General features: G+C 55.0%; 210 protein-coding genes, 1 pseudogene and 1 riboswitch (1 of these 212 cut by a window edge). Of the genes and pseudogenes, 103 read left to right on the forward strand and 108 right to left on the reverse strand.

Features of this window, described 5'->3' with window-relative positions; genetic code table 11:
• Positions 1 to 70, forward strand: the final stretch of a protein-coding gene (locus IBT54_RS00275; protein ID WP_033735577.1) for a hypothetical protein. It extends 158 nt beyond the left edge of the window; only the last 70 of its 228 coding nucleotides appear in the window; its start codon lies off the left edge, out of view; it ends in the stop codon at positions 68 to 70.
• A 41-nt stretch (positions 71 to 111) separates the two neighbouring features.
• Here IBT54_RS00275 and IBT54_RS00280 read toward each other — a convergent pair whose 3' ends face one another.
• The 3 genes from IBT54_RS00280 to IBT54_RS00290 form a co-directional block, all read right to left on the reverse strand.
• Positions 112 to 789, reverse strand: coding sequence for a pirin family protein (locus IBT54_RS00280; RefSeq protein ID WP_147788915.1), 678 nt, complete (start codon positions 787 to 789; stop codon positions 112 to 114).
• 126 nt (positions 790 to 915) lie between these two features.
• Complete coding sequence (locus IBT54_RS00285) at positions 916 to 2646, reverse strand: DUF2534 family protein (protein ID WP_201251265.1); 1731 nt, start codon at positions 2644 to 2646, stop codon at positions 916 to 918.
• 45 nt (positions 2647 to 2691) lie between these two features.
• A complete protein-coding gene (locus IBT54_RS00290) occupies positions 2692 to 3114 on the reverse strand; it encodes a DUF2946 domain-containing protein (RefSeq protein ID WP_201251266.1) in 423 nt (140 codons plus the stop codon).
• A 218-nt stretch (positions 3115 to 3332) separates the two neighbouring features.
• On the opposite strand from IBT54_RS00290, the gene IBT54_RS00295 reads away from it, so the two are divergent.
• Both IBT54_RS00295 and IBT54_RS00300 read left to right on the forward strand, forming a co-directional pair.
• Positions 3333 to 4271 (forward strand): D-2-hydroxyacid dehydrogenase, encoded by a 939-nt coding sequence (locus tag IBT54_RS00295; RefSeq protein ID WP_201251267.1) that lies wholly within the window; start codon positions 3333 to 3335, stop codon positions 4269 to 4271.
• Positions 4272 to 4486: 215 nt separating this feature from the next.
• The gene (locus IBT54_RS00300) at positions 4487 to 5440 is read left to right on the forward strand and encodes an Rpn family recombination-promoting nuclease/putative transposase (RefSeq protein WP_201251268.1); all 954 of its coding nucleotides are present in this window, start codon (positions 4487 to 4489) and stop codon (positions 5438 to 5440) included.
• A 137-nt stretch (positions 5441 to 5577) separates the two neighbouring features.
• On the opposite strand, the gene glsB is transcribed toward IBT54_RS00300, so the two are convergent.
• The 5 genes from glsB to fucO all read right to left on the reverse strand — a co-directional run bounded on the left by glsB (position 5578) and on the right by fucO (position 9881).
• On the reverse strand, positions 5578 to 6498 hold the full coding sequence (glsB, locus tag IBT54_RS00305; RefSeq protein WP_033784998.1) for a glutaminase B: 921 nt from the start codon (positions 6496 to 6498) through the stop codon (positions 5578 to 5580).
• Between the two features lie 91 nt (positions 6499 to 6589).
• Positions 6590 to 7789 carry an MFS transporter gene (locus IBT54_RS00310; RefSeq protein ID WP_201251269.1) on the reverse strand — a complete coding sequence of 400 codons (1200 nt, stop codon included), beginning with the start codon at positions 7787 to 7789 and terminating at the stop codon, positions 6590 to 6592.
• A gap of 173 nt (positions 7790 to 7962) precedes the next feature.
• Complete coding sequence (locus tag IBT54_RS00315; protein ID WP_013196156.1) at positions 7963 to 8133, reverse strand: hypothetical protein; 171 nt, start codon at positions 8131 to 8133, stop codon at positions 7963 to 7965.
• A gap of 104 nt (positions 8134 to 8237) precedes the next feature.
• On the reverse strand, positions 8238 to 8411 hold the full coding sequence (locus IBT54_RS00320) for a GhoT/OrtT family toxin (protein ID WP_008924737.1): 174 nt from the start codon (positions 8409 to 8411) through the stop codon (positions 8238 to 8240).
• Positions 8412 to 8732: 321 nt separating this feature from the next.
• Complete coding sequence (gene fucO, locus IBT54_RS00325) at positions 8733 to 9881, reverse strand: lactaldehyde reductase (RefSeq protein WP_095708074.1); 1149 nt, start codon at positions 9879 to 9881, stop codon at positions 8733 to 8735.
• Between the two features lie 252 nt (positions 9882 to 10133).
• On the opposite strand from fucO, the gene IBT54_RS00330 reads away from it, so the two are divergent.
• Positions 10134 to 11771: a dihydroxyacetone kinase subunit DhaK gene (locus tag IBT54_RS00330; RefSeq protein WP_201251270.1), complete on the forward strand. Its 1638-nt coding sequence runs from the start codon at positions 10134 to 10136 to the stop codon at positions 11769 to 11771.
• 5 nt (positions 11772 to 11776) lie between these two features.
• Here the strand turns inward: IBT54_RS00330 and IBT54_RS00335 are convergent, their stop codons facing one another.
• Positions 11777 to 12655 carry a LysR family transcriptional regulator gene (locus IBT54_RS00335; RefSeq protein ID WP_201251271.1) on the reverse strand — a complete coding sequence of 293 codons (879 nt, stop codon included), beginning with the start codon at positions 12653 to 12655 and terminating at the stop codon, positions 11777 to 11779.
• A 244-nt stretch (positions 12656 to 12899) separates the two neighbouring features.
• On the opposite strand from IBT54_RS00335, the gene IBT54_RS00340 reads away from it, so the two are divergent.
• A complete protein-coding gene (locus tag IBT54_RS00340; RefSeq protein ID WP_095708077.1) occupies positions 12900 to 13448 on the forward strand; it encodes a YbhB/YbcL family Raf kinase inhibitor-like protein in 549 nt (182 codons plus the stop codon).
• A gap of 52 nt (positions 13449 to 13500) precedes the next feature.
• On the opposite strand, the gene IBT54_RS00345 is transcribed toward IBT54_RS00340, so the two are convergent.
• Positions 13501 to 14367, reverse strand: a complete 867-nt coding sequence (locus IBT54_RS00345; RefSeq protein ID WP_201251272.1) for an alpha/beta fold hydrolase — start codon at positions 14365 to 14367, stop codon at positions 13501 to 13503.
• Between the two features lie 177 nt (positions 14368 to 14544).
• Here IBT54_RS00345 and IBT54_RS00350 point away from each other — a divergent pair, with 177 nt between their 5' ends.
• On the forward strand, positions 14545 to 15132 hold the full coding sequence (locus IBT54_RS00350; RefSeq protein WP_201251273.1) for an ABATE domain-containing protein: 588 nt from the start codon (positions 14545 to 14547) through the stop codon (positions 15130 to 15132).
• 53 nt (positions 15133 to 15185) lie between these two features.
• Here IBT54_RS00350 and proP read toward each other — a convergent pair whose 3' ends face one another.
• Together proP and IBT54_RS00360 are read right to left on the reverse strand one after the other, a co-directional pair.
• Positions 15186 to 16652 (reverse strand): glycine betaine/L-proline transporter ProP, encoded by a 1467-nt coding sequence (proP, locus tag IBT54_RS00355; protein WP_095708080.1) that lies wholly within the window; start codon positions 16650 to 16652, stop codon positions 15186 to 15188.
• Between the two features lie 295 nt (positions 16653 to 16947).
• Positions 16948 to 18141, reverse strand: a complete 1194-nt coding sequence (locus IBT54_RS00360; protein WP_201251274.1) for an aminotransferase class I/II-fold pyridoxal phosphate-dependent enzyme — start codon at positions 18139 to 18141, stop codon at positions 16948 to 16950.
• 218 nt (positions 18142 to 18359) lie between these two features.
• On the opposite strand from IBT54_RS00360, the gene IBT54_RS00365 reads away from it, so the two are divergent.
• From IBT54_RS00365 to IBT54_RS00415, 11 genes are all read left to right on the forward strand, one after another.
• Positions 18360 to 19172 carry a MetQ/NlpA family ABC transporter substrate-binding protein gene (locus tag IBT54_RS00365; protein ID WP_201251275.1) on the forward strand — a complete coding sequence of 271 codons (813 nt, stop codon included), beginning with the start codon at positions 18360 to 18362 and terminating at the stop codon, positions 19170 to 19172.
• Positions 19169 to 20194 carry a methionine ABC transporter ATP-binding protein gene (locus tag IBT54_RS00370; protein WP_201251276.1) on the forward strand — a complete coding sequence of 342 codons (1026 nt, stop codon included), beginning with the start codon at positions 19169 to 19171 and terminating at the stop codon, positions 20192 to 20194. Before IBT54_RS00365 ends, IBT54_RS00370 begins: the two co-directional genes overlap by 4 nt.
• Positions 20187 to 20855: a methionine ABC transporter permease gene (locus IBT54_RS00375; RefSeq protein ID WP_013196169.1), complete on the forward strand. Its 669-nt coding sequence runs from the start codon at positions 20187 to 20189 to the stop codon at positions 20853 to 20855. The genes IBT54_RS00370 and IBT54_RS00375 overlap by 8 nt, the downstream gene beginning before the upstream one ends.
• 3 nt (positions 20856 to 20858) lie before the next feature.
• On the forward strand, positions 20859 to 23174 hold the full coding sequence (locus tag IBT54_RS00380; RefSeq protein WP_201251277.1) for a molybdopterin-dependent oxidoreductase: 2316 nt from the start codon (positions 20859 to 20861) through the stop codon (positions 23172 to 23174).
• 130 nt (positions 23175 to 23304) lie between these two features.
• The gene (locus tag IBT54_RS00385; RefSeq protein ID WP_201251278.1) at positions 23305 to 24324 is read left to right on the forward strand and encodes an isopenicillin N synthase family oxygenase; all 1020 of its coding nucleotides are present in this window, start codon (positions 23305 to 23307) and stop codon (positions 24322 to 24324) included.
• Between the two features lie 35 nt (positions 24325 to 24359).
• Positions 24360 to 25163 carry a MetQ/NlpA family ABC transporter substrate-binding protein gene (locus IBT54_RS00390; protein WP_033785173.1) on the forward strand — a complete coding sequence of 268 codons (804 nt, stop codon included), beginning with the start codon at positions 24360 to 24362 and terminating at the stop codon, positions 25161 to 25163.
• On the forward strand, positions 25156 to 25944 hold the full coding sequence (locus IBT54_RS00395) for a methionine ABC transporter ATP-binding protein (protein WP_013196173.1): 789 nt from the start codon (positions 25156 to 25158) through the stop codon (positions 25942 to 25944). The genes IBT54_RS00390 and IBT54_RS00395 overlap by 8 nt, the downstream gene beginning before the upstream one ends.
• On the forward strand, positions 25932 to 26600 hold the full coding sequence (locus IBT54_RS00400; protein WP_013196174.1) for a methionine ABC transporter permease: 669 nt from the start codon (positions 25932 to 25934) through the stop codon (positions 26598 to 26600). Before IBT54_RS00395 ends, IBT54_RS00400 begins: the two co-directional genes overlap by 13 nt.
• A gap of 9 nt (positions 26601 to 26609) precedes the next feature.
• The gene (locus tag IBT54_RS00405) at positions 26610 to 27680 is read left to right on the forward strand and encodes an iron-containing alcohol dehydrogenase family protein (protein ID WP_201251279.1); all 1071 of its coding nucleotides are present in this window, start codon (positions 26610 to 26612) and stop codon (positions 27678 to 27680) included.
• 97 nt (positions 27681 to 27777) lie between these two features.
• Positions 27778 to 28395, forward strand: a complete 618-nt coding sequence (locus tag IBT54_RS00410; protein WP_201251280.1) for an NAD(P)H-dependent oxidoreductase — start codon at positions 27778 to 27780, stop codon at positions 28393 to 28395.
• A complete protein-coding gene (locus IBT54_RS00415) occupies positions 28370 to 28978 on the forward strand; it encodes a TetR/AcrR family transcriptional regulator (RefSeq protein WP_013196177.1) in 609 nt (202 codons plus the stop codon). The genes IBT54_RS00410 and IBT54_RS00415 overlap by 26 nt, the downstream gene beginning before the upstream one ends.
• An 82-nt stretch (positions 28979 to 29060) precedes the next feature.
• Here IBT54_RS00415 and malG read toward each other — a convergent pair whose 3' ends face one another.
• Genes malG through malE form a run of 3 tightly spaced genes read right to left on the reverse strand, consistent with a single transcriptional unit; the run spans position 29061 to position 32759 of the window.
• Entirely contained in the window at positions 29061 to 29951 is an 891-nt protein-coding gene (malG, locus tag IBT54_RS00420) for a maltose ABC transporter permease MalG (protein WP_013196178.1), read from the reverse strand.
• Between the two features lie 32 nt (positions 29952 to 29983).
• Complete coding sequence (gene malF, locus IBT54_RS00425; protein ID WP_201251281.1) at positions 29984 to 31510, reverse strand: maltose ABC transporter permease MalF; 1527 nt, start codon at positions 31508 to 31510, stop codon at positions 29984 to 29986.
• Positions 31511 to 31568: 58 nt separating this feature from the next.
• Positions 31569 to 32759 (reverse strand): maltose/maltodextrin ABC transporter substrate-binding protein MalE, encoded by a 1191-nt coding sequence (gene malE, locus IBT54_RS00430; protein WP_033785017.1) that lies wholly within the window; start codon positions 32757 to 32759, stop codon positions 31569 to 31571.
• A 362-nt stretch (positions 32760 to 33121) separates the two neighbouring features.
• Here malE and malK point away from each other — a divergent pair, with 362 nt between their 5' ends.
• The 5 genes from malK to IBT54_RS00455 all read left to right on the forward strand — a co-directional run bounded on the left by malK (position 33122) and on the right by IBT54_RS00455 (position 37406).
• Positions 33122 to 34231, forward strand: coding sequence for a maltose/maltodextrin ABC transporter ATP-binding protein MalK (malK, locus tag IBT54_RS00435; RefSeq protein WP_013196181.1), 1110 nt, complete (start codon positions 33122 to 33124; stop codon positions 34229 to 34231).
• A 43-nt stretch (positions 34232 to 34274) separates the two neighbouring features.
• Positions 34275 to 35576: a maltoporin gene (locus tag IBT54_RS00440; protein WP_013196182.1), complete on the forward strand. Its 1302-nt coding sequence runs from the start codon at positions 34275 to 34277 to the stop codon at positions 35574 to 35576.
• A 98-nt stretch (positions 35577 to 35674) separates the two neighbouring features.
• Entirely contained in the window at positions 35675 to 36610 is a 936-nt protein-coding gene (gene malM / locus IBT54_RS00445) for a maltose operon protein MalM (RefSeq protein ID WP_201251282.1), read from the forward strand.
• A gap of 194 nt (positions 36611 to 36804) precedes the next feature.
• Positions 36805 to 37026, forward strand: coding sequence for a type II toxin-antitoxin system Phd/YefM family antitoxin (locus IBT54_RS00450; RefSeq protein WP_013196184.1), 222 nt, complete (start codon positions 36805 to 36807; stop codon positions 37024 to 37026).
• Complete coding sequence (locus tag IBT54_RS00455) at positions 37023 to 37406, forward strand: type II toxin-antitoxin system death-on-curing family toxin (protein ID WP_201251283.1); 384 nt, start codon at positions 37023 to 37025, stop codon at positions 37404 to 37406. Before IBT54_RS00450 ends, IBT54_RS00455 begins: the two co-directional genes overlap by 4 nt.
• Before the next feature lie 162 nt (positions 37407 to 37568).
• Here the strand turns inward: IBT54_RS00455 and malQ are convergent, their stop codons facing one another.
• Both malQ and malP read right to left on the reverse strand, forming a co-directional pair.
• Positions 37569 to 39635, reverse strand: a complete 2067-nt coding sequence (malQ, locus tag IBT54_RS00460; RefSeq protein WP_201251284.1) for a 4-alpha-glucanotransferase — start codon at positions 39633 to 39635, stop codon at positions 37569 to 37571.
• A gap of 8 nt (positions 39636 to 39643) precedes the next feature.
• Entirely contained in the window at positions 39644 to 42046 is a 2403-nt protein-coding gene (malP, locus tag IBT54_RS00465; protein ID WP_201251285.1) for a maltodextrin phosphorylase, read from the reverse strand.
• 282 nt (positions 42047 to 42328) lie between these two features.
• Between malP and malT the strand changes: the two genes are divergently transcribed.
• From malT to IBT54_RS00485, 4 genes are all read left to right on the forward strand, one after another.
• Positions 42329 to 45031 carry an HTH-type transcriptional regulator MalT gene (malT, locus tag IBT54_RS00470; RefSeq protein WP_201251286.1) on the forward strand — a complete coding sequence of 901 codons (2703 nt, stop codon included), beginning with the start codon at positions 42329 to 42331 and terminating at the stop codon, positions 45029 to 45031.
• Positions 45032 to 45393: 362 nt separating this feature from the next.
• Positions 45394 to 45954: a YfiR family protein gene (locus tag IBT54_RS00475; protein ID WP_201251287.1), complete on the forward strand. Its 561-nt coding sequence runs from the start codon at positions 45394 to 45396 to the stop codon at positions 45952 to 45954.
• A gap of 1 nt (position 45955) precedes the next feature.
• Complete coding sequence (locus tag IBT54_RS00480; protein ID WP_201251288.1) at positions 45956 to 47164, forward strand: diguanylate cyclase domain-containing protein; 1209 nt, start codon at positions 45956 to 45958, stop codon at positions 47162 to 47164.
• A 2-nt stretch (positions 47165 to 47166) separates the two neighbouring features.
• Positions 47167 to 47640 (forward strand): OmpA family protein, encoded by a 474-nt coding sequence (locus tag IBT54_RS00485; protein WP_013196190.1) that lies wholly within the window; start codon positions 47167 to 47169, stop codon positions 47638 to 47640.
• A 135-nt stretch (positions 47641 to 47775) separates the two neighbouring features.
• Here the strand turns inward: IBT54_RS00485 and IBT54_RS00490 are convergent, their stop codons facing one another.
• The 4 genes from IBT54_RS00490 to IBT54_RS00505 form a co-directional block, all read right to left on the reverse strand.
• Positions 47776 to 48786: a Gfo/Idh/MocA family protein gene (locus tag IBT54_RS00490; protein WP_107320387.1), complete on the reverse strand. Its 1011-nt coding sequence runs from the start codon at positions 48784 to 48786 to the stop codon at positions 47776 to 47778.
• Between the two features lie 9 nt (positions 48787 to 48795).
• The gene (locus IBT54_RS00495; protein ID WP_107320386.1) at positions 48796 to 49623 is read right to left on the reverse strand and encodes a TIM barrel protein; all 828 of its coding nucleotides are present in this window, start codon (positions 49621 to 49623) and stop codon (positions 48796 to 48798) included.
• Positions 49624 to 49714: 91 nt separating this feature from the next.
• On the reverse strand, positions 49715 to 51157 hold the full coding sequence (locus IBT54_RS00500; RefSeq protein ID WP_201251289.1) for a sugar porter family MFS transporter: 1443 nt from the start codon (positions 51155 to 51157) through the stop codon (positions 49715 to 49717).
• 321 nt (positions 51158 to 51478) lie between these two features.
• The gene (locus IBT54_RS00505) at positions 51479 to 52381 is read right to left on the reverse strand and encodes a LysR family transcriptional regulator (RefSeq protein WP_107320384.1); all 903 of its coding nucleotides are present in this window, start codon (positions 52379 to 52381) and stop codon (positions 51479 to 51481) included.
• Positions 52382 to 52481: 100 nt separating this feature from the next.
• Here IBT54_RS00505 and IBT54_RS00510 point away from each other — a divergent pair, with 100 nt between their 5' ends.
• Both IBT54_RS00510 and IBT54_RS00515 read left to right on the forward strand, forming a co-directional pair.
• Entirely contained in the window at positions 52482 to 53549 is a 1068-nt protein-coding gene (locus tag IBT54_RS00510; RefSeq protein WP_201251290.1) for an SDR family oxidoreductase, read from the forward strand.
• Positions 53550 to 53638: 89 nt separating this feature from the next.
• Complete coding sequence (locus IBT54_RS00515; protein ID WP_201251291.1) at positions 53639 to 54295, forward strand: SDR family oxidoreductase; 657 nt, start codon at positions 53639 to 53641, stop codon at positions 54293 to 54295.
• 176 nt (positions 54296 to 54471) lie between these two features.
• Here the strand turns inward: IBT54_RS00515 and IBT54_RS00520 are convergent, their stop codons facing one another.
• From IBT54_RS00520 to IBT54_RS00535, 4 genes are all read right to left on the reverse strand, one after another.
• Positions 54472 to 54771 (reverse strand): helix-turn-helix domain-containing protein, encoded by a 300-nt coding sequence (locus IBT54_RS00520; RefSeq protein ID WP_201251292.1) that lies wholly within the window; start codon positions 54769 to 54771, stop codon positions 54472 to 54474.
• Complete coding sequence (locus IBT54_RS00525) at positions 54758 to 55129, reverse strand: type II toxin-antitoxin system RelE/ParE family toxin (protein WP_201251293.1); 372 nt, start codon at positions 55127 to 55129, stop codon at positions 54758 to 54760. The genes IBT54_RS00520 and IBT54_RS00525 overlap by 14 nt, the downstream gene beginning before the upstream one ends.
• Before the next feature lie 247 nt (positions 55130 to 55376).
• The gene (fumA, locus tag IBT54_RS00530; RefSeq protein WP_201251294.1) at positions 55377 to 57023 is read right to left on the reverse strand and encodes a class I fumarate hydratase FumA; all 1647 of its coding nucleotides are present in this window, start codon (positions 57021 to 57023) and stop codon (positions 55377 to 55379) included.
• A 156-nt stretch (positions 57024 to 57179) separates the two neighbouring features.
• On the reverse strand, positions 57180 to 58688 hold the full coding sequence (locus IBT54_RS00535) for an anion permease (protein ID WP_013196201.1): 1509 nt from the start codon (positions 58686 to 58688) through the stop codon (positions 57180 to 57182).
• Between the two features lie 588 nt (positions 58689 to 59276).
• On the opposite strand from IBT54_RS00535, the gene IBT54_RS00540 reads away from it, so the two are divergent.
• Positions 59277 to 62057 (forward strand): flavocytochrome c, encoded by a 2781-nt coding sequence (locus IBT54_RS00540; RefSeq protein WP_201251295.1) that lies wholly within the window; start codon positions 59277 to 59279, stop codon positions 62055 to 62057.
• Between the two features lie 63 nt (positions 62058 to 62120).
• Positions 62121 to 63083, forward strand: a complete 963-nt coding sequence (locus IBT54_RS00545) for an FAD:protein FMN transferase (RefSeq protein ID WP_095707762.1) — start codon at positions 62121 to 62123, stop codon at positions 63081 to 63083.
• Here IBT54_RS00545 and dcuR read toward each other — a convergent pair.
• Together dcuR and IBT54_RS00555 are read right to left on the reverse strand one after the other, a co-directional pair.
• A complete protein-coding gene (dcuR, locus tag IBT54_RS00550; protein WP_033735650.1) occupies positions 63077 to 63796 on the reverse strand; it encodes a two-component system response regulator DcuR in 720 nt (239 codons plus the stop codon). The genes IBT54_RS00545 and dcuR overlap by 7 nt on opposite strands.
• Positions 63793 to 65382 carry a sensor histidine kinase gene (locus tag IBT54_RS00555; RefSeq protein ID WP_033785039.1) on the reverse strand — a complete coding sequence of 530 codons (1590 nt, stop codon included), beginning with the start codon at positions 65380 to 65382 and terminating at the stop codon, positions 63793 to 63795. The genes dcuR and IBT54_RS00555 overlap by 4 nt, the downstream gene beginning before the upstream one ends.
• A 350-nt stretch (positions 65383 to 65732) precedes the next feature.
• Between IBT54_RS00555 and mqo the strand changes: the two genes are divergently transcribed.
• The gene (mqo, locus tag IBT54_RS00560) at positions 65733 to 67382 is read left to right on the forward strand and encodes a malate dehydrogenase (quinone) (RefSeq protein ID WP_033785040.1); all 1650 of its coding nucleotides are present in this window, start codon (positions 65733 to 65735) and stop codon (positions 67380 to 67382) included.
• Between the two features lie 71 nt (positions 67383 to 67453).
• On the opposite strand, the gene IBT54_RS00565 is transcribed toward mqo, so the two are convergent.
• The gene (locus IBT54_RS00565) at positions 67454 to 67765 is read right to left on the reverse strand and encodes a VF530 family DNA-binding protein (protein ID WP_095708093.1); all 312 of its coding nucleotides are present in this window, start codon (positions 67763 to 67765) and stop codon (positions 67454 to 67456) included.
• Positions 67766 to 67972: 207 nt separating this feature from the next.
• On the opposite strand from IBT54_RS00565, the gene IBT54_RS00570 reads away from it, so the two are divergent.
• A complete protein-coding gene (locus tag IBT54_RS00570) occupies positions 67973 to 69286 on the forward strand; it encodes an MFS transporter (protein WP_095707763.1) in 1314 nt (437 codons plus the stop codon).
• A gap of 103 nt (positions 69287 to 69389) precedes the next feature.
• On the opposite strand, the gene IBT54_RS25335 is transcribed toward IBT54_RS00570, so the two are convergent.
• Both IBT54_RS25335 and IBT54_RS00575 read right to left on the reverse strand, forming a co-directional pair.
• Entirely contained in the window at positions 69390 to 69524 is a 135-nt protein-coding gene (locus IBT54_RS25335; RefSeq protein ID WP_013196210.1) for a hypothetical protein, read from the reverse strand.
• 339 nt (positions 69525 to 69863) lie between these two features.
• The gene (locus IBT54_RS00575; RefSeq protein ID WP_095707764.1) at positions 69864 to 70877 is read right to left on the reverse strand and encodes a nitronate monooxygenase family protein; all 1014 of its coding nucleotides are present in this window, start codon (positions 70875 to 70877) and stop codon (positions 69864 to 69866) included.
• 178 nt (positions 70878 to 71055) lie between these two features.
• On the opposite strand from IBT54_RS00575, the gene IBT54_RS00580 reads away from it, so the two are divergent.
• Entirely contained in the window at positions 71056 to 71928 is an 873-nt protein-coding gene (locus IBT54_RS00580; protein ID WP_201251296.1) for a LysR family transcriptional regulator, read from the forward strand.
• Positions 71929 to 72060: 132 nt separating this feature from the next.
• Here IBT54_RS00580 and IBT54_RS00585 read toward each other — a convergent pair whose 3' ends face one another.
• The 3 genes from IBT54_RS00585 to IBT54_RS00595 all read right to left on the reverse strand — a co-directional run bounded on the left by IBT54_RS00585 (position 72061) and on the right by IBT54_RS00595 (position 75975).
• Positions 72061 to 73527, reverse strand: coding sequence for an aspartate aminotransferase family protein (locus IBT54_RS00585; RefSeq protein WP_013196213.1), 1467 nt, complete (start codon positions 73525 to 73527; stop codon positions 72061 to 72063).
• A 14-nt stretch (positions 73528 to 73541) separates the two neighbouring features.
• Complete coding sequence (locus IBT54_RS00590) at positions 73542 to 74927, reverse strand: diaminobutyrate--2-oxoglutarate transaminase (protein ID WP_013196214.1); 1386 nt, start codon at positions 74925 to 74927, stop codon at positions 73542 to 73544.
• Between the two features lie 463 nt (positions 74928 to 75390).
• A complete protein-coding gene (locus IBT54_RS00595) occupies positions 75391 to 75975 on the reverse strand; it encodes a TetR/AcrR family transcriptional regulator (RefSeq protein WP_201251297.1) in 585 nt (194 codons plus the stop codon).
• Positions 75976 to 76079: 104 nt separating this feature from the next.
• On the opposite strand from IBT54_RS00595, the gene IBT54_RS00600 reads away from it, so the two are divergent.
• Positions 76080 to 76973, forward strand: a complete 894-nt coding sequence (locus IBT54_RS00600) for an ABC transporter six-transmembrane domain-containing protein (protein ID WP_201251298.1) — start codon at positions 76080 to 76082, stop codon at positions 76971 to 76973.
• A 102-nt stretch (positions 76974 to 77075) separates the two neighbouring features.
• Here IBT54_RS00600 and IBT54_RS00605 read toward each other — a convergent pair whose 3' ends face one another.
• Entirely contained in the window at positions 77076 to 77825 is a 750-nt protein-coding gene (locus IBT54_RS00605; RefSeq protein WP_201251299.1) for an NAD(P)-dependent oxidoreductase, read from the reverse strand.
• A 304-nt stretch (positions 77826 to 78129) separates the two neighbouring features.
• Here IBT54_RS00605 and IBT54_RS00610 point away from each other — a divergent pair, with 304 nt between their 5' ends.
• Positions 78130 to 79326, forward strand: a complete 1197-nt coding sequence (locus IBT54_RS00610; RefSeq protein WP_110332264.1) for an MFS transporter — start codon at positions 78130 to 78132, stop codon at positions 79324 to 79326.
• A gap of 423 nt (positions 79327 to 79749) precedes the next feature.
• Positions 79750 to 79962: an RNA chaperone/antiterminator CspA gene (gene cspA / locus IBT54_RS00615; protein ID WP_003855207.1), complete on the forward strand. Its 213-nt coding sequence runs from the start codon at positions 79750 to 79752 to the stop codon at positions 79960 to 79962.
• 182 nt (positions 79963 to 80144) lie between these two features.
• On the opposite strand, the gene IBT54_RS00620 is transcribed toward cspA, so the two are convergent.
• Entirely contained in the window at positions 80145 to 81161 is a 1017-nt protein-coding gene (locus IBT54_RS00620) for a lipoate--protein ligase A (RefSeq protein ID WP_201251507.1), read from the reverse strand.
• A gap of 232 nt (positions 81162 to 81393) precedes the next feature.
• On the opposite strand from IBT54_RS00620, the gene IBT54_RS00625 reads away from it, so the two are divergent.
• From IBT54_RS00625 to IBT54_RS00645, 5 genes are all read left to right on the forward strand, one after another.
• The gene (locus IBT54_RS00625) at positions 81394 to 82305 is read left to right on the forward strand and encodes a DMT family transporter (protein ID WP_201251300.1); all 912 of its coding nucleotides are present in this window, start codon (positions 81394 to 81396) and stop codon (positions 82303 to 82305) included.
• 145 nt (positions 82306 to 82450) lie between these two features.
• Positions 82451 to 83680 (forward strand): MFS transporter, encoded by a 1230-nt coding sequence (locus tag IBT54_RS00630; protein WP_201251301.1) that lies wholly within the window; start codon positions 82451 to 82453, stop codon positions 83678 to 83680.
• Between the two features lie 26 nt (positions 83681 to 83706).
• Positions 83707 to 84768: a sugar phosphate isomerase/epimerase gene (locus IBT54_RS00635; protein WP_201251302.1), complete on the forward strand. Its 1062-nt coding sequence runs from the start codon at positions 83707 to 83709 to the stop codon at positions 84766 to 84768.
• Positions 84769 to 84835: 67 nt separating this feature from the next.
• Complete coding sequence (locus IBT54_RS00640; protein ID WP_201251303.1) at positions 84836 to 85816, forward strand: LacI family DNA-binding transcriptional regulator; 981 nt, start codon at positions 84836 to 84838, stop codon at positions 85814 to 85816.
• Positions 85817 to 85979: 163 nt separating this feature from the next.
• Positions 85980 to 86705: a pirin family protein gene (locus tag IBT54_RS00645; protein ID WP_201251304.1), complete on the forward strand. Its 726-nt coding sequence runs from the start codon at positions 85980 to 85982 to the stop codon at positions 86703 to 86705.
• A 40-nt stretch (positions 86706 to 86745) separates the two neighbouring features.
• On the opposite strand, the gene IBT54_RS00650 is transcribed toward IBT54_RS00645, so the two are convergent.
• The 4 genes from IBT54_RS00650 to IBT54_RS00665 are packed head-to-tail and all read right to left on the reverse strand — an operon-like array spanning position 86746 to position 91532.
• Entirely contained in the window at positions 86746 to 87567 is an 822-nt protein-coding gene (locus IBT54_RS00650) for an alpha/beta fold hydrolase (protein WP_013196227.1), read from the reverse strand.
• A 50-nt stretch (positions 87568 to 87617) separates the two neighbouring features.
• Positions 87618 to 89243: an MFS transporter gene (locus tag IBT54_RS00655; protein WP_201251305.1), complete on the reverse strand. Its 1626-nt coding sequence runs from the start codon at positions 89241 to 89243 to the stop codon at positions 87618 to 87620.
• Positions 89230 to 89652 (reverse strand): DoxX family protein, encoded by a 423-nt coding sequence (locus IBT54_RS00660; protein ID WP_201251306.1) that lies wholly within the window; start codon positions 89650 to 89652, stop codon positions 89230 to 89232. Before IBT54_RS00660 ends, IBT54_RS00655 begins: the two co-directional genes overlap by 14 nt.
• A 2-nt stretch (positions 89653 to 89654) precedes the next feature.
• Positions 89655 to 91532, reverse strand: a complete 1878-nt coding sequence (locus IBT54_RS00665; protein WP_095707776.1) for an amidohydrolase — start codon at positions 91530 to 91532, stop codon at positions 89655 to 89657.
• Positions 91533 to 91819: 287 nt separating this feature from the next.
• Here IBT54_RS00665 and IBT54_RS00670 point away from each other — a divergent pair, with 287 nt between their 5' ends.
• The 5 genes from IBT54_RS00670 (at position 91820) to IBT54_RS00690 (ending at position 99020) form a co-directional block, all read left to right on the forward strand.
• Complete coding sequence (locus IBT54_RS00670; RefSeq protein ID WP_013196231.1) at positions 91820 to 92512, forward strand: hydrolase; 693 nt, start codon at positions 91820 to 91822, stop codon at positions 92510 to 92512.
• Between the two features lie 62 nt (positions 92513 to 92574).
• Positions 92575 to 92796: a DUF1427 family protein gene (locus IBT54_RS00675; protein WP_095707777.1), complete on the forward strand. Its 222-nt coding sequence runs from the start codon at positions 92575 to 92577 to the stop codon at positions 92794 to 92796.
• 2 nt (positions 92797 to 92798) lie between these two features.
• The gene (locus tag IBT54_RS00680; RefSeq protein ID WP_013196233.1) at positions 92799 to 93053 is read left to right on the forward strand and encodes a XapX domain-containing protein; all 255 of its coding nucleotides are present in this window, start codon (positions 92799 to 92801) and stop codon (positions 93051 to 93053) included.
• A 43-nt stretch (positions 93054 to 93096) separates the two neighbouring features.
• Complete coding sequence (locus IBT54_RS00685; protein WP_201251307.1) at positions 93097 to 93480, forward strand: response regulator transcription factor; 384 nt, start codon at positions 93097 to 93099, stop codon at positions 93478 to 93480.
• A complete protein-coding gene (locus tag IBT54_RS00690; protein ID WP_201251308.1) occupies positions 93480 to 99020 on the forward strand; it encodes an AAA family ATPase in 5541 nt (1846 codons plus the stop codon). The genes IBT54_RS00685 and IBT54_RS00690 overlap by 1 nt, the downstream gene beginning before the upstream one ends.
• 28 nt (positions 99021 to 99048) lie before the next feature.
• Here IBT54_RS00690 and IBT54_RS00695 read toward each other — a convergent pair whose 3' ends face one another.
• Positions 99049 to 99669: a response regulator transcription factor gene (locus IBT54_RS00695; RefSeq protein WP_201251309.1), complete on the reverse strand. Its 621-nt coding sequence runs from the start codon at positions 99667 to 99669 to the stop codon at positions 99049 to 99051.
• A gap of 807 nt (positions 99670 to 100476) precedes the next feature.
• Between IBT54_RS00695 and fdhF the strand changes: the two genes are divergently transcribed.
• Positions 100477 to 103449, forward strand: coding sequence for a formate dehydrogenase subunit alpha (gene fdhF / locus IBT54_RS00700; RefSeq protein ID WP_201251310.1), 2973 nt, complete (start codon positions 100477 to 100479; stop codon positions 103447 to 103449).
• Positions 103449 to 103934, forward strand: coding sequence for a DUF1641 domain-containing protein (locus IBT54_RS00705; protein WP_201251311.1), 486 nt, complete (start codon positions 103449 to 103451; stop codon positions 103932 to 103934). Before fdhF ends, IBT54_RS00705 begins: the two co-directional genes overlap by 1 nt.
• Positions 103935 to 103950: 16 nt before the next feature.
• Here IBT54_RS00705 and IBT54_RS00710 read toward each other — a convergent pair whose 3' ends face one another.
• Together IBT54_RS00710 and IBT54_RS00715 are read right to left on the reverse strand one after the other, a co-directional pair.
• Positions 103951 to 104361, reverse strand: a complete 411-nt coding sequence (locus IBT54_RS00710; RefSeq protein ID WP_013196240.1) for a GFA family protein — start codon at positions 104359 to 104361, stop codon at positions 103951 to 103953.
• Between the two features lie 157 nt (positions 104362 to 104518).
• Positions 104519 to 105289, reverse strand: coding sequence for a DeoR/GlpR family DNA-binding transcription regulator (locus IBT54_RS00715; protein ID WP_201251312.1), 771 nt, complete (start codon positions 105287 to 105289; stop codon positions 104519 to 104521).
• A 123-nt stretch (positions 105290 to 105412) separates the two neighbouring features.
• Here IBT54_RS00715 and IBT54_RS00720 point away from each other — a divergent pair, with 123 nt between their 5' ends.
• Both IBT54_RS00720 and IBT54_RS00725 read left to right on the forward strand, forming a co-directional pair.
• Positions 105413 to 106564, forward strand: coding sequence for an MFS transporter (locus IBT54_RS00720; protein WP_201251313.1), 1152 nt, complete (start codon positions 105413 to 105415; stop codon positions 106562 to 106564).
• On the forward strand, positions 106561 to 106947 hold the full coding sequence (locus IBT54_RS00725) for a VOC family protein (protein WP_033785073.1): 387 nt from the start codon (positions 106561 to 106563) through the stop codon (positions 106945 to 106947). The genes IBT54_RS00720 and IBT54_RS00725 overlap by 4 nt, the downstream gene beginning before the upstream one ends.
• Positions 106948 to 106958: 11 nt before the next feature.
• On the opposite strand, the gene IBT54_RS00730 is transcribed toward IBT54_RS00725, so the two are convergent.
• From IBT54_RS00730 to IBT54_RS00745, 4 genes are all read right to left on the reverse strand, one after another.
• The gene (locus tag IBT54_RS00730) at positions 106959 to 107600 is read right to left on the reverse strand and encodes an NrsF family protein (protein WP_201251314.1); all 642 of its coding nucleotides are present in this window, start codon (positions 107598 to 107600) and stop codon (positions 106959 to 106961) included.
• Positions 107587 to 108141 (reverse strand): sigma-70 family RNA polymerase sigma factor, encoded by a 555-nt coding sequence (locus IBT54_RS00735; RefSeq protein ID WP_201251315.1) that lies wholly within the window; start codon positions 108139 to 108141, stop codon positions 107587 to 107589. Before IBT54_RS00735 ends, IBT54_RS00730 begins: the two co-directional genes overlap by 14 nt.
• A 71-nt stretch (positions 108142 to 108212) precedes the next feature.
• Positions 108213 to 109454, reverse strand: a complete 1242-nt coding sequence (locus IBT54_RS00740) for a protein-disulfide reductase DsbD (RefSeq protein ID WP_201251316.1) — start codon at positions 109452 to 109454, stop codon at positions 108213 to 108215.
• Positions 109455 to 109478: 24 nt separating this feature from the next.
• The gene (locus IBT54_RS00745; RefSeq protein ID WP_201251317.1) at positions 109479 to 110036 is read right to left on the reverse strand and encodes a peroxiredoxin; all 558 of its coding nucleotides are present in this window, start codon (positions 110034 to 110036) and stop codon (positions 109479 to 109481) included.
• Positions 110037 to 110402: 366 nt separating this feature from the next.
• Between IBT54_RS00745 and IBT54_RS00750 the strand changes: the two genes are divergently transcribed.
• Entirely contained in the window at positions 110403 to 111611 is a 1209-nt protein-coding gene (locus IBT54_RS00750) for an aldose 1-epimerase family protein (RefSeq protein ID WP_201251508.1), read from the forward strand.
• A gap of 181 nt (positions 111612 to 111792) precedes the next feature.
• Positions 111793 to 111924, forward strand: a pseudogene (locus IBT54_RS00755) (type II toxin-antitoxin system ParD family antitoxin); the annotation flags it as partial.
• 274 nt (positions 111925 to 112198) lie between these two features.
• Here the strand turns inward: IBT54_RS00755 and IBT54_RS00760 are convergent.
• Positions 112199 to 112648 carry an NUDIX domain-containing protein gene (locus IBT54_RS00760; RefSeq protein WP_201251318.1) on the reverse strand — a complete coding sequence of 150 codons (450 nt, stop codon included), beginning with the start codon at positions 112646 to 112648 and terminating at the stop codon, positions 112199 to 112201.
• Positions 112649 to 112950: 302 nt separating this feature from the next.
• Between IBT54_RS00760 and IBT54_RS00765 the strand changes: the two genes are divergently transcribed.
• Together IBT54_RS00765 and IBT54_RS00770 are read left to right on the forward strand one after the other, a co-directional pair.
• Positions 112951 to 113721, forward strand: coding sequence for an ABC transporter substrate-binding protein (locus IBT54_RS00765; protein WP_201251319.1), 771 nt, complete (start codon positions 112951 to 112953; stop codon positions 113719 to 113721).
• A gap of 34 nt (positions 113722 to 113755) precedes the next feature.
• Positions 113756 to 114829 carry a DUF2817 domain-containing protein gene (locus IBT54_RS00770; protein WP_201251320.1) on the forward strand — a complete coding sequence of 358 codons (1074 nt, stop codon included), beginning with the start codon at positions 113756 to 113758 and terminating at the stop codon, positions 114827 to 114829.
• Between the two features lie 2 nt (positions 114830 to 114831).
• Here IBT54_RS00770 and IBT54_RS00775 read toward each other — a convergent pair whose 3' ends face one another.
• Entirely contained in the window at positions 114832 to 115605 is a 774-nt protein-coding gene (locus IBT54_RS00775) for a 2OG-Fe(II) oxygenase family protein (RefSeq protein WP_107320352.1), read from the reverse strand.
• Positions 115606 to 115704: 99 nt separating this feature from the next.
• Here IBT54_RS00775 and IBT54_RS00780 point away from each other — a divergent pair, with 99 nt between their 5' ends.
• A complete protein-coding gene (locus tag IBT54_RS00780) occupies positions 115705 to 116610 on the forward strand; it encodes a LysR substrate-binding domain-containing protein (protein WP_201251321.1) in 906 nt (301 codons plus the stop codon).
• A gap of 107 nt (positions 116611 to 116717) precedes the next feature.
• Here IBT54_RS00780 and uca read toward each other — a convergent pair whose 3' ends face one another.
• The 6 genes from uca to IBT54_RS00810 form a co-directional block, all read right to left on the reverse strand.
• On the reverse strand, positions 116718 to 120323 hold the full coding sequence (gene uca / locus IBT54_RS00785) for an urea carboxylase (protein ID WP_201251322.1): 3606 nt from the start codon (positions 120321 to 120323) through the stop codon (positions 116718 to 116720).
• A gap of 110 nt (positions 120324 to 120433) precedes the next feature.
• Positions 120434 to 121069: an urea amidolyase associated protein UAAP2 gene (locus IBT54_RS00790; RefSeq protein ID WP_013196260.1), complete on the reverse strand. Its 636-nt coding sequence runs from the start codon at positions 121067 to 121069 to the stop codon at positions 120434 to 120436.
• A 10-nt stretch (positions 121070 to 121079) separates the two neighbouring features.
• Positions 121080 to 121808, reverse strand: coding sequence for an urea amidolyase associated protein UAAP1 (locus tag IBT54_RS00795; RefSeq protein ID WP_095707790.1), 729 nt, complete (start codon positions 121806 to 121808; stop codon positions 121080 to 121082).
• Entirely contained in the window at positions 121805 to 122590 is a 786-nt protein-coding gene (locus IBT54_RS00800; protein WP_013196262.1) for an ABC transporter ATP-binding protein, read from the reverse strand. The genes IBT54_RS00795 and IBT54_RS00800 overlap by 4 nt, the downstream gene beginning before the upstream one ends.
• A complete protein-coding gene (locus tag IBT54_RS00805) occupies positions 122587 to 123402 on the reverse strand; it encodes an ABC transporter permease (RefSeq protein ID WP_013196263.1) in 816 nt (271 codons plus the stop codon). The genes IBT54_RS00800 and IBT54_RS00805 overlap by 4 nt, the downstream gene beginning before the upstream one ends.
• Before the next feature lie 24 nt (positions 123403 to 123426).
• Positions 123427 to 124482 (reverse strand): putative urea ABC transporter substrate-binding protein, encoded by a 1056-nt coding sequence (locus IBT54_RS00810; protein ID WP_201251323.1) that lies wholly within the window; start codon positions 124480 to 124482, stop codon positions 123427 to 123429.
• 60 nt (positions 124483 to 124542) lie between these two features.
• A riboswitch (guanidine-I (ykkC/yxkD leader) is annotated at positions 124543 to 124641 on the reverse strand.
• Between the two features lie 286 nt (positions 124642 to 124927).
• Here IBT54_RS00810 and IBT54_RS00815 point away from each other — a divergent pair.
• Together IBT54_RS00815 and IBT54_RS00820 are read left to right on the forward strand one after the other, a co-directional pair.
• Positions 124928 to 125977 carry an ABC transporter substrate-binding protein gene (locus IBT54_RS00815; RefSeq protein ID WP_201251324.1) on the forward strand — a complete coding sequence of 350 codons (1050 nt, stop codon included), beginning with the start codon at positions 124928 to 124930 and terminating at the stop codon, positions 125975 to 125977.
• Positions 125977 to 126663 (forward strand): molybdate ABC transporter substrate-binding protein, encoded by a 687-nt coding sequence (locus IBT54_RS00820; protein WP_201251325.1) that lies wholly within the window; start codon positions 125977 to 125979, stop codon positions 126661 to 126663. The genes IBT54_RS00815 and IBT54_RS00820 overlap by 1 nt, the downstream gene beginning before the upstream one ends.
• 62 nt (positions 126664 to 126725) lie before the next feature.
• Here IBT54_RS00820 and IBT54_RS00825 read toward each other — a convergent pair whose 3' ends face one another.
• Positions 126726 to 127307, reverse strand: a complete 582-nt coding sequence (locus IBT54_RS00825; protein ID WP_201251326.1) for a DJ-1/PfpI family protein — start codon at positions 127305 to 127307, stop codon at positions 126726 to 126728.
• Positions 127308 to 127474: 167 nt separating this feature from the next.
• The gene (locus tag IBT54_RS00830; protein ID WP_013196270.1) at positions 127475 to 127858 is read right to left on the reverse strand and encodes a cupin domain-containing protein; all 384 of its coding nucleotides are present in this window, start codon (positions 127856 to 127858) and stop codon (positions 127475 to 127477) included.
• A 274-nt stretch (positions 127859 to 128132) separates the two neighbouring features.
• Between IBT54_RS00830 and IBT54_RS00835 the strand changes: the two genes are divergently transcribed.
• Positions 128133 to 128930 carry a MetQ/NlpA family ABC transporter substrate-binding protein gene (locus tag IBT54_RS00835; RefSeq protein ID WP_013196271.1) on the forward strand — a complete coding sequence of 266 codons (798 nt, stop codon included), beginning with the start codon at positions 128133 to 128135 and terminating at the stop codon, positions 128928 to 128930.
• A 135-nt stretch (positions 128931 to 129065) separates the two neighbouring features.
• On the opposite strand, the gene IBT54_RS00840 is transcribed toward IBT54_RS00835, so the two are convergent.
• Positions 129066 to 129773, reverse strand: coding sequence for a phage antirepressor KilAC domain-containing protein (locus IBT54_RS00840; protein ID WP_201251327.1), 708 nt, complete (start codon positions 129771 to 129773; stop codon positions 129066 to 129068).
• 388 nt (positions 129774 to 130161) lie between these two features.
• On the opposite strand from IBT54_RS00840, the gene IBT54_RS00845 reads away from it, so the two are divergent.
• A complete protein-coding gene (locus IBT54_RS00845) occupies positions 130162 to 130596 on the forward strand; it encodes a 6,7-dimethyl-8-ribityllumazine synthase (protein WP_033735722.1) in 435 nt (144 codons plus the stop codon).
• Positions 130597 to 130651: 55 nt separating this feature from the next.
• Positions 130652 to 131125 (forward strand): nuclear transport factor 2 family protein, encoded by a 474-nt coding sequence (locus IBT54_RS00850; protein WP_013196275.1) that lies wholly within the window; start codon positions 130652 to 130654, stop codon positions 131123 to 131125.
• Between the two features lie 43 nt (positions 131126 to 131168).
• On the opposite strand, the gene IBT54_RS00855 is transcribed toward IBT54_RS00850, so the two are convergent.
• Entirely contained in the window at positions 131169 to 131564 is a 396-nt protein-coding gene (locus IBT54_RS00855; RefSeq protein ID WP_201251328.1) for a hypothetical protein, read from the reverse strand.
• A 360-nt stretch (positions 131565 to 131924) separates the two neighbouring features.
• Here IBT54_RS00855 and IBT54_RS00860 point away from each other — a divergent pair, with 360 nt between their 5' ends.
• The 3 genes from IBT54_RS00860 (at position 131925) to IBT54_RS00870 (ending at position 134945) form a co-directional block, all read left to right on the forward strand.
• Positions 131925 to 132695 (forward strand): MerR family transcriptional regulator, encoded by a 771-nt coding sequence (locus tag IBT54_RS00860; protein WP_013196278.1) that lies wholly within the window; start codon positions 131925 to 131927, stop codon positions 132693 to 132695.
• A 120-nt stretch (positions 132696 to 132815) separates the two neighbouring features.
• Positions 132816 to 133205 (forward strand): DUF1090 domain-containing protein, encoded by a 390-nt coding sequence (locus IBT54_RS00865; protein ID WP_033785099.1) that lies wholly within the window; start codon positions 132816 to 132818, stop codon positions 133203 to 133205.
• Between the two features lie 465 nt (positions 133206 to 133670).
• Positions 133671 to 134945, forward strand: coding sequence for a Glu/Leu/Phe/Val dehydrogenase (locus tag IBT54_RS00870; RefSeq protein ID WP_201251329.1), 1275 nt, complete (start codon positions 133671 to 133673; stop codon positions 134943 to 134945).
• Positions 134946 to 134982: 37 nt separating this feature from the next.
• Here the strand turns inward: IBT54_RS00870 and IBT54_RS00875 are convergent, their stop codons facing one another.
• On the reverse strand, positions 134983 to 136152 hold the full coding sequence (locus IBT54_RS00875) for an ROK family transcriptional regulator (protein ID WP_033785102.1): 1170 nt from the start codon (positions 136150 to 136152) through the stop codon (positions 134983 to 134985).
• Between the two features lie 306 nt (positions 136153 to 136458).
• Between IBT54_RS00875 and IBT54_RS00880 the strand changes: the two genes are divergently transcribed.
• From IBT54_RS00880 to IBT54_RS00900, 5 genes are read left to right on the forward strand one after another with little or no spacing between them, the layout of a single operon-like run.
• A complete protein-coding gene (locus IBT54_RS00880) occupies positions 136459 to 137706 on the forward strand; it encodes an extracellular solute-binding protein (protein ID WP_201251330.1) in 1248 nt (415 codons plus the stop codon).
• A 9-nt stretch (positions 137707 to 137715) separates the two neighbouring features.
• Positions 137716 to 138624, forward strand: coding sequence for a carbohydrate ABC transporter permease (locus IBT54_RS00885; protein WP_201251509.1), 909 nt, complete (start codon positions 137716 to 137718; stop codon positions 138622 to 138624).
• Positions 138614 to 139453 (forward strand): carbohydrate ABC transporter permease, encoded by an 840-nt coding sequence (locus tag IBT54_RS00890; protein ID WP_033785106.1) that lies wholly within the window; start codon positions 138614 to 138616, stop codon positions 139451 to 139453. The genes IBT54_RS00885 and IBT54_RS00890 overlap by 11 nt, the downstream gene beginning before the upstream one ends.
• 2 nt (positions 139454 to 139455) lie before the next feature.
• On the forward strand, positions 139456 to 140403 hold the full coding sequence (locus IBT54_RS00895) for a carbohydrate kinase family protein (protein ID WP_201251331.1): 948 nt from the start codon (positions 139456 to 139458) through the stop codon (positions 140401 to 140403).
• A 2-nt stretch (positions 140404 to 140405) separates the two neighbouring features.
• On the forward strand, positions 140406 to 141488 hold the full coding sequence (locus tag IBT54_RS00900) for an ABC transporter ATP-binding protein (protein ID WP_201251332.1): 1083 nt from the start codon (positions 140406 to 140408) through the stop codon (positions 141486 to 141488).
• A 70-nt stretch (positions 141489 to 141558) separates the two neighbouring features.
• Here the strand turns inward: IBT54_RS00900 and IBT54_RS00905 are convergent, their stop codons facing one another.
• A complete protein-coding gene (locus tag IBT54_RS00905; RefSeq protein WP_147788851.1) occupies positions 141559 to 143499 on the reverse strand; it encodes a methyl-accepting chemotaxis protein in 1941 nt (646 codons plus the stop codon).
• Between the two features lie 521 nt (positions 143500 to 144020).
• Here IBT54_RS00905 and IBT54_RS00910 point away from each other — a divergent pair.
• Positions 144021 to 145148 (forward strand): Fic family protein, encoded by a 1128-nt coding sequence (locus tag IBT54_RS00910; RefSeq protein WP_201251333.1) that lies wholly within the window; start codon positions 144021 to 144023, stop codon positions 145146 to 145148.
• Between the two features lie 70 nt (positions 145149 to 145218).
• On the opposite strand, the gene IBT54_RS00915 is transcribed toward IBT54_RS00910, so the two are convergent.
• The 16 genes from IBT54_RS00915 to IBT54_RS00990 form a co-directional block, all read right to left on the reverse strand.
• Positions 145219 to 146613, reverse strand: coding sequence for a glycoside hydrolase family 1 protein (locus IBT54_RS00915; RefSeq protein WP_201251334.1), 1395 nt, complete (start codon positions 146611 to 146613; stop codon positions 145219 to 145221).
• A 12-nt stretch (positions 146614 to 146625) separates the two neighbouring features.
• Positions 146626 to 148485, reverse strand: a complete 1860-nt coding sequence (gene bglF / locus IBT54_RS00920; protein ID WP_095707805.1) for a PTS beta-glucoside transporter subunit IIABC — start codon at positions 148483 to 148485, stop codon at positions 146626 to 146628.
• A gap of 138 nt (positions 148486 to 148623) precedes the next feature.
• On the reverse strand, positions 148624 to 149454 hold the full coding sequence (gene licT / locus IBT54_RS00925) for a BglG family transcription antiterminator LicT (protein WP_201251335.1): 831 nt from the start codon (positions 149452 to 149454) through the stop codon (positions 148624 to 148626).
• Between the two features lie 163 nt (positions 149455 to 149617).
• The gene (locus tag IBT54_RS00930) at positions 149618 to 150949 is read right to left on the reverse strand and encodes a carbohydrate porin (protein ID WP_236262826.1); all 1332 of its coding nucleotides are present in this window, start codon (positions 150947 to 150949) and stop codon (positions 149618 to 149620) included.
• A 720-nt stretch (positions 150950 to 151669) separates the two neighbouring features.
• Positions 151670 to 152011 (reverse strand): YebG family protein, encoded by a 342-nt coding sequence (locus IBT54_RS00935; RefSeq protein WP_013196294.1) that lies wholly within the window; start codon positions 152009 to 152011, stop codon positions 151670 to 151672.
• Between the two features lie 156 nt (positions 152012 to 152167).
• On the reverse strand, positions 152168 to 152962 hold the full coding sequence (locus IBT54_RS00940) for an SIR2 family protein (protein WP_010247078.1): 795 nt from the start codon (positions 152960 to 152962) through the stop codon (positions 152168 to 152170).
• On the reverse strand, positions 152959 to 153519 hold the full coding sequence (locus tag IBT54_RS00945; RefSeq protein WP_201251337.1) for a non-canonical purine NTP pyrophosphatase: 561 nt from the start codon (positions 153517 to 153519) through the stop codon (positions 152959 to 152961). The genes IBT54_RS00940 and IBT54_RS00945 overlap by 4 nt, the downstream gene beginning before the upstream one ends.
• A 151-nt stretch (positions 153520 to 153670) precedes the next feature.
• Complete coding sequence (locus IBT54_RS00950; RefSeq protein ID WP_107320331.1) at positions 153671 to 154570, reverse strand: ABC transporter substrate-binding protein; 900 nt, start codon at positions 154568 to 154570, stop codon at positions 153671 to 153673.
• Positions 154567 to 155361, reverse strand: coding sequence for an amino acid ABC transporter ATP-binding protein (locus IBT54_RS00955; protein ID WP_201251338.1), 795 nt, complete (start codon positions 155359 to 155361; stop codon positions 154567 to 154569). Before IBT54_RS00955 ends, IBT54_RS00950 begins: the two co-directional genes overlap by 4 nt.
• Entirely contained in the window at positions 155345 to 156271 is a 927-nt protein-coding gene (locus tag IBT54_RS00960) for an amino acid ABC transporter permease (RefSeq protein ID WP_147788846.1), read from the reverse strand. The genes IBT54_RS00955 and IBT54_RS00960 overlap by 17 nt, the downstream gene beginning before the upstream one ends.
• 9 nt (positions 156272 to 156280) lie before the next feature.
• Entirely contained in the window at positions 156281 to 156799 is a 519-nt protein-coding gene (locus IBT54_RS00965; RefSeq protein ID WP_033735754.1) for a GNAT family N-acetyltransferase, read from the reverse strand.
• 10 nt (positions 156800 to 156809) lie between these two features.
• Positions 156810 to 157751 carry an ABC transporter substrate-binding protein gene (locus IBT54_RS00970; RefSeq protein ID WP_013196301.1) on the reverse strand — a complete coding sequence of 314 codons (942 nt, stop codon included), beginning with the start codon at positions 157749 to 157751 and terminating at the stop codon, positions 156810 to 156812.
• 11 nt (positions 157752 to 157762) lie between these two features.
• Positions 157763 to 159076 (reverse strand): LLM class flavin-dependent oxidoreductase, encoded by a 1314-nt coding sequence (locus IBT54_RS00975; RefSeq protein WP_095707812.1) that lies wholly within the window; start codon positions 159074 to 159076, stop codon positions 157763 to 157765.
• A gap of 80 nt (positions 159077 to 159156) precedes the next feature.
• A complete protein-coding gene (locus IBT54_RS00980) occupies positions 159157 to 160308 on the reverse strand; it encodes an amidohydrolase (RefSeq protein WP_095707813.1) in 1152 nt (383 codons plus the stop codon).
• Positions 160309 to 160327: 19 nt separating this feature from the next.
• The gene (locus IBT54_RS00985) at positions 160328 to 161326 is read right to left on the reverse strand and encodes an MsnO8 family LLM class oxidoreductase (RefSeq protein ID WP_095707814.1); all 999 of its coding nucleotides are present in this window, start codon (positions 161324 to 161326) and stop codon (positions 160328 to 160330) included.
• 456 nt (positions 161327 to 161782) lie between these two features.
• Positions 161783 to 162517 carry a GntR family transcriptional regulator gene (locus IBT54_RS00990; protein WP_013196305.1) on the reverse strand — a complete coding sequence of 245 codons (735 nt, stop codon included), beginning with the start codon at positions 162515 to 162517 and terminating at the stop codon, positions 161783 to 161785.
• Positions 162518 to 162950: 433 nt separating this feature from the next.
• On the opposite strand from IBT54_RS00990, the gene IBT54_RS00995 reads away from it, so the two are divergent.
• From IBT54_RS00995 to IBT54_RS01065, 15 genes are all read left to right on the forward strand, one after another.
• Positions 162951 to 163400: a PTS sugar transporter subunit IIA gene (locus tag IBT54_RS00995; protein WP_033785124.1), complete on the forward strand. Its 450-nt coding sequence runs from the start codon at positions 162951 to 162953 to the stop codon at positions 163398 to 163400.
• A gap of 47 nt (positions 163401 to 163447) precedes the next feature.
• Entirely contained in the window at positions 163448 to 163720 is a 273-nt protein-coding gene (locus tag IBT54_RS01000) for a PTS sugar transporter subunit IIB (protein WP_003855084.1), read from the forward strand.
• A gap of 39 nt (positions 163721 to 163759) precedes the next feature.
• Positions 163760 to 165133 carry a PTS ascorbate transporter subunit IIC gene (locus IBT54_RS01005; protein WP_013196307.1) on the forward strand — a complete coding sequence of 458 codons (1374 nt, stop codon included), beginning with the start codon at positions 163760 to 163762 and terminating at the stop codon, positions 165131 to 165133.
• Between the two features lie 539 nt (positions 165134 to 165672).
• Positions 165673 to 167235 (forward strand): aspartate aminotransferase family protein, encoded by a 1563-nt coding sequence (locus IBT54_RS01010; protein WP_147788841.1) that lies wholly within the window; start codon positions 165673 to 165675, stop codon positions 167233 to 167235.
• 1 nt (position 167236) lies between these two features.
• Entirely contained in the window at positions 167237 to 168529 is a 1293-nt protein-coding gene (locus tag IBT54_RS01015; RefSeq protein ID WP_201251339.1) for a lysine N(6)-hydroxylase/L-ornithine N(5)-oxygenase family protein, read from the forward strand.
• Position 168530: 1 nt separating this feature from the next.
• Positions 168531 to 170885 (forward strand): GNAT family N-acetyltransferase, encoded by a 2355-nt coding sequence (locus IBT54_RS01020; protein ID WP_201251340.1) that lies wholly within the window; start codon positions 168531 to 168533, stop codon positions 170883 to 170885.
• Between the two features lie 77 nt (positions 170886 to 170962).
• Complete coding sequence (locus tag IBT54_RS01025) at positions 170963 to 172192, forward strand: MFS transporter (protein WP_201251341.1); 1230 nt, start codon at positions 170963 to 170965, stop codon at positions 172190 to 172192.
• 213 nt (positions 172193 to 172405) lie between these two features.
• Positions 172406 to 174040: a TIGR04028 family ABC transporter substrate-binding protein gene (locus tag IBT54_RS01030; RefSeq protein ID WP_201251342.1), complete on the forward strand. Its 1635-nt coding sequence runs from the start codon at positions 172406 to 172408 to the stop codon at positions 174038 to 174040.
• Between the two features lie 12 nt (positions 174041 to 174052).
• On the forward strand, positions 174053 to 174994 hold the full coding sequence (locus IBT54_RS01035; protein ID WP_201251510.1) for an ABC transporter permease: 942 nt from the start codon (positions 174053 to 174055) through the stop codon (positions 174992 to 174994).
• Complete coding sequence (locus IBT54_RS01040; protein ID WP_201251343.1) at positions 174991 to 175836, forward strand: ABC transporter permease; 846 nt, start codon at positions 174991 to 174993, stop codon at positions 175834 to 175836. The genes IBT54_RS01035 and IBT54_RS01040 overlap by 4 nt, the downstream gene beginning before the upstream one ends.
• Entirely contained in the window at positions 175833 to 177452 is a 1620-nt protein-coding gene (locus IBT54_RS01045; RefSeq protein ID WP_201251344.1) for an ABC transporter ATP-binding protein, read from the forward strand. The genes IBT54_RS01040 and IBT54_RS01045 overlap by 4 nt, the downstream gene beginning before the upstream one ends.
• A complete protein-coding gene (locus IBT54_RS01050) occupies positions 177449 to 178456 on the forward strand; it encodes a putative FMN-dependent luciferase-like monooxygenase (RefSeq protein ID WP_201251345.1) in 1008 nt (335 codons plus the stop codon). The genes IBT54_RS01045 and IBT54_RS01050 overlap by 4 nt, the downstream gene beginning before the upstream one ends.
• Positions 178453 to 179544 carry an alkylhydroperoxidase domain protein gene (locus IBT54_RS01055; RefSeq protein ID WP_201251346.1) on the forward strand — a complete coding sequence of 364 codons (1092 nt, stop codon included), beginning with the start codon at positions 178453 to 178455 and terminating at the stop codon, positions 179542 to 179544. Before IBT54_RS01050 ends, IBT54_RS01055 begins: the two co-directional genes overlap by 4 nt.
• Positions 179545 to 179555: 11 nt before the next feature.
• Entirely contained in the window at positions 179556 to 180695 is a 1140-nt protein-coding gene (locus IBT54_RS01060) for an amidohydrolase (protein ID WP_201251347.1), read from the forward strand.
• A 20-nt stretch (positions 180696 to 180715) separates the two neighbouring features.
• Positions 180716 to 181561, forward strand: a complete 846-nt coding sequence (locus IBT54_RS01065) for a VOC family protein (protein ID WP_013196320.1) — start codon at positions 180716 to 180718, stop codon at positions 181559 to 181561.
• 114 nt (positions 181562 to 181675) lie between these two features.
• Here the strand turns inward: IBT54_RS01065 and IBT54_RS01070 are convergent, their stop codons facing one another.
• From IBT54_RS01070 to fhuE, 3 genes are all read right to left on the reverse strand, one after another.
• The gene (locus tag IBT54_RS01070; RefSeq protein WP_095707827.1) at positions 181676 to 182086 is read right to left on the reverse strand and encodes a type II toxin-antitoxin system HigA family antitoxin; all 411 of its coding nucleotides are present in this window, start codon (positions 182084 to 182086) and stop codon (positions 181676 to 181678) included.
• A gap of 20 nt (positions 182087 to 182106) precedes the next feature.
• Entirely contained in the window at positions 182107 to 182385 is a 279-nt protein-coding gene (locus tag IBT54_RS01075) for a type II toxin-antitoxin system HigB family toxin (RefSeq protein ID WP_201251511.1), read from the reverse strand.
• Positions 182386 to 182741: 356 nt separating this feature from the next.
• Positions 182742 to 184964: a ferric-rhodotorulic acid/ferric-coprogen receptor FhuE gene (fhuE, locus tag IBT54_RS01080; protein WP_201251348.1), complete on the reverse strand. Its 2223-nt coding sequence runs from the start codon at positions 184962 to 184964 to the stop codon at positions 182742 to 182744.
• Positions 184965 to 185407: 443 nt separating this feature from the next.
• On the opposite strand from fhuE, the gene pagP reads away from it, so the two are divergent.
• The gene (gene pagP / locus IBT54_RS01085) at positions 185408 to 185980 is read left to right on the forward strand and encodes a lipid IV(A) palmitoyltransferase PagP (RefSeq protein WP_013196324.1); all 573 of its coding nucleotides are present in this window, start codon (positions 185408 to 185410) and stop codon (positions 185978 to 185980) included.
• 17 nt (positions 185981 to 185997) lie between these two features.
• Here pagP and IBT54_RS01090 read toward each other — a convergent pair whose 3' ends face one another.
• Positions 185998 to 187137: a site-specific integrase gene (locus IBT54_RS01090; protein ID WP_236262752.1), complete on the reverse strand. Its 1140-nt coding sequence runs from the start codon at positions 187135 to 187137 to the stop codon at positions 185998 to 186000.
• Between the two features lie 275 nt (positions 187138 to 187412).
• On the opposite strand from IBT54_RS01090, the gene IBT54_RS01095 reads away from it, so the two are divergent.
• The gene (locus IBT54_RS01095) at positions 187413 to 189587 is read left to right on the forward strand and encodes a TonB-dependent siderophore receptor (RefSeq protein ID WP_201251350.1); all 2175 of its coding nucleotides are present in this window, start codon (positions 187413 to 187415) and stop codon (positions 189585 to 189587) included.
• Between the two features lie 67 nt (positions 189588 to 189654).
• Here the strand turns inward: IBT54_RS01095 and IBT54_RS01100 are convergent, their stop codons facing one another.
• Positions 189655 to 190764 (reverse strand): SDR family oxidoreductase, encoded by a 1110-nt coding sequence (locus tag IBT54_RS01100; protein ID WP_201251351.1) that lies wholly within the window; start codon positions 190762 to 190764, stop codon positions 189655 to 189657.
• Between the two features lie 845 nt (positions 190765 to 191609).
• Between IBT54_RS01100 and IBT54_RS01105 the strand changes: the two genes are divergently transcribed.
• Positions 191610 to 191843 (forward strand): hypothetical protein, encoded by a 234-nt coding sequence (locus IBT54_RS01105; RefSeq protein WP_033735179.1) that lies wholly within the window; start codon positions 191610 to 191612, stop codon positions 191841 to 191843.
• A 533-nt stretch (positions 191844 to 192376) separates the two neighbouring features.
• On the opposite strand, the gene IBT54_RS01110 is transcribed toward IBT54_RS01105, so the two are convergent.
• Complete coding sequence (locus IBT54_RS01110; RefSeq protein ID WP_201251352.1) at positions 192377 to 193003, reverse strand: TetR/AcrR family transcriptional regulator; 627 nt, start codon at positions 193001 to 193003, stop codon at positions 192377 to 192379.
• Positions 193004 to 193150: 147 nt separating this feature from the next.
• The gene (locus tag IBT54_RS01115; RefSeq protein ID WP_107320308.1) at positions 193151 to 193462 is read right to left on the reverse strand and encodes an antibiotic biosynthesis monooxygenase; all 312 of its coding nucleotides are present in this window, start codon (positions 193460 to 193462) and stop codon (positions 193151 to 193153) included.
• Positions 193463 to 193884: 422 nt separating this feature from the next.
• Here IBT54_RS01115 and IBT54_RS25055 point away from each other — a divergent pair, with 422 nt between their 5' ends.
• Positions 193885 to 194187: a hypothetical protein gene (locus IBT54_RS25055; RefSeq protein ID WP_236262760.1), complete on the forward strand. Its 303-nt coding sequence runs from the start codon at positions 193885 to 193887 to the stop codon at positions 194185 to 194187.
• A 393-nt stretch (positions 194188 to 194580) separates the two neighbouring features.
• On the opposite strand, the gene fetB is transcribed toward IBT54_RS25055, so the two are convergent.
• From fetB to IBT54_RS01140, 4 genes are all read right to left on the reverse strand, one after another.
• Complete coding sequence (gene fetB, locus IBT54_RS01125; protein WP_201251353.1) at positions 194581 to 195360, reverse strand: iron export ABC transporter permease subunit FetB; 780 nt, start codon at positions 195358 to 195360, stop codon at positions 194581 to 194583.
• A complete protein-coding gene (locus IBT54_RS01130; RefSeq protein WP_013196336.1) occupies positions 195347 to 196015 on the reverse strand; it encodes an ATP-binding cassette domain-containing protein in 669 nt (222 codons plus the stop codon). The genes fetB and IBT54_RS01130 overlap by 14 nt, the downstream gene beginning before the upstream one ends.
• A gap of 261 nt (positions 196016 to 196276) precedes the next feature.
• Positions 196277 to 196750 carry a hypothetical protein gene (locus IBT54_RS01135; RefSeq protein ID WP_201251513.1) on the reverse strand — a complete coding sequence of 158 codons (474 nt, stop codon included), beginning with the start codon at positions 196748 to 196750 and terminating at the stop codon, positions 196277 to 196279.
• A gap of 203 nt (positions 196751 to 196953) precedes the next feature.
• A complete protein-coding gene (locus tag IBT54_RS01140; RefSeq protein ID WP_201251354.1) occupies positions 196954 to 197613 on the reverse strand; it encodes a DUF1345 domain-containing protein in 660 nt (219 codons plus the stop codon).
• A 584-nt stretch (positions 197614 to 198197) separates the two neighbouring features.
• On the opposite strand from IBT54_RS01140, the gene IBT54_RS01145 reads away from it, so the two are divergent.
• Positions 198198 to 198404, forward strand: coding sequence for a hypothetical protein (locus IBT54_RS01145; RefSeq protein ID WP_033735188.1), 207 nt, complete (start codon positions 198198 to 198200; stop codon positions 198402 to 198404).
• Positions 198405 to 198828: 424 nt separating this feature from the next.
• Here the strand turns inward: IBT54_RS01145 and IBT54_RS01150 are convergent, their stop codons facing one another.
• Together IBT54_RS01150 and IBT54_RS01155 are read right to left on the reverse strand one after the other, a co-directional pair.
• Positions 198829 to 199611 (reverse strand): carboxymuconolactone decarboxylase family protein, encoded by a 783-nt coding sequence (locus tag IBT54_RS01150; RefSeq protein WP_370585059.1) that lies wholly within the window; start codon positions 199609 to 199611, stop codon positions 198829 to 198831.
• Positions 199589 to 200074 (reverse strand): cupin domain-containing protein, encoded by a 486-nt coding sequence (locus IBT54_RS01155; protein WP_236262765.1) that lies wholly within the window; start codon positions 200072 to 200074, stop codon positions 199589 to 199591. The genes IBT54_RS01150 and IBT54_RS01155 overlap by 23 nt, the downstream gene beginning before the upstream one ends.
• A 130-nt stretch (positions 200075 to 200204) precedes the next feature.
• On the opposite strand from IBT54_RS01155, the gene IBT54_RS01160 reads away from it, so the two are divergent.
• Both IBT54_RS01160 and IBT54_RS01165 read left to right on the forward strand, forming a co-directional pair.
• Positions 200205 to 201095 carry a LysR family transcriptional regulator gene (locus tag IBT54_RS01160; protein WP_236262767.1) on the forward strand — a complete coding sequence of 297 codons (891 nt, stop codon included), beginning with the start codon at positions 200205 to 200207 and terminating at the stop codon, positions 201093 to 201095.
• A 116-nt stretch (positions 201096 to 201211) separates the two neighbouring features.
• Positions 201212 to 201682, forward strand: coding sequence for an OsmC family protein (locus IBT54_RS01165; RefSeq protein WP_013196346.1), 471 nt, complete (start codon positions 201212 to 201214; stop codon positions 201680 to 201682).
• Between the two features lie 190 nt (positions 201683 to 201872).
• On the opposite strand, the gene IBT54_RS01170 is transcribed toward IBT54_RS01165, so the two are convergent.
• From IBT54_RS01170 to IBT54_RS01205, 8 genes are all read right to left on the reverse strand, one after another.
• On the reverse strand, positions 201873 to 202565 hold the full coding sequence (locus IBT54_RS01170; RefSeq protein ID WP_013196347.1) for an amino acid ABC transporter permease: 693 nt from the start codon (positions 202563 to 202565) through the stop codon (positions 201873 to 201875).
• Positions 202566 to 202581: 16 nt separating this feature from the next.
• Complete coding sequence (locus IBT54_RS01175; RefSeq protein ID WP_013196348.1) at positions 202582 to 203271, reverse strand: amino acid ABC transporter permease; 690 nt, start codon at positions 203269 to 203271, stop codon at positions 202582 to 202584.
• Between the two features lie 79 nt (positions 203272 to 203350).
• Positions 203351 to 204166 carry a transporter substrate-binding domain-containing protein gene (locus tag IBT54_RS01180; protein ID WP_201251357.1) on the reverse strand — a complete coding sequence of 272 codons (816 nt, stop codon included), beginning with the start codon at positions 204164 to 204166 and terminating at the stop codon, positions 203351 to 203353.
• Between the two features lie 20 nt (positions 204167 to 204186).
• Positions 204187 to 204924 (reverse strand): amino acid ABC transporter ATP-binding protein, encoded by a 738-nt coding sequence (locus IBT54_RS01185; protein ID WP_201251358.1) that lies wholly within the window; start codon positions 204922 to 204924, stop codon positions 204187 to 204189.
• Between the two features lie 12 nt (positions 204925 to 204936).
• Positions 204937 to 205503: a peroxidase-related enzyme gene (locus IBT54_RS01190; protein ID WP_201251359.1), complete on the reverse strand. Its 567-nt coding sequence runs from the start codon at positions 205501 to 205503 to the stop codon at positions 204937 to 204939.
• Positions 205500 to 205982, reverse strand: a complete 483-nt coding sequence (locus tag IBT54_RS01195) for a hypothetical protein (RefSeq protein WP_201251360.1) — start codon at positions 205980 to 205982, stop codon at positions 205500 to 205502. Before IBT54_RS01195 ends, IBT54_RS01190 begins: the two co-directional genes overlap by 4 nt.
• Positions 205979 to 207433, reverse strand: coding sequence for an NAD(P)-binding domain-containing protein (locus tag IBT54_RS01200; RefSeq protein ID WP_201251361.1), 1455 nt, complete (start codon positions 207431 to 207433; stop codon positions 205979 to 205981). The genes IBT54_RS01195 and IBT54_RS01200 overlap by 4 nt, the downstream gene beginning before the upstream one ends.
• A 354-nt stretch (positions 207434 to 207787) precedes the next feature.
• Positions 207788 to 208747 (reverse strand): LysR family transcriptional regulator, encoded by a 960-nt coding sequence (locus IBT54_RS01205; RefSeq protein WP_095707843.1) that lies wholly within the window; start codon positions 208745 to 208747, stop codon positions 207788 to 207790.
• Between the two features lie 303 nt (positions 208748 to 209050).
• Here IBT54_RS01205 and IBT54_RS01210 point away from each other — a divergent pair, with 303 nt between their 5' ends.
• Complete coding sequence (locus tag IBT54_RS01210) at positions 209051 to 209254, forward strand: hypothetical protein (RefSeq protein WP_013196355.1); 204 nt, start codon at positions 209051 to 209053, stop codon at positions 209252 to 209254.
• Positions 209255 to 209345: 91 nt separating this feature from the next.
• On the opposite strand, the gene IBT54_RS01215 is transcribed toward IBT54_RS01210, so the two are convergent.
• The gene (locus IBT54_RS01215) at positions 209346 to 209696 is read right to left on the reverse strand and encodes a DUF3147 family protein (RefSeq protein ID WP_147788816.1); all 351 of its coding nucleotides are present in this window, start codon (positions 209694 to 209696) and stop codon (positions 209346 to 209348) included.
• A gap of 85 nt (positions 209697 to 209781) precedes the next feature.
• Positions 209782 to 210306 (reverse strand): cytochrome b561, encoded by a 525-nt coding sequence (gene cybB, locus IBT54_RS01220; protein WP_147788815.1) that lies wholly within the window; start codon positions 210304 to 210306, stop codon positions 209782 to 209784.
• A gap of 307 nt (positions 210307 to 210613) precedes the next feature.
• On the opposite strand from cybB, the gene IBT54_RS01225 reads away from it, so the two are divergent.
• Together IBT54_RS01225 and IBT54_RS01230 are read left to right on the forward strand one after the other, a co-directional pair.
• Positions 210614 to 211072: a GNAT family N-acetyltransferase gene (locus tag IBT54_RS01225; RefSeq protein ID WP_013196358.1), complete on the forward strand. Its 459-nt coding sequence runs from the start codon at positions 210614 to 210616 to the stop codon at positions 211070 to 211072.
• A 411-nt stretch (positions 211073 to 211483) separates the two neighbouring features.
• Entirely contained in the window at positions 211484 to 211831 is a 348-nt protein-coding gene (locus tag IBT54_RS01230; RefSeq protein WP_013196359.1) for a hypothetical protein, read from the forward strand.
• 218 nt (positions 211832 to 212049) lie between these two features.
• On the opposite strand, the gene IBT54_RS01235 is transcribed toward IBT54_RS01230, so the two are convergent.
• Both IBT54_RS01235 and IBT54_RS01240 read right to left on the reverse strand, forming a co-directional pair.
• Entirely contained in the window at positions 212050 to 212427 is a 378-nt protein-coding gene (locus IBT54_RS01235; RefSeq protein ID WP_095707845.1) for a YkvA family protein, read from the reverse strand.
• Positions 212428 to 212522: 95 nt separating this feature from the next.
• Positions 212523 to 213143 (reverse strand): TetR/AcrR family transcriptional regulator, encoded by a 621-nt coding sequence (locus IBT54_RS01240; protein WP_013196362.1) that lies wholly within the window; start codon positions 213141 to 213143, stop codon positions 212523 to 212525.
• 165 nt (positions 213144 to 213308) lie between these two features.
• Here IBT54_RS01240 and IBT54_RS01245 point away from each other — a divergent pair, with 165 nt between their 5' ends.
• Positions 213309 to 214520 (forward strand): MFS transporter, encoded by a 1212-nt coding sequence (locus IBT54_RS01245; protein WP_201251362.1) that lies wholly within the window; start codon positions 213309 to 213311, stop codon positions 214518 to 214520.
• A 216-nt stretch (positions 214521 to 214736) separates the two neighbouring features.
• Here the strand turns inward: IBT54_RS01245 and IBT54_RS01250 are convergent, their stop codons facing one another.
• The gene (locus tag IBT54_RS01250) at positions 214737 to 215606 is read right to left on the reverse strand and encodes a LysR family transcriptional regulator (protein ID WP_013196364.1); all 870 of its coding nucleotides are present in this window, start codon (positions 215604 to 215606) and stop codon (positions 214737 to 214739) included.
• A gap of 161 nt (positions 215607 to 215767) precedes the next feature.
• Between IBT54_RS01250 and bla the strand changes: the two genes are divergently transcribed.
• A complete protein-coding gene (bla, locus tag IBT54_RS01255; protein WP_201251363.1) occupies positions 215768 to 216646 on the forward strand; it encodes a class A beta-lactamase in 879 nt (292 codons plus the stop codon).
• 136 nt (positions 216647 to 216782) lie between these two features.
• On the opposite strand, the gene IBT54_RS01260 is transcribed toward bla, so the two are convergent.
• Positions 216783 to 217808, reverse strand: a complete 1026-nt coding sequence (locus IBT54_RS01260) for an NAD(P)-dependent alcohol dehydrogenase (RefSeq protein ID WP_201251364.1) — start codon at positions 217806 to 217808, stop codon at positions 216783 to 216785.
• 103 nt (positions 217809 to 217911) lie between these two features.
• On the opposite strand from IBT54_RS01260, the gene IBT54_RS01265 reads away from it, so the two are divergent.
• A complete protein-coding gene (locus IBT54_RS01265; protein ID WP_201251365.1) occupies positions 217912 to 218820 on the forward strand; it encodes a LysR family transcriptional regulator in 909 nt (302 codons plus the stop codon).
• A gap of 243 nt (positions 218821 to 219063) precedes the next feature.
• Here IBT54_RS01265 and IBT54_RS01270 read toward each other — a convergent pair whose 3' ends face one another.
• From IBT54_RS01270 to IBT54_RS01280, 3 genes are all read right to left on the reverse strand, one after another.
• Complete coding sequence (locus IBT54_RS01270; RefSeq protein ID WP_201251366.1) at positions 219064 to 220488, reverse strand: trehalose-6-phosphate synthase; 1425 nt, start codon at positions 220486 to 220488, stop codon at positions 219064 to 219066.
• Positions 220489 to 220606: 118 nt separating this feature from the next.
• A complete protein-coding gene (locus IBT54_RS01275) occupies positions 220607 to 221155 on the reverse strand; it encodes a GNAT family N-acetyltransferase (protein WP_201251367.1) in 549 nt (182 codons plus the stop codon).
• A gap of 517 nt (positions 221156 to 221672) precedes the next feature.
• Positions 221673 to 222095, reverse strand: a complete 423-nt coding sequence (locus IBT54_RS01280; RefSeq protein WP_201251368.1) for a MarR family winged helix-turn-helix transcriptional regulator — start codon at positions 222093 to 222095, stop codon at positions 221673 to 221675.
• A gap of 195 nt (positions 222096 to 222290) precedes the next feature.
• On the opposite strand from IBT54_RS01280, the gene IBT54_RS01285 reads away from it, so the two are divergent.
• The 6 genes from IBT54_RS01285 to IBT54_RS01310 all read left to right on the forward strand — a co-directional run bounded on the left by IBT54_RS01285 (position 222291) and on the right by IBT54_RS01310 (position 227473).
• Complete coding sequence (locus IBT54_RS01285) at positions 222291 to 222896, forward strand: non-oxidative hydroxyarylic acid decarboxylases subunit B (RefSeq protein ID WP_201251369.1); 606 nt, start codon at positions 222291 to 222293, stop codon at positions 222894 to 222896.
• On the forward strand, positions 222886 to 224313 hold the full coding sequence (locus tag IBT54_RS01290; RefSeq protein ID WP_201251370.1) for a non-oxidative hydroxyarylic acid decarboxylases subunit C: 1428 nt from the start codon (positions 222886 to 222888) through the stop codon (positions 224311 to 224313). The genes IBT54_RS01285 and IBT54_RS01290 overlap by 11 nt, the downstream gene beginning before the upstream one ends.
• A gap of 9 nt (positions 224314 to 224322) precedes the next feature.
• Positions 224323 to 224550: a non-oxidative hydroxyarylic acid decarboxylases subunit D gene (locus IBT54_RS01295; RefSeq protein ID WP_201251371.1), complete on the forward strand. Its 228-nt coding sequence runs from the start codon at positions 224323 to 224325 to the stop codon at positions 224548 to 224550.
• Between the two features lie 379 nt (positions 224551 to 224929).
• The gene (locus IBT54_RS01300) at positions 224930 to 225151 is read left to right on the forward strand and encodes a hypothetical protein (RefSeq protein WP_201251372.1); all 222 of its coding nucleotides are present in this window, start codon (positions 224930 to 224932) and stop codon (positions 225149 to 225151) included.
• Positions 225148 to 226080, forward strand: coding sequence for an SMP-30/gluconolactonase/LRE family protein (locus tag IBT54_RS01305; protein ID WP_201251373.1), 933 nt, complete (start codon positions 225148 to 225150; stop codon positions 226078 to 226080). The genes IBT54_RS01300 and IBT54_RS01305 overlap by 4 nt, the downstream gene beginning before the upstream one ends.
• 37 nt (positions 226081 to 226117) lie before the next feature.
• Positions 226118 to 227473 carry an MFS transporter gene (locus IBT54_RS01310; RefSeq protein ID WP_201251374.1) on the forward strand — a complete coding sequence of 452 codons (1356 nt, stop codon included), beginning with the start codon at positions 226118 to 226120 and terminating at the stop codon, positions 227471 to 227473.
• Positions 227474 to 227650: 177 nt separating this feature from the next.
• On the opposite strand, the gene IBT54_RS01315 is transcribed toward IBT54_RS01310, so the two are convergent.
• Positions 227651 to 228334, reverse strand: coding sequence for an O-methyltransferase (locus tag IBT54_RS01315; RefSeq protein ID WP_201251375.1), 684 nt, complete (start codon positions 228332 to 228334; stop codon positions 227651 to 227653).
• A 165-nt stretch (positions 228335 to 228499) separates the two neighbouring features.
• Positions 228500 to 229456, reverse strand: coding sequence for a D-2-hydroxyacid dehydrogenase family protein (locus IBT54_RS01320; RefSeq protein WP_201251376.1), 957 nt, complete (start codon positions 229454 to 229456; stop codon positions 228500 to 228502).
• Positions 229457 to 229484 lie beyond the last annotated feature (28 nt).

The following is a 229484-nucleotide window of genomic DNA, read 5'->3' on the forward strand; positions in this document are numbered from 1 at the left end:
CGACGATGTACGTCAGTTTGATCATGCCTATAAGCGGGTACAGGCGATGCAGCAACGCCATACGCTTTAATCTGTGTGGAACAAAAAGCGCGGGAAACGTCCCGCGCTATGTTATGCAATGTTGTCTGGCCTGACCAGGAAGCAAACCAGATTGGCATCCCTGTCGCCTGTGATCTCCATGCTGCTATCCAGTCCGCTCACCGCATCGCCACGACTGAGTCGCTGATCGCCAATGCGAATAATCCCTTCCAGCACGGTCAGATAAGCCACAAAGCCCGGCATCGAGGGCACGTCCACCGTCTGATTGCGCTCCAGCAGCGTATCGTAGATATAGACTTCCTGGCGCAGTTCCAGCGGGGCGTCAGACTCTTCCGGTCCGGCCAGTTCGGTCCAGCCGTTAGTCATAATGCCCTGATCGCGCTCCAGCACCTGAGTCATCGCTTCACCGCCCGCCTGCGAAGGCCGGATAACGGCCTGCAACAACTCCGCTTCATACAGCGGCACTGACTCTTCGTACTGAACGCCCTCACCGGCATTCACCACCATCACCTTTTTCGCAGAGAGCTGGGTACGCTCGCCGTTGCTGTCCTGATGCTGCATTGAACCACGCCACAGGTAGGTGAACACTTCTTCATCCTGATGCTGCTGCATCGGGAGTCGGGCATCCAGTTTCAGCGACATCAGGTCAACCGTGAGCAACGGGCTAAGCGCCTCGCCAGGTCGCTGACGACGAACGGTAAAAGGACCGTACTCAAACAGTTGTTCAGGATTAGCTCGCACAATGTTCATGATTTATTCTCAGATAAAGGAAGGCATAACAACGATCATAGACCTCAGGCGCAGAATGAGAAGCCGGATGATTTGCCCGGCTTCGTCAGTTATTTTGAATAAAAAATCACGCGGGGCGCCATCGGCTTATTTGCCCTGTTCGTCGCTCTCACCCAGGAAGAAATACCAGAGTGGGATCGACAACAGCCCGGTAAAGACCGTGGAGTAGAGCAGGATCATCATCGCCTGGGTGATATACATGGTCAGTGACCAGTGGCTAAAGGGGATCTGATACTGGTCAATCACGCCGCCAATCATCGCATTCGCCATCACTGAAATCACAATCAGCGCCAGCACCGTGACGCTGCGGAGAAAATAGCGCATCTCTTTGCGCTTTCCGGCGAAGCGTGACTGGACGATAGCCAGCGGCGACTGCTTATCTGGCGCAATTTCTTCCCGGATGACCGACGCGCGCTGCGCGCTGCGCCAGCGTTGAATATCCAGCAGGATCAACACAACCAGGCTGATGCCCATAACAGGCAGCGCATAACCCAGCGCCAGCGTCACTATCAGGCTGGTGCCCTGTGCATAGCGCGGCAGTGCAAGCCAGGCGGACAACAGCGTCTGCGAGGGGCTGAGCTGGGGAACCGCCGGGCGGCGAATCCACCACATGCGGTAGCCCAGCACAATCATCGCACAGAGTCCAAAGCCGAACAGGGCCAGAATCAGCTGGTTAGGCAGACCAAACAGTACACCCATATGCGCATCCACGCCCCAGCGGGTCAGTTTCGCCACCAGCGGGAAGCTGGCGAACTCAACGCGGTCGACCACGCTAAAATCAGCCGGATTGATGGAAACCGCATCAACCTGGCTTGGCCAGCTGCGATCAATCTCCGATACGGTCCAGGCCTGTTCTGCGTTCTTAGGCTGACGCAGCTCCAGTTTCGCGGCGTGTAGTCCGGCCTGGCGTGCTTCTGCCAGCGCCTGATCCCAACTGGTATTCGGTTGATTCAGGAGCACCGGCGCGGCGGTTCTGGCTGGCATGGTCATGCCGGACATCGTCATGCCGATCATCGCACCGCGATGGTCAGCATGCGGATCGGCGGCTTCGGCGGGCGCGTCACCGTTCAGTGCGGTATTAACCTGCGGCGTTTTCCAGCCAAAGTCGCTGCGCATTTTTTCAATGTTGTTGCCTGCCCACTGTGACCAGGTCAGTCCGGTTACCGAAAAGAAGACCAGCCCGATAGCCAGCAGCAGGCCCAGCGTAACGTGCCAGTGACGCGTTGCCGCAAAACCGCTGCGCACTTTTCTGCGGGTGCGCGGTGGCCGGGTGCCGGACCATAAAACGATCCCGCCCAGCGCGGCGACCCACAGCCAGGAGGCTGCCAGTTCGCTGTAGTTACGGCCAAAATCGCCCAGCAGCAGGCCGCGATGTAGCTGACCCAGCCACATGCGCAGCGGCAGTACACCGCTGGTGCCATACACCGTCATATCGCCTTTCACCTGCAGCGTGTAAGGATCGATAAACAGCGATCGCGATTCCGATGGGCCAAGCTGAGGCTCAGCAAACTGCACGCGGGTTGTATCCTGCGGACCCGGCGCGGGACGCACGGCATAGATACGTGCTGATTCACCCGCTCGCGCACGTGCGGCAGCAATCTGGGCTGACAACGGCTGCGCCTGGCCCTGTGCATCGGTAGTCAGGGCATCGTGGTAGATCGCCTGTTCCAGCTGCGGCGTCAGAACATAGAGTGTGCCGGTGAGCGCGGCGACAAAAATAAACGGCGCGATAAACAGGCCGATGTAAAAATGCAGGCGGCGAAAAAGATTAAACAGCGTGCCGCGCGGTGCAGGGATAATTTCCTGAGAAGAGGACATAGCATTCCACACTTTTCAAAAGACAAAGGCGACTGGGTGACGTTGTCACACAATCGAATCAGAAAGCAGTGAGTGTGACGCGAAAGCAGGTGGCGCTCGTGGTCGGTGGCGACGCAACATCCATCGCCAGGGGGGCGGATTAATCGCAGAGGGCGGCGGGGCGCGGGTGATCAGGCTCATCCACCAGATGAACGGGATAAACACCCAGAGCATCAGCGGTACATGCACCAGTAAATCGCAGTAGCCACAGGCAAAACCAGGATCCATCATCATCCCATGGTCCGCCATCGACATCATCTCGCTGTGATGATGCATCATCGGCATCTCTGCGCTCATGGCAGATGCACGTTGCATCGTGGCGTGATGCTCAGCCAGATTCTTTGAAATCATCGGGGCAACAAACAACAGCAGCACAGCCAGTATCGCAATACCGGCAGTGAGTCGATGTCTGAGTGAAGATTTCTGCATGATTTTAACGGACGCAAGGGGTGAAAATTACGGGCGGCAGTGTAACGCGAAGGGGATAAAAGAGTTAAATAAAGTGGCTTCTGTTCCGAAAAATTTCGCACTCTTTGAACATATTCACTTTAATTCCAGCATCATTTAACTTAGATGTTACCCGTTAAATACATACAAATAACATTGATGGGTCGGTTGCATTAAACCAAACCCATAAAGGACTGAAGATGAAAATTGTAATGCTGGATGGTGACACGCTGCCTGTCTCTCTGCCGACCGGGCAACAACAGGCTGACTGGGAGATTCGCGCACAGACACCGGTCAGTGACATTGTCTCTTCGCTTGCGGGTGCGACGGTTGCGATTACCAATAAGGTGCAATTGCGTGCCGATACCCTGGCGCAGCTTCCCGAACTGCGCTTTATCTGTGTTGCGGCGACGGGTTATGACTGTATTGACCTCAACGCGTGCCGTGACCGCGGCATCGTGGTCAGTAATGTTCCTGGTTACTCCACCCAGAGCGTGTCGGAGGCGGTGATCGCCGCCATTTTCGCCCTGCGTCGTCAGATAATGGCTTATGCCGTTAATACCCGCATCGACTGGCCGCAGGCACAGCACTTCTGTCTGCATCGTCAGCCGATAGGGGATATTGGCGGCGCCACGCTGGGTATCGCGGGTAGAGGTGATATCGGGCAGGCGGTCGGCAGGCTGGCCCAGGCGCTGGGAATGCAGGTGCAGTACGCGGAGCGCAAAGGCAGCGACAGCGTGCGTGAGGGCTATGTCAGCTTTGAGCAGATGCTGGCCACCAGCGATATTATTTCGCTGCACTGCCCATTGAGTGACAGCACCCGTCAGATGATTGACCGTGAGGCGCTGGCGAAAATGAAACCGCATGCGCTGCTGATTAACACCGCACGCGGTGGACTGATTAACGAGGCCGATCTTGCGGAGGCATTAAAGCAGGGGCTGATTGGCGGCGCGGCGCTGGATGTCCTGAGCAGCGAACCACCTTCTGCCGATAACCCGCTACTGGCAGATTTGCCCAATCTGCTGCTGACGCCGCACATCGCCTGGGCGAGCCGCAGCGGCGTAGAAAATCTGGTAACTGGCGTGATGGCCAATATCGCGGCCTTTATTCAGGGCGAGCCGGTTAATGTGGTGAGCTGAGCGGGGTGGAATGGCTTTTTAAGGCCCGCTATTCGTTGATATCCAGAGCAACCTCGTAGAATTCAGTAAAAGCGTTTTACGGGGTTCAATCATCAGAGTATTCATTTCTTTATTTCCATCCGTACTTTAAACGTTCGTGCGCTACGGGACTTAGCGCCTTTTACTGGCTGAATCAGCCGTTGTCAGCGCTTCAGGAACAGAAAGGATTCTGGTCAGTGAAAAAGAACAACAGCACGCCCACGCCTCATGATGCGACATTCCGGCAGTTTCTGACTCAGCCAGATATTGCCCACGATTTCCTGGCGCTGCACCTGCCACCAGAACTGCGCGAATGCTGCGATCTCAGCACATTGAAGCTGGAGTCGGGGTCGTTTGTCGAGGATGACCTTCGGCAGTACTTCAGCGACGTGCTTTACAGTCTTAAAACTACCGCTGGCAATGGATATATCCATGTACTCATTGAGTATCAGTCATCACCTGACAAACATATGGCATTTCGGCTGATGCGCTATGCAGTGGCTGCCATGCAGCGCCATCTTGAAGCTGGGCATAAGAGACTGCCGCTGGTGATACCCATACTGTTTTACGCGGGCAGACGCACTCCCTATCCTTATTCGACCCGGTGGCTGGATGAGTTCGACGACCCGTTGCTGGCGGACAGGCTTTACAGCCACAGTTTTCCGCTGGTCGATGTCACGACGATTCCTGACGATGAGATCATGCAACACCGCAGCATGGCGGCACTGACCCTGTTGCAGAAACATATCCGGCAGCGGGATCTGGCAGAACTGATGGACAGGCTGGTATCCATTTTGATGGCAGGCGATCACTCTTCATCGCAGGTGATATCACTGATAAACTACATTGTGCAGGCGGGCGAAGTATCAGACGCCAAAACCTTTGTACAGGAGCTGGCACAGCGTGTGCCCCAACACGAGAACGTACTTATGACTATCGCACAACAGCTTGAGCAGATAGGGCTTGAGAAAGGCATTGAGCTGGGCATTGCACAAGGCCGCATCGAAGGCAAAGAGATCGGGCTTCAGCAAGGAAGGCAAAGCATGCAACTCAGAATTGCCCGCACTATGCTGACGAGCGGTATGGATCGCAATACCGTCATGCAGATGACCGGTCTTACAGAAGAAGAGCTGGCACAGCTTTCGCACTAAGAATTTTTGAGCGCCGATTAACGCTGACGACTCAAATCGCCAGCTTACTGCACTGAAAATATAAAAATCAGCCTGCCGGAATCATGGGAACACCATCGCTTTTCATCACGGCAAGCCTGTTATTTGCGCGCTCAGAATCAAAATATCGAGCGTCCCAGCTTTTCCGTCAGCAACTCCAGTACAGCGGTACCTGCCAGCGAATTACCTGCACTGTCCAGCCCGGGTGACCAGACGGCAATGCTCATCTCGCCAGGGATGACGGCAATAATTCCGCCACCCACGCCCGACTTCGCAGGCATCCCGACCCGCCACGCAAACTCACCTGCGCCGTCATACATCCCGCTGGTGATCATCAGTGCGTTAATCTGCCGTGCCTGACGCGGTGTAATCATCTGGCTGCCATCCAGTGTTTTACCCTGATTGGCCAGATAGACGAAGGTGCGCGCCAGTTCAACGCAGTTCATCGACAGCGAGCAATAGTGGAAATAGGTCTGCATGACGCTGGTGACATCGTTATCGAAATTACCAAACGACTTCATCAGCCAGGCGATCGCGGCATTGCGGGCAGAATGCTCAAATTCAGAGCGGGCAACGTGGCGATCATAATTGATATCGGGCTGCTGGCTCAGCTGGCGCACAATTTCCAGCATTCGCTGGCGCGGCGCGGTCAGGCGGGTTTCCAGAAGATCACAAATCACCAGCGCCCCGGCATTAATAAACGGATTACGCGGCTTGCCCTGTTCCAGCTCCAGCTGCACCAGGGAATTAAAGGGCTGGCCTGATGGCTCTTTGCCCACCCGCTGCCAGATTTCACTGTCATCATAGCGGGTCAGCGCCACGGTCAGCGATAGCGCTTTGGATATGGACTGAATCGAAAAGCGCGTCTCCGCATCGCCCGCCTGAAAGAGGGTGCCGTCACGCAGGCAAACGGCTATGGCGAGATTGTCGGCCGCGACATCGGCCAGCGCGGGGATATAGTCAGCGACTTTTCCCCTATGGACCAGCGGACGCACCTGATCCAGGACCTCCTGCAACAGAGCATTATTCAGTTCAGACACGCACTTTTCTCCCGTCGGTTTTCGCTGACCGGCAATGCGCTATGCATTTGCGCCCGGTCAGTCATCTGTTATGAGTCGCTGAGCCGCATTTTCAGCTGATGGGTTTTGACTGTGCTGCCAGCGGAGCCAATACCATCTGTAACAGGCTCAGCAGTGCCAGCACGCTGAAGGGCAGCGTCCAGTTACCGCTCTGTTCATGGAGCACGCCAAAAAACAGCGGGCCCAGGGCAGCCAGCGCATAGCCCACACATTGCGCCATGCCTGAAAGTTGTGAGGCCTGAAGGTGATGTGTGGCGCGCAGATTAAACAGCGAGAGGCAGAGCACCAGCGAAGCCCCAGCGCCCAGTCCGGCCAGTGTCAGCCAGATCACCGCCCATTGCGGATTAAGCAGCAGTCCTGACATACCAAGGAAAATACCCGAGGAAGCAATGAATGCGGTGAGCCGGGCATCTTTTACCCGCTTCAGCGCAACCATACAGCCCAGGTTAGCAACGATTGCAATTGCCTGATACCAGAACAGCAGCCAGCCAGCCTGCGCCTGAGTGAAGCCATTATCCTGAGCAAATACGGCAAACCAGTCGATCAGGGTATAAAACGCCAGCGATTGGAGTGCCATGAACAGGGCGATTTGCCAGCCACCAGCTGAGCGCCACACATGACGATGTGCACCCGATTCGTCAGCTGGTGCTAAAGTGGACTGCCGCTGACATAAAAGCGGCAGCCAGGCGAGCAGCGCAACCAGTCCCGGCAGCGCCCAGACAACCAGTGAGAGTCGCCAGCCCGCCGTTGAGTACTGGCTCAGCGGTACCGCAATGCCGGACGCCAGGCTGGCGGTAATCGACATGGTGGCGGCGTACAGGCCAATGTATCTGGCGGTATGGGCGGTGAAATCGCGCTTAATCAGCGGCGGCAGCAGTACGTTGGCAGCGGCAATGCCTGCGCTCAGCAGCAGCGTTCCGCTCCATAACGCCGCTTCAGCGGGCAGCCAGCGCAACAGTGAACCGGCAGTAATCAGGCACAGTGCGCCCCACAAACTGCGTTCAAGCCCGACCCGATTTCCCAGCCAGGCGGCAGGGGGGGCGAGCAGGGCAAACAGCATCAGTGGAATAAAGTTAAACAGGCCTGCTTCGCTGGCGCTGAGGCCAAAAGTCTGGCGAATATCCTGCAGCACCGGGCCGACGGCGGTAATCGGTGCCCGAAGATTCGCTGCGGTGAGCAGCAGGACGAACAAAAAAAAGCTGGCGCTGGAAAACGCAGCGAGGGGTTTAGCTTGCTGTTGTACAGGCATCATGGCAGGGATCATCACATGCAGCAGTGCTGCGGGGGCGTTGGTTGACGTTAACGCTTACGCATCAGAATTGATGTCTGGGCGCTACTTTACTGACCGGTCAGCGGCCTGTAAAGCCTTGTTATGTGATGAAATAGCGTAAATGCGATCTCGCCTCAGCGATCGCTGTAAACTGATTAGTGGAACTCGGGCTCAGGGAAGTGACCACAGTCGTTCTGGCTGGGATTAGAGCCGGGCTGGCAGGTCTGCTGCCGGGTTTCGGCCGCGGGAACCGGTTTTTCAGCGTGCCACGGGGCGCTACAGGCACTGAGAAGAGAAACCAGAATCATCACACTGACTACGCGCATATCCGCTCCTTATTAACCGTCATGAGCAAGGTCACGTCGGTGATCGGCGGTTGGCAGGTCAGGGACGTCTTACCTGAGTGTGGTCGCTAAGGAGATATTGTCAATTAAAACAGCGCAAACATCAGCGCCACAGGAAAACTCATCGGCCAGGTGGCACCCACCAGAAAGGCGCTCAACAGTTTGATGCTCAGCTTATCTTTGGCGATGAAGAAGGTGATCAGCGTCGCGACCAGTGCAACAACGGCATAGAAAATTAGCATACCCTGGTACAGTGTCATTGATATCTCCGCAGCGTCATTATGGTTTTCGCTGCGCATGATGCGGAGTTTTGTGATCCAGATCAAGTGAATCAGGGTTTAGCATCTAAAGAAATTACCGGTCAATGCGGCTGATTTGCTCTCTGACTTCCATGAAGATAACGGGCGATTTCAGGCTGAAAACCGTGCCGGAAAATGCGGGTCGGACCTTTGCTGATGCCGCGATCCTGTCTGAATAACTCCTGGCGAATGATTGCTGACTGACCGTGGCCATGACGTAAAAAAGCCCGCGATGGTGGGCGGGCCTGATATTGAAGTACATAACGATACAGCGTGCGCGTTTTAACTCTGACGATAGAGCGCCATCACCGCTTCCAGATCCGGCGTGCGTGGGTTGCCGCCGGTGCAGACGTCATCCAGTGCCGCCTGCGCCAGTGCAGGAATATCTGCCTCTTGCAAGCCGACCTCACGCAACGAACGGGGAATGCCCACATCCCGGCAGAGCTGACGAACCGCAGCGACAGCCGCTTCCCGCGCCTGATCCAGCGTCAGCGTGTCGACCTGTTTCACACCCATGGCGCGGGCGATATCGCGATATTTCTCGCCTGTTGACGGAGCATTCCACGCCATCACTTGTGGCAGCAGAATGGCGTTCGCCACGCCGTGCGGCACGTTATAAAAGGCACCCAGCGGATGCGCCATACCATGCACCAGACCAAGTCCGACATTGGAGAAGCCCATCCCGGCCACATATTGCCCCAGTGCCATCTGTTCAACAGCATCAATATTACCCGCCACCGATTCGCGCAGCGAGTGGCTGATAATTTCAATGGCTTTGAGGTGCAGCATGTCAGTCAGGGGCCAGGCACCGCGCGTAATGTACCCTTCAATTGCGTGAGTTAATGCATCAATTCCGGTGGCAGCTTTCAGCGAGGCGGGCATGCTCGCCATCATCTCCGCATCAATAATCGCCACTTTTGGAATGTCATGCGGATCGACGCAGACAAACTTGCGACGATTCTCTTCGTCGGTAATGACATAGTTAATGGTGACTTCTGCCGCGGTGCCTGCCGTGGTTGGAATTGCGATGATGGGCACGCACGGATGACGGGTTGGGCTGACGCCTTCCAGGCTGCGGACATCTTCGAATTCAGGGTTGTTGATAATAATGCCGATCGCTTTGCTGGTGTCCTGCGGTGAGCCACCGCCGATGGCGATAAGGTAGTCAGCACCTGATTCCCTGAACACGGCAACGCCCTGCTGCACCACCCGGATAGTCGGATTCGGTACGACCTCATCATAAACCGCCCAGGCAAGCTGATGCTGTTCCAGCAGGTCAGTGACCCGCTTCAGCGCGCCTGCTGCAACCAGCGCTTTGTCAGTGACAATAAGCGCTTTACGCATCCCGCGACGCTGTACCTCTTCAGGCAAATGACGTAATGCGCCAGCACCAAACCAGGCGGTTTCATTCAGAATCATACGTTGGGTCATCAAAACATCCTCTGTTAACAAATGGTTTTCTACGATCCGTGATCCGCTGTGCAGGTTCTGCGCATAACCTCTCAGTTTCAGGTAAGGACATTTGATAAAAATCAATGAATTAGTAAAAAGTGATGCGCGCATTTCATTCAGACAAGACTTTCGTCTGATGGGGTTGCGATGAGAGGTGGTGAATTATGCCCATCGTCCGTTGTGTGCAACACTTCTTTATCACAAACCCGTCCGCCCATGAGGAATGAAAACATGACCCGATTCGTAATGAATAAGAAGGATGATCTCGTCGACAGCGCGTTAGATGGCATGATTTACGCCAGTCCCTGGCGTAATCTGGTGCGGCTGCAGGTCGATCCCCACATTCGCATCGTGATGCGCAGAGACTGGAAAAAACAGCAGGTCGCACTGATCTCCGGTGGCGGTTCCGGCCATGAGCCTGCCCATGTCGGCTTCATCGGCAAAGGGATGCTGACGGCGGCCGTCTGTGGCGATGTGTTTGCCTCACCCAGCGTTGATGCGGTTTATAACGCCATCATCAACCTTACCGGTGACGCGGGATGCCTGCTGATTGTGAAAAACTACACCGGCGACCGACTCAACTTTGGGCTGGCGGCTGAAAAGGCCCGCAATGCAGGGTTCAGCGTCAATATGGTGATTGTCGGTGATGATGTGGCCTTACCGGATAATCCTCAGCCACGCGGCGTAGCAGGCACGTTGCTGGTGCATAAAGTGGCAGGTTTTGTCGCCCAGCGGGGTGACGATCTGGCGGCGGTAACTGAGGCTGCAGAGGCCGCCAGTCGTGCTATCGCCACCATGGGGGTCGCGCTTTCCAGCTGTCATCTGCCGGATGAACAGACCGGCCAGCGGGTGCCCGACGGCAGTGTGGAAATGGGGCTGGGGATTCACGGCGAGCCGGGCGTTGACGTCATGCCGACTCAGAACAGCCAGCAGATTGTGCAGCATCTGCTGGAAAAGGTGATGCCAGGCAAGGATCAGCCCTGCGCGCTGCTGGTGAATAACCTTGGCGGGATGTCGGCGTTGGAGATGAGTCTGGTCACACGCGATCTGATTGAGTCGCCGCTTAGCCAGGTAAGCCGTTATCTGATAGGTCCGGCACCGCTGATGACCGCGCTGGACATGAAAGGCTTTTCCGTCACCCGCATGACGCTGACGCCGCTGTTCGAAGCGGCGATCTGCGCCCCGGTCGAAGTAACCGGCTGGGTTCCGGCGGTTGATATCACATCACTGGAGCCGGTTAACGCAGCCCGGGAGTCGACAGCGCATCCGGTGCAACCCTCCGAAAACCCGGCGGTCGCTGCCTTTGTGAACCGCATCTGTGAAACGCTGATCGCCAGTGAAAGCGAGCTGAATAAACTGGATGCGCAGGTGGGTGACGGGGATACCGGGTCGACCTTTGCTGCTGGTGCGCGTCAAATCCAGCGTGAATGCGCCGATAATCAGCTGCCCCTGAATGTTCTGCCCGACCTGCTCGCGGTAACGGGTGAGCGACTGGCCACGGTTATGGGTGGTTCCAGCGGCGTGTTGATGGCTATCTTCTTCACCGCCGCCGCACAGCACCTGTCGGAAGGAGACGACTTACCGATCGCTTTACAACAGGGTCTGGAAAAAATGAAGCAGTATGGCGGGGCTAAACCGGGCGATCGTACACTGATTGATGCGCTCCAGCCCGCGATTGAGGCGCTGGTGGCGGGCAAATCGCTGGCAGCCGCAGCAGATGCGGCGCAGCACGGCAGTGATGCAACCGCCAGCATGGGAAAAGCAAAGGCGGGCCGATCATCTTATCTCAACAGCGCGAACCTGAATGGCGTGCCCGATCCCGGTGCGGTTGCAGTCGCCAGCGTTTTTGCGGCATTAAAAACGCTTTAGATCAGTTACGGCGCTAAACGCGTCTGTAAAAAGGCCAGTAACTGGCGGTTTACTTCGCTGCGCTGACGGTGCTGCGGGTAAACCGCATTCAGGGAGAGCGGTGGCGGCTGGCAGCCGTCCAGCACCGTCACCAGTTCACCCCTTTGCAGGGCTGACTCAACGATAAAAGCGGGTAGCAGGACCAGTCCGAGTCCCGCCAGGGCGGCATCACGCAGCACTTCGCCATTGTTACTCACCATGGGGCCCTGAACCGCCAGCCATTTCGCTTTGCCATTAACCTGCAGTTCCCAGCCATTCTGTCCTTCCCGTCCATAGCGCAGACAGGCGTGTTGCAGTAACTCATCCGGATGTTGAGGCGTGCCAGCCCGTTTCAGGTAGTCAGGACTGCAGCAGATCACCCGCTTCAGTTCGCCCAGCGGGCGGGCAATCAGCGTGGAATCGGCCAGGGTGCCAATACGGATTGCCATATCGACGCCTTCGCCAATTACATCAACATAGCGATCCGCCAGCTCAATCTGAAACTGCAGTGCCGGATGATGACTCAGAAACTCCGCAATCAGCGGTGACAGGCGGCTCATGCCAAACGACATCGGCAGATTGATGCGGAAAGTGCCGCGCAGCGTCTGCTGCTGCTCCGACACCGCCAGTTCGGCTTCCTGAATCTCATCCAGAATGCGCTGAGCATGCTGCGCAAACAGCAGTCCCGCATCTGTCACTGACAGCTTGCGGGTGTTACGTATCAGCAGACGTACGCCTAACGACGCTTCCAGTGCGGCCATGCGGCGGCTGACATACTGTTTCGATAACATCAGCTGCTCAGCGGCTGCAGTGAAGTTACCAGCATGTATCACGGCGATGTAAATCCGGAGATCTTCAATCTGCATAGTGTCTACTTATCGGTGACAATGACGGGGCTTCAGGCGAAAACTCAGCCGCAGGCGTTAACTTATATCGGGTAATACGTCTCAGGGCAACGTGTCAGCACCCTCAGCCAGCGCGACAGCGATCATAGATTTGCCGTTTCGCAATATTTAAACGGGCGGTCATCCGGGCTAAATGAGTTAAAGCCGTTATAGTAAGCAGGCAGTGATGCAATCCATCCGGAATTAACCTGATAAGGAGTGACTGGTGAAAAAATTACTCTGCGCAACGGTGCTTGCCGTTTTGCCAATAACTACGCTGGCAGCGTCGGTGTTTACGCTGCAATCACAGGACTTCAGCGATAATGCGCTACTGGACAAAAAGTTTGCCGGTGCCAATAAAAGTAATCCTTCCTGCACAGGTGAGAATATTTCTCCCGAGCTTAACTGGTCTGCGATTCCGGCGGGCACCCGTAGTCTGGCTCTGCTGATGACCGATCCGGTCGGGGCCAAAGGGCTGGGCGTGACACATATGGTGGCCTATAACATTCCGGCCAGCCGTTCGTCGTTTGCGCAGGGCGCGCTGACAGAGGGCAAGGACTATACCGGCGGAAAAAATACCCCCGGGACACTGCACTATTACGGGCCTTGTCCACCGAAAGGCAGCGGCCTGCATCACTATAACTTTGTGCTGATCGCCACTGATTTGCCGGTGGGCCAGCTGAAGCCGGGGTTAACTCAGGCAGAGCTGGTGGCCCAGCTGAAAGGTCACGCCCTGGGCGCGGCCAGCACGGTTGGCCGCTTCAGCAACGAATAAGCGTTGAGTTTTCAGAGGCAGTGACCTGTAGCCTGCCTCTGTGCGCAGCGGGTCAGTCGCCGCTGAACATCTCACGGATGCGCATTGCGATGTGATCGGTATGGGTCTCCAGCGCGAAGTGACCGCTATCCAGCAGCTCGACCACCGCCTGCGGATTATCGCGCTGCCAGGCCACGGCGCCGGGTGGAATAAAGAAAGGATCGTGTTTGCCCCAGATCACCAGCGTCGGGAGCTGCTGCTGGCGAAAGAATGCCTGAAATTCCGGGTAGCGTTTGAGATTGCTGGCGTAATCAAGGAACAGTGCCTGCTGAATATCTTTGTTTCCGGGACGCTCCATCAGCAGCGTGTCCAGAGTATAACTTTCCGGGGCGATCTGCTGCGGATCGCTGACCCCATGCAGATACTGCCACTTAACCCCTTCGGCTGTCAGGATGGCGTCGCGGATCACCTCACCGTTTTCCTCGCTGGGTTCCGCCCAGTATGCGCGAACCGGTGCCCAGGCGTCTCCCAGTCCCTCCAGATAGGCATTACCGTTTTGCGATATCAGTCCGCTGACGCGATCCGGGTAGGCCAGCGCCAGCCGCAGACCTGCGGGAGCTCCATAGTCGAAAACATACATTGCGTAGCGTTTCAGCCCGAGTGCATCGACAAACGCGGTCAACGTCTGGCCGAGTGCGTCGAAAGTCCATGAATAGTTACGTTCGGCGGGGACGTCAGTAAAACCAAAGCCAGGCAGATCGGGCGCGATGATATGGAACTTATCGAACAGAAGCGGGATGAGATTGCGAAACTGATGAGAGGAGGTGGGAAAACCGTGCAGCAGTAGCAACACCGGCAGTGATGGATCGCCCGCTTCACGATAGAAAACATTAACGCCGTCGGCCTGCTGATAACGATAAGAAACAGAGTGTGTATTCATGATATTTTCCTGTAACTGGTTAAATAGCATTTATAGGGTTACAAGGGCTTATTATGCAGCGATTATGTAACCTGTCAAATTGATATTTAGTGGTTACATCAGGCCGTTTGTAACTACTAATCTGCTTTTTTATCGGTTACAGTAGCGTCAGAAGATTTCAATAATGAGGGCGACATCATGGCGGAAACGCAATCACACTCCGGCCAGGGGCCGTGGTTTCTGGCCGATCATCCGGCGCTGAATTTTATCAACACCGAGGCTATCGCAGAGGGGCGGCCACACGATTTCTTGCAAAGCGATCAGGATGTTGAAGACTGGCTGCAACAGGCCGGACTGCTAACCGACGGATCTGCGCCGCAGTATGAGCCGGGCGCGCTGGTGCAGGCCGCACGTCAGTTACGTCAGATTGTTCGTGACGCTGTGCAGCAGCATAAAGCAGGTGAGAATGTGAGTACTGAGGCGCTGAATGTCTGGCTGGGCCAGGCAACGAGTCACCTGCAACTGAGCGGGGAGTCGGGTTCGCTGACTATCCGGCGCGTTTACGCTAGCCAGAACGTAAGGCAGCGGCTGGGACAGGTTGCAGAACAGGCTGCAATGCTGCTCACGCAGGAAGATTTCAGCAGAGTCCGTGCCTGTGAACATCCCGACTGCACCCTGTGGTTTTACGATCGCACCAAAGCGCATCGCCGCCGCTGGTGCAGCATGGCGCTGTGTGGCAATCGGGCGAAAGTCGCGCGTTTCAGGGCAGTAAAATCGGGTGGGTAGAGCGTGCGTCTGCCAGATAAAAAAACACCCTGCAGAGCAGGGTGTCAGAAGTGTTATTTAGCCGCTGTCGTGGCGGGCTTTTGCCGTTTACGCAGCTTATCAATCAGTCGATGGGCTTCCGCTTTGGTTGCTACCGCAGGTGAGGAGCCGGTCAGCGGCTGACGCGCCGTTTCACGTACCGTCAGAATGGTCAGCAGGCCAATCACACCTGCGCCCATCATGTAGTAAGCGGGCATCATGTTGTTTTTGGTGGTATCCACCAGCCACGCGGTAATCAGCGGTGTCGTACCGCCGAACAGCGACACCGACAGGTTAAAGCCGATAGCCAGTGCGCTGTAACGGATATCGGTTGTAAACAGGGCTGGCAGCGTCGAAGGCATGGTGCCGCTGAAGCAGGTGTGCAGCACGCCCAGAATCAGCAGGCCGCCAAATACCGCCCACATGTTACCGGAACCAATCAGCATAAAGCTCGGAATCGCGAGCAGAATCAGGCCTACTGCACCAAAGCCAATCACCGGACGACGACCAATGCGATCGGTCCAGCGCCCCCACAGCAGCGTCAGCGGCATCATCACGAACATCGCCACCATAACCAGCAGCAGACCACTCAGCTCTGGCAGTCCCAGCACGCCGGTGAGGTAACTCGGCATATACGAGGTCAGCATGTAGTTAGAGACGTTGAACAGCAGCACCAGACCGATACATTTCAGCATAGGCGCACGATACTTGCTCAGCATCTGCATCAGCGTCAGGCGCGGTTTGCTCTGCTCCAGCGCTTCCTGCTTTTCCATGTGCTGCTGGAATGCCGGGGTTTCTTCGAGCTTCAGACGGACATAGAGGCCGAACAGACCCAGCGGCGCGGCAATAAAGAACGGCACGCGCCAGCCCCAGGACATCATCGCCTCGTTCGACATCACGGTGGTCATCACCGTGACCAGGCTGGCCCCGAGCAGGTAGCCGCCAATGGTACCGAACTCCAGGAAGCTGCCCATAAAGCCACGGCGTTTGTCGGTGGAGTACTCCGCGATAAAGGTCGCTGCACCACCATATTCACCGCCGGTCGAGAAGCCCTGAATCAGGCGCGCAACCAGCAGCAGAATCGGGGCCATAATCCCGATCGACGAATAGGCCGGGATCAGCCCGATGCAGAATGTCCCGATCGACATCATGATCATCGTCATCGCCAGCACTTTCTGGCGGCCGATGCGGTCACCCAGCGGGCCAAACACCAGGCCGCCAATCGGACGCACGAGGAAGGCCGCCGCAAACGTACCAAAGGTGGCAATCAGCTGCACCGCGTTGTTGGCATCCGGGAAAAAGACTTTGCCGATGATGACGGCAAGATAGCTGTATACGCCAAAGTCGAACCATTCCATCGCATTACCGAGCGCCGCTGCGCCAACTGCGCGCTTCAGCATGTCGTTATCAATAACGGTAATGTCGTCAACAGTCAGCTCTTTGGGCTTCCTGTTCCAGAAATGTTTCTTTGGGTGTTCAGACGATGTGTTTCTGGTGTCCATATTCTCCTCAGGTACTTCAATGAAGGAGTCTTATAGCTTTCGCAGCCGCAAATAATGTTCAGAAGAAACCGTGGAAATGAAAGCTATAAGAAGCCGAATAATTTTTAAGTGAAGCGGCAGAAACCGCAGCCGGTAAACCTTAGACTACGAATGTAAGGTTTTGCAAGTTTTCAGCCGAAATAACTGGCTTTGCTGACAAAACCAGCACACTGCACTTACTCATGCCTGCTTACGCTCATAAACATTTGGTCATATCCCGCGTTTCTGGCTCAGATGCTGTCTGGCGCTGATTTCATCAGCCACGCCTGCGCTCATTAATCAGCTTCAGGCCGTCAATGCGGTCCAGCGCCTGCAGCAGCTGTTCCGTGCTGGCGGTCAGGCTGATACGGATATAATCTCGCCCGGCGGGGCCAAAGCCGTGACCTGGTGCCACCAGCAGATGACACTCTCGCAGTAACAGGCTGGCGAACTCCTTGCCGGTAAAACCGGGTGGCGCAGGCAGCCAGAGGAAAAAGGTGCCCTGACGAGCGCGCACCGGCCAGTGCATCGCTGCCAGCCTGGCGAGTACCACGCGACGCCGCTGGTGATAAGGATCAGCCAGACGGTTAAGTTGCTCAGCAGAGAGCGACAAGGCGGTGATGGCGGCATCCTGCACCGCGCCAGACACCGTGCTGTAGCTGTGAGTATGCAGTTTTTTAAAAGCCGCAATCATCGAGGCGTTTCCCACCGCAAAGCCCACACGCCAGCCTGCCATCAACGCGCTTTTCGACAGGGTGTAAATTTCCACCCCCCAACCTTTGGCATTGGGCTGGGTCAGCAGACTCAGCGGCTGCTCGCCCGACTCACTGCCCAGCGTGGCGTAGGCGAAGTCATGGATCAGCGGAATATGGTGCTGGCGGGCGAAAGCCAGCGCGTCGGCGAACAGCGCGGGCGTCGCCAGTGCGCCGGTGGGATTATGGGGATAATTGAGCATAACCATACCGGCGCGCGCGGCAATCTCATCCGGCACCTGAGTAAAATCGGGCAGGAAAGCGTTGCGCGCCTCCAGCGGGATGCCATAAAAATTGGCACCGGCCTGGCGTGCTGCTGAGCGATAGATTGGATAACAGGGATCGGTGGAGATTAACACCTGGCCCGGGTTGAGCAGGGCGCGGGGAAAGCCGTTGACGCCAACGTGCGCGCCCTGAAACAGCGCAACTTCGGTATCGGGATCCAGCATGACCCCATAGTGACGCTGGTAAAAGTCTGCGATAGCCTGACGCAGGGCGGGCTTTCCCCAGAAAGAGGGATATTCATGATTTTCCGGCCTCGCCGCAGCAGCCTGTAAGGAGGCGATGACCGCAGGCGGCGTAGGCTGTCGCGGGCTGCCCGATGAGAGATCGATAAGCGGTAACTGCGATGCATCCAGTTCTGCTGCCTGCTTCTCGAGTAAGCTGAACAGATTCTCTTCCAGCCCTGCGACCAAATCTGAAGCTGCAAACTCCGCCATAACCGTCCCGCAATAAAGAGTGTGAAGCGGAAAAGAATGACACAGCCGCGTTTCATTTCGTTAGCAGAAATAACGCTGAAGATTGCCGCCATCTGGATATTCAGCCTGTGACTATCGTTAGCATAAATAAGCCAAAGTCGGGGCCGGTTTTGCCTGTTCCTGATTGTAAGGGCTGTGATTAAATCGATTGCTCTCACAATAATGAATCAGGAAGCATTATGCGCATTACTTCACGGGGAATTATTTTTTCACTAACGGCTGTTTCAATTTTTATCTCTGCTGCGCAAGCCGCAGACCAGAAAAAAATACGCATCGGTTTTAATCCGGGTCCGTATAAAGAGCAGTTTGAAAAAGGCGTGGCGCCTCTGTTAATTAAGCAGGGTTATACGCTGGAATATAAAGATTTCAGCGATGGCATTCAGGTTAATGATGCTGTTCATCGCGGCACGATTGACGCCAATATCATGCAGCATCCGGTCTATCTGAAGTCGGTTAACGATCGGCTTGGCATCGATAATGTCGGTATTGTGCAGGTGCCGACCCCGCCAATGGGGCTCTATTCTGAACGCGCAAAAACGCTGACGCAGCCCGCGCCAGGCAGCACGGTCTCTGTGCCGAATCAACCCTCAAATGAGTATCGGGCTGCGCTGTTACTTCAGAGCATAGGCTGGCTTAAAATCAGTCCGGAGAGTGATGCCGCAACCTTCTCGCAGAAAAACATTACGGAGAACCCCTACAAAATCGTGCTGAAAGAGATGGATAATGCCCAGCAGGTGCGCGCACTGCCTGATGTGGATTATGGTGTCATTCAGGGTAACTTCGCGGTCTCCAGTGGCCTGAAACTCAATTCCGCGCTGAAACTGGAGGCACCAACCAGCCAGTTTATTAACGTAGTAACGGTAGCGGGTAAAAATAAGCAGGCTCAGTTTGCCCGTGACATTATTGCCGGCTATCACTCGCCGGAATTCAAAGCGTATATCATCAGTAATGCGCAATATGCGGGCTATCTGTTGCCAGACTATTTCAAATGAGTCAGACGGCTATCGCGTTTCACCAGGTCAGCAAAACCTTTGCACGTAACGGGACAGAAGTACAGGCGCTGCAGGATATTAATTTGCGCATCAACCGGGGCGATATTTTTGGCGTTATCGGCACCAGCGGTGCCGGAAAAAGCACGCTGCTGCGCCTGATTAATCATCTGGAAACGCCGACAACCGGCACGGTGGAGGTGCAGGGTGAAGCGTTACAGGGGGTCAGCAAAAAGCGGTTAATTGAAGTCAAAAAGCAGATTGGGATGATCTTTCAGCACTTTAATCTGCTCAATGCCCGTACCGTATTTCACAACGTGGCCATCCCGCTGATATTGCAGGGGCGGAGTAAAGATTTTATCGCCACCCGCGTGGCGGAACTGCTGGCGTTTGTGAACCTCAGCGACAAAGCCAACAGCTACCCGGACGAACTCTCCGGCGGTCAGAAACAGCGCGTCGGGATTGCCCGTGCGCTGGCAACCAATCCTGCCATTCTGCTGTGCGATGAGGCGACGTCGGCGCTGGATCCTCAGACCACGGTGCAGATTCTGCTGTTGTTACAGGAAATCAATCAGCGTTATGGCATCACCATTGTGCTGATCACCCACGAGATGTCAGTGGTGCAGCAGATCTGCAACCGGATGGCGGTGATGGCGCAGGGGCGTATTGTTGAACAGGGCGATGTCCTGACGCTGTTCGCCGAACCGCAGCAGGCGGTGAGCGCCAGCTTTGTGCAGTCGGTCATTCACGATCGCCTGCCACAGCAGACGCTTGAATTGCTCAGCGAGCATCCGGCAGCCGACGCGTTGCGGCTGGAGTTTGTCGGCAGCACGGCACAGCAGCCGGTAATCAATCAGCTGATTCGTAACTATGAGGTGGAGGTGAATATTCTGTTCGCCAGCATGACGGAGGTGCAGCGCACCATTCTGGGTTTCATGATTGTGCAGATCAAAGGTGAACCCGCGCAGCGCGAGGCGGCGATTCAGTTTCTCACCGCGACCGGAGTAAAAATCAGTGATGTCTGAACTCTTTGAAACGGCTGTAACCGGCGATCAGTTCCTGACGGCGATGCAGGACACGCTGATTATGGTGGGGCTGTCGCTGGGCTTTGGTTCGCTGCTGGGGCTGCCGCTGGGCATTATTCTGGTGGTCTGCCGGCCGGGCGGAATACAGCCGCAGCGTCTGGTGCATCAGCTGCTGAACCCCGTCGTGAATATCATCCGTTCGCTGCCGTTCATTATTCTGCTGATCACTATCCTGCCGCTGACGCGCCTGCTGGTGAACACGACGATTGGCACGGCGGGTGCCATTGTGCCGCTGGTGATCTTTATTGCGCCTTATATCTCGCGGCTGGTGGAAAGCGCGCTGCTGGAAGTCGACGAAGGCATTCTGGAGTCAGCCAACGCGATGGGGGCTACCACGCTGCAGACTATCTGGTATTTCATGTTACCGGAGGCCGCTTCTTCACTGGTGCTGGCGCTGACCACCGCTACCATTGGACTGCTGGGTGCCACGGCGATGGCGGGCACGGTGGGTGGCGGCGGCATCGGTGACCTCGCCATTACCTACGGTTATCAGCGCTTTGACGCCTTTGCCACGATTTCGACTGCGCTGGTTCTCATTATTATTGTCCAGCTTCTGCAAACCCTGGGGACGCGTATTTCACGCCGTATCCGACGCGAGTAAACCATGAAGAAGAATGATTTAGCGGTAATGCACTGGGGCACCTATCACGTCACCACCGACGGCGATACGCTGACGTCGGTCAGGCCGGTGGCGTGGGACCGTAATCCGTCCGCTATCGGTCAGTCGCTGCCGGGCGCGGTGCAGAGTGAAACCCGGGTCAGAAATCCGGCTGTCAGGCTCGGCTATCTGCAGAACAGAAGCGCTTCACGCAGCAGGCGCGGCAAAGAGCCGTTTGTCGAGGTGAGCTGGGAAGTGGCACTGCAGCTGGTGGCGGACGAGCTGGCGCGGGTGAAAACCGGGCACGGCAATGAGGCGATCTATGCCGGTTCATATGGCTGGTCCAGCGCCGGACGATTTCATCATGCCCAGAGCCAGCTGCATCGCTTCTTTAACCACTACGGCGGCTACACCGCCAGCACCAATACCTACAGCATTGCGGCCGGTGAACGCACGCTGCCGCACATCATCGGTAATCTGGATGAGTTACAACGTCACCATACTCACTGGCCGGTACTGGCGGAGTATTGTGAACTGTTTGTGGCGATTGGCGGATTGCCGCTGCGCAATGCGCAGGTCAATGGCGGTGGGGCTAACGATCATGCGCTGGCTCACTGGCTGACCACACTGCGGCAGAATGGCACCCGCTTTATCAACATCAGTCCGGTCAGAAACGATCTCGCCGGGGTGGCCGATGCGGAGTGGCTGGCGATAACGCCCGGCTCTGATACGGCATTGTTGCTGGCCATCGGGCAGGTATTGATTGCGGAGTCCCTGTATGACGCGGCCTTGGTGTCGCGCTATACCGTGGGTTTTGAAATCTACGCGGCCTATCTGCAGGGTGAGCATGATGGTCTCGTCAAAACGCCCGAATGGGCCGCGTCACTAACCGGGCTGGCAGCCGATCAGATTCGCGGATTAGCACGGCAGATGGCGGCTCACAAAACGATGGTCAATATTGCCTGGTCAGTGCAGCGTGCGCGGCAGGGCGAGCAGGCGTTCTGGGCCACCGTCGCCACCACTGCGCTGCTGGGGCAGATTGGCACGCCCGGCGGCGGGCTGGGGTTTGGTTACGCCTCAACCAATCTGGCGGGGGCCGCCCGGCGACAGTTCTCCGGGCCCCGGCTGCCTGCCGGCCATAATGCCGTACAGCAGACTATACCGGTGGCGCGTATCGCTGACATGCTGCTTAATCCCGGCGGTCTCTATGCGTTTGACGGGCAGCAGCTGACCTATCCTGACATCCGACTGGTCTACTGGGCGGGCGGCAACGTCTTCCATCATCATCAGGATATCAACAAGCTGATACGCGCCTGGCAGCAGCCAGATACCGTGATTGTGCATGAGCAGTTCTGGACGGCGCAGGCCAGATTTGCCGATATCGTGCTGCCCGCCACCACTTCGCTGGAGCGTGAGGATATTGGCAGCGCCAGCAACGACGGCTTTATTATCGCCATGCCGCAGCATCTGCCGCCGTTTGGGGCGGCAAAATCGGATTACGCCATCTTTGCTGAGCTGGCGCAGCGGCTCGGTTTTGCTGATGTATTTACTCAGGGGCGCGATGAGCGCCAGTGGCTTGAAGCCATCTACGCAGACTCCCGGCCACGCGCAGCGGCGCAGGGCATCGAACTGCCGCCCTTTGAGGCCTTCTGGTCACAGGGCGTGGTGGAATATCCCGCGCCTGACACACCGCAGATCCTCCTCAAAGCGTTCCGCGATAATCCGGAGTTGGACCCGCTCAGCACGCCATCGGGAAAAATCGAACTCTTTTCGCAGCGGGTGGCTGACTTTGGCTATGAAGAAGCGCCCGGCTTTGCCTTCTGGTATCCGCCGGAATATCAGGCTCAGCAGCAGGAGAAGCAGCAGTGGCCGTTGCATCTGCTCTCCAGCCAGCCGCGAACCCGGCTACACAGCCAATACGATCATGGCCGGGTCAGCCGGGCCACCAAAATTGCCGGGCGCGAGCCGCTCTGGATGCACCCTGAGGATGCGGCTGCGCGTGGCATTAAGGAGAACAGCATCGTGAAAGTGTTCAACGGATGCGGCGCGCTGCTGGCGGGCGTGCATCTGACGCAGGATATCCTGCCGGGGGTAGTGCAGATGTCGACCGGGGCCTGGTATGACCCGCTCGAACAGCAGGAGGGCAAGCCGCTGGATAAACATGGCAATCCTAATGTGCTGACCCAGGATCGCGGCAGTTCACGACTGGGCCAGGGGTGCAGCGCGCAGACCTGTTTTGTAGAGATTGCGCTTTACCACGAGACCCTGCCTGAAATCACAGCGTGGTCGCCACCGGAATTTGTGATCCCGACCACAGAGTAATCTGCGGGCGGGGACTTAAGGGGCGGTGGGATATTCCCATCCGCCGCATATCCATAGCAGGATTAGTTGGTAGTTAACGCATAACTGAAATGGCAAGGTAAAACGATTCTATGCCAACAGAGTGTTAATCATGAGTGCGTTAACCCCATCAGAATTGCCGGTCATTGATTTCGCATTATTGTCAGGTAATCAACAGCAGCAGCGACAGGTTCAGGAAAAATTAAGCCAGGCCGCGCGTGATGTCGGTTTCTTCTACTTAATTAATCACGGTATCGACCGTGAATTACTGGATGAGGTTCAGCGGGTCGCACGGACGTTTTTTGCTCTGCCGCAGGCGGACAAAACGGCGGTCGCCATGGCCAACTCACCGCATTTTCGTGGTTACAACCTGGCGGGCGTGGAAATCACCCGTAGCCAGCCCGACTATCGTGAGCAGTTCGATATTGGCGCAGAGCGCGAAGCGCTGCCCGTCACCGCCGATTCCCCGACCTGGCAACGCATGCAGGGGCCGAACCAGTGGCCTGAAGCCTTGCCTGAATTGCAGACGGTGGTGACCCGCTGGCAGCAGCAGATGACTGCCGTGGCGCTGGAGCTGCTGCGCGCCTTTGCCGAAGCGCTGAACCTGCCATGTAACGCCTTCGATAACCTTTACGGCGACTATCCCAACGAACACATCAAACTGATCCGCTATCCGGGCCGCACCGAGGGTGAATCACGCCAGGGTGTAGGTGCACACAAGGATTCGGGTTTCCTGACCATGCTATTACAGGACGACCAGCCGGGCTTGCAGGTTGAAGTGACGCCGGACAACTGGATCGATGCCTCACCTTTGCCGGGCGCGTTTGTGGTCAACATTGGCGAACTGCTGGAGCTGGCGACCAACGGCTATCTGCGCGCGACGGTACACCGCGTGGTGTCGCCGCAGCAGAACAATGAGCGGTTATCCATCGCCTTCTTCCTTGGCGCACAGCTCGACGCCGTCGTGCCAATCTATCAGCTTCCCCCGCAGCTGGCTGAGCTGGCGCAGGGACCGAGCAGCGATCCGCTTAACCCGCTCCTGCGAGAAGTTGGCTGGAATTACCTTAAAGGCCGGCTGCGTTCGCATCCGGAAGTTGCCCAGCGTTTCTATCCCGAACACAACACCCACTAAAAACTACGACTGATAACGATAAGAGATAAATGATGATGATTAAAAAGCGCTTTCTGGTTCTGGCTGGTCTTTCACTGCTGATTGCTCAAAGTTTACAGGCGGCACCGCTGCGCGTGGCGGCCGATCCGCTGCCGCATGCGGAAATCCTTGAGTATGTCAAAACTCTGGATCCGAAACTGGATATCAAAATTGTTGAGCTGAGCGGGGGCGTGAATGCCAATGAACTGCTGGCATCCGGGGATGTCGATGCCAACTACTTCCAGCATCTGCCTTATTTAAAAGATCAGGAGAAAGCGCTGGGAAAAACCTTTGCCGTGGTCGCCAGTGTGCATATTGAGCCGCTGGGGATCTACTCGCGTAAGGTGAAATCGCTGGCAGCGTTGCCAGAGGGCGCAAGCATTGCCGTGCCGAACAACACTACCAACCTGAGCCGCGCACTCTGGCTGTTGCAGGATAAAGGGGTGATTAAACTTAACGCGCAGGGCGAGGCGGGTTCGACGCTGGTGACGCCGAAAGATATCAGTGAAAACCCGAAGAAAATTAAAATTGTTGAGATCGAATCACCGCAGCTGCCACGGTCACTGGATGACGTCGATGCCGCCATTATCAACGGCAACTATGCCCTGGAAGCGGGTCTGAATCCGGCGAAAGATGCGCTGGGGCTGGAGTCCGCGGCGCATAACCCTTACGCCAACCTGCTGGTGACCACGCCTGAACTGGCGAAAGATCCGCGAGTGATTCAGCTGGCGAAAGATCTGCGCTCGCCGCAGGTTGCAGAGTTCATCCGTAAAACCTATCAGGGCTCTGTGATTCCGGTCGCGGACCAGCAGCATGATTAAGCTCAGTCATCTCAGCAAACACTACGCTGGCGCACCTGCGCCAGCGTTAGACGATATCTCTCTGACCATCGAAGAGGGCACCATCTTTGGCATCCTGGGCCGGAGCGGGGCGGGCAAAAGTACGCTGCTGCGCTGCCTGAACCGGCTGGAGAGTCCATCCAGCGGGCGGATTGAGATAGATGGTCAGGATCTCGCCACATTGAGCCTGGCGCAGCTGCGTCAGCAGCGCCAGCAGATGGGGATGATCTTCCAGCACTTCAATCTGCTGCATTCCCGTAACGTGCAGGACAATGTCGATCTGGCGCTGGAGATTGCCGGTGTGCCCAGGGCGGAGCGCCGCCAGCGGGTCGCCTCGCTGCTGAAACTGGTGGGGCTGGAGTCCTTTGCGGCCGCCTGGCCGTCGCAGCTCTCAGGTGGACAGAAACAGCGCGTCGGCATCGCCCGCGCGCTGGCCGCCCGACCGCGTTATCTGCTGTGCGATGAGGCCACCAGCGCGCTGGACCCCGAAACCACCACCTCGATTCTCGATCTGCTGGCCGATATTCAGCAGCAGCTCAATATCACAGTTGTGTTGATTACCCATGAAATGGCGGTAGTAAAACGTATCTGTGACGGTGCGGCGCTGCTGGAGAATGGCCAGCTGGTCGAGAGCGGCACGCTGAGCCAGATTATGGGACGTGAAGAGGGACGCCTGCGCAAAATGCTGCTGAAGGATGGCGAAGCGGACCGGGCGTTTATTGAAAAGTATCAGCGAGAGGCATTAACCCGATGCGTAGCATGAGTAGCGATCGGTTTCAGGAACTGCTGTTGAACGCCACAGGCGAAACATTATATATGGTGCTGCTGGCGGCACTTTTTACGGTTGCAATAGGTTTACCGGTGGGCGTGCTGCTGTTCCTGACCCGTCCCCAGGGCATTCTGCCTAACCGCGCGATTTCACTGCTGCTCAATGCGCTGGTCAATACCGGGCGCGCGCTGCCGTTTGTGGTGCTGCTGATCGCACTGATTCCTTTTACCCGCCTGCTGGTCGGCACCACGCTCGGCAGTACCGCCGCGATTGTCCCGATTACGCTGGGCGCCTTTCCCTTCTTTGCCCGCATCGTGGAGAACGCGCTGGATGAGGTCGATCGCGGCCGCATTGAGGCGGTAGTCTCAATGGGCGGCACGCTGTGGCATATCGTCAGCCGCGTATTGCTGCCGGAAGCACTCCCTGCGCTGGTGGCGGGCATTACCCTGACGATTGTGATGCTGATTGGCTTCTCGGCGATGGCGGGTGTGGTCGGCGGTGGCGGACTGGGCGATCTGGCGATTCGCTACGGCTATCAGCGCTTCGATAACCAGATCATGGCGGCCACCATTGTGGTGCTGCTGGCGCTGGTGATGCTGATTCAGAAACTCGGTGACCGCCTGGTGCGTTCGCTGGCTTATCGGCGTTAAGGGGCATCGATGTTTCGTGTAATGTCGCCGAAAGGCTACCTGCAACGGCCTGGACTCCGGTCTGAAGTGGGTGAGATTATCCGGCCGCTGGCCTCGCATATTCACATCCTCACGTCGCCGAACGCCTGGCAGGCGGTGAATCCGGCACTGAGCATCAGCCTGGAACAGGCAGGTATTCGCTGGCAGCTCGACATGCTGACCGGTGAATGCACCGATGCCGCGATAGCTGCACTGCAACAGCGGGTGCAGACGCACGGAGCCACCCTGATTCTGGCCGTCGGGGGCGGGCGGGTGCTGGACTGTGCCAAAGCGGTCAACGATGCCCTGCCGGATGTGCGGCTGGTCAACTTCGCCACGCTGGCTGCCACCTGCGCGGCCTGGTCTCCGCTGGCAATTATCTATAACGAGCAGGGCGGGCATCTTCGCAGTCAGCCACTTAATGCCATGCCGGAATGGATTCTGGTGGACAGCGAAGTGATTGCCCATAGCGACGTCCGCTACCTGCGATCCGGTATTGTTGACGCGCTGGCAAAATGGTTTGAGTTTGAACCTTATCAGCGACAGACGTCGCACCGGATGGCGCTGGATCTTAAAGTCGCCGCCGCCTGGCAGGCGGTGACGGTGCTGAAACAGTGGGGTGAAACGGCGGTGGCCGATAACCTTGCGCAACAGGTGACCCCAGCGCTGGAGAAGGTGATTGAAGCCAATATTGTGCTGGCGGGGCTGGCGAACAGTATTCAGGACGCAATGGCGACGCCCGGCTTTGCCCATGTCATCCATGATCGTCTGACGCACCAGCCGGAACTGCATCACTGGCTGCACGGCGAAAAGGTCGGTTTCAGCCTGCTTATCCAGTCATGGATTGAACAGCAGGGCAAACAGATTGAGCCGGAACTGCTGTCGCTGCTGCGCCTTTTCCACTCGCCCCTGACGCTGCCCGCGGCTATCGACGCCGACACCGTGCGTCAAATCGCGCAGCAAATCCACTTTCCCGCCGCCAGCCTGGCGCATCTTCCCTTTACGTTCGACCCTCATCAACTGGAGCAGGCTCTGCTGGCGACGGCTGCGTTTAAACCGTAAATACGGTTAGTCAGAAGAACAGACGTTGCCGCTTGCCAACCTACCAATAGTAACTTACTTTTAGTAGCTTATTGGCTAATCAGGTAAGGTGACAACGATGCATGCACTCATAGTGACTTCCCATCCTGACCAGGATGCGCATTCCCACCACGTGGCGGACCAGCTGGCGCAGGGCATAATCTCGACAGGGCACCATACGGTTGAAAAGGCCGATCTGGCGGCAGAAAAGTTTGATCCCCGCTTCACGCTCGATGATCATCGACGTTTCAACGGTCAGGCTATGGCATCGCCCGAAGTGCTGGCGGAACAGCAGCGACTGGACCGCGCCGATGCGCTGGTACTGGTCTATCCGATATACTGGTGGTCATTCCCGGCACAGCTAAAAGGCTGGATCGACCGGGTGTTTATCCAGGACTGGGCCTTCAGCGAACAGGATGGTCGGGTAATTAAACGCCTTGGCCATCTGCCTGTGCATCTGCTGGCGATTGGCGCGGCGGACACCCGAACCTTTCTGCGGCGCGGCTATTTCACCAGCATGCGTAATCAGATTGAAAACGGCATCTTTGACTACTGCGGTGCGCCGGTGGTGACCAGTGAGCTGTTACTGATCGGCGATGAAGGTTATCCTGAGTCGCACTATCAGCTGGCGCAGGCTCTGGGCCAGCGTCTGTTCGCCCATCAGGAAAAACATGACCGTAGAAAAAACACCCCGTAAGCGTCTGTCACGTGAGGCCCGACGCAGGCAGTTGTCAGACGTCGCGTGGCAGATAATGCAGACGGAAGGCAGCGAGGCGCTGACGCTGGCGCGGGTCGGCGACGCCGCGGGTGTCAGTAAACCGGTGGTGTATGACCATTTCACTACCCGTCATGGGCTGCTGGCGGCGTTGTATGACGATTTTGATCGCCGCCAGAGCGAGCGGATGAATGCGGCGATGGATGCCGCGCCAGTCAGGCTGCAACAAAAAGCGGACGTGCTCGCGGCCTGTTATGTCGACTGTGTGATGACGGAGGGGCGCGAAATCCCCGAACTGCTCTCCGCGCTCAGTACCTCACCGGAACTGGCCGCCGTCAAACGCCACTATCAGCTCGACTTTATTGCCCGCTGTCAGCGCTGGCTTGCGCCTTTTGCTGGCAGCAGTGGTATTGCGGAAGCCGGCATGTGGGGTCTGCTGGGGGGCGCGGATGCCATCGCAGGCGCAGTGGCACGCGGCGATATCAGTAAACCGGAAGGTCAGCAGGCGATAGCGGCTATGGTGATGGCGCTGGTGGCAGACAGTCTGGCGTCAGAAGTGGATTAGAAAAAAGGCGGCCCGCAGGCCGCCGAATCATTCAACCACAACAGGCGTTGTGTAAGCAGTGGCAACATACAATGATGATCGTTTAGCCTTTCACCCCGCCCGCGGTTAGTCCGCTGACCAGCCAGCGCTGTGCCAGCAGGAAAACCAGGGTGATCGGAATCGCGGAGAGCACCGCCGCCGCGGCAAAATCTCCCCACAGGTAGTTCTGCGGATTGAGGTACTGCTGCATCCCCACCGCCAGGGTATAGCTGTTGACGTCGCGCAGCAGCAGCGAGGCGACCGGCACTTCAGTTACCGCGGCGATAAACGCCAGAATAAATACCACCGCCAGAATCGGCACCGACAGCGGCAGCAGCACCAGCCGGAACGCCTGCCACGGCGTTGCGCCATCCAGCGCGGCGGCCTCTTCCAGTGACCCATCGATGGTTTCGAAATAGCCCTTAATCGTCCAGACATGCAGCGCAATGCCGCCCAGATAGGCGAAGATTACCCCTCCGTGGGTATTGAGCCCGATAAAGGGCAGATACTGGCCGAGACGATCAAACAGCGCATAGAGCGCTACCAGCGAAAGCACCGCCGGGAACATCTGGAAAATCAGCATCCCTTTCAGCAGGCTGGCGCGACCGGTAAAGCGCATACGGGCAAACGCATAGGCGCAGGTGGTGGAGAGCGCCACGATGCCCAGCGCGCTGATTGCCGCAATCTTGATCGAGTTCCATAACCACAGCAGCACCGGGAAGGGTGGTGGCGTCACGCGTCCGTCGGCATGTTCAACGCTAAAGCCCAGCGCCAGCCGCCAGTGCTCCCAGGAAATCTGCTCCGGGATCAGGCTGCCGGTGGCAAAGTTACCGGCCCGCAGGGAAATCGCGATCACCATCAGCAGCGGAAACAGAATCGCGGCAATAAATAACAGCAGCAGTAGATGCGTGGTCAGCAGACGCAGCCGTTGCGATTTGGGTTGTACCATAGCCATAACAACTCCTTAGCGCCTGGTCCATCAGGCTATTAATCGAATTTCATCCGCGAGGCTTTCAGGTTAATCACCGCCAGCGCACCCACCAGCAGGAAGATCAGCGTGGCAATGGCGGCCGCCAGACCAAAGTCCTGCCCGCCACCGCCTTCAAAGGCGATACGCCAGGTATAGTTCACCAGCAGATCGGTATAACCGGCTGGCGTGGTAGTGCCCAGGCGATCCGGCCCGCCGTTGGTCAGCAGTTGCACCAGCACAAAGTTATTAAAGTTAAAGGCAAAGCTGGCAATCATCAGTGGCATCAGCGGCTTCAGCAGCAGCGGCAGCGTAATCAGGAAGAAATTCTGTAGCGGTCCTGCACCGTCCATCGCCGAGGCTTCATAGAGGTCGTCGGGAATGGCTTTCAGCAGCCCCATGCAGAGGATCATCATGTAGGGATAGCCGAGCCAGGTGTTGACGATAATCAGCATGGTGCGTGCAAGCGTCGGATCGCTGAACCAGGCGGGCTTCACGCCAAACAGCGCGCTCAGCATCACGTTGATCTCACCAAAGCTCTGGTTAAACAGCCCCTTGAAAATCAGGATCGAGATAAAGGCCGGAACGGCATAGGGCAGAATCAGCATCACCTGATAGACCGCTTTGCCGCGCAGCGCTTCCCACTGCACCAGACAGGCCAGCACCATGCCCACAGCCACGGTCAGCACCACGGTGATCAGCGAGAAAAGCAGCGTCCAGCCAAATATAGCCAGGAACGGCTTCTGAATCCCTTCGTCGGTAAAGACCCGCACGAAGTTTTTCCAGCCGGTATTCACGGTAAAACCAGGACTCAGCGTTTCGTTGTCCCAGTTATTGTCTGCGTTCACCGCCTGATAAAAACCGGTCTGCGGATTAGCGCGGTAACGCGTGCCGCTCTGCTGGTTAATCAGCTCATCCTGCGCGCCAGCCCGATAGAGCGGCTGGGTACCAGAGAACTGGCGCAGCGAACTCATGCGCAGCTGACGGCCATCCGGCAGCTCGGCGCGGAGCTGGCTCAGCGCCTGACGGTGGGTGGTGATCACCCTGAAGGTGGCACGTTCGGCTGCAGGGAGTGCCGCGGGAGCCATTTTTAGTGTCTGATCGGCGCCAAATGCAAATGGCGGAGAGACAAAATTGTCTTTGCCATCGTTCAGCACCAGCTGCCAGCGATCGCCCGCCGGGAAGAGTGAAAAATTCACCGCCTCACCCGACTGGAAGGTGCGGCCCAGCAGCACCTGCTGCGCCCGCTCAAAGGTAAGCTGGTTGGTACTGCTGTAGTTGGTAAAGGCGATAGCGATGGTGCAGGCGAGGGGGAACAGCACAAACAGTACCATGCCGGCGACGCCGGGATAGACATAGCGCCACGCATAAGCGCGACGGTTGGCAAAAATCCACAGTCCGGTTGCGCTGAGGATCAGCGTCAGCAGCGCAAACAGATATTCGCCCTGCGCATACATCAGCACCAGCAGATAGCCGACCAGCAGACAGCAGAGCCCGATGAGAACGCTTTTCAGCAGCAGACTGCGCGTTTTCGGTTTTCCTGACATGATGCGGTTTTCCTTAACGATCACTCAAGCCGGGTTGCCCCGGCTGCAAAAGGGAGAATTACTTCTTCAGACGGGCCTGGGCATCTTTCAGTGCGGCGTCAACGCTCTGACGTCCGCCCAGCGCGTTCAGGGTCGCGGTGCGCATCGCGTACCAGAAGGCCGCCATCTGCGGGATGTTTGGCATGATGTCGCCCTGTTTCGCGTTGCTCATGGTGGCGGCGATACGCGGATCTTTCTCCAGCGTCTGCTGGTAAGATTTCAGCGCCACGGCACCCAGCGGCTTGTCTTTGTTAACCGTTTCCAGCCCGGAATCGGTCAGCAAATAGTTCTCCAGGAACTCTTTCGCCAGTTCTTTGTTCGGACTGGCGGCGTTGATCCCGGCGCTCAGTACGCCGACAAAGGCTTTAGACGGTTTCCCGTTCAGCGTCGGCAGTTCTGTGACGCCATAGTCGATGCCGCTCTTATCCAGATTGCCCCATGCCCACGGACCATTGATGGTCATGGCGGTTTCGCCCTTGTTGAATGCGGCTTCGGCAATCGAGTAATCGGTGTCCGCATTCAGGGTTTTGGCTTTAACCTGATCGACCAGGAATTGCATGCCTGCTTTCGCCCCGGCGTTATCGACGCCGACATCCTTCACGTCATAGTGTCCGTCGGTCAGCTTAAAGGCATAAGCCCCGCCCGCAGCCAGCAGCGGCCAGGTGAAGTAGGGCTCCTGCAGGTTAAACATGATGGCGCTTTTGCCTTTGGCGCGCAGTTGCTTGTCGAGCGCGGCCATCTCTTCCCAGGTTTTTGGCGGAGTCGGCAGCAGCTTTTTGTTGTAGATGAGTGACAGCGACTCAACGGAAATCGGATAGCCGATCAGCTTGCCGTCAAAGCGCACCGCATCCCAGGTAAACGGGAAGATCTTCTCGCGGAAGCTGGCATCTGGCGTCACTTCTGCCAGCAGGCCCGACTGCGCGTAGCCGCCAAAACGGTCATGCGCCCAGAAGATAATGTCCGGGCCATCGCCGGTCGCTGCGACCTGCGGATACTTCTCTTCCATTTTGTCAGGATGTTCGACCGTGACTTTGATACCGGTCTCCTGCTCAAACTTCTTACCCACTTCGGCAAGGCCGTTATACCCCTTGTCACCGTTGATCCAGATGACCAGTTTACCTTCCTCGATTTTTGCCATCGCGCCTGCTGAAAAGAGCACGGCAGAGAGGGCAGAAAGGGCCAGAATTCGTGCTCCGGTTTTCATCGTCATAAATCCATCCTGTTAGCGGAAGTGGTGAATGCTCTGTCGGCATCATTGTGCGTATCCACACCGGCATCTCATCCTCCCGCGCTCTACGCCCCTGGCGTAATCGCTGTGATCGCACTGGCAAAAAGCGCCTTAAGCGCGAGCTGAAGCGGTAAAAAATCCTGCAGGTCTGCGTCAGCGATCACAAAAAAGCGCGGCACCGCGCGGCCTGCCGCGTCAGCCCGCGTTTCTCCTCCTCCCGCCTCCTCCCCCAGCAGATTGCGTGGCGGCGGAGGATGTGACTCCCTGTTTCCTCTCGCATAGTGAGCCCCGGAACCCGTCTGCCGCCCGGCAGACACGAATGTGCAGCTAAGAGGGAAGGGATCATGGCGAGCGTTGTGCTACGCAATGTCACAAAAGCCTGGGGCGATACGGTGGTGTCGAAAGATATCGATCTCACTATTCGTGAAGGGGAATTTGTTGTTTTCGTTGGCCCGTCGGGCTGTGGCAAATCGACGCTGCTGCGCATGATTGCCGGACTGGAAACCATCACCAGCGGCGAACTGTTAATCGGCGACCGGCGCATGAATGAGGTGCCGCCTGCTGAACGTGGCATCGGCATGGTGTTTCAGTCTTATGCGCTCTATCCCCATCTGTCGGTGGCGGAGAATATGTCTTTCGGCCTGAAGCTGGCCGGGGTGAAAAAAGCGGAGATCCATCAGCGCGTCAATCAGGTCGCTGAGATTCTGCAACTGGCGCACCTGCTCGATCGCCGTCCCAAAGCCCTCTCTGGCGGCCAGCGTCAGCGCGTGGCGATTGGTCGCACGCTGGTGGCGGAGCCGCGCGTCTTTCTGCTCGATGAACCGCTGTCGAATCTCGACGCCGCGCTGCGCGTTCAGATGCGCATTGAGATCTCCCGTCTGCATAAGCGCCTGAAGCGCACCATGATTTACGTCACCCACGATCAGATCGAAGCGATGACGCTGGCTGACAAGATTGTGGTGCTGGATGCCGGGCGCATTGCGCAGATCGGCAGGCCGCTTGAGTTGTATCACTATCCCGCCAACCGCTTTGTCGCCGGGTTTATCGGCTCACCCAAAATGAATTTCCTGCCGGTCAAAGTGACCGCCACCGCCATCGATCAGGTGCAGGTGCGGCTGCCGAATCAGCAGCTGGTCTGGCTGCCGGTGGACAGTGCCGGGGTCCAGGTTGGCAGCAATATGTCACTGGGTATTCGCCCGGAACATCTGCTCTCCAGCGATATCGCCGACGTTACCCTGGAAGGGGAAGTGCAGGTAGTGGAACAGCTGGGGCATGAAACACAGATTCACATCGAGATTCCCGCTATCCGTCAGAACCTGGTCTACCGCCAGGAGGACGTCGTGCTGGTAAAAGAGGGCGCCATCCTCGGTATTGGCCTGCCGCCCGAGCGTTGTCACCTGTTCCGCGAGGACGGGAGCGCGTGCCGCAGGCTGTATCAGGAGCCGGGTGTATAGCCCTGCCAAAAACAATAAAAGCAATGACCTCAGGAGATAGAAAATGTTAACTCTGCGCAAACTTCCCATTGCCGTTGCCGTCGCGGTGGGAACCCTCTCCGCCCCGACGATGGCGGTTGATTTTACCGGTTACGCCCGTTCCGGCATTGGCTGGACCGGCAGCGGTGGCGAGCAGCAATGTTTCCAGGCGACCGGCGCTCAAAGTAAGTACCGTCTGGGTAACGAATGTGAAACCTACGCCGAACTGAAATTAGGCCAGGAAGTGTGGAAAGAGGGCGACAAAAGCTTCTATTTCGACACCAACGTGGCTTACTCCGTAGCACAGCAGAATGACTGGGAAGCGACCTCACCCGCCTTCCGCGAAGCCAACGTTAAAGGTAAAAACCTGATCGACGCGCTGCCAGGTTCGACCATCTGGGCCGGTAAGCGCTTCTACCAGCGTCACGACGTTCATATGATCGACTTCTACTACTGGGATATCTCCGGTCCGGGCGCGGGTCTGGAAGATGTTGATCTCGGCTTTGGTAAGCTCTCTTTCGCGGCAACCCGTTCGTCTGAAGCCGGCGGCTCTTACACCTTCTCCAGCGATCGTATCCGTGACTTCGCCACCAGCACCGCCAACGACGTGTTTGATGTGCGTCTGGCCGGTCTGGAAACTAACACGGATGGCGTGCTGGAACTGGGTGTCGATTACGGTCGTGCCAATGCCCGTGATGACTACCGTCTGGAAGATGGTGCGTCGAAAGATGGCTGGATGTTCACGGCTGAACATACCCAGAGCATGCTGAAAGGCTACAACAAGTTTGTGCTGCAATACGCAACCGACGCGCTGACCTCGCAGGGCAAAGGCGTGCCGCAGGGCACCAGCCTTAATAATAACGGTGACATGTATCGTATTCTCGATCACGGCGCAATCTCGCTGGCGGAACGCTGGGACCTGATGTACGTCGCCATGTATCAGAACATCGATCTTGACAACAACCGTGGCACCGAGTGGTACACCGTCGGTGTGCGCCCGATGTACAAATGGACGCCGATTATGAGTACGTTGCTGGAGCTGGGCTACGACAACGTGAAATCGCAGCAGGCCGGCGAGCGTAATGGACAGTACAAAGTGACGCTGGCGCAGCAGTGGCAGGCGGGTGACAGCATCTGGTCACGACCGGCGCTGCGTCTGTTCGCAACCTACGCCAAATGGGATGAGAAGTGGGGCTACAGTAAAGACAACGCTGGCGATCTCACTACCTTCGCCTCTGCTGACTCCACCGGCAACGGCATCCTGACTAACAGCCGTGGCAACAACGACGAAGTCACCTTCGGCGCGCAGATGGAAATCTGGTGGTAAACCTTTTCTGACAGGCGCGGCCTCGCGCCTGAGGGATCTCTTTGGTCGTGGTGTGCCATTGCCTGGTTCACACCGCGACCTGCAATAAGGTACGCATAATGAAAATGAAAAAACTGGCTGCACTCTGCCTGAGTGCGGCGCTGCTGGCAGGGCACGCTCTGCCTGCCCTGGCCGATGTTAATCTGGTGCCGCAGGATCTCTCCGCTGCACCCGTGGTGGCTCCCGAAACGTTACAACGCCTGAGCTGGCAACCGCTGGCGGCTTCTCAGACCCAGACCACTACACTTTCGAACAGCGGCCAGACGCTGAACGCGCCGCACATTGCCGGGCCGGTCGCGGCCTACAGTCTGCCCGCCACGATTGGCGAACTGACGCTGACGCTGAGCAGCCTTGTGGAGAACGGTCAGGTTTTTGCGCCTAACGTGCTGGTGCTGGATGAAAATCTGCGTCCGGCGGCCTGGTTTCCCAGCCGCTACTTTACCTATCAGAAGCCGGGTGTGATGACGGCGGATCGGCTGGAAGGCGTGATGAAACTCACGCCGGCGCTGGGCCAGCAGAAGATTTACCTGCTGGTGCTCACCACCGACAGCGATCTGACACAGACCACCACACTGCTCGATCCGGCCAAAGCCTATGCCCAGGGCACCGGTCATGCCGTACCGGATATCCCCGATCCCGTTGCCAGCCACAGCCGCGAAGGCACCATTAAGCTGAAAATGCAGACCAGTTCCGGCTCCTCGATTCTGGTCGGGCCACTGTTTGGCTCATCCGGGCCAGGCCCGGTCACAGTGGGTAACAGTGCACCGGCGGCAACGGCCTACAGCGCAGCGCCTGCTCCGGCCGCCGCGCCCGGGCCAAAAGCCCGTGCTGAACCCATCATGAGCGACACCGAGCATTACTTTAATCAGAAGATCACTCAGGCGGTGAACAGCGGCAACATCGACAAGGCGCTGAAACTGCTGGATGAAGCCGAGCGGCTGGGTTCTACCTCTGCACGGCAAACCTTTATCAGTAGTGTTAAAGGCAAGGGGTGATGCTGCCCCGACGCTATTGATGTTGTCCCATCTGGTGCGCTCTGGCGCACCTTTTTTTGTTGCGACACGCACCCTTGCCCTGGTGTTGTCTGGCTGAGCAATCTGTATAAAAACGGGTGAGCAAACATAATGCTCTGAAGTTGCGAGTTGTACGTTACTGATGTACATTTCATTATCTGATTTCAGGAGGCTATATGCGTAGTTACACCACCACTGAGGCCCGACAAAACATTGCTGAAGTCATGGACACAGCTACGGCCGGTGAGCCTGTAGAAATAACCCGGCGCGATGGTTCTTCTGCTGTACTTATCAGTCGCGACGATTTTAATGCCTGGCAGGAAGCAAAACTGGATGCCGAATTTGCCGACATTATGGGGCGACATTCACGTACGGTGAAGGCACTGGCTGACCGATGAAATGGGTTAGTGCTCAGGAGGTGATAGCTTTTCATGATCGTCTGCTGGCTGTTCTGCCAGGTATCAAGGGTATGCCAGAACCCCAGAGAGCAGAAGCTATCATTTATAGGGTACAGAACCAGCTCTATTATGAAGGTGTGGAAGATATCTTTGTATTAGCCGCCATCTACCTCATCGCTATATCCCGGGGACACATTTTTAATGATGGTAATAGGCGAACTGCATTTTTCGTCACGATGGTTTTTTTGAATCGTAACGGCATAGCTATACGTGATGAAGATAATGAACTCGAAGAATTAACGGTATCTGCCGCTACTGGTGATGCCACGACTGAGGTCATTGCTGCTGTATTGCGGCGATTATCGTTTTTGTCTCCGTAAGAGTCATTTTTGTTGTCAGCCCTGCATGTTTGAAATTTTCTCCGCCTAAACGTAATAATCCGTGAGCAGGTTTTCGTCTGTAAATGATGACGACATGATTTGCTATCAAATGAGCAAACCCCGAAAATTTCGGGGTTTGCTCTTTTAATCTTAACTCCAGCCTTAACCCCGCAGCAGCCGCTTACGGCGAGCCGTCAAATCCCTTAACAACATATCAGTTTCCGCATCGCTGAACAGTGCCTCCACAGTCACGCTCAGCTTGCGTCGCCAGTTCGGGTATTCGTCGCTGGTGCCGGGAATGTTGACCGGCGCGGCCATATCCAGCCAGTCCTCTGGTTGCAGACCCAGCAGGGCGCTGTGGCTGTCCGCCAGATAGCGCTGCATCGCCCGGTTCAGTGCTTTACTCATCCCGGTGCGGCGTGCATCGCGTCCGGCACGTTTCGGCAGCGCACCGACCCGATGCAGACTGTTCAGCAGCGCCTGTTTCGCCCGGCGTCGATCCTGATACAGCCCGGCCAGCACCACTTTGTCGGGATAAAGACCGAGTTGCGCGCCGGTCGTCAGATCGTCACTTTGCCACCAGCCGCGCAGCGTCGGGAGATCGTGCGTGGTGGCGACAGCCATCGCCTGACGTGGCCAGATGGCGGGCGGACGAAAACCGGCGTCGGAGGTCTGTTCGAACCAGAGCACTTTATAGGAGTAAACGCCGCCATCCCGCAGCTTATCGACAATCGCTTCCGGCACGGTGCCGAGATCTTCGCCAATCACCATGCAGCGATGACGCTGGCTTTCCAGCGCCAGAATCGCCAGCAGATCGTCGATGGGATAGTGCACATAAGCGCCATGGTCGGCACTTTCTCCCGCCGGGATCCACCACAGCCGCATCAGCGCCATCACATGATCGATACGCAGCGCGCCGCAGTGACGCATGCTGGCGCGCAGCAGGGCGATCCACGGCTCCCACGCGCGCTGACGCATTACCTGCGGATCCATGGGCGGCAATCCCCAGTCCTGACCGCGCGGGCCAAGAATGTCTGGCGGTGCACCGATGCTGGCTTCCATGCAGTAGAGATCGCGCTCGCTCCACGTCTCTGCGCCACCCTGGGCGACGCCTACCGCCAGATCGCGGTACAGTCCAATCGGCATCTGCTGCTGCTGACAGACGTTCCAGCAATCGGCGAGCTGCTGCGCAGCCAGCCACTGCAGCCAGAGCCAGAAGCGCACCTGATCCTGATGCTGATTTAAAAACGTCTGCACCGCCGGGCTGCCGGGATGCTGTAACGCCTCCGGCCAGACCGGCCAGCCCCAGCGCCCGCTGTCCTGCGCTATCTGATCCGCATGCAGCGCATCAAACAGCGCCTGATGCAGCAGGCTCTCGCCGCCTTCCCTGATAAACGCATTAAACGCCTGCACCTCAGGATCGATGGCGTCACGCTGGGTAAACTGCGGCCACGCCAGGCTCAGCGCCTGAATTTTCAGCCGCGTCACTGCCGCATAATCGACCCATTCGGCTGCGCGAGCTTGCGCCAGCCTCTGCTGCGTCTCCGGCAACTGCCACCAGGCCTGTGCGGCGGCGCTCTGCCGGAAGTCAGTCACCGCGTTCACATCGATGTAAAGCACATTGAGCCAGCGCCGGGACGACGGGCTGTAAGGACTGGCGCTCTCCGGGCTGGAGGGAAACAGCGCATGAACAGGATTAAGGCCGATAAACGCGCCGCCGCGTGCGGACACCTCCGGCAGCATCTGGCGCAGATCGCTAAAGTCGCCAATGCCCCAGTTCCCGGCCGAGCGCAGGGTATAGAGCTGCACGCAGGCGCCCCAAAAAGACTCACCAGCCAGCAGTGCCGGCGGTTCATAACAGCGGGCGGGGGCAATAATCACCCGGCATGACCACTGCTGCGCGCCCTGTTGCAGCGTCAGCTGATGATAGCCTTCGGGCAGCGGCGGCAGATGCAGCGGCTGGGCGGGCTGGCAGCGACCGGAGCTGATCTCACCCGCCTCGCTGATGAGATGCCAGTGGGCATCGTCGCTCAGCTGCGGCGAGAGGCTGAGAGACTCGCCGCTGCGAAAAATTACCGCCGATGGCAGCGGCGCGCTTAGCGGATGGGAAGGCTGCATCACCGCCAGCAACCGCTGGCGGGTCAGGGTCGGAATCGCCTGTGGCTTGCCGTGTGCATTGATATACTCAGCAGCGATGCCTGCCAGGGAAAATTCATCCAAAACTTTCATGGCGTTCCTTAGCGTTTCGCTTGCCAGATGCGCTGCTGGTAATCGCGGATCGCGCGATCGGAGCTGAACATGCCACAGCGTGCGGTATTGAGGATGGTGGCACGCGTCCAGGCCTCCTGATCGCTCCACAGCAGTTCCACCTGCGCCTGCGCATCCAGGTAGGGCTGGAAGTCAGCCAGCACCAGATAAGGATCGCCGCCTTCAGGGCCAAGACTGTGCAGCATCGCATCAAACGCGTGCAGGTCGCCCTGGCTGAAGGTGCCATCTTCCAGCGCCTGTAACACCTGATTGAGCAGTGGATCTTTTTTGCGCCACTGCGCCGGGGCATAGCCATCGGCTTTTAACGCCTTCACCTGTTCCACGGTATGCCCGAAGATAAAGATGTTCTCGCTGCCGACCTGCTCAGCGATCTCAACGTTGGCGCCATCCAGTGTGCCGATGGTCAGCGCACCGTTAAGCGCCAGCTTCATGTTACCGGTGCCGGAGGCTTCTTTTCCGGCGGTAGAGATCTGCTCAGAGAGATCGGCGGCGGGAATCAGTCGCTCGGCAACGGAGACGTTGTAGTCGGGAATAAACACCACTTTCAGCCGGTCGCCAATACGCGGATCCTGATTAATCACCTCAGCCACTTTGTTGATGGCGTAGATGATATTTTTTGCCAGCGCATAGCCCGGAGCGGCTTTGGCACCAAACAGCACCACGCGCGGCGCGCGATTCGCCTGCGGATCGCTGACCAGCGTCTGCCACAGCGCAATGATGTGCAGCAGGCTGAGATGCTGACGTTTGTACTCATGCAGGCGCTTAATCTGCACATCAAACAGCGCAGTCGGGTCGATTTCGATACCGGTGCGGTTTTTGATCCAGCCGACCAGCGCCTGTTTGTTCTGCTGCTTGATGGCGCGATAGTCCGCGCGGAAGGCGGCGTCATCTGTAAAGGCTTCCAGTCCCTGCAGGGCATCGAGATCGTTCAGCCACGGCTTGTTCAGTGTTCGGGTGATCAGCGCACTCAGCGCCGGGTTGCACTGATTAATCCAGCGGCGCGGCGTAATGCCGTTGGTGACGTTATGGAATTTCTCCGGCCACAGCTGGTGATACTCCGGGAAGAGATCCTGCACCACTAGTTTCGAATGCAGCGCTGCCACGCCGTTAACGGCAAAGCCGCTGGTGACGCAGAGATTGGCCATCCGCAGCTGGTTGTTATGCACCAGCGCCAGTTTGGCCCATTTTGCGTCATCGTCCGGCCAGCGCGCCGTGACAGCCGTTTTCAGCTGCGCGTTCAGGGTGTTGATAATCATCATATGGCGCGGCAGTAGGCTGCGCACCAGCCGGACATCCCAGCACTCCAGTGCTTCCGGCATCAGGGTGTGGTTGGTGTAGGCGAAGGTGTGCTGCGTGATCTGCCACGCGCGATCCCAGCTCAGCTGATGCTCGTCCAGCAGCAGACGCATCAGCTCCGGAATCGCCAGCGTCGGATGGGTGTCGTTCAGCTGGATCACTTCGTAATCGGCCAGGGTTTCAATGCTGCGTCCGGCCAGATGATGACGACGCAGAATGTCAGCCAGCGCGCAGGCGCACTGGAAATATTGCTGCATCAGACGCAGCTTTTTGCCGTTCTGGTGATTGTCGTTGGGGTAGAGCACTTTGGTCAGTTTTTCTGCATCAATGCCCTGTTGTTCCGCGCGCAGAAAGTCACCGTCATTGAAGCGACCCAGATTAAACGGCTGCGCATGTTTCGCCTGCCACAAACGCAGTGGCTGACTGATGCCATTCTCATAACCGACCACCGGCAGATCCCAGGCTTCACCAGTCAGTTCAAACGCCGGCTGCCACTGCGGCTGCCCCTCAACGGTCACCACTTTACCGCCCAGCCCGACCCGCACGTTGAGCGCGACGTTGTGGTTAAACCACGGATAGCGATCGCGCTGCCAGTCATCCGGGCCTTCAATCTGTGCGCACTGCTCAAAGCGCTGGCGGAACAGTCCGTACTGATAGTTCAGACCGTAGCCCGTCGCAGGCTGACCCACGTTCGCCATGGAATCCAGGAAGCAGGCCGCCAGCCGACCCAGGCCGCCATTGCCCAGCGCCGGATCCGTTTCGTTTTCCAGCACGTCGGTAAGTGAAACGTTCCAGGCCGAGAGCGCATCGTTAACCGCGTCATACCAGCCCAGGTTCAGCAGGTTGTTGCCGGTCAGGCGACCAATCAGAAACTCCATCGACAGGTAGTTAACATGGCGCAGATCTGTCGGGGCCGTGGGAGCAGGCTGTGCGGCCAGCATATCGGCCAGCGCACCGCTGAGTGCCTGCCACCACTGTGCGTGGGTCATCTCCTGCGCATCGCGCAGGCCAAAACGCTGCCACTGACGGGTCAGGGCCGCGTTGAACTGAGTCGGGTTGAAATCGGGCTGTGTCATGGTTGATGTCCTGTAAAAACAAAAAATGGCTCAATGTGGCGACAGTCTGCCCGGGTGGAAATCATTGCTCATCCTCCTGCAAAGAATTAGGGCAGGAGGATAGGGAGGGTTGAGAGGATGAGGCTAATCCGAAATCGTCGCAGGAGTGTGATTGCGCCCGCTTTTGTAAAGTTTAATTAATGGGTTTGCTTGCATTCATCTGACGAAATGCTGAACCTGTGTAAGGAATAATTACGAAGCGTAAAATAATGATGCGCTCGACAAATGGAGAAACGCGCGCCCATGTTAATACCCGCCAAACTCAGTCGCCCGGTGCGTCTTGAAGGCACCGTGATCCGCGAGAGATTGCTGCAAAAGCTCACCGCTGCCGGTAACTATCGGCTGGTGCTGGTGACCAGTCCGGCGGGCTACGGTAAAACCACACTGGTGTCACAGTGGGCGGCGGGGAAAAGCGATCTGGGCTGGGTTTCTTTAGACGAGGGTGATAATCAGCCAGAGCGCTTCGCCGATTACCTGATCGCGGCACTGCAACAGGCAACACACGGCGGCTGTCCCCGCAGTGAGCTGCTGGCGCAGAAGCGGCAATATGTGAATCTCAACGCGCTGTTTTCCCAGCTGTTTATCGAGCTGGTGGAGTGGCAGCAGCCGCTGTGGCTGATCGTTGATGACTACCATCTGATCACCAATCCGGTTATCCATGACGCGATGCGCTTTTTCCTGCGCCATCAGCCTGAAAATCTGACCCTGATTCTGATGTCTCGTAACCTGCCGCAGCTCGGTATCGCTAATCTGCGGGTGCGGGAGCAGCTGATCGAACTGGGCAGCCAGCAGCTGGCGTTCACCCATCAGGAGGCGCGCCAGTTTTTTGACTGTCGTCTGGCGGCCCCGCTGGAAAGCGAAGAGAGCAGCCGCCTGTGTGATGATGTCGCAGGCTGGGCGACGGCGCTGCAGCTGATTGTACTATCGGCACGCCAGGGAGCCAATTCGGCGCAGCATTCCGCCCGGCGTCTCTCCGGCATCAATGCCAGCCATCTCGCCGACTATCTGGTTGAAGAGGTGCTGGATAACGTCGATCTGCCGACCCGCCATTTCTTGCTGAAAACCGCGCTGCTGCGCTCAATGAATGATGAACTGATCGCCTGCGTGACCCGCGAAGAGAACGGTCAGATGCGGCTGGAGGAGATCGAACGCCAGGGACTGTTTCTGCAGCGCATGGACGACTCCGGCTGCTGGTTCAGCTACCATCCGCTGTTTGGCAACTTCCTGCGTCAGCGCTGTCAGTGGGAACTGGCGGCGGAGCTACCTGCATTGCATCGGGCGGCAGCCGAGAGCTGGATGGCGCAGGGCTTTCCCGGCGAGGCGATTCACCATGCGCTCGCCTCGGGCGATGCCACCATGCTGCGGGACGTGCTGCTGAAGCATGCCTGGACGCTGTTTAATCAAAGCGAACTGCCGCTGCTGGAGAACTCTTTAAAAGCGCTGCCGTGGGAGATGATGCTCGACAACCCGATGCTGGTGCTATTGCAGGCGTGGCTGATGCAGACTCAGCATCGCTTTTCAGAAGTTGACAGCCTGCTGGCGCGTTTTGAGCAGGCCAGCCACTGCGAGATTGATGCGGCACTGCGCGGAGAGTTTAATGCGTTGCGCGCTCAGGTGGCGATCAACGATGGCAAGGCCGATGAAGCGGAGCGGCTGGCCAAAGTCGCGCTTGATACCCTGCCAGCCAGCCGTCACTACAGCCGCATTGTGGCAACTTCAGTGCATGGTGAAGTGATGCACTGTAAAGGCGAACTGGACGATTCACTCAAGCTGATGCGACAGACCGAACAGATGGCGCGTCGCGATGAAGTGTGGCACTACGCGCTCTGGAGCCTGATTCAGCAGAGCGAAATTCTGTTTGCGCAGGGCTTTTTGCAGGCCGCTTATGAAATTCAGAGCCGCGCCTTTGTGCTGGTGGAAGAGCAGCATCTGGCGCAGTTCCCACTGCATGAGTTTCTGCTACGCATACGTTCCCAGCTGCTGTGGGCCTGGGGACGACTGGAAGAGGCAGAGCAGGCGGCGCGCGAAGGCATCAAGGTGCTGAACGGTTATCAGCCGCAGCAGCAAATCCAGTGTCTGGGATTGCTGGTGCAGTGCTCGCTGGCGCGCGGCAATCTCGATAACGCCCGCAGCTACCTGAACCGTCTGGAAAACCTGCTGAACAACGGCAACTGGCACAGCGACTGGATCGCCAATGCCGATAAAGTCCGGGTGATCTACTGGCAGATGACGGGCGAAAGCCAGAACGCCCGCAACTGGATGCGGCAGACACCCAAACCCGCCTTCGCCAACAACCATTTTCTGCAGGGGCAGTGGCGAAACATTGCCCGCGCGCAGATTCTGTTGGGCGATGTCAGTCAGGCGGAGGTGGTGCTGGAGGAACTGAACGAAAACGCCCGCGCCCTGCGCCTGATGAGTGATTTAAACCGTAATCTGCTGCTGCTGAATCAGATCTACTGGCAGACCGACCGCAAGGCGGAGGCGCAGCGCGTGCTGATCGAGGCGCTGAAACTGGCGCGCAGCACCGGCTTTATCAGCCACTTTGTGATTGAAGGCGAGATGATGGCGCAGCAACTGCGGCAGCTGATACAGCTTAATACCCTGAATGAGCTGGACAGCCACCGCGCCCGCCGCATCCTGCTGGAGATCAACAAATACCACCGTCACAAGTTCGCCCATTTCGATGAAGGCTTTGTCAGCCGGTTGCTTAACCATCCTGACGTGCCGGAACTGATCCGCACCAGCCCGCTGACGCAGCGCGAATGGCAGGTGCTGGGGTTAATCTATTCGGGCTACAGCAACGATCAGATTGCCGGTGAGCTGGCGGTGGCGTCTACCACCATCAAAACCCATATCCGCAATCTCTATCAGAAACTGGGTGTGTCACATCGCAGCGAAGCGATGAATCAGGTGCAGTCGTTGCTGAAAATGATGGGGTATGTCTGAGGGTATTAGGGGGAAAGATTAATTGCGGAATATCGCAGGCGCGATGGATTATCAGCATCACGTTTATTCTGGCGCCTTTATGCAGTCTGTGCCTTACAACGAACAGCCAGGCGGATTGCTGCACCAGAAGAGAGACGTAATTACCCACCACAAATAGTCGGTAAAATGCGTTAATCCTCTGTCGGCCGTCTCTGTCAAAAGCCGTTACGACCAAAGACTATTCCGTGAATAAGCCTGTCTGAAAGTATAAGCAGAAGGATCTATAGCTAAGAAAATTCTGTGTGCAAGCGTAAGCCGCGCTATGTTAATATTTGTGCGCTTATTCAGCTCTCCTGCCTTGCGTAGCATTACTGGAACGCAGTATGAACGATAAATATTACCTTCATCATGACGTCGATGTGCTGCTTCTGCTGCGCCGCATCTGCCAGATCGCCTTAACGTTACTTATTCTGCTGAGTCTTCATCCCTCTGTTGCGCTGGCCGGGATAAAGGATAACAAGGCTAATCGTATCGTCAGCGGCATCATCAGTTTTACCCACTGGCAAAATTTAAATAAACCGCCTGAATTATGTGTTTTTACTTCAGCGCGTCATCTCTCTTTGCCGGAAAACAGCGCCGCTGCAGCAGCGACATTCACCGTTGTCTATCTTACGGGTGCAGGTGATCTCGCGTCGCATCGCTGCGACGCTCTTTATTTCGGCGATCAGACACCGCGGCAGCAGGTGGACATTATTGAGCAGCTGAAGGGAAAAGCGGTGCTTACCCTGACAGAGAACAATGCGGAATGCGCTGTGGGTGCCGCTTTTTGCCTGATTTTTCAACCGGACCATACGCACTTCTCCGTTAATCTCGATTCACTTGCCAGAAGCGGTGTCAGAGTGAATCCGGATGTGCTTTTACTCTCCCGCGAGGGAAGTGAATGAAATGAAATTCGATAAACTCAAGCACGATAAATCATCCATCCGCAATAAACTGCGGAAAATAAGCACCATCAATTCGGCGGTGATATTACTGTTGTGCTGGTTGTTGCTGTCATCGACGTCGCTCATTTTTATTAAAAACTATGAGAAATGTAACCTTGATTTAATAGGCTCAACGCTGAGCACCACGCTCACTGCGGCAACCGTATTTGCCGACAGCTACGATGCGCGTAATAAAATCGAACGGTTTGGTAATGAGGGCATGTATGACTCTGCAAAGCTGGTTACCCGCGATAACATCGTTCTGGCTAAGTGGCATGCACAGCGGGAACAGACAGGATGGTTTTCACGGTTGCTGCGTGAGTGGATTTACCTCAAACCGCTTAACGTCAATATCATTCATGCTGATGTCGTTGTCGGCACCCTGACGCTGGAAGGCACCGTGACCGGCGCGGTGAGTTTCCTTCAATACTCATTCATGATCCTCTCTGTCGGGATGCTCTGCGTGCTGATTATTTCACTGATGCTGAGTGAATTTCTGCATCGGGGTATTATTGCGTCGCTCCGCACCATTACCAGTTCGATTCACTATGTGATTCACTCGGGTGATTTTTCCCTGCGTATTCCGGGTGGCCCGATCAGAGAATTGCAGCTCTTTTCCGATGACCTCAACTCCCTGCTGATGGAGATGCAGTCACTCAAGGCGTCGTTGCTTCGTGACAATCGCTCGCTGGCAGCGAAAGCGCTATCCGATCCGCTGACCGGTCTTGCCAACCGCAGCGCCTTTTCTGCTCGTCTGACTCAGCGCCTTGACCAGCCACATGAGCACGAACGCTTTGCGCTGCTCTTTCTGGATGGCGATCGCTTCAAGAGCATCAATGATAACTGGGGTCATGCCGCCGGAGACGAAGTATTAAAAGCGATAGGCTCGCGTCTTTTATCGCTGGCGTCTGAACAGGATTTAGTCGCGCGTTTAGGTGGGGATGAATTTGCCATGCTGGTCAGCAGCCGGACCAGTGAAGCGCAGTTACAGCAGCTTATGCAGCGCATTGACGACACCATCGGGGAACACATTCTTATTGCAGAGGGCATGCCGGTTACGACCTCGGTAACCATTGGCTACGCGTGGTCACAGCCTGGTGATACGGTTGAATCTATTCTTGAACGTGCCGATATGAACATGTACAAAAATAAGCGAAAAAATAGGGCGTAAATATGAAGAGAAACCTTTCCCTGCTATTGCTTACGCTGGCGCTGGTCGGTTGTCAGTCAAAAGCGCGTTTCAGCGACGCGCAAATCGCAGCGATGAAAAGTGCCGGATTCACGCAGAATATGGAAGGCTGGGGATTAGGCTTATCCGATAAGATCCTTTTTGGTGTGAACGAATCAGAGCTGACACCCTCCAGTAAGCTCACCATTCAGGGGATGGCGAAAAATCTGGCGTCGACCGGTATCAAACATGTCCGCATAGATGGACATACCGATAATTACGGTAAACCCGATTATAACCAGCAGCTGTCGCTAAAAAGAGCGAACGCGGTCGCGGCTCAGTGGGCGGAAGGCGCGGCGATACCGCGTGAGAATATTGTGACGCGTGGCCTGGGTATGAGTTCACCGGTTGCCAGCAACAACAGCGCGCAGGGGCGTGCGCAGAACCGGCGCGTGGCCATTGTCATCACCGCGCCGTAACTATTCAGCGGCCGCATAATTTTGCGGCCCGCATTTAAGATAGTGGATTGCCTGATTAGCCATAGCTGGAAGCGTTACTGAAAAGGGGGCGGGACAGCGAAGTGCACGGTGGAATTCCACCGTGCATTTTTCCTGTCAGCGATAAAACGCTGGTCTGGCTGGCATAGTAACCGGCACGATCCCGCCGGACGTCTGCGCCGCAACGCAGGCATCGGCGGCTACGGCAGCGGCATAGCCATCCCACGCGGAGGGACCGGTCATCTCACCGCTGATGACGTTGTTGATAAAGGCCTGTAACTCCACGTCATAGGCATCGATAAAGCGCTTTTTCCAGTCCGTCAGAATGGTGGTCGAGAGCTTTGCCGCGCTGCGCAGTTGCACCGAAACCGGCTCCGGCAGGCGTGCAATGCCGCTTTCACCCACCACTTCACACTGAATGTCGTAACCATATTCACAGTTCACGAAAATTTCGACATCAATGCGCGCGCCTTTAGTGGTCTCCAGCAGTACGATCTGCGGGTCACGCAGGTGGGACGACGCCTTACGGGTTTTACGCGGGAAGATCACCTGCACGCTGGCATAGTCATCATTCAGCAGCCAGCGCAGCACATCGAGTTCGTGGATCAGCGTGTCGGTGATCGCCATATCGGTGGTGTAGCTGTCACCCACTTCCGGGTTGCGGTGCGCGCAGTGCAGCATTAAAGGCTCACCAATCTCGCCGCTGTCGATCACCGCTTTCAGTGCACGATAGCCACTGTCGTAAGGACGCATAAAGCCGACCTGCACCAGCTGACGTCCCGCTTTGATCTCCGCCTCCACGATATTCATACAGCCCTGCGCGGTAACGGCCAGTGGCTTCTCGCAGAACACCGCTTTGCCCGCCTCAATACAGGCCAGCACAAAGGCTTCATGCGTCGGACCCCAGGAGGTGACCAGCACCGCGTTAACCTGCGGGTCGTTGATCAGATCAATCGCATTGTCATAAATGCGCGCTTCCGGTGTCAGTTCGTCAACAATCTGCTGGCAGTTGTCGCGGTTGATGTCATTGAGTGCCACCACGCGCGCATTCTGTAAAACGGTACTGCAACGGCGGATATGTTCGCGGCCGATTGCGCCGGTGCCGATAACACCAATGTTAATGGTCATAATGATTCCTTACGCTGAGTGGTTTAACAGCTGGATGCTGTTGCGAATTTCGCGGGTGATGTCCGCTTCCTGCCAGCTGTTCATCACCGAGGAGAACGGCTCAAAGGCATAAAGGCCGGTGTAGCCCATCTTCTCCAGGCGTTCGACCTGTTCTTTGCTGCGCAATCTGTCATCTGCGCTGAGCATAATGCGCTCTTCGTCTGTCAACTGACTGACCGGGCGCGGGTCGGTGACGCCGGAGAGGTGAACCAGACCAATTTGCTGAATGTCGATTTCCTGCTCAAAGGTCTGCTCCGCATCCTCAAACAGATGATGATGGAAGGTGTCGATCAGCAAGCGGAACGGCACGCCCGCTTCGCGGATGAGCGTCTGCGCCTGGGTTGCTGAACGCAGTGAGCTTTGTGGAAAGCCGAGCGGCTCAACCAGCCCCTGAATGCCTGCGTCGGCGAACAGCGGGGCCAGTGTTTTCAGCGCTCTGATGGTGTCGGCGGCGCTGATGGGCGTGCCGTCATTGAGCGGGCAGAGCACCAGTGATTCTGCGCCGACAGCCTGCGCATCGCTTAACAGCTGGCGGGCGCGTTGCAGCACCTCTTCATTCAGCTGGTTAAACGGGTAGAGCGCGTTGATGGTGACAATCCGGATGCCTGACTCACGCGCCAGCGCTTTCACCTCATCGCCGCTGAGATCGTCGGTGACGCGTCCGCCGGGCATATCATTGCGTAATTCGACATTGTGAATACCGAGCTGGCTGACCAGTTTAAAAAACTGCGGGATGCTCAGGCTGGGCGCTATTTTACGATTGACGCAAAAACGCGCATTGGGAATATTCAGGCTCATAACAGTTTCCTTAAATTATGGGTGCGGTGTTAAGGGCGATCGGGTCGTCATGCCTCATGACATTTTTTATTTCTTTCACAGCGAGCAGGGGTTATTTTTTGCCGTTATAGAGCGCATAGAAATAGTGCTCGACCTGCTCAAGACTTCTTCCCCGGGTCTCGGGAATAAACTTCACAACAAAAACAGAACCGCCGATGCCGATTGCGGCGAATATAAAGAAGGCACCGGCCAGACCAAATGCGGCTAATAACAGCGGGAAGGCCATGGAGATGGCAAAATTCGCAATCCACAGCGAGAAGACTGCGCCGCCCATACAGATGCCGCGCATCCTGGCCGGGAAGATTTCCGACAGCAGCAGCCAGGTGACCGGTGACAGCGCACCCTGCTGGAAGCAGAGAAACAGCAGCATGCCCGCCAGCACCAGATAAGCCCGAACCAGGTTGACTGTGCCGTTGAGATATTCCGGCATCAGCCAGCAGACCAGCCCGATAAAGAACAGGCAGCAGGTGCAACCCATCTGTCCGATTAACACCAGCGGGCGACGGCCCGTTTTGCCGATTAACCAGATGCCGGCCAGCGTCATGACCACGGAGATCACCCCGTTGGCGATGGTGGCGAACAGCGCGGCATCGTTGCTCAGCCCGGCAGCGGTGAGCATGGTGGGCGCGTAATACATGATGGTATTGACACCGGTCAGCTGCTGAATCGCGGCGATGCCGACGCCCAGCAGGAAGATTTTCATCAGCCAGGGTGTCGCGAGATCGCGCAGACGGCCTTTGCCGCGCTGGCGATTCTCTTCGATAGTTTCTTCAATCTCTTCCAGTTCCCACTCAACATCTTCAGCGGCGCGGGTTTTTTCCAGCACCTCACGTGCAGCCTGGCTGCGGCCTTTCATCACATGCCAGCGCGGGGTTTCAGGCATAAATATCATGCCGATCCAGAGCAGAGCGGCGGGAACTATCGACAGCGCCAGCATCCAGCGCCAGGTATTTTCGCCGCCCCAGATATCGTTAAAGGTGGCGTTTGAGATATACGCCAGCAGCTGACCGCTGACGATCATCAGCTCCTGCAGAGTGACCAGCTGGCCGCGTTTATTGGCGGGGGCGATCTCTGCGATGTAAACCGGCACGGTGGCCGCGGCACCGCCCACGGCAAAGCCCAGGAACAGGCGAGAGGCGATCATCCAGGTGACATCCGGCGCCAGGGCAGAGCCGATAGCGCCAAAGGCGAAGATCAGCGCCAGCGCAATGATGATGCGGCGTCTGCCCAGGCCATCTGCCAGATGACCGGCCGCCAGCGCGCCAAAGGCGGCACCAAACAGCAGGGAACTGGTGACCAGCCCGGTGGTAAACGGGGTGAGATGCAAATCGCCGCGCATAAACAGTAGCGCGCCCGAAACCACGCCCGTGTCATAACCAAACAGCAATCCACCCAGGGTAGCGACCAGCGCAATAATCTTCACAAAAGGCTCGGTGCGGGTGGCGCTATTTGGACCGGAGGCCGGGTTCGACGAAATATAAAGTTCTTTTTCCATGAAAACTCCTGGTAATAACAACAAAGACAAAACGTCAGAACATGAAGAAGCCATCACCCTACTGATATTTTTATTTCGGGTTAAATTATATTTGAAACTTAGTTTTCATTATGTGAGTTCAAGCCTTCCGCGCTTTTTATTTTGATGGGATTCCATCAAATCAGAAATAAAGCCATTAGTTTTAAGCGTGTTATTTAGGGGAATAGATGATTGCGGAAATTTCAGGAAGGGAAGAATGGGCACGAGTGCCGGGCCGTAAAGAGCAGAGGAACAGGGTCAGGATGAAATATCCCAACCATATTAATCAGAAATAAGCCGGTGTCAGCGAATGGCGAGGGCGTTGAGTGCCGATAATAGTGCATCCACTTTTGGCAGGAACTGTTTTCGGCGTGGCCACACCACGCTCAGCGTCAGCCCGTCGGGCTGTAACTGCGGCATAATAATTTCCAGTTCACCGGCGGCCACGGCGCGCTGAATCAGCCAGGAGGGCATCTGCGCGACACCCAGCCCGGCAATGACTGCCTGAAGCTGTGCATCGACGTCGCCCAGTGCCAGCCGATAGGGCACGTCGCGCCAGTGGGGCTGACCATCTTCGGTGGTAAACAGCCAGGGTTTGGTTGTGCCATCCACGCGCTCATAAAGAATGGCAGGATGGTTCAGCAGCGCTGCTTCATTTTCAGGACGGCCTTCGCGGTCAAGATAGGCGGGAGAAGCACAGAACTGCATCTTTTCGCGACCCATGTTACGCCAGCCCAGCGACGCGGGAAGGTCGGGCGCACCGCCGATCCGCACTGCCACATCCACGCCTTCCTCAAACAAGTCAACAAAGCGATCGGACAAACTCAGGCTCAGTGCCAGCTCCGGATTTTGCTGGCAGAAGGGCATCAGCACCGGCATGACGTTGAGGCGTCCAAAGGTGGTGGGTACTGCCAGACGCAGACGGCCGGATGGAATGGTGCGCTGGGCGGCCAGTACCGCCTCGGCTTCGGCCAGATCCTCCAGCACCCGCAGACAGGTCTGATAATAGGCGCTGCCCGCGTCGGTCAGATTCAGGCTACGCGTGGTGCGCTCCAGCAGCCGCGAGCCTAAGCGCGTCTCCAGGCGGCTGACGCTTTTGCTGACCGCCGAGCCGGTCACGTGCAGACGTTCAGCCGCGGCGGTAAAGCTGCCGCACTCCACGCTGGCGACAAAGGGCAGAATATCTTTGAGGCGATGATCGTGCATCGATTAGTGAACTCAGGTTGAGAATGCTGTGAATAAATGCCAGAGATAAGAACTGAATTCTCTATTAGGCTTAGCATTACGCAAAACGAGGAGAAATCAAATGAAAAAGCACGCTTTGATTGTGGGCATCAGCGGCGTTATTGGTCGCGCACTGGCAGATAAATTACAGCAGGAGGGCTGGCAGGTCAGTGGCCTGTCACGCGGACGTGGTGCAGTACCTGAAGGCGCAACCAGCCTGACCGCCGATCTGACCGATGCAGATGCTGTGCGTGACGCACTGAAAGAGGTCAAACCGGACGCGCTGTTTTTCAGCGTCTGGGCGCGTCAGGAAAATGAGAAAGAGAACATCCGCGTTAACGGCGGCATGGTTCGCAACGTGATTGAAGCCCTCGGCGATCGCCTGAAAGGTTCGCACGTCGCGCTGGTGACCGGGCTGAAACACTACCTGGGTCCGTTTGAAGCGTATGGCAAAGGTGCCGTGCCGGTTACGCCGTTCCGTGAAGAGCAGGGGCGTCAGCCGGTCGATAACTTCTACTATGCGCAGGAAGATGAAGTGTTCGCGGGCGCAGAGAAGTATGACTTTCGCTGGAGCGTGCACCGTCCGCACACCATCATCGGCTATGCCGTAGGCAACGCGATGAACATGGGGCAGACGCTGGCGGTTTATGCAACATTGTGCAAAGAGAAGGGCTGGCCGTTTATCTTCCCGGGTTCGCCGGAGCAGTGGAATGGTGTCGCGGATATGACCGATGCCGGTTTGCTGGCCGAGCAGCTGCACTGGGCGGCAACGTCACCGAACGCCGCGAATCAGGATTTCAACGCAGTCAATGGCGATGTGTTCCGCTGGAACTGGATGTGGCCAAAACTGGCTGACTACTTCGGTATCGAAGCCGCAGAGTACCCGGCGCAGATGATGCCGCTGGAAAATCGCATGCAGGAAGCTGACAGCGCATGGCGGGCGATTGCAGAACAGCATCAGCTGCGTGAGGCTGATGTCACTAAGCTGGCTTCATGGTGGCATACCGATGCCGACCTGGGCCGCCCCATGGAAGCTTTCACCGACATGAGTAAGAGCCGCAAAGCGGGCTTTACCGGCTACCGCAGTACGCTGGACTCCTTTACGCAGCTGTTTGATAAACTGAAAGCGGAAAAAGTGATTCCGGAATAAACCCAGCAGGCGCCGCATCAGGCGCCTGTTTCGTTTCTGGCAGATAGCTATACTCTGACACCTGATCAGTGAATGGAGGAGTGGATCTTATGGCGACATGTTTCATTATCGGTGCGGCGGGCAAGGTGGGCCAAAAGCTGACCCGTCAGCTGAGCAGCAAAGGTCACACTGTCACGGCATTGCACCGTAAGCCGGAACAGGCTGATACCCTGCAGGCCGCAGGCGCTAAGCCTGTCGCGGGCGATATTCAGCAGCTTAGCGTGACGGCGCTGGTAGCGTTGATGACCGGTCACGACGTGGCGGTCTTTACAGCGGGTGCGGGCGGTGCCGGTATCGCGCTGACCAATGCCATCGACGGTGAAGGGCTGAAGCTGGCGGTCGCCGCTGCGGAGCAGGCTGGCGTGTCGCGCTTTATGCTGGTATCCGCTTTTCCGGATGCAGGCCGCGGTAAAACGCCATCTGAGGGATTTGAGAACTACATGCGGGTGAAGCGTCTGGCGGATGCAGAGCTGGTAGCGAGTAAGCTGGAGTGGGTGATCCTGCGGCCTGGCACGCTGACCGATGAAGCTGGTACGGGTCGGGTGCATGCAGATCTGGCGATCCCCTATGGTGAGATCCCGCGCGAAGATGTGGCGGCGACGCTGGTCGGGCTGATTGAGAATCCGGCGATTAAGTATCAGATCGTCGAACTCACCAAAGGCGATGAGCAGATCGATGTGGCGCTGCAACGGTTGCAGCGGGGTTAACAAGGTCTGATAGCGGCGCTTTCATTAAGTGACTGCAAATGAAAGTAAGCGCCGGCTATTTTTAACTCTCTAAATTCAGGACATTTCTGTCGTTATTCTCAGCTTGTCACTTTATGAGGACAGCCATTAAAAACCCCACCGTAGCGGAGCGAGGATGCGGCCTGAAGCAGAGTCTGTTAAAGACTTAGAGCAATACGCTTGCCGTCGGGTAACGTGACATCGAGAGTCAGCTCTCCTCCCAGACCGGCAATATAGCGTCTCAGCGTTGAGAGCTTAGGATCGTTATCAACGTTTTCTATTTTAGCAACAGAAGGTTGTTTGACGCCTAAAACTTCAGCTAGATGCGTCTGTGAAACAGATAATTCCTCACGCAGTTTGGCAAGTGTGATCTCCTGACGGATTTCAGCAGCACGGGATTCTATTCGCGTACGGCTCTGCGGGGAGCGTTTAGCCATCATTTCTTTAAGCGTTGCCATCGTCTTTAATCTCCGGTGATGCCAGATGCGAGGTGAACTCGGCATCTGCAATTTTAATCATACGTTTGTAGAACAGTTTTTCATCTTCACCTTTTTTATCTCCTGCACACAGGACAATCGCCTTGCGTTCAGGATCAAAGGCGAAGAACGCGCGAAATGGATGTCCGCCAACCTGTACTCGCAACTCTTTCATGTTTTTATATTCAGACGCTTTAACCTGATCCACATGCGGACGCCCTAATTGAGGACCAATCTCTTCAAGTATCAGCAAGTAGGCTGCAATCTCTTCCTGAACATCGTCGTTCTGCTTTTCATACCAGACATCAAACAGCGTTCTTATGATGACTTCCCATGTCATTAATCCATCTCCATATAACCTGAAAGCTATGATTAGCTTATAACCTGTGAGGTATAATGGCAAATTATCATGAGTGCAAAATTGGTGGGTAAAGAACCATTTTGTCTGGATTGACAATCAAGTTTGAGCTTCAGATCTGGCACCACGAGGATCAGTATGTGCAGGATCTCTCTGACAGCTAAGTGGCCTGATTTTCCTCATAAAAAAAGCCCCGAAAACGGGGCTTTTTTCTTATCTGACGCAGTTTTTACTTCACGCATTTCGCGCAGTGCGCGCGCTCAATATGCTGGAAGAAGTCATTACCTTTGTCATCGACCAGGATAAACGCAGGGAAGTTCTCCACCTCGATTTTCCAGATCGCTTCCATTCCCAGCTCAGGATACTCCACGCATTCCAGACTCTTGATGCTCTGCTGCGCCAGCACCGCGGCCGGGCCACCGATGCTGCCCAGATAGAAGCCGCCATGTTTATGACAGGCATCCGTCACCTGCTGGCTGCGGTTACCTTTTGCCAGCATGATCTTGCTGCCGCCGTGGGCCTGCAGCAAATCAACGTAGGAGTCCATGCGGCCTGCGGTAGTCGGGCCGAGTGAACCGGATGCATAACCTTCAGGCGTTTTGGCCGGACCGGCGTAATAGACCGGATGATCTTTAATGTACTGCGGTAATCCTTCGCCGTTATCGATGCGCTCTTTGAGTTTGGCATGAGCAATGTCGCGCGCCACGATAATGTTACCGGTTAGTGACAGACGGGTAGAAACAGGATACGCAGAAAGCTGCGCCAGAATTTGCTCCATTGGACGGTTGAGATCAACCTGTAACACCTCACCTTCGCCCTGCTGACGCAGCGCTTCCGGTATCAGGCGGCCCGGGTTGGCTTCCAGTTTCTCAATCCAGATACCTTCGCGGTTGATCTTCGCTTTGATATTACGGTCAGCCGAGCAGGAGACGCCCATGCCGATCGGGCAGGATGCGCCGTGACGCGGCAGACGCACCACGCGGATGTCGTGCGCGAAATATTTGCCGCCAAACTGCGCGCCAAGGCCGAGCTGCTGCGCCGCTTCCAGCAGTTCCTGCTCCAGCTGAACGTCGCGGAAAGCCTGACCGTGCTCATTGCCTTCGGTTGGTAAGCCGTCGTAATAGTGCGTAGAGGCGAGCTTAACGGTTTTCAGTGTGCTTTCAGCCGATGTGCCGCCGATAACAAACGCAATATGGTAAGGCGGGCAGGCTGCGGTGCCGAGGGTGCGCATTTTATCCACCAGGTAATTTTTCAGCTTGCCGGGGCTCAGTAGCGCTTTGGTTTCCTGATAGAGATAGGTTTTGTTAGCGGAGCCGCCACCTTTAGCGATACAGAGGAATTTATACTCATCGCCATCGACGCTGTAGAGGTCGATCTGCGCCGGCAGGTTAGTGCCGGTGTTCACCTCTTTGTACATATCCAGCGCAGCATTCTGTGAATAGCGCAGGTTGTCTTCGATGTAGGTGTTATAGATACCCTGTGACAGCGCGGCTTCATCGCCGCCACCGGTCCAGACGCGCTGGCCCTTTTTGCCCATGATGATCGCGGTGCCGGTATCCTGACAGGTCGGCAGCACGCCTTTGGCGGCAATTTCAGAGTTTCTTAAAAACTGCAGGGCGACATATTTGTCATTGTCGCTGGCTTCCGGATCTTCAAGGATGGAGGCTACCTGCTGCTGATGGGCCGGACGCAGCATGAAAGAGGCGTCGTGGAAAGCCTGCTGACTCAGCAGCGTCAGCGCCTGCGGGTCGACTTTAAGGATCTCCTGACCCTCAAACTCGGCGACCGAGACATGCTCGCGAGTCAGCAAATAGTATTCAGTATCTTCGTGGGACAGCGGAAAAGGGTTCTGATAGACAAAAGGTTTGTTCGACATTTTTTCTCACTTAATGACCGGCTGAACCTCCGCGGGCAGGCTGCGGGGCGCAACATCATAGGCGAATTCATTGTTTATTATGCTTCCCCGCCGCGGGTGCGACGGGGAAGTGAAGGAATGGTATCTTATAACGCGTTGATCTGCATGTTGTATCCGTCAGAACATCCAAACCATCCACGGATAAGCAATCACCATCATGGAGACCAGGAAGATGGCACCAAAGATGGTACCCAGACGCCAGTAATCTTTAGTCGGCAGATAACCGCTGCCGTAATAAATCGGGCTTGGGCCAGTGCCGTAAGGGGTGATGATGCCCATCACACCCAGAGAGGTACACAGCATCAGGCAGAAGACCGGCATATTGATGCCCGGGATTGAGGCTGCAATGGTCAGCATGGCCGGTAACAGGGCTGTGGTATGCGCGGTGGTACTGGCAAACAGGTAATGCAGCAGGAAGAAGGCGATTAACAGCACTACGGCTGAAATCTGTGGGTCGTAACCCTGCAGCAGCATGCCACCTTCTTTACCTAACCAGGCGATAAAACCGACACGGGCCAGACCATCAGCCAGCGCCACCAGCGTTGCGAACCAGGCAAAGGTGTTCCAGGCCGGTTTATTGCTGGTAATGTCGTTCCAGTTCAGGACGCCTGTCCAGAGCATCAGTACCACCACCAGCAGGGCAGCCATCGCAGGCTCAATCCATGAGGTGGCGAAAATCCACATCAGCAGGGCACAGACCACGAACACCAGCAGCAGGATTTCGTTACGGGTCAGGCGGCCCAGTTTTTCCAGTTCAGCGATAGCCCATTTCGGCACTTCATCGTTGATTTTGACTTCAGGCGGATAGAACCAGTAAGCCAGCAGCGGCATAGTCAGAATCAGCAGCACACCCAGCGGCAGGAAGGCCAGGAACCACATACCCCATGAGATATCGAAACCGATGATGCTTTTTACCAGCGCCAGTGCCAGCAGGTTAGGTGCCAGCGCTGACAGGAACATTGAGCTGGTAATACAAGCTGCGGTGATGGCAACCCACATCAGATATGAACCGATCTTACGGGCGCTCGGGTCGTTGGGTTTAGAGCCATACAGCGGAGGCAGGTTAGCGATAATCGGATAGATAGTACCGCCACTGCGCGCGGTGTTGGACGGTGTGAAGGGTGCCAGAAGCAGATCAGCGAAAGTAATGGCATAACCCAGTGTCAGGCTGCGGCGACCCAGATACTTCACCAGAATCAGGGCCAGACGACGACCAAACTGCGTCTTGTCATATCCGGCGGCGAACATAAAGGCACCGAAGATGAGCCAGACGGTGGAGTTGCCGAAACCGCTGACCGCCCACTTAAAGGACTCACTGGCGACTTTGAATTTCGGGTCAGCCAGTTCCGCCGGGCTGAAAAGGACAAACTGACTGAACAGGGCGATAGCGACGACGCCGGTCAGGCCGATAACAGCACCCGGCAGCGGTTCAAAGATCAATCCGACAATCACGCCGACAAAGATGGCGAAGAAGTGCCAGGCGTAGGGTTCAAGACCGGCCGGCGTCGGCACCAGCAACAGCAACACGGCAACGATGACTGGCAGAGCCAGCATGATAGCTTTCTTTTTACCCGCCGCCGCAGGTGCGGCTTTAGGGGGTTCAGTTACAGCTGAGAGTGGTTTCATAGTATTTTATCTGCAAGTTGAGAAGAATGCGATTTGCGCCCCGGACCTTCACTGATGACTTTCTTATTTATTCTTAATGGTGTGAATAAACCGCGATGCACTGATTTTTTTAATCTGCTGCTGCACTATTGAGCAGCATATTTAAATCCATGTAAATATGATGCGATTTTTGCAAATATAGATTTTGATCCAGATCAAAGAAATTTATTCATTATTCCCCATTTTTAACATTTATTTTTTATTTATATTTCTGGCATCGACATTCTGACAGTTTTGTGAAGCTAATCGACAAATCTTCGGAAGGTCTGACCCGAAGTATTCATCTTAACATTCTGATCATGAAGGGTAAATTATTTATGTAAATGGATGGTTGATTTTTAGTTACCCATGGTTAACAATTAATATAACTTCACTTCCTGAATTCAGCAAATAAAAACTCTGAATCGATTAAAAGTTAAAAAAGTAAATTTATCGCTTATGAAAGCAAAGAAAAGGGTATATTAGATGTATGACATCGGACCACTTAATTAAGCGATAATTTGCGTCCGCTAAAAATTTCCAGACTTTTAAATCTTGGAGTTTATCGCAATGAAATCTCTCACCCCCATTCTTAATCCCCTTACCCTGCCTGGCGGCGCTGTGTTAAAAAACCGACTGGTGATGGCTCCTATGACCACCTGCACCGGTTTTTATGACGGAACGGTCACCAGCGAACTGGTCGAGTATTACCGCGCACGTGCAGGCAGCATCGGAACCGTGATCGTCGAGTGCTGCTTCATTGATAACCGCGGCCCGGCGTTTCCGGGTGCCATCGCTATCGACAGCGACAACAAAATTCCCGGCCTGAAACGCATCGCGGACGCGATTAAATCTGAAGGCTCTACAGCCATTCTGCAGATCTATCACGGTGGCCGCATGGTCGAGCCGGAACTGATCGGCGGGAAAACACCGGTTGCGCCGAGCGCCATTGCCGCACCGCGTGAAGGGGCAACTAAACCCCTGGCGCTTAGCGCCGAAGAAGTTGAAACCATGATCACCAAATTTGGTGATGCGGTGAACCGTGCTATCAAAGCCGGTTTCGACGGCGTCGAAATTCACGGTGCTAACACCTATCTGATTCAGCAGTTCTATTCTCCGAACTCTAACCAGCGTGATGACAAGTGGGGCGGCAGCCGCGATAACCGCGCACGCTTCCCGCTGGAAGTGCTGGAGATCACCCACAAGATGGCGGAGCGCTTCGCCCATAATTCGTTCATCATCGGCTATCGCTTCTCGCCAGAGGAGATCGAAGTCCCTGGCATCCGCTTTGATGACACTCTCTATCTGCTGGAAAAACTGGCTGCGCGCGGACTCGACTATGTTCACTTCTCTGTCGGTCAACTGCTGCGCCCGTCCATTGTCGATACGCAGGACCCGACGCCGCTGATCGAGAAATTCGTTGCGATGCGTTCGCCCGTGCTGGCAAAAGTGCCGGTGATTGGTGTGGGCGGCGTGGTAAATAAAGCCGACGCCGAGCTGGCGCTGGAAAAAGGCTACGATCTGGTAGCGATTGGTAAAGCCTGTATCGCCTATCCGAACTGGGCTGACCGCATCATCAATAACGAACATCTCGAACTCTACATCGACAGCAACAAACGCGAAGAGCTGCAGATCCCGGAACCGCTGTGGCGCTTCTCACTGGTTGACGCGATGATCCGCGACATGAGCGAATCGGGCCGTAAATACAAAGCGGGTGTTTACCAGGAGAAAGTGGAAGCCGAAGCGCTGAAGCTGAAAATCAACGTTACACTGGATACCGACCGTATTACCGACATCTCGCTGGTGCCGGACGACACGCTGGATGTGGATTTCACCACCACCTTTGAAAGCCTGCGTAACCGCATTCTGGTGGCTAACAGTCCCCACGTTGATGCGATTACCGGCGCGACCACCCAGAGTGAAGCGCTGAAAAAAGCGGTTTCCCGTGCGCTGACCACCTCCAGCAAAGAGCATGTGATTGAAGAGGGTGGTAACCCTAACGCACCTCAGAACTACGATGTGGTGGTTGTGGGTAGCGGCGGTGCCGGTCTGGCGGCCGCGATTCAGGCGCATGATGAAGGCGCACGCGTGGTCATCATCGAGAAGATGCCGACCATCGGCGGCAACACCATCAAAGCGTCTGTGGGCATGAACGCCGCTGAAACCCGTTTCCAGAAACTCAAAGGCATCGAAGACAGCAAAGAGCTGTTTTTTGAGGAGACGCTGAAGGGCGGTCAGTTCAAAAACAATCCGGTGCTGCTGCGTGAGTTTGTTGACCTGGCACCTGAGGCGATAGAGTGGCTGGCGGATAAAGGCATTGAGCTTAACGACATCACCATTACCGGCGGGATGAGCATCGACCGAACTCACCGTCCGGCTGACCGTTCAGCGGTGGGTGGCTTCCTGATCAGCGGCCTGGTGAAAAACATCAACAGCCGCAACATCGAAGTCCTGCTGGAAACCTCGGTTGCTGAGATCCTCTATGAGAATGGCGCAGTTGCGGGCGTGAAAGTCGTCGATGAATATAACGACAGCCGTATCCTGAACGCTAAAAGCGTGATTGTGGCAACCGGTGGCTTCAGTGCAAACCGTGAGCTGGTGGTGAAATACCGTCCTGAACTCGATGGCTTTGTCACCACCAATCACAAAGGTGCGACCGGCAGCGGTATTGCGATGCTGGAGAAAATTGGTGCCGGTACCGTGGATATGAAGGAAATCCAGATTCACCCGACGGTTGAGCAGACCACCTCTTATCTGGTCTCTGAATCGATTCGTGGCGGCGGCGCTATCCTGGTCAGCCAGGCCGGTAAGCGTTTCTATAACGAAATGGAAACCCGCGACAAAGTCTCGGCGCAGATTATTGCTCTGCCAGAGAAGAGTGCCTGGATTGTGTTTGACGAGCAGGTACGTATGAATAACAAAGCGGCTGATGAATATATCGCCAAAGGCTTTGTGGTCAGCGCGCCAACCGTGGCGGAACTGGCGGTGAAACTCAACATGAGTGAGCATCACACGCTGGAAGCGACGCTGGCCCGTTACAACAACTTCGTCATCATGCAGAAAGACGAAGATTTCGGTCGCCAGACTGCACTGCGTCATCCGCTGAGTGAAGCGCCATTCTACGCGATTCGTGTCGCACCGGGCGTGCATCACACCATGGGCGGTGTCACCATCGACACCACCACCGCGGTGCTGGACAGCCAGAAACAGGTGATTAACGGTGCCTGGGCGTGTGGTGAGGTGATTGGCGGCATTCACGGCGCGAACCGTATCGGCGGTAACGCCGTTGCAGATATCATCATCTTCGGTATCCTGGCCGGCGGTAACGCTGCCGCCTACGCCCGACGTTAACGGTAGTCTCCGGCATCCGCATCCTGCGGGTGCCGGTTTTTCCCCTATAAAGCAGAGTCGCCTATGTTAACTGATGCGCGTGTCTATGCTTACTCCGCTGTACTAATGGGTTCGCCCATCCTGCTCAAACTCTTCGAAGACAACCAGACGCTAGCCGGACAGGTTTTCCGCCTGATCAAACAGCAGGAGAATCTCTTCACGGTAAATCGCGCGGCATCGGAAGTCATGGCGATTAACCACGCGGCAGGAGAGCATGCGGTGGTCGTCAGTCAGCCAGTGTTTGATTTGATCGCCTGTGCGCATGCGGTGAGTCTGTTGCCCGACAGCCTGTTTAATCTCGCTATCGGTCCGCTGGTGAAGTGCTGGAAAATTGGTTTTCAGGGCCACAGCGTTCCGTCAGAAGCCGATCTTCAGGCGCGCATGACGCTGATTAATCCGCAGGACGTGATCCTTGATGCTGCCACCCGCAGCGTGATGCTGGCACGGCCAGGAATGGAGATTGACCTGGGTGCCATCGCCAAAGGCTATATCGCCGACGTAGTCCAGGCCTTTTTGCGTCAGCAGCAGGTCAGCAGTGCGCTGATCAATCTGGGCGGCAACGTTCAGACGGTGGGCGCGCCGCCTGAAGAGGCGGGCTGGGCAATCGGTCTGAAAAAGCCGTTTGGTAAGGCCGATGCGCTAATCGGTGTCATCGGTGTAAATAACCGCTCGGTCGTGACGTCCGGTATTTATGAGCGCTATTTCGAGCTGGATGAGATCTGTTATCACCACATCCTGGATCCACAGACCGGTTATCCGCTGGATAACGAGCTGCTGAGCGTGACCGTGATTTCCGAGCGCTCGCTGGATGGCGACATCTATACGACGCTGCTGTACGGGCTGGGCGTTGAAAAGGGTATCGCCTGCCTGGCCGACAAACCGGGCATTGAAGCTATCTTTGTGACCCGTGACAGGCAGATCATCTGCTCGTCACAACGTCACTTTTCGTTTCAGTTACTCGACACGGACTACCGGCTGGTTCACTGACAGTATTGTTTGAGTAAGGTGTGATACTCCGGCTGCAGGCGATAGCGGTAAACCGGACGGCCCGTGACCCCATAATGAATACTGGTGAACAGAATATTAATCTGCGCCAGCCAGATCAGGTATTTACGGCACGAAACGCGCGAGATATTTACTTCCGTTGCCAGTTCGTCGGTAGAGAACTCGGTGCCGGGATGAGCATCGATCCACAGGCACAGGGTACGCAGCGTCTGCGGCGTTAATCCTTTCGGCAGACGTTTCTGTTCGCTGGCACCGGGTGGGTTACCATGCAACAGCTGATCAACGTCCGACTGCTGATAGAACTGATGATTGTCCATCAGCGATTTTTTCTGCCGCCAGCCGGTCAGCGCCTCTTCAAAGCGGGCAAACTGGAAGGGCTTGATCAGATAATCCACTACGCCATAGTTGAGCGAGGTCTTGATCGTGGCGGCATCGGCCGCTGACGAGATGATAATCACGTCAACCGGGCGTCCTGCGCTGCGCAGCTCCGGCAGCAGGTCGAGACCGTTTTCCTGCTGCATATAGATATCCAGCAGGATCAGATCAACCTGTGGTTCAGCCTCGGCCAGCCGCTCTTTGGCCTGCTGTAAGGTTGAGGCCGTGCCGCAGCAGGTGAAGCCTGGGATTTGCCCGATATAACAGCGATTCAGCTCGGCTACCATGGCGTCATCATCGACAACTAACACATTGATCATTGGGTAATCATTCCTCTCTCCCACGGAAGTTGCACTAAAAATTGGGTAAATACACCGGGTTCCGACTCAACACTGACATTACCGCCCAGGCTTTCGGTTTGCTGCTTAACCAGAAACAGTCCGACACCGCGATCGTCACCTTTTGACGAGACGCCGCGCTCAAAAATAGCGTTGAGCTGCGAGCTGTCGATACCTGGCCCGTCATCACTCACTTCGCAGGCTAACCAGCCATTCTGATAATGCAGCATGAGGTGAATTTCCCCTTCGGTTTCCGGATCCAGCGCCTCAAGGGCATTTTCAATTAAATTGCCCAGCACGGTAATCAGAACTGCGCTCTGCTCCTCGCTGCCGCAGTCAGGCAGAAAGCTCGCCTCATCGATAATCAGCTGATGACCTTCATCGGTTACCCGATTGATTTTGCTGAGCAGGAAACCGGCAATGATCGGCGATTTGATCTTTTGCAGCAGCGAACCGATCTCCGTCTGATAGGCGTTAGCGGTTTTCAGAATGTACTCTTCCATCTGTGCATAATTTTTCATATGCAGCAGGCCCAGAATCACATGCAGCTTATTCATGAACTCATGGGACCGCTCACGTAACGCATCTACATAGTTTACCATGCCGTCCAGACGCTGCATCAGCTGGCTGATTTCGGTTTTATCCCTGAACGTCGTTACCGCGCCGATAATGCGGTCACGACTGCGCACCGGAACGGTGTTGCTGATCAGGATGCGATTACCCAGCGTCAGCTCCTGATCGTGCCAGGCTTTACCCGCATGCAGCGCATCCTGCTGATGACGATGCATGACGCTCTCCTCAGCAATCAGGTCACCGCTTAACGGCATCCTGCGGGTGGTTTCATGCAGCAACTGCTGAGCCGCGTGGTTAATCAGGCTGACGCGTGACTGATCATCGACCGCAATCACCCCTTCTTTAATAGAATTCAGGATCGCCTGGCGCTGTTCAAACAGGCTGGAGATTTCGTGTGGCTCCAGCCCCAGCAGTATTTTCTTGAGTCGCCTGACCAGAATCAGAATACCCAGCAGCCCGACCACACCACCAAACAGGACGGTCCAGACGATATTCCAGCGGCTCTTTGCAATCTGGGCTGCCACATCATTCAGCGCAATGCCGATTGCTACCACGCCAATCTGCTGATGCTGTGCGTTATAGACCGGCGTAAACACCCGCAGTGCCTCCACCAGCACGCCATGATTAACCGCCACATTTTCCCGGCCACTCAGCGTGGGATAGATGTCATTGCCGACAAAATGTTTGCCGATCACCGCGGCATTGGGATGTGAAAAGCGAATGCCGCGCATGTCCGTCACCACCACAAACAGCAGGCCATTGCGTTTGCGCGCGGCTTCCGCCAGCGGCTGAATCTGGCTGCTGCCGTCTGGCAACAGTAACCCGCGCTGCACTTCCGGGCTGTCTGCCAGCGTTCGCGCCACCGCCATCGCTTTATCTTTAAGATGCGACTGGGCAAAGTTATCAATCTGAACGAAATAGAGCAGATGGACAGCGAGCAGCACGGTAACGATCACCGCAGTCATCATGAGGGTGGTCAGGGTACTGAGTTTCATGGGTCGTTTCGTCACGGCATGTCGGTTCTGTGGTTGGCTTGTCATCGATGTTCAGCACGGGTGGGGGATCGGCTGGAAACATACGCTAACTCACCGCATCAGTACAGTTTTAGCAGTCTGCGCGCGGGCGACAGCGCAATAACAATATTTGGGTTAGGGGATTGTATAATTCAAAGGACACCCTTAATGTGTGGTTAAAATATGTGAGCAATTCGGTAGCCTTTTGTAATTAAATTAAGGCTAAATTGCTATTTTTAATTTTATAACTATTTTCACATTAACTCATAAATAACATTATTTTAAACTTTAAGGACTTTTTTTAACCAGTACCGTCTGAGCTGTAGATTAAAATGATGAATTCAAAGAAAGTTATTCCCACCCTTTCCCTCGCGGCCTTGTTAGTTTCTTCAGCCCTCCACGCTGAAACCTCACCAGAGAAAACCGATGTCCTGTTAATTGGCGGCGGTATTATGAGCGCCTCTATGGGCACCATGCTGGAAGAGCTGCAGCCTGGCTGGAAACAGATCATGGTCGAGAAGCTGGATGGCGTGGCGCTGGAATCCTCTAACGGCTGGAATAACGCCGGTACCGGTCACTCTGCCAACATGGAGCTGAACTATACGCCTGAGCGTAAAGACGGCTCGATCGACGTGTCTAAAGCGCTGGAAATCAATGAAGCCTTTATGATTTCACGTCAGTTCTGGAGCTCTCAGATTAAAGAGGGCGTAATGCACGACCCGCGCTCTTTCATCAACTCAACGCCACACATGAGCTTTGTCTGGGGCGACAATGTCGACTTCCTGACCAAACGCTATGCGGCGCTGCAGAAAACTGCGCTGTTCCAGGGGATGAAGTTCTCTACCGATCACAAACAGATCGCGCAGTGGGCACCGCTGGTAATGGAAGGTCGTGATCCACAGCAGAAAGTGGCCGCTACCTGGACGCCAGTCGGCACCGACGTTAACTACGGTGAAATTACCCGTCAGCTGATCGGCAGCCTGAAGAAGAATGATAACTTCCGTCTGGAAACCTCATCGGAAGTGACCGACTTCAAACGTAACGGCGACAACTCCTGGCACGTCACGATTAAAGATGCTAAAAACGGCAACGAACGTGCGGTTGACGCGAAATATGTCTTCATCGGTGCAGGCGGCGGCGCGCTGAAATTACTGCAGAAGACCGGCATCCCGGAAGCCGATAACTATGCAGGCTTCCCGGTCGGTGGTTCTTTCCTTGTCACCGAAAACAGTGCTATCGCCGATCGTCATCTGGCGAAAGTTTACGGTCAGGCTTCAACCGGTGCACCGCCGATGTCCGTTCCGCATCTGGATACCCGTTATCTGGATGGCAAACGCGTCGTGCTGTTTGGACCCTTTGCGACCTTCTCAACCAAGTTCCTGAAAAACGGCTCGCTGTTTGATCTGCTGAGCACCACCACTACCCATAACATCGTGCCAATGACCGATGTGGGTATGGATAACTTCGACCTGGTGAAATACCTGATCGGACAGGTGATGCTGAGTGATGAAGATCGCTTCGAGTCGCTGAAAGAGTACTACCCGGACGCGAAGAAAGAGGACTGGAAACTGATTCAGGCCGGTCAGCGTGTACAGATTATCAAGAAAGATGCTGATAAAGGTGGCGTGCTGAAACTGGGCACAGAAATTGTGACCGATCAGCAGAAAACTGTGGCGGCTCTGCTGGGTGCTTCTCCTGGTGCATCAACCGCAGCGCCAATCTCTCTGAGCGTGATGCAGAAACTGTTCCCGGAAGAGTTTAAGTCACCGGAATGGCAGGCGAAGATCCACAAAATGATCCCAGGCTACGGTCAGAAACTGAATGATAACGTGCCGTTGCTGCAGCAGGTCTGGAATGAGACCGCAGCGACTCTGCAGCTGACCACGCCGCCCGTGATCAACATGGAAGGCAAAACCGCAGACGCGCCGGCAGCACAGCCTCAGCAGGCTGCGCCTTCAGCGAAACACGACATGGCGCTGTAACAGCAGCCTGACGTGAAAAAAGCCCGCCCAGGTTTACCTGCGCGGGCTTTTTTATTGCTTCATTTTCAGTGTTACTCTGGCGTGTTCCCGCGCCACTTGCCCCATGGATCTTCAGCAGGTGGCCGATCGGCTTCTCCAGCCGCTTCGTCGCGTGCTGCCGGTTGCACGTTTAACGAGGCCAGATAGAGCGCTTCGACTTCAGCGCGCGCCCACGGCGTACGGCGTAAAAACTTCAGGCTCGATTTAACGCTGGGATCGCTTTTAAAGCAGTTAATGTTGATCTGTTTTGCCAGCTCCGCCCAGCCATACTGCGCGACTAAACTGTTTATCTGCATCTCCAGCGTGATGCCATGCAGAGGATCTTTTGAGGTGTGTGCGTTCATCATCTATCCGCCTGATTCATTCAATGCCGCGTATCCTGACAATCGCACAGCGGTTGTGCAAGAACTGAAGGTGAAAAAGAGCGTGTGGGGGGTGTGCAACCGCAGATTTATGTGCCTGAAGTAACGTGACGGGCAGAAGTTTGCGCAGATGAGCAGCGATTGTGCTAATCATAAGCGACTGATGAGGCTTCAAAAGGATCGCCTGCCATGTCTGCTCCTGCTGATAATCTGCTCTCTTCCGCCAGCCGAAAACGTGCTCTGCTTGCCGGTTCGGTCGGTAATTTCATTGAATGGTATGAGTTCGCGGTCTATGGCTTTCTGGCCACGGTGATTGCGCAGAACTTTTTCCGGCTGGAGGGCGAGTCCGCGCTGACCGGGTTGCTGCTGACCTATGCGTCGTTCGCCATCGCCTTTTTCTTCCGTCCGCTGGGTGCCATTGTTTTTGGCCGGATGGGCGATCGCATCGGGCGAAAACCCACCTTGATTTTTGTATTGATAATGATGACGCTGGCGACAGCCGCTATCGGTCTGGTTCCGACCTATGCCCAACTGGGTATCCTGGCTCCGCTGATCGTTACCGGTCTGCGTATCCTGCAGGGCCTGTTCGCGGGTGGCGAGTATGGCGGGGCGGTGTCGCTGATGACCGAGTTTGCACCACGCGGAAAGCGCGGTCTGTATGGCGCGTGGCAATCCTTTACCGTGGCGCTGGGATTACTGGCAGGTGCGGGCATAGTGGCACTGCTCTCCGTGCTGCTGACGCCAGAGCAGATGCTGAGCTGGGGCTGGCGCATCCCGTTCTTTATCGCACTGCCGCTGGGCGCGCTGGCACTCTGGCTGCGGGTGCAGATGGAAGAGACGCCCGCGTTTGTTCAGCAGCAGGCACAAACCCAGGAAAAAGTGAACGCCAGCCTTGGTGACACGCTGAAAACGATTCTGCTGGGCATCTGCCGGCTGATGGTGTGGTCGGCGGCAGGTTACACCTGGCTGGTGATCATGCCGACTTATCTGCAGGCATCGCTGCACACCGGATTTAACCAGGCACTGCTGATTGCGGTGATATCGAACCTCGGCTTTGCCGCCACCATTATCCCGGCCGGGATGCTGAGCGACAGGATTGGCCGCCGCGCCGTGATGGTCGCAGCGGCGGTACTGTTGCTGGTGCTCTCTCTGCCGCTGTTAAACGTTTTGCAGGCAGAGAGTACCGGACTGCTGCCCAAAGCGCTGGTGGTCTTTATCGCAGGTGGCGTGGTCGGATTGCTGGCGGGGCCAGGGCCCGCGATGCTGGCCGAGATGTTTCCGACGCGCGTGCGTTACACCGGGCTGGGCCTGGCCTATTCGCTCTCTAACGCGGTCTTTTCCGGCTGCGCCGGATTGATCATTACCAGCCTGATCAAAGAGACCGGTAATCCTGATATTCCCGCCTGGTATGTGATGGCGACTGCGCTGGTCAGTATTGTTGCGTTGATGACGCTGAATAAAGATGATCATCTGCGACTGCTGGATGAGCCGCCGTCACGCTAAGTTCTGTGAGCGGTAAAGGATAATCGGGCAGGCTGCCTGTGTATCAGGCTGCCTGTTAGCGTTAACGCCCGCGAGGGTGCAGGCGTTGGTTATTCAGAACAGATTAGCGATCCTGCGATGACGATAAACTGAAAACCTGATCGCGCGAGCGGACTTTATCAGCATGGTTATCGGCAATGATAATCACGGCCGCCATAATCAGACCCATAATAATGATGATTAATTTACGCAGCAGCATAAGCCATTACTCCTGTTGAATTAACTCACCCAGTGAATAGCCGTTATTGTGGCTTAATCAAAGAGGTAATTTGAATATTGGTCTATTATGGCTAAAAGGTAAGCGTTATTTTTTGATCGTGATGCGGTTTATCCATATCAGATGAAATAAAGAGTCTGTACGGGTTCTATATTAAACGCGCGCTAAACAGAATCATTAAATCCGTCGGTTTCTCTTCCGCGCGTTTGATCAATAAAAATTGAACATACATAGTTTACGTCGTGAGGGCATTGTTAAAAGCGACATGCAGGAGACCGGAATCTGGCTGGCCGGCGGCGGCGAGCTGATTCCGGTGCAGGATTAAGCAGACCTGAGGCTGTGAACCGTTTCGTCTGATTTCCGTGCGTCGGGCGTGGTAGTAAAATCCTGCGCCAGATCGGCAATGATAGCTGCGACGGAACGCACTGATTTTATCATTGAGATGCCGGTGCCTGTTGAAACTACGCCCTTGTCAACATTGCCCAGACGCATCGCCTGCCACAATGCGTGATAGCCATTCATTGCGCTGAACAGCGTTTCACGATCGGCTCCCTGCTCATCAAGCTCTGCCAGCCTGGGGCTGAGCGGGGTGGGTAATGTCCGGTAATACGCGGGCAGGGTGCGGAAAAGAAGCAAATCTTCCGCGCTTGAGGCCACGATGAGTTGCTTTACCTTTTCATCTGCCGGGTTTTCCTGCGCGGTTAAAAACAGGCTACCTATCCAGACGCCTTCTGCGCCTAACGCCAGCGCTGCACGCACGCCACGTACATCACCAATGCCACCGGCCGCCAGCACCGGAATCTTCACACTGTCAGCGATCATGGGGACAATGCTGAATGTACCAATAATGCGTGCGGGTACGGTTCCCCCCTCATCAAATCCGGTAGCGACAATAATATCGGCGCCCAGTTTTTCGGCCTGTTGTGAATTGGCGACATCGGGAGTCAGCGCACGATAAATGATTTTAATGCGGTGCTGTTTTAATAAATGGAATATTTCGGGATCAAGCAGCTCATTAATTAACACCACCTCAACCTTCTCATCAATAAACATTTCAGCCGTTGGCCGCCAGAAACTCATATCTGGTCCATTGATCAGCGTTGCACCAAAAGGTTTGTCGGTCAGGCGCTTCGTTTTACGAATCTGCTCACGCATGCGTTCCAGCGCATCGAAGCGTGACTCGGGCAGGGTGTCCTGCCCGGCATTTGGGCCAATAATTCCCAACCCCCCTGCGTCAGACACCGCGGCAACAAAGGTTGCATCGGTCAGAAAATACATAGGTGCCTGAATAATGGGAAAGCGAATATTCAGAATTTCCGTCACACGATTTTTCATCGGTTTTTTCCTTTTCTGCTGAGCGTATCGCCAGACTTATTTCATTGAACCAGACCGCGTTACCTGATCCCCTGGCCGTTTTATTCTTCACTTCACCGCCAGAACAGGCAGTTTAATAGTTGAAAATATGAAGTAAATGGGCAAAATTGGGCAGGTGTTTGCCATATATGGAAAGATAATGGATCTTAACGCCACGAAGTTATTTATCACTGTTGTTCAGGCAGGCAGCTTCTCTGCCGCAAGTGACCGGACGGGGATCCCCATCTCTACGCTGGTGCGTAAACTCAACGAGCTGGAGCTGGCTCTGGGTGTGCAGCTGCTGGAGCGATCCAAAAAGGGCGTCAGGCCTACATATAAAGGCCAGCAGTTTTTTGAGCAGACGCGCCCGGGTCTGGAGTTACTGGAAGATGCCAGAAAAACGGTGACATCCGCGCACAAACTGGCGGGTAAACTGCGCATATCGGTGCCAGCGGATTTCACGTTATGGTGGGAGTTACTGCATGCGTTTCAGCAACGTTATCCTGATATCAGAGTCTTTTGCCACTCAGGGGAAAGAGTGGTCGACCTCTATGAGGATGGGATTGATGTAGCACTCCGGCTGGGTGCTCTGCATACCGAGGATGTTATTGCCAGACCGGTTATGAATATTGAGGCATGGTTTGTCGCAACCCCCGCGCTGGCTGAACGTTTTGGTCATCCGCAGACGCTGGCGGCCCTGACAACCTGCCCGATAGCCAGCTGGGAAGGGCTTAACAGTGGCTACTTCGAATGGTCTTCCGGTAACGAGACGGTAAAATTTGAGCCATTCTTTTCCTCCAATAGTGCACAGGCTTTGCGCCACTATGCACTCAGCGGTGCCGGCGTATCCCTGTTGTTCGATTTCATGGTTAAAGCGGATGTGGAAAGTGGGAAGCTGGTGCGGCTATTGCCTCAAAGCCCGCCTTATTCGACGCCTTTGCATCTGCTCTATGTGCGACACAAACATCCTTCGGCCATTACGCTCGCGTACCTCGATTTTTGCACCGAATGGATCAGCCAGTACAAGACCTGAGATGAAGAGGCCATGTAACGGAACGGAGGGGACAGGGATGAACAGGTCATCATGATATTAAAAGCAAAAAGCGTGGCAGAAAAATAAAAAGGCGCCCGAAGGCGCCTCTGTGGTGTGAACCGATGTGATGAATTACACCAGCTGCTGTGCCGTCGTTTCCACCAGCGTCAGCAACACTTTGATATCTTCCAGCGTTACCGTTGGGTTCAGCAGGGTCATCTTCAGACAGGTGACGCCATCGTGCTCGGTCACGCCGACGTTAGCGCGGCCTGACTCCAGCAGGGCATCCCCGATGCGCTGGTTCAGCAGGGCGATATCCGCACTGCTGAGGTGCGCCAGATGCGCCGGACGATAACGGAACAGGACGCTGGCGAGCTGCGGTTTCATCACCAGCTCCAGAGCAGGCTGCTCTTCAACGTACTGTGCCACCTGCTGCGCCAGCGTCACACCGTGATCGATGATTTCGGCATACTGCTTCTGACCCAGCGCTTCCAGACCCATCCACAGTTTCAGTGCATCAAAACGACGGGTGGTCTGCAGCGATTTGGATACCAGATTCGGCACGCCCTGTGCTTCATCAAACTCCGAGTTCAGATAGGCCGCCTGGTAGCGCATCAGCTCATAGTGACGTGCCTCCTTCAGCAGGAAGGCACCACAGCTGATGGTCTGGAAGAACTGCTTGTGGAAGTCCAGGGTAATGGAGTCGACCAGCTCAATGCCATCCAGATAGTCACGATACTTCTCTGAAAGCAGCAGCGCGCCGCCCCAGGCCGCATCGACGTGCACCCAGATGTTCTCTTCCGCCGCCAGTGCCGCGATTTCACGCAGCGGATCAATTGCACCGGCATCGGTAGTTCCCGCCGTGGCAACGATCGCCAGAATGTTTTCGCCGTTAGCTTTGGATGCAGCCAGCTTCTGACGAAGGTCATCCATATCCATGCGGGCAAACTGATCACATTTCACCTGCGTGACGGACTGATAGCCCAGACCCAGCAGCGCCATGTTCTTCTGTACGGAGAAGTGCGCGTTCTCTGAGCAGAAGACTTTAATCTTCTTCAGATCGCCGGTTAAGCCATCCTGCTGAACAGAATGCCCCTGACGCGCAAACCAGGCGTCACGCGCCAGCATCAGACCCATCAGGTTGCTCTGGGTGCCGCCGCTGGTGAAGACGCCCGCGTCGCCAGGCTGATAACCCACCTGGGTGCGCAGCCACTCAATCAGCTTCATCTCAATCAGGGTGGCAGACGGTGCCTGATCCCATGAATCCATGCTCTGGTTGGTGGCGTTGATCAGCACTTCCGCCGCCTGGCTGATGACCAGGCTCGGACAGTGCAGGTGCGCCACACACTGCGGGTGATGCACCGACAGGCTGTCTTTGAGGAAATACTCAATGGCGCGTTCAATCGCGGCCTGGTTACCCAGGCCCTGAGGATTGAAGTCCAGCGTGATGCGCTCGCGCAGCTCTGCGACGGTTTTTCCCTGATACATCTCAGGTTGTTCCAGCCACTTAACGACGGCCGCGCTACTCTGGGCAATCGCCTGCTGGTAGGCCTCGGTACTCTGTGCTGAGGCCGCCAGAATCGGGTTTAACCGGGACATTGCATTCACTCCACTTAAACTGCTTTCACGCCAGCGGACAGCAGGGCGTTTTCAAATTTATCCAGGAACACGTCCAGTTCTGCATCGGTGATTAGCAGGGAAGGCAGCAGACGTAATACGCTGCCGTGACGTCCGCCACGCTCCAGAATCAGGCCGTTCTCAAAACATTTTTTCTGTACCAGCGCTGACAGCTCGCCGTCTGCCGGGAAGCTGCCCATGTGGTCAGCAGGCTCGTCAGGTTTCACCAGCTCGATGCCGATCATCAGACCCAGACCCCGCACGTTGCCGATAACCGGGTAGCGCTGCTGCAGCTCGCCCAGTTTGCCTTTCAGCCATTCGCCCTGTGCCGCGACTTTGTCAGCGATGTTGTTGTCTTTCAGCAGCTTCAGCGTGGTCAGGCCGGTAGCCATCGCCAGCTGGTTGCCACGGAAGGTGCCGGTGTGGTGACCCGGAGACCAGGCGTCGAACTCTTTCTTAATGCCCAGTACCGCCAGTGGCAGACCGCCGCCGACCGCTTTGGACATTACGATGATGTCTGGCTCGATTCCTGCGTGCTCAAAGGCGAAGAATTTACCGGTACGGGCAATACCCGCCTGGACTTCGTCGATGATCAGCAGAATGCCGTGCTCTTTGGTCACTTTGCGGATGCGCTGCAGCCACTCAGCCGGTGCCGGGTTAACCCCGCCTTCACCCTGAACCGCTTCCAGAATCACCGCCGCAGGTTTGCGAACGCCGCTTTCAACGTCATTAATCAGGTTTTCGAAGTAGTAGGTCAACGCTTTCACGCCCGCTTCACCGCCAATACCCAGCGGGCAGCGATAAAGGTGCGGATAAGGCATGAACTGCACTTCCGGCATCATGCCGTCTACGGCTTCTTTCGGTGACAGGTTGCCGGTGACCGACAGCGCGCCGTGGGTCATACCGTGATAGGCACCTGAGAAGCTGATGATACCGGAACGGCCGGTGTGCTTTTTCGCCAGTTTCAGCGCCGCTTCAACGGCATCTGCGCCGGACGGGCCGGTAAACTGCAGGCAGTACTCTTTGCCCTGACCTGGTAATAACGAGAGCAGGTACTCAGAGAACTCATCCTTTAACGGCGTAGTTAAATCGAGAGTATGTAACGGCAAGCCGCTGGTAATGACATGTTGAATGCTCTGCAGAACGTCTGGATGGTTATGACCCAACGCCAGCGTTCCGGCACCGGCAAGACAGTCGAGATACTGATTATTCTCGACGTCGGTGATCCAGACACCCTGAGCTTTCGCAATCGCGAACGGCAATTTGCGAGGATAACTTCGAACGTTTGATTCAAATTCAGCCTGACGGGCTAAATAGGTTTCGTTGGTTGCGTTTAAGTTCTGTGCATTCAAACTATCAATACGGACTTTATCCGTCATCATATCTCTCCTACAACCGGGACGGGCGTAGCGTCACAGTTGAATAAATGAATTAAAATGGGTGGCTATGTGTAAAGCGCGGCCAATATAGGTGTTTTTCAGGTCCGACTCAATGATTAATTTTGTCGGCAGATAACACATTCTTTGCTATAGGAATCAATCAGTTGGTGGGTTTATGACCGCATGCATTATTGCCGCTACGCTAACGGCTTTCTAATAAATGGCGTAAAAACACCAGCTTACCCGTTTCACCAGGCGCTAAGTCAATGATTATAATCTGTGTAAACAGCTGTTTCCGGCGAAAAACGCTATCAAAAAGGGGGCTTTTCAGACGTAAAAAGCATAAGTCAGCTTAACTGACGAACTCGCATTTATAGCCGCTTAAAACTGCACGCTAATTAAAACAATAAACCTTTCTTTAACATTTAATTAATATATGGCGAAAGGTAAACCGTATTAAGCGGGATTAACGGCATGGCCCCAGGGCAAATTCAACAAACTGGTCGAGGTCTGTCATGGCTTCGCGAGCTTTGGACTCTGAAGGATTTATGGTCAGCAAATCCGCATAGCCGTTCAGCATGGCGCTGATTTGCCTGACGGTGCGGGGAACATCATCACATCGCAGCGTGCCGTCGGTGACACCGTCACGAATTATCCCCTCCATCAGTGCCTGCCACACTTCAGTCATCTCTTCAGCCAGTGCAGCATAAGCAGCATTGTGCGCTGCCGTCTGCCAGAAAGAGGCGTAGAGCTGCCAGGTGGCATCCGGCGCACTTGGCAGATGGCTTTCAAACAGGGTATGCAGCCGCTGACGCGGTGTGAGCACGGCCAGTGTGTCGGCAAAACTTTCAAAATCGACCCGCATAAAGCGTTCCAGCGCCGCCAGGCAGAGTGTCTGCCAGTTGCTGAAGTAGTGGTAAATATGACTGCGTGAAATACCTACCGACTCGGTGAGTTCACGGGTGGTCACTTTTTCGATCCCTTTCTCAATAAACAGCACTATCGCTGCATCCAGGATTTTGGTTCTTAATACCTCAGCCGACTCTTTCATTATTCTCTCTATCACTGCCACGTTGACTTTGAGCAACTGCTCAAATAGACTGCTTTTCGTACTTGAGCAACCGCTCAAGAGTAACTCAATCAGAAACAGAAACTATGTCTTCCTCAAAAACGATCCTGCCCGTTGCGGCTCCCCGCAGCGCTATTCTGACATTAAAAATGCTTGGCCGCCGCCATAGCCGCAAGCTATTCCTCACGCTGCTACTGGTGGTGGCGGAAAACGTCATGTATCTGCTTTATCCGCTGCTGGCGGGCTTCGCTATCAACGCCATACTCTCCGGCAGGACCTGGCATGCGGTGCTCTATGCGGCGATGGTCTTTACCATGTGGGCCATCGGCGCAGCGCGGCGCAGTGTCGATACCCGTACTTTTGCCCGCATCTATGCTGAGCTGGCCGTGCCGGTGATTGTGGCACAGCGCAATGAAAAACAGAGCGCGTCGACGATTGCTGCGCGGGTGGCGCTGTCTCGCGAGTTTGTCGACTTTTTCGAGAAGCATCTGCCGGTGCTGATTACTTCGCTGGCGTCAATGACCGGTGCGGCAGTGATGCTGCTGGCTATCGAGTTCTGGACCGGCGCAGCCTGTCTGGCGATCCTTCTGTTCTTCGCCTGTTTCCTGCCGGGATTTACCCGCAAGAACGATGCGCTGTTTGGCCGTCTTAACAACCGGCTGGAGAAAGAGGTGAGCTTTGTCAGCAACGCGAACGCCGCGTCACTGGGGCGACATTATGGCGTGCTGGCCAGTCTGCGGATCCGCCTCTCGGATCGGGAAGCGTGCGGCTATCTGGCTATCGGTAGCGTGGCGGCACTACTGTTTGCGGTCACCATCGCGGTGATGTCGGGCCGTGGCGGTACTAATGCGGGTCATATCTATTCGGTGATGACCTATATGTGGATGTTTGCCATGAGCCTGGATGATGGCCCTCAGCTGCTGGAGAAATATTCACAGCTCAAAGACATTGGCCGTCGGGTGAATACCGGCACGCACTGATTTGCCGATCTCTGGCACAAAGCTGAAGCAACTGCCGGAGTTCCCGGCGGTTGTTAAGATAAAGCGCCAAAACCCGGCACCGCAATTACCGCGGGAGCTGGGTTAATAATCCAGTTCACCCGGTGTAAAGGCTCTGAATGCGTTATCGGACGGTATATAGCCCAGCACCTCGCGCGTCTGTGTCAGATCAAAGCGTTTAAAGCGGTTATCGGAAATGCCGTAGCCAATAAAGAAGGTGATGTTCTCTGCCTCGACCGCACCGGTCAGCAAGCGGACGGCATCATCCGGACTCAGCCATGCGCTGTAATCCCGCGCAGTGTGCTGGCTATTATCCAGTTTTGCTTCAAACGCTCCGATTCTCAGTGCCACGCAGCTCAGACCCTGCTGGCTGGCATAGAAAGCGCAAAGGGCTTCCCCATAACATTTGGTGACGCCATACAGATTTGCAGGACAGACAGCCATGCCGGGATGTATCTGAACATCTGTCGGATAGCCCTCTATGGTCTGCGCACTGCTGGCAAACACCAGACGACGACAGCGATGCTCTGCGGCAGCCTTCAGTAACCAGGTGGTGGAGAGAATATTCGCGGGCAGTAGATAGTCGAAACTGGCCTGTGCATCAGGGATACCGGCAAGGTGGATAACGGTATCGACAGGTTCTTCGGCCAGCAACTTCGCCGCCTGATCAGGTTGCGACAAATCCGCTGCGATAAACCGATGCGGGGCGGGGATTGCGTAATCGGGCTCCCGCACATCCGTCAGGATAAATCGGTAGCGATTCTGGGTGGCTGCGAAGAAGGTCCGGCCAATGCGTCCGCTGGCGCCGGTAAGAAGGATCACTCTGGTCGTCATCTGCTGATTCCTGTTCAGTAACCTGTTAAATAAAGACTCGTTAACCGGTCAGTTAAGCAGACATTCCCGACTTAAGCCTGCCTGCTCTCTCTGGATTGTGAGCGGGCACATAACGATTCGCTCGAGACCTGCACAGTGGAAGCCTGCCGCTGGCGCAGCCTTAACTGTGCGTCAGATCACAAAATGGGTTGCTTAGCGCGGCATGACTTTCTATAGTCAAACCGCTTCATCCGGACGGGAACACGTTCTGCTTTCTCCCGCCGGCTCACGTCAGCTTTTCAGTTCAGGCCATTGGGAATCAATTTTGTTAAGAAAAAATCATAAAACCGACGATGCCGGCTTTATCCGCTGGGCATTACTCGCTCTGGCGCTGGGCGGCTTTGGTATCGGAACCGGTGAATTCATCATGATGGGCCTGCTGCCCGATGTTTCACGCTCTCTGGCGATCACCGAACCGCAGGCGGGCAACGCCATCGCCAGTTACGCGCTGGGTGTGGTGGTGGGCGCACCGTTTATTGCCGTCCTGGCAGCGCGCATGGCGCGTAAATCGCTGCTGCTGATCCTGATGGCGCTGTTCAGCATCGGTAATGTCGCCAGCGCAATGGCCGACAGCTATCACGGGCTGCTAATTGCGCGCTTTCTGACCGGGCTGCCGCACGGCGCTTATTTTGGCGTGGCCTCCCTGGTGGCGGCTTCACTGGTACCGATTGAACGGCGCGGCCGCGCGCTGGCGTCTCTGATGCTGGGCCTGACGGTCGCAACGCTGATTGGCGTGCCGCTGGGCTCCTGGATTGGACAGCTCTTCAGCTGGCACGTGGTATTCACCTTTGTGGGCGCGATTGGTCTTCTGACCTGCCTGCTGATTGGTCGCTATGTGCCTTACACGCCAGGCGATGCGGATGCACATCCGATGCGCGAACTGGGTGCGCTGAAAAACCCGCAGGTGCTGCTGACCCTGCTGGTGGGCGCGGTCGGCTTTGGCGGCATGTTCGCGATCTTCAGTTACATCGCGCCGACGCTGATTAATATCGCTGGCATCTCTCCTTCACTCATCCCATGGGCGATGGTGGCGTTTGGACTGGGAATGATCATCGGTAATCTGGTCGGTGGCCGTCTGGCTGATGGTGCGGTGCTCAACATTATTGGCTGGACGCTGTTATGGAACGTGCTGGTGATGCTGGCCTTCCCGGTACTGGTTCAGCATGTGGCCACCGGACTGCTGGCGACCTTCCTGATTGGCTCCTGCTCGGTGCTGCTGCCGTCGTTACAGATTCGCCTGATGGATGTCGCCAATGATTCACAAACGCTGGCGGCTGCAATGAACCATTCGGCGTTGAATATCGCCAATGCGATGGGCGCTTATCTCGGTGGCCTGACGGTGTCGCTGGGCTATGGCTGGATCTCCACAGCCTGGGTCGGCGTGGCGCTGGGTGTGGCCGGTCTGATGGTGTTTGTAATGACGGCGCGCCATGCTGCGCGTCAGCAGGTACAGCCAGCCTGACCGAAATAGTGCAGGGCGCAGCGACAGACATGGCCGCTGCGCCGCATTTGCCCGGACCTGAGGTATTATTTTTCTGCAACGCTAATCACGTCGTTTTAATTAATCAGACCATTCAGCAATCATTATCCATCCGACAGCCCTGAAAATTGAAAAGGCTTTAAAAATCAATCAGGGCGCTCCGGACGTCTGGATGTTAAAATTAAATTAAAATAATGTTTGCTTAAGTCGCTCAGGCATGACTTAATAGCGACCTCGGTTTGGAACACAGACCTTATCAAAGCAGTTTTAGTAAAGCAGTCCTCAGTGCAAGCGATATCTCAAGATACCCCTTCTTCATGAGTCTCCTCCTAAAATCCTGGTAAGTAACCTTCTGGAAGACAGGCCATCTTCGCCACTTGTGGCTCATAAATTAAGGAAATATCGATGTCTAATAAAATGACTGGTTTAGTAAAATGGTTTGACGCGGGTAAAGGCTTCGGTTTTATCTCTCCTCAGGACGGCAGCAAAGATGTATTCGTACATTTCTCTGCAATCCAGAGCAACGATTATAAAACTCTGGACGAAGGCCAGCAGGTCGAATTCACTATTGAAAACGGCGCTAAAGGTCCTTCAGCGGCAAACGTAGTTCCTATGTAAGCCTCTGTTATCAATGACGCTTACAATCGCGATGACGGCAATAGCCTGAGCAGATAAGCCTGAATTGATAATAATAAAACCCGCCTTGTGCGGGTTTTTTGCGTTTATGCCTGGCTGAATATATGCGCGATGTCTTCGTCCGCGACAGCGTTTCGCGCGGGCCAGTCTCAGACTGAGCCTGTTCATCTTAAGCTTGCGATCAGCCACTGCTGCAATTCTGTCAGCTCCGCCTGCTGTGCCGGGAAATCGGCAACCAGCTGACTCAGCACGTGCTCCAGTGCATCAGGCCGGTAAGTGACGTTCTGCATTCGCTGGGCCAGCGCTTCGAGTGGCGCGGGATTGAGACTGTCGCTGAAAATCTGACAACGGCTGATCGCGCCGCGTTCGACATCGAAGTGAATCTCCACACCGCCCCAGACAAAACGCTGGTCCAGCAGGTGCGAGAAGTCAGGTGCCTGACCGAAATTCCAGTCCCAGCTACTCTGCTTTGCGAACTGCTCAGTGAATCCAGGCAGGTCGGGCAGGGCATCGGGAGAGATCATCTCCGGCTCACACTGCTCGCCGAAATGTTCAAAAAATGCGTCCGTCACCGCGGAGCAGATCGCCTGATAGCTGATACCCGGTGTTAACTCCGTCAGATTGGCGACCCTGGCGCGTACTGACGTAATCCCTTTGGCCTGCAGTTTCTTCACATCAGGATTAAGGTAATCTGCCAGCCGGGAAAGATCGGCATCCATCAAAATAGTGCCGTGATGAAAACCGCGATCGGGTGTTTCACGATACGCAGACCCGGAGATTTTGCGCAGTCCGTCAGCGGTGTTCACCACTAAATCGTTACGGCCGGATGCTTCCGCCGGAATGCCCAGCGCATTCAGCGCGCGCAGGATAATGGCAGTTGAAACGCTTTTATCGTACTCCGGCTTGCCGGCCATAAAGGTAAAACAACAGTTGCCGAGGTCGTGAAACACCGCGCCACCGCCGCTGCTGCGACGCGCCAGACGGATGCCATCTTCCGCCATGCGCCGGGTGTTGCACTCTTTCCACGGATTCTGCGCCCGCCCAATGACCACCGTTTCCGCATTCCGCCACAGGAACAGCACCCGCTGGGTGGCGGGCATCTGCCGGAAAATGCACTCTTCGACCGCCAGGTTAAACCAGGGATCACTGGATTCCGATAACAGTAAACGCAGCGTGGACATCATGAACTCCCGTTCCATATGAGAAGCGGCCCATAAAAACAGGGCAGAGCGCAGAAGTCTACCAGCACGAACACGGACCCACATGCCTCTTCATGCCGTGATGCGGCGGCAAAAAAAGATAATCTGCTGTCTGCGGCGCAATCACGGCAGATTGCTGCACAGCATTGTGCCAGTATGTTGTCTGAGTCTGCTGATTTTACAGCTTATTTTCCCCACTGAGATTAAAAACCTTATGAACGCGTCCGCTGGCATAGCGATGAAGATCACAGCTGCGTTGAGCTCCACGCTGATGCTGGCCTGTGTAAAAGGACTGGATGGCGCAATCCCGGTCGGCGAAGTGATCTTTTTCCGCTCTGTGCTGGCACTGATCCCGCTGCTTATCTGGCTGCGTTTCCAGGGCAGCGTGCTGGAGGGTATTCGCACCCGTAATATTCGTGGGCATTTTGTGCGCGGCCTTGCCGGAACCGGCGGCCTCTATTTCAGCTATCTGTCACTACTCTACATCTCACTGACCGACGCCACCGCGATTAACTATGCTGCGCCGCTGTTTACCGTGCTGCTGGCGGCACTGCTGCTGCGTGAAAAAGTGCGGCACCATCGCTGGGTGGCGGTCTTTACCGGTTTCAGCGGCATTCTGGTGATGTTTTCCGGGCATCTTTCGCTGACGCAGTCGGCGTCATTCTCGCTCTCCGCGTCGGCGGGCATTCTGCTGGCGTTGATGGCGGCTTTCTGTACCGCCTGTGCACTGGTCCAGATTCGGTTTCTTAACGGCAAAGAGAAGCCCGGTGCCATCGCCTTCTGGTTCGCCGTCACCACAGCGTTAACGTCGCTGATCACGCTGCCGGGCGGCTGGAAAGTGCCGCACGGTAATCAGGTAGCGCTACTGATAGGCTGCGGGCTGCTGGGCGGAATCACGCAGATTCTGATGACCCTGAGCCTGCGGTACGCCGAAGCCTCGCTGCTAGCGCCGTTCGATTACACCACGCTGATCTGGTCTGTCGCGGTGGGATATCTGTTGCTGGGTAACCTGCCGACTACCACTACAGTCATCGGTGCGGTTCTGGTGGTGTGCGGCGGCCTCTATTCAGTGCTTTATGAGCGCTACCGTTTTCGTAAATCGCGGTTAGCGGATATCACGACCTGAGCAGATGTCACATCACAATGCTGAATAACGAAAAGATGATAACGTACTGTTACCAGTTTGTGATCGCGGCGAAAGAATAAATGCTTGTAATCGATTACTTTTAAATCCGGCTGAAAGTAATCGATTACTTATTCGTGAGGTTTTCATGATTGCAACGGTGCAGGTGAGTGCAGGTCGGCGGGTGCAGCATAAGCTGCTGGTGCCGCGCCTCTCTCTGATGATGTTTATGCAGTTCTTTATCTGGGGCAGCTGGTCGGTAACGCTGGGGCTGGTGATGACTCGTCACAATATGCCGTTGCTGATTGGGGATGCGTTTTCAGCCGGGCCTATTGCGTCAATTCTCTCGCCGTTTGTGCTCGGTATGCTGGTGGACCGCTTCTTTCCCTCGCAGAAAGTGATGGCCGTGATGAATCTGGCGGGTGCAGCGATTCTCTGGTTCGTGCCGCAGGCACTGATCGCAGAGAACGGCGCGTTGCTGATCACCCTGTTATTTGGCTATACGCTCTGCTTTATGCCGACGCTGGCGCTCTCGAATAACATCGCCTTTCACAGTCTCGCCAGCAGTGAGAAGAGTTTCCCTATTGTCAGGGTCTTCGGCACCATCGGCTGGATCGTCGCGGGGATTTTTATCGGCGTGACCGGCATTGCGGACAGCGTCGCGGTGTTCCAGCTGGCGGCACTCTGTTCGGTCCTGCTGGCTATTTATAGCCTGACGCTGCCTCACACACCGGCACCGGCTAAAGGTTTACCGTTAAAAGTTCGCGATCTCTTCTGCGCCGACGCCTTCGCCTTGCTGCGGCTGCGGCATTTCATGGTCTTTGCGCTGTGCGCCACCCTGATCTCCATTCCGCTCGGCACCTACTACGCGTTTACGGCCTCCTGGCTGGCGGATGCCGGTATCCGCGAAGTCAGCACGCTGATGTCGCTGGGCCAGATGTCTGAAATTGCCTTCATGCTGATCATCCCGCTGCTGTTTCGTCGCCTGGGTGTGAAGTACATGCTGCTGATTGGGATGACGGCGTGGTTTGTCCGCTATGCCCTGTTTGCGCTGGGCATGAGTGATGAAACGCGCACGCTGATCTACCTCGGCATTCTGCTGCATGGCGTCTGCTATGACTTCTTCTTCGTAGTGGGATTTATTTACACCGATCGGATTGCCGGTGAAAAGGTAAAAGGGCAGGCGCAGAGCATGGTGGTGATGTTCACCTACGGCATAGGCATGCTGCTGGGGTCGCAAATCTCCGGCGCACTCTACAACCATCTGGTTGCAGGTCACGCCAGCGCGCAGAGCTGGGCAATCTTCTGGTGGATCCCTGCGGTTGCCGCTGCGCTGATTGCGATTATCTTCTTCTTCTCATTTAAATACCGTGATTAGGCGGTAGCGAAAAACAGGAGCTACTGATGAAAACAGTTAAGGGACCGGGCATCTTCCTGTCGCAGTTTATCACCTCGCAGCCGCCGTTTAATTCGCTGGCGGGTCTGGCGGAGTGGGCCGCCGCGCTGGGATATCGGGCGCTGCAGATCCCCTGCCATCAGCCCGCTATATTCGATCTTGAAAAGGCAGCAGTCAGCCAGACTTATTGCGATGATGTCCGGGGAATGCTGGCCGGTTTCGGACTGGAGATCAGCGAGCTGTCTACCCATCTTGAAGGGCAGCTGGTGGCGGTGAACCCGGTATACGACCTCGCATTTGATAATTTTGCGCCAGCAACACTGCGTGGCGATCCCGCCCGGCGCACCGACTGGGCTATCGCCGCCCTGAAGCGTGCGGCGGCGGCCTCGGAAAAACTCGGTCTGCGCGCACACGCGACGTTTTCCGGCTCGCTTGCGTGGCCCTGGTTCTACCCCTGGCCGCCGCACCATGAAGCGCTGTTCGACGAGGCATTCACCGAGCTGGCCCGGCGCTGGCTGCCGGTGCTGGATGTGTTTGAGCATCACGGCGTTGACCTCTGCTATGAGATTCATCCCGGCGAAGACCTGCATGACGGCGTCACGTTTGAGCGTTTTCTGACTGAGGTGAATCACCATCCGCGCTGCAATATTCTGTTTGACCCCAGCCATCTGCTGCTGCAACACATCGACTATCTGCAGTTCATCAACCTCTACCATTCGCGTATCAAAGCCTTTCACGTTAAGGATGCTGAATATCAGCTTAACGGGCGCAGCGGCGTCTATGGCGGTTATCAGCCCTGGCTGGCCCGTGCCGGACGCTTTCGCTCGCCGGGCGACGGGCAGATCGACTTCAAGGGTATCTTCAGCAAGCTGGCGCAGTATGACTATGACGGCTGGGCGGTACTGGAGTGGGAGTGCTGCCTGAAGGAGGGCGAAACCGGGGCGCGTGAAGGTGCAGCGTTTATCCGTCGCCATATTATTCCCGTGGCTGACCGCGCGTTTGATGATTTTGCGTTAGCAGAGAACGCCCCATCGGTACGCCACCAGCTGGGTCTGGATCGCAACGCCTGAAATGGCGGTGTGGATTCAGCGGATGAGCGGTGAGTCAGCTTTCACGCATTAAACCAGAGGGATCGCTATGTCTGTTCAGAAAATCGCCCGGATGGCGGGTGTTTCAGTTGCCACGGTTTCCAGGGTGCTGAATAACAGCGACAGCGTAAAACCGGCTAATCGTCAGAAGGTGCTCGCGGCTATCGAAGAAAGCCAATATCAGCCCAACCTGCTGGCTCGCCAGCTGCGCACGGCGCGCAGCTCGATGATTCTGGTGCTGGTTTCAGATATCTCCAACCCGTTCTGCGCCGAGGTGGTTAAAGGCATAGAGGCGCACGCCGAGAAAAATGGCTATCGCATCCTGCTGTGCAACTCGGGCGCGGAGATAGAACGCTCACGCTCCAGCCTGCAACTGCTCTCCGGCAAAATGGTGGATGGCATCATTACGATGGATGCCTTCAGCAAGCTGCCGGAGCTGAGTCAGCTGATAGGCGCGGCCCCCTGGGTTCAGTGCGCCGAACATGATGACACCGGCCAGGTCTCCTGCGTCGGTATTGACGATGATGTCGCTGCGCAGTCAGTGGTGCAGTTCCTTGCGGCGCGGGGACGTCAGCGCATCGCGTTAATCAATCACGACCTCCGCTACCGATATGCCCGACTGCGTCAGCAGGGCTACACCCGCCAGCTCAAAGAACAGCACCTGACCTGGCAGGCGATTGCCTGTGCCAGCGAATTAAGCTTCAGCGCCGGAAAAGCGGCAATGGAACAATTGCTGGCGGACGAAACCGTTCCTGACGCGGTGTTTGCCGTGTCTGATACGCTTGCCGCTGGTGCCATGACGGCGATTCAGCAGGCGGGGTTACGGATACCCGATGATATCGCCGTGGTGGGGTTTGACGGCAGCGAACTGGCTGAAATGGTCTCACCGCCACTGACAACGCTGGCGCAGCCCTCAAAGGAGATAGGCCGTCGGGCCTGTGAACTGGTGTTGCAGAAAATCATGTGTCCCGATGCGCCTTCACACTGCGTGATCATGCCGGGTGAGCTGGTGGTGCGGGGTAGCAGCTGAAAGCGTGACCCGTCAGATTTCCCCCCGTTAAACCACGCCTCTATTGTCCACTAAAAGGCGACAGTGATTGCTTTTTAACGCCATTGTGTGACCCTCTGGTTTACTTATATGCTGTTTCCATCGAAGGGCATTCGCACTTCCCGAATCAACGAAGGGGCAGAATATGATTGAGCAAAGATTGTCAGAGCAACGTGGCGTGGGCGATCACGGCTGGCTGAATTCACGTCACACCTTCTCTTTTGCAAACTACTGGGACCCAAAACAGGCGGGCTTCTCCGATCTGCTGGTGATCAATGATGATTGTGTCGCTAAAGGACGTGGTTTCGGTGCGCATCCGCACAGCAATATGGAGATCATCTCTTATGTGCTGGAAGGCGCGCTGGAGCACAAAGACTCAATGGGCACCGGCTCGGTGATTGTTCCCGGCGATGTGCAGCTGATGAGTGCGGGCAGTGGTGTGACCCACAGTGAGTTCAACCACTCAGGTACTGAGGGCGTGCATTTCCTGCAAATCTGGGTGGTGCCTGCTGAGAAGAACACGCCGCCAGGTTATCAGCAGATCTCCGTCAGCGAAGCGGATAAACGCGGTAATCTGCGACTGATCATTTCGCCAGAGGGTGAAAACGGGGCGTTGCGGGTGCGTCAGGATATTCGCATCTACGCGGGACTGTTCCAGGGCGATGAGCAGCAGACGATCACGCTGCCGGACGATCGCTACGCCTATATTCATGTGGCGCGGGGCAGTGTCCGGGTCAATGGCCTGCAGTTTAATGCCGGAGACGGCGCGCGGGTGCGTGATGAGAAAACGCTGTCGTTCAGTCACGGTGACGGTGCAGAAGTGCTGTTATTCGATCTGCGTCCGAATGAAGTGAATCATCCAACCCGTTAAAACAGAAACTGCGCGGCTTTCGCCGCGCAGTTTTTTTTCATCACTGTGCGTTAAGAAACGCCAGCAGATCCTGATTCAGTTGCTCCTGATGCGTTACCGCGAAACCATGCGGCGCATTGTCATAGACCTTGAGTTCAGCACCCTCAATCATCTCCGCCGCCACTTTGCCGGTGGATTCAAACGGCACGATCTGGTCGTTGCTGCCATGAATCACCAGCGTCGGCACATTCACTTTCGCGACGTCAGCACGGAAATCGGTTTCCGCAAACGCGGTAACGCAGTCCACGGTACTTTTTAGCGAGGCCAGCAGCGCGATGTTCAGCGTCTGCGTCATCACGCCATCTGAAACGGTCTGTCCGGCATTGGTGCCATAAAACGGTGTGGCGAACTCTTTGATAAACTGCGCACGATCTTTGAGCAGACCCTCACGAATCCCCTCGAATACCGACATATCGACACCCTGCGGGTAGTCTGCCGTTTTGCCAAAGATGGGCGTAACGGCACCCAGCAACACCAGCGCCGCGACGCGATCGCTGCCGTAACTGCCGATGTAGCGCGTGACGTCGCCGCCACCCATGGAGAAGCCCACCAGCGTCACGTTCTGCAGGTCAAGATGGGTGATCAGGTCATTAATATCCGAGGCGAAGGTATCGTAGTCGTTACCGGTCCAGGGCTGATCGGAGCGACCAAAACCACGACGGTCAAACGCAATAACCCGATAGCCGTTATCGGCCAGGAATTTCATCTGGCTGTCCCACATATCGGCATCCAGCGGCCAGCCGTGGCTGAACAACACAGGTTTACCGGTGCCCCAGTCCTTGAAGTAGATTTGTGTGCCGTCGGTCGTTTTAAAGGTGCTCATGGTATTGCCCTCTGTATGACGTGATGGATGAAAAGTTGGTGTTACGCCAGTCACACTGGCGCCACCAGATAGCGAACTTCGGGTGAGCTCTCGCCCTGATGAAAAGCGAAAACCCGCCGCTCTATTTTTTTATCGTTGATGGTGTAGCGCTCTTTCTGACGCAGATGCTCGACCCAGGAGCCGACCACAAACGTCTCAACGAAAATGCCGGGCTGCAGAATATCTTCATAAAGTGACCAGTTGATGGCGCCACCGCGGCGTCTGACCCGTCGCATTTCTTGCATGCAGACGGTAAAAGCGTGTGCATCATCAATAATAATCCGGTATTCGTAATTCACCATAACCGGCCCGCGTTCGTGACGAATATCCAGCACAGGTGCATTGACGCCGTCACCGATCATGTCGAGATTAAGATCGGGATCCTGATCAAGTCGCCAGCGCCAGACGGTGCTGCTGGCCAGCACCATACCCAGCGCCGCGATACAGAGCGACAGCGGAATGCTGAAGTGCGACGCGAGCTGTCCCCAGAGGGCGCTGCCTGCGGTCATCGAACCAAAGAACACCGTCAGATAAACCGCCAGTGCACGCGCTTTCACCCACTTCGCCGCGCTGCGCTGTGCGCCAAGATTCAGCGTCGAAAGCACCGCGATCCAGGCAAAGCCGGTGAAGAACTCAAACGCATTCAGCAGCCAGAAGTGCCGCACAAAGGCTAGCGCCAGCATAGTCAGGGCAAAGATCAGACTGGCGAGCACCATCAGGCGATCGGAGCTCAGGCGACGACGCAGACGCGGCAGCAGTACTGCACCGGTAATCGCGCCGACACCGATGCAGGCCAGCATGATGCCGTAGCCACCAGGGCCAAGGCCGAGCTCTCGACGCGCCACCAGCGGCAGTAAAGCCCAGCCTGCGCTGCCAGACAGGAAGAACGCGAAGGTCCGCACCAGCACGTTACGCAGAACCGGTGCCGCATGCACGTAGCGCAGACCGGCACGCACCGCCGGGAAGAAATGCTCCGGCGGGAGGCGCTGCACACTCGGCTCCGCTTTCCAGCGCCAGAGCACCCAGGCGACGCCCAGCACCGACAACGCATTGAGCAGGAAGACCATCCAGGGGCCGGTGAATGAGAGGATCAGGCCGCCCAGCGCCGGACCGATGGCGCGACTGATATTAATGCCGAGCGAGTTAAGCGCAATGGCGGCCCCCAGCTCCGGTTTGGTCACCAGATCCGGCACGATCGCCTGGAAGGGCGGTGAACTCATGGCGGCACCCGCGCTCAGCAAAAAAGCTGCGCCCAGCAGCACCTCTGGTGTCACATGGCCGGTCCAGGCCAGCACTGTCAGCCCGGCCGCGGCGATAAAGGTCCAGAGCTGGGAAAAGAGCAGATATTTGCGGCGGTCAACGATATCCGCCATCACGCCCGAGGGCAGCGCGAACAGAAACATCGGCAGACTGCTGGCTGCCTGCACCAGCGCCACGGCCAGCGGGTCGGCACTCAGCGTCAGCATGCTCCAGTTCACGCCCACATCGTTCATCCAGGAGCCGATATTGGAGACCACGGTAGCGATCCACAGCATGCGGAACACCGGCTGGCGCAGCGGCTGTAGCGGTGAAACCTCACCTGAAGTCGCCTCAGGCTGTTCCTGATCGAGCTGGTGGATATCATTAACCTGTGCCATAACGTCTCCCCTGAGGTTTTGTCGCGCCGATGCGCCAGCCGCCAGGCCCGGTCAGCGCCAGCGTGGTAAAGATAATCAGCAGCAGCCAGCCGAACTGGCCTTCAGCCAGTGACCAGCCAGGGTGAACCACCAGCATCGCCACCAGCAGCACCGCGATGATCGGCAGGCAGGCAATCCGGGTTCCCCAGCCGATGATAATAAAAATCGGGCAGATGACTTCCGCCACGATCGCCGGCAGCAGGCTCATCATCGGTCCCCGCCCGAAGGGATCTTCGATTCGCGTCAGTTCTTCGCTGAAATGGAGAATTTTCGGCAACCCATGCACCTGCAACAGCAGCAGGCTGCCGGTCAGGCGCAGGAAGAACAGCCCCGCGTTGATACGGGGCGAAAGAGCAATAGCGCTATTCATGATTAAAATGCGAAGCAGCTGCAGCCGAGCGCGCCCCAGAAGGCGTTATCTTCGGCGACCGGCACGCTGGAACCCCGCGCAATCTCATGCGAGTGTTGATGAACCCCACACGGACCGCTGCAGTGGTGGACGGCGGGCATCATGCCTGCCCGACTCTGCGCAACCGGCGGGGCGCTGCGATAGTGACCCGGCACGTTTACCACAGGCGACCACTCAGGCAGGACCGGAATCGCAGGTGGCGCATCCGCGCTGAACGAACCTGCGGCATAGACAATATTGCCATCCACCACGGTCAGCACCGACTCAATGCCTTTGATTTCTTCTTCCGGCACGCTGAAGAAGTCCTTGCTCAGCACGGCCAGATCCGCCAGTTGCCCGATTTTGATCTGGCCTTTTTTACCCTGTTCACTGGAGAACCAGGCGCTGCCCTGGGTCCAGAGCATCAGCGCCGTTTCGCGGTCAGGGCGGGCACTGACGTCATACATCTGCATGCCGCCCACGGTGCGACCGGAAACCAGCCAGTAGAGTGCGGTCCAGGGGTTGTAGCTGGCGACGCGGGTCGCATCGGTGCCAAGGCCCACCGGAACGCCGGTCTCCAGCATTTTCTGCACCGGCGGCGTGTGGCGGGTGGCTTCGATGCCGTAGCGCTCAGCAAAGTATTCCCCCTGAAACGCCATGCGGTGCTGCACGGCAATGCCACCGCCCAGCTCTTTAATACGATCGATATTGCGCTGGGTGATCGTTTCCGCGTGGTCAAAGAACCAGTGCAGGCCATTGAACGGGATATCGCGGTTGACCTTCTCGAAGACATCCAGCATCCGGCTGATCGACTCGTCATAGGTCGCATGCAGGCGGAATGGCCAGCGATGCTCCACCAGATGACGTACTACGCGTTCCAGCTCATCTTCCATACCGGGTGCCAGGTCGGGACGCGGCTCCAGGAAATCTTCGAAGTCAGCCGCCGAGAAGACCAGCATTTCACCTGCGCCGTTGTGACGGAAATAGTCGCTGCCCTGGCCTGGCGTCAGCATGTCCGTCCACTTCTCAAAATCTTCCAGTTCATGCCCCGGACGCTGCGTGAAGAGGTTGTAGGCGATACGCAGCGTCATCTGTTTTTTCTGATGCAGCTCAGCGATCACTTCGTAATCTTCAGGATAGTTCTGGAAGCCGCCGCCGGCGTCAATCGCGCTGGTCAGGCCCAGACGGTTCAGCTCACGCATAAACTGGCGGGTGGAGTTGATCTGCTGTTCCAGCGGCAGCTTCGGGCCTTTCGCCAGCGTGGCGTAGAGGATCATTGCATTGGGACGGGCAATCAGCAGGCCGGTGGGATTGCCGTTACTGTCGCGCTGGATTTCACCACCCGGCGGGTTCGGCGTCTCTTTGGTATAGCCAACCACTTTCAGTGCGGCGCGGTTGAGCAGGGCGCGGTCATAAAGGTGCAGCAGGAAAACCGGCGTGTCAGGGGCCGCTTCGTTGATCTCATCCAGCGTCGGCATCCGGCGCTCGGCAAACTGGAACTCGGTCCAGCCACCGACGACACGTACCCACTGCGGTGATGGAGTACGCAGCGCCTGTGTTTTCAGCATCCGCAGCGCATCGGCCACCGACGGTACACCTTCCCAGCGCAGTTCAAGGTTGTAGTTCAGCCCGCCGCGGATCAGATGCAGGTGTGAATCGTTCAGGCCCGGTACGGCGGTGTGGCCTTTAAGATCGATCACTTTAGTGCCGTCACAGTGATACTCCATCGCCTCTGCCAGCGTGCCGACCGCAACAAATTTGCCATCACGAATTGCCACGGCTTCTGCGACCGGATTGCTGCGGTCAACAGTGTGAAATTTGCCATGGGTCAGTATCAGTTCAGCTTTACCCAGCGTAACCATAGATCCTCCTCAACGGGGTTGTCCGACTCAGCGCGGGACAGGAAGTGCCGCAATAAGCAGGGCACGAATAAGCCGGATTATGGTGAGCGGGCTGAGGGATCGTCTAGTTATACAGAGGGATACCTATACCTTCGTATAGTTATACGCAGAGATAATAGTTTGCCGTGGCACGTCGCCCTACACTGCGACCAGACAGCCAGCAGCAGGACAACAAACCTGCCCTGACCGTCTTTTTGCTCCGCGCCGGTTGGCGGAAATTCCGTTACTTAACCTCTATGGGTGAACGCATGTCCAACGCAAAGCTTGAAGTCCTCACGCCACATAACAGCCAGATTATCTTCATCGACCAGCAGCCGCAGATGGCCTTTGGCGTGCAGTCGATTGACCGTCAGGTGTTGAAAAACAACACCGTTGCGCTGGCGAAGGCGGCAAAAGTCTTCAATATCCCGACCATTATTACCACGGTCGAAACCGAAAGCTTCTCCGGTCATACCTATCCGGAGCTGCTGGATGTCTTCCCTGGTCAGGATATCCTGGAGCGCAGCTCGATGAACTCCTGGGATGACCAGAAAGTGCGTGATGCCCTGGCGGCGAACGGCAGGAAAAAAGTGGTGGTGTCGGGACTCTGGACAGAGGTTTGTAACAACAGCTTTGCCCTGTGCGCGATGCTGGAAGGCGACTACGAAATCTATATGGTGGCCGACGCGTCAGGCGGTACCACCAAAGAAGCGCATGACTACGCGATGCAGCGCATGATCCAGGCGGGAGTGGTGCCGGTGACCTGGCAGCAGGTGATGCTGGAGTGGCAGCGTGACTGGGCCAACCGTGACACTTACGATGCGGTGATGAACATCGCCAAAGAGCATTCAGGTGCCTATGGCATTGGTGTGGATTATGCCTACACCATGGTGCATAAAGCGCCATCACGTCAGAAAAGTGAACACCGTACTCTGGCACCGGTTCACGCGCCGGTCCGCTAAGGGTCGCTCTGCTGATCGGCACGCGCTGCCGGTCAGCCGACGGGCATCACAGGAGTCCGGTCATGAATCCTTTACTTCTTTCCCTGGCGGCAGGGGTGCTGATTGGCGTGCTGTACGGCCTGCTTAAGGTCCGTTCACCCGCTCCGCCTGCGATTGCGCTGGTGGGCCTGCTGGGAATGTTACTGGGCGGGGCGCTGGTGCAGGCGATGATACCTGCGGCGCATGCGACCGTCCTGCAGTCGCTCAGCGATCAGCCTGAAACACACCCGTTGCGGATAAGCTGAACATGTTGAAATCCTACATTATTTCTCTCACGGTGGGCCTGCTTGCCGGGGTAATCTATGCGCTGATTAACGTTAACTCCCCGGCTCCGCCGATTATTGCTCTGGTGGGGCTGTTCGGCATGCTGGTGGGTGAACAGGTCATTCCGCTGGCTAAACGTCTGCTTCGCCGTCAGCCGGTGACGCTGAAGTGGTTTCGCCATGAGTGTGTGCCAAAAATCAGTGGAACACCGCCACCCGATGGCGATAACACCCCTTAAGTCCTCGCATACCGCACGGTGAGGCGTTCCGGAGAATAACGGCATGGCGCTGTTACAGCGTATTATCATTGTTGATGATGAACGCGCGGTCCGCAGTGGACTGAGCAACTTGTTGCACTCAGACGGCTACCCGACGCGCTTATATGAGTCCGGTGAAGCACTCCTGAGCGATGACGATGCCCTTTCAGAGGCGGGCATGCTGATCATTGATGTCGGACTCAAGGGCATGTCCGGCTTTGAGCTGTTTGTTCTCCTGAAACAGCAGACAGAACTGCCCCCGGTTATTTTTATTTCGGCAGACCTGGATGACACTACCCTGTGGTATGCCATCGCCCTGGGTGCAGTCACGTTTTTGCGAAAGCCCATTGATGTTGATTCGCTGCTGACACTGATCCGTTGCGAGTTATCCAGGGGAGAAGCCCGCTGATGAGCATGCTTTCGGTTAATGTCCAGGAAAGTGACGACGCAGGGATCGCGATTGACCATTTCGACACGCTGACGCCGCTGGCGCAGGATGGCTGTCTGCTCTGGATGCTGGCGCGCTGTCAGTCTGGTGAATCCATAATTATCGCCACCAGTCAAAGTGACGACGTCACCTTTCAGGCGACGCAGCGGCTCAAAAATGAGCGTGCGCTGGCAGGCTATCTTTCACCGCGCTGGGCAATCACCGCGAGCGGCACCACCCGTTATCACAATCGTTATGCCCTGATTTATCCTTCGTTTCCGTTTCGAACGCTGGCTCACAATCTCGCCACGCCACCTGAACACATCGCTGACTTTCTGCAGGTTGCGTTGCAGCTTTGCTACACGCTCGGTCAGGCGCATCATCAGGGCATCGTGCATGGCGATATCAAGCCGGGCCACTTTTTTGTGACTGACGAGGGGCGCTTTCGCCTGGGCGGGTTTGGACTGGCCTCGCTGGCCGCGCAGTCGGCGGACAAAACCAGTCTGCGCGCTTCAGGCGGTACGCTGGCCTATATGTCTCCTGAGCATACCGGCCGCACGCCGCATCCGGTCAGCAGCCTCAGCGATCTCTATAGCCTGGGTGTCGTGCTGTATGAGTACCTGACCGGCAGACTGCCATTTGGCTCACCCGACGCGGGTGAAGCAGAGTGGATTCATCATCACATTGCTACCGCACCCCGGCCCGCCGATCAGGTCAGAGACGATGTGCCGCCGATGCTCTCGGTGATTCTGTTGCGTCTGCTGGCAAAGTCGCCCGCAGAGGGATATCAGACCGTGCAGGGACTGATGGCCGATCTGCGCCGCTGTCAGGCGACCCTCACTGCCGAAAATACCATTGCGCCGTTTACGCCCGGTCTGCAGGAGCGGTTCAGCAGCAGTTTCCGCCCCGAGATGCTGTTCACGCAGCATCCACAGGCGCGCGCATTACTGACCACGCTTGAGGCGGTCAACCGCAGCGGCACGCAGAGTCTGGTGATGCTGAGCGGGGCACCCGGTTCCGGGAAATCTGCCATCATCGCCTCTGCACTGAAAAACCTGCAGCACCGACAGATTCTGCTGGCCGCCAGCAAGGCCGATCAGCATTCGCCAGCCGCCCCCTATGCCGCAATCGCCTCCGCGTTTCGTACGGTCACGCTCTATCTGCTGGGTTTGTCAGCCCCGGAAGTCAGCAAATGGCGGGGGCGACTGCTGCGGTTACTGGGCGGATATACCGATTTAGCCATTGAGCTGGTGCCTGAATTAAAACAGCTGCTGAATATCCGGACACTGCCGCCCGTGGTACGCCACGCCACGGACGCCCGCGAGCAGTTTAACCAGATGGCGTGTGCGCTGATTGAGGCTTTTGCCACGCCGGGTCGCCCGCTGGTGATGCTGATTGATGATGTTCACTGGGCAGATAATGCCACGCTGCAACTGCTGGAAACGCTGATCACTCGAAGTGAACATCTGCCTTTTATGCTGGTGCTCGCTTTCCGGGAGGGCGAATCGATGCCCTGTCCGATGATTGCCGGTTTTCTGCTGCGGATCAGAGAATCCGCGGCGCGGCTTGTGGCGCTGACGCCGCAACCGCTCAGCGTGAAAAGCATTGGCCGCTGGCTGGCGGGGAGGCTGCATACCCGTCCCGGTGGCCATCGCGAACTGGCACAGATTATTTTTGACAAAAGCGGTGGTAATCCGCTCTCTGTGCAGGAGTTCTTTCGTCAGGCGGTGGACGATGGAGTCATCTACTTTCGTCAGAATCCGCTTAAATGGTATTACGACAGCCAGGCACTGATTGCGCGTCAGTACACCGACAACGTGGCAACGCTGGTGCTGAATCAGCTGGTACGGATGCCGGAGATAACACGGCAGTTGCTGGGCGATCTGGCCTGCCTGGGCGCCAGCGGCGAACTCTCCCTGATAAGTCATATCAGCGGGACGCCTGTTACACGGCTTCAGCAGCAGCTTGAACCTGCTGTCAGTGGCCGTTTTATCACCCTGACGGGCGGCAACTACGCCTTTACCCACGATCGGGTTCACAACGCGGCATTTTTACTGCCCGACCGCCGACAGCAACAGCATCTTCACCAGCAGGCGGCGGCCTGGCTGTCAGATGCGGTGATGACGGCGGATAACAGTGAAACACTGTTCCGGGCGGTTTATCACATTGGCATGATTGCTGAACTACCGCTGAGTGTCGCAGAGCGTGAGCGGTATTATCCGCTCTGTCTGCGCGCTGCACAGGGGGCTAAGCGTGCCGGGGACTACCTCTCGGCTCTGCGCTATCTGCGCACCGCCCAGCGGCTTAGCCAGCGGATGGTGACCGGTAATGACTTTATGCTGGGTCTGGATGAGGCGGAGTGCGAGTTTCTGCACGGTAATCTCAGCAACGCACAATCGCTCTGCACCCGACTGCTGCGTGAGCCTGGCACACTCAGTGAAAAATCCAGGGCTGCCTGTCTCTCCGCTGAAATTCATATGCGCCAGTCTGACAATCATCTGGCGCTGGAAACCGCACTCGCCTGGCTGGCGGTCTTTGGTGAGCATTTCAACCGCAATCCGGAAGACGCAGAGATCGACGCCGCCTGGCTATCGCTCAGGACGCGCATTGGCGATTCCCCGCAAGCGGCTTTTTCATGGCTGCCACTGAACAATAATGCCGAAACGGAGTCGGTGCTGAACCTGATGGCCAGCACCATTTTTGTTTCCGCCTACGACTGCCCACAGCTGCATCTGATGCTGGTCTGCCGGATGCTGGAGATGACGCTGGACCAGGGCATGACAGGGGCTTCTGCGTTTGGTCTCGCCTGGTTCAGCGTACTGACTGGCGACCGCTATCAGGCCTGGCAGTTTAGCTATGCCTGTGGCCGTGTGGCGCGAGAGCTGGTGGAAGAGCATAACTTTATCCGCTACAAAGCACGCACGCTGCTGCCACTGGATCAGGTGGGGATCTGGACACAGCCGCTGGATGTCGCCGTGGAGTGTGCCCGCGAAAGTTTTCGCGTGGCGGTGATGCATGGCGACCGCTCTTTTGCCTGCCTCTCGCTGCGTCATCAGATCATGAATACGCTGACACGCGGCGATCACCTTGAGTCGGTGCTGACCTCCATTGAGCGTGGTCTCGCGTTTACCCGCAAATCCTATTATCCCGATGTCGAGAACGTGCTGGTGATGCAGAAGCAACTGGTGATGCAACTGCGTAACAGTAATGGATTCAGGGCAGAGGATCGTGTCACCTCTTTGCCGCTGGTGGCGGGCAGTGAGCCGGGGCCGATATCCGGCCCTAAAGCGATGGTGCGGTTCTGGGCCGGTCTCTATCGGGGAATGGCGCATTTCTTCGCGGCTGAATACCGGGAGGCGCTGCGCTGTTTTGAGGCGGTTCGTCCGCTGATTAGCGCAGTGCCCGCTTATATCTATCTGATGGATTTTCATTTCTACAGCGCATTGTCACTGAGTCACCAGCCTGAAGCGGCTGACAGCAACGCGCTGCGCGGCCATCTCGATAAATTTGCTGACTGGGCTGACCTCAACCCCGGTCTGTTTGCAGACAAATATGCTCTGCTCAGAGCCGAGTGCGCGCGTCTTGATGGCAACACGGGCGAAGCGCTGCAGCAGTATGAACGGGCCATCCGTCTCTCCAGACAGGCGGGGTATCTGCACATTCATGCGCTGGCGAATCAGCTGGCAGGCCGCTGTTATAAGGCTTTGCAGCTGGATATCGCAGCAGATGCGTATATTAAGGCCGCAACAGGAAGCTGGGAGAACTGGGGGGCGCAGGCGATGGTGCGTCAGCTGGAGCAGCGCTATCCGCATCTGTCTGCGCCGCTGCAAAACAGCGCGCTGGCGACGATCCCGTTTACTCAGGATGCTGCGTTTTATGACATGGAGAGCGTGCTGACCGCCGTGCGCGCCCTGACGGAGGAGATCAACCTTGATCGGTTGATACATACCCTGATGCGCATGCTGCTGGAACGGGCCGGTGCTCAGCGCTGTCGGCTCATCCGGATTCTGGATGGCAATCTGCCGGAGACGCAGGCCTGGGCAGAGAGCATGGCAGAGGGGGTACGGGTGCAGATTGTCAAAGAGCGGCCTCTCGCCACCGACCTGCCTTTATCCGTGCTGTCAGCGGTGATCCGTACCGGTCAGGAGATACGCACCGGCAAGCCGGAGGCGTTCAGTCCCTTCAGCCAGGATCCCTATCTGGTGGCTTCGGGCGCAGCGGTGTTGTGTGTCCCGATGTTCAGGCAGGCCAACATGGTCGGGGTGCTCTATCTGGAGAATCGCCTGATGCCCGACGCGTTTACAGCTGAGCACTCCCACATCGTGAAAACCCTGAGTGCGCAGGCGGCCGTATCCCTGGAAAACGCACGGCTCTACGCGGAGCTGCTTGAGGAGAACACGCATCGGCGGCGGGTTGAGAAGCAGCTGCGAGCCAGCAAAACCTCGCTGATGCTCGGCGAGAAGATCAGCCATACCGGTACCTGGCGCTGGGAAGTGACAGAGGACATGATGATGGTCTCTGAAGAATATGGCCGTATTCTTGGCCTGCCAGCTGAACAAAAAGGGCTGTCGATGGCAGATTTTCTGACTCGCGTTCATCCCGATGATCACGCGTGCATCAGTGAACTGGTCACGCTTAGCGTCAGCCAGGGGCATAGTATGCAGGCTGAGTTCCGTGTGCTCCGGCCGGATGGGGAATGCCGCTATATCAAGGGTATCGGCGAACCAGTGGACAATTTCCCCGAGGTGAAAGAGTATTTCGGCACCATTTCGGATATCACTTTACAGCGCCAGGCAGAAGATACCGCGCGTATGGCCCAGGCGGATCTGGCTCGGGTCACACGGGCCACCACCGTCGGGCAGCTGACTGCTTCCATCGCCCACGAAATTAACCAGCCGCTGATGTCAATTGTGGCAAACGCCGGTGCCAGCCTGCGCTGGTTAAAGCGTGAACCGTTGATGCTGGAAAATGCCAGCAGCAGTCTGAACGAGATTATTAAAGAGGGTAAACGTGCCGGAGAGATTATTCGTGGTCTGCAGGCGCTGACCCGCAATCATGAACCGAGCTTTGCGCCGGAAAACCTGCATCTGATCGCCCGTGATATTCTGGCGCTCTCCCGGATCGAGCTGGAACGGCGGGGCATTTCACTGGAACTGAAACTCAAAGCGGCCAGGGCAGATATTTTCTGCGACCGCGTTCAGATTCAGCAGGTGCTGCTCAATCTGGTCATCAACGCTATCGATGCCATGTCCGATGATTTACCGCGCGCGGCCCTGCTGCGCCTCACCTCCGAGAATCCTACGGCTGACACGCTGCGATTTGAGGTGCTGGATAGCGGTTGCGGATTGCGTGATGGCGTGCGTGAACGGATCTTTGAGTCGTTCTACACCACCAAGAAAAGCGGCATGGGTATGGGATTAACCATCAGTAAAGGGATCATCAAAAAGCATTGCGGAGAGTTAGGCGCCGAGAACCGGCCAGAAGGCGGCAGCCGCTTCTGGTTTACGCTGCCACTGGAATAAGCGTGCGGGCCAGCTTCAGGTGCTGGCCTTAACGACGGCGGGTATGGTCAATATTGAGCCGCTCAGCTGCACGGACCAGATCGGTCAGCGAGCGCGCATTCATCTTCTCCATCACCCGCCGCTTGTGGACTTTAGCCGTAATCTCACTGACGCCCATTTCGGCGGCAATCTGCTTATTCAGCAGGCCACTGATCGCCAGCAGCATCACCTCGCTTTCACGCGGCGTCAGGGTCTGGTGCCGCTGGAATATCTCTCGCCGCTCCTCAGAGGATGCCATATTCTGTTCTGCGATGCGCAACGCTTCCGCTACCGCCTGCAACATACGATCGGGATCTACCGGTTTAGTCAGAAATTCATAAGCGCCGGTTTTCATCGCCCGCACCGTGACCGGAATGGTCCCGAAGCCGGTTAAAAAGATAGTGGGGATCGTGTAACCGCGATCGAGCAACGCCTGAGCAACATCGAATCCATCTGCGCCGGGCAGATGGATATCCAGAATCAGGCAACAGGGAAGGGGAGTGATAGTATGAGTCAGGAAATCATCTGCCGATGAAAAAGAGATAACCGTGTAATCGTCGGCGGTGAGCAGATTACGCAATGCTGAAGTCACAGCAGTGTCGTCGTCAACAATATATACAATGGGGTTCATAGGGACCTCATTCCAGCCAGAGTTTTACTGATAATTAAATTAAACATGACGCGTCAAGAGGCCCTGAACAGTGAGCATCCGGCAGGGTTATCAGGATATTACCATAACAGTTATCATTATCATCTTATAATTAACAGCATGTTAATAATAAGATAAATTACTGATAGATATGATTAAATCGTGAGCGTTATTCTTTGGGCTGAGCGTCGTTTTTCCGATCTGATGGTTATTGGGCTGTAATCAGAGCGTCCTGTTTGTGCAATCAACGGAGCTCTCAATTGCGGCCAGCAGAATAGCGATCGCTATTCGCTGAAATAGTCCATAAACTGCACACCGAATTAAATACTCCACGCTTTTATGATGCCGTAATAAGTTCGTGCCAGTGCGTCATTCATCTCTGGAATAAGCGGCACGGTAACGGGCAATCAGTGGTTAACTTACTCCGGCACTAAGCAGTGCTGCGATGTCCGCGTCATACAAAAAAAGGGTTGCTGCCCACACGTGATAGTTACAACATACATAAATAGATTTATTAAACCCGACGATTAGCAGCCGGATGTTCATTGCTTAGCAGCATAAGAGTTCTTTTTTGTCGTTCCCACCAGGCAGTCGTAAAAACCCCTGATTTCATCCGGTAAGAAGTCATTACATTTTAAAAAAGCCTTAACTGTCAGCGATTAACCTCAATAAGCGTAGCGGTATTCATGGCGCGGCTGATAATACTCACTACGCTTGGAAGACAACCCTTTCATTTCGGGGATATTTTTTCCAGCCCAGCGCTATCCGCCATGTCGTCATGAGGCTCATATGAGTGAAAATTACTGCACCATTGTTTTCAATGGTGAACGGCTAGAAGGGTTAGCTGATCAACCGCTTATCGATTTTCTGGATGCTCAGGGGAAAAAACTGCCTCATGTCTGTTATCACCCGGCGTTAACGCCGCTGCAAAGCTGTGATGTCTGTTGGGTCGATGCCAATGGCGAGCGGGTTCGCGGCTGCACGCTTCGTACTGAAGAGGGTCTGACGGTCCGGAGCGAGGGCAGTGCGCTGAAAGCCGCGCAGCAGGAGGGCATGGATCGACTGCTTAACCGTCATGAGCTTTACTGCACCGTCTGCGAACACAATACCGGTGACTGTACGCTACATAACGCCGTAGCCGATATGCACATACCGATTCAGTACTATCCTCATCAGCCCAAGCCTTACGCGAAAGATCACTCCAATCCGTTTTACACCTACGACCCTGACCAGTGCATCTTATGCGGTCGCTGTGTCGAGGCATGCCAGAATGTCGAGGTCAACGAGACGCTCTCTATTGACTACACTCAAGCGCACCCACGCGTGTTGTGGGATGGCGGCACAGAAATTGCCGGTTCCAGCTGCGTCAGCTGTGGGCACTGCGTTACGGTCTGCCCGTGCAATGCACTGCTGGAAAAAACCATGCAGCCCGATGCGGGACCGTTTACCGCCATGGATGAAGGGCTGAAGCGTCCGCTTATCGACTTTGTGAAAACGCTGGAAAACAGTATCGGCATGGAGCCAATTACCGGCGTGTCAAAAATTGACGTGGCGCTGCGTCAGTCTGAAATCAAACGCACCAAAACGGTCTGCACCTACTGCGGTGTGGGCTGCAGCTTTGAAATCTGGACCCGCGATCGCCATATCCTGAAAGTACAGCCGGTTGCCGAAGCGCCAGCCAATGGCATCTCCACCTGTGTTAAAGGCAAATTTGGCTGGGATTTCGTCAACAGTCCGGAACGCCTGACAACGCCGCTGATTCGCGAAAATGGCCGCTTCCGGCCTGCCAGCTGGGATGAGGCATTACAGCGGGTTGCTGATGGATTACGTGGCGTTGCGCAGAACTATGGCGGTGACGCGATAGGCTTTATCGGCTCCAGCAAGGCGAGTAATGAAGAAGCCTATCTGACCCAGAAAATCGCCCGCTTAATCTTCGGCACAAACAATGTCGATAACTCTTCCCGCTATTGTCAGAACCCGGCCACAGAAGGGCTGTTCCGCACCGTGGGCTACGGCGGTGATGCCGGAACGATTGAGGATCTGCAGCAGACCGATTTGATTGTGCTGGTTGGCAGCAATCTCTCCGAGAACCATCCGGTTATCGCTTCGCACATCAAACAGAGCCATAAACATCAACGCCAGAAACTGCTGGTTGTCGATCCGCGCCGTCACGAAATGGCGGAACGGGCTGACTGCTATCTGCGCATCCGGCCTGGCACCGATCTCGTCTGGGCCTCGGCGATGGCGAAATATATGTTCGATCACGGTTATGCCGATGACGCGTTTCTGGCACAGCGGGTTAATCAGGTTGAAGAGTACCGCGCCTCACTCGATGCCTTTACGCTCCACTATGCCAGCGAGATCTGCGGCCTGAGCGAAGCCGAACTCACAGAGGCGGCGGAGATGATCGGCCAGGCAGGCAGCGCCTGTATCTTGTGGGCGATGGGGATTACCCAGCACAGCCACGGGGCCGACACCAGCACGGCGCTGTCGAACCTGCTGCTGGTCACCGGCAACTATGGCCGGCCTGGCACTGGCGGCTACCCGATGCGCGGACACAACAACGTGCAGGGTGCCAGCGACTTCGGCTGCCTGAGCAACCTCTATCCCGGCTATGAAAAAGTCACTGACGACGCGGTGCGGGAAAAATGGGCGCGTGCATGGGGCGTGGCTCCTGATGCACTCTCTGACAAGCCCGGCGCGGATAACTTCAAAATGGTGCAGGAGGCGGGAGAAGGCAAAATCCGCGCAATGTACATCACCGGCGAAGAGACCGCGTTTGCCGATGCTGATTCAGATAATGTGCATGCCGCCTTCAGCAGGCTGGAGTTTATGGTGGTTCAGGACATCTTCATGTCACGTACGGCTGAATTTGCCGATGTGGTATTGCCCGGTGCGCCCAGCGTGGAGAAAGAGGGCACGTTTGTGAACACCGAGCGGCGAATTCAGCACTTCTCGCCTGCCATGAAACCCCTGGGCGACTGTCGTCCAGACTGGCAGATCTTCACCGATCTTGCCGCGCGCCTCGGTCACCCGTGGCATTACCCGAATCCGGGCGCGATCATGGCGGAAGCAGCGGGTATTGCGGATATTTTCGCTGGCGTCAGCTATGAGCAACTGGTCGGCTGGCAGTCGCAGCTCTGGCCGGTCAATGCTGCAGGTGAAAGCACGCCGCGTCTCTACACGGAACGGTTCAATTTCGCGGATGGCAAAGCCCGGCTTTATCCGCTGAGCTGGCAGCCGCCTGCCGAGCTGGAGGATGCAGAGTACAATCTGCTGCTGAATAACGGCAGGATGCTGGAGCATTTCCAGTCGATGAACCAGACCGGGCAGGGTGGCCGCATGATGTCGCTGTCGCCTAATGCCTTTGTTGAGATCTCACCGGAACTGGCTGCCTCGCGCGCGCTGACCGAAGGAGAGTGGGTGCGCATTACCTCAAGGCGCGGCTCGATGGATGTCCCGGTTGTTATCACCGGGCGTGTAGCGGGTAACGTGCTGTTTATGCCGATTCATCATGGTAAGGATGGCGTCAACGCACTCACCGGCGAACATCACGATCCCGACGTCAACACACCGGCTTATAAAGAGCTTGCCGTGAACATGAAGCGAATCGAACGGCGGACGCAGCCCAATCCGCTGCCGTTACACAACTTCCGCCACGGCAGTCGAACCCCACTGGATCACCTGCCGATTGAACAAAAATGGCAGCAGGCAGGCTACCGTGAACCGCCTGAACACGTCGAAAAACCGGAGAAATTTTAATGGCAGAACGGATGAAATATCAGGTCACGCCGACACGCACCGAGCCGACCGCCCGCGAGGAGATGGATGATCTGCTTGAAAATCTCCACCAGCATGGCTTTTTGCGGCTGGCGAACGATCTGGTTAAGTCAAACAGTGAGGTGGGGAAAATTCTGGTCTCAGGTCTTAACCAGCCCGGCACCCAGAACGCGCTTCAGAACCTTTCGCTGCTGATGATGACGCTGGGCAGCGTGCCACCAGAGCGATTTAATCATCTGCTGCTGGCGGTTCGTGATGCCGCGATGGCGGTCAAACCGGCGCGCGAAGAGGCGCGTCAGGACAAAGCCGCGCCGGGCATCCGCGGCATTATCCGGTTACTTAATGACGAGGATCTCTGGCGTGGGCTGCGGCCGATCTTCGCCGCGCTGGAGGTCTTCTCACAGCAGATTGACCGTGAAGAGCAGAAGCCGATTACCCGCTTCAGTGGTAAGCCCACCCGCGAGTAACTCAGACTGCGATCGTTCAGGATTGTGTGGGAGTGTAGATCAGATGACCGGCTACACCGCCTGCGCCGCCATCTTTAGGGTGGTTGATGCCATCGGAAACCGGCACATCGGTGAAGTCAAAAGGTGAAACACCTTCTAAGCAGGCGACGTTCACGCCAAACTGATCGGGCTGCGAGCGGCTCTGGTGAAAGGTATAAATGCCGCAGACGGAGCAGAAGTAGTGGCCCACCTCTTTGCTGTTAAAGCGATACTCTGTCAGCTGTGCTTCACCCTGCGTCAGCTCGACCTTTGTCGCAAATACTACCACCGCGCCGCGCATCCGGCAAAACGAGCAGTTGCAGCGGCGCACGGTGTTGAATCCATCCTTCAGCGTTACCCGGTATGCCACTGCGCCGCAGTGGCATTGCGCTGTCATTTCAGTTTGCATCGCGATCTCCTTTGTCAGTTAACCTGCCAGCTTTCAGCCTACGCCAAAGCAGATGGTTTGGCAGCATCAGAGTCCGGGTTATCACCCATTCAGGCAGTTCGAACCGTGCCTGTTTTTTAAATCAGACAACAGTCCGCAGCTCTCCATCGCCCCTGGCTCAGACGGTGATAAGCGCGATCTCTTCAGCCGCAAAGGCATCAAGCAGGGTTTTATCGAGCTTCTCTTCCACCACCAGCGTTGAAATGTCACGGCATTTCGCCACGCTGAACCGCGCCACAGCGGGGATTTTATCCGCGGTCAGCCCGACAATAACCTGATTGCTCTGGGCCATGGCGACTTTCTTGAATTCACAATCCGCATAGTTAAAACCGGTCAGCCCGGCTTCAGGACTCATGGCGCAGCCGCCAATAAACGCCTGATCGAAAAGTATCTCCTGAATCTGGTTAATCGCGGTTTGCCCGACTGCGCCGCCGGTACTCTTTTGTATCTGCCCGCCCAGCATGATCACCTCTGCGACAGGATGATTGATCAACAGCGCGGCGATATCGGGCGCATTGGTGACAACGGTCAGACTCAGCTCAGGCGGAAGCGCCTTTGCCAGCGCCAGATTGGTGGTGCCGGCATCAATAAAGATACAGCTGCTGGCTTTCACCAGACTGGCACAGCGCTGCGCGATCAGGGCTTTTGCTGCGTGATCGTGCTCTTTTCGGCTGACAAACGTGCCTGCATCCGGCAACTGTAAGACTGCGCCGCCATACACTTTTTTGCATAAGCCCTCTTTACTGATTTCATGCAGATCGCGGCGGATCGTGTGCTCAGACACCGCCATCTGCCGGGCCAGGTCCACGCAGACCACACGACCATTCTGCTGCAGGATCTCACGAATCAGGGCTTGTCGCTGCTGCGGGAAAGCTGCATAATCGAGCATGTAAACTCCAGAGTGTTCATAAACGAGCTATAGTGAGCATGATCGTTCAGTTATCGGCAGGGTGTCAATAGCGGCTAATCGATACGCTTACTTTGTCTCTCCAGCATTTACTTAAGGATCGTAATGGCTAATAACGTCTCATCCGCTCAGGCAACGCGCATCATCTTTTTACTGGCCGGATTTATTACTGCGACCTGGGCCGTGATTGTGCCTTTCGCGCGTGCTAATACCGGCGTTAATGAAGCACAACTGGGCACGTTACTGCTCTGTCTGGGCGTCGGTGCCTTGATCGCAATGCCGGTGACGGGCTGGCTGACCAGCCGCTTTGGCTGCCGCCGGGTGATCCTGGTTGCCGTTGCGCTGATCGTTATCAGCGCCCCCTGGCTGGCGGTGCTTAGCGATCCGCTGCTGCTGGCGCTGGCATTACTGATTTTTGGCATCGGCATCGGGGTGACCGACTGCGCCATGAACATTCAGGCGATCCTGGTGGAAAAGCAGGCTGCGAAACCGGTGATGTCCGGATTTCACGGCATGTACAGCGTGGGCGGCATTGCGGGTGCTGGCTTTATGACGCTGCTGCTGGCGATGGGTTTTAGCGTGCTGACCGGCTGCTTACTCGCGGTAGCGGCGGTGATTATCATGACGCTGGTCAGCGTATCGGGTTTACTGACTTACGCCAATCCCGCTGAAGGCCCGGTGTTTGCAGTTCCGCGTGGCAGCGTACTGATTATCGGCATCATCTGCTTTGCCGTCTTCCTGACCGAAGGAACCGTGCTGGACTGGAGTGCGGTCTATCTGACCGACGTCCGGGCCATTCCGGTCTCACTGGGCGGGCTGGGTTATACCTGCTTTGCTGTGGCGATGACGGTGGCGCGCCTGACCGGCGATCGCATCATCTCGTCGCTGGGTCGTCTGCCTGTGGTGCTGGGTGGTGCACTGGTTGCCGCAGCAGGCATGGCGATGGTGACCTTTATCGCCTTCTGGCCGCTGTCACTATTGGGTTACACCCTGGTCGGTGCAGGCTGCGCCAATATCGTGCCGGTGATGTTTTCTGCTGCCGGACGTCAGACGGTGATGCCGCAGGCGGTCGCCATACCGGCTATTACCACGCTCGGCTATCTGGGCGTGCTGAGCGGACCCGCCGTCATTGGCTACGTGGCGCATTACACGCATCTGGGTTTCTCATTTTCACTGATCATGGCGCTGATGCTGGTCGTTGGCGCGGTTTCTCTAACCCTTAACCTGGGCCACAACACGGCAAAGGAAAACAGATGAAAATCGCCCACGTCGCACTCTGGACACGTCACCTTGAGGTACAGCAGCAATTCTGGCGCGAGTGGTTTAACGCGGAGAGCAATGCGCGCTATCAAAGCCGGAACCGTCCCGGCTTCGCCTCCTTCTTTATGCAACTGGAGCAGGGCGCAACCATTGAACTGATGACCCTGCCCGATTTGGCAGAGGGACAGCCGGGCAGGGAAGTCACTGGCTGGGCACACATAGCAATAAGCGTCGGTGATGAGCTGCAGGTCGATATGCTGGCTGTCAGGGCAGCAGAAGCGGGAATTTTGGTTGCGGCACCGCGCCGCACGGGTGACGGCTATTATGAAGCGATTATTCGCGATCCGGATGGAAACCTGATTGAGCTGGTTGCAGAGTAATTAAAAAGCCATCAGGCGCCCAGCCGGACCCAGCGGCGTCCTGCCAGCACCGTCAGCACCACAATGGTAATGCCTGCCGCAAGATGCATGGAAAAATCGAGCATATGCAGATGGGTGTCATGGCACAGCGACAGCAACATCGATGAGGTAAACGCACTGCCACAGCCGCTCAGCGCCAGGCTGCGCGCGGGATAGAGCGAACGGGTGCGTTTCAGGGCGATGACGGACATCAGCATCATCGGTACGCTGGCCGACAGCATAAACAGATAGCAGTGTATCCCTTCACCAAAGCGGCTCGCGCCCGCATGTGGGGTCTCAGATGACATGTTAATCAGATTCAGCGCCAGCCACATCAACGCCAGCAGCAGTGGCCAGCGCAGGCTGATGGGTTTTCGTCCTGCGATACTCAGCGTAAAGGCTGCCGCCAGCGTGCTGCCCGCAATAATAAGAGAGAGCAGTACGGCGACAAATGCCAGCCATGCGCCAGGCTGGCTCCAGTCAGTAAACCTGCTGTGAAACGCCCAACTGGTCAGTGCGCCACAAGGCAGGGCGAGCGCGATCCAGCCCGCAACGCGCCAGGCGGTGGGCCAGACACGCTGCACCGGCTGGGCAGACTGGCTGAGCTGATCGATTAACTGGTCATGATTTCTCATTATGACCCCGTCCATATTTTCGAAGATTGACCATTGCGCGATGCAACAGGGATTTAACGGCAGAGAGAGACTGATTGGTTTCAGCGGCTGCCTGCGCCAGGCTCTGCTCGCGCAGATGCACGGATTCGACGATCTCCCGCTGACGTAGCGGAAGGGTGTCCAGATAGCCTGAGAGGATATCGGGATCGGCTGAGGCTTCTGCACTTTCAGCGGGCCGCTGCTGCAGCGCCTCATCATCCTGAACCTCCTGACGACGTCCATGCTGGCGCAGCGCGTCAATCGTTCGGGCAGAAGTAATAGCGGCTACCCACGGCAGAATCGGGCGCTGCGGATCGTAGGTATGCCGCACCCGATGGATTGCCAGCAGCGTATCCTGAATCACATCCTCAACCAGCAACTCATCACCGATTTTTCTGCACACCAGTGCCCGGATGGCCGGAACCATCGCTTTAAGTAACTGGTTATAGGCTGCTCTGTCGCCCGCCTGCGCCCGGGCCATTAAGGCTGGCCAGTGCTGTGCGCGTTGATCAGTGTCTGACATCAGTCATCAGCAGATCAGCACACTGTCGTCGTGTACTGATACCGGAGCAGAAAATCGTTTCATCAATCGTCTCAGGTTTTCTTTCCTTTTCCCGTTGCCTGATCCAGCGCTGAAATCACGATGCCCGGTGTCAGCACCTGCGGGAGGACCACCGGTTTGCCGCCATCAGCCGGGTAGACCACGTAGAGAGGTAATCCACCGCGTCCGAAATCACTCAGCGCCTGTTCAACATCGGGATTGTATTTAGTTGAGTCCGCAACCATGTAAATGGTGCTGGTACGTGCCATCGCCGCTTTTACCGCCTGCGTCGACAGCGACGTGCGATCGTTAACCTGGCAGGTAATACACCAGGACGCGGTAAAGTTCACCAGGATTGGCTTACCCTGACCTTTAATTGCATCGACATTCTGTGGCGACCAGGCCACCGCGGCAGCAGCCGGTGAGGCGGCTTCCGTCTCAGCCGGTGCCGTGGCAAAACTGTTCAGATTCAGTAACGGCACCACGACGAGCGCCAGAAAGAACGCGGTGGCAACATGCAGTACCACATGACGCTGTCCCATCATACGGCGTTTCTGCGCCATGCCATACAGCCAGGCAGCAAAACTAAACAGTAAACAACAGGCCAGAATCGCGGCCAGCGCCGCCGATCCTGCCTGACGTTCCAGTACCCAGATCAGCCAGCCCACCGCTCCCAGCATCGGAAACGCCAGACCCTGTTTTAAAGTGATCATCCAGGCACCGGGCTTTGGCAATATTCTCGCCAGAACCGGGAAGAATGAGATCAGGGTAAAGGGCGCAGCAAAGCCCAGCGCCAGCGATATAAAGATCACCACACTGACCAGCGGAGGCTGGGTCAGCGCATAGCCTACCGCGCTGGCCATAAAGGGCGCGCTGCAGGGGGTGGCGACGATGATGGCCAGTGCCCCGGTCAGGGCTGAACCAACCAGCCCACCGCGATCGCCGCCCACTTCGCCGACCCGCTGGATCGACAGTCCGACTTCAAACAGACCGAGCAGGTTCAGTGCTGAGCCAAGCATCACCAGAATCAGTGCGGCGATAACCAGCGGCGATTGCAGCTGAAATCCCCAGCCCACCGACGCACCGCCCGCCCTGGCCAGCAGCAATACGGCGGTCAGAGCAACCATCGTCACCACGACACCGAGCAAAAAGGCCAGGCCTTCTGCACGGGCGTGTGAGGGCGATTCGTGATGGCGGATCAGGCTCAGTGCTTTCAGTGAGATCACCGGAAACACGCAGGGCATGAGGTTCAGAATAATGCCGCCTAGGAAGGCGGCTGCAATCGCAGTCAGCATGATGTACCTGCTCAGATGATGAAGTTATGCCGGATTGGCCTGGCGATATTTTTTAACGGCATCCAGCGCTTTCTGGATATGCGTATCAGGATTTTTATCGGTGAAGCTCAGCAGGATTTTGCCGTCCGGCGCAATCACATACGAGGTGCGGTCTGAGACTTTCTGACCCTTCATCTCCATTGTGCTCTTATATTCTTCGGCGACTTTGGCACCCGGATCGGCGGCAACGGTAAATTTGTCACGACACTCCAGCTGCGAGAATTTAGCAATCTGATCGGTATTACCGGCGGTGACACCAATGACGGACGCACCCTGTTTTTTGAATTCATCGGTCGCTTCAGCAAAGTCATGCGCTTCGAGCGTACAACCCGCACTGAACGCCGCCGGGAAGAAGTAAAGAACAACCGGGCCTTTCTTCAGCGCCTGCTGTAATGAGAAGGTGGTCGATTTACCCGCCAGCGCGGCGTCGAGTTTAAAATCCGGTGCTTTTTCACCGACCTGTAACGCCGCAAAAGCGGATGTTGCCGGAACACTCAGTGCCAGCAGCGTAGCGACGGCCAGGGTTTTCAGGGTGTTTTTCATTGGCGTGACTCTCTCCATTAACGAGCAGACGGGGTTGTCTGACGTCTCTTTTCTAAGGTTCGTTTAAAACGGAAAAAAGTTGCGCGGTTTTGAAATTTTTTTAACGTTTTTTTAAGAGGACGTTGATCTGGGATTGTCGATTTTGATTGCAAGGCGAGCTGAATCGAGTACAGCTCATGTGTCTGTGACGCACAAAATGCGTCGTGGTTATTCTTTGTTGAACAAAATTTATGTGATTTAACCCGCAATAATGTTGTTAAAAAGCACCGGTTTTCTGGCAGGTGAGCATCGTCACGTTTCTGGTCAGCTTCAGACAGTAGATTCCATTTATGGAATGAAAAAACGATTCAGCAAATGAGGCGGATGATGAAGATTAAACTGGCGTTAACAGTACTGGCGGTTCTGGTTTCAGGTTCAGCAGCGGCGAAAACCTGGGTGCTTACAAGTGCTGAACAGGGCACCGAGCAGGGTAACTGGCAGATTTCCAGCAGTGAGCTGAAGTTCCAGGGCAAACCGTTCAGCATTGAGCAAAAAGTGCTTCATGGTGGCAAGCAGGAAGGCAGTAAAATTATCACCATCCACAGTCAGGATGGCCTGACCATCACACTCAGCCCGACCCGGGGCATGAATTTGCTGCGTGTCGAGGGCTTTGGTTCTCGTATGGGATGGGATTCACCGGTGAAAGAGGTGGTTAATCCCGCTTATATCAACCTTGAAAGCCGCAACGGTCTGGGCTGGCTGGACGGATTTAACGAGATGATGGTGCGCTGTGGCTATGAGTGGACCGGACATCCGGTTACCGATCAGGGCCGGATTTACACGCTGCACGGTAAAGCAGGTAACACGCCGGTTTCGCAGCTGGAAGTTGAAGTGGCTGATGCGGCACCGCATGAAATCCGTATTCGCGGCCTGATTAAAGAGAGCACCTTTAAGAAGACGGATTTGCAGACCATGACCGAGCTGCGCTATGTGCCGGGCAGCAACAGTTTCAGCCTGCATGACGTGTTAACTAATCACGCTGACTATCCGCACGATTATCAGATTATCTATCACAGCAACTTCGGCCAGCCTATTCTGGAAGAGGGCGCACGTTTCCTGGCCCCGATGTCCGGCATCAGCCCGTTCAATGACTATGCAAAAGCCGGGTTAAAGGAGTGGCAGACCTACAAAGCTCCGACCAAAGACTTTGATGAGATGGTATTCAACATCAAGCCACTTTCCGACAGCAATCACCAGACCGTCGCTGCAGTGATTAACAAAGCCGGAAACAGCGGCGCATCGATTCAGTTTGATACCCGTCAGCTGCCGATGCTGACCTTATGGAAAAATACTGACACCCTGAAACAGGGCTACGTGACCGGCATCGAGCCAGGCACCAGTTACGCCTATCCGGTCACCATTGAACGCGAGCAAAAGCGCGTCAAGCAACTGCAACCGGGCGCCAGTACGGCATTTGACCTGACGTACACCTTGCTGCACAGCAGCGAACAGGTGAATGACGTTGAGAAACGCATTAAGACTATCCAGGGTGAAACGAAGATAGATGTAAGCGAGACGCCGATAGCTAAGGAGTAAGTGGCTTAAAACCCCGACAGCAGTCGGGGTTTTTGCTATTAAGTTCAGAACGTTATGTATTTTAGCCACTACGCTAAGCAGACAAATCAGTAGCGGACCGTTAAGCCTGAAGTTGATGAAGAAGTGTTACTCTGAAATACTAACAGTTATTAACTGATAGTAATCCAGCGGGAGCAACAACATGCCAACCAGCGTAGCACTAACACCTTATTTTGAAGCGTTCATCCGTGAACAGATCGAAAGTGGACGATATAACAACACGAGTGAAGTGATCCGTGCCGGTCTGAGAGCACTGGAAGAACGCGAACAACAGAAAGGTCTTTCCAGAAAGATATGGAATGCCTGAGCGATATAATCATGAAGATTAGTTGCGATACATACTCAGCGTTTAAGCAAAAGTGAAAGGGGGAGTTTACTACGCCACTGGACATGAGCTCGATAGCTTATTTAACATAAGATAGATTGTGCGCATTTAAAGTCTTTGATTGGCCGTTTCACGTGATTTGCTGAAAAATCGGCTATGACGCCTCTGGTGCGGCGCTTTTGACCTGAGCCGTTGATTGACAGGCCCGGAGCCAGAAGATATTTTATAACTCATCCGGTATTGAGCAGATATCAGGAATGTTTGAGGGATAAACGATATCGTCAGTATTTATCAGTTCATTCAGACCCCACCAATGATAATTGGCAATGACTGTTTTTTCATTATCGGTCCATCCGCCAGTACTGATATTTTCATCACCTGTTTTAATTAAATAAAATCGCTCATGTGCCAGAACTACCTCACCGCTGGGGAGCGTCATTTCAAAAGTTCTCTCTGTTAGCGGTTGCCCCACCGAATCAACGTTAATACCTGTTTCTTCCCTGAGTTCCCTGAGGGCTGCCTGCTCAAACGTTTCTCCTGTTTCCACGCCTCCACCGGGCGTTGCCCAGTATACTCTGCCTGCCAGCGCATCACTTTCATGCCTGAACCTGAATAATAAAACCTGATTGAGAGCGTTCATGATCAGTAAACGTGCAGATTTACGGGTACGCACTGGACAACTCCTTTTTCACATACGATGTAAGTCAGTGTAACTGATTTAGCATGTCACAATAAAACAGAGTCGAAGCTAAATTAATTACTGCTTTCAGGTTCCAGTTCCGGACCTTTCAAGCCCTCCATCCCATACCAGGTTAGTATTAAGCAAAATTTAACGCCGTATCAATAATTCGCACAGCCCCTTGATAACATAAGATTTTACTCTGGAAGAACGCAGTTTATTCGCTGGCAGCAAAACAGGCCGCATGTTATTAAATTTAAATGTCGTGCTTAATTTCACCTGTCGGGAAATAAAATATGAAAAAGAGCGTATCTCTTACATTACTGTTTTCTCTTACCGCGTTCACCCAGGGTGCCCTGGCCCAGCAGACACTGCGCTTTGGCGTTGATCCGACGTTCCCGCCGTTTGAATCTAAAGCGGCTGATGGGTCGTTACAGGGCTTTGATATTGATATTGGCAACGCCATCTGCGCGCAGGCAAAGGTGAAGTGCCAGTGGGTGCAGATGGGTTTTGACAGCAGCATCCCTGCCCTTCAGGCGAAGAAATTTGACGCCATCCTGTCAGCAATGTCGATGACCGACAAACGTCGTCAGCAGGTGGCATTCAGCGACATGTTGTACAACACCCCGAGTGCCCTACTGGCGCCAGCGGCCAGCAAGCTGACGACCGACGTTGCCTCATTGCGCGGTAAGACGATTGGTGTGGCTCAGGGCACCATCCAGGAAACTTACGCCAAAACCAAATGGGAGTCGCAGGGCGTCAAAATCGTCTCTTATCCTAATCAGATGGAAGTCTACCCGGATCTGGTCGCCGGACGTCTTGATGGCAGCCTGGCGAATGCGGTCTCTGCTGAACAGGGATTCCTCACCACATCGGAAGGCAAGCCGTACGCCATTAAAGGGACGCTGGTAGATAAAGTCATCTTTGGTGATGGTGTCGGTATCGCGTTACGCAAAGGCGATGAGGCAAATCTGAAGATGATCAACACGGCGCTGGCAGAGATCCACAAAAACGGCACCTACGATCAGCTGACCAAAAAATACTTTAAATTTAACGTTTATCCGTGATGCGTATCGCGCGCCGCATCGCAGGAGGCTGAACATGGCATTACCCGATTACCGCGCTCAGCGCGCACGCTTTCTTACCGCTGCGCAGAATAAAGGCGCAGAAATCACCTCTTACCCGCACCCACTCCCTGGCCCGCAGGGCGAAGCGCTGTATACGGATGTGGCACGGTTGGGACCCGCCACGGCATCACGTCTGATGCTGGTGGTCTCCGGCACGCACGGCGTTGAAGGCTATTATGGTTCGGATTGTCAGATCGCCTGGCTCGATGCGCTGGATGAAATAGCATTACCCGCTGATACCGGACTATTGCTGATACACCTGCTCAATCCGTGGGGAGCAGCCCATTTACGGCGCGTAAACGAAGACAATCTCGATCTCAATCGTAACTTTATCGACTTCAGCCAGACCGTTCCGGCCAACCCGGATTATGCGCACTGGCACGGAATCTATCATGGCGACCGTGCCAGTGCGGATCGGCAATTAGCTGAGGCGCTGGAGGGCCAGGGCTGGCAGGCCGTTAAACGCGTGGTGGAAGCCGGACAATATACGTTTGCGGATGGGTTCTTCTTCGGCGGACACCAGCCCAGCTGGTCTCACCTTACGATGAAGGCGATCATCGACCAGTATCTCTCGGTTGCAAAAACCATCCTCAGCTTTGATCTGCACACCGGAGCCGGCGCGTGGGGGCATCCGATGCTGCTGTCCATTGCAGAGCAGCGTTATGCTGCTCATGAGTGGGGCAAAACTATTTATGGTGAGTGGCTGACCGTATTATTGACGGGTACAGGACGTGACAGCGTAACCGGTGTGACCGCCACCGCAACGGGATATCTGTCGCAATATCTGCTGAGCTCCCTTCCTGACACACTGATATTGCCGTTAGTGGTGGAGTGCGGAACCTACGAGGCAGAGGATATGCACCGGCGGGTGCGTGAAGATCACTGGCTCCATCTCACTGGCGATCCCGCCAGTGCGGCTGGCCAGACGTCAAAACAGCAACTGGTCGAGGGATTCTGGCCTGAAGATGCGGACTGGCGTGCGTTAGTGGCTTTCCGCACGCAGCAAATCTTTCAGCGCGGCTGGCGTGCCCTTACGGACACGCCCTGATTTTATAGTCTGCCGTAAAAGGTCATTCGGGCTGTTTCTGACAGCGCGATATCCGGCTGAGTATTGTAAGCCAGCACAGCCAGCATCCGCGTGACCTCGCCTTCGGTCGGCGTCACGCGATGCAGGGAGTTACGGCCGCGAAACAGCACCAGATCGCCAGCATCAATCTCCAGCGCGTCAACCGGCTGGCGCGCGTCCAGTACCGCGTCGACACCGTCGAAGTTCATCTCACCGGCATCGGCATCACGCAGATCCTTCACATACTCAAACACGCCGCCCGCCAGAGGTTTCTGGACCAGTAAGGTGATAGCAAAGGAGGAGTTGTCGAAGTGCCAGCCCAGCTCCTGGCCGTCAGACGCATAGTGCAGGTTAATCGACGAAAGCGGATCGGCATAAGGATGGAGCGCTTCCTCTCCCAGTACATCGCACAGGAAATGTTTAAACAGGTCATCGTTATAAAGCTGGCGCAGCGGCGAGTCGGCAGCGATAACATCATCTGTAATGCATCCTTTGGTGCTGAGCACATCCCGGTTACGCGGGTGATCCGCGCTGAACGCTTCATCCGGCTTCATCAGGTAGACATTGTGTTTGCTGCGGGTGTGATAGGCCAGATGACGCCGGGCATTGCCCTCTTCAATAATCGCCTCCAGAGCATGAGGTTGTAAAAACTGACGCAGTACCAGCGCGCCGGCGTGGTTTAACTGCTCACGACAGCGCTGACGCCAGCCCTGATCGGCCAGCGGATGAAGATCGAGACGAACGAGGGATCCAGACATAGCAACATTTCTCATGATGGGCAGGTGTGATGTTACTCTACCTGTCGCCTGCCACGCAGCGTAACGATAAAAACTTACTGCCCTGATAAGGAAGAGTTAATGCCTGCCCAACTGCCAAGGTTGCCCAAAATCAGCGTCATACAGTCCTTTAAAGTGGCCGCCGAACTGGGCAGCCTTGCAAAAGCTGCCGCCCAGCTGGCTTTGACCCCGGCGGCGGTCAGCCAGCAGATCCGCCAGCTGGAGGAACAACTCGGCAGCGCGCTGTTTCTGCGTACGCAGAGCGGCGTGATGCTGACCGAAACCGGCAAAGAGTATCTGCGCTATGTCACCGAAGCTTTTGATATTTTGCACCTCGGCCAGCAGAACATCCGCCATGCGGCCAGCGCGCCAAAACTCACGATTTACGCACTACCCGCGCTGGCGTCGAAATGGCTGCTGCCCGAACTGACCTACTGGCGCGATCGTTGCCCGGATATCGATCTCTCGTTACATGGCACCCATTCACCGGTCGATTTTACGGCGATGCCCGCCGATTTCGTAATCTGCTTTGGTGAAGATCGTTACCCGCAGCTGGATAAGATCAGATTGTTTCAGGATGAGGTGCTGCCGGTGGCCAGTCCGTCTCTGCTACGACGTTTCACGCCGGAAACGATATTAAGTCAGGCGCCGCTGATCCACCTTGACTGGGGTAATGAAGGACGATTCCTGCCGGACTGGCAAAGCTGGTTTCAGGCAAAAGGCATGGATGAACCGCTGCCGCAGCCCGCATTCAGCTTTAACCTGACCTCACTGGCGATTGATGCGGCCGTTGCGGGTGCCGGACTATTGCTGGGACAACGACGCCTTATCGCGCCGGAACTGGCGCGTGGCGATCTGGTGGTGGTGGATGATCTTTGCCTGCCTCTGAGCAAACCCTATTTCCTGGCGTGGCCGCAACGCACGCTGAGTCAGCCTGGCAGTGAAGCGATGATCGGCTGGCTAAAAGAACTGGGCGCGCGGTGCTGATACCCGGCTGCTGTGATGCATGTTGCCTGCGCCCGCCAGCAATCTGCCGCTGACGGGCGCAGCGGCAGATTGCATGACCTTATCCGGCTGGCCGGTTGTGATCGTCGTTATGCGTTATCTTCAACGATTACCGCCACGCGTTGCCCTGCACGTACTGCGCTGCCTGGCTGGACGCTGACCTGCTGAATAATGCCGCTGCACGGAGCCAGAAGTGGGATCTCCATCTTCATCGACTCCAGCACGACAAGAATATCCCCCTCCCGCACCCGGCTGCCCGCGGTCGCCTGCACCTGCCAGAGATTACCGGATACCGGACTTTCAACCCCCTGCTCGCCCGGCTGCAGCGGTACGTCGCCGCCTTCTTCCGCTACGTTTTCCTGACTGCCGAAATGGGCCTGGCCGCTGGCTATCCAGCGGTCACGTTCCGCATTGAACGCGCTTTGCTGATGCTCACGAAACTCGCCGATACTCTCCGCTTCACGCGCAAGGAAGTTCTGATACTCTGCCAGCCGCAGCGTGCTCTGCTCAATGCGCAGCGGATAGCGATCCAGTGGAAAATCGCGACGAATCTGCAGCAGTTCTTCGGCGGAAACCGGATAAAAACGGATCTGATCAAAAAAGCGCAGCAGCCAGGGCTTACCGCCAAAATCGGCCACTTCGTGATATCGGTTCCACATCTGCAGCGTGCGGCCGACAAACTGATAGCCGCCAGGCCCCTCCATGCCATAAACGCACAGATAAGCGCCGCCGATGCCCACTGAGTTTTCCGCCGTCCAGGTGCGGGCCGGATTATATTTTGTCGTCACCAGCCGATGACGCGGATCCAGCGGCGTGGCAACCGGCGCGCCAAGATAGACATCGCCCAGTCCCATGACCAGATAGCTGGCCTCAAACACGGTGTTCCAGACGGCCTGCTCATCCGGCAGATCGTTTATCCGGCGGATAAACTCAAGGTTGCTCGGGCACCAGGGCGCGTCCGGACGCACGGTGGTCATATATTTTTCGATCGCCTTCTGACAGGCGGGATCGTCCCAGGAGAGCGGCAGATGGACCACACGTGTCGGCACCTGAAGGTCGTCACTCATGCAGACCCTCTCCCACTCACCGCGCACCCACGCCAGCAGCACGTCTGGCGTCAGCGTCTCCGGCTGGAAGTGGATTTGCAGCGAGCGAATGCCCGGCGTGATATCAATAATGCCGTTGCGGGATTGCGCTTCCAGCGCCTGCATCAGGGCATGAATGCGAAAGCGCAGCACCAGATCCAGCTCCGGCTCGCCTGCCTCCAGCAGCAGATGCGTATCGCCAGCAAGCCGCGCCACCAGACGTTTATCCGCCTCGCCGCAGGTCATAATTATCGGCGACATCAGCGGCGCAGGCTCCCAGTGAATCTCCTGTGGCTGTAGCGTGGTCAGCTCGTTGCGACGTCCCTCTGCCAGTCGCCGTGCCGTCGGGATATCCACCGGAACAAACTGCACTTTGTCACCCGCTTTGAGCTGTCCCAGTTGCCAGAGATCCGCTTCGATCACCGTCGCCGGGCAGACGAACCCGCCGAGACTCGGGCCATCCGGTCCCAGGATAACCGGCATATCACCGGTGAAGTCGACCGCGCCGATGGCATATGGATTGTCATGAATATTCGAGGGGTGCAGTCCCGCTTCGCCGCCGCTGTCGCGGGTCCAGATCGGCTTTGGCCCGATCAGGCGCACGCCTGTGCGGCTGGAGTTAAAATGCACTTCCCATTCTGTGGCAAAGAACGTCGCCATATAGTCAGGCGCGAAGAACTCCGGCGCGCCGTGGGGACCGTAAATCACGCGCAGCGTGCGAACCGGCGCGAGATCGGTGCGCAGCGCATCAGGCAATTCTGTTCCGGCTGTGTTCGTAGTCCGCGGCGCGAGATGCAGCACATCGCCGCTGCGCAGCGCACGACCAGCGTGTCCGCCAAACTGACCGAGGGTAAAGGTACTTTTGCTGCCTAAATAGTCCGGCACCTGAATACCCCCGCTCAGGCAGAGATAGCTTCTGACGCCCTCGCCACGCATCGCGCCCAGCTTCAGCGTTGATCCCGCTGGGAGGGTAAACACAGTGTCCATCGCCTGTTCAACGCCATCCAGCGTGACACTGAGCGGCGCGCCGCAGACCATCGCCTGAATCGCCGTGTTAAATTTCAGGGTGGGCCCGTTCAGGGTGATTTCCAGCGCAGCGTCACCTTCTTCATTTCCCAGCAGACGGTTACCGAGACGCAGGGCGCGATCGTCCATCGGCCCCGACGGCGGCACACCAACCGCCCAGTATCCCAGTCGTCCAGGATAGTCCTGCACGCTGGTCTGGGTGCCGGCACTCAGTACCTCAACGGTGGCCGCCTGATAGCTGAGCTGCTCCAGGCAGCGGGTCCAGGGGTCACCCGCCGTAAAGGGCGCAAAGGCTAAAATCTGCTGGAGATAGCGGCGGTTGGTTTCAACGCCATAAAAACGGGTTTCTGCCAGCGCCTGTGCCAGGGTGGCGATAGATTCTTCGCGCGTAGCGCTGAAGGCAATCACTTTTGCCAGCATCGGGTCAAAGAATGGCGGGACTTCGCATCCGGCCTCCACCCAGCGGTCGATGCGCAGAGTTTTACCGTTGGATGCCGGGAAATGGACTTCAGTTAACAGTCCGGGTGAAGGCTGGAACTGCCGTCCCGGATCTTCTGCATAGATGCGCGCCTGCACGGCATGGCCCTGTGGATTCAGCGTGGCGGCTAATGCGCTCAGCGGCGGAAGATCACCTGCCGCCAGCTCAATCATCCATTTCACCAGATCCACGCCCCAGACCTGCTCTGTTACGCCATGTTCAACCTGCAGGCGGGTATTCACTTCAAGGAAATAGAACTGTAGTGCTGCGCTATCGTAAACAAATTCAACCGTGCCCGCGCTGCGATAGTTCACCGCTTTCCCCAGGGCGATAGCCGCCGAGCAGAGTGCGTCGGCCATGCCAGCTGGCAGATTCGGCGCAGGCGTCTCTTCGATCACTTTCTGATTACGTCGCTGAACCGAGCAGTCGCGCACGCCCAGCGCGATAACCTCGCCCTTTCCGTCACCGAAAATCTGCACCTCAAGATGACGGGCACGTTCGATATATTTTTCGAGAAACACCCCTGCGTCGCTGAAGTTGTTCTGGCCGAGACGCTGTACGGTTTCAAACGCGTCTGACAGTTCATTCGCATCACCGCAGACGCGCATGCCAATGCCGCCACCGCCCGCCGTGCTTTTCAGCATCACCGGATAGCCGACACGCTCTGCGGCGCGGCGGGCTTCGCTGACATCCGCCAGCAGCTCACTGCCCTCCAGCAACGGCACGCCTTCAGCCTTCGCCAGCGCGCGGGCCGTATGTTTCAGGCCAAAGGTCCGTAACTGCTGCGGCGTGGGACCGACAAAAATCAAGCCGGCGGCCTCGCACGCTTCCGCAAAGGCGGCGTTTTCGGAAAGAAAACCATAGCCCGGATGGATCGCTTTTGCCCCGCTCTGCTGCGCGGCGGCGATGATTTTTTCCGTCACCAGATAGGTTTGTGCGGCCGGGCCTTCGCCAAGGCTCAGTGCGTCATCCGCCTCGCGAATATGTAAGCTGCTCAGGTCGGCTTCGGAGTAAACGGCGACGCCTTTCACCTGCATGGCACGCAGCGTGCGAAGGATGCGACAGGCGATCGCACCGCGATTGGCAATCAGTAAGGTATCAAACATAGGCGAACTCTCAGGGATGCGGGTCGTCCCGCAAAATTCGATATTCCCTGGGGCCGTCCCCGGGGCTGACCGGCACTAAAAAGGTTGCCGGAGAAGTTCAGAGGGCTGGCTCAGTTCCACACCAGCACTTCGGCGGGCGTCGGGTTCCAGCCGTTGCAGGGGTTATTCAGCTGCGGACAGTTGGAGATCAGCACCATTACGTTGCATTCGGCCACCAGGTCGACATATTTTCCGGGCGCAGATAAGCCGTCTTCGAAGGTCAGACCGCCTTCAGGCGTGACCGGAACGTTCATGAAAAAGTTAATGTTGGCGCCGATATCCCGCTTGTGCAGACGGCCATCATGCAGGCAGGCGCACAGGAAGTTATCCCGACAGCTGTGCATGTATCGTTTATCGTGGGCATAGCGCACGGTGTTGCTCTCCTGGGAACAGGCTCCTCCCAGGGTATCGTGGCGACCGCAGGTGTCGGCGGCGATTGTCAGCAACGGATTGCCGAGATTCGAATAGAGCACGCTGCCGGTGGTCAGATAGACCTTGCCCTGACGACGCAGCGTGCGCTGAGGATCGTAGCGTTCACGCGGGTTGTCGGTGTTGTAAAACAGGGTATCTATCGCCTGATTGCCTTCGAGGTCGAGCAGGCGCAGCGTTTGCCCTTTTTTGACTTCGAACAGCCACGGCTCGCCTGCCGGGATCACGTGCCGATAGACGGCATCTTCAGGACGACGATCAGAGTGGACAACGGTCATCGCAGCCTCCTTACAGGGCAAAAAGTTGAGTGTTGTGAAATGCACGCTGGTTTTCGCCACGATTAACGATCGCCTCGCTGACGGCCTGCATATCGTCGGCCTGATACCAGCTCAGCTGGACCGGACGGGGATGATAGTCAGTGGCCGGATCCTGCGGATGTGGCAGCGCGGTCAGCACCATCAGCACGTCCATGGGCGCGTAAAGCTCAACGAAATCCCCCGCGCGGCTGTTGTCCGTGCTGAACCCGAAACGGCCCTGCCCATCAACCGTGACCTTGCTGAAAAAGTTGACGACCATCAGCAGATCTTCCAGACCCAGATCCCATTTGCCCATCTCAACCAGCAGATTATCCACGCCGTTGCGATAGAAGCCGTTGCGCAGCTCCTGATAGCGACCGGCACCGTACTTCTCCTGTGTTTCCGCCGCATTGAGTACGCCGCCAAATGGATCGTGCCAGCCGCAGCTATCGGCAACAATCGCGGCCATCACGCGGCCCATATCGGAGTAGAAACAGTGGCCGGTGGTCAGGCGTGCGGTGTGCTGACCTTTCAGGGTGTCCGGCAGATTCAGCCGTTCACTTTTCTCGTGCGGATTGAGCATCATCATGCTGACGTTCGCGCCGCCTTCGATATCGGTCAGGCGCAGGATCTGCCCTTTACGCAGAATCAGTGAGGTATGCGCGCCACCGGGTAGCAGCTCTTCGCGCAGGCTCGGGGCTGAATGAAAAAGTTCTGTCATTGAGCGGTCTCCTTTAAAGGGTAAATGTTATTTCTGCTGCCGGTCGCCAGCTGAGACAGCCGCGTTTCATTAAGCGGGATGTCGTAGGTGATACGTGCGCCCCACGCATTGGGGGCCTGCGGGTCGATGCGCACCTTGTCGAACACCAGCAGCCGGGTGCCGAGATTGAAACCTTCAGCAAGGTCGTGCGTGACCATAAACACCGTCATCCGGGTTTCGCTCCACAGCTGGAGCAGCAGCGCATGCATATCTTTGCGGATGCCGGGATCCAGCGCGCCAAACGGCTCGTCCAGCAGCAGCACGCGTGGCTGCATCACAAACGCCTGCGCAATCGCCAGCCGCTGCTGCATTCCGCCGGAAAGCTGCGCCGGATATTTATCCAGCGAATGGCCCAGCCCGACTTTCTCCAGCATCCGTTTAGCCTGTTCGCGTGCCTGGCGTTTTCGGGCACCAAATAACCGGCCTTTAAGAGGTGACGCCGGAAGTTCGAGGCCAATGGCGACGTTATCCAGCACGTTGAGATGAGGGAAAACCGAATAGCGCTGAAACACCACGCCACGGCTGCGATCCGGCTCTCCGGGCAGTTGCTCACCGTTCAGCGTGATTGATCCCCGCGTCGGCTTCTCCTGACCGAGCAGCAGGCGTAAGAATGTCGATTTACCGCAGCCGGACGCGCCTACCAGCGAACAGAATTCGCCCTCTTTCACCTGCAGATTGATGCGCTCCAGCACCACGTGGTCGCCATACTCCTGCCAGATATTTTTGATATCGATAAAACTCATTCCCGGCCTCCTTCCGCCCAGGGGAAACAGGCTTTGTGCAGCTGACGCAGCGCGAGGTCCATCAGCCACGCCAGCAGCGTGATCCAGATGACATAAGGAATGATCACATCCATCGCCATATAGCGGCGGACGAGGAAGATGCGATAACCCAGCCCGGCGGTCGCGGAGATGGCTTCGGCGGAGATCAGAAAGAGCCATGCCGATCCAAGCAGCAGACGCAGCGACGTAATCAGCCGGGATAACAGCTGCGGCAGCACGACCCGCAGCACCACCGTCCAGCTGTTCGCTCCCAGGGTTTGCGCTTTGATAAACAGCTCTGCGGGGATTTCCCGCGCCCGATGCTCCAGATCGCGCGCCAGCATCGGCGTAATGCCAATGACGATCAGCATCACTTTTGACAGCTCATCCAGCCCGAAGACGATAAACAGCATTGGCAGCAGCGCCAGCGGCGGGATCATCGACACCACGGTCATGAACGGTGACAGCGCCGCGCGGGTCATCGGAAAAACACCCGCAGCGATGCCGATGCACAAGCCAATTACCGAAGAGAGCGCCAGGCCAGTCAGCAGACGGGTTAAGCTAATCCACGTATCCGCCCACAGCAGATACTCCCCGCTGCGCTTGTCCGGCGTGAACGCCATCCGGTCGATGGCCGCGATCATCTGCGACAGGCCGGGCAGCAGTTTGTCGTGGGGATTCGCCTCCAGACGCACTGCCGAACTGATAAACCACGCGGCGATCAGCAACACAAACGGTAACAGCATCAGCGTCAGGCGCATTCCCTGCCGGGGATAGCGGTTGATGTGGCGCATGGCAAAAACTCCTGAGTCCGGTGATTACAGCTTGCCCGCAGCGGCCAGCTTCAGATAGCTGTCGTCAAAGCGCAGTTTGATGTTTGCGGTGTCGCCGACGGTGACGTTGCCCGGGAAGCGCATGCCGATGAAGTCAGCGCTTTGCGCGCCCTCACCCAGCAATCCTTTATCAAAGGAGAACGCAGCGACGCGTTGCATGGTTTTCGCCAGTTCAGGGGATGAGACAAAGGTCTGGGTTTCGGCGGGGGTCCAGAACAGGTGGGTGGTTTTCAGCTGCGCCTTATAACCGGCAAGATCGGTACCGGAATCGGCAGCCATCCCGCTCAGCGCCTGGGTGTCTCCGGACTGCATCTTCGCCATCATCTCAAACCAGGCACCGGTCAGCGCCTTGCCGAGTGCGGGGTTATCTTTCAGGGTGTCGGTATTGACCACCATCATGTCAATCAGCTCGCCCGGCACGGCCGATGAGCTGAATACTTCTGTCGTCTGCGGTGTCTTTTTGATGACCGAAAGCTGCGGGTTCCAGGCCACTGCCGCTTTAACGTTGCTGGTGCCGAACGCTGAGACGATATCGGCATCGGAGGTGTTCACGACTTTAACGTCTTTTTCCTGCAGTCCGGCCTTCTCCAGCCCGCGGACGAGAAGATAGTGCGAAACCGATAGCGCAGGCAGATAGACCGACATCCCTTTCAGATCGCTGAGTTTCTTATTTTCCCCTTTCAGGACTACGCCGTCGTTTCCATCGGAATAACTGCCGGTGATCAACGCCGTGCTATCAATGCCGCCGGCTGCAGGAATGGTCAGGGCATCCATATTCGTCATAGTGCAGCCGTCGAACTGCCCGGCGGTGTACTGGTTGATCGACTCGATGTAGTCATTGAGCTGAGTGATATGGATTTTAATGCCATATTTGCTGGCCCATTTATCAATGATCTTCTCATTGCTGATGGCGCCCCAGGGCATCCAGCCCGCGTAAATGGTCCAGCAGATGTTGAACTCTTTTTTAACGGCGGCGAAAGACGGCGCGCTGACCAGCAGCGTCAGCGAAAGAATCAGCGTCAGGAGGGGGGATTTCTTCATGGTTGACCTCTGGTTGGCACAAAAAAACGGGAGCAGCGCAGGACACCAGATGGTGCCGCTGTCTCCCGGGCTTTTGTCCCGCCGTGTAACCTCGCAGAGGTCGCCAGCTCTCGGACCAGACATTCACCTGCGTGAACCGGAACCCTAGCCAGCTATTTGCTATCAATGTGTCATACGCTGCTTACTGCTAAGACGTCAGCAAATGGCGTGCCAGAAATTAAAGCCATAAATATCAGCAAGGTAGACGGTTTTCGGCACGGAAGGCACCGGGATGGTGAACCAGCAACGGGCATTGCACATAATCAGTGCTGTGTTAGGGATAAGGGCGATATGCGCTGTCAGTCTCTTTTTCTACCTGCTGCTATCCCAAAATAATGCCCCAGACCGTGACGCACATCACCTATCGCTATATAATCAAATGCATAACGATTTTCGAGGATAGTTAATGAAGCGCTTCTGGCAGACATGCACACTCGGTTTACTGATACTCCTTCCACTCTCTTCTCAGGCATCGCGCCAGATCACCGACCAGATTGGCCGTCAGGTTTCGATTCCTGACCACGTTAACCGCATTGTTGTGCTTCAGCACCAGACGCTGAACCTGCTGGTGCAGATGAACGCCACCGATAAAATCGTCGGGGTGATGGCGAACTGGAAGCAGCAGCTCGGCGACGGCTATGCCCGACTCGCCCCTGAGCTGAACCATATGGCTGTGCTTGGGGATCTGACGCATGTTGATCCGGAGAAACTGGTGGCGCTGCATCCGCAGGTGGTGTTTGTCACCAACTATGCCCCGCATGAGATGATCGACAGCATTACCGCGCTGGGGATCCCTGTCGTGGCTATCTCGCTGCGTCATGACCTGCCGGGTGAACAGGACAAAATGAACCCGACTCTCAGTGATGAGGAAATGGCCTATGACAAAGGTCTGCGCGAAGGCATTACGCTGATTGGCGAGATCGTCAACAAACCCGCCGAAGCGAAAGCGCTGATTGACGCCACAGATCAGGGTCGCAAAATCGTCAGCGACCGCCTGAAAGATATACCGGCGGAGAAACGTATTCGCGCCTATATAGCCAATCCGCAACTGACTACTTATGGCTCCGGGAAATATACCGGTCTGATGATGCAGCATGCGGGAGCGGTTAATGTCGCCGCGGCGACCGTGAAAGGATTTAAAACCGTGTCGATGGAGCAGGTGATCGCCTGGGATCCGCAGGTGATTTTAGTCCAGGACCGTTACCCCTCTGTCGTGAATGAAATCAACAGCTCTCCACAATGGCAGGCGATTGACGCGGTCAAAAACCATCGCGTTTATCTGATGCCGGACTACGCCAAAGCCTGGGGCTATCCGATGCCGGAAGCGATGGGGCTTGGCGAGCTGTGGATGGCAAAAAAACTCTATCCGCAGAAGTTTCAGGATGTCGACACGAACAAACTGGCTAACCGCTGGTATCAGCGTTTTTATCGCACCACTTATCAGGGGCCAGAGTAATGCAGGTACTGGCGGCGGGCAGCCTGAAAGACGTCTGGCCGACACTAATGGCGTCCTTTCCGGAGCCGGTTGAAACCCGTTTTGGTCCGGCTGGCCTGCTCCGCGAACGGATTGAGGCTGGTGAGCGGTGCGACCTCTTTGCTTCAGCCAGTGAAGATCATCCGCAGACGCTGCGGGCTGCCGGACGCGCGCTGGCAGTCATGCCGTTTGCCACCAACCGGCTCTGCATTACGGTGCGAAGCGATTGTCTTCTTCCTGGAGACGACTGGTATACGTTGCTCACCCGTGACTCGCTGCGAATCGCCACGTCCACACCTGGTGCCGACCCGTCGGGTGACTATACGCAGATTCTTTTCTCCCGGATAGGTAATGCCGGTGAAGCGGTGCGCCAGCGCGCCCTCGCGCTGGTTGGCGGGCGTGAATCAGCAGCCATTCCCGCAGGCAGGCTGGCAGCGGAGTGGATTATTCAGGCGGATATGGCGGATCTGTTTATCGGCTATGACAGCTATCGGACAGCCCTGAGCCGGATTGCCGGGCTGACGGTAGTGAATATTCCGGCGGCTGTTAATCCTGTTGCACGCTATGCCTGTGCGGTCATCACGCCACAGGCGCAAAGGCTGGCGATGTTCTTAGGTTCAGAGCAGGCAAAAAGGGTATTGCGGGATGCGGGATTTGGTTGTGAATAAAAAGCGCTTTTTCAATTACTGTGCGCCCCGTCAGCCTGCCGCTTCGGGGGCGCCAAATCAAATCAGAGCTTAGCGAAATCCACTTTAAGCTTGTGACTGATGTGTTCCGCCTGTTCAGTGGCTTTGTCGCCCTCACCTGTCAGAGTAAAAGCAATGGCGAAGGCGAAATCAAACGCCGCGCCCAGATCCTGTCCGCTCAGCAGATTGCCATCTTTCACAATCGATGCATTAACGTAAACGCCATCGGTCACACCCTCTGAAGAGGTACCGGAACTGACATAACGCCGTCCCTTCAAAAGCGCGTGAGGTGCCAGCACTCTGGCCGCTGCGGAACAGATTGGGCAGACCAGACGACCCGCTTCATCATGTCGGCGAATAAAATCGGTCACCGCAGCATTCGCTGACAGATTTTTGCTGCCGTCCGGGCCGCCTGGCACAATCACCGCATCAAACAGCCGCTCGCGATTCTCCTCCAGCAGCTCATCGGCCACGACCTTCACCTGATGGTAGCTGGTGACTTCCCTGTAGGGCTGACAGGCCACAGTGGTCACGCGAATGCCCAGACGTGAAAGAATATCGAGCGTGATGATGGCTTCAGCTTCTTCAAAACCGGGCGCGAGCAGCAGGGCAACATTCTTATCCATGAAAAAATCCTTTTACATTGTGGGTGTGGTTGGAGCAAAGAACGTTAATCCTGGTCTGTGCAGACACACCGTTTACTGATCCGAATCAAATCCGGGCGGGGTTTATTTCAGAGGTTAGCAACGGTAGCGAAAACACTGCCGTCATGTGTTATGGCAAACGCCGCTACTTAAAACTCTTCAGGTTCTCCCGGCAGCGGCTCGGTCAGTTCCTGCCCTTTTACTCCTGCATAGGTGATCACCAATTCAGCAGGTTCATCCAGAGTATAACCACGATGCGCGCTATTAACCGTTTCATTCAGAGCTTCACCTGCTGTAAACGTGCGCTGTTCGCCGCTCTCTTTATCCTCAACAATCAGTGCGCCAGAAAGAACAAACGCCGTATTCGGCATCGGGTGGGTGTGCCAGGGCAATGACGTATGAGCAGGCAGTGACAGTCGCATCACTGTCAGTTCAGGTTCGCCAGTGGGATAAGCATTTATCACCTCACCGTTCCAGGCCTGGCTGCTGCGCATCACTTCGACCGCGTTAATTTCGTTATCCTGCTTTGACATGGTTAATCCCTGTTGTTACTCAATAGAATGCCAGTAGTGACTTAGCAATAAGCGTAGAAGAAAATGGCGCTGAGGGTTTCATACGTGATGAATCAGTAAACGATCAGTCAGCCAGTGCAGAAAAAATAGCGGGAATGATCGGGCCAGCAGAGTGGATGGTTAATTAATGTTCGAAATGTGCTTTGCGGTTATAAGATATATTCCACCGTCAGTACGCAACCTTTGCGTTCTGTATTATCTTTGAAGCCATCTACTATCTGAGGGATTTCTGATAATGAAAGGTTTGTTTACGGCATTACTCGCCAGTTCTGTTTTATTATTATCCGCCTGCTCTAAAGACGACGATAACAAAGTTAAAGTCGCGATTAATACCGGGCCGGATGAAGCAATCTGGCAGGTGGTACAGCAGGTTGCTAAAGATAAATACAAGCTCGATGTCGAAGTTCTTAACTTCAATGATTATGTGCTGCCAAACGAAGCACTGAATAACAAAGAGGTTGATGCCAACGCCTTCCAGAGCCTGCCTTATCTTGAGGATCAGTCGAAAGAGCGCGGTTATAAATTTGCGGTGGTAGGCAAGACTTTCGTGTTCCCGATTGCGGCCTATTCGCACAAAATCAAAAACATCAGTGAACTGCAGAATGGTGCGACCGTTACTATCTCTAACGAGGCGACCACGCTGGGACGCAGCCTGCTGTTACTTCAGGCGCAGGGTCTGATTAAACTGAAAGACGGTGTGGGTTATTTACCGACCTCGCTGGATATCATCGAAAATCCAAAAAATCTGAAGCTGGTTGAAGTGGACACGCCACAGCTGACCCGCACGTTAGACGATCCTAACGTCTCTTTATCCATCATCAATACCAACTTCTCGGCTCAGGCTGGATTATCAGCACACCGCGATGGTTTATTTATGGAAAGTGCCTCGTCGCCTTACGTCAATGCACTGGTATCACGTGAAGATAATAAAGACAGCGACAAAATTCAGAAGCTGAAGTCTGCGCTGCAGTCACCGGAAGTTGCGGCCAAAGCGGAAGAAGTCTATAAGGGTGACGCCATTAAAGGCTGGTAAACCGCCCGGTAATCGATCCTGAACGATCAATAAAGGCCGCACTCTGATGCGGCCTTTTTTATTCTGCATTTTTCATCTGCACGCCTGTCGGCACGGGTTGTGTGCAGGCGACCGTCAGGAAAGCCAGAGGTGAAGTTACGCGGCTGCACCTTTAGGCTGAGCAGAGAGATGTCCCGCCCACAGACTCGCTACCCATTTCACCCCTTTTGAGGTGAAGCGCGCCTGATAAAACGCGTGCTGGTTTTCACCGGTACCGGTATGCAGCGTAAAGTAGCCCGCCTGCAGATGGTAGTGTTGCGGCGTCAGCGTTCCTTTGGCGCGGTACATGATGTTGCGCTCCAGCAGGAACTGGCGGAACTCCGGCTCTTTCACTTTCAGCATCTTGCAGAGCTGACGAAAACCCAGCGAGTCGTCAACTTCTATGAAGCTATCAAAGAACGCCGCCTTGGGAGCCGAGAGGGCCAACTGCTGCTCCGCTGCCTGACGCTGTTCAAACTGCTCGGCCCATGCGCGAGCCGCTTCAGCCGGGTTGGTGAAGTCAGGCAGATGCGTGGTTTTTTCACGATCCTGCCAGCGGTCCAGCACTTCAGCCGTAAAGCCGGGGGAAAGACGCGCTACAGCCAACAGAGAGTCACGCTTGCTGAGACGATACTCCTGGCGCACTTCTCCATCCCGCTCATAGTCATTTACTTTGAGTGGCTGAGAAAGACGCTGAGCCGTTTCCAGACTTTTGATTAACCGCTTCACTTCTCCGTGTGTAATGCCGGTCATCTGAGCCAGTTCACGGCTGCTCATTGTGACCGATTGTTCCAGAGATTTGAGGCTTTCAGTCGAAATCATCATGGGTTCACCCCTCGCTAACGCTACCAATACCCGGCGGGCAGTCCATTTATTATACAAATACCTGTTCAAATATCCAGTATTTTATTTAAGCAATAACGTAAATGGAACCGGTTACGCAAACAAGGCAGCAGAAGGCGTTTTACGGTCTGGAAGACGTGTTCAGGGCGAGTTAGTCACTGGCATGCGCACATTTCCTGCAGCCAGTAAGGCTAATGACGCCATCTGTTATTTACATATAATCACATTGATGGACACAGACTCTTTACATTGCAGTATAGTGAAGGCTCTCAGCAGGTTACTGACCTGCGATGCTCACTATTTTGATTCAGTGTGCTGAGGCTCAGTCTGGCCCGTTACCACTGAATGTTATCTATTACTGGAGTAAGTCATGCAGCCGTTGAAAGTCGCCTTTATCAAAGCTAACTGGCACAGCGAAATCGTTTCTCAGGTTCTGACCGGGTTTGAACAGGAACTGGAAAGTCGCGGTGCCTCATACGAGATTAAAACATGGGATGTTCCTGGCGCTTTTGAAATGCCGCTGCTGGCACAACGTCTGGCACAGACAGGCAATTACGATGCGATTGTCTGTGCGGCACTGGTGGTGGATGGCGGCATCTATCGCCATGATTTCGTCGCTCAGGCGGTCGTGAGTGGTCTGATGCAGGCGCAGCTGACGACTAACGTGCCCGTCTTCTCCGTGTCACTGACCCCACACAATTTCCAGCCATCGGCAGAATTCATCGACTTCTATACCCAGCACTTTGTTAAAAAGGGTCAGGAAGCGGCACGCGCTGTCTGTCAGATCCACGCGCTCGACCTCTGATTAACCTGTCATAGATGCGTATAACGCATCTGCCCGCGCCGTTAAGGAGAGAAAGTTGGAAAATTTACGCCCGCCCCTACCGCCATTTACACGGCCTGAACAGGCAATAGAAAAAGTACGGCTCGCTGAAGATGGCTGGAACAGTCGGGATGCTGAACGTGTCGCGCTGGCCTATTCGGCAGATAGCCGGTGGCGTAATCGCGATACCTTTCTGACCGGCCGGGCAGATATTGTCGCGTTCCTGCAGCAAAAATGGCAGCGAGAGCAGCAGTATCGGCTGATTAAAGAGCTATGGAGTTTTGACCAGAACCGGATTGCGGTGCGGTTTGCCTATGAGTGGCACGACGAGCAGCTACAGTGGTATCGCTCTTATGGAAACGAGAACTGGGCGTTTGATGAGCAGGGTTTGATGATGCAGCGTTATGCCAGCATCAACGACCTGAAAATCAGCGAAGAACAGCGGTTGTTTCACTGGCCACAGGGGCGTCGCCCGGATGACCATCCTTCCCTGAGCGAGCTCGGTCTATAACAGGCTTTTCCAGCGGAGAGCGCTGCTCTCCGCCGTTATCAACTCAGCCCTGCTCGCCCTTGTTCTCGACAAAGGTCGCTTTGTTGTGGGTGATCGTATAGGCCACCTTTTTGACATCTTCAGGTGACGTGGTCACTTCAACTGGCGCAATGGTGACACGGCCCATACCAAACAGCGTCGGCACATATCCCCCCACCTGATGCTTACCCGCCGGCACATGCAGCAGTTTGCTTTCACCATTCGGCAATCTGCCAGCGTCTTTACCATCTACCGTCAGGAATACACTGGAACCATCATCCGCGCGGGTCTTGATATGTGAGACATCGATCTGTGTCGGACCAGCAGCAAATTCATCTGGTGCATCGCTGGCGGCGTGTTTCGCACAGCCGGTCAGTACAGCAGCAACCGTCACAACGGCGAGAGTAAAACGATAACGCATTGGACACTCTTTCTCCTGATCATCAGAACCGACTATTTTAGCGGTTTGCAGGCCGGATGTAAGGGGGTGGGAAGTCAGCATGCTCTTAAAATGGACAAAACAGCGCTGCTTTTACGAGCTAATTGCGTAAAGAATCTTTACTGAATAAATACACAGTCTTTTTATGATGAGTTATAGCGCATTTAACCTGCTGATCGCGCTGAATTTAACCTGTTCAGTAACCCGAATAAGCGCAGCGTGACGCGTGCTGTTTTGCGCTTTTAACAGGCGTTAACGCTGTTAATTCACGATTATAAGGTTCATAGTGGTTGTTCATCCCCGGTTAATTCCGGCGGCCTTTCCCTCAGCAGAGGGCACGATATGCAATTTCATACTACTGATACTGTTTGTGCGATAACCGGCACGCATCCCGCGAATCTGAAGCGCTGGATGAAGCAGGGATTACTGACATCACAGCAGAATGCTGACGAGTGGAGTAATGCTCATCTTAGCGAAATCCACACTCTGGTTGGTTTAACGGCAACCGGTGCAACACTTAACGAGATCAGGCAGGGTCTGCAGGACGCCTCAGCGGTCAAGACTTACGGCTGGGCGGCGCGCAAGGGCGACATGCTTTGGCAGCTTGAATTTGGCACACCGCTGTCGCTTTCACGTCAAATGCACAACATGTCCAGTAACTACAGCGGTGATGATTTAATCACTAATTTGCTGCGGCCGCTTAGCGTCTGGCTTTATGCCGATCACCGTCAGGGCGCGTCACGACGGCTCCACCGTTTTGAGCAAACCGTCAAGCAGCAGGCGGACAAAGTGATGCGCGTCTCATCGCGCAATGAATCGTCCGTTCCTCTGTTTCTGGAAGCAGTGAGCGTACTCGATAAAACAGAAATCTGGCTGGAGGCGATTCGTCTGACGGCGATGGGCTTTAATGTCGCGGTTGACTCACGTGCCACCGGACAGCCTGCTATTAAAACCGCCATCCATCAGCATCATGTGATGTGGTGTGGTGCAGGGATCAGTCAGGTAATGCAGGACTATTTTGAACAGCAGAGTGAAGATGGTTTTCCGGTTATGCTCAGTGGACCTGATCGTAATCTGCATTTTTCACAGACCTCCTCTTCCAGCGCTGCCTGACAGCAGGCAGCTTTTCCATTCCCCCGCTTTTCCGCGCCAGTAAATAATCTTTTCCGTTAAGAATCTCTTAAGGTGGCTACGTATACTAGTGCCTCAACCTGACTCATTGACGAGACTACGATGAAAAAGACTTTACTGACCCTCAGCCTTTGCCTGTTGCCACTGACTTTCACCGCTGCGCATGCGGCATCTAATCTGACCGGTTGTGCCGCTAAAAAGCAGGAGATTGAGACCCAGATTTCCTTCGCCCGCCAGCACAATAATACCCATCAGGTTGCCGGCCTTGAAAAAGCGCTGCGCGAAGTAGATCAGAACTGCACTGAAGGGAGCCTGTTAAAGCAGCGCCAGGAAAAAGTGGCAGAGAAAAAGTTTAAGGTGCAGGAGCGTGAACAGGAGCTGGCAAAAGCGAAAGCGGAAGGACGCAGTGCCAGCAAGATTCAGAAGCGCGAAGATAAGCTGGCAGAAGCGCGTGAAGAGCTGAAAGAAGCCGAACAGGCTTTGCACCAATAAATCTTCCGGGCCAGCCTTTCAGCGCTGGCCCGCTATTTGTCTTCCCCCGCCCTCAGCAATCTTATTTAATCTAACCAGATGATTAAATTGCTTATTTCCTGCCCAATCCATTACTTATGGTAATCCTTTGATTACTTATTCTAATGCACTTAATTGGTGCACCAAAGTCAATGAAGTTAAGATCAATTATTTAACTTTTTGAACGCCCTCAAAGAATTGAAAGATGGCAAGATCCTCCCTTATATGCAGTCCGTACGCACCTGGATCGCATGATTATTCGCCTTTAAAGGGCATCTCTCAAAATCTATTCACTGAGTACGCCCCAAATTGGGGCACAACTGCACTTTTACAGGGCAGGCATCCCATCTTATTTGTTTCAGAAGTGTTAGATTATGTCCGCGCCATACAATGCGCTCACCATCCACGGCTCCACACAATAAATAACTTCATTAAGAAAGGTTTTTTATGGATAAGTTATCTTATGCGTCTGAAAGCAGCACATCTGCCTGGTCCACCTACTTACAGCAAATCGACCGGGTTGCGCCCTATCTGGGCGACCTTTCACGTTGGATAGATACTTTGCGGCATCCAAAACGTGCGCTGATTGTCGACATTCCTCTCCAGATGGATGATGGCTCAATTCGCCATTTCGAAGGCTATCGCGTTCAGCACAACCTTTCACGCGGCCCGGGTAAAGGTGGTATTCGCTATCACCCGGCTGTCGACCTGAACGAAGTCATGGCGCTCTCTGCGTGGATGACCATTAAATGTGCTGCGGTTAACCTGCCTTACGGTGGGGCTAAGGGCGGCATCCGGGTCGATCCCTTCAAACTCTCCGAGGGTGAACTTGAGCGGCTGACCCGTCGTTATACCAGCGAGATCGGCATCATCATTGGACCGCAAAAAGATATTCCGGCACCGGACGTCGGCACTAACAGCAAAGTGATGGCGTGGATGATGGATACCTACTCCATGAACCACGGCACCACGATTACCGGTGTAGTGACCGGCAAACCGATTCACCTGGGCGGTTCACTGGGCCGCGAAAAAGCGACCGGCCGTGGCGTGTTTATTACTGGCCGGGAAGTGGCTCGTCGTTCAGGTATTGAAATCGAAGGCGCCCGCGTGGCGGTTCAGGGCTTCGGTAACGTTGGCAGCGAAGCAGCACGCCTGTTTGACGAGGCGGGCGCGCGCGTGGTGGTGATTCAGGACCACACGGCGACGATTTATAATTCAGATGGCATTGATATGGCCGCGCTGAGCGAATGGCAGATCGCCCACAAGCAGATTGCCGGTTTCCCTGGTGCGCAAAGCATTGATAAAGAGGCGTTCTGGACCACTGAGATGGATATCCTGATCCCGGCCGCGCTGGAAGGTCAGATTACCCGCGACCGCGCAGAGATGCTGAGCTGCAAAATCGTGCTGGAAGGCGCAAACGGCCCGACCTATCCGGATGCCGATGACATGCTGGCAACGCGCGGCATTATCGTAGTGCCGGATGTGGTCTGTAATGCCGGCGGCGTGACCGTCAGCTACTTCGAATGGGTTCAGGACATGGCCAGCTTCTTCTGGAGTGAAGATGAGATCAATCGTCGCTCCGATAAGATTATGACTGAAGCGATGGTTCATATCTGGGAGAAGTCAAAGGAGAAGGATTGCTCGCTGCGCACTGCGGCGTATATCGTGGCGTGTGAACGGATCCTGATGGCACGTAAAGATCGCGGTATCTACCCGGGTTAATGCTTATGGCGCTGTTGTCTGCGACAGCGCCGTTTTTCTACTTCATCAGCACCTGAAACTGCGGATTGAATTCATCAAAGATCGGTAACGCTGCGGCCCCCAGCGCAGCGGTATCGCTGCCGGTCATGCCCGTCTTCAGTCGCATATCTAACAGGTAACGTCCACGCACCGACTGATAAAGTGGCGGCAGGCGCGCGACCATCTGCTCCAGCAACGGCGCAGGCATCATCCCGCCAATAATCACCGCCTCTGCATCAAACACTGATTCCAGAATATTGATTGCCTGACGCAACGGCGTTATCACGCTCTCAATCCAGGCGGTGAAACGCGCGGGTTCAATCTGCAGCAGATCTTCAGGCAGCGCCCGCATCGGATCGAGACCACAGAATTCATAGGCGGCCTGTAATGAGACATAACGTTCCAGGCAACCCTGATTACCGCAGTAGCAGTCACGTCCGCCCGGCTCTACCACGATGTGGCCAATCTCTCCGGCATTATGAGCATGACCGGTATAGATGTGGCCATCGGTGAAGATGCCGGCACCCAGTCCGGTGCCGATGTAGAGATAGATAAAGGAGTTAAGATGGCGCGCCGTACCGTGAAAGCGTTCGCCGATGGCGGCGACCGTGGCGTCGTTTTCCAGCGTTACCGGCAGGCCGCTGAGGGCGGCGAGTTCCGCCTCGATATCCACCTGCTCCCAGCCGTTCAGCGTGGTCGGCCCGACGGATGAAATGCCCTCCACGCCAAAAGGTCCCGGCATCACCACGCCGATCCCCAGTACCTTTTTCCACTGCGTGCCCAGAAAAGCGCGCATCTCCTCCAGCACGCCAGCAATGCACGCCAGGGTGGCAGCAGGCTGAGGCTTTTGCACCAGCACGAGGCGGCGGAAATGCACTTCACCGCTCAGATCGACCAGCACCAGCAAGAGCGTCTGGTGATCGAGATGAATGCCAATCGACCAGGCACTGGTGGGATTGAGTGTGACCGGAATTGAAGGCTGACCGCGCCCGCTGCGGCGCGGCTGACGGCTGGTCAGCAGTCCGGCCTGCTCCAGTTCCGCCACGATATTCGACACAGTCTGTGGCGTCAGTGCCGTCATGCGCGCCAGTTCGGCACGAGTCAGCTCACCGTGCAGGCGAATGGCTTCAATCACAACACGCCGGTTGTGCGCCCGCGCATGTTCAAGGTTTGTACCCGAGGTTTTCATGTTGTTTTCCATTACAGCGCGACCCGACAGTATTGGTCTCTGATAGCGTTCGGGCAAACAATATCTTTGATCCTGCACGCAAATCCCGCGCATCAGAATAGGCAATTTTGCCATAAAAGCGCAGTCTGAGTTTCAGCGTTGTTACGGCACTGTTGCGTTGTTTTTAATCTTGTGGCACGCCGTTTGCTTGATACTGACAGGTCAGTTCACCCGCTGACCAGAATTATGCCCCCGATTAAATCAATCAAATTGATTTAATTAACCGACAGCTTGCTGCTGCCCTGTTGCTAACTAGTGGAGAAGACCATGTCACAGCGTTACACCCCTCAACTGAAAGCCGGTTTTGCCGCCTTACTGATGTTAAGCGCAGGCAGCGCGGTGGCGGCCAGCCAGATTAATGCCCTGTTTATGACCCAGGCGGCCTATAGCGAGAATGACATTCGCGCGATGACGCAGAATTTTCAGAAGCAGCATCCGGATGTCACCGTCAATCTGGAGTTTGTTCCCTATGAAGCGCTGCACGATAAGATTGTGGCGGCGCGTGGCGCAGGCGGCAATGGCTATGATGTGGTGCTGTTCGACGCCATCTGGCCAGCGGAATTTACCCGCTTCGATCTGCTGCAGGATGTCAGCGCGCGCATTACGCCAGAGGAGAAAGAGAAAGTCTTCCCGGGCGCGATGAACACGGTGATTTTTAAAGGTAAAACACTGGGGATGCCGTGGATCCTTGATACCAAATACCTCTACTACAACAAAGCAATGCTGGCGAAAGCCGGCATCACCACGCCGCCACAGACCTGGCAGCAGGTGCTGGATGACGCGAAAATTATCAAAGAGAAAAAGATTGTGACTTACCCGCTGGTCTGGAGCTGGTCTCAGGCGGAAGCGCTGGTATGTGACTACACCACGCTGGTATCAGGCTTTGGTGGGCAGTTCTATCAGAACGGTAAGCTCGACTTCTCCAGCCCGGCTTCACTCAAGGCGCTGAACCTGATGAAAAGCTCGCTCGATGACGGCCTGAGTAATCCGGCTTCCCGTGAATATCTGGAAGAGGACGTGCGCAAATCGTTTTCGAATGGCGATGCGGCGTTCGCGCTGAACTGGACCTACATGTACAACATGGCAAACGACCCTAAGCAGAGCAAAGTAGCCGGTGATATTGGCATCATGCCTGCGCCGGGTGATGCGCCAGGAAAAGTGGGTGCGGTGAATGGTTCGATGGGTCTGGGGATCACCAAAGGCAGCACGAATGCTAACGAGGCGTGGCAGTATATTCAGTACATGACTTCGCAGCCGGTGCAAAACCAGTATGCGAAGCTCAGCCTGCCGATCTGGAAATCCTCTTATCAGGACGAGGCGGTGAAAAAGGATCAGGAGAGCCTGATTGCCGCAGCGGACAAATCGCTAAACGTGATGCTGTCACGTCCTGAAACCGCCGACTATTCACGCCTGTCGAACCAGCTGCAGCAACAGTTACAGCAGGTCTTGCTGGGTAAAACCCCGGCGCAGGACGCGATGGCGACGGTGGACAAAAGCGCCGCCCGGCTGCGTTAAGGAGTCATGATGCTGAGTCTGCGTCAACGCGAACAGCGTCAGGCATGGGTGCTGCTGGCACCCATGCTGCTGGTGATGCTGCTGTTAACCGCCTGGCCCCTGCTGCGCACCATCTGGCTCAGCTTTACCGATGCTGCGCTGATTGGCAGCGGTGAAACGCCTGCCTGGATTGGGCTGGAAAACTACCTCTATGCGCTGAGCGATCCCGATTTTCGGGCGTCTGTCTGGCGCACGCTCTACTTCACGCTGGTGTCTGTCACCTTTGAAGGCGTCATTGGCGTGCTGGTAGCGCTGCTGCTGAATCAGAAATTCGTCGGGCGCAACGTGCTGCGGGTGCTGGTGATTCTGCCGTGGGCGCTGCCGACCATCGTCAATGCCATGATGTGGCGGCTCAACTTTAATCCCGATTACGGTAGCATCAACGCCCTGCTCAGCCAGCTCGGCATTATTGATGGCTATCGCAGCTGGCTGGGCTCGCCGGACGCGGCGCTCAATGCGGTGATGTTTGCAGATATCTGGAAAAACTATCCGCTGGTTACGCTGCTGGTGCTGGCAGCGCTGCAGTCGATCCCTGAAGATCTGTTCGAGGCGGCACGGCTGGATGGCGCATCTGCCTGGCGGCGTTTCCGCGCCATTACCTTCCCGGCGATTGTTGCTCCGCTGGGCGTCGCGCTGGTGTTACGTACCATCGATGCCTTTAAGATCTTTGACATTATCTACGTGATGACGCGCAGCGGGCCGGTGGACAGTACCAAAACTCTGAGCTTTTTTGTCTATCAGGAGTCCTTCAGCTACCTGCGTGCCGGCAGCGGTGCCGCTTACGCGATCCTGATGACCCTGATGTGCGCTCTGCTAATCACGCTTTACCTGCTGATGTTATGGCATCAGCGCCGCCGGAGTTCCGCTTATGAAAACTAAACTGCGCCGGGTGCTGCGTTACGGCGCGGCGTTGCTGGTCGCCATCAGCATTCTGGCCCCGATGGGCTGGCTGTTTCTGATGAGCGTCAGCTCCGCCAGCGATCTCTCCCGCCTGCCACTGGAATGGCTGCCACGTCAGTGGGATTTCAGTCGCTATCAGGGGCTGGTTTCGCTGGCTCCCAACCAGCCGGGCAACATTTTCCTGCATGCACTGGGCAACAGTGTGCTGGTGGCGACGGTTGCCACGGCGATCTCGCTGCTGCTGGCGATACCGGCGGCGTTCAGCTTCTCACGCTACAGCGGTCGCGATGCCTGGCTTTCCGGCGCACTGGCGATCTACATGGTGCCGCCGGTGGCGTTTGTGCTGCCGCTCTACTTTCTGCTGCAACAGCTGGGGCTGCTCAACACCCGTCCCGGTCTGGTGATGGTCTACTGCTCGCTGATCCTGCCGTTTCTGACCTGGATGCTGAAGAATCAGTTTGACTCGCTGCCGCGCGATATCGAACAGGCGGCACGGCTGGATGGCCTGCGCTTCTGGCAGGTCCTGCTGCGTATCACGCTGCCGCTGGCGAAGCCGGTACTGGGTGCCGCGGCACTGTTTGGCTGGCTGCTCGCCTGGGATGAGTTTTTCTATGCGCTGCTGTTCACCAGCAATATTTCGGCACAGACCCTGCCGGTCGCGATTGCCGGCTTCACCGCCGGACGCGCCACCGATGACGGGCTGATTGCAGCGATTGGCATTCTGGCGTCGGTGCCGCCTCTGTTTATTGCCATCTGGTTGCAGAAGACGCTGGTCAGCGGTCTTACCAGCGGCGGGAGTAAAGGATAATTATGGACAAGACCATCGCGCCCACGCTCTATGTGGTGGGCAATATCAATGTTGATTTAATCATGAGTACGCTCAGCGACTGGCCGAAACGCGGCACGGAAGTGATGCTGCAGCACAGCGAGCTACGTCCCGGCGGGTCTGCGGGTAACTGCGCGCTGGCGCTGGAGGCGATGCAGGTGCCGCATCGGGCCATCGCTAATCAGGGCGACGATGGCTTCAGCCACTGGCTCGCCGGTCACTTTCCCCACAGCGCCGCACACTGGCCGCGTTACGCCTGTGAGACCTCGCTGACGGTGGGCGTTACCCATCCCGATAACGAACGATCGTTTCTGAGCAATCACGGCCATATTACCGTGCTGACCGCGGACGATGTGCTGGCTCAGCTGCCGTTGCAGGCGACGCCGGGCGACATCGTGCTGCTGTGCGGCACCTTTCTCTGTCTTGAACTCTATGACCACTATCCGCTGCTGCTAGCCGAGCTACAAAAGCGTGGCTTCAGTGTGGCCGTGGATACCGGCTGGCCGCCTGCGGGCTGGAGCGATGAGCTTCGTCGGGAGATGGGCGGATGGCTGGCGGACTGCGACTGGCTACTGCTGAATGAGGTTGAAGCGCTGGGTTTAGCAGGCGCAGATTTGCTGGAGCAAAGCGGTAAACAGCTGGCCGCCCGTCTCAGTGGTCGCGGCGGCTGTGTGATCAAGTGTGGCGCAGAGGGCGCACGTCTCTGGTCCGCCGCCTCTGTCCAGTTTGCCGCCGCCCAGCCGGTAACGGTGGTGGATACCATCGGTGCCGGAGACAGTTTTAATGCCGGTTTTCTGGCTGCACTGCTCTACCGCCAGTCATCGCTCACCGCGCTGCGCTGGGGCATTGAAGTGGCCTCACTGGCGATAAGCAGCTGTCCGCGTCGCTATCCCAGCTGGCAACAACTCCAATTAACCAATGAGGTGCGCTGACCATGGCCAGTGTTGAACTTGTACAGGTGGCAAAGCGCTACGGAAAGCAGAGCGTGTTGCATCCGCTCGATTTAACCATTCCCGACGGCAGTTTTACCGTGCTGGTCGGTCCCTCTGGCTGCGGCAAGTCTACCCTGCTGCGGCTGCTCGCCGGTCTGGATAGCGTCTCTGACGGGGCGATTATGCTGGATAAAAAGCAGATCAACGACCTCGATCCCGCCGACCGGGATATCGCGATGGTGTTTCAGAGCTATGCGCTTTATCCACACCTGACCGTTGCCGAAAATCTGGCATTTCACATGCAGGTAAAGAAGGTGAAGCGTGAGGAGCAGAAAAGCAAAATTGCCCGTATCGCGGCTATTCTGGGTATCGATCAGTTGCTGCAGCGTTATCCACGCGCATTGTCTGGCGGACAGCGGCAGCGTGTAGCGATGGGTCGGGCGATGGTGCGTAATCCGCAGGTATTTCTGTTCGATGAGCCGCTCTCTAACCTGGATGCGCAGTTACGCATGGAGCTGCGCGCCGAGATTAAGTCCCTGCATCAGCGTTTCAAAACTACGATGGTCTATGTGACGCACGATCAGGTCGAGGCGATGACGCTGGCGGATCAGATCGTCGTGATGAAAGATGGGGTGATTGTGCAGCAGGGTGCGCCGCTGGCGATTTACGACCGGCCGGTTAACACCTTTGTGGCGCGGTTTATCGGCTCACCGCCGATGAATCTGCTGGATGCGCGTTTCCAGACTCGCGATGGTCTGCCCGGCGTCTGCTGTGGCAAGCAGTGGCTGCCGTTGCCCGGTCGCTGGCACCACGCCGCGCGGCAGCAGGCCGATCAGCCGGTGACGCTGGGTATACGACCCCACGATCTGATTTTTGACGCCTGCGGGCAACCAGCGGCGGTGAACATTGTGGAGATTACCGGCGAGTCGACACTATTACATCTGAACTGGCAGGGTTTCCCGCTGCATATGCAGCTGACTGGTCGGAGCGATGCCGTGCCGGGCGGCATGCTGCCGGTGACCGTGAATCCGGATAAGATGCACCTGTTCGATGCCAGCAGCGGTGTGCGGCTGACGGAACAATGATAAAAAAACCCGCCGCTGGCGGGTTTTTACTCTGTGAAGCAGATATGGGCTCAGGGAGCATACGTCCGCTTTACGCCAGATGAAACTGCTCCACCGTCTGCGACAGCTGCTGCGCCTGGTCTTCCAGCGAACTGGCGGCCGCCGACATCTGCTGCACCAGCGCGGCATTCTGCTGGGTGACGCCATCCATTTCATTGACCGCAATCGTTACCTGGCTGATGCCGCGCGCCTGTTCGCTTGACGCTGTAACGATCTCACCGATAATCCCCTGCACCGAATTCACCGCCTGCATCATCTCCTGCATGGTCTTACCTGCATCGTTTACCAGCCGGACGCCGCTCTCAACACGTACGCTCGACTCTTCAATCAGTGCGCCGATCTCTTTGACCGCATTAGCACTGCGCTGCGCCAGATTTCGCACTTCCGACGCGACCACCGCAAAACCGCGGCCCTGCTCACCGGCGCGTGCTGCTTCTACCGCCGCGTTGAGCGCCAGAATATTGGTCTGGAAGGCAATGCTATTGATCATGGTGGTAATGTCGCCAATCTTTTTCGAGCTGTCATCGATTTGCGCCATGGTCTGCACCACTTCGCCCACCAGCGAGGCACCGCGACTGGCAATGTGCGTCGCGTTTTCAGTCAGGCTGGTCGCCTGCTGCGCATTGTCGGCATTCAGGCGGATCGTGGCGCTGATCTGCTCCATGCTGGCTGCGGTCTGCTCCAGCGCGGCGGCCTGTTCTTCAGTGCGTGACGCCAGATTGAGGTTGCCGCTGGCAATTTCGCCCGCGCCCTGTCGTACTGATTCACTGGAATCTTTTATCTGCCCGACAATCTGCCGGAGCTGGCTTTGCATAGTATGAAGCGCAAAGAAGAGGCTGCTGCGGTCGCCGTTTTTCACTGCGATCGCGTTATCCAGCTTGCCATCCGCGACGGCCAGCGCAATATTTGCCGCTTCAATCGGCTCGCCGCCAATCGGCCGCAGCACCTTACGACTGAACAGCATGCCCAGTACGGTGCCGACCAGCAGAATACTCACCACCATCAACAGCAGTGCCCACATCAGTTGCCGGTTGGCAGCAGCCATCACCTGACTGACTGGTGCGACCACGCCGAGATACCAGGGTTTGTCGCTGTTACCAATCACTACCGGCTGCCACGTGATTAATGCCTCTTCGCCCAGCACGGCATCAAAATGCTGTACGACTTTCGACGTAAAGCCGTCTTTCTCGCCTTTCCAGGGCTTACCGGCTTCTTCTTTCACGGGCGAGGAAACCACATTTCCGCCATTCGAGAGCAACAGCGCATAGCCGCTACCCTGCCACGGTTTGATCTGATTCACTTTCTGCTGCAGAGAGGCCAGTGAAATGTCAGAGGTGACGATCGCTTTTAAGGTCCCCTGATCGATAATCGCGGCAGCCACGGAAGTCAGCAATGTCGGCACGCCGTTATAGGCATAGCTATAAGGTTCGGTAAGCGTATCTTTTTGTGATTTTTGCGGGATCAGATAGTAATCGCCCTGACCCGGCGTCAGATAGGAGAGCAGCGGATGCATCGCATATTTACCTGATGCGTCACGATCCACAAAAAAGGCATAGCGTCCCTGTGGCGCCTGGCCCGGCTGTGACGCGAACTCCGCATCGCGGCCATCAAACGCATTCTGTTCGAATATCACCGACATCGACAGATAATCAGGGTTGGCGCGCAGCGCATACTCCATGACTTTATCGGCCACTTTACGGTCGGTAATAGCGGCCTGCGGCAGCGCAATCAGACTTTGCCCGAGATGACTGGCAACATCACGAGCATGACCCAGCTCCTGCTGCACCTGAAGCGCACGGCTCTGTGCTATCTGCTGTAGATAGTTTTCTGCAAGTACCTTCTGTTCTTTACCCGATTGCCAGCTGAGGACGCCGATAGTCACGGTAAATCCCAGCATGATTGTCAAACCACCCATGATCAGCATCTGCGCACGGGTACTCATTCTTTTCTTATGTGTTAACTGACTGGCCATAGTGATTCCCCTGGAATTTACCTGTTTCTTTCCCTCCTTGTGATTACGTTGCTCCTGAGATCATCTATCGGCGGCGTTTTTTTGAACTTTAGTTACCGTAATTCTGGCGGGCTGCCTGTCTGGCTGTGAGTCATTCAGGGAAATTGATCGCAAAGGGGATATGGCGCTGCGTATGAACAGGCTTTTTTTGATCTGCAACAATACTGCTGCCCGCCTTTACTGTCAGTTTATGTCAACAGTTGCTGTAGCCCCTTGTCACTGTGGAGAGAGATCAATGATCGGTAAATCAGGATTAGCCATTGGGATGGTTGTCTGGCTGGCGTATGTTGCCTGGATCGTTCACTACTATTCAGACACCTTTATGCAGTTCTCCCGCTAAGCAAACAGGACCTTCGGGTCCTTTTTTTTGTTCTTAATTCCTTACGGTTGGCCTGTGAGCCGGATATTCGCTATTATCGACTCATTCTGTGAGCCGAATAACAAACTCTATTCGGCTCATCTCCTCTTACTGTGAGTCCACTATGAGCGTTTACTGGATCTGGCAGCAGCCGGACTGGCCCGATTTTCAATGGCAGGATGCCGTTCTGCTACCGCGCCTGCGCCATCTGCAGCAGCAGCGCGGGTTGCTGCTGGGACGAGCCAGCCTGCAGTCAGACAGTGATTCGCAGACGCTGGATACTCTGCTGAGTAATATCCTTTCCTCTTCCGCGATTGAAGAGGAACGGGTAAACGTGCAGTCAGTACGCTCATCGCTGGCGCGCCGGTTAGGCGTCACGGAAGAACAGCCTTATCCGGTCTCCGACCGCTCAGAAGGGCTGGCCGCCATGATGCTGGATGCCATCAACAATCGCAGCCAGCCACTGACGCCTGAACGATTATTTCAGTGGCATCACTGGCTCTTCCCGGCAGATGAATGGACGGTACAGCGCCTGAGCGTCGGGACGCTGCGCGGCAGTGAGCCGATGCAGGTCATCTCTGGTCGTATCGATCGCCCCACTGTGCATTTTGAGGCTCCGCCGCGACACGGGCTGGAGCCGCAGCTGACACAGTTTATTGAGTGGTTCAACAGCAGTCAGCATGACGTGATGCTGGACCCGCTGCTGCGCGCCGCCATCTGTCATCTCTGGTTTGTCACCCTGCACCCGTTTGATGACGGTAATGGGCGTATCACGCGTGCGTTAACCGATCTGGCACTGGCGCAGGCCGACAGCCAGAGCATCCGCCTGTATGCCATGTCGCCCGCCATTCTGGCGCAGCGTGCCGGTTATTACCGCATTCTTGAGCAGACGCAGAAAGGCGGCCTTGATATCACAGACTGGCTGGTGTGGTTTCTTGATATCCTGGATGAGAGCCTGAAGCAGGCGATGAACGTTATCGATCGCACCCAGATGAAAGCGCGTTTCTGGCTACGTCATCAGGGAATGGGATTGAGCGTGGAACAGGTAAAAGTACTGAACCGGCTGCTTGACGGCGGTGAGCAGGGTTTTGAACTGGGGATCAGCGCCAGTCAGTATCAGAAGGTGGCTAAAGTAAGTAAAGCGACCGCGACCCGTCATCTGGCGGATCTGGTAGAGAAAGGCTGTCTCTACCGGCTGGAGGGTGGCGGACGAAGCACGCGCTATCAGGTTGTTACCCGCGATACGCACTAAGCCGGGTGAATCTGGCTAAGGAAAGGCGTGGTACATTGCGGCGGCCGCGATGTACCAGTGAGCGCGGCAATTACTCTTTGAGTGAGGCCCCGTTTGTCGCAATAACCTCTTTATACCAGTGGAAGCTTTTCTTACGGCTGCGCGCCAGCGAACCTTCCCCGTTGTCATCGCGGTCTAAATAAATAAAACCGTAGCGTTTAGACAGTTCCGCTTTAGATGCGCTCACAAGATCGATCGGCCCCCAGCTGGTATACCCCATGACCTCAACACCATCTTCAATCGCTTCACGCACCTGCACCAGATGATCGTTGAGGTAGCTGATGCGGTAGTCATCCTGCACGACGCCGGTAGCATCAGGAATGTCTTTGGCACCCAGTCCGTTCTCAACGATGAACAGCGGCTTTTGATAACGATCCCACAACAGATTAAGCAAGGTACGCAACCCGACCGGATCAATCTGCCAGCCCCATTCAGAGCTCTGAAGATGGGGATTAGGCACCATGCTCAGAATGTTACCGCGCATCTTCTCATTCAGCGCCTCATCGGCGGTAACACAGCCGGACATGTAGTAGCTGAACGAGATAAAATCGACGGTCGATTTGAGTATCTGGCGATCGGCATCCGTAATATCCAGCAGAATGTTGTTGTCGCGGAAGAAGCGCAACATATAGCCCGGATAAGCTCCCCGGCACTGCACATCGCCAAAAAATTGCCATTTCCGGTTCTCCTGCAGCGCTTCCAGCACATCGTCGGGTTTACAGCTTAGCGGGTAGACCAAACCACCCAGCAGCATATTGCCGATGCTGGCATCCGGGTTGATCGCGTGACAGGCTTTAACCGCCAGCGCACTGGCGACCAGTTGATGGTGAATCGCCTGATAAATTTCGCCCAGGCTGCTGGTTTCCGGCAGACCCACGCCGGTCATCGGCGCATGCAGGGACATGTTAATTTCGTTAAATGTCAGCCAGAGCCTGACTTTCTTCTGATAACGGTTAAACACCGTGCGTGCGTAATGTTCAAAGAATCCGATTACCTGACGGTAGCCCCAGCCACCATACTGCTTAACCAGATTCCAGGGCATTTCATAATGTGACAGGGTCACGAGCGGAGTGATGTTATGCGCTGCCAGCTCATCGAATAAGCGGTCATAAAAGGCCAGGCCAGCCTCGTTGGGTTGCTGCTCGTCACCGTTCGGGAAAATACGCGTCCAGGCAATTGAAACCCGCAGACAGCTGAAGCCCATCTCTGCAAACAGCCTGATATCGTCCGGGTAGCGGTGGTAAAAATCGATCGCCACATCTTTAAGGCTCTGGCTCCCCGCAACTCGCTCCACGACCGGGCCAAAAATCCCCTGTGGCTGGACGTCAGAGGTGGAAAGGCCTTTGCCCTCTTCACGCCATGCGCCTTCAACCTGGTTAGCGGCAACAGCACCGCCCCATAAAAATGAATCCGGGAAAGTTTTCATCCTGTTCTCCTTTTATCGATGAATAATGCTGAGTAAAGGTGTTCCTGCAGTCGCAGTGTTTCCTGCGACTTTCATCACCTCACGATACTCATCGCTGTTAGTAATAATGATCGGGGTTGCCAGGTCATACCCGGCATCAAGAATGGCCTGACGATCGAACTCCAGCAGCAGATCGCCAGGCTTAAACCTGTCGCCCACATTTACATGTGCAGTGAAAGGTTTGCCGTCGAGCCGGACGGTATCGATACCCACATGGATCAGCAGCTCAATCCCGCTATGACTCAGCAAGCCGATGGCGTGCCGGGTCTGAAACAGGGAGGCAACCTCACCCGCGAAGGGCGCAATGACTTTGTTGTCGGAAGGAATGATGGCCGCGCCCTGTCCCAGCAGGCCACTGGCGAAGGTTGCGTCCGGCACCTGATCAAGGGCCAGTAGGGTGCCGGTCATTGGTGAGAGAATGTCATCTTCGCCAGGCATCACCGGGGTTACTGTGTCTGGCGTGCTGTTACGAGGCATACCCGCTACCAGCGTCATGGCACAGCTCAGTAGCAGAGCCAGCAGCGTGCCGATAATTCCGCCCCATAACGTGGCATCGACACCGCCAGGCGGGATCATCTGAGCGATGGTAAAGATATTGGCGAAGCCAAAGGAATAAACGTGGGTGTTACTGAAGCCGACAACGGCACCGCCGATTGCGCCGGCTACGCAACCAAAGATAAAGGGGCGACGCAGAGGAAGATTAACACCATAGACAGCAGGTTCAGTGATACCAAATATTCCCGCGGTCACGGATGACCCCGCCAGCACCTTTTGACGCGCATCACGGCTGCGCAGCAAAACCCCCAGCGCCGCACCAATCTGGCCCATGACAGCAGGTAACAGCATAGGCAGCATCGAGTCATGCCCCAGAACGGCCAGATTGTTGATCATCAGTGGCACCAGTCCCCAGTGCAGACCAAAAATCACACAGACCTGCCACAGCGCGCCCATGGCCGCTCCAGCCAGCCACGGAGCCAGCGCATAAATCCACTGGTAGCCGTTCGCCAGCAACTGGCTCAGCCACGTGGCCAGTGGACCAATCACCAGGAAAGTCAGCGGCACCGTGATGCTCAGACAGATCAACGGGGCAAAAAAGTTCTTCATGGAGGCGGGCAGCAGCCGGGTGCTCTGTTTTTCCAGCCAGCAACTCACCCAAGCGGCAAGAATAATAGGTATAACCGACGCGCTGTAATTAAACCAGGTTACAGGAATACCGAGAAACGCATCCATCATGGCGCCGGACTGCTGGCTGGCATTGAAAGCAGCAATCATCGTCGGATGGGTGAGCGCCCCGCCAATCACCATGGTGATAAAGGGATTACCGCCGAACTTTTTACCCGCGGTGTAGCCCAGCACCAGCGGAAAAAAGTAAAACAGGGCATCACTTGCCGCAAACCAGATTTTGTAGGTTCCGCTTTCAACAGACAGCCAGCCGCAAACCACGGCCAGCGCCAGCAAGCCTTTAAGAATACCGGAGGCGGCAAGAATCCCGATAAAGGGCGTGAAAATGCCGGACACAACATCGATCAGGCGACTGAAAAGGTTACCTGACTTCTTATCTTCGGCTGATGCAGGGGCCTCATCCAAAAGTCCCGCTTCGGCACGGACAGCCAGCCAGACATCATGAACATGGTTGCCAATCACTACCTGAAACTGCCCGCCGCTTTCGACGACCATAATGACGCCCGGATTTTTCTTTAGTCCTTCCGCATCGGCTTTATGGTTATCTTTCAGTTTAAAACGAAGCCGGGTGGCACAATGCACCAGACTTACGATGTTCTCCCTGCCGCCAATATGGCCGAGGATATCCTGCGCCAGCGTGTGATATTCCATCTCGATTTCCTTAAACCGATGTCCATGGACATCCGTTGACTGAGCCAAAAATAAAAAAACCTGAGAACGGCCTCCTTTCAGAGGCCGCGCTCAGGTTTTGCCTGCATTAAGCAGTAACAATCCAGTTTACAGGGCTTATTACCCTTCTTTTCTCACCCGCTCGATATGAATGGCAAGAAACATGATCTCTTCTGCGGTCAGCTCACGCTGATAGCTTTGTTGCAAATGCTGCGCGATTTTCACCGCGCATTTCCAGGCTTTTGGATAGTTATCTTTTACTGCCGTATGCAACGACACATCGTCATCGTCGACCACGGTTCGCGTCAGCATCCGCTGAGCAAAAAACTTCAGATGAGTGACAAACCGCTGGTAACTCAGTGACGATTCGTTATATTCCAGCTGCAACTGATACTTCACCAGTTGCAGAATCTCCTGCATTACCCGCGTGACATCCATGACTTCCGGCATTTCGTTATGGAGCTGTGCCGTTACCAGATGAAGCGCGATAAATCCGGCTTCATCCTCAGCCAGTTCGACATTCAGCCGACGGAAAATGAGTGCCCTGGCCTCCTGCCCCAGCTCGAATTCTTTGGGATAGAGACGTTTAATATCCCACAGCAACACATTTTTAATCGCCAGACCTTTTTTTTGTCTTTCAATGGCAAAGAAGCAGTGGTCGGTCAGCGTGATATACAGGCTCTCCTGCAGTTTCCCGAGACGCTGTATCGCAAGATTAATAATGCAATTGCAGGTCGTCATCACTTCAGGCGGGATTTGATGTAACAGCTCCTCCAGCCGACGGACCAGCAGATCACTTTGTGGTGCAAACACTTTCTCAATTTGCGCGTCATTGAGACTGTCACCGACGCGCTTCTGAAAGGCCAGTCCACGGCCCATAACGACCTGCTCGCGCCCCTGCTCATCCTGAACCATCACCACGTTATTATTCAGAATTTTGGCGATTTTCATCGGAACCCCAGAAACAAAAAAACCTGACATCCGGCAGAGGCCAGAAATCAGGTTTTGCCTGCCTAAGCAGTAACAATCCAGTTCCGGCACTCTATCAGTTTTCGTCGTGACCTCAATCGGTCAGAACAAAAAGCGTGACAGCGATCGTAATCCTCTTATTCGCCTAAAAATTTACGACCGTTTTAAGTTCAGTCACCCAGGCATCCTGCGTATGGGATATGCCCGCCGGATGATGCCAGTACTGAATCCCGGGTTGCAGTTCCTGCCAGGAAACGGGGCGAAAACGGTAATAGAACTCGCCGTTTAGCGAATGGCCGGGCACCGGATGATATGCCGTATCGTGGTAGTCCGAAACACCACCTATCGTATTCATATAGCGCTGATTTCGCGCGTACTGACTGCTCATGTCCGTCCAGGTTAGGCCAAAACCAATCCAGTCTTCCGGACGGGCGTCAAACAGTCCCCGATAGCGGAGTGAAGCGGCATAGACCGAATGCATGTAGTTAGTTCGCTGATCGGCCAGGCTCATACTGAATGAAGTACTTAACCCGCGACTGGCGTCATCCTGATGTCGCGTCAGTTGCTGATTAAGTCCGGCGTAAAGAAACCATGTCCGGTTATGAGAAGCATAACCGCCGGGATCACTGGCTCCTGCGCCCCCGGACCGGCCGCGATAGAGGTCAGTTTGTGGGGCATTGGTAAAAACCACCCCCAGGTTGTAGGCACCCGGCAGGTCGCTAATGATCGGGCGGGCTTCGATTTCTACCGGCAGCAGGACACCTTTGCTGCGCCTGGTTGAGCCACTCCAGGCGTTATGACGGCTGGCAGCATCCGGGTTCTGCTCCATTACTCCCCCTTTCAACGTCACAACAGGTGTAAACCGGTATTCGAGCGTGGTTCCCCACGTGTGCACGTTCCAGTTGTTCCAGGTCAGTGAGTTAGCAGATTTTCCACCGCACTGAGAAAGCATCTGGAAATCACAGGGTATGATCTGATCGAAGGTCTGAACCTTGTTCATCATTCCGATACGCCATGTCATCCTGCGGTCATCGAAACTTCGGGCAAAAGTCAGCCAGCCCAGGCGGGTGATCGATTGCCCGCCCCAGCTCTCCTGCGTAAGATCGTTAACATTCATCCGCGGATCCTGCACGCGTCGGGTGGTCAGATCGTCGTTGTGATTACGATTAACGATATTCGCTTCGATACGTGCATCGGGAATATTTGTCCAGCGCGACAAATCCTGATTAAAGGTCAAAGCAAACTGATCGATATAAGCAACGTGTGAGGCATGATTGTAGCCACCGCCGCCATTCCAGCCAATTTCATTCAGATAACCCAGGTTATAAGCAAATCCATTATCGTTAAGCGATTTACGAAGGCCATACATATCACCCAAAACAGGATGCGGTGGAGATTCAAACCCTAATACCGTTCCGCTCCATTCCTGCGCCGTCGACAAAGGAGAAAAGGTCAATAATGAGAGTGCGCACAGCATGCTTTTATATTTCATATTAGCAACCTGTTTTAATTTTAATGATGTACGGTTCGCAGGAGAGTCCTTAACCTCCTGTCATCTACCTCATGTTTCCCCAGCCTGAATACGCCGGGTCGTTATCGCGCAGGCTATTGATGACTTTCGCCATGCCAGAGTAAATTTAAGGCAAAAAAAAACCTAAGCACCCCACAGTGGTAAAGACTGTGGAATGCTTAGGTTTTGCCTGTCATCCAGTAACAACCCTTCGCTGAAAACGGCTCTACCCTAACACTGCTTTTTTAAATTGAATAGCACTGCCGGATTATTTCATAAAAAAATGTGAGCCAATTAACAATTGATATCTCTCATTTCATAGGGCTGGTGTAAATCAATAATCGAAATGAGGTAAGAAACCCATCAGGGAATGTTATATTAGTTTTCTTGCTAATTCATTTAATTAAGATTGATGGTATTTATCAGTAGAATTAAAATAGTCACCCGGCTTAAAAAGCTTAAAAATGAATGATCCAAAATCCAGATTATTGAATCCTGATTGATGCTATAGCGCTGAGTTTAAAAAAAATAGCTGGCTGGTTTGCATAATTTACAGGGAAATTGCAGGCAGGCATTCAGCGCAAGGGAACGACAGGAGGATTTGTTTTGAATGACCTGACAAAAGATCAGATGACCCGTCAATCAGAAACAGCAACGCCGGAAGGTTCGCTTCCGGCGTTGTGGCAATCAGGCAGCTTTAACGGCGCGTACTTTCTTCGCCGCTGGCTCTTCCGCCTGATCATCCGCACCCTCTTCTGCCACGGCCTCAGGCTTCGTCGCGCCTGCGGCCACGTCCGGCAGTTTGCTGGTGCGCAGAATATGCTGAACCGCATCTTTCTGCTCGGCAATCAGCAGGCCCAGCGTTTCTGCCTGAGATTCGTCCAGTGCAGGTTGATGCTGTAACAGCCAGTCAGTGAAGGCTTCGGCCATATCGAGCATTTTGTCGTAGGCATCGGCCTCTTTCTTATTGGCAAACGTCATCTTCTCTTCACCCTTTCTGACTACAACAAATTTTGTTTCAACAGCCATCTTTTCGCCCTCAGGTACTGTGTATGCATACAGTATATCATGCCGGTCATGCTTTGCCAGCAGAGAATAGAGTTTATCGGTTATGCACGAGCTAACCTTAACCGGACGCAGGTTTTTTTCTTTTTCCTGTCGCTTTTCTGCCGGACGTTACGCTGACTACACCAGCAACTCTTCAAGGAACATCGCCAGAGCCTTGCGCGGATCGTCCTCTTCGGAGACGATCACCTCGATCCCCCACTGCCCCAGCACCTCTTTGGCTACCGGGTTATTACGGTTAGTGAACAGATACGATTTTGGCCGGGCCGTCGCCAGCCCGGTGCGGCCCCACATCTTGGTCAGACGGTAAAACAGCAGGCGAATGTTGAAATCACTGATGCTGTAGCCGACAAACAGCACGGAGTTGCCCATTACGTCATGAGTCAGTTTGATGTCGAGCGGTGAGTCAAAATAGAGGCGTTCAAAATAGCTGCTCTCATCGAGCACGATAGAGGTGTCATCATCGAAGTCACCGTGCAGCTTGATGATGTGACGCTTATCCTCGGTCAGGGAGACCAGGTCAGCGGCGTTTGCCACTTTGTAATAGGGAACGCCGTGCGCCTCGTGCGCCGCTTCCAGCCAGCGATCATAATTGGTGGTGTAGATGCGCGAGAAGTTACCCTGGGTAATCATGGTATGAATTTCAGAAGACCGGACATCGATATCCGGCCGGTGCCACTCGCGATCCATCCAGCTGCGCAGCGGGCCAAGCGAGCCTTTCTTTTGCTTGTAATACTCCGCCAGCGACAGGTGCGTACCGTAGGTATTGAAGATTTTGGGATCGTAACCCAGCTCGTTAGCCAGGTGAGCAATCAGTTCATGCCACTCGGGGAGGCCAAAATTACGCGAAATACCGGCACCGGCAAACAGAATCAGCTTGCCGGAATCATAGGCGCGTTTGAGTTCAGGTTTCATGCCGCTCCCCGCGAGGTTTTTAAAAAGGTGGCGAAGCGATCCAGCGCGATGCGCCGCATCGAGATCTCATTCTTGAGTTCGCCCATTTCTGCAAAAGTCTGCTCATAGCCTTCGGGGATAAACACGCAGTCCCACTGGAAGCCGCGCGTCCCGGCGGGTTTCGCGGCGATGGTGCCGCGCAGTTCACCCGAGAACTGATACATTTTGCGGCCGTCGCAGTAGCCGAGCACCGTTTTGGCCGTCACGGCCTGGCTGTCCAGTCCCTGCACCAGCGCGGTAAAGCGCTCAGCGTCCAGGCGGTTCCAGAAGATGCGGGTCAGACCGGCGGGCAGACCATTGAGGCCATCCAGATAGAGACCGGTATGCTCAACAAACAACGGTCGCCCAATCAGCGAAAAGGCTTTAGTCAGTTTATCGCGCACCAGGTCCAGCTCGTTTTCAGTCTGAATTTCTTCGATGCGACGGGCGATGGGTAATACTTCGACCCCGACAGGCTCGAGTATCTTACGCACCTCCGCCAGCTTTTGCTCATTGGCAGAAAGGAATCTGATTTTCATGGGGCTTCCAGGTCAATTACTCCGCCACGCAGTGAGGATTTTTTACGAGAACAGGCGGGCAGGATAAATCACTAACGCTGGAGAGTGTAGTTCAATTCTGTGGTCATCAGATTGCAGAACCGGCTTCAGCAGGTGAGCCGGTTCTGCCGACTCAGTAAACAATGCCCGGCGGATTCACCGTGGAGTGCGTCACAGCTTCATCCTGTTCACCCCAGCGGACCAGCACCTGCTGATACTGCCCGCCCGTAATGGTGCCATCCAGCGCGGTCTGCAATGCGGGTGCCAGGCCATTCCCCTTTTTAGTGGTCACGGCAACCCAGGCGCGAAACGGTCCGCTGCCAACCAGCTTTGTCTGACCGCGTGACGCCACTTTCCAGGCAGCCATCGAGTGCGGGCCAAAGATCGCATCGGCCCGTCCCGACAGCAGCGTCAGCGTCGCTGAGGCATCATCGGTAAGGTAAATCGGCGTCACCGCGGGCAGACCTTTAGCCCGGTTCTGCTGATCCCAGCTCAGTAATATGCGCTCCTGATTGGTGCCCGACGACACGATAATCCGCTTACCGGCAATATCAGGCGGACTGCTGATCTGGCTGATTTTACTGTCGCTTTTTACCGCAAAGGCATGGTTATCAGCGCGATAGGTCGCAAAATCGAACTTCTTCTTACGCTCTTCAGTAACGGCAATGTTAAACATCGCGACATCATAGCGTCCGGCGCTGATGCCCAGAGGCCAGTCCTCCCACGAGGCCGGAACCAGCTTCAGCTTTAACCCCAGACTGTCAGCCAGCAGCCTGGCGATGTCCGGATCGCTGCCGATCCGCGTGACGTTGTCAGACGCCAGCAGCGATAGCGGCGGTGAGTTAGTTGCGGCGGTCGCAACCGTCAGCGTGCCAGGCTCGATAAAGTGAAAGTCAGCCGGGATTTTCGCGATCGCCTGCGGATTCGCCGGGGCATGGATTGGCGTCTCATTTTTCAGCACATCGAGCTTCTCCGCCGCCGGACAGCTCAGCGCCGGGAGCAGCGTCAGCGCTGTTAATGTCAGCGCCCTCATAACACGCGCGCCAGAAAACGGCGGGTGCGATCATGGCGCGGATTGTTCAGTACCTGCGTGGTGCTGCCCTGCTCAACAATCCGGCCATCCACCATAAAGACCACGTTGTCCGCCACTTCACGCGCAAAGCCGATCTCATGGGTCACAATCACCAGCGTGGTGCCGGAACGCGCCAGCTTTTTAATCACATCGAGCACTTCACCGACCAGCTCCGGGTCCAGTGCCGAGGTCGGTTCATCGAACAGCATTACGCGGGGATTGAGCATCAGGGCGCGCGCAATAGCAATACGCTGCTGCTGCCCGCCCGACAGATGACGTGGCCAGGCATCAGCTTTATGGCGCAGGCCGACAATATCCAGCAGTTCGCCCGCCCGCGCTATCGCTTCAGATTTCGTCAGATGACGATGGGCGATTGGCGCTTCAATCAGGTTATCCAGCACGCTGAGGTGCGGAAACAGATTAAAGTTCTGGAACACGTAGCCGACGTTGATACGCTGCCGCAGAATCGCCTTCTCTTTGAGTTCATACAGCTTGTCGCCGCGCTGCTGATAGCCGATGAAGTCGCCATCAATCTGAATGAATCCCTCGTCGACCCGCTCCAGATGATTGATGGTGCGCAGCAGCGTGGATTTGCCGGAGCCGGACGGCCCCAGAATCACCGTGACCGATCCAGGCTCCAGCGACAGCGAAACATCATCCAGCGCTGTGTGTTTACCAAAACGCTTGGTCACGCCGGTAATACTGATGGCACCTGTTGTGTGTGAAGTGCGGTAATCAATGGCTTCGGACATGGCTGATCTCCTCGGTCGGATGAAGTGGCGTGACGCGGTTGCGCCATTGTTGCCAGCGCGAAGGCTGCGGCTCACGGTTCACGCTGCGGGCCAGCCAGCGCTCAACGTAATACTGAATCACGGACAGGACGGTGGTGATAATCAGATACCAGGCAGCACCGACCATCAGCAGCGGGATCACTTCCTGATTACGGTTGTAAATCATCTGGATGGTGTAAAAAAGCTCCGGCATCGCCAGTACGTAAACCATTGAGGTGCCTTTCGCCAGGCTGATGATCTCGTTGAATGCGGTCGGAATAATGGCGCGCAGCGCCTGTGGCAGAATGATGCGGAAGGTCCGGCGTGAGGCGGAAAGCCCCAGCGCAGAAGCGGCTTCCACCTGACCGTGATCGACACCGAGGATCCCGCCACGGATAATCTCCGCACTGTAAGCCGCCTGCACCAGCGTCAGACCAATTACCGCCGCCGGGAACTGGCCCAGAACATTAATAGTCTGAAACGCGCCCCACGACAGGCCGGTAAACGGAATGCCAATCGACAGCGTGTCGTAGAGGTAGGAGAAGTTATAGAGAATGATCAGCACCACGATGAGCGGCAGCGAGCGGAACAGCCAGATGTAGCCCCACGCCAGGGTGCTCAGCAGCCACGACGAGGAGAGACGCGCCAGCGCCAGCAGACCGCCAAAGAAGAGGCTGAAAATAGTGCCCAGCAGAGTCAGGAGCAGCGTCTGACCCAGGCCATGCAGGATCACCGGATCAAAAAACCAGCGGGCAAACACGCCCCACTCCCAGCGCGGGTTAAAGGCCACTGACTGAATCACGCCCGCCAGGATAAACAGCGCCAGGATAGCGCCTGCGGTGCGCGCCGGATAACGTGCCGGGACCACCTGCAGATGTTGATGTTTACTCATCGTCACTCCTTAACTTGCCGCTGCGACGTTATAAACGCCGATCACTTTAATAAAGCGCAGTCGCCCGTCATGTGGCGGCTGGCCGTAACGCTCCAGATCGCCGCTCAGATCGAACTGTGGCTGATAGCCGTGACCGGTATAAAGCCGCACCGCCTCCGGCTGTCGAAAGCCGGTGGTGAGAAACAGCCGCTGATAGCCCGCCTGCAGGGCGCGCCGTTCCAGCTCCTGCAACACCACCAGCGCCAGCCCCTGACGGCGTAGATCGCTGCGGGTCCAGATGCGTTTCAGCTCAGCGGTCTGCGGGTCATAAGGTTTGTAAGCGCCCATCGCGATGATTTCGCCGTCGCGCTCCAGCACAATAAACAGTCCCTGCGGCGGCAGATACCATTCGGTCAGCTCCTGCTCCTGCTCGTTACGTCGGGAGAAAAAGTCGCCATAACGTGCCGAGTATTCACCAAACAGACCACCCAGAATGGGTTGCAGCTCGGGGGCCTCCGGCGAAACTTCGCGGAAAGTTGATTCACTCATGGTCAGCTCCTTAGTCGCCCAGGCCAGCGGGGTTGATTTCAGAACGATCGATATGCTCAACGCCTTCACCCCAGCGGTTCAGTACCTTCTGATAATCGCCATTGCTGATCACGCCATTCAGCGCGGTGCTGATCGGTTCCGCGAGGCCGCTGCCTTTCTTCACCGTAACGGCAATGTGCGCCGCTTTTGGCCAGCCGCCATCAACGCTGCCGACCAGTCGGGTTTTACCGGTCAGCGCCGCTTTCCAGGCACCAATCACGTTAGGACCGAAGTAGGCATCGGCTCGCCCCGCCTGCAGTGCCAGGGTCTGGGCGGCATCATCTTTGGTATAGACCGGCGTAAAGGCTTTCAGGCCCTTTGCCTGATTCTCTTTATCCCACGCCAGCAGAATCGCCTCCTGATTGGTGCCGGATCCCACGATGATCCGCAGTCCGGCAATGTCTTCCGCTTTGGTCAGTGACTGAATCGGGCTGCTGGTTTTGACATAAAAGCCGAGTGAGTCTTTGCGATAAGTGGCGAAGTCGAACTTCTCTTTGCGCTCTTTAGTCACGGTAATGTTGGAGATCGCCGCATCATACTTGCCCGAGGCCACACCCAGCGGCCAGTCTTCCCACGACGTGGGAACGATGTTGAGTTTTAATCCAAGGCTGTCCGCAACCAGTCGGGCAATATCCACCTCGCTGCCGAGCAGGGTTTTGTTGTCATCGGAAAACACCGTCAGCGGCGGGGAGTTCTGCGCCGCCACGGCCACGGTAAAGGAGCCCGGCACCACAAAGTGATGTCCCGCGGGCAGTTGCGCGATGGCGTCAGGATTTTTCACCGTATTAACCGGCGCTTTATTGGCTTCCAGGCTGACGCGCTGGCCGTTATAGGAAACGCTGGTGCCTTCAGCCAGCGCATGGCTGCTGGCGGCCAGAATAAGCAGGGCAAGAAGACGCGATGTTTTTTTCATGACGTAGGCTCTTATTTTGAGGTGAACTGATTAACGGGTTGTTTCAGGGCGAAGCTGTCGCGCAGGGTGCTGCCAGGGTAGTCGCGGCGCGTCAGGCCGCGAGCCTGCAGAATCGGCACCACGCGGTCGACAAAACGCTCAAAGGTATCGGGTGTGCCGCCATTAATGATGAAGCCGTCTGTGGCGTGGGTCTCAAACCACAGCTGCAGGCCATCCGCGACCTCTTCCGGCGTGCCATGAAACAGCGGACGAGGTGTTGCCGCTTCAAGTGCCGCCTGGCGCAGCGTATGGCCATGCTGCTGTGCTTTGCGTTTGATCTCATCGGTGGTGCTGCGGAAGCTGTTCTGCCCGATGTCGCCGATGTCCGGGAACGGCTGATCCAGCGGATATTGTGAAAAGTCATGGTGGTCGAAGAAACGACCGAGGTAGTTAAGTGCATCGGTAATCGACACCAGCGCCGCCGTGGTCTGATACTGGCGTTCTACGTCTTCCGCATCATCGCCCACGATCACGCTGACACCCTGGAAGATGTGCAGATCCTCTGGCTGACGACCGTTCGCTACCAGCTGCTGTTTCACATCCTGATAAAACGCCTGGGCTTCTTCACGGGTTGGCTGATGGGTAAAGATGGCGTCAGCATGGCGCGCCGCCAGCTTTTTACCGTCATCGGACGCACCTGCCTGGAAGATAATCGGACGGCCCTGCGGCGTACGGGCGATGTTGAGCGGTCCCTGCACCTGGAAGAAATCGCCGTGATGATCAAGCGTATGCAGCTTCGCGGGGTCAAAGAACTGGCCGCTTTCCTTGTCCCGTACAAAGGCATCCTGCTCCCACGAATCCCATAAGCCTTTCACTACCTGCAGATACTCGTCGGCAATGCGGTAACGCAACGCGTGTTCCGGGTGTTTCTCGCGGGAAAAGTTTTTGGCGGAACCCTCCAGCGGCGAAGTGACAACGTTCCAGCCCGCACGCCCGCCGCTGAGGTGATCGAGGCTGGCAAACTGACGCGCTACAGTGAACGGCTCGCTGTAAGAGGTGGAAACGGTACCGACCAGCCCCAGATGTTCCGTGACGCCCGCCAGTGCCGAGAGCAGCGTCAGCGGTTCAAAACGATTAAGAAAGTGCGGGATCGATTTCTCATTAATAAACAACCCGTCGGCGACAAACAGAAAATCGAGCTTGCCCTGCTCCGCCTTGCGGGCGATTTTTTTGGCGTACTCCAGATTAATACTGGCATCGGCCTGCGCCGCAGGATGGCGCCAGGCAGACATGTTTCCCGACGCGCCATGCAGAATAGTGCCCAGCCGAAGTTGTCTTGTGGTCATGATGCTCTCTCTTTTTTAGTCGTAGCGATGCCCGACGAGGGTTGTCAGAACCCCCGTGTTTTTACGGACTGCAAATGAATTCAGTTCAGAATGGCTTCCCGACATCGCGCATTGAGGTGTTGCAGCGCCTGGCGGGCCAGTCGGGCGAAGTAGTCGGCGGCGGGGGCAATCAGTGCCTCATCCGGGGTAAAGCTGGCATGGTGCAGACCGAAATCACTGGCGCTGCCGATGCTGACAAACGCACCCGGCACCTGTTGCAGATAGAACGCAAAATCCTCACCCAGCAGATGCAGTTCGGCGGATTGCACCCGATAACCAGCCTGCTGCGCGACGTCACTGCTGAAGGTTGCCCAGTGCGCATCGTTGATTAGCACCGGCGGACCGGGATGCCAGCTCAGGGTCGCCTGCGCGCCGTTGGCTTCAGCAAAGTGCTCAACCAGCGTGCGCACCCGCTGTTCCAGTTCGGCACGCAGTTGCAAATCGTGAGTGCGGGCCGTGCCGCCAAACTCAACGCCGCCCGGCAATACGTTCCAGCTTTTGCCGCCGTCGATGCGGGTAATGCTCAGCACCAGACTGTCCAGCGCACTGAAGCTGCGGCTGGTGAGTCCCTGTAAGGCCTGGATAATCTGACTGGCGGTGACAATACTGTCGACGCCCTGCTCCGGGTAGGCGGCATGTGCGCCTTTGCCGGTAACGCGAATAATAAATTTGTCTGTATTGGCATAGAACGCGCCGCTGCGGGTGGCAAAGGTGCCGACAGGCAGTGAAGGCTCGTTGTGCATGCCGAAAATAGCCTGCACCTCATCCAGCACGCCCGCGTCAATAAACTGGCGTGCTCCGCGCGCTATCTCTTCCGCGGGCTGAAACAGGATGCGAACCCGACCAGGCAACTGATCGGCCCCGGCGTTAAGCTGTAACGCCGCGCCCAGCATCACCGCGCTATGGAGGTCGTGACCGCAGGCGTGCATCACGCCGGGATGACGGGAGTGAAAACGCACGCCGCTCGCCTCATGGATCGGCAACGCATCGATGTCGGCGCGTAGCGCGATAACGGTCTCCCCGCTGCCAATTTCCGCCACAAGACCCGTTTTAAGGGGATAATCGAGCAGCCGGATGCCCGCCGCCTGCAACCAGCCCCGCAGCCGGGCGGTGGTGGCGAACTCCTGACCCGACAGCTCCGGCCAGGTATGCAGTTCACGCCGCCATTCAATCAGTTGTGATGCATTGCTCATAATGACTCTCCAATCAGACTCAGGCTGCAACCAGATGATGCGTAGCCAGCAACTCCAGTGACTGCAGGCGGGCAACCGGCTCGGTAATCGGCGTGTCGATAACGAACTCATCAATGTCGAAATTATGGTGCAGCGCATCCAGCTGGGCATGAACCTGTGCTGCGGTGCCTTTCAGCAGTGACGGCGTGCGCGGCTCAATCTGATAATCGCGATATCCACCCTGACGCACATAGCGCTCAGCCTGTTCAAGACTGCCGACATTGACGCCAGGCCCGTCTTTCACCGACACATGATAATGGTGCAACGTGGAAACCAGCAGGTCAGCCTCGGCGGGCGAGTCGGCCACCACGACCTGAACAGCCACCAGTGCGCGCTGGCCATTACTGAAGCGAGAGAAGGTACTCAGTGCATGCTCCAGCAACTGGCGGTCGCCATTGATATGAGCTGCAAAGACGAACTGCCAGCCCAGACTGGCCGCCAGCCGTGCGCTCTCTTCACTGGCACCCAGCAGAAAACGGTTAGCAGGACGTGATGGCAGCGGCGTCGCGGCTAAACTTTCGTCATCAGGCTGTACCTGTGTAGGTTTAAGCCAGCTATCCAGCAGCTGAAGCTGTTCGGCAAAGCTGCCTTTTTTAGCCGCATCGACACCCTGTTGCAGTGCATGGGTAGAAAGTGGCAGTCCGCCCGGCGCTTTGCCCACACCAAGATCGATGCGGCCCGGTGCCAGTGAGGCGAGCAGGTTAAAGTTTTCCGCCACTTTATACGGGCTGTAATGCTGCAACATCACCCCGCCCGAGCCGACACGAATATGGCGGGTCTGGGCAATGATCCAGGCAATCAACACTTCCGGTGAAGGACTGGCGAGCTGTGCAGTATTGTGATGTTCCGCCAGCCAGAAGCGGTGATACCCCCACTCCTCAGCTAACTGCGCCAGCTGCAGCGTGCGCTGCAGTGCTCCTGCAGGCGACTCGCCCTGCAGTACGGGCGCTTTGTCTAACAGACTTAATCGATATGCCATTCACCTGGTCCTTGTTCATTCTGGTTGCGGACCAGTGTGCTGCGCAGTCGATTATTGGTAAAACATCATATTGTTTTATGCTTTATTGAATTCGTCATAATGGGGAGAAGTGAGCAGTGGCAGAGAAATAAATGACGCTGAAACAGGATGTCAGCCCGCCAGACAACGTTAAACGCTGTTCACCGCCTGATTTTAATATGATTTAAACCGACTAAATGGCAAAGGTTTGCAGAAAATCGTCTTATGTATGGAGAGGTGAAAAGTGTCTTTGTTGGTGTTAGCGAAACATCCGGCTGCAAAGATTCTGTACCCGAATTTTTCAGCATAAGGTAGAGGATAATAAACGGCATCAGGACCAGAGAGTGTAATAAGATTGAGATAGTCCTTAGAAATAGTCCAAAGAAGCTTTTATAGATATTCTTTATCTCCGGGAAGATTAACCGTAAATAATAGTTACTAAGGCCGCTGTGAATTTTGCTTCAACGGGAAATATCGGGTGTTAATAATTGCCACATTTACTTCACAGGGAACACCATCATCAAGAAAAACAGTCTCATTGAGCTGAATGACCGCATCCCCTGCCGCTAAGTTAAGCAGAGTCAGAGTCTGTGAATCCGTGAGGTTCACGGCCGTCAGATGCTGATCCCTGAGCTGCACTTTCTTACCGGTAACCTCTTCAATATAGGCATATTTTGAGACTTCCAGCTTGCTGAATTCAAGGCTATTAAACATATTCACCGGCAGATGAATATGTTCGAGAGCCACAGGGATATCATCAAAACACATCAGGCGTAAAATTTTATAAATCTGATCGCTGTTTTTAATACGGAGCGCCTGCGCCATATCAGCAGACGGGACCTTAATTATGCTGACCGAAATGATTTTCCTGACGCCTTTATGACCTTTTCGTTGCGCCTGAAAATCAAATGGTGAAAGCACATGGTATCGGTGCGCCTGGCTGCTTATTTCAGTAGAACCTACAAAGATACCTGAACCTTTAACGCGGTAAATTCTCTGCTGCTCAACCAGAATACGTGTCGCTTCACGAACCGTGGCACGGGTAATACCGATACTTTTTGCGATGGATATTTCTGTATCCAGCTTTTCTCCGGGGCGAAGGCCATCATCCTTAATTTTATTGAGGATGTAATCTACAACCTCTTTTTGCTTTTCTGTGATGCCATCAACCATCGAATCTCTTCCTGTATGCGTGAAGGTGAAACGCCATCAATCCGTGTCAGTACAGTTCTGCCTGACATTGCCGGACAAGTACTACTTCGGCTACCTGAATATGTGACCAACTTATCAAATTGGCACTGATGTTAAGGCTGTTCAGCGATATTTTAACTTTACAGGTTGTGTCCGTACACGTCGAAGGACATCATCAGGATGACTAGACATCTTCAACATGTACAGATGTGATGACGAAGATGAAATATAACCTTAAGCCCGTAGTCAGCAACTAAGTTTTTCGTAACGCTATGAATAGTGGCTCTTTTAATAATCTTATGGCCTTCATTATCCTGAGCTTCTGTGGTCTGAAGACTCAGTTGAAAAGTGGCGGAGGGAGCGTTTTAAATAAACTGACTGTACATACTCAGGCATTCTGAGGAGGAGCAAAACGATGTCACACCTGGCGAAGTGGTTAAACAATGAGAAAGTCCAGTACGTTGAACGCGTTGCGAACTGGCAGGAAGCGATAGCGATAGCCGGGCGGCCTCTGCTCACTGAAGGCGCAATATCGCAGGATTATATTGATGCCATTATTCGACAGAAAGAGGAGATTGGTCCCTTTTTTGTTATCGCGCCGCAGATTGCCATGCCTCACGCGCGCCCTGAGGAAGGCGCACACAAGCTGGGCTTGTCGATTGTGCTGCTGGGCACAGCAGTGAATTTTGACTCTGAAGAGAACGATCCGGTAAAGGCGATTTTTATGTTTGCGGCACCGGACAGTAACAGCCATATCGAAATGATTTCCCAGCTGGCGGACGTTCTGTCCGATGAAAACATCATGGCACGGCTCTTTAATGCAAGCAGCCAGGACGCACTTATGACGATTTTATCAGGCGTCTGACCGCCCGTTAAAACGCGACTTTTAATCAACAGTGAATGAGGTTTGATATGAAGATTATGGCAGTGTGTGGTTCAGGTCTGGGCAGCAGCTTTATGATGGAAATGAACATCAAGAAAGTGCTTAAAACAATCGGCGTTGAAGCGGAAGTTGAACATTCGGATCTTGGTTCTGTTACTCCTGACGTGGCGGATGTGTTTGTGATGGCAAAAGATATTGCCTACAGCGCAAACCTGCCAGAACAGAAGGTCATCATCATTAACAATATTATCGACCTGAAAGAAGTGGAGCAGAAAATACGCGAGTATTTTGAGAAAAACTGACGCTAATAATCAGATAAACGCCTTACCCTCGAGGTTAATATGTTTACTCAAAATCTTTTGCAGTTCGTCGTCGATGTACTGAAAGTGCCCTCAATCCTGGTCGGGCTGGTGGCATTTTTCGGACTGATTGCGCAGAAGAAGCCGTTTCCTGATGTGATTAAGGGCACGGTAAAAACTATTCTGGGCTTTCTGGTGCTGGCAGGTGGCGCGACCGTTCTGGTCGGTTCTCTGACGCCACTGGGCGACATTTTCAAGCATGCGTTTGATGTTCAGGGCATCATTCCAAATAACGAAGCGATGGTCTCTATCGCGCTGGCTAAATATGGGGCGCCAACCACCATGATCATGGCCTTCGGCATGGTTGCCAACATCGTGGTCGCCCGATTTACCCGACTCAAATATATCTATCTGTCAGGACATGTGACGTTTTATATGGCCTGTATGATCGCGATTATTTTATCGGTCGCTGGTTTCGAAGGTCTTCAGCTTATTTACACCGGATCATTGCTGTTGGGTATTCTGATGGCTACCTTCCCGGCTATCGCCCAGCCCTATATGCGTAAGATCATCGGAGGCGACCATGTCGCGCTGGCGCATACCGGGACCATTGGTTATGTCTTATCGGGCTGGATCGGTTCTGTGGTGGGTAAGGGATCGAAATCCACCGAAGAGATGAACATGCCAAAAAACCTGAGTTTTTTGCGCGACAGTACCATCTCTATCTCGCTGACAATGATGATTATCTATTTAATCCTGTCGGTCTCCGCCGGTAAAGCGTATGTAGAGGCTAATTTCAGCAATGGACAGAACTACCTGGTGTACTCCTTCATTCAGGCCATTACCTTTGCCGCTGGCGTCTTTATCATTCTGCAGGGCGTGCGTTTAATTCTGGCTGAAATTGTCCCGGCCTTTACCGGCTTTTCAGAAAAACTGGTGCCGGAAGCCAGACCCGCGCTCGATTGCCCGATTGTCTTCCCCTATGCGCCGAATGCGGTGCTGGTTGGCTTTATCTCCAGCTTTGTCGGTGGCCTGGTCGGACTGTTTGTCCTGGGTCAGCTGCATTGGGTATTGATTCTGCCCGGTGTGGTTCCTCACTTCTTCTGTGGTGCGACAGCCGGTGTGTTTGGTAATGCGACCGGTGGTAAACGCGGAGCAATCTGCGGCGCCTTTGCGCATGGCCTGTTGATCACCTTCCTGCCTGTCGCCCTGCTGCCGGTACTCGGTCAGATTGGACTGACCAACACCACTTTCTCGGATACAGATTTTGGCGTCACAGGCATCCTGCTCGGTAATATGGCGCACTTTATGGATAAGGGAACCATTACCCTGATTATCACCGGCATTTTTGGCCTGCTTGTGGTTTATAACTTTATGGCTAAAAAGAAGGTTCCTGCTGAAACAAATGAAGTGTAATCAGGCGCTGTAATGCTAACCGGAAAAGGCTCTCTGCCTTTTCCGTTCTTCATATCCGACCGATTCGCCCGAACCACCGCTATTACCACGGTGACTGACCGCAGCACGCTCATCCTGATATCGATTTCTGTCAGTTTTCGCATCTTTGTTTTACCCACACACTAATGCACCCCCTCATTTCTGATTCAACCCGGTCCTGTTTTCCCTTAAAAAAAAGGACTATTCCGAACGCAAAAAGTGATCTGAATCACACTTTCAACATTAGACATACTAATAAATAAAATTTAACAACAAAACAATTGAATGATAATGATTAACATTTACACTCTCATCCGCATATAACAAAGCGTTAAACGCTGCCAAATCCACAAATAATATGCGGTATTTTCTCTTTTTAAGGTGAAAACACTAATCCACGTAATGGTCAGGGTTTTTATCTGGTTAGTTAGTTTTATGTTTACTGGAGTTGTTGAGCGGATTTCTAACGCTGCTGACGTTGTGTCGGCAGGGTCACTGGTATTCACGCACAGGAACTGAAAATGCTTTTACGCTCATCCACTCAGACGGCACTGGACCTCGCGCCAGCCTCCAATGCCAGCGGAGCCGAAACGGCTATTTTTAACGATCAGCAACTGGCGGCCTGGTCGCAGCAGACTCAGGAGGTGCTGGCGCTGATGACGCGCACCGTGACTGGCGTAGAGAAGCCTTTCAGCGGGATTCTGCCCCACGAACTGGCGGCGGAGTTCAGCGATGTCGATCTCGATCGTCCGCTGGGCAATAACGATGACGCGCTGGCAGAGTTGAGTCAGCTCTATCTGCGTGACGCCGTCTGGTTCCACCATCCTAAATACCTTGCGCACCTGAACTGCCCGGTCGTGCTGCCCTCTCTGATGGCCGAACAGATTATGGCGGCGGTAAACAGCTCGGTTGATACCTGGGATCAGAGTGCCGGCGGCACGCTGATTGAGCAGAAGGTGATCGACTGGACGCTGGGCCGTATTGGTCTGCCTGCCGGATCGGATGGGATCTTTACCAGCGGCGGCACTCAATCCAACCTGATGGCAATGCTGCTGGCGCGTGACAGCTGGTGCGCGGAACATCATCCGGGGCATCTGATTAAGCATCGCGGCCTGCCGGAGACGGCGTCGAAGTGGCGGGTGTTTACCTCGAAACTCAGCCACTTCAGTATTCAGAAGTCGATGGCGATTCTGGGTCTGGGCTATGACGCGGTTATCGCCGTTGATCACGATGACCACTACCGCATGGATGCAAAATGCCTGGAAGAGGAGATCGTACGCTGCCGCAGTGAAGGGCTGATCCCGATTGCTGTGGTCGCCACCAGCGGCACCACCGACTTTGGCAGCATCGATCCGCTGCCCGACATCGCCCGTCTCTGTGAAGATTATGGTCTCTGGATGCACGTTGATGCCGCTTACGGCTGCGGTCTGCTGGTTTCTGAGAATCATCGCGCACGGCTGAACGGCATTGAGCGTGCTGACTCCGTCACTGTCGATTATCACAAATCGTTCTTCCAGACCGTCAGCTGCGGCGCCTTCTTTGTGCGCGACAGCCATGACCTGAAGCATGTTACGCACCATGCAGATTACCTGAATCCACTCAGCGCGCAGCAGGAAGGCACGCCCAATCTGGTTAACAAAAGTATTCAGACCACACGCCGTTTTGACGCCCTGAAAATGTGGCTGACACTGCGCGTGATGGGCCCGGCGGCGCTGGGTGACGCCTTCGATACGCTGATAGATCTGACCCAGGCCGCGCACCAGCTGTTAACTGCGCATCCTGCCATTGAAGTGCTGCATGCGCCTGAGCTGACGACCCAGATTTTCCGTTACGTTCCCGGCAAACATGCCAGCGACGCGCAGATCGACGAGATCAACGCTGCCATCCGTAAAGCGCTGTTCCGTTCCGGTAATGCAGTGATTGCGGGCACCAAAGTCGACGGTCGTCAGTACCTGAAATTTACCCTGTTAAATCCCACCACGACCACGGCCGACATTGAAGATGTACTGAGCCTGATTGCGCACTATGGCCGCGAACAGGTGCGTGCCTCTGCGCTGAGTGCGGCGAATCATGGAGAGATCTGAAATGAATAATCCCGTTTATGACTTTATTGGTATCGGCATCGGCCCGTTCAACCTTAGCCTGGCCTGTCTGAGCGAGCCGGTTGAGGGGCTGAATGGTCTGTTCCTGGATGAGAATCCGGGCTTTGACTGGCACACCGGCATGATGCTGGAAAATGCGCATCTGCAGACGCCGTTTATGGCCGACCTGGTGACGCTTGCCGATCCCACCAGCCCGTACAGTCTGCTCAACTACATGAAGGAAAAGGGAAAGTTATACTCTTTTTATATCCGTGAAGACTTCTTTCTGATGCGCAAAGAGTATAACCAGTACTGCCAGTGGGCCAGCTCAAAACTCTCTAATCTGCGCTGGAACAGCCATGTCGAGTATGTCAGCTATGATGAAGCCGCCGGAATCTATCACCTTCAGGTGACCGACACCCGAAGTGGTGAAAAGCAACGCTATCAGGCGCGTCATCTGGTCCTCGGCACCGGGCCGAAGGCCTGGATGCCAGCGTGCAGCCAGCCGCATCGTCAGCGCCTGACGCACTCCAGCCACTATCTGGCTAACAAAGCAGAACTGCAGCAGAAACGTTCGATTACCGTACTCGGCAGCGGCCAGAGCGCCGCGGAAATCTACTACGACCTGCTGACTGATATTGACCGCTTTGGTTATCAGCTGAACTGGATCACTCGCGCGCCGCGTTTCTATCCGCTGGAGTACACCAAGCTCACGCTGGAGATGACCTCACCAGAGTGGGTCGACTATTTCCATGCCCTGCCCGCCACCACCCGTGACGAGCTGAATGCGCGCCATAAGAATCTCTATAAAGGCATCAACAGCAGCTTAATCAATGACATTTATGACCTGATGTATGTGAAACAGCTCGACGGTGATCTCAACGTCAACCTCTTCACCCACTCGGCGCTGACCGCGATGCGCTGGCTGCCGCAGGGCGAATTCGAGCTGACGCTGCATCAGGAGGAGCAGGATTGCACCTTCACCCGTCGCACCGAAGGACTGGTGATGGCGACCGGCTATCACTATCAGCCGCCGATGTTTTTAGAAGGCATTACCGCACGCCTGCGCTGGGATGACAAAGGCCGCTACGACGTGCAGCGCAACTACAGCATCGACAATCATAATCAGATCTTCGTGCAGAACGCCGAGCTGCATACCCACGGCTTTGTCACGCCGGATCTCGGCATGGCCTGCTACCGCAACTCTGTGCTGCTGCGTGAACTGACCGGACGCGAGGTCTACCCGATTGAGCGCCAGATCGCCTTCCAGACCTTCCCGGCTAAATCGGAGCACTGAGATGAAATCACAACCGCTGTTCAGTGCCGATCGCCCCGCAGGCACGTTCACCCTGAGACCCATGCTGGAGAGCGATGCCCCCCTAATCCACAGCTGGGTCACCCGTGATTACGCCCGCTTCTGGGGCATGCAGCAGCAGAGCCTGGTGCAGGTCGCGGCGTTCTACCAGACGCTGACGGCAACGGATCCGCATGCAGCGCTGATTGGCTGCTGCAACGATCAGCCCGTCTGCCTGATTGAGTGCTATCGCGCCGGCGACGATGAGGTCGGTAAATTTTATCCGGCCGCGCCTGATGATTACGGCATGCACATTCTGATTGCCCCGGCCAGCAAGCCGATTAAGGCCTTCAGCTGGCAGGTCTTCACGCTGGTGATGGACTACATGTTCAGCCGCCCCGAGGTGCGTCGCGTGGTGGTCGAACCGGACGTGCGCAATGAAAAAATTCACGTGCTGAATAAGCGCGCCGGGTTCCACTACCAGCACACCATCGACATGGGCCATAAAACCGCCTGGCTGGCCTTCTGCCAGCGGGAAGATTATCAACACGCGTTACAGCAGGAGTCGCAGACCATGAACATCCTCCCATCACTGACAGACGGCACGCATCTGACGGGCGACCACTGGGCGCAGGCAAACCGCATGCTGATCCGCAAAGCAGTTGCTGAGTTTGCGCATGAAAAAATCATTGCGCCGCAGGAAACGGACGATGGAAGTTATCAGCTGGCGGTGCCGGGCGGTGAAGCAACTTACCATTTCCGGGCGTCGCGGCTGGCGCTGGATCACTGGGAGATCGACGCAGATTCCCTGCGCAAGCAGGAGAACGGTCACGCGCTGCCGCTGGATGCGCTGAAATTTATCGTTGAGTTTAACGGTGAGATCGGGATTCCGCAGGCGCTGCTGGCAACTTACATGGAAGAGATCAGCAGCACGCTGTGCAGCAGTGTCTATAAGCTGCAGAAGAATAACCCCGACAGCCAGGCGCTGGTTGCAGCCGATTTCCAGACGGTAGAAGCGGCGATGACCGAAGGCCATCCCTGCTTTGTTGCCAACAACGGACGTATTGGCTTCGATGCACAGGACTATCTGGCCTATGCGCCGGAAGCGGCCGCGCCCGTACATCTTATCTGGGTCGCGGTCCACCGCCGCAACGCCCATTTCTCCAGCCTCAGCGAGCTGAGCTATGAGCAGCTGATGCGTGATGAGCTGGGCGACACTACCGTGGAACAGTTCAATGCGCAGCTGATAAAGAAAGGGCTGGCGACAGAGGACTATATCCTGATGCCGGTACATCCATGGCAGTGGCAGAACAAACTGCTGACCGTGTTTGCAGCGGACATCGCTAATCACGATATTGTTTATCTCGGCACCGGCGATGACGCATACCAGGCGCAACAGTCCATCCGTACCTTCTTTAACCGCAGCCAGCCTGAAAAGCGTTACGTGAAAACCGCGCTGTCAGTACTTAACATGGGCTTTATGCGCGGTCTGTCACCCTACTACATGGCGACAACACCTGCGATAAACGGCTGGCTGGAACAGCTGGTGGCGGGCGATGACTGGCTGAAACGCTGTGATTTCCGCATCCTGCGTGAAGTTGCGTCGGTTGGCTATCACAACCGCTACTACGAGCAGGCGATCAAAGGCGACTCCGCCTATAAAAAGATGTTTGCTGCGCTGTGGCGCGATAATCCAGCCGCCAGCCTGCAACCGGGCCAGCGTCTGATGACGATGGCCTCTTTCCTGCACGTCGATCACCACCAGCAGCCACTGCTGCCCGCGCTGATCGCGGACTCCGGTTTACCTGCTAAGCAGTGGATTGAACGCTATCTGACCTGCTATCTCAGCCCGCTGCTGCACTGCTTCTATCAGCACGATCTGGTGTTTATGCCGCACGGTGAAAACCTGATCATGCTGCTGGAGAACAACGTTCCGGTCAGCGCCTATATGAAGGATATCGGCGAAGAGATCGCCGTGATGAACCCGGACGCGGTGCTGCCGGAAGGCGTGCAGCGTCTGGCCGTCGAAGTGCCGGAGGAGCTTAAGTTGCTCTCCATCTTCACTGATGTGTTTGACTGCATCTTCCGCTTTATCAGCGCGATTCTCGATCAGTCAGAGACGCTGCCGGAAGACGATTTCTGGCAGGCAGTGGCGCAGTGCGTGAAGGATTACCAGCAGGCGCATCCGGAGCATGCGACTAAATTCGCGCGTTATGACATGTTCGCGCCCGAGTTTACCCGCTCCTGCCTGAACCGCCTGCAGCTGGCGAATAACCAGCAGATGATCAACCTGTCCGATCCCGCCGAGAACCTTAAGTTCGCCGGTACGCTGGTCAACCCGATTGCCCGTTGGCGCTAAGCGTTACACTGTCACTAAGTAATTATGCGGTCACCCTGGTGGCCGCTTTTTTAATGGTTTTATTGCAGGAATCTTCAATGGCTTCTTTTCAACCGCTGGCAAAGCTGACCCGGCGACATCTGATCTTTCCGCTTTCTCTGGTGCTGTTCGAGTTCGCTACCTATATCGCCCATGACATGATCCAGCCCGGCATGCTGCTGGTGACCCAGGAATTTAAAGTCGGGCCAGAGTGGGTCTCCACCTCGCTCACTGCCTATCTGTTCGGTGGCATACTGCTGCAGTGGCTGCTGGGTCCGCTCTCGGATCGTATCGGGCGACGTCCGGTGCTGCTCAGCGGCGTGGCCTTTTTTATGCTCTCCTGCATCGCGACCCACTGGGTGCAAAGCATTGAGCAGTTTGTCCTGCTGCGGTTTCTGCAGGGGATCAGCCTCTGCTTTATCGGTGCGGTGGGTTACGCAGCGGTGCAGGAGGCGTTCACGGAGTCGCTGAGCATCAAAATGATGGCGCTGATGGCCAACGTTGCCTTGCTCGCCCCGCTGGCCGGGCCGCTGGCTGGCGCGGCTTTTCTGACCGTGGGAGAATGGCGCACCCTGTTCTGGCTGATTGGTGCGGTTGCGGCGCTGGCGCTGGCCGGGCTGTGGTATGCCATGCCTGAAACAGCAGGCGATCGTCAGAAACCGCTGTCGCTGCGATCGATTATCAGTGGTTACGCGGCGTTGCTGAAGGATCGTCAGGTGATGCGTGGTTCACTGGCTATCGGACTGGTCACCGTACCCTGCATCGCCTGGGTGGCGCTATCACCCGTGATTTTGATCCACGGCGCGCAACTCAGCCGCATCGACTATGCCCTGCTTCAGCTGCCGGTCTTTGCCGCGATGATTGCGGGCAACCTGACGCTGGGCCGCTTATCCAGCCGTCTGCCGATTGAACAGCCGATACGGCTTGGTGCCTGGCCAGTAGTCTGCGGACTGGCTATTGCGGCGGTCGCTACCCTGCTGGATCCGCAAAGTTATCTGTGGCTCACCGCCGGAATGAGTCTTTACGGCTTCGGCACCGGGCTGATTAACGCCGGACTGTATCGCATGACACTCTATTCCAGCAATGCCGGAAAAGGCAGCGTGGCGGCAATGCTGGGCATGATAAGCATCCTGATTATTGCACTGGGCATTGAAGCCGCCAAAACCGCGTATTTCAGCTTTGGAACCGGGGGCTTCAGCCTGGTGAACCTGATCTGCGGGCTGCTGTGGCTGGGTCTGGTGAGTGCGTTCCTGCGTGCAGGCCAGCGGAAATTATGTGCCGAATTGTAATAACACCCCTGCTGGTCGTTAAGAAAATATAAACCCGCGGAATGGCAGATTTTTATTTGCCATTCCGTATATTCAAACCATTCATAAATTCCCACTCACTCCCGCATTTATTATTTTCAGATAAGCTTTGACCAAATCGTTACTTTATCTGTGTGATGCGTCATTCGATGATGATTCCGCCTGCTGAGGCAATTGATAACAAAGGAATTCACCATGACGACGTTATTTCCCCTTAAACCACGCGCACAGACGCTGGTTTTTACATTACTTGCCGGGACTCTCACTTTTAATGCAGTGGCCGCGCCGGTCAAAGGCGGCACGCTGATTTATCTTGAACAGCAGGCACATACCAACCTCTATCCGCCCGCCGGTGGCTTTTACCCGAATGGCGGCATTCTCAATCAGATTACCGATAAATTAACCTGGCAGAATCCTGAAACATTACAGGTGGAACCCTGGATTGCGGAAAGCTGGACCACCAATGCCGATAAAACCGAATACACGTTTAAGTTACGTCCTGGCGTGACTTTTTCCGACGGCACGCCATTAGATGCTAACGCGGTGGCGAAAAACTTTGATACTTACGGGCTGGGAAATAAAGCGCTGCGCCTGCCGGTTTCGGAAGTGATTAATAACTACGACCACAGTGAAGTGATTGACCCGCTGACGGTGAAGTTTTATTTCAAAAAACCCTCGCCCGGATTTTTGCAGGGCACCGCCACGATTGGCTCCGGCCTGGTGTCGCTGAGTACCCTGGCACGCAGTTTCGATCAACTGGGTGATGCCCGGCATATCATCGGTTCCGGGCCATTTGTGGTCAGTGATGAGAAGCTCGGTCGTGAAGTGGATCTGGTGGCGCGCAAAGAGTACCAGTGGGGCCCGAAAAACATCAGGCAGCAGGGGCCGGCTAACCTCGACGGAATTAAAGTGATTGTGACGCCGGAAGACAGCGTGCGCATCGGTGCGCTGCTGGCGGGCCAGGCGGAACTGATTCGTCAGGTGCAGGCTTATGATGAGAAGCAGGCGAAAGATCAGAACTTCCCGGTTTATGCCGCGCCGACCCGGGGCGTCAACGACAGCCTGAGCTTCCGCCCCGATAACCCGCTGGTGAGTGATATCCGGGTGCGTCAGGCGTTGCTGCACGCCACTAATGCGAAGCAGGTGGTTGAAACGCTCTTCTCTCCCAACTATCCGCAGGCAACCTCGGTCGTCGCGACCACCGCTGCGGGCTACGTCAATCTGGCGGACAAACTGACGTTTGATCTGGCGAAAGCGAAGACATTGCTCGACCAGGCGGGCTGGAAACCGGGCGCAGATGGCATCCGGGAGAAAGCGGGCCAGCGACTGGCTCTGACCGTCTATGAATCCCTGCCACAGCCGCAGAACAAAGAGGTGCTGCAACTGGTCGCGCAGCAGTGGCGACAGGCGGGGGTTGCCCTCACCGTCAAAGCCGGTGATGCGGGCAGCAAAACGCTGGATAACCTCGATCCCCTGAAGACGCCGCTTAACGTTACCGAAGTTGGCCGCGCCGATCCCGACGTGATCAAAAGCAGCTTCTACCCGGCTAACCGCGACAACCTGCTGCAGAAAGGTGGCTCCAGCGACAAAGTAAAAAACTTCCGTGATGACAAACTTAATCAGCTGCTGGTGGACGTCTCCTCCGAAGTTGATCCGGCAAAACGCCTGCAGCTGACCGGTGATGTTCAGCGCTATCTCCTGGACCAGGCCTATGTGATTCCGATTTTTGAAGAGCCGCAGGTTTATGCAGGCGCGCCCTGGCTGAAAGGGGTCAGTTTTGAAGCGGTAGGCCGTCCGGCGCTGTATGGTGCCTGGCTGGAAAAACAGTAACCGGAGGTGATGATGCGCCACTATCTGCTGCAACGCGCCGGTCTGGGACTGCTGGTACTGTGGGCTGCGTTTACCCTGTCATTCGTGCTGTTGCAGGTGCTGCCGGGTGATGCGGTGTTGATCAAGTTTCAGAATCCGGATCTCGGCCTGAGTCCCCAGCAGATTGCTGAGATGCGCCAGGCCTATGGCGCAGACAGCCCGCTGTGGCAACAATATCTGCATACGCTGGCGGCGATGCTGCATGGCGAGTTCGGCTATTCGGTGCAGGCGGGCGTGCCGGTCAGTGAACTGCTGACCAGCAACCTGCCGGGCACGCTGCGACTGGCGCTGTGCGGATTCCTGCTGGCAACGCTGCTGGCTTTCGTGCTGGCGACCCTCTCAAGGCTGCCCGCCCTGCGCTTCCTGCGTAATCTGCTGCAGTCCCTGCCCGCGCTGTTTATCTCCGTGCCGACCTTCTGGCTCGGCATCGCCCTGATTCAGCTCTTCTCATTCCAGCTGCGCTGGATCCCGGTCATCAATCCCTCGCCCTGGCAGGGACTGATTCTGCCGATTATCACCGTCGCGGTTCCAATCTCAGCGCCGCTGGCACAGATTCTGCTGCGCAGCATTGATGAGGTTTCCACCCGGCCATTCGTGGCGGTGGCGCGGGCCAAAGGCGCCAGCGAGCACTATGTCCTGTGGCGGCACATCCTGCGTAACGCCATGCTGCCGGTGCTTACCGTGGCGGGTCTGCTGCTCGGCGAACTGATTGCCGGCGCGCTGATTACCGAAACGGTGTTTGGGCTGGGGGGGCTGGGTCAGCTGACGCAGCAGGCGGTGAACAATCAGGATGTCGCAGTTTTACAGGCGGTGGTGATGATCTCCGCGCTGGGTTTTGTAGTGATTAATCTGCTGGTGGATCTGCTGATGCCGCTGTTTGATCCGCGCTTACAGCTCTTAAGAGGTGCAACATGAGTCTGGTTGATTACGCGGCCGCCCGACAATCCGTCCCGTCCAGGCGTTACCGCTTCGCACCGGGCCTGTGGCTGGCCGTATTCGTGATGCTGCTGGCCGTGCTGGCGGCCCTTTTCCCGGCCCTTTTTACCCAGGCCAACCCGCTGGAAGGCATCGCGGGCGCACAGCGGCTGGCACCGCAGACCGGACACTGGCTCGGCACCGACCAGCTTGGCCGCGATCTCTTTGCCCGCATCGTTTACGGCGCGTCACATTCGCTTTCCGCTGCGGTCATGGCGGTAGCGATCGGACTGCTGGCCGGAACCGCGCTGGGCGTCCTGGCGGGCGCCACGGGCGGCAAAACTGAATCGATCGTGATGCGCGCCGTGGATGTGCTGCTGGCGATCCCGCCGCTGCTGCTCTCACTGAGCGTGCTGATACTACTCGGCTTCGGCACCCTGAACGCCGCGCTCGCAGTGGGCATCGCCTCCATTGCCAGCTTCGCCCGGCTGGCGCGGGCCGAAGTGGTGCGCATTCGCCACAGTGAATATATCGAGGCGGCATATGGCAGCGGCGGCCGCTTTTTTAGCGTGCTGTGGCGTCACATTCTGCCCAATGCGCTGACGCCGGTGATTGCCTATGCCGCCCTGCAGTTTGGTCAGGCGATTCTGGCGCTGTCGACCCTGAGCTTTCTCGGCTACGGCACGCCGCCGCCGGTGCCGGAATGGGGTCTGCTAATCGCTGAAGGGCGTAATTATCTGGCTACCGCCTGGTGGCTGACCACGTTTCCTGGTGTGGTGGTGGTGGCTGTCGTGCTCGCCGCGAACCGCATCAGTCAGCAACTTTCAGGAGGACGCCGATGAGCGCTCAGCCGTTACTCGCAGTCAACAACCTGACCCTAAGCTATCGCCGTGGCAACCAGTGGCTGCCGGTGGTGCATAATGTCAGCTTCGAACTGCACGCAGGTGAGATGGTGGCACTGGTCGGGGAATCCGGTTCCGGTAAAACCACCACGGCACAGGCCATTATGGGCCTGATGGCGGAAAACGGCCGCCGCGAAGCGGGTGAAATCCGGCTCAACGGCGTCGATATCAGCCAGTGGTCACAGAAGCGTTTCGACTCGCTGCGCGGTGCGCGCATCAGCCTGGTGCCGCAGGATCCTGGCAACTCCCTGAATCCGGTGAAAACCGTCGGCGAACAGGTGGAGGAGATCCTGCGCCTGCATCTGCGATTACCGGGAGCACAGCGCAAGCAGCGGGTGATCGATCTGCTGACCCGCGTCGGTCTCAGCCACCCGGAACAGCGGGTTACGCAGTTTCCGCATCAGCTGTCAGGCGGCATGAAGCAGCGTGTTTTGATCGCTATCGCCCTCGCCCTGCAGCCGGAGATCATTATTGCGGATGAGCCGACCAGCGCGCTGGATGTCACGGTGCAGAAGCGCATTCTCGATCTGCTGGATGACCTGCGGCAGGAATCCAGTACCGCCGTGCTGTTCGTTACCCACGACCTGGCGCTGGCGGCGCAGCGTGCAGACCGCATCATTGTTTTTCGCCACGGTGAGGTTCAGGAATCGGGACGCACCCCCCAGGTCATCAGCGCGCCATCACATCCCTACACCCGCCAGTTACTGAACGATGCTGCGCCGGACCGACCCGCCCGCGTTAAACCTGCGGCCGCCCGATTTTCTGCCCCGGCAATCCGGGCAACCGGCGTGATGAAAAGCTTTTCGCTGGGTAAACAGCAGCGATTACAGGCACTGAACAACGTCAGTTTTCAGGTGGCACGCGGCACCACGCATGCGCTGGTCGGCGAATCCGGATCCGGCAAAACGACACTGGCACGCATCGTTCTGGGCTTTGAAACCATCGATAGTGGCGCAGTGACGCTGGACGGCATTGTGGTCAATGGATTGCGCGGCGAGGCATTGCGTCAGCTGCGCCGTAAGATCCAGTTTGTTTATCAGAACCCCTTTGCCTCGCTCGATCCCCGCCAGACGCTCTATTCAATTATCGAAGAACCTCTGCGTAACTTTGACAAGCTGAACCGCAGCCAGCGCCGCGAACGGGTGGAAGCGATCACCTCGCGGGTGGCACTGCCACTCTCCCTGTTATCACGTCAGCCGCATGAACTTTCAGGCGGCCAGCGGCAGCGTGTAGCCCTGGCGCGGGCGCTAATCTGCGAGCCTGAAATCCTGGTGCTGGACGAGGCGACTTCGGCGCTGGATGTCACGGTGCAGGCACAAATCCTCGACCTCTTGCAGCAGCTTCAGGCCGAGCTGGGGCTGACCTATCTGTTCATTACGCACGATCTGGCGACGGTGCGACAGATTGCCGACAGCGTCACCGTTTTAAAAGCGGGCGAAGCGGTGGAGCAAGGTGACGTTGTCACGATATTCAGCGCACCTCAGCATCCCTACACGCGTGAACTGATTGGTGCGATCCCTCCGCTCGTTCCGTTAACGCACAAGGAGTCAGCATGAGCCGACGTCTCGGATTTTTTACCCGACTGCTGGATAACGTCCCGGCTAAACAGCGCTATCAGCTGGCTACAGAACAGATTCAGCATGCCGAGCGCTGTGGCTTTGATACAGCATGGATTGCTCAGCATCACTTTCATGAGGATGAGGGCGGACTGCCTTCGCCGCTGGTTTTCCTGGCGCACGCCGCCGCCCATACCCGCATCATCCGGCTCGGCACTGCCATCATCACGCTGCCGATGGAAAATGCACTACGGGTCGCAGAAGATGCCGCAGTACTGGATTTGCTGTCGGACGGACGGCTGGAGATCGGGCTGGGATCGGGCGGCACGCCGGACTCGTTTTTACCCTTTGGCCTGACGTTTGCCGAACGCGGCGCGGCATTTGCAGACAATCTGCATACGCTGCTCAGTGCCTGGCGCGGTGATTCGCTGGGACATCCGGACAATCATCTCTGGCCCGCCGCGCCGCAGCTCGCCGGACGCGTGTGGATCGCCACCTTTTCAGTTGAGGGCGCAATCCGTGCCGGCCAGGGCGGACACGGTCTGATGCTGTCGCGCACCCAGCCACGGCCAGCAGGCCAGGCAGAACGTCCGCTCGATGCGCTGCAGAATCCGCTGATTGATGCCTATCTTGCGGCACTTCCGGTGGGAATTGAGCCGCGTATTCTTGCCTCCCGCACTGCCTTTGTCGCGGACTCAGACTACTACGCGCGTCAGATCGCTGAACCGGGCATTCGCAAGCAGGCTGCTCAGTACCGTGGCGAAATTCGCGGTGAAAGTTTTGATGACCTGCTGGCACAGTTTGATGCCCATGTTGGCGGCATCGATCAGGTCGCGCGCTCACTGGCGCAGGACAGCGTGCTGCCTCGCGTCACCGATATCTCATTCCAGGTGCATTCAGCAGAGCCTTCGCATGCCGACACGCTGCGCTCGATTGAGCTGATTGCCGGACATATTGCGCCCGCACTTCGTGCTGCTGGCGAACCAGACAGGAGAATTTCATGAGTCAACCTGACGATTTGATTACCGCACTGGCGGATATCGATCCCGCTTCCGCACTGGCCCACGCGCGCCAGACACGTCATGCCGCGACGCGCCATGCCCAGGGCAGCTACAACGTGTTATTTGACCAGGGCGATGACGATTTTCCGTTAGCCGAGCGACGCCTTCTGTCCGCAAAAGTCGCAGGCTGGCATGACCGGTCGGAGCTGCAGACGCACTATCAGCCGCAGCAGCCCGTGCCCGACAGTGATCGGATTAGCGCCGCGCTGGATTTCGCGCATCGCCTCACCTTCGAGCCGGTTGCCGCTACACCTGCCCATCTGGAGACGCTGAAGCAGGCGGGCTGGAGTCCGCGTGGCATTGTCACGCTGGCGCAGCTGGTGGCGTTCGTCAGTTTTCAGAGCCGGTTAATCACAGGCCTGCGCAGCCTGCAGGGCCATGAAGCCGCGGCTGAAGCGGCACCGGTCGTCGCCGGTCACTGGCATGAGGCACTGAAGACCGCCAGCGGCAAAACGGCGCTGACCGCGTTTACGCAGCAGGAACTCGGCTGGGAGCCGTGGCTGCCCGCCAGACCGCTGGCTGAATTCAGTGAGGAGGAGCAGGCGACACTGGCAAAATTTGGTCACACCGATTCCGACTATTTCCGTCTGCTGGGGCGTAACCTGCCGCTGCTGGAGCAGCGTACCCTGACCGACAAAGGCATTTTCTACACCGCTGGCGGGCTGCCGCGCGCCGAACGTGAGCTGGCCGCCACCGTGGTCAGTAAGGTCAACGGCTGTATTTATTGCGCCTCGGTTCATGCGCGTAAAGCCAGCCAGCTTTCAAAGCAGGATGACGCAATACAGAAGCTGCTGAATGTCGCGCCCGGCGCAGTGTTATCCCACGGACACACTGCCCGCTGGCAGCCGATCATCGCCTTTTCGGCTGCGCTGTCACTAACCCCTGCGCAACCTGCGCAGTCGCAGATTGCTGCACTGCGCGAGCAGGGTCTGGATACGCTCGACCTGCTCGACCTGATTCAGTCCACCGCCTTCTTTGCCTGGGCCAATCGCCTGATGCTGACGCTAGGCGAGCCTTTTCTGCCGGAATAACAGGGATAAACATGACATTGCCTTTAACTGAACAACTGGTGCAGTGGCGTCGCGAACTGCATCAGCATCCGGAACTTTCAAACCATGAATTTGCCACAACTGAGCGTATTGCCGGCTGGCTTGAACAGGCGGGTATCCGGCTGTTGCCGCTGGGGCTGAAAACTGGCGTGGTGGCAGAAATCGGTCACGGCGAATCACTGATTGCCCTGCGCGCGGATATTGATGCGTTGCCGATTGATGAAATCACCGATCGCCCGTGGCGATCGCAGGCGCCGGGCGTCATGCACGCCTGCGGTCACGACGTTCACAGCGCGGTAATGCTGGGCGTCGCCCTGCAGCTTAAACAGCAGGAAGCCACGCTGCCAGGCCGGGTGCGGATTCTGTTTCAGCCCGCTGAAGAGACGTTTAATGGCGCTCGTCAGCTGATTGATGCCGGTGCGCTGGAAGGCGTACAGGCGATATTCGGCCTGCACAATGCGCCCGACCTGCCGCTCGGTACGCTGCGTAGTCGGGCGGGCGCGTTTTATGCCAACGTCGATCGCTTTGTGATCCGCGTTGAAGGTAAAGGCGCGCATGCGGCACGACCGCAGGAGGGCATCGATTCGATCGTGATTGCCAGCCATATTGTGACCGCTTTACAGACGCTGCCAAGCCGGGTGTTCAGCTCGCTGGAGACGGTGGTGCTGAGCGTGACGCGCTTTACCGCCGGGAATACCTGGAACGTGTTGCCGCAAAGCGTTGAGCTGGAGGGCACCGTGCGCACCCACAATGGTGAGATCCGGACGCAGATCCCCCACCGCATCCGCTCGCTGATTCAGGGCATCGCCGCCGGATTTGGCGCGACCGCTGAACTGGAGTGGACCGAGGGGCCGCCCGCTTTGATTAACACGCCAGGCTGGGTGGATGTGGCACTGGACGTCGCCCAGCAGAGCGGTTATCTCGCGGAGTATGCTGAGTCGCCGCAGATGGGCGGAGAAGATTTTGCTTTCTATCTGCAACAGGTGCCCGGCGCGTTTGTCAGCATTGGCAGCGCCAGCGAATTTGGCCTCCATCACGCCGCCTTCGATCCGGATGAAGCACTGATCGGCCCGGCAGTAGAATACTTCACGCAGCTGGTCCCGCGCGCGTTGCAGATTGTGGCGGCGCAATGACCAAAAAAAGGAGTGCAGCGATGTCTGTTCCGGTTCCGCAACCGATTCTGGATCACGCAGTGATTAACGTGGCCGACCAGCTCGACAGCGCCAGCGCGCGCTTCCGGCGGCTTGGCTTTCAGCTCACAGAGCGCGGTCATCATTCGCTGGGTTCGAGTAATCATCTGGCCATCTTTGGCGAAAATTATCTTGAGTTGCTCGGTTATGAACCCGGCAAAGGTAGCCAGCGCGCCGATCTCTGGCAATCGCCGCTGGGATTGAGTGGCCTGGTGTGGAAAAGCAGTGACGCCGACAGTGAGTTTCAGCATCTGGAACGTCAGGATCTGGATGGCGATCCACCCGCCTCTTTTCATCGTCCGGTCGATCTGCCCGACGGTACGGTCACTGAAGCGCGCTTTCGTACCGTGCGGCTGCGCCCTTCGCTGATACCCAATGGCCGCAGCTTTTTTTGCCAGCACCTGACGCCTGAAGCGGTATGGCAGCCTGCATGGCAACGCCATCCCAATGGCGTGCGGAACATCAGTGAATTTGTCATTGTGGCGCAGGACCCGGCGCACTCGGCTCAGGTCTATAGTCGTCTCTTTGGTGCCGCAAAAGTGCTTGCCTGCCCTGAAGGCGCCTTTGTCCTGCGTGCCGGTGCCGCCACGGTTCGATTTGCGTCAGCAGAGTATGCGCAACGTCGTTTCGGTCCGCTGCCAGAAGACTATGATGGCAGCGCCCGGATGGTTGCGCTGGGTTTTGAGACCGGCGATCTCGCGCAGGTCAGAAACGCACTACAGGCAGGTGATATTGCGTATCAGGAGCAGACAGAGGCGATTGTCGTGGAGTCAGGTGAAGGGTTTAATCTGGCTTTGCGTTTTACGTGAAGTGCGGGCCTGCGTTGTGATGAAAAACGCCTCGGCTAAGGCGTTTTTTTATCCATCGGAGTGATAAAGCAAAATGACTTTTGGCGTTTGATCGGCCTTTAGAGTCGCCTTAAATCAAAAAAACGACGATGGTGACAGGCCAAACCGCGCACACAATGCTCGTATGTGTGACACGGTCAACTGACGTTCGCCGCTGAGGATTCGGCTGACCAGCGACTTTTTGCCAATTTCATTTTCAAAGTCACTCAGGCTGAGGTTGTGCTGCTCGATCAGTACCCTCAAAACGCCAGGCCCGGTGCTGATTTCACCCTGACGGCTATTAAAGTCGGCCATCGCAGGATCATTATCTTCATAATGAGCAATGCGGGCACAAAGCAAATCTACCAGCGGATTATCCGGCTCATGTTCAATAAGGTATTCGACCAGTTTCAGTGCTTCTTCATAATCATGTCGCTGGTTGCTGCCGGCCAGCAGTGGCACTGCTTCTGCCAGCTGATTTGACAGCCTGATAGCTTCAGTATTCATTCGGTTACCTCCCGATATTTCTAAACAAGCTTGTCGTACTCAGCGTGAGTGCAGATATGTTTGATGAAGATTTTGCTGCGCTCAAAATCCGCGAAAAATATCACGCGCAAAGGGTTGTTGCTGACGTCAATGACCCACCATTTAGCGCGATACTTCATACGATCAAGGCTTGCATAAAGCCCCCTGAGATCGTCAGGACCACAGAAATCGCCCTGTCTGAGGTGGCGGTAAAGCAGATCCAGTGCTGCCGCTGCATTGGGATGTTTTCTGGCCGCCTCGTCAAATGGCACGCGTGAAATAACATGCGCTCCATTGGCTCCTGACTGTTTCCATTATGGAAACCATCTTTCAAAATGGCTGAGCGTTGACAAGATGGAAACGCAGAAACCTGCTTGTTCCCGAGTACTTAATACGCCTTAAGCTGATGTAAAAATGCCGGCAGAGGCTTCATTAATATGAATATAGATAAAGGGTTGCTGATATGAATCATCGAAATGCACAGGCAACATTGCACTTTGCTGTCGGACGATAATCCTGACTGTGCTCAGAAATCTTTTTCTGGAAAAATTGTGCCAACAGAAGCGAGAGATAGCGGGCTGGATAATAAAAAAACGCCTCAACCGAGGCGTTTTTCACAGGCTTACCCGCAGATAAATCAGAAGGTGTAGCTGGCGGTTACCGCGAAATTGCGTGGCTGGCCGTAAACAACGGAGCTGGCCACGTTGGTGTCATACTCTTTGTCGAACAGGTTATTGAGGTTGCCCTGCAGCGACAGATTTTTGTTCACCTGATAGCGGGCAAACAGATCAACCAGTGCATAGCTGCCCTGACGGGCGCGCCATGTGCCGTTGCCTTCCGGCCCACCGACGTCGTTCCAGATATGTGTCTGCCAGTTCACGCCGCCGCCCAGCGTAAGCTGCTGCAGCATCGGCAGGCGATAGCTGCTGAACAGATTAAAACTGGTCTGCGGTAACTGTGGATTAAAGGTACTGCCATCCCGGTTTTCCGCAATGTAGCGTGTGCCGCCAAAGGTCATCTGCCAGTTGTCGGTCAATGCGCCATTGACTTCAAACTCGACGCCACGACTCACTACGCCTTTACGGCCAATGTAGGCCACATCGCCTGAACCCTGAATGGTCTGGGTGGTGGCTTCTCCGACGTTATCCAGTTCGGTGCGGAATACAGAAACAGAAGCAGTCAGGCGACTGTCCATCCAGTCAGATTTCAGCCCGGCTTCGTAGTTTTTCCCGATAACCGGCGACAGATAAGCGCCACTGGCATCGCGATAATCCTGAGGCTGGAAGACCGAGGTATAGCTGGCATAAGCAGACCAGTTTTCAGCAAAGTCATAAATCAGCCCGCCATACGGGGTGATGTTATTTTCTTCCGCTTCCCCGCCTGGCGTTTCACGATTCCAGTTGGTGTAACGCGCGCCAAGGATCAGGTGCAGCGGATCGGCAAGCGACAGGCGGGTCGCCATGTAAGTCGACTTCTGGCGAACCAGCTGGGTATCGCTGGCGGGCAGACGTGGCGTCCAGTCTGACTCCGGGTACTGGCCATTGAAATCGTTGTAGTTGCCCAGCGACTCAGAGGAAATATTCTCAAAGGTGCTGAAGTACTTGTTATCCTGGCGGGTATAATTGACGCCCACCATCAGCTCATGCTGACGGCCCAGCAGTTCATACGGGCCGCTGGCAAAGGCATCGACGGCATCGACTTTGCGCTTCCCGGTGTTATAACCGGTTCCGCCCACCACAGGATAGTTGGCATAGGAAGAGACGCCCGCGCCCGTGTTGCGCTCGAAATAGCCATCAAGATAGATCTGCTTACTGTCCAGACGCATATCGGTGTGCGTGCCGTTTAACGTAAGGTTCCAGCCGTTGTCGAAGTCCTGCTTCAGGTTCACAAAGACTTTACGGTTCTCTTTATCGTTGTAGGCCCAGTCCGGCGCCGTGTTGTAGCCGCGTCGGGTATGAATCTGCGTGCCGTCGGTGTACCAGCGCGGTGCGCCGCCCCACATCGTGGAGTCTGTATTGACCTGGCTGAACTCATAACCCACCGACAGCGTGGCAGAGTCGGTGAGATCAGCGTCAACCACGCCATAGATAAACTGTTTTTTAGCACCATAACGCTCAATGAAGCTGTTATTGTCCTGCCAGCCGGCGACCATGCGGCCACGAACATTGCCGGACTCACTGAGTGGCGCGGAAAGATCGGCCACGTAGCGTTGCTTGTTCCAGCTGCCGTAGCTGGCGGAAACGGTGCCACCGAACTCTTTGCTGTCCGCATGCTTGCGCACCATGTTGATGGCAGCAGACGGATTGCCCGGCCCGGTCAATAGCCCGGTCGCCCCGCGTACCACTTCAACACGCTCATACAGCGCCATATCGGTCTGTGCATCGCCCAGATTCCAGCGCTCCGCAAAGGCGGTAGGAATGCCGTCGACCATGTAGTTATCGATCAGAAAGCCGCGCGCATAGTAGTTGGTGCGGTCCATATCGCCACTGATTCCATGAATGCCGGTGGTGTTGGACAGCACATCATTCAGTGACTGGAGCTGCTGATCGGCCATACGCTGAGTACTGACGATGCTGACGGACTGCGGCACATCACGTACGGTGCCCAGCATCTTGGTGCCGGCACGAGTCACCGGAACGCTGTAATCCGTATGGGGTGACGTTGTCACGGCATCATCAGTTGATGCGCTGACCGTTAGCGTCTGCTCGCTGCTGGCAGCCGGTGTGGACGTTTCTGCGGCGCGGGCGACATTATGTGCCAGTGACGAGGCGACGATGACGGCCAGTAAGGAGAATTGGAGTGGGCGTTGCAGAGCAGACGTACCCGTAACCCTGGGGTTCTGAAGATCGAAAGCGTTCATTAATTCCTCAATTATCTTTATGTTTTTATGCTGCCACTGTCACGACCTTGCATCCTGCGGACATCACTGCCCTGCTTAGGGTTTGAGGAACCAGAAACCCTTTCCATGAGCGCCTGTGCGCGGGTGTGATGAACTTTCAAAGCAAATGAGAAATATACGCATTGCGATTATCATTGCAAGATTTTGTTAACAAATAATGCGAGTTTTTTCAGGATAGCGTCTGCACGTTCAGGTTTTTTAAAGCCTGCTAATAAGAAGCGGTTGTTAAAATAGCCGATGAATAAGCGAACGATGAGAGCAGCAGGAATGCCGTCTCGCTTTTATTAATTATAAAATCCTGCTTCAGCCGCTCATTGACCTGAAGTTGCCACTCTTTGTGCGACAATACCCGCCTTGATGCTTTTATTTCCTTATTTAACACCAGACTTTGCAGGTATTCGCACATGCGCAAAACTTTAACTCTTAAAGCGCTGATGATGACAACCACCGTTTTCACTGCTTTTACAGCTCACTCCGCCACGCTGGTCCAGAATGTCAGCGCAGGCTGGGAAAGCTTCAGTGATAAGGTTGCCACAACATGGCAGCAGCCAGAGGGAATCGACTTTTATCTGCCCGCGATTACGTGGCATAACCGTGCCACATACGATCGGGAACACATCAATAAATATAATGAAAGGCCCTGGGGCGCAGGCGGGGGGATCTCCCGCTACGATGAAAAAGGTAACTGGAACGGCATCTATTTAATGGCATTCAAAGACTCCTTCAATAAATGGGAGCCTTTTGGGGGTTATGGCTGGGTAGCGACATGGCGTCCGCTGGCTGACCAGAATTTTCACTGGGGTGCAGGTTACACGGCAGGCGTTACCGCGCGGCATAACTGGGACTATATACCGGTGCCAGCATTGCTGCCGCTGGCCTCAATCGGCTATGGCGATCTCGATTTCCAGATGACCTACATACCGGGTACGCATAATAACGGTAACGTCTATTTTGCCTGGCTGCGCTACCACTTCTGATCGTGAAAACAGCAACGTCAGCGTGACATCGCCATGATGGAGAGATTGCTTAAAATGAGGGTCTCGCCATCATAGCGATGTCGCAGCAGATGATAGCTTTCGCATTCAATAATCTGCTTAACCGCATCCGAAAAGGTATTCATGGCGCTGCGCATCTGGCTCAGATAGTCATGGGTATCATAGACCCGATCGATCCCTTCCAGCGCATGGTTCATGATTTTGCGGGCGACATCATTAGGCGTGTCGAGGGCAGAAAGTTTTGATCGGGCGGTGCGGCGCAGATCGCGTGGGGTAAATGACTCCAGTCCCAGCCCACGCGGAGCGCGGATCATCCGCCGCAGAGCCTGATTCAGCGCGCCTTTTGACAGCGGCTGTTGGGGATCGCGTGGCGCGGACACCAGCCATGGCGAGTCCGGATCGGCGGCATTAAGTAACGCTTCGATGCACTGCCGCATCAGCGGTGAAATCGGCAGCACATGCTCGCGCTGTGATTTATTGCGGGTGCCCTGCATCCACAATCCTAACTGCAGATCGAATTCCCCTTTCTGCGCCTGCACAATCTCATCCGGCCGTCGGGCGCTGACCAGACATAAACGCAGCGCCCAGCGCGCCTGCTCCGATAATGCCCAGTTATCCAGACCGTGCCAGAAAACCCAGATTTCCGCATCGGTCAGTTGCCGGCTGCGCGGTGGCGTAGCACGACCTGCGACATCCCGTTTTTTCATCGAGGCAATAGGCGAGTGATCGAGATAGCCCTGCATCTCGGCCCATGCGAGGAATTGTTTGGTCAGCGCGAACACCCGACGCGCCTCCTCCTTTTTACCGTCGGCAATCAGGATGTTGTAAAGCCGGTTGAGGCGCAGACGGTTCAGCGTTTTGAGCGGCTGCGATCCGATGTTGGGCAGAACGTGTTTCAGCAGAGACGAAACGGCGATTTCAGGACGCCGCCGGCTGATCAACAGTGACAGTTTTACCCAGACCTTCATCACCTGCTCTACCGTGCCTTCATCGCCAAAATTATCCAGTTCGCTCAGCGAAGCTGCTTTAACCTGCTCCAGCCAGATAAGGACATGACGACCAACATGTGCTGAGCGCGCTGCAGTTATTGTCGAATCTGTTATCACATTATTACCTGTTGCCCGTTTCAGAGCCGCCATTCTACCCACCCATAAGCTATGACTCCAGACCTAATAAGTCTGGAGTCACAATGACGTATTCTGAGCCATTCTGAGAGACTTTTCGGGTGATGATAAAGAAGTGTTTTTGCGACCTGTTTTGCTCATCTGAGTGGTCAGGCTGATGCATGAGCAGCCCACTGTCAGGGGATGTAAAGATGCCTTACCGAGATATACAATGATAACTATTATCATTTTCATACGCATTTGCTTGCATACCTTAACGATTCAGGGAGATTTTCTAAGTGAATGTAACCATGCGTGTCCATAAGCGCCCTGCCGCACTGCTGCTGGCTGGTTTGTTGAGTACTTCTGCTAACGGCGCTACTCAGGAAGAGACTGAAAAGCTGGCTGATGATGAAACGATGCTGGTCACGGCTGAACAGGAGTTAAAACAGCAGCCCGGCGTTTCAGTCATTACCTCACAGGACATTGAAAAGAATCCGCCGGTCAACGACCTCTCCGACATCATCCGTAAAATGCCAGGCGTCAATCTCACCGGTAACAGCGCCAATGGTGTACGCGGTAACAATCGTCAAATCGATATTCGCGGCATGGGGCCGGAAAACACGTTGATTCTGATCGACGGTGTGCCAACGACCTCGCGCAATTCAGTGCGTTACAGCTGGCGTGGCGAGCGTGATTCCCGTGGCGACTCTAACTGGGTACCGCCGGAAATGGTTGAACGAATTGAAGTTATTCGTGGACCGGCGGCAGCCCGTTACGGTTCAGGCGCTTCTGGCGGTGTGGTTAACATCATTACCAAACGTCCGACAAATGACTGGAGCGGATCGCTGTCGCTCTACACCAACCAGCCAGAAGATGATAATGAAGGGGCAACCCGACGCGCCAACTTTAACCTGAGTGGTCCGCTGGCGGGTGATGCGCTGACTATGCGGCTTTATGGCAACATCAATAAAACTGACAGCGATGCTTTCGATATCAATCAGTCGCATAACGGCTCCGGCGCGGCCGGCCGTGAAGGCGTTCGCAACAAAGACATCAACAGCGTGTTGTCCTGGAAGATTACGCCATTGCAGGTGCTGGATTTCAGCTATGGCTACAGTCGTCAGGGCAATATTTACGCCGGGGATACTCAATACAGCAACGGTGCCGGTAATAAGCTTATCGAATCTCTCGACGGGTCGGAAACTAATCGTCTTTATCGTCAAACCTGGGGCCTGGCCCACAACGGTATCTGGGACTGGGGGCAGTCAAAACTGACCTTTAACTATGAGAAGACGAACAATACCCGTCTGAACGAAGGCACCGCGGGCGCGGGTGAAGGCCGAATCAACAGCAATACGTTTTCGACCAGTCGCTTTGAAAGTTACCGGGCGGGAGGTGAAGTCAGCTTCCCGCTGGAATTGCTGCGTGAACAGACCGTCACGCTGGGCGCTGAGTGGAACCGTGATGAGCTGAACGATCCCAACTCCATGAACGGCACCAGTGCGCCGGGCGTTTCGATTGATGGCATCAGTGGTGATGCGGGCAGCCGCAATAGCAAAAACAGCGCGACGCTGAGTTCGCTCTATTTCGAAGATAACATCGCCGCGACCGACAGCACTGAGGTGATACCGGGTTTGCGCTTTGATTATCACGATACTTTCGGGGCGAACTGGAGTCCGTCGCTGAATATTTCTCAGGCGCTGGGAGAAAGTTTTACTCTGAAAGCGGGTATCGCCCGTGCATTCAAAGCCCCTAACCTTTATCAATCCAGCGAAGGCTATTTACTGGCTACACGAGGCAATGGCTGCCCGGTCAACGTGACGAGCGGCAGCTGTTATCTGCTGGGTAATCAAAATCTTGATCCTGAAGTCAGCGTCAATAAAGAGCTGGGTATCGAGTTCAGTCAGAATGGCTATATTGCGGGTCTTACCTGGTTCCGCAATGACTACAAGAACAAGATCGTCGCCGGGACCGATGTGCTGGGTTACGCCTCTAATGGCAACAATATTCTGCAGTGGAGCAACGGCGGCAAAGCAGTTGTTGAAGGTCTGGAGGGTAACGTAACGATACCGCTGGTCAGTGATGAACTTGAGTGGCGGACTAATGCCACTTATATGATCCAGTCAAAGGATAAAAAGACCGGCAATCCGCTGTCGATTATCCCGGAATACACCATCAACTCCATGCTGGACTGGCAGGTGACGCAGGATTTCTCTGCTAACCTGAACTGGACAATGTATGGCCGCCAGAAACCACGCCAGTATGCGGAATCCCGCACAGAAAATGGCTCAATGTCGAATCGTGAAGTCGGGGCTTACTCGGTATTCGGGGTTAATTTCAATTACGACATTTCCAAAAATCTGCGTGCCAATGTCGGTATTAATAACCTGCTGGATAAGCAGCTCTACCGGGAAGCAGATGGGGCATCGACCTATAACGAGCCAGGACGTGCTTATTATGCCGGTCTGACCATGACGTTTTAATCAACACAAGCGCTTCCGGCTGGAAGCGCTTTTTTCCTCAAACCACACTCTTCCAATTCGTTTTCAACTACTTAAAGTCAACCTGCATCAATTCGGCAATCGTTGAATCACGTGTTGTCAGCACACAGCGGTCCAGGTAATCGGTAAATCTGGAAGGCTTATTCATGCCAAGCTGTAGCAGTTTGGAGTTATCAAACACCACATTCAGGTTTGAGAAGTGGCCATACAGGTTCATTGCGCGCAGCATGATACGTTCATTGCAGGGTCCAAACAGATCCTTAAACGTTCTTCTGCTATCTGACAGCTGTTTATAGGACACCTTCTGGTAGTCCATACCCAGCGCCTTGTTTCCTGATGCTCTGGCCATCGCCTCATCAATTTCCGCAAACGTAACACTGCTGTGTGTCCCGGCAGAGATATGAATGACTTCATTAATGACGTTTTCTGCGTCAAGCAGCAGAACCAGTGCATCCGCGCAGTAATCAACCGGAACCACATCAATACGATCGTCGAGGTCGCAGGTGAATTTACCCAACGCCAGTGCCATTCTGAATACCCAGAAAATGCTGGCTGAAGGCAGGCATCCCTGATCGGAATGACCTACCACAATCGATGGACGGGCAATCACCAGTGGCAGGCGTGGCAACTTCTCTGTCATCAGCTTTTCAATTGAAGCCTTACTCCAGGTGTATTCAACGACATGTTGATCCCGGCTGGAGTTGAGGCCGCCCTCAGTGACCAGTGAGCCGGGTTCCGGCGCACAGGACATAGCGGTTCCAACGTGGATGAATTTCTTCAATCCTTCAACACGGCTCATTCGTTCGGCAAACCGGAACGTGCCCTCAACGTTCACTTTCCAGATAGTGGGATTATTACCAAATGAGGCGACAGCGGCGCAATTAATGACATGGGTAACATCATTAAGTCGGGCGTCATGAATAAAATCGTCTGTAAATGCCAGGTCACCCAGAATAATATTTTCAGGTGCTATCGTATTGATTACTGACTCATTTAAGCCAAAGTTCTTCAGGTTGGCTTTAAGCCTGTTTAACCCTTCGTCAACGGTCTCGCCTCTGACCAGCAGCAGCAGTCGATCCTGAACTCTGCTCTGCAAAAGATTTGCTACGACAGCCCCGCCTAAAAACCCTGTTGAACCGGTAATAAGGATATTTTTCATGATAGTGCCATTCACGCTGGTTGAAGAAAGGAAAGCATTAACAAACGTTTCCCCGAACAGAAAACTATTCAAATAAATAAATGAAGGAATGTTGTGGTTAAACTATTTATGACGAGCAGACCGGAAAATCAGATTTAATTCTGGACCAGTCGCTCACGCTCTGCCAGCCTGTCAGTGAGCTAGCCAGGCCAGTATAACGCTGAAAGTTAACGCCAGGCTCAACAGAACTAAAGATATTTCATCAAAATTATTCATTTAGGTTTTGTTTATATATCGACGTAAGAACATGGAATAAACAGGTGCTTTTGGCTGCCTCTTCGGACAGTCACATATAAACAACTTTTCTCATTTGGGATCAAGTTTTATTTGTTTTATTTTTACAGAACTTAGCCTGTTATTTATAACCTAGCAAGATTAAGAATTTATTAAGAGAAAGGCAGTCGTCAGAATATACTCGAAAATTAAACGAAAATTGTTTAAATAATAAATCTGCAAAGTTGTTTACCTGTCGTTTAATATTCAGCATATAACCCTTGCCCGGCAGTGAATAGCGGTCACCCCGATGTCTGGCATCTGAGGCATATCATCATAGCGGCACCCTTTCACGTTTCAGGCAGATAAAGCGAGTTTTTCCGCAGAGCACTCCGCGCCCGTCTTTTCGGGTGACCGACGGGATGCCGTGCTCCTGATTAAAAATACAGCACCCATTTCATTTATTTTGTGAAAAGCGTAACGACAGGTAACTAACTTCGTGATTCCTGTATCCTGACGAGCTAAACACCCTAACGCCTGGCTATGCTGAGCGGGGTTCAACCTGCAACTCTGACTATCAGGATATAAAAAAGATGAAAAAATTATCAGTTATTGTTATGGCTACCGGTCTGTTTTTGTCTGTGAATTTACAGGCTAACGCCGAAGGATGTCTGAAAGGCGCCGCAGTCGGCGGTGTGGCAGGTCATGTTGCTCATCATCATGGTGTTGCCGGTGCCGCAGCGGGTTGCGCAGTCGGTCATCATATGGCGAAGAAAAAACAGAAAGAGGCGGAAAAAAATCAACAGGCCCAGCCGGCACAGAATTGAGCTGAGCTTTAGTGCTGATGTAAAATAGCGGATTGCCGGACAGGGTGTTGTCCGGCAATCGCCAGAGTTCGAACAATAATCCAATTGAAAATTTCAGACGCATTATAATTGATTTACTTAAACCTTTTATCATGATGAGCATCTAAGATGTTTAGTGAATATTTCGATATTTAACAAGGGGTTGATTTTTGACCTGTGTTAATGCTTCTCTCTGGGCTGATACAGTCAAATTACGAAAGATGAGTGCTTTCTTTAATCTTGGCACCCCATAATCTGGAAAGCTCGCTGCGATACAAACTGCCCAGGCATAATTAACGCCAACTGTCATCCTGGATACCAGTCATTGTGCCACTTTTACGTTAGTGACCAGAAATTTGAATAAGGGACGCATATCTCAAGTTCAGAAAGCGGGAAGCTTCTTTTAAAGAACCGTCCTTTATCGATCCAACCACATAGAATCATATTGTCTGAGCATTCCAGCACAATCATTGTTTTTCTTCTTTTTCTCCGCCGGACAATAGTGCCGGTCGCGATCATGATGATGCCTTAGCGGCGCCAGCATTGGCGCTTAAAAGTAGTGTTCTGATAATAAAATCATTACTTCTTCGGATATCTTCAATTTCTGGCTGAATCTTTCCATATATCCGCATACCCTCAATCATCATGAAAAGGCTTTTTGCTACTACTCTCGCTTCTTCATCCCGGCGAAAAACGTGTTGTTGCTGGCCTCTGAGTAATATGCACTCTAATTCGTTGATTATATTTTTAAATTTTTCAGAGACTTTGGCTTTAACCTCTTTGTCACCAGGCAAAAGCTCACTGGCTGCGGCAATTGTAAAACAGCCTTTCTCTCCGGCGGGCGCGGAGGATAACTGAACAGCAAATTCAAGCGTCGCTCGCAAGGCGGCTTCTGGCGACATTTCTGCGGTTCGTTTTTTTGTTCTTAAAGTGCCCTCATCCATATAGCGCTGTAAAGCTGCAAGATAGATAGCGCGCTTATCCGGGTAAAGTTTATAGATGCTGGCACTGGCCAGTCCTGAAGCTTTCATCAGATCAGCCATGGATGTGGCCTGATAGCCATTCTGCCAGAAGCAGTTAAGTGCCGTGTTAAGGAACACGTCTGGATCAAACTCTCTGGGTCTGCCTGCAGATGATTTCATAAGACTCTCCTGTGCTGATGACCGATTGTAGATCGATCAATCTACAATTAAAAGATTTTGTTTTCTCCCTATTCCAGGCCAATAAATCTTCTGAGGAAATGTTCTGTATCAGACACAAGCCGCCGCCAGGCGGCAGCGGGGAATTAGCTACAAAGGAGTTACTTTCTGCACATGGTGCTGGAAAACGTAGGGATCGGATAACAGTTCAAACTGCTCATCATCCGGATATGTCACGGCAATCTGATACTGTTCGCCTGCAAAGGCTTTGATTGCCTCTAAGTCTTCCCAGTATGTAGCAAGAAAAAAATGCTCCCATTCACCCTGCGTTTCCCTGCGCACACAGGCTCCCAGATTGCCTGGTGTTCCTTCTGAATGCTCTACACCGGTCTTTTGCAGGTGAGTCGCAAAGCCTTCTGCATGCCTGAGCGGTACGCATCCGTGCCATGTTCTGACAATCATTTCGCTCTCCTCATGTTGTGGAACGAGTTAAAACATAAATAAAGTTCATGCTATTTGTCTATCGGAAGGGCTGCGTGATAATCTTTAGCCGCAAAATACTTTCGCCTAATCTATGACTCACCACACTACCTGCAGGTTCAGGCAACGTGCCGGTCGCGGAATTAATCGCGTGACTCATACTGCTTAAAACTGACTCATGGAGAGAGTTTCTGATCAATTCCTGTTCGACACCTCGTTTAACGCTGATAATCACCAGTGCGTTGGGCAGCATATTTACTTTTTTTGTATGGCTCAATGAAATCGAACGCACAACCTTTCTGGCACAACCCATACTCAAAGCACTATGGTGCACCGTCCTGCCTCTGGGATTGTCCGTTTATCTGATCATAAAAAAATGGGGTAAGGGAGAGGCTGTAACTGGCATGATGAATAACATCAAACTTTTCGCAGGGGCAGTTCTGATAGTTACCTTTTTAGGTTATATGCTGCTCACCACCATAGTCTGGCTACTTCCCGGTACAACCAGCACCTATACGGCATATAGTGAGTTTTCGGGCGGCAGTCGTAACAGCTGTTCTGGCGTAGATGTTAACGATCCAGATCTGCAAAGACGCATAAAAGTTTGTGAGCCTGCGGGGAATTATTTTAGTGGTGGAATGCTTCGCGTTACCAAACGTAGCAATGCGGCAGGTATGACCATTATTAACGCCATCCTGAGAGACTGAGGTATACTCCGGCCCTGTTCACCGCCTTAAAATATCGGGGACTGAGAATTCGGGCCCGATAATTTCAATGTAGTAGTAACTTCAGCAGCTGCTAAACCCTGTTTCAGGAAATCTGACATACTGCCAGGCTAAATGACTGCAGAGTATGATTTATGGAACACTCCAGACCATTAACGCTTAGTATGATGTAACTAATTCCATTAACTGACTCTGCGTTATCAGTTCGGCATTCCGGGACAATCCATGTCCTTTATGAAAGCAATATTTATACGCAAAACGGAGTCACCCACTATTTCCCTCAGGCCTGATTACATCCGCAGGGCTGCATATTTAATGCTGATTTAAAGAAATATTTTTCATTGGCCGTGATTTTTACCACAACCATCAGCACTATCAGTCCGGCTTTGTACCCGACATCTTCAGCTGCGCCCTGGCATTATAAAACCGTCGATAGGATAACCAGACTGCGATGATAGTTGACAGGCTGGCGGTGCCTATCAGCATAAAGGTCACCATAATCTGATACTTAATTGCCTTTAGCGGATCGATTCCGGCGAAAATCAGTCCGGACATCATACCGGGAAGACTGACCAGCCCGACTGTTTTAGCTGCATCCACTGTCGGGATCATCGCGGTGCGAATGCTGTCAGCAATAATCCGGCCTGAGGCAAGCTTCACCGATGCACCCAGGCTCAGCATCTCCATAATTTTCTGGTAGTTGTCGCTGATGCGCTGATTCAGGTTGCTGAAACAGAGCCCTACCGCAACCATAGCATTCCCTGCGATCATGCCTGAAATGGGAATGACCTGCATGGGCACAAACGCTATCGCGCCGCTCAGTACCAGAATCGTCAGTGTGATGACGGTGCCGCTGAAGATTGAGGTAAAGGCTATCGCAAAGGCGTTATCAATATTCCGACCGCGTTTGCGGGCGTTGATCGCAGCATTCACGCAGATAAACAGCACCATCAGGACCGTCAGCCAGCTGTTATTGACATCGAAAATCGACTTCAGCACAAAGCCGAAGATGACCAGCTGAACGATGGCCCGGCAAACACTCCAGACAATATCTTTGCCCATGCCCAGTTTTTCTTTCTGGCTGATAAGCAGCGCTATGACGACCAGCGTCAGCGACAGCAACAGCGAGGTGTCACTGATATTATGCTGATTCACGCGCATTCTCCTTTTCTGGCGGCTCAAGGCGCAGCACATACCCGGCCTGCTGAATATCGCTGACATCATGACTGATCCGCACCACCGCCACCTTTTCTTCAGCTGCAATCCGGTTAATCAGTGAAAGTACGGCCAGCCTGTTCTCTTCATCAAGGGCGCTGGTCACTTCATCCAGTAACAGTACGTCAGGCATAAACTGCAGATTGCGGAGCAGTCCGACACGCTGCTTTTCTCCGCCTGAAAGTTGTTCAACCGGTTTATCCAGCATGTCAGGAGAAAGATTAACGCTTTCCAGCGCAGCAACAAGTTTGTCCCGTTGCGGCTTCTGACGGCGAATCTGCCAGGGCAGCGCAAGATTTTCATAAACCGTCAGACCAAACAGTTGTGGCGTCTGAAAACAGTACGACACCTGCTGACGATAGGTCTCCGCTTTAAGCATGGTGATGTCACTGTTCCTGAAGAAGATTTGGCCTGTAGTTGCGGTAATCAGTGAAGCAAGAATTTTCAGAAGCGTGCTTTTTCCGCTGCCGGATGGACCGGTCAGTAACACATAATCGCCCTGATTTAGCTGCAGAGAGATGGGTCGCAGTAACTGGCGATCCCCGACTGAAAAAGTAACATCCTTCGCATCCAGCAGGGGCAACGCTCTGTCCATATTTACGCCTCGGGACCTGATAAAATTCAGAAAGAATGGAGTTTAGTATCAGTAAAAAGCTGGCGATATGACTCACAGACTAATTACCGGTAGTGTACTTCCCTGCCCTTAAACACAACCGGAATGGCGCATCAGGGACATCTGGCTGAGAGGAAAAGGATAAGGCATTACACTGCGGCTGTTCATCTTTTGAGAACAACAGTGACCGGCCCGGCTGCAGCCGGTCAAAGCTGGAAGCGTGTCAGACCTGCTAAGCAAAACTTATTTGTTTTCCCAGTGGGTAGAAACCGGATTGGTTACGCTGTTTTTTTCCTGCGTATAGGTGCCATTTTGCTGCGCGATGGCCTCGCCGGTATCCGCAATCGCGTTCTGAATAAAAACGTTCTGCTTTTCATTTCTGATAAAGGTTAACTGGTGAAAGGCCGTTTTATTGCCCCAGTCGGATGAAGGCAGTGAGATAAAGCGAACGGTGAAGGTTTCATCTTCAAACCTGCCCTGCATGACATAAACGCCGTAATGGTTTTCCCCCTGAGAAATGATCTTATAGGTGCCGTTATCGTAGTAATAAATCTCCGCATCCGGAAACGGCTTTTTGTCATACATTTTGCGGTAGTGCAGCACCTGTTTGATGGTGGGCTGACCAAAGCTGACGGTAAGCTTGTTACCCTCTGCTGGTGTCGTCAGACCTTCAGCGTGAACACTGCTCATCAGCATTAACAGGCTGGTAGTGACCATGGCGGTGGTTTTCACTCTATTTCTCCTTATCGGATTAGGGGGACAATAGCGTAAATCACCCACGAACTTACACGGCAGCGAGTGTCTGGTGAAGAGGCAGCTAACACCTTATTACACATTGTTATAATCACGACAGGTGACCAGATTATTTCAGAAGCTCAAGCCCGATAAACGTTGTCCGGCTTTCGATTGATCTAAACAGCCTAATTAAGCAAACCAGCGCCGACATTGACCGATAAGCCCAGAATAGCCAGGTTAAAAATAAATGAGATAACAGACTGCAATAACGTCAGCTTTCGCATTTCTGTTGTTCCGGTGGCGACATCTGCCGTCTGCGAGGCAACCGCGATGGTGAATGAAAAGTAGAGAAAGTCCCAGTAGCCAGGATTTTTCGTTTTATCCGGAAAGATCAGCGGACTCACGCTGTTATCCCGGTAAAGATAGTGCTGGTGGGCATAGTGCATTGCAAATGCGCTGGGTAGCATGGCCCAGGATGCAATCAGCGTCATTGCCGTCAGCAACAGATGCAGCAGTCGCGGGGTGCCGGTAAGGCCTTTTAGCGTGGGCAGTTCACTCAGGATGGCCACAATGCTGACCATACAGGCTACGATCACAATGCCCAGTACCAGTGCAGCACTCTGATCCTGCTGTTGCGCAATGCGTTTGATGCCTGTCGCATCGGTACGCAGCATGCGAAACCAGAGAATACAAAGATAGAGCCAGGCCCAGACATTCCAGCTTATCAGTAACCGCTGCATCTGCCCGGGTTGATTAGAGAGCAGAAAATAGCATATCAGTCCGGCAGTGATGGAGAGCAGCAGCCGCAGGCGTGCATAAAGCGTGGAGGTTAAAGATGTCGGCATCGTAAAACCATTGTGATGTAATCAGAGTGATATCAACTGTAGCTAAAATCAGGGGAAAATCATGCACTAAGCATTAATTCTTACACTTTTAAAGTAGAGCTGTAGTTTCGATGCCGAATCATGAAATGTGTAAAACAGGTCAGCGCAAGGTGTTATGGAGACAAACGCCACCTGACGCTGAAATTAATAAAGCATAACGCTGGCTCTGACACGATTTTAAAGCGACTGTTTCAGAGTATTTGCATAGTTACACAGCATTTAATAATCCGGCATCAGTGAGTAAACATGCAAATAAATGGTTGAGTGCTTTGACAGTCATCTCTGACACATTAATTCAGTCAGGCCAGTCGGCTTAACAGAAACTATTAATATCTGCTCCAAAGTCAGCAAGGAAGAAATGGTGGGCTCAGGCACACTGTTTCCTGATAATTCTGAAAGTCAGTGTAAGACTATGGAAATATAGCGCTGTGATTAAGTATTAGCCTGATTTGCTGTATAATTACGCATTCGTTTACACAAACGCTTTTTCTGTACAGAGCGGTTTGTGTTTTGATCTTTGAAATTCAATGAGGCTCTGGAAATTTATGGATGATGTTGATCTGGCTCAGGAACGCGAAGAAGCGCATCTTGCCGCCTCGCTGGCAGCCCGTAAGAGCAAACTTACCAGTCCCAACGGCCTATGCGTCTGGTGCAAAGATGAAGCTGTCGTGGCCGAGACGGCTTTTTGCTCAGCCGAGTGCGATGAGGATTATCATAAGTATCGCCGTGAGCAGAGTCAGCGCATTAGCTGACATTCCTGATTGAGAGATCCTCGAACCAGCGCTGAACACCTCTCTGCACTCAACCTGATGCCCTGCCGATCCTCATTGTCACATCCGGCTGCAGGTTTTTGCTGTCACTGTCGGCAGGACCTTTTCAGAGAGCATAACAGGAACCGGTATTGTTGCCGATTCCCGGAGGTGAAGGCATGCAGCAACTGCATGCCTCACTGATTACTTATTCAGGTATTGATTGAAGAAGTCAGTCATCTTCGCAAACGGAATTTTATCCATACGATGTATTAATCGACGTATGTAGGATCTTTGACAATCTGCCGATCTTTTTGCCTGCGTAACGCCGCCAGTACACGCTCAAGACATCGTAATGCCTTTCCGTCCGGGCATCCGGACAGGCGTAAAACGTCTGTATTGCAAAATGTCTGTATCAAAGAATAGCTTAACCGGCGAGAACTGAGTCGAGAGCTGCCTGCAGCCGGTCAGCGCTGGCCTGTTCGTCATTCTCCATAAAGAAAGCCACCAGCTCCGCAAGCTGAGACTGCGTCACGCCCACATTCATGCTCATACTAAGGTGTGCTTTCAGCTGCGGCTCGGTGCCAGGCATGGCGGCCAGCATCCCTGTGGTAGCCAGCTCGCGGCTTTTCCAGTCCAGATTGTCGCGACTGAAAATATCGCCGAAAAGATGCGTCTTCAGATACGCGTCTGCAGCCGGAGCAAAGCCGAACAGGGGCCCGCTGACCGGTTTCCCGACCAGCGCGGTCTGGTTTTTAGTGCCCACTGCCAGCATCTCCTCTGGCTTTGGCAACGGACCGGGCAGCCGGCCTTCGTCGTCCTGAATGCCCTGTGCTCTGCGTAAATCGATGACCTTCATCAGCTCGCCCAGCGCGTTCAGGCTACGGGGAAAACCGGCATAAGCATAAAGCTGAACCAGAATTTCACGGCAGTCACTGATGCTCAGCCCGGCATCCAGTCCCTGCTGCAAAGCGTTGTTCAGCCCGGGCAGATTACCCGCTGCGGCTCGGGCCGCAATAACAGCCATGTTTTTATGCTGTGCGGTAAGAGGCTGTTCCTGTGTTTCAGGCAGCATATCGGTCCTTTTCGGTGAGTCAGAAAGGGAAGCTGTGGCAGCGCTGAACGGCAAAGCCAGCGCGGCACACAGCATGACAATGGAGCAGAGGCCCCGTTTCATCAGGTAACGTTCATGACCTGTCGGCTGAGGCATACTGCTCATCCGTGACCTGCTCCATCCAGTCAACGACCCTGCCGTCCTGGGCTTCGGCGATGGCAATATGGGTCATGGCCGTTTCCGGTGCTGCCCCATGCCAGTGCTTAACGCCGGTCGGTATCCACACCACGTCGCCGGGCCGGATTTCACGCACCGGACCACCCCACTCCTGCACCAAGCCAGCGCCAGCCGTCACGATCAGCGTCTGACCCAGCGGATGCGTATGCCAGGCCGTGCGGGCAGAAGGCTCGAACGTCACGGTAGCCCCGCCGATACGCGCAGGCTCAGTGCCCTGAAAGGGTGAATCGATACGAACCGTTCCGGTGAAATAGTCTGACGAACCTTTGACGGAGGGTTTTGCTCCGCTTTGCATAATCGTAATCATCGGGGTGATCTCCTTTGCGTAGGTGACTGAAACAGACAGTGCCAGGAACACTGCAGCAACGGCAAGTCTCTTCATGCAGGCTCCGTTTTTCAGAACGGGAAAAGCCGGGTGCGGCCATCACACCCGGCACTTTTTAAGTGTAGGCCTGGCTGGATTGGTTGATAAGCCAGGTAAATCTGAATGCTTATGTGCATGGTATGCAACAATGACAGCTGAAAATCTGAACGACCTTCGCGCTTTCACGATCGTGGCGCGGGAGAAAAACTTTACCCGAGCGGCCGCTCAGCTTGGCATGTCACGCTCCGGGCTGAGTCATGCCATAACGGCGCTGGAAGCACGGCTGGGAGTCAGACTGCTGACGCGCACCACGCGCAGCGTGTCGCTTACACAGGCTGGGGTACGCCTGTTTAGCACCCTGCAGCCGATGCTGAGCACACTCGACAGCGAGCTGGTGGCTCTGCGCGCCCTGAGTGAGAAGCCGGCAGGAACCGTGCGCATCACCGCGCACGATCACGCTATCGATTCCATCCTCTGGCCCCGGCTACAGCCTTTACTGAAACGCTTTCCGGACATCCAGATAGAACTGAGTGTCGATTATTCGCTGACGGATATTGTGGCGCAGCAGTTTGATGCCGGCGTCCGGCTGGGTCATATCGTCGATAAAGACATGATCGCCGTGAGGATTGGCCCGGACTTTTACATGGCTGTGGTAGCTTCACCGGAATACCTGCAGGGAAGACCCTTGCCTGCGGTGCCCGCTGATTTAACGGCACATCAGTGCATCAACCTGAGGCTTCCGACACACGGAGGGCTCTACGCCTGGGATTTTGAACAGGAAGGGAAACCGATAACGGTGCGGGTGACGGGTCAGACCGTTTTTAACAACACCTATCTTATGATGCAGGCGGCCCTGGACGGTCTGGGATTTGCTTATATCCCGCTGGATCTGGCACAGCCGCATATTACATCGGGTAAGCTTATTCCGGTGCTTGAACGCTGGTGGCCGCAGTTTCCGGGATATCATCTTTATTATGCCAGCCGACATCAGCAGGCACCGGCGCTGGCGGAAGTCATTGCAGCGCTGCGTTATCGCTGATGTCAGCAATACAGTCATGCATTGAGTAAACCTGGCTTACAGGTATGAACTGACTCGCTTTCCTGAAACACCTCATCCAGAGAGTCCATTTTTATCATCAAAAAGAGAGGCGGAACATGGAACATCATTATACATCGCGTATATCCTGGACCGGTAACCTGGGTACGGGCACATCAGGCTATAAGGCCTATGCGAGGACATGGGATATCGCTATAACCGGCAAAGACATTATCCACTGCTCCAATGATCCGTTACTGGGTGGCGATGCCACTAAAATGAATCCAGAAGACCTCCTGATCTCCTCTCTTTCTGCCTGTCACATGCTCTGGTATCTGCATCTTGCGTCAGATGCCGGGATCACGGTTCTGAAATATGAAGATTCACCGATAGCGACAGGTGAAATTTTACCAGGCGGCGCGGGTCGCTTTGTTTCGGCAATTCTGAGACCTGAAATCACGTTAGCAGCGGGTAGTGATCCCGACTCAGCAATGGCTATTCATCATGAAATTCACAAAGTCTGTTTTATTGCCAGATCGGTAAATTTCCCTGTTTTTTATGAGCCTGAGTTTCTCATCGGTCATCTTTAATCAGTCCATCGTCAGTAACAACGCGCAGGCTACTATTCCAGGGTCATCCAGTAGCCTGAGTGAGCGGCATAAAAAATCCGGCAACAGGACGTTGCCGGATTCTTATAGAGGGACGGGATCGTTCAGCTGATCCTGAATTGATCGGCAAAAGTCACATGGAACGGCCCATTCATGACAATGCCCTGATCATTCAGGTGCGCACGCGCAGCGCAGCCTCAATCCTGTCGGCAATCTTAGTAACCACATAAGCAATCACCATGTAGAACACCACTGCAATCAGGAAGGCTTCGAGGTAGTAGAAGTTCAGTGCCGCCGTTAATTGTGCCTGGGCAAAGATATCCACCACTTCAATGGCAAACGCCAGTGACAGGGCTTTCATGATCACCATAAAGGCATTCGCCAGATCGGGGATCGCCGCCACGATAATCTGCGGGAACATGACTCGACGAAACAGCTGACCCCCGCTGTAGCCGAGTGACAGGGCGGCATCCGATTGACCGCTGTCGAACGAATTCAGCGCCCCTTTCCACACTTCAGCCTGGAATGCTGCGACACAGGCGCTCAGCGCGACAATGATGATCACCCAGTTCGGCAGTGAATGGGCATTAACCTCAACGCCAATCAGCGTGGCAACAAAGTGCAGCGCCGGTGGCAGGCCGTAATAGGCGAGGAAAATCACCACCACCATCGGCACGCCTTTAAAGGCGATTTTGTAAGTGATTACCAGCTGGCGCAGCACCGGAATGCGGCGATGCTCAATAAACGCGAACAGGCCGCCCAACAGTGTCGAACAGATAAACACCGTTACCGCCATCAACAGCGTCACCGGCACGGCATCCAGAATGCTCCAGAAGTCCGGCAGCAAAACCTCAGCATCAAACATGGTTTTTCTTCCTCACTCAGACGCTGGTGGTGAACTTCACGCGTGGCGCAGACTTAGAGCTGTACTTCGCATGACGTTGTTCAAAGAAGCGGATAACCAGCCACGCCACACCGCACAGCAGTGAATAGAGCACGGCCAGCACCAGATAGGTGCCGAACTGATACTGGTTGTAATCGCGCTCCATGATCAGGTGCGCGGTCGCCATCACATCGGCCGCCCCGATATACATCACCAGCGCCACGTTATGAATCAGATAGATAATGGCATTGCCGTAACCCGGCAGCGCAAAGTGCACCGCCTGTGGGCCGATAACGCGCAGCATTTTCTGGCGGAAGCTGTAGCCCAGGCTGTCGGTGGCGTCGTGCTGACCCCGCTCAACCGCCAGGTACGCCGGGCGCATCACTTCAGACAGATAACCGCCGTGATACAGGCTCAGACCAATCATCGCCGCCACGTTGGCCGTGAAGAAGTCGCTGAAGCCAAAGTTATCGGTAATCAGTGGCATACCGTAAAAGGCGACAAACAGCTGCAGCACCACGGGCACGCTGCGCGCATAGGAAACGTAGAGATCGGCCAGCTGGCTGATCACGGGAATACGGCGCACGCGGAAAAACGTCGCGATGAGCGCCAGAAAGAACCCGACAATCATCGCCACAAACATGATGCCGAGCGTCAGAGGCAGCGCCGACAGCAGTTCTGGAATCATGGAGGATAGATTCACGGTGAAACACTCCTGCTAAAAAGGACAGCATGCGCCCGGTTCAGCGCCGGGCGCAGTGAATCTGTTACTTCATGTACTTCGTAACGTCTTCGCCAAACCACTTCTGCGCCAGCTTATCCAGCGCGCCGTCCGCCTTAAGCTCTTTGAGGGTTTTGGCGATGTCATCATTCAGTGCCTGGTTCTCCGCAGAGCGGTGGATCAGCACATAGGTGTTGTTAATCGCCACTGGCTCACTGGCTTTGATCGCCAGCTTCTGGTTGTCGATGACCGTCTGCTCGCCCAGATTTGAAGGCAGGATCAGCGCGTCATATTTACCGTTCTGCACTTCTTTCAGACGATCCGGGTAAGGTACACCGGCGCTGGAGGCTTTGATGGTGATTTTGTCAGTCGGGTTTTCCTGCTGCCACTGGGTGACAAACTTATACACGCCACCGCCTGCAGTTACCGGCACGATGTTTTTACCGACCAGGTCTTTCATGCCATTGATATTGCTGTCGCTGCGGCTGTAAATCTTCATCAGGCTGGCACCCATCGGTGCATCCGGGATCAGGAACTGTTTGCTGCGCGCAGGCGCTTTATAGTATCCGCCCGTCGCCATGTCGTACTTTCCGGTCACCAGACCGGTTTCCTGAGCGATGTCCGCCGCGCCTTCCATCACAAATTTATACTGTGGCAGCTTCGCGTTGATGGCTTTCAGCACATCCGGCTCGTAGCCCTCCGGCTCATGGCCGATTGCACCCCATGACAGCGGTTTCGACTCCGCTGCGGTGGCGATTTTGATCGTGCGTACGGCGTCAGCAAAGCTATTACCACTGATCAGGGCCAGCGCGATGATGCCAGGCGCGGCCAGGCGACGTAAAGTAGTTTTGATTGCAGGCATGTCACTGATTCCTTTATTTATTAGAATGCTTTTTCTGAGTTGAGGAACTGGGCAAGGCGTGGCAGCGCCGGGTTATCAAACATCTCTGCAGGCGTTCCCTGCGCCGCGACCACACCCTGATCCATAAACACGATGCGATTCGAAATGCTTTTCGCGAACTGCATTTCGTGCGTCACCAGCAGCGAGGTAATGCCGGATGACGCCACATCTTTAATCACTTTAAGCACTTCACCCACCAGCTCGGGATCGAGCGATGAGGTCGGTTCATCAAACAGCATTACATCCGGCCGCACCGCCAGAGCACGGGCGATACCGGTACGCTGTAACTGGCCGCCAGAGAGCTGCGACGGATAGTGATCGCGTTTTGCCCCCAGTCCTACGCGCTCCAGCTCCTGCACGGCGATGTCGCGCGCCTGCTGCTTAGTTTTACGCTGGATAACGATCAGCGGATCCATCACGTTTTCCAGCACCGTCATGTTCTTAAACACGTTGAACTGCTGAAATACCATGGCGGTACGCAGACGGATTGCCTGAATCGCCGCTTTGTCGGGGGACTGATAGTCCATGCGAATCTGATCGAGCTGAATCGTCCCCGCGGATGGCTTCGCCAGATAGTTAATGCAGCGCAGTAACGTGGTTTTGCCGGTGCCACTTGGCCCGATAATCGATACCACATCGCCGCGCTTTACCGACAGATCGACGCCTTTCAGAATCGGGTTGCTGCCGTAAGCGAGGGTAATATTGTTGAGTTCTAACATCCGGTGCAGCCCTTATTTGTTCAGGTCAGCATGGCCGAGCACATGCATCAGACGGTTGGCCCAGCCAAAAATAGCGATGGCATGAATCAGGTCGATAATTTCCTGATCGTTCATCCCAACGGCGCGCAGCGCGGCGACATCGTCCGGCGTGGCTTCCGACGGCGTGACGGACAAACGACGGGCAAAGTGATAAATGGCCGCGTCGCGTTCCCCTAATATATCCGCCCGATCAAAATAGATGGCACTGACCACGGCGTCGCTGTCGGCCAGTTGAACATGACGGCGCGCATGCACCACCGCACAGTAGCGGCAGCCATTAACAATTGAAGCACCGAGTGCGCCCAGCTCGCGATCCGCACGGTCCAGGCCACCTTCGACGTACATAATGGCGTTGAACAATCCGGTGCGTGCGGTATAGCTCTCCGGATCGTGGACCAGCGTGCGGACGTACTCTGAGATTTTCTTGTTGGACGGCGTCACTTTCATCGCATCAAGCTGCGCCGGTGTCGCCTGTTCAACATCCACTGGCGTGATGTAGGGATGCCAGTGCAGTGGCTTGAGATTAACCGACGGAATCATGCGGACCTCATCAGACGTAAGCCAGCCGCAACGCGCGTCTGGAAGTTAACAAAGGCAATCAGTTCCGAGAGCGCAACAATCTGCGGATTGGTTAATCCGGCCTGTTCCAGCAGACGAATATGCTGTTCGGTCGCCTGAATCGGTTGCTGTGTCACCAGGTCGGTGTGGCGTGCAAGCGTGGCCAGTGGCTCTTCATTCACAACGTCACCCGCAGCGAGTGCGAGCAGCGCTTCTGACGGATTTAACGCCGCCAGTTGTGCCTGATAATAGCGCTGCAGCGGCACGTCTCTGTTCAGTACCGCCATGCGCCGGGCCAGCGCCAGGCGCAGATCAGCAGGTAAACCCTGTTCATCTTCTGGTGTCAGCACGGACAGACGGCACGCTTCTGCGCCTTCCACAAATTCGGGACGCAGGCGACGTGTCTGATACAACGCCTCTTCTGGTGTTAATCCGGCGGCCTGATCAATAGCGTCGCTCACAGCGTGTTCTCCTGTTTTAGTAGCGGGGTTGAATCCACCCATTCATCGCCCTGCAATTCAGGGGTGTCAAAGGCTTGTAAGCTGGCGAAGTGCTGATCGACATCTTCACCAAACAGCGAGGCAGCAATGCCGCGCACCAGACGATCGGCACCTGCGCTCACTGCCGGAATGTCGCCGGAGACTTTGCCGTGCGTCAGCATCGCAGCATCGTTAAAGCAGTGGATGTGTGCCAGCATCGGGCAGGCACCCGGTGTTAATTCGCGAAACTCAAACGAAGGGCCGAGATCCGGCGCTTCCAGCAGGCTGTGACGCGCAGGCCCCATCTCTGGCTGATAGCGACCGTCGGCCCAGCTACGGATATGCGGCGCGATGGCTGCAAACTCCTGGCGGCCATGGAAATCGTTGGTAAAGCCGGTGGCGGCGATCAGGAAGTCATATCGCAGTGCGCCCTGGGTGGTTTCGATCAGCAGGCCATCGGCTTCCTGCTTAACGGCATTGATGCCGCAGTCGAGCAAGAAACGCGCATTATCATGACGGGACACGCGCAGGGTTGAGGAACGCGGCGGCGGGGTTTGTGTCGCGGCGGTGTAATCGACAAATTTCCATTTCCACGCATCCGGCAACTGATGCATGCCGTGCACCACGCCCTGGCTGCCGATGCCGGTCATCTTGTTAATTCGCGGCATCTCTTTACGACGAATCAGCAGATCTACCGCGCTCGCGCCCTGCTCCAGTGCGGTCGCCGCGTTATCCATCGACGAGGCCCCGGCACCAATCACCGCAACGCGTTTGCCCTGCAATGCCGCAAAATCGATGTCATCGGCGGAGTGAGCCCAGAACTGGCGGTCAATGCCTTGCAGGAAATCCGGTACAGCAAAACCGCCAAGCCCTGAACGTCCGGTGGCCAGTACCAGACGACGTGTGTAAACACGTCCGGTTTCGGCACCGTCCAGATCCAGCGCAATGAAATCTCCGGCCTGCGCGATATTGCTGACACGCACGTTGTTCTGCACCGGCAAATTCAGCACCCGGCGATACCAGATCAGGTAATCCATCCACTGCGCTTTCGGGATCTTGTCCAGCGCCTGCCATGCTTCATTGCCCCACTGCGCCGTGAACCACGCACGGAAGGTCAGTTGTGCCAGACCCAGTGCCGGACCGTGCAGCGATTTCGGCGAGCGCAGTGTTTCCATGCGCGCAAAGGTAATCCACGGCCCTTCCAGCCCTGCGGGTGCAGCGTCATAGGCCACGACATTGCTGATACCGGTAAGCTGTAATTTCGCCAGCGCTGCCAGACCGCACATGCCCGCACCAATCACGACTACGTCGCGCACAGGTGCAGTCTGGAAGGTGTGTTCCGGTACCCATGATTTAGCGGGCAGTTCCAGAAATTCCAGATCCTGCTGAAGCTGAGCTTCGAGCGCGGCAAGACCTTTGGCGGCATACGTCATAGAGTAATTTCCCTGGTGTCAGCGATCGCCTGAGAGCGAGCGAAAACGGTTAAAACGCGCCGGTGAACGTGCCTTTCCTATTATCCTTTATATACATAATAGGCGGCTAACAATCATCAAAACGCATAATAAGAGCTAAGTTTTCGCATAATCCTCCTGCCCCGGATCGGAGTCAAGAATTGTGCTCAGGGTTTAACCAATGGATTTCTTATATCTTATGCCGAATAGGTTATAAGCGCTGAAAATGAAGGTTTTATCGCGGCGTGCCCGGTCGGGCCTAAATGCCTGGCTCACAAAATCCAGCGAGACTGACGGGGATCTCCCTTGAGAGTGACGTTGACCTGCATGCCGCTATCACTCCTGGTTGATGATGCGCATAATTCGCGGATGTTCACTGGCTGTCAGACGTTCAAACCCGGGTAACAGTTGCGCGGCGGCCTCCGCGAGCGCGTCCACCAGCGCCTGCGCGGCGCTGGAGATCTGTCGGCCCTGGGGGGTGATAACGCCAAAAAAGTAAGGTATGTCTTCCTGAATCGGGCGGATCGCGACACCGGCCAGCGGCATCCCCCAGCCCGTGACAGGCTCGAGGATCGCCACGCCTAATCCGGCCCGCACGCAGCCCAGAATATTCGCCGATGAGTTGGTCTCGATGGTTTCCAGCAGCGGTGCTTTGACCTTTTTCAGCGCTTTTTCATAGCGTCCACGTAAGCGCTGCGGACTCCAGGGTGCAATTAAACGGCGGCCTGCCAGCTGGCTCAGCGATAGCTCACTGTTCGCCGCCAGCTCATCGTCTTCGGGCAGCGCAACCACGCACTGCGACTGCCCAATCCAGTGCAGCTCGACCGCATGATGCTCCAGCGGCAAGCTGCATAAGCCGATGTCAGCCTCTGCGGTGATCACCGCATGCGCTGTCTGTACGGCGGATTCACTGATGATTTGCACTTTATTTTGAAGATTCAGCGCGGCCAGCGCCTGCGGCAACAGACCGGCAGCCAGCGCGGGCGTCGCAGCAATGCTGAGTGGGCGATGCTGCTGATGCGCGATCTCCTGCGCGCGTAAGCGAATCTGTTGCAATGACAGCAGCGCTTTTTGCACATACTGATGCAGCTGCAACGCCTCTTCTGACGGATGAATACGCGGGCCATTGCGAATAAACAGCGGGTAACCCAGCGACTGCTCTAATTCCTGAATCAGGCGGGAAACGGCAGGCTGCGAGCGGTTCAGCGCTTTGGCCGCCGCAGTGACGCTGCCCGCAGAAATTACGGCCGAGAAAGCTTCCAGCTGACGTAAATCGAGGTCATTTAACAAGGTCATCGCGAGGGTTCTTCCCTAAGTCATTGATCGCTCCCGATAATCACCCGGGAAAAAATCCATCATAGAGAGAGTCTGGCAAATTAGCCACAGCGAAAAAGCGCCAAGCCATCGGCATTAATGATTGATTAATGCGACCGTCCGATGGCCGCGCGTCTCCTGGCATCCGCCAGTTATTACATCCCAAATCGGAACCCGCTAATCCACTGAGCCAGGTGGCATTTTCAGTCCAGGCTAGAATTCATCAGGTAAGCGTCAGCATAAAACCGGGTTAACGGCGCGGCTCATCACAAAGAGGACGGAAATATGAAATTCGGTGTGATATTCGAAGATACGGGCGTTGAAGAGGAACATGATTTTGATTCCAAACCCGTTGCCGGCGATTTAGTGACATTAACGCGCGATGGGGTTGGCAAAGATTACATTGTTATCATTGAGCCTGACCCGGACCATACTCATGATGACGGGCGTGACGGGCATCCGACGAAAGCCAGAGTCCGGCCCGCGTAGTGGAGGGTAAGATGATGTTAACCGCCTGGCGAGGCGGTTTTTTTATTGCCGACTCTCATGAGGTCGTCTTGCTTACTTTAGCGGCATAGCGCTACATCAGCACGATACCAAAGCGTTTCAGAAGCAGCGCCCAGAGTGTGAAAAGCAGGATAGTGATAGCGCAGGAGATGAGCAGCGTCAGCCAGAAGCCGGTGCGCTGATAGAGAAAGGGGAACAGAATAAACATGGGCAGTGTCGGCACCACATACCAGAAGGTATACCAGGCATGAGCACTGATTTTTTCCTGCGTCTGCCCTTCCACCTTCATCCAGATAAGCACCAGCACGGTGACCAGCGGTAAGGCGGCAAATAAGCCGCCCAGTCGATCGCTACGCTTAGCTGCTTCTGAAATCAGCACGACCATAAAAGCCGTGATGGCATATTTCGATATCAGCCAGAGCATGATTGTCCTCAATAGTCCTGTTCATCCGACACCTGAGTGCCGGACCGTTTACGATCGTCCCGCTCCGGGATTTCAGCAGACGCAGTTACGGCATCATCCTGCGCAGCGTGTCATCTTTCATAAAATAGTGATGGAACAGCGCCGCCAGCGCATGCAGACCAATTAACCAGTATCCGAGCGGGGCCAGCGTTTCGTGCCAGTCAATCAGCATACTGGCAGTAGCTAGATCGGGCGATGTCGCCACAGGCATATTGATCCCAAACAGGGCCCACTCTTTTCCACGCAGGTAACGCGAGCTCAACCCGAGAACCGGTAAGACCACAAACAGCGCATAAATCAGCGTGTGCACCAGATGTGAAAGACCCGTTTGCCAGCGTGCCACGGGCGGCGTAATCGGCGGCGTTACAGAACGGGTACGCAGCCACAGGCGGGCTATCATCAGGAGCATGACGCAGAAGCCTGCGGAAAAGTGGGTGATCATCACCGCATTTCGCTGCCAGGTTCCCTTCTCTGCCATCCAGCGCAGCTCGATAGTAGCGTAGGCGACGACAATCAGTAAGACCGTCAGCCAGTGGAAAAGAATTTGCGAACCCCGATATTTCTTCAGCATAGATAAACTTCCGTCACTATTTTTTTGCGTCACTATACCAGTTAATTATTAGATGTTTATTAGGAGTTTACTGGATCATTATGACAGGCCATGCCGCTTAAACACTGAGGCTGATGCAGGCTAATCTGCCTCAAACTGAATGCAACGCAGAGTCAGCATGCTGGCACAGCGAAGCCTGCGGTTTGAGGCTGAATAGCGCTGGCACATTTTAACAAAAACCTGCAGGGCACGATTCAGTCAAAGGCATTCAATAATACTGAAAGGTCGTGATAGATTGACAATCTGGAAGATAAATCACGGGTGATCAATGTTTTACATTTCGGAAGTAAACAAAAGTGATTCTGAATTAGGTTGTCTGGTGAATGAACTCGATATTTTTTTAGCAGAACTTTATCCCGCCGAGAGTAATCATTCGCTGGACTTATCAACCGTCAGTGATGAAAACCTCCGTTGTCTGATGGTCAGAGATAAAGAAGGTGTTCCAGCGGGGTGTGGTGCTGTGCTCTTTCAGGAAGCTGGCTTTGGTGAAATTAAGCGCGTTTATATCCGCCCTGAGTTCAGAGGCCGTAAGCTGGGAGAACTTATCGTCGGGTCTCTGGAGCAGCTTGCGCGGGAGAATCGGTGCCATCAGTTACGACTGGAAACGGGCATTCATCAACAACCTGCTATAGCACTCTATCGCAGATGCGGATATGAGGTTTGTGACCCTTTCCCCCCTTACCTTGCAGACCCACTGAGCATTTTCATGCGTAAGAATATCCAGTGAATCGCGGAAGCATATCAGGCTTTTAGTTCATTGCTTCTTTAGCATTCAGCGCTGCGGGTATAAGAAGTTTATGATTTAACACAGCGATAAATCTTAAACTTAATCTAATGTTCATCGTGTAAAATGACGAAAGCACGCGGCTGACGCGCTGTGTGCTGCTATAAATACACTCCGCACTGGAACGGTTAGCCGGCCCTGTGAGAATGTTTCTTTAAGTCAAATCCGCGCCCTGCCGCCATGACCCGCCTGCGCTTCGCTTAACTTTAGTGCCATCCTAAATAAGAGTAAAAATAACGCGCGTTATCGTAACCTTAGAACTCTACATTTCTCATGCAAAAACAGTAACTTCTCCTCTCATTAGAGTTCGCCTATGCTGGCTGCTCACTACATTTTGCGTCAGAGGGATTTGCTATGTTTAATGTGCCCGCAACCTACAGTGCAGAGGCTGTTGAGTGCCTTTACGAAGTTATCGACATACTCAATCTGAACGGCGCACGATGCCACGTTATCTTTGACAGTCAGGCGTCCCGCGCCGCGGTGATAGAAGCAGATACAACAGAGCAACTCGGCGAAATGCGCTACCCTGTGCTGGCTGTGCTGGAGATGGAGCGCGTCACCAGCATTAATACCCTGTTGCGTATTAAATCGTTCTGGACCGATTCAGACGGCGCTCATCCTGAAATAGCGTCAGGCAACCTGGCGAACGCGTTATATAAAGCGCTGACGATGAAGAAGCATATTACGCTGGTGGGATTGTAAAGCAGCCTAAAGCCCGTGCGGTGCGGGCTTGCTATAGTGTGCAGTGACAGGCCTGACAGCACGCATCCACGCATTACACCTGAACGTTGCTTTTCAGAGATATCCGTCTTTTCCGCCTTACACTGCCGCAGGTCATATTTTCACGTGCTTTAACCCCCACGCCTTATTGCCAGACATCTCAACCTGTTTTAATGCTCTTTTACCTGCTTCCCTCCGCTTCAGATAAATGCCCTGACCAGTAGCACGGCGCACATCACCCATATCACGATAAACACGCCTGCCGTTATGCGACTGACCGGACGTCTGCTGGCCTGCGCTGCGGTTTCCCGATGCTCACGCATGACTTCGGCTGGAATAAGACGCACCACCAGCATGATGCCCAATGGCACGATGATCAGGTCATCGAGGTAGCCGATGATGGGAATGAAGTCGGGAATCAAATCGATGGGGGAAACGGCATAGGCAGCGACAATCAACGCCAGCACTTTAGCCAGCAACGGCGTCCGGGGATCGCGGGCGGCAAGCCATACCGCGTGTACATCCCGTTTAATGTTTTTCGCCCACGTTTTGGCGTCAGCGATAAATCTGATTGTCATCAGGGTGCTTTTCCATAGTCAGGGCAATCGGCTTTACGCATCTGCATCGCTGCACCTTTGATACTCGCGCTGTGTGCTGAAAACGATCTTACTCATCAATTCTTCGCATCAGGGATATTTGCATCCCACAATTTCATCACGGCTGATACCGCCGCATCCAGCTCTTTACCGCTTGCCCCATCCCGGGCTTCCGTTGACAGGCCGAGTTCAAAACTGTGGAGAGTGATGGCCAGCGCCCGCACGTTTGTATCGGCAGCCAGCTGTCCCGCCTCTTTCGCTCTTGTGACGCATCGCAAAAATCCCGCCCTTGTCCGTTCGCGTTGCACCGCCAGAATTTTACGGATGTGATCATTCGCGGGTGAACAGGTATTTACGGACAACGCAATCAGGCAGCCGCTGGGATGCCCCGGTTCTGTCTGCATTTTTGCTGAGCGGCGCAATGCCAGTTCAACAGCTTCACGAGGTTCAGGCGTGTCATCCCACAGGCAATCGTTAACCTGGCCGTAAGTCGACGCATAGCATTCAACCACTTCTTCAAACAGCGCCTCTTTTGAACCAAACGCTGCATAAAAACTCGGTGCAGTAATGCCGTTACCAAGGTTCGACTTGAGCATGGCAAGCGAGGTGGACTCGTAGCCATACTGCCAGAAAAGGGTCATCGCCTGACGAATGGCCTCATCACGATCAAATGTCCGTGGACGTCCCATCTGAGCCATATCCGCTCCTGTTTGTACATGTCAGATATAAATACTAATCGATACATATGTGCTTGACAAGGCTCATGCCGGTCTATAGTTTCATATATATACCAATCGATACATTAATCAGAAAATCTTTTGCCACAAGGTTTTCACGCTATCAATGATTTAAAAGAGGCTCACGTGCACACCACTTCAGAATTCAGTGAAACCACAATCCAGCGGGGTCTGCCTCTGGCTTCCCTGCTGGCCTTTGCCATGACAGGCTTTATTGCCATCCTGACAGAGACGCTGCCGGCAGGTCTGCTTCCGGAAATCGGAGAAGGCCTGGGTGTTACCCAGGTAATGGCGGGCCAGCTGGTCAGTATTTATGCGCTGGGATCGCTGCTTGCGGCGATCCCGTTAACGGTGCTGACCAGTGGATGGCGGCGTAAAAAAGTGCTGCTGCTTGCCGTCGGCACTTTTTTGATTTTCAACACCATTACCACCCTGTCATCCAGTTACTGGCTGACGATGGCGGCCCGTTTTATGTCGGGTGTGGCAGCCGGACTGGCATGGGGGATCCTGGCGGGCTATGCACGCCGCCTCGTTCCTGCTGCGTTGCAGGGGCGCGCACTGGCTATTGCTATGGTGGGTATTCCTGTTGCTCTTTCACTGGGTACACCGGCAGGCGCATGGCTGGGCAGCCTGATGGGATGGAGAGTGCCGTTTGGGATTATGGCAGCCCTGGCCGTGATTCTGTTTATCTGGACATGGATCGCGGTGCCTGACCTGCCTGGGCAGCAGTCTGGTCGTCGCCTCCCTGTGTGGAAAGTTTTCCTGATGCCCGGCGTCACACCCGTTCTGGCGGTTATCTTTCTGTGGATGACGGCACACAACATTCTTTACACGTTTATCGGCCCGTTCCTGCAGCTGTCGGGACTGGCTGCAAACGTGGGGCTCATTCTGCTGGTTTTTGGCATTGCGGCACTTATTGGCATCTGGATTACCGGAATGCTGGTGGATCGCCATCTGCGCAATCTGGTTCTGCTCAGCCTTGCGGCCCTGGCGGTTGTCTCTGTGGTGCTTGCTGCAGGCATGCGGGAACAGGTTGTTGTCTTTCTGGCCGTCATCGTCTGGGGATGGTCGTTTGGCGGCGCGTCAACCCAGATGCAGACCGCCGCCGCCGACTCGGCGGGCAATCATGTCGATGTCGTTCAGGCGATGGTAACGACCGCATGGAATCTGGCCATTGCCAGCGGTGGCGTCGCTGGCGGGCTACTGCTCAATAATGCCGGTGCTGAATCATTCCCCTGGGCGCTTCTGGCCTTTATGGCTGTTGCGTTTGTCATCGCCTGGCGCGCGAAAAAGCACGCTTTCAGGCCAGGCGCCAGAGGCGGTTCAGTCAAGTCGTAACCGCGTAAATTGTCTGAAATCACGCGACTCTTTCACCTGCTTTGCAATCTGCGACAGGGATGTCCGCCTGAAAACGCTGAGCAAAATGGCGTTCCTGCGTTGCCTGAAATGTTTTAACCCGGCGCAGTGGTGCAACCACGCGCCGGTCAGACATAGGTAATGACTCATCACTTCTCTGACACCAATTGCGTGATGACTGAGTCAATCTGAATAACATCACGGTTTCATTATTTTCTGAATAATCCATTCACGGAATATTTGCATCGACGGGGTCATTTTCCGGGCCTTCTGCCATGTTAACCAGTAGCCATCGTTGCCTGAATAAATATCAAAAGGCCTGACGAGTAATCCGCGTTTTATTTCCGATTCAAACATAATATCAGGTGCCAGTGCGACGCTACCGGTGATCAGGACGGCATCAATAATCAGACGTGATGAATCGAAAACAGGACCGTTAATTCTGAATGAGGGTACGCCTGCTGCCGCAAACCAGTTATCCCATTCATCATGACGATAAGATCGTAATAATGTCTCGCCGGTGATATCCGCAGGCTTTCTTAGCCTCTTCGCTGTTTCAGGTCGGCACAATAGCGTCAGCGGTGCATCAAACAGAAGCTGGTTATGTGATGATACCCAACTGCCAGAACCATATCTTATAGCGAAATCGACGCCCTCTCCGGCAATGCTTACAACGTTATTGTTGGTCTGAATACTCAGCTCGATAGCAGGATGTTGCTGCTGGAAATCTTCTATTTTTGGCAGCAGCCAGCCCAGCGCGAAGGTACCCACACAGGATAGCGTCAGAGCCTCCCTGAAGTGTCCGCCTTCAAACTGGCGATAGGCTTTCTCAATGCGATGAAATTGTTCTGAAATTTCAGAAAAAAGCAGCCGGGCTTCATCGGTTAATTCAAGGCCGCGTGAAAGTCTTTTAAATAACGTCACACCCAATCTTTCTTCGAGCAGCCTGACCTGCTGGCTGACAGCAGCCTGAGAAACGAAGAGCTCCATGCCTGCACGAGTGAAGTTGAGGTGACGGGCAGAAGCTTCAAATGCGCGCAGAGCATTGAGCGGGATATCACTTTTCAATGCTGACCCCAGAAAAAGTTATGACAGACATCAATTTATACCGTTTTTTCTCATCGTGAAATTGATTTATTTTGGCCCACATAACTTAAGCGAAGCGAAGCCTTTCAGCGTGTTTTGTTTGGCACCATGATGTTATTAATCTCAGAACAAGGTGATTCCTGATGGTAAATTTTAAAGTAAGTCTGACCAGCCTGTTACTGATCGCTACAGCAGGTTGTTCTGTGTCAGCCTGTGCTGCTTTTAACCAGCAAACCCTGACGAGCCAGCTTGAAACACTTGAAAGTAACTCAGGAGGAAGACTCGGCCTGGCCGTCATTGACACAGCGGATGGTTCGAAATATGCATGGCGTGGCAATGAAAGATTTCCACTCTGCAGCACAAGTAAAGTGATGGCGGTTGCAGCGATATTAAAGAAAAATGAACGTGCCCCTCATCTGCTTGATAAGAAAATTCATATTAGTAAAAGTGACATGGTAAATTACAACCCTGTTACCCGGAAGCATATAGGCTCATATATGTCAGTCGCTGAGCTGAGTGCCGCGGCGCTGCAATACAGCGATAACGCCGCGATGAATAAACTCCTTTCCTATCTGGGTGGTCCGCAGCAGGCCACGCACTTCGCCCGGACAATCGGCGATAAGGATTTTCGTCTGGACAGACACGAGCCGGGGCTTAATACCGCCATCCCCGGCGATGAGCGTGATACAACGACACCTTCAGCGATGGCTGAAAGCCTTAAAAAAGTGGTTCTGGGTACGGCGCTTAAGGAAGAGCAGCGAGCGAAACTTTCAGACTGGATGAAGGGGAATACTACCGGTTCTGACAGTATTAAAGCGGGTCTTCCGGACGACTGGATTGTGGCAGATAAAACAGGCAGTGGAGACTACGGTTCTACAAATGATATCGCCGTTATCTGGCCAAAAAATCACGCACCTGTCATCCTCACCACTTACTTTACACAGCACGATAAAGATGCGGCCACACGCAAAGACGTACTGGCCAGTGCAGCAAAACTGGTGGCCGACGCAGTCGATAAATAGTCAATGCTGAAAGTTGACGATTCAGTACGGAAAACGGCTCAGCGTGAGCCGATTTCACTCTTACCCCCTTTTAATCATTAACAGGCGAATCCAGTGTTTACGCCCCCCTCGCCATGTGTAACCTGATTCATAAAGGTCAGCCCACATTGATAACGATTTTTCCAAACGCACCATTGTCGAGTTGATCCAGCGCCTGCGTAAGTTCGCTGAAGCTGTACCTTTTATCGATAACCGGTTTCAGTTTAATACTGTCAACAGCCCTGACGAGATCTTCAAGCGCACGGCGGTGACCCACACCAATGCCCTGCACCGTGGGTGACTTAAGCAGCAGCATCGATCCGGAAACAGTGATATCGTCTTTATCCATCATGCCGATCAGCGAAACTCGTCCATGAGAAGCCACAGCACGAATAGAATCGGCAACGTTACTTCCCCCTACAGTATCCACAACGTGGTCGATGCCACGTTCGCCGGTCAAACGATGAACCGCGTCGACCCAATCCTCCTTCTTACGGTTAATACCGTAATCGGCACCGAGCGCCTTCGCAGCTTCCAGCTTCTCATCGCTGGATGAGGTGATAAACACCTCAGCGCCCACCGCTTTTGCAATCTGTAACGCAAAAAGCGCCACGCCACCGGTTCCCTGAATCAGTACGGTTTCGCCAGCCCGCAGACCTCCGCGTTCAACCAGTGCGAACCAGGCTGTCAAACCTGCACAGACCAGCGTGCTGGCTTCCGTATCAGAAAGCGACTGCGGTGATTTCACCAGCCACGCTTCATTCATGATCACGTATTCAGCAAGTACTCCCTGAAACGCATAGCCTATTGTGTCGTAGCGCGGGTTTCTGGCAGTGTTGGGAAGTTTTCCGTCTATCCAGTCTGGGAAAAAGGTGGAGATAACACGTTCTCCGGGACTAAAGCGGGTTGTACCTGGCCCGACAGCCTCCACCACACCGGCCATGTCCGATCCTAGGGTAAAAGGCATAGGCATACCGTTACCCATTCCACCTTCAATAATGACCTTGTCCCGGAAGTTGAGTGAAACGGCGCTGACCCGGACGAGCACTTCGTTGTGCCCGGGCTGAGGGATTTCTGCTGCCACCAGTTTCAGGTTCTGACGACCAGGCTGGTCTAATGTCCAGCGTTTCATTGTGCGATTCATAGTGGTTCCTGCGGTAAATATTTCATAGTCAGGATTCTAGCATTGCTATTTATTTGACAGTGGCGATAGTATTTCCGGTTATTGATTCCTCATTGGCGACAATATGAAAAGCGAGATGAATACTATTCCTGTTTTTGTGGCTGTCGCGGAGTCGGTGAGTTTTTCGCAGGCAGCTCAAAAACTGCACGTCACACGCTCAGCCGTTGCTAAAACCATTTCCCGACTTGAAGAAAGGCTTGGCGTTACGCTTTTCAACCGCACAACCCGCAGCCAGAGCCTGACTGCTGAGGGCACGCTCTATTATGAATCCTGCCGTCGGGCGCTGGATGAGATCAACAGGGCAGAAGATATTCTGGAAGGCGGTAAGCTTCAGGTAAGCGGAAAACTCAGAGTTTCTGTGCCGGTTCTGCTTGGACAAATGTGTGTGTCACCTATCCTCTTGACGCTGGCGAAACAACATCCCGGACTTGAACTGGAAATATCGTTCAGCGATCGGCCAGTGGATTTGCAGGAAGAGGGATTTGACCTGGCCGTAAGAATCGGCGCACTGCCTGACAGCAGTAGTCTTGTCGCACGATATCTTAGCTCTCATAGCATGGTTTTCTGCGCCTCACCTGAATATCTTCGGGATGCAGGCCAGCCGATTTCACCGGATGAATTGAATCAGCACGCCGCCGTGGCTTACATCCGTTCCGGACGCATTCTTAAATGGCGGGTCAAAAATGAAAAGGATGAAATAACAGATTTAATCCCTCCAGCCAGATTCACAATGGATGATATGCAGGCGGTCAGAGACATTACTGTAGCTGGCGGTGGTATCGCCTCACTGCCTTACTGGCTTGTACGGGAAGAACTTGCGACTGGCAGCCTGACAGAAATATTAAAAGACCGGTCGGCTGGAAGCTGGCCTGTCTATGCAGTATGGCCGCGTACGCCTCACCTCACACTGAAAGTCAGACTGGCCGTGGATAAACTGGTGAGTGATTTTCCGGCAATGATGGCGACGCTTTGAGGTTTGGTTTCATGTCTGACTTAAGCCTCAGCGGTTGTTGATTTGATAATTTTCATAGCATGCCAGTTCACGCTGCAAGTGTGCGACGAAATTTTCTTGATCTGTTAACGCCAGAAGATCTCCCTGAACTGATCGCCATTAACGAACGGTTGCGACAGTCCGGGAGCCATATTATGAAATGATGAGACAGGCTTTATCTTCTCCAGCACCGTCTTTTGAAAGACTTTTATCCTGACTGAAAAATCAGTACCTCGCGCGGCTACTGCTCAGTCGTGGAAAAGTCGCCTGCGGCGGCAACGCTTCCGGGTCAGCAGGCACGTTGTTCAGCATCCGCAAAAATGACGCAGCCCAGTGATGGCTGTTGTGCATATGCAGGCCTTTCATCAGACGGGCGTGCAGACAGCGCCGTTCGTGTAACGGCATCTGCAGGGCGCGATGGACCGCACTGGCCATAGCATCAGGATCATAAGGATTGACGATGATGGCACCGTCCATCTGCCCGGCGGCACCGGCAAACTGCGACAGGATTAGCACCCCGGGATTTTTCGGGTCCTGCAGTGCGACGTACATTTTGGCCATCAGGCTCATGCCCGCCATGAGCGGCGTGACCAGCGCAACGCGTGAGGCACGATAGATACCGGCCTGCTCTTCCCGGCTGTAAGCGTGAGTCAGATAGTTCACCGGATACCAGTTCATGGTGCCATGCACACCATTAAGTTCTCCACATAGCGCTTCCAGAGCGTGACCGAGTTTTGACGCATCATGTGCGTGTCCGGCTGCCGGCGGCGCGAGCTGCAACAGCGTGATATTTTTCTGGTAACAATCATGCCTCCGCAGCAGCACCTCCAGCGTGCTGATTCGATAAGGCAGCCCTGAACTCTCATCAAGATGGCCGCCGCTCAGTACGCTATTTTCGGGCAGACTTTCGCGGCACTGCATTTCCATACAGGCGCAGCTGTTACTCTCACGCAGAAACTCAACGTCGTCGAGGTCGATCCCGACCGGGAATACACCAACGTTGATAATCCGGCCATGAATACGAAAGCTGTGCGCTACCAGCCGCTCCAGCCGGAATTCGCTCTCCAGCCAGACGAGGAAGCTATTCATATCCTGCACGGTCTGAAAGCCAATCAGGTCACAACACAGCAGCGACTCTGTAAACCAGCGCCACTCGGGTATGGTTTCAAACATTCTGCCAGCCGGGAAAGGCTGATGCAGAAAAATGCCGACTGAATTGGGCAGGCCCTCTTCGCGGATGTAGCGGGCACAGCCCAGCAGGTGATAATCCTGAATCCAGATAACATCGTCTGGTGTGGCATTTTCGCAGATGACCCGCGCATAGGCTTTGTTAATGTTTTTATATTCCTGAAATCCATTGGTGGAAAAACGGGCCATGTCCGGACGCTGGTGGAAAACAGGCCAGAGCCCTTTATGAATGTAATTATGGTATCCCTCATTAAGCTCGCCCGGCGTATAGGGGAAGGTCACGGTTTCATACCGATCGTGCTGCTGCATATCGCAGGGTCTTGAAGCATCCTGAGAGATAACCGTGCTTTCACCATTCCAGCTAATCCAGAGGCCGCCCAGCCGGGAGAGTATCCCGTCATAAACTGCAGTAAGCGTCGAGCGTTGCGATTGATTATGAGAAACAAGGATAAGGCCTGACATGGTGTGTTCCCTGATTGAAGGCTGTGGACAGGCGATCAAGCCTGGCAGCCTGCGGCTGTTAAGCTGAGGTCGGAGGATAAACTGGAGAAAACCGCTCATGAGTGCGCGCCCTGTCCGCTTAATGCCTGCTGGCGCTTCTGGCGCAGATTGAATCATTAATCCCATCGTGCAGAGTCGTCACCCAGACGCCAGGCAGTGAGGGAAAGGCGATGAATCCGTTACGTTCAAAAAAATCCGGCACGGGTTCACCCATGGCAATAATACGGCGGCAGCCTCTGGCGCCAGGATGAGAAAGACAGCAGTGCAGCAGCCATGATCCAAGCCCGACAAAGCGATACTCCGGCGAGATAAACAGATTCCGGATTACCCAGGTTTCAGCCATGTCAGTGACAACCCGCGCAAAACCGATTTGTCGGCCATTACGATAAAGCCCGAAGCAGAGGCTGTTGTTGAGAGCCAGAATCAGCGCGCGGCTGTCGGGTAACGTTGTACCCAGCCATTGCGCAATCAGACGATAGTTCAGCAGTGACGGATCGGTACTGGCCTCAATAGCATCCCGGAACCACTTGCGGGGCGAAATAAGGCGAAGGCGCTGCTGCTCAGCAAGATCGGCTAATGCCGCCTCGCGGCAGCCCGGTATGGACCAGGGCTTATTGATGCATTTCATTCACGGCTTTCCAATAAGAGGCGCACAAGCGCCCGGTGCCGTTAATTAAACCGGGAGGCCCGTAAAAATGGCGTAAAAAGAGACTGATGAAGTGTAAAAACGCTGCAAAACAATTTCTCGCTGTAGCATCAGTTATCGATCAGGTCGTTGAAACCAGTCGCTTAATAACCGTTAGCCATGCAGTTTTTAGTCCAGGAAGGCAATCATGCATCTCCCAGTCCCCGCACTGTTTTGAGAAAATGAGTAGCCGGATAGTTTTGAAATAAAACACAGAAAGATGAAAATTTCTTTTCACTTTTAATTAAACGCTAAGCAATCCATATCCGTAATACCACCTCACAAAAACCTGACCACCCGCATTCTCCTGAATTCTCTTCTTGTATTGAGTAGACCAGTAAATAATGAAGATTGTGCAGTTATTTCCTGTCCCGGCTCGGATCACAAACGGATGCATCATATTTTTCGATGTGAGCGGAGCGATCCTGCAGCGGTAATATCTTGAGAAATTTTAATGGGGTTATTTATTGCTCTGCTTAAGCAGAGTTTTCATCAGGCAAACCAGCTCATTCTGCTGATTTTGCCCCAGTCGATTAAGGAAATGCGAGTCTACTTTATCGGCGAGGGGCATCGCCTTGATCAAAATTTTTTCGCCCGCTGCAGTTAACGTAATAAATCTCCGGCGTCTGTCTTTCTCGCCTTCCTCGCGCCTGATGAGTGCTTTTTTTTCCATGCGAACCAGCAATTCTGCCAGCGTCGCCTTCGAACTCAGCGCTGCTTCCATTAATTCCATCTGCTCAATGCCTGGTTTTGCTGATACTGCGCACAGCACTGCAAACTGCTGTTTAGTGAGATCCGGCAGGTTCTGCTGCCACATAGCTGTATGTTCCTGAAGAAGCTGCCGGGAAAGATGAAAAAACACGTTGCCTAAATCATTGTTCATACGCCTTTCATTCCCATTCTTCTCCGCTGCTGGTCGCTCGATGTTAAATCATAACATTAAGAGATGAAAAAACATTGGCACAGGATACTGCATAATTAGCTTTGAAATAGTCACGCTATAAACTTGTTGCGCCGCGACTGTCGCAAGTGTACGGTCTAATTTGTTCGTATACGAACCATAACTGAGGTACATCTTATGAGATTGATCATCGGCATGACAGGCGCAACCGGTGCACCTTTGGGCGTCGCATTACTCAAAATCCTGCAGGAGATCGAAGACGTTGAAACCCACCTGATTTTAAGCAAATGGGCAAAAACCACGGTTGAACTCGAAACGCCCTATTCAGCACGCGAAGTTATGGATATGGCTGACTTTGTACACGGACCCGCCGATCAGGCCGCGACCCTTTCATCCGGCTCTTTTCATACTGACGGGATGATCATCATTCCCTGCAGTATGAAGTCATTAGCCGGTATCCGGTCTGGCTACGCTGAAGGACTGATCGGTCGAGCCGCTGATGTCACGATCAAAGAAGGCAGAAAACTGATTCTGGTCCCCCGGGAAACGCCACTCAGCACGATCCATCTTGAAAATATGCTCGCACTTTCACGCCTGGGCGTTTCAATGATCCCGCCCATGCCCGCTTTTTATAACCACCCGGCAGTGATCGACGACGTGATTGACCACGTGGTAGCGCGTGTTCTCGATCAGTTTGGCCTCGCCTCACCGAGAGCTCGTCGCTGGGAAGGTATTAAACAATCCTCACATATCCATCATCAGGGAGAAAAAAATGGCTTTTGATGACCTGCGTAGTTTTCTGAAGGCTCTGGATGAACAGGGGCAGCTTCTTGAAATTGATGAGGAAGTGTTACCTGAACCTGATATCGCGGCTGCGGCAAATGCAACCGGCAGGATCGGTGACGGTGCGCCCGCACTTTCTTTCAAAAGAATAAAAGGCTTTCGTCATGCCCATGTGGTGATGAACACCATAGGCTCATGGCAAAACCATGCCATTTCGCTGGGGCTTCCGCCGAATACCCCCGTCAAGCAGCAGATAGAGACATTTATTCAGCGCTGGGACACCTTTCCCATAGCACCCGAGAGACGTGAAAATGCCCCCTGGTCCGAGAATACGGTGGATGGCGATAAGATCAATCTGTTCGACATTCTACCGCTCTTTAGACTTAACGACGGTGATGGAGGCTTCTATCTGGATAAAGCGTGCGTTGTGTCACGCGATCCGCTTGATCCTCAGCATTTCGGTAAGCAAAACGTCGGCATTTACCGCATGGAGGTTAAAGGCAGGCGTAAGCTTGGGCTACAGCCCGTCCCGATGCATGACATCGCCCTGCACCTGCATAAAGCCGAAGAGAGAGGCGAAGATCTGCCCGTCGCCATTACTCTGGGCAATGATCCCATCATTACGCTGATGGGCGCCACACCACTTAAATACGACCAGTCTGAATATGAGATGGCAGGCGCTCTGCGTGAAAAGCCTTATCCGATTGCAAAGGCACCTCTCACAGGTTTCGATGTTCCATGGGGTTCGGAAGTCATTCTTGAAGGGGTAATCGAAGGGCGTAAACGCGAAATAGAAGGTCCTTTTGGGGAGTTCACCGGCCACTACTCAGGTGGCCGTAATATGACGGTAGTTCGCATTGATAAAGTTTCATACCGCACCAAACCCATTTTTGAGTCACTCTATCTTGGTATGCCGTGGACTGAAATCGACTTTCTGATTGGGCCAGCCACCTGCGTGCCATTGTATCAGCAGCTGAAAGCTGAATTTCCTGAGGTACAGGCTGTCAACGCCATGTACACACACGGTCTGTTAGCCATTATCTCAACCAAAAAACGTTATGGCGGTTTTGCCCGTGCAGTCGGCGTGCGTGCAATGACAACTCCACACGGCCTGGGCTACGTAAAGATGGTCATCATGGTCGATGAGGACGTTGATCCCTTTAATCTGTCTCAGGTGATGTGGGCGCTCTCTTCTAAGGTCAACCCTGCGGGTGATCTGGTACAACTGCCAAACATGTCAGTTCTGGAATTAGATCCCGGTTCAAGCCCGGCAGGCATCACCGATAAGCTGGTGATAGATGCAACGACACCCGTCTCACCAGATAATCGCGGCCACTACAGCCAGCCGGTCAAAGATCTGCCTGAAACCGCCGCCTGGGTTGAGAAACTGACAGCCCTGTTAAGCAATCGTCATTAAGGAGAAGTTATGATCTGTCCACGTTGTGCTGATAAGCACATTGAAACCATGGCGACCTCACCAGTGAAAGACGTATGGATTGTTTATCAATGTCAGCACTGTTTATATACCTGGCGTAATATCGAGCCGGCAAGAAGAACAGAGCGAGAACACTATCCTGAAGCATTTCGTATGACACAAAGTGATATTGATAATGCGCCCGAAGTCCCCTCCATTCCGCCGTTGTTAACGAGGTAACAATTGAGCCTGTGAGCTTTAGTACACAGGCATAACGTTATTCTTCTGGCAGATTATTCCCGTTTGATCCGGCAGGCTAAAGCTTTCATCAAACTGAACCCCGCTAAGCTCACGACGCTGGCCACCTTGATTAATTCAAAAGGTGATCCAGCCTTAACGTCGTTAATCAAAGCCACAGGCTTATATTGCATATTTCTGTCTCGCTTTCCAAAACTGTGCCTTCTGGTTTCATCTGGACCACTTTCACGGAATTGTGAGTCACATCGAATTTACATCACAAACAATCTCGCAACACTGGCACCCTCATGAAACAGGCAGATATAGTAATTTCATCATGTACAACATTGTTGTATCCAGTAAAACAAACGTGAGAATTGCTATGTCTGCTTATAAAAAACCCTTAAAAAATTATTGTGTGATGCATAAACGCACTGATTACGACCGTCATAACAAAGAATATCAGGTCGCAATTATTGATAAGTCTGGCCGAAAAAGCAGAATTTATGGCTCTTTCGGGCTATCGGGCGACGGCATTAAAGGAAGTAAGCCTTCACTGGTGAACGTGAGTAATGGACCAGATGAAAGGGCCACTATTTTATGATGTCCCTGACACAGGCCGAGGTCAGGCAGACATCGATTTTTACCCGCCTGCCAGACCGTTTTCGCTTACCGGATAGCAACAATGCCTGGGCCGTCGCGAATCGCGGGGGACAGCTTACCGACTCGTTCCTTGAAGGGCCGGTCTGGCATTCTTCAGGCTGTCTGTATCTGACCGATATTCCCTATGGCCGCATATTCCGGGTTGATATGACAGGCAACTGGGCGCTCGTCGTGCAATATGACGGCGAACCTAATGGCATGAAACTCGCCGATCCGGATACGCTTTTGATTACGGATTATCGTCATGGGATCATGAAACTCTGCCTCAAAACCCACAGCGTGTCGCCATGGCTGGCTCGCCGTAATAGCGAGAGTTTCCGTGGTGTTAACGATTTAACGACCGACAGCCAGGGGAACCTCTATTTCACCGACCAGGGGCAAACAGGACTACACGATCCCACCGGTCGTGTTTACCGGCTGAGCCAGAACGGACGGCTGGATATGCTGCTGGATAACTGCCCAAGCCCGAATGGACTGGTTCTGTCCCCGGACGAAAAAGTACTTTACGTCGCGATGACGCGCGGCAATGCCATCTGGCGCGTACCGCTTCAGCGTGATGGTTCAGTCAGCAAAGTCAGTCAGTATTTTACCTCACACGGTCCCAGCGGCCCTGATGGACTGGCTATGAACGCCAATGGCGAGTTGCTGATAGCCAACCCTGGTCTGGGCCGCGTCTGGCTGCTAAACGATCTGGCTGAGCCCGCAGAAATTCTCACCAGTCCCGCCGGGCGCTCCACGACCAACCTCTGCTTTGGTGGCGAAAGCCTGCAACAGCTTTTTATTACCGAATCGGTCAGCGGCAGCATTCTTACCTGCCCGATGAAAACACCCGGTCACCCATTGCCCTTTATTTCTACCGAATTTCTTTGAGAATAATTCTGCGTTTCTGAACGCAGCGGAGGCACCCATGAATCTGCAATCTGTAAGCGCTGACTCACCTGTTAAGACGGAAGCCGTGTCTGAACCCCGTGATGCAATGAATCAAATCGATTTTGACCAAAGTGAACGGGCCGTAGGTAAAGCGTTCCGTCGTATCCTGCCGTTTATTTTCATCTGTTATGTTGTGAGTTATCTGGATCGCACCAACGTCAGCTTCGCTGCTCTCGGCATGAATGCCGATCTGGGGATTACAGCTGAGCAGTTCGGGTTCGGAGCCGGGATGTTTTTTATTGGCTATTTCCTGTTTGAGGTGCCAAGTAACCTCATCATGCAAAAGGTGGGCGCACGTATCTGGATCGCCCGCATTATGATCTCATGGGGAATCATCTCCATGGCGACCGCCTTCGTCACCGGGCCCACAAGCTTCGCCTTTGCCCGTTTTTGTCTGGGGGTGGCCGAAGCCGGATTTACACCCGGTATCTATCTGTTCTTCACCTACTGGTTTCCCGGAACCTGGCGCGCAAAAATTACGGCAGCCTTTTTAGTGGGTATCCCTGTAGCGAATATCATCGGCGCGCCGTTATCCGGGATGTTGATGCAAATCACCGGGCATGAGCATATCCGTAACTGGCAGTGGTTGCTGGTGCTGGAAGGTTTCCCGGCGGTTATCCTGGGCATTATCTGCCTGTTCTATCTGAATGACCGTCCGGCAAAGGCAAACTGGTTAACTGATGCGGAAAAAACATTGCTGACCAGGCGGCTGGAGAATGAGCAGCAGAAGATTGAGAAGGCGCACGGTTCCAGCATGCGCGATGCGCTGCGTAATCCCCTGCTTTACCTGCTGGCCTTTATTAACTTCTGCGGCATTGTCGGTTCTATCGGCGTGGGCCTCTGGATGCCGCAGATCATTAAGCAGATGGGCGTCAGTCATACCGCCACCGGTTTCATGACCGCGTTACCTTATATCTGTGGCGCGGTCGGGATGCTGCTCTGGGCACAGCGGGCCAATGCATCCGGCAACCGCATTCGGTGGATCAGCGCGGCGTTGGTTATTGCTGCTGTTGCACTGGCGTCGAGTGCCATCGTGGATCAACCGGTTATCAAGATGATTGCGCTCTGTTTCACCGTAAGCGGCATTCTGGCTTTCCAGGCTTCATTCTGGGCGCTGCCTTCCGGTTTTCTGACGGGAAGCGCAGCTGCAGGCGGATTAGCAATGATTGTCTCTGTCGGAAACCTGGGCGGTTTTGTCGGGCCGTCCCTTATTGGCTACATCCGGCAGTCAAGCGGTGAGTTTATGTGGGCGCTGCTGGCGGTTTCCGCCGTGTTACTGGCTGGCGCGCTTGCCGTAGCATTGGTTAAAGATCCCTATCGCAAAGGCATGTGAAGTGAAGGCGCTCAGGCGCCTTTTAATTCTGGCGGGCTGCTATCTGGCCGACCTGGAGTGAAGAGCGAATTCTTTTAATATCATTAAACTGCATCACTAAGAATAGCGTCAGGTAAAGGCTGGTCAGGAAAGTAAATATTATGAGCTTGTAATGACTTTGATTTTTCCGGAGATGAACTATGCCGTCCTGACGAAAGCCAGCACGAACCCATCCCAGCCCTTTTCACCCACGGTCTGAATCGCCGTGGCATCAAGTCGCTTATCCTCAGAGATCATCTCAATAAAATTTCGCAGGCCGATGACATTTGGATCATCACTTTCAGAATCAATAATGCTGCCGCCGCGCACCGTGTTGTCACCCACAATAACGCTACCTGCACGTGATAATCTAATTGCCCATTCCAGATAATGTGGATTATTCACCTTATCGGCGTCGATAAAAATCAGGTCAAAGGGGCCTTTAAGAGTGGGCAGGATATCCAGTGCAGTACCCGTGTGCAGCATCACGCGTTCAGTCAGCCCGGCATTGCTTATATTCTGGCGGGCCACTTGTGCATGATGTTTATTGAACTCAATCGTTGTTACGCGTCCATGTGGCGGCAAAGCCCTGGCCATCCATAGGGTGCTGTAGCCGCCAAGCGTGCCAATTTCCAGAACGCGCACAGCGCGTGACATCTGGATGAAGATGGACAGCATTTTTCCCTGTAAAGCAGAGACATCGTGTGTCGGTAAACCCTGCTTAACGTTGTTATGAAGAGCATTAATCAGCTCAGGTTCTTGTGGTGCGAGTTTTTCGGAAAACCAGGCGTCTACCTGTGCCCATTTATCTGAATCCTGCGAGGGATAATCAGGCGTTCTCATTAGTAATACTCCTCATCATAAAGACCAATGAAAGCATATACGCTTTTTGTTGCAACTGCCGACAGCCAGAGTCAGGTATGGAGCAGAGACAGGAAGTAATCAGCTTAATACGGGATAATGTTCACCAGACAGAAGTTATTAAAGCTAATCTCATGCATTAAAGCTTCAGCCATTAATCACATGCGATCTGTCACCGCTAAAATAACGCACAACATTATCAAATGCCGTTCTGAAATAGAGCGCATAGCTGGCCTTTTCAACATATCCCAGATGTGGTGTACACAGTACATTCGGCATCTGCAGGTAAGGATGCCGGGTGTTGTAAAGCGGTTCCTCTTCGTAAACATCCAGTGCCGCAAATCCAGGCCGCCCCTGTGTCAGGGCATTCTGCAACGCGCCGTCATAAACCAGTTCAGCCCGGCTGGTATTCACAAATAACGCATCAGTTTTCATCAGCGCGAGATCGGCTGGCGTGATGTTGCCTTGTGTTGCAGCCACCAGCCGCTGGTGCACAGTTAACACATCGCTGGTGGCGAAAAATTGCTCACGGCTTTCGGGGACCGTCCATCCGTCTGCTCGTGCCTCTTCCTGCGCACGGAAACTTCCCCATACCTGCACCTGCATGCCAAAAACGGCGGCATAGGACGCGAGACGTTTACCAATTTTTCCATAGCCCAGAATGCCGATGACCTGATTGTGGACCGCAGATCCGATTTCTGTTTGCCAGTGCCCTTCGGCCATTGAATTGACCGACGAGACAAATTTTCGGCGGGAGGCCATGATCAGCAGCCAGGTTAACTCAGCAGGGGCAACCGGGGAGCCACTCCCTTCCACAAGGGCAACACCCGCCCGTGTACAGGCATCGATATCAACATTTCTCGCCAGCTTACCCGTCTGACTGATCAATTTAAGGTGTGGCGTGCGTCGCAGAAAGGCTTCGTCAATGACAGTCCTTTCGCGGATAAGTATTAATGATTCAGCCGATGACAGCTTTTCATCTGCCATCGGGTCTCTGCTGAGATCGCCCAGTGCAGTGCAGTGAAAGTTGTTATTACTGTGGAGAAAATCCAGTTTTTGAGTGGCAAACTGATAATCATCCGGGATGACGATATGAATGGTCATTAAGAACCCTCATTATTTGATAGTTGTG

Origin of the sequence: Pantoea sp. S62 (assembly GCF_016658625.1) — a bacterium.
Lineage (GTDB): Bacteria > Pseudomonadota > Gammaproteobacteria > Enterobacterales > Enterobacteriaceae > Pantoea > Pantoea vagans.

What these genes read in the sequence shown, in the direction of transcription:
- IBT54_RS00280 (WP_147788915.1), bottom strand. Translation starts at nt 789, where the DNA reads ATGAACATTGTGCGAGCTAATCCTGAACAACTGTTTGAGTACGGTCCT.
- IBT54_RS00285 (WP_201251265.1), bottom strand. Translation starts at nt 2,646, where the DNA reads ATGTCCTCTTCTCAGGAAATTATCCCTGCACCGCGCGGCACGCTGTTT.
- IBT54_RS00290 (WP_201251266.1), bottom strand. Translation starts at nt 3,114, where the DNA reads ATGCAGAAATCTTCACTCAGACATCGACTCACTGCCGGTATTGCGATA.
- IBT54_RS00295 (WP_201251267.1), top strand. Translation starts at nt 3,333, where the DNA reads ATGAAAATTGTAATGCTGGATGGTGACACGCTGCCTGTCTCTCTGCCG.
- IBT54_RS00310 (WP_201251269.1), bottom strand. Translation starts at nt 7,789, where the DNA reads ATGATGCCTGTACAACAGCAAGCTAAACCCCTCGCTGCGTTTTCCAGC.
- IBT54_RS00315 (WP_013196156.1), bottom strand. Translation starts at nt 8,133, where the DNA reads ATGCGCGTAGTCAGTGTGATGATTCTGGTTTCTCTTCTCAGTGCCTGT.
- IBT54_RS00320 (WP_008924737.1), bottom strand. Translation starts at nt 8,411, where the DNA reads ATGACACTGTACCAGGGTATGCTAATTTTCTATGCCGTTGTTGCACTG.
- fucO (WP_095708074.1), bottom strand. Translation starts at nt 9,881, where the DNA reads ATGACCCAACGTATGATTCTGAATGAAACCGCCTGGTTTGGTGCTGGC.
- IBT54_RS00330 (WP_201251270.1), top strand. Translation starts at nt 10,134, where the DNA reads ATGACCCGATTCGTAATGAATAAGAAGGATGATCTCGTCGACAGCGCG.
- IBT54_RS00335 (WP_201251271.1), bottom strand. Translation starts at nt 12,655, where the DNA reads ATGCAGATTGAAGATCTCCGGATTTACATCGCCGTGATACATGCTGGT.
- IBT54_RS00345 (WP_201251272.1), bottom strand. Translation starts at nt 14,367, where the DNA reads ATGAATACACACTCTGTTTCTTATCGTTATCAGCAGGCCGACGGCGTT.
- IBT54_RS00350 (WP_201251273.1), top strand. Translation starts at nt 14,545, where the DNA reads ATGGCGGAAACGCAATCACACTCCGGCCAGGGGCCGTGGTTTCTGGCC.
- proP (WP_095708080.1), bottom strand. Translation starts at nt 16,652, where the DNA reads ATGGACACCAGAAACACATCGTCTGAACACCCAAAGAAACATTTCTGG.
- IBT54_RS00360 (WP_201251274.1), bottom strand. Translation starts at nt 18,141, where the DNA reads ATGGCGGAGTTTGCAGCTTCAGATTTGGTCGCAGGGCTGGAAGAGAAT.
- IBT54_RS00365 (WP_201251275.1), top strand. Translation starts at nt 18,360, where the DNA reads ATGCGCATTACTTCACGGGGAATTATTTTTTCACTAACGGCTGTTTCA.
- IBT54_RS00370 (WP_201251276.1), top strand. Translation starts at nt 19,169, where the DNA reads ATGAGTCAGACGGCTATCGCGTTTCACCAGGTCAGCAAAACCTTTGCA.
- IBT54_RS00375 (WP_013196169.1), top strand. Translation starts at nt 20,187, where the DNA reads ATGTCTGAACTCTTTGAAACGGCTGTAACCGGCGATCAGTTCCTGACG.
- IBT54_RS00380 (WP_201251277.1), top strand. Translation starts at nt 20,859, where the DNA reads ATGAAGAAGAATGATTTAGCGGTAATGCACTGGGGCACCTATCACGTC.
- IBT54_RS00385 (WP_201251278.1), top strand. Translation starts at nt 23,305, where the DNA reads ATGAGTGCGTTAACCCCATCAGAATTGCCGGTCATTGATTTCGCATTA.
- IBT54_RS00390 (WP_033785173.1), top strand. Translation starts at nt 24,360, where the DNA reads ATGATTAAAAAGCGCTTTCTGGTTCTGGCTGGTCTTTCACTGCTGATT.
- IBT54_RS00395 (WP_013196173.1), top strand. Translation starts at nt 25,156, where the DNA reads ATGATTAAGCTCAGTCATCTCAGCAAACACTACGCTGGCGCACCTGCG.
- IBT54_RS00400 (WP_013196174.1), top strand. Translation starts at nt 25,932, where the DNA reads ATGCGTAGCATGAGTAGCGATCGGTTTCAGGAACTGCTGTTGAACGCC.
- IBT54_RS00405 (WP_201251279.1), top strand. Translation starts at nt 26,610, where the DNA reads ATGTTTCGTGTAATGTCGCCGAAAGGCTACCTGCAACGGCCTGGACTC.
- IBT54_RS00410 (WP_201251280.1), top strand. Translation starts at nt 27,778, where the DNA reads ATGCATGCACTCATAGTGACTTCCCATCCTGACCAGGATGCGCATTCC.
- IBT54_RS00415 (WP_013196177.1), top strand. Translation starts at nt 28,370, where the DNA reads ATGACCGTAGAAAAAACACCCCGTAAGCGTCTGTCACGTGAGGCCCGA.
- malG (WP_013196178.1), bottom strand. Translation starts at nt 29,951, where the DNA reads ATGGCTATGGTACAACCCAAATCGCAACGGCTGCGTCTGCTGACCACG.
- malF (WP_201251281.1), bottom strand. Translation starts at nt 31,510, where the DNA reads ATGTCAGGAAAACCGAAAACGCGCAGTCTGCTGCTGAAAAGCGTTCTC.
- malE (WP_033785017.1), bottom strand. Translation starts at nt 32,759, where the DNA reads ATGACGATGAAAACCGGAGCACGAATTCTGGCCCTTTCTGCCCTCTCT.
- malK (WP_013196181.1), top strand. Translation starts at nt 33,122, where the DNA reads ATGGCGAGCGTTGTGCTACGCAATGTCACAAAAGCCTGGGGCGATACG.
- IBT54_RS00440 (WP_013196182.1), top strand. Translation starts at nt 34,275, where the DNA reads ATGTTAACTCTGCGCAAACTTCCCATTGCCGTTGCCGTCGCGGTGGGA.
- malM (WP_201251282.1), top strand. Translation starts at nt 35,675, where the DNA reads ATGAAAATGAAAAAACTGGCTGCACTCTGCCTGAGTGCGGCGCTGCTG.
- IBT54_RS00450 (WP_013196184.1), top strand. Translation starts at nt 36,805, where the DNA reads ATGCGTAGTTACACCACCACTGAGGCCCGACAAAACATTGCTGAAGTC.
- IBT54_RS00455 (WP_201251283.1), top strand. Translation starts at nt 37,023, where the DNA reads ATGAAATGGGTTAGTGCTCAGGAGGTGATAGCTTTTCATGATCGTCTG.
- malQ (WP_201251284.1), bottom strand. Translation starts at nt 39,635, where the DNA reads ATGAAAGTTTTGGATGAATTTTCCCTGGCAGGCATCGCTGCTGAGTAT.
- malP (WP_201251285.1), bottom strand. Translation starts at nt 42,046, where the DNA reads ATGACACAGCCCGATTTCAACCCGACTCAGTTCAACGCGGCCCTGACC.
- malT (WP_201251286.1), top strand. Translation starts at nt 42,329, where the DNA reads ATGTTAATACCCGCCAAACTCAGTCGCCCGGTGCGTCTTGAAGGCACC.
- IBT54_RS00475 (WP_201251287.1), top strand. Translation starts at nt 45,394, where the DNA reads ATGAACGATAAATATTACCTTCATCATGACGTCGATGTGCTGCTTCTG.
- IBT54_RS00480 (WP_201251288.1), top strand. Translation starts at nt 45,956, where the DNA reads ATGAAATTCGATAAACTCAAGCACGATAAATCATCCATCCGCAATAAA.
- IBT54_RS00485 (WP_013196190.1), top strand. Translation starts at nt 47,167, where the DNA reads ATGAAGAGAAACCTTTCCCTGCTATTGCTTACGCTGGCGCTGGTCGGT.
- IBT54_RS00490 (WP_107320387.1), bottom strand. Translation starts at nt 48,786, where the DNA reads ATGACCATTAACATTGGTGTTATCGGCACCGGCGCAATCGGCCGCGAA.
- IBT54_RS00495 (WP_107320386.1), bottom strand. Translation starts at nt 49,623, where the DNA reads ATGAGCCTGAATATTCCCAATGCGCGTTTTTGCGTCAATCGTAAAATA.
- IBT54_RS00500 (WP_201251289.1), bottom strand. Translation starts at nt 51,157, where the DNA reads ATGGAAAAAGAACTTTATATTTCGTCGAACCCGGCCTCCGGTCCAAAT.
- IBT54_RS00505 (WP_107320384.1), bottom strand. Translation starts at nt 52,381, where the DNA reads ATGCACGATCATCGCCTCAAAGATATTCTGCCCTTTGTCGCCAGCGTG.
- IBT54_RS00510 (WP_201251290.1), top strand. Translation starts at nt 52,482, where the DNA reads ATGAAAAAGCACGCTTTGATTGTGGGCATCAGCGGCGTTATTGGTCGC.
- IBT54_RS00515 (WP_201251291.1), top strand. Translation starts at nt 53,639, where the DNA reads ATGGCGACATGTTTCATTATCGGTGCGGCGGGCAAGGTGGGCCAAAAG.
- IBT54_RS00520 (WP_201251292.1), bottom strand. Translation starts at nt 54,771, where the DNA reads ATGGCAACGCTTAAAGAAATGATGGCTAAACGCTCCCCGCAGAGCCGT.
- IBT54_RS00525 (WP_201251293.1), bottom strand. Translation starts at nt 55,129, where the DNA reads ATGACATGGGAAGTCATCATAAGAACGCTGTTTGATGTCTGGTATGAA.
- fumA (WP_201251294.1), bottom strand. Translation starts at nt 57,023, where the DNA reads ATGTCGAACAAACCTTTTGTCTATCAGAACCCTTTTCCGCTGTCCCAC.
- IBT54_RS00535 (WP_013196201.1), bottom strand. Translation starts at nt 58,688, where the DNA reads ATGAAACCACTCTCAGCTGTAACTGAACCCCCTAAAGCCGCACCTGCG.
- IBT54_RS00540 (WP_201251295.1), top strand. Translation starts at nt 59,277, where the DNA reads ATGAAATCTCTCACCCCCATTCTTAATCCCCTTACCCTGCCTGGCGGC.
- IBT54_RS00545 (WP_095707762.1), top strand. Translation starts at nt 62,121, where the DNA reads ATGTTAACTGATGCGCGTGTCTATGCTTACTCCGCTGTACTAATGGGT.
- dcuR (WP_033735650.1), bottom strand. Translation starts at nt 63,796, where the DNA reads ATGATCAATGTGTTAGTTGTCGATGATGACGCCATGGTAGCCGAGCTG.
- IBT54_RS00555 (WP_033785039.1), bottom strand. Translation starts at nt 65,382, where the DNA reads ATGAAACTCAGTACCCTGACCACCCTCATGATGACTGCGGTGATCGTT.
- mqo (WP_033785040.1), top strand. Translation starts at nt 65,733, where the DNA reads ATGATGAATTCAAAGAAAGTTATTCCCACCCTTTCCCTCGCGGCCTTG.
- IBT54_RS00565 (WP_095708093.1), bottom strand. Translation starts at nt 67,765, where the DNA reads ATGAACGCACACACCTCAAAAGATCCTCTGCATGGCATCACGCTGGAG.
- IBT54_RS00570 (WP_095707763.1), top strand. Translation starts at nt 67,973, where the DNA reads ATGTCTGCTCCTGCTGATAATCTGCTCTCTTCCGCCAGCCGAAAACGT.
- IBT54_RS25335 (WP_013196210.1), bottom strand. Translation starts at nt 69,524, where the DNA reads ATGCTGCTGCGTAAATTAATCATCATTATTATGGGTCTGATTATGGCG.
- IBT54_RS00575 (WP_095707764.1), bottom strand. Translation starts at nt 70,877, where the DNA reads ATGAAAAATCGTGTGACGGAAATTCTGAATATTCGCTTTCCCATTATT.
- IBT54_RS00580 (WP_201251296.1), top strand. Translation starts at nt 71,056, where the DNA reads ATGGATCTTAACGCCACGAAGTTATTTATCACTGTTGTTCAGGCAGGC.
- IBT54_RS00585 (WP_013196213.1), bottom strand. Translation starts at nt 73,527, where the DNA reads ATGTCCCGGTTAAACCCGATTCTGGCGGCCTCAGCACAGAGTACCGAG.
- IBT54_RS00590 (WP_013196214.1), bottom strand. Translation starts at nt 74,927, where the DNA reads ATGATGACGGATAAAGTCCGTATTGATAGTTTGAATGCACAGAACTTA.
- IBT54_RS00595 (WP_201251297.1), bottom strand. Translation starts at nt 75,975, where the DNA reads ATGAAAGAGTCGGCTGAGGTATTAAGAACCAAAATCCTGGATGCAGCG.
- IBT54_RS00600 (WP_201251298.1), top strand. Translation starts at nt 76,080, where the DNA reads ATGTCTTCCTCAAAAACGATCCTGCCCGTTGCGGCTCCCCGCAGCGCT.
- IBT54_RS00605 (WP_201251299.1), bottom strand. Translation starts at nt 77,825, where the DNA reads ATGACGACCAGAGTGATCCTTCTTACCGGCGCCAGCGGACGCATTGGC.
- cspA (WP_003855207.1), top strand. Translation starts at nt 79,750, where the DNA reads ATGTCTAATAAAATGACTGGTTTAGTAAAATGGTTTGACGCGGGTAAA.
- IBT54_RS00620 (WP_201251507.1), bottom strand. Translation starts at nt 81,161, where the DNA reads ATGTCCACGCTGCGTTTACTGTTATCGGAATCCAGTGATCCCTGGTTT.
- IBT54_RS00625 (WP_201251300.1), top strand. Translation starts at nt 81,394, where the DNA reads ATGAACGCGTCCGCTGGCATAGCGATGAAGATCACAGCTGCGTTGAGC.
- IBT54_RS00630 (WP_201251301.1), top strand. Translation starts at nt 82,451, where the DNA reads ATGATTGCAACGGTGCAGGTGAGTGCAGGTCGGCGGGTGCAGCATAAG.
- IBT54_RS00635 (WP_201251302.1), top strand. Translation starts at nt 83,707, where the DNA reads ATGAAAACAGTTAAGGGACCGGGCATCTTCCTGTCGCAGTTTATCACC.
- IBT54_RS00640 (WP_201251303.1), top strand. Translation starts at nt 84,836, where the DNA reads ATGTCTGTTCAGAAAATCGCCCGGATGGCGGGTGTTTCAGTTGCCACG.
- IBT54_RS00645 (WP_201251304.1), top strand. Translation starts at nt 85,980, where the DNA reads ATGATTGAGCAAAGATTGTCAGAGCAACGTGGCGTGGGCGATCACGGC.
- IBT54_RS00650 (WP_013196227.1), bottom strand. Translation starts at nt 87,567, where the DNA reads ATGAGCACCTTTAAAACGACCGACGGCACACAAATCTACTTCAAGGAC.
- IBT54_RS00655 (WP_201251305.1), bottom strand. Translation starts at nt 89,243, where the DNA reads ATGGCACAGGTTAATGATATCCACCAGCTCGATCAGGAACAGCCTGAG.
- IBT54_RS00660 (WP_201251306.1), bottom strand. Translation starts at nt 89,652, where the DNA reads ATGAATAGCGCTATTGCTCTTTCGCCCCGTATCAACGCGGGGCTGTTC.
- IBT54_RS00665 (WP_095707776.1), bottom strand. Translation starts at nt 91,532, where the DNA reads ATGGTTACGCTGGGTAAAGCTGAACTGATACTGACCCATGGCAAATTT.
- IBT54_RS00670 (WP_013196231.1), top strand. Translation starts at nt 91,820, where the DNA reads ATGTCCAACGCAAAGCTTGAAGTCCTCACGCCACATAACAGCCAGATT.
- IBT54_RS00675 (WP_095707777.1), top strand. Translation starts at nt 92,575, where the DNA reads ATGAATCCTTTACTTCTTTCCCTGGCGGCAGGGGTGCTGATTGGCGTG.
- IBT54_RS00680 (WP_013196233.1), top strand. Translation starts at nt 92,799, where the DNA reads ATGTTGAAATCCTACATTATTTCTCTCACGGTGGGCCTGCTTGCCGGG.
- IBT54_RS00685 (WP_201251307.1), top strand. Translation starts at nt 93,097, where the DNA reads ATGGCGCTGTTACAGCGTATTATCATTGTTGATGATGAACGCGCGGTC.
- IBT54_RS00690 (WP_201251308.1), top strand. Translation starts at nt 93,480, where the DNA reads ATGAGCATGCTTTCGGTTAATGTCCAGGAAAGTGACGACGCAGGGATC.
- IBT54_RS00695 (WP_201251309.1), bottom strand. Translation starts at nt 99,669, where the DNA reads ATGAACCCCATTGTATATATTGTTGACGACGACACTGCTGTGACTTCA.
- fdhF (WP_201251310.1), top strand. Translation starts at nt 100,477, where the DNA reads ATGAGTGAAAATTACTGCACCATTGTTTTCAATGGTGAACGGCTAGAA.
- IBT54_RS00705 (WP_201251311.1), top strand. Translation starts at nt 103,449, where the DNA reads ATGGCAGAACGGATGAAATATCAGGTCACGCCGACACGCACCGAGCCG.
- IBT54_RS00710 (WP_013196240.1), bottom strand. Translation starts at nt 104,361, where the DNA reads ATGCAAACTGAAATGACAGCGCAATGCCACTGCGGCGCAGTGGCATAC.
- IBT54_RS00715 (WP_201251312.1), bottom strand. Translation starts at nt 105,289, where the DNA reads ATGCTCGATTATGCAGCTTTCCCGCAGCAGCGACAAGCCCTGATTCGT.
- IBT54_RS00720 (WP_201251313.1), top strand. Translation starts at nt 105,413, where the DNA reads ATGGCTAATAACGTCTCATCCGCTCAGGCAACGCGCATCATCTTTTTA.
- IBT54_RS00725 (WP_033785073.1), top strand. Translation starts at nt 106,561, where the DNA reads ATGAAAATCGCCCACGTCGCACTCTGGACACGTCACCTTGAGGTACAG.
- IBT54_RS00730 (WP_201251314.1), bottom strand. Translation starts at nt 107,600, where the DNA reads ATGAGAAATCATGACCAGTTAATCGATCAGCTCAGCCAGTCTGCCCAG.
- IBT54_RS00735 (WP_201251315.1), bottom strand. Translation starts at nt 108,141, where the DNA reads ATGTCAGACACTGATCAACGCGCACAGCACTGGCCAGCCTTAATGGCC.
- IBT54_RS00740 (WP_201251316.1), bottom strand. Translation starts at nt 109,454, where the DNA reads ATGCTGACTGCGATTGCAGCCGCCTTCCTAGGCGGCATTATTCTGAAC.
- IBT54_RS00745 (WP_201251317.1), bottom strand. Translation starts at nt 110,036, where the DNA reads ATGAAAAACACCCTGAAAACCCTGGCCGTCGCTACGCTGCTGGCACTG.
- IBT54_RS00750 (WP_201251508.1), top strand. Translation starts at nt 110,403, where the DNA reads ATGAAGATTAAACTGGCGTTAACAGTACTGGCGGTTCTGGTTTCAGGT.
- IBT54_RS00765 (WP_201251319.1), top strand. Translation starts at nt 112,951, where the DNA reads ATGAAAAAGAGCGTATCTCTTACATTACTGTTTTCTCTTACCGCGTTC.
- IBT54_RS00770 (WP_201251320.1), top strand. Translation starts at nt 113,756, where the DNA reads ATGGCATTACCCGATTACCGCGCTCAGCGCGCACGCTTTCTTACCGCT.
- IBT54_RS00775 (WP_107320352.1), bottom strand. Translation starts at nt 115,605, where the DNA reads ATGTCTGGATCCCTCGTTCGTCTCGATCTTCATCCGCTGGCCGATCAG.
- IBT54_RS00780 (WP_201251321.1), top strand. Translation starts at nt 115,705, where the DNA reads ATGCCTGCCCAACTGCCAAGGTTGCCCAAAATCAGCGTCATACAGTCC.
- uca (WP_201251322.1), bottom strand. Translation starts at nt 120,323, where the DNA reads ATGTTTGATACCTTACTGATTGCCAATCGCGGTGCGATCGCCTGTCGC.
- IBT54_RS00790 (WP_013196260.1), bottom strand. Translation starts at nt 121,069, where the DNA reads ATGACCGTTGTCCACTCTGATCGTCGTCCTGAAGATGCCGTCTATCGG.
- IBT54_RS00795 (WP_095707790.1), bottom strand. Translation starts at nt 121,808, where the DNA reads ATGACAGAACTTTTTCATTCAGCCCCGAGCCTGCGCGAAGAGCTGCTA.
- IBT54_RS00800 (WP_013196262.1), bottom strand. Translation starts at nt 122,590, where the DNA reads ATGAGTTTTATCGATATCAAAAATATCTGGCAGGAGTATGGCGACCAC.
- IBT54_RS00805 (WP_013196263.1), bottom strand. Translation starts at nt 123,402, where the DNA reads ATGCGCCACATCAACCGCTATCCCCGGCAGGGAATGCGCCTGACGCTG.
- IBT54_RS00810 (WP_201251323.1), bottom strand. Translation starts at nt 124,482, where the DNA reads ATGAAGAAATCCCCCCTCCTGACGCTGATTCTTTCGCTGACGCTGCTG.
- IBT54_RS00815 (WP_201251324.1), top strand. Translation starts at nt 124,928, where the DNA reads ATGAAGCGCTTCTGGCAGACATGCACACTCGGTTTACTGATACTCCTT.
- IBT54_RS00820 (WP_201251325.1), top strand. Translation starts at nt 125,977, where the DNA reads ATGCAGGTACTGGCGGCGGGCAGCCTGAAAGACGTCTGGCCGACACTA.
- IBT54_RS00825 (WP_201251326.1), bottom strand. Translation starts at nt 127,307, where the DNA reads ATGGATAAGAATGTTGCCCTGCTGCTCGCGCCCGGTTTTGAAGAAGCT.
- IBT54_RS00830 (WP_013196270.1), bottom strand. Translation starts at nt 127,858, where the DNA reads ATGTCAAAGCAGGATAACGAAATTAACGCGGTCGAAGTGATGCGCAGC.
- IBT54_RS00835 (WP_013196271.1), top strand. Translation starts at nt 128,133, where the DNA reads ATGAAAGGTTTGTTTACGGCATTACTCGCCAGTTCTGTTTTATTATTA.
- IBT54_RS00840 (WP_201251327.1), bottom strand. Translation starts at nt 129,773, where the DNA reads ATGATGATTTCGACTGAAAGCCTCAAATCTCTGGAACAATCGGTCACA.
- IBT54_RS00845 (WP_033735722.1), top strand. Translation starts at nt 130,162, where the DNA reads ATGCAGCCGTTGAAAGTCGCCTTTATCAAAGCTAACTGGCACAGCGAA.
- IBT54_RS00855 (WP_201251328.1), bottom strand. Translation starts at nt 131,564, where the DNA reads ATGCGTTATCGTTTTACTCTCGCCGTTGTGACGGTTGCTGCTGTACTG.
- IBT54_RS00860 (WP_013196278.1), top strand. Translation starts at nt 131,925, where the DNA reads ATGCAATTTCATACTACTGATACTGTTTGTGCGATAACCGGCACGCAT.
- IBT54_RS00865 (WP_033785099.1), top strand. Translation starts at nt 132,816, where the DNA reads ATGAAAAAGACTTTACTGACCCTCAGCCTTTGCCTGTTGCCACTGACT.
- IBT54_RS00870 (WP_201251329.1), top strand. Translation starts at nt 133,671, where the DNA reads ATGGATAAGTTATCTTATGCGTCTGAAAGCAGCACATCTGCCTGGTCC.
- IBT54_RS00875 (WP_033785102.1), bottom strand. Translation starts at nt 136,152, where the DNA reads ATGAAAACCTCGGGTACAAACCTTGAACATGCGCGGGCGCACAACCGG.
- IBT54_RS00880 (WP_201251330.1), top strand. Translation starts at nt 136,459, where the DNA reads ATGTCACAGCGTTACACCCCTCAACTGAAAGCCGGTTTTGCCGCCTTA.
- IBT54_RS00885 (WP_201251509.1), top strand. Translation starts at nt 137,716, where the DNA reads ATGCTGAGTCTGCGTCAACGCGAACAGCGTCAGGCATGGGTGCTGCTG.
- IBT54_RS00890 (WP_033785106.1), top strand. Translation starts at nt 138,614, where the DNA reads ATGAAAACTAAACTGCGCCGGGTGCTGCGTTACGGCGCGGCGTTGCTG.
- IBT54_RS00895 (WP_201251331.1), top strand. Translation starts at nt 139,456, where the DNA reads ATGGACAAGACCATCGCGCCCACGCTCTATGTGGTGGGCAATATCAAT.
- IBT54_RS00900 (WP_201251332.1), top strand. Translation starts at nt 140,406, where the DNA reads ATGGCCAGTGTTGAACTTGTACAGGTGGCAAAGCGCTACGGAAAGCAG.
- IBT54_RS00905 (WP_147788851.1), bottom strand. Translation starts at nt 143,499, where the DNA reads ATGGCCAGTCAGTTAACACATAAGAAAAGAATGAGTACCCGTGCGCAG.
- IBT54_RS00910 (WP_201251333.1), top strand. Translation starts at nt 144,021, where the DNA reads ATGAGCGTTTACTGGATCTGGCAGCAGCCGGACTGGCCCGATTTTCAA.
- IBT54_RS00915 (WP_201251334.1), bottom strand. Translation starts at nt 146,613, where the DNA reads ATGAAAACTTTCCCGGATTCATTTTTATGGGGCGGTGCTGTTGCCGCT.
- bglF (WP_095707805.1), bottom strand. Translation starts at nt 148,485, where the DNA reads ATGGAATATCACACGCTGGCGCAGGATATCCTCGGCCATATTGGCGGC.
- licT (WP_201251335.1), bottom strand. Translation starts at nt 149,454, where the DNA reads ATGAAAATCGCCAAAATTCTGAATAATAACGTGGTGATGGTTCAGGAT.
- IBT54_RS00930 (WP_236262826.1), bottom strand. Translation starts at nt 150,949, where the DNA reads ATGCTGTGCGCACTCTCATTATTGACCTTTTCTCCTTTGTCGACGGCG.
- IBT54_RS00935 (WP_013196294.1), bottom strand. Translation starts at nt 152,011, where the DNA reads ATGGCTGTTGAAACAAAATTTGTTGTAGTCAGAAAGGGTGAAGAGAAG.
- IBT54_RS00940 (WP_010247078.1), bottom strand. Translation starts at nt 152,962, where the DNA reads ATGAAACCTGAACTCAAACGCGCCTATGATTCCGGCAAGCTGATTCTG.
- IBT54_RS00945 (WP_201251337.1), bottom strand. Translation starts at nt 153,519, where the DNA reads ATGAAAATCAGATTCCTTTCTGCCAATGAGCAAAAGCTGGCGGAGGTG.
- IBT54_RS00950 (WP_107320331.1), bottom strand. Translation starts at nt 154,570, where the DNA reads ATGAGGGCGCTGACATTAACAGCGCTGACGCTGCTCCCGGCGCTGAGC.
- IBT54_RS00955 (WP_201251338.1), bottom strand. Translation starts at nt 155,361, where the DNA reads ATGTCCGAAGCCATTGATTACCGCACTTCACACACAACAGGTGCCATC.
- IBT54_RS00960 (WP_147788846.1), bottom strand. Translation starts at nt 156,271, where the DNA reads ATGAGTAAACATCAACATCTGCAGGTGGTCCCGGCACGTTATCCGGCG.
- IBT54_RS00965 (WP_033735754.1), bottom strand. Translation starts at nt 156,799, where the DNA reads ATGAGTGAATCAACTTTCCGCGAAGTTTCGCCGGAGGCCCCCGAGCTG.
- IBT54_RS00970 (WP_013196301.1), bottom strand. Translation starts at nt 157,751, where the DNA reads ATGAAAAAAACATCGCGTCTTCTTGCCCTGCTTATTCTGGCCGCCAGC.
- IBT54_RS00975 (WP_095707812.1), bottom strand. Translation starts at nt 159,076, where the DNA reads ATGACCACAAGACAACTTCGGCTGGGCACTATTCTGCATGGCGCGTCG.
- IBT54_RS00980 (WP_095707813.1), bottom strand. Translation starts at nt 160,308, where the DNA reads ATGAGCAATGCATCACAACTGATTGAATGGCGGCGTGAACTGCATACC.
- IBT54_RS00985 (WP_095707814.1), bottom strand. Translation starts at nt 161,326, where the DNA reads ATGGCATATCGATTAAGTCTGTTAGACAAAGCGCCCGTACTGCAGGGC.
- IBT54_RS00990 (WP_013196305.1), bottom strand. Translation starts at nt 162,517, where the DNA reads ATGGTTGATGGCATCACAGAAAAGCAAAAAGAGGTTGTAGATTACATC.
- IBT54_RS00995 (WP_033785124.1), top strand. Translation starts at nt 162,951, where the DNA reads ATGTCACACCTGGCGAAGTGGTTAAACAATGAGAAAGTCCAGTACGTT.
- IBT54_RS01000 (WP_003855084.1), top strand. Translation starts at nt 163,448, where the DNA reads ATGAAGATTATGGCAGTGTGTGGTTCAGGTCTGGGCAGCAGCTTTATG.
- IBT54_RS01005 (WP_013196307.1), top strand. Translation starts at nt 163,760, where the DNA reads ATGTTTACTCAAAATCTTTTGCAGTTCGTCGTCGATGTACTGAAAGTG.
- IBT54_RS01010 (WP_147788841.1), top strand. Translation starts at nt 165,673, where the DNA reads ATGCTTTTACGCTCATCCACTCAGACGGCACTGGACCTCGCGCCAGCC.
- IBT54_RS01015 (WP_201251339.1), top strand. Translation starts at nt 167,237, where the DNA reads ATGAATAATCCCGTTTATGACTTTATTGGTATCGGCATCGGCCCGTTC.
- IBT54_RS01020 (WP_201251340.1), top strand. Translation starts at nt 168,531, where the DNA reads ATGAAATCACAACCGCTGTTCAGTGCCGATCGCCCCGCAGGCACGTTC.
- IBT54_RS01025 (WP_201251341.1), top strand. Translation starts at nt 170,963, where the DNA reads ATGGCTTCTTTTCAACCGCTGGCAAAGCTGACCCGGCGACATCTGATC.
- IBT54_RS01030 (WP_201251342.1), top strand. Translation starts at nt 172,406, where the DNA reads ATGACGACGTTATTTCCCCTTAAACCACGCGCACAGACGCTGGTTTTT.
- IBT54_RS01035 (WP_201251510.1), top strand. Translation starts at nt 174,053, where the DNA reads ATGCGCCACTATCTGCTGCAACGCGCCGGTCTGGGACTGCTGGTACTG.
- IBT54_RS01040 (WP_201251343.1), top strand. Translation starts at nt 174,991, where the DNA reads ATGAGTCTGGTTGATTACGCGGCCGCCCGACAATCCGTCCCGTCCAGG.
- IBT54_RS01045 (WP_201251344.1), top strand. Translation starts at nt 175,833, where the DNA reads ATGAGCGCTCAGCCGTTACTCGCAGTCAACAACCTGACCCTAAGCTAT.
- IBT54_RS01050 (WP_201251345.1), top strand. Translation starts at nt 177,449, where the DNA reads ATGAGCCGACGTCTCGGATTTTTTACCCGACTGCTGGATAACGTCCCG.
- IBT54_RS01055 (WP_201251346.1), top strand. Translation starts at nt 178,453, where the DNA reads ATGAGTCAACCTGACGATTTGATTACCGCACTGGCGGATATCGATCCC.
- IBT54_RS01060 (WP_201251347.1), top strand. Translation starts at nt 179,556, where the DNA reads ATGACATTGCCTTTAACTGAACAACTGGTGCAGTGGCGTCGCGAACTG.
- IBT54_RS01065 (WP_013196320.1), top strand. Translation starts at nt 180,716, where the DNA reads ATGTCTGTTCCGGTTCCGCAACCGATTCTGGATCACGCAGTGATTAAC.
- IBT54_RS01070 (WP_095707827.1), bottom strand. Translation starts at nt 182,086, where the DNA reads ATGAATACTGAAGCTATCAGGCTGTCAAATCAGCTGGCAGAAGCAGTG.
- fhuE (WP_201251348.1), bottom strand. Translation starts at nt 184,964, where the DNA reads ATGAACGCTTTCGATCTTCAGAACCCCAGGGTTACGGGTACGTCTGCT.
- pagP (WP_013196324.1), top strand. Translation starts at nt 185,408, where the DNA reads ATGCGCAAAACTTTAACTCTTAAAGCGCTGATGATGACAACCACCGTT.
- IBT54_RS01090 (WP_236262752.1), bottom strand. Translation starts at nt 187,137, where the DNA reads ATGGCGGCTCTGAAACGGGCAACAGGTAATAATGTGATAACAGATTCG.
- IBT54_RS01095 (WP_201251350.1), top strand. Translation starts at nt 187,413, where the DNA reads ATGCGTGTCCATAAGCGCCCTGCCGCACTGCTGCTGGCTGGTTTGTTG.
- IBT54_RS01100 (WP_201251351.1), bottom strand. Translation starts at nt 190,764, where the DNA reads ATGAAAAATATCCTTATTACCGGTTCAACAGGGTTTTTAGGCGGGGCT.
- IBT54_RS01105 (WP_033735179.1), top strand. Translation starts at nt 191,610, where the DNA reads ATGAAAAAATTATCAGTTATTGTTATGGCTACCGGTCTGTTTTTGTCT.
- IBT54_RS01110 (WP_201251352.1), bottom strand. Translation starts at nt 193,003, where the DNA reads ATGAAATCATCTGCAGGCAGACCCAGAGAGTTTGATCCAGACGTGTTC.
- IBT54_RS01115 (WP_107320308.1), bottom strand. Translation starts at nt 193,462, where the DNA reads ATGATTGTCAGAACATGGCACGGATGCGTACCGCTCAGGCATGCAGAA.
- IBT54_RS25055 (WP_236262760.1), top strand. Translation starts at nt 193,885, where the DNA reads ATGATGAATAACATCAAACTTTTCGCAGGGGCAGTTCTGATAGTTACC.
- IBT54_RS01130 (WP_013196336.1), bottom strand. Translation starts at nt 196,015, where the DNA reads ATGGACAGAGCGTTGCCCCTGCTGGATGCGAAGGATGTTACTTTTTCA.
- IBT54_RS01135 (WP_201251513.1), bottom strand. Translation starts at nt 196,750, where the DNA reads ATGGTCACTACCAGCCTGTTAATGCTGATGAGCAGTGTTCACGCTGAA.
- IBT54_RS01140 (WP_201251354.1), bottom strand. Translation starts at nt 197,613, where the DNA reads ATGCCGACATCTTTAACCTCCACGCTTTATGCACGCCTGCGGCTGCTG.
- IBT54_RS01145 (WP_033735188.1), top strand. Translation starts at nt 198,198, where the DNA reads ATGGATGATGTTGATCTGGCTCAGGAACGCGAAGAAGCGCATCTTGCC.
- IBT54_RS01150 (WP_370585059.1), bottom strand. Translation starts at nt 199,611, where the DNA reads ATGCCTCAGCCGACAGGTCATGAACGTTACCTGATGAAACGGGGCCTC.
- IBT54_RS01155 (WP_236262765.1), bottom strand. Translation starts at nt 200,074, where the DNA reads ATGAAGAGACTTGCCGTTGCTGCAGTGTTCCTGGCACTGTCTGTTTCA.
- IBT54_RS01160 (WP_236262767.1), top strand. Translation starts at nt 200,205, where the DNA reads ATGACAGCTGAAAATCTGAACGACCTTCGCGCTTTCACGATCGTGGCG.
- IBT54_RS01165 (WP_013196346.1), top strand. Translation starts at nt 201,212, where the DNA reads ATGGAACATCATTATACATCGCGTATATCCTGGACCGGTAACCTGGGT.
- IBT54_RS01170 (WP_013196347.1), bottom strand. Translation starts at nt 202,565, where the DNA reads ATGTTTGATGCTGAGGTTTTGCTGCCGGACTTCTGGAGCATTCTGGAT.
- IBT54_RS01175 (WP_013196348.1), bottom strand. Translation starts at nt 203,271, where the DNA reads ATGATTCCAGAACTGCTGTCGGCGCTGCCTCTGACGCTCGGCATCATG.
- IBT54_RS01180 (WP_201251357.1), bottom strand. Translation starts at nt 204,166, where the DNA reads ATGCCTGCAATCAAAACTACTTTACGTCGCCTGGCCGCGCCTGGCATC.
- IBT54_RS01185 (WP_201251358.1), bottom strand. Translation starts at nt 204,924, where the DNA reads ATGTTAGAACTCAACAATATTACCCTCGCTTACGGCAGCAACCCGATT.
- IBT54_RS01190 (WP_201251359.1), bottom strand. Translation starts at nt 205,503, where the DNA reads ATGATTCCGTCGGTTAATCTCAAGCCACTGCACTGGCATCCCTACATC.
- IBT54_RS01200 (WP_201251361.1), bottom strand. Translation starts at nt 207,433, where the DNA reads ATGACGTATGCCGCCAAAGGTCTTGCCGCGCTCGAAGCTCAGCTTCAG.
- IBT54_RS01205 (WP_095707843.1), bottom strand. Translation starts at nt 208,747, where the DNA reads ATGACCTTGTTAAATGACCTCGATTTACGTCAGCTGGAAGCTTTCTCG.
- IBT54_RS01210 (WP_013196355.1), top strand. Translation starts at nt 209,051, where the DNA reads ATGAAATTCGGTGTGATATTCGAAGATACGGGCGTTGAAGAGGAACAT.
- IBT54_RS01215 (WP_147788816.1), bottom strand. Translation starts at nt 209,696, where the DNA reads ATGCTCTGGCTGATATCGAAATATGCCATCACGGCTTTTATGGTCGTG.
- cybB (WP_147788815.1), bottom strand. Translation starts at nt 210,306, where the DNA reads ATGCTGAAGAAATATCGGGGTTCGCAAATTCTTTTCCACTGGCTGACG.
- IBT54_RS01225 (WP_013196358.1), top strand. Translation starts at nt 210,614, where the DNA reads ATGTTTTACATTTCGGAAGTAAACAAAAGTGATTCTGAATTAGGTTGT.
- IBT54_RS01230 (WP_013196359.1), top strand. Translation starts at nt 211,484, where the DNA reads ATGTTTAATGTGCCCGCAACCTACAGTGCAGAGGCTGTTGAGTGCCTT.
- IBT54_RS01235 (WP_095707845.1), bottom strand. Translation starts at nt 212,427, where the DNA reads ATGACAATCAGATTTATCGCTGACGCCAAAACGTGGGCGAAAAACATT.
- IBT54_RS01240 (WP_013196362.1), bottom strand. Translation starts at nt 213,143, where the DNA reads ATGGCTCAGATGGGACGTCCACGGACATTTGATCGTGATGAGGCCATT.
- bla (WP_201251363.1), top strand. Translation starts at nt 215,768, where the DNA reads ATGGTAAATTTTAAAGTAAGTCTGACCAGCCTGTTACTGATCGCTACA.
- IBT54_RS01260 (WP_201251364.1), bottom strand. Translation starts at nt 217,808, where the DNA reads ATGAATCGCACAATGAAACGCTGGACATTAGACCAGCCTGGTCGTCAG.
- IBT54_RS01265 (WP_201251365.1), top strand. Translation starts at nt 217,912, where the DNA reads ATGAAAAGCGAGATGAATACTATTCCTGTTTTTGTGGCTGTCGCGGAG.
- IBT54_RS01270 (WP_201251366.1), bottom strand. Translation starts at nt 220,488, where the DNA reads ATGTCAGGCCTTATCCTTGTTTCTCATAATCAATCGCAACGCTCGACG.
- IBT54_RS01275 (WP_201251367.1), bottom strand. Translation starts at nt 221,155, where the DNA reads ATGAAATGCATCAATAAGCCCTGGTCCATACCGGGCTGCCGCGAGGCG.
- IBT54_RS01280 (WP_201251368.1), bottom strand. Translation starts at nt 222,095, where the DNA reads ATGAACAATGATTTAGGCAACGTGTTTTTTCATCTTTCCCGGCAGCTT.
- IBT54_RS01285 (WP_201251369.1), top strand. Translation starts at nt 222,291, where the DNA reads ATGAGATTGATCATCGGCATGACAGGCGCAACCGGTGCACCTTTGGGC.
- IBT54_RS01290 (WP_201251370.1), top strand. Translation starts at nt 222,886, where the DNA reads ATGGCTTTTGATGACCTGCGTAGTTTTCTGAAGGCTCTGGATGAACAG.
- IBT54_RS01295 (WP_201251371.1), top strand. Translation starts at nt 224,323, where the DNA reads ATGATCTGTCCACGTTGTGCTGATAAGCACATTGAAACCATGGCGACC.
- IBT54_RS01300 (WP_201251372.1), top strand. Translation starts at nt 224,930, where the DNA reads ATGTCTGCTTATAAAAAACCCTTAAAAAATTATTGTGTGATGCATAAA.
- IBT54_RS01305 (WP_201251373.1), top strand. Translation starts at nt 225,148, where the DNA reads ATGATGTCCCTGACACAGGCCGAGGTCAGGCAGACATCGATTTTTACC.
- IBT54_RS01310 (WP_201251374.1), top strand. Translation starts at nt 226,118, where the DNA reads ATGAATCTGCAATCTGTAAGCGCTGACTCACCTGTTAAGACGGAAGCC.
- IBT54_RS01315 (WP_201251375.1), bottom strand. Translation starts at nt 228,334, where the DNA reads ATGAGAACGCCTGATTATCCCTCGCAGGATTCAGATAAATGGGCACAG.
- IBT54_RS01320 (WP_201251376.1), bottom strand. Translation starts at nt 229,456, where the DNA reads ATGACCATTCATATCGTCATCCCGGATGATTATCAGTTTGCCACTCAA.